Source organism: Pseudomonas sp. Marseille-QA0892 (assembly GCF_054950135.1).
Genome location: NZ_CM143104.1, coordinates 2,334,806 through 2,562,296 on the forward strand (window position 1 = coordinate 2,334,806; position 227,491 = coordinate 2,562,296).

Here is a 227,491-nt window from a genome sequence, read left to right on the forward strand (position 1 = left end):
CCAAACTGGTCAGCGCATTCGCCAGCAACGATACAGACGCTTACTTCGATTGTTTCAGTGAAGACGCCACCTTCGTTTTCCATACGCTGGCGCAGCCTCTGTATGGCCGTGATCAGTACCGCGCGCTTTGGGAACAATGGCAGGCCGAGGGCTTTTCCATCCTTGGATGCCAATCCAGCAATGCGCATATCACCCTGCGCGGGGACATGGCGATCTTCATCCATGACGTCGCGACACACTTGCGCACCGGTGGCGAAGAACTGCAGCTCGCCGAGCGAGAGACCATCGTCTTTCGCCGCGCTGGCCAACGCTGGCTGGCGTGCCACGAGCATTTATCCGCCTTCGGCGATACCTGACAGAACGACGGCCGAATCCATAGGGTTTGGCCCTAGCTGTTGCCCTTTCCTGGGCCTAGGAATCGATTGATTCCCTTGCGGCCATGCCGCTCTGCCGATGCACCGCCACTCGACGCATGTCGAGGGTAAATAACAGGCTCACGCGCCAGCGCTGGCCTTATAAAAATCGTGACAGGCAATGGAGAAACATATGAGCCATGCGACCAGTATCGAAACCTTCGGCGTCGAACAGATACCCGACAGCCAACGCACCGCCACCCCTCTCGATCTGTTCCGCCTGATCTTCGGCGGCGCGAACACCTTCGCGACGGCTGTGCTGGGGAGCTTCCCGGTACTGTTTGGCCTGTCGTTCCAGGCCGGCGCTTTCGCCATTCTGCTCGGTGTCGCCGTTGGCGCCTCGATCCTGGCGCCCATGGGGCTCTTCGGCGCAATTAACGGCACCAACAACGCCGTGTCATCTGGCGCCCATTTCGGGGTCCACGGCCGTATCGTCGGTTCTTTCCTGTCTCTGCTCACGGCCGTGGCATTTTTCTCCCTGTCGGTCTGGAGCTCCGGCGATGCGTTGATCGGCGGTGCAAAACGCCTCGTGGGCCTTCCCGAAACAGACCTGACCCTGGGCTTGGCCTACGGCCTGTTCGCGGTGCTGGTGCTCGTAGTGTGCATCTACGGTTTCCGCTTCATGCTATGGGTCAATCGCATCGCCGTATGGGCGTCCAGCCTTCTGTTTCTGCTGGGCGTGTTCGCTTTCGCGGGGGCTTTCGATCCGAGCTACGCCGGTACCGTCGATGCGTCACAGCCCGGTTTCTGGGCGGCGTTCATCGGCGCCGCGCTGCTGGCCATGAGCAATCCGGTTTCGTTCGGCGCCTTCTTGGGAGACTGGTCGCGCTACATCCCGCGCGAGACGCCGAAGCACCGCATCATGCTCGCGGTGCTGGGTGCGCAGGTCGGCACGCTGATCCCGTTCATGTTCGGTCTGTGCACCGCCACGCTGGTCGCTACTCAGGCACCGCAATACATCGAGGCGAACAATTATGTCGGCGGGCTGCTCGCCATCTCGCCAACCTGGTTCTTCCTGCCTGTCTGCCTGATTGCAGTAATCGGGGGGATGTCCACCGGCACCACATCGCTGTATGGCACGGGCCTGGACATGTCCAGCCTGTTTCCCCGCGTCATGAGCCGAGCCGTCGCAACCTTGCTGATTGGCGTTGCGGCCATCGGCTTCATCTTCATAGGGCGCTTCGCATTCAACCTCGTACAGAGCGTGTCGACCTTCGCCGTTCTGATCGTGACCTGCACCAGCCCGTGGATGGTAATCATGATCCTGGGCTTGATCGTTCGGCGCGGGTTCTACCACCCTGACGACCTTCAGGTGTTCACCCGCGGGCAACGTGGCGGCCATTACTGGTTCCACCATGGCTGGAACTGGCGCGGACTGGGCGCCTGGATTCCAAGCGCAGCAATTGGCCTGTGCTTCGTCAATCTCCCGGGGCAGTTTGTCGGTCCGCTGGGCGAGTTGGCCGGCGGCATCGATATCAGCCTGCCAATCACACTGGGCATGGCGGCGCTGATGTACGGCACATTGCTCAGCCTCTTCCCCGAGCCCGCCGGGGTCTTCGGCCCTGCTGGCCCGCGCTGGGTGCGCGTCAAAAGCGAGCACGCTTCCAGCCTGCAAGACATAGGTGCCGCCCAACGCCCAAGCCGATCCGCCTGACATTGCGCGCACGCCTGCTAACCGCGTGCGCAGACCCAAGGAGTACCCTTTATGAATACCCCACATTACATCGATGGCCGCTGGGTCGAAGGCCAAGGGAACGACACGATCACTGTCTTTGACCCCTCACTGGCTGAGCCTTTTGAAAGACTTCGTGCGGCGAGCATCGGGCAGGTTGACCAGGCGGTAGCGGCCGCGCGAGCAGCGCTCGGTAACTGGAAGCGATGCCCACCGAACGAGCGTGCACGGTACCTTCGCGGCTTCGCTCAATGCATCGAATCGCAGCGCGATGCGCTCGTCGAAGTTCAGATGCGCAATAACGGCAAGCCGTCCCAGGAGGCGAGCATTGATGTCGATGATGCGGTGGCCACCTTCAACTATTACGCAGGCCTCGCCGAAGCCATGGCGCAGACACCTGACCGTGATGTACCGCTGGCGGTACCTGGGTTCTCCTCCCGGACTCGATTGGAGCCAATTGGCGTCGTTGGGCTGATCGTCCCCTGGAACTTCCCGCTCGTCACGAGCGCCTGGAAGATTGCGCCGGCGCTGGCTGCCGGATGCACGGTCGTACTCAAGCCCTCTGAGGTGACGCCGCTGATTGAGCAGGCCTACGGCCGTATCGCCGATCAGATCGGACTGCCGGCGGGCGTATTGAATATCGTCGGCGGCAAGGCCGACATAGGCGCTGCCATCGCCAGCCATACCGGGCTCGACAAGCTGTCTTTCACTGGCAGCAATGCTGTTGGTAGCCGCGTCATGCGCAGCGCCGCCGAACGCTGCGTACCGGTCACGCTGGAGCTCGGTGGTAAATCACCCATCATCGTCTTCGACGACTGCGACATTGATCAGGCCATCGAATGGATCATCGGGGGCATTTGCTGGAACGCCGGCCAAATTTGCTCAGCCACCTCTCGCCTATTGGTTCAGAACGGCATAGCCGGTGAGCTCCTCCCTCGCCTCGCAGCGGCGTTGGACGCGCTTCGGGTAGGCAATCCGCAGCAGACAGAAGTAGACGTCGGTCCTCTCACCAGCGAGGCCCAGTGGCACAAGGTCGGTGAGTATCTCGCGTTTGCCAGACAGGAAGGTCTGGATTGCCTGGCCGGCGGTGCGCTTCAAGACCGACAGGGCTGGTTTGTGTCACCGACGCTCTACGCGGACGTACCCACAGAGAGCCGGCTGTGGAACGAGGAAATCTTTGGGCCCGTGCTTTGTGCCCGCCGCTTCGACACGGAGGAAGACGCCATCGCAGTGGCCAACGACAGCCGTTTCGGTCTGGTCGGTACCGTCATCAGCAACGATGTGCAGCGCGCCGAGCGCGTCGCCGATGCATTGGAGGTGGGCCACGTGTGGATCAACTCCCTGCAGGCCGTATTCGTCGAAACGTCATGGGGCGGAACGAAAGGCAGCGGCATCGGCCGGGAGCTAGGGCCCTGGGGACTGGCAGCCTATCAATCGGTGAAACATGTCACGCGGTGCCTTGGGTAAATGTCCCGAGGCCCAGGAAATGGCTGGTTGGGGATTTGATACCCCTTCCGGCCTGACCCATCACAAAGCGCTGGAAACCGTTAGCCAAAGTAGATCTCGCTTTTGGATGGAAAACGTTTGGCGTTATGCCTAACGTCCCAGCTGCTTATCGATCGACACACTTCTCGCGCTGACTTTATCGCCCGTATGCAGCGTAGAAACGGTTTCAATCAGCACGATTCCGCATTCTTCTAGGGCGACTGGGTTGTGCCGGGTTTGCTTGGGGACCACACAAAATTCGCCGGGCTGAAGGATGATCAAGCGGCTTGAAAGCTTTTTCGGTTGCCAACTACTGGCGCGTGATTCGTTGGGTACCCGTTTGACCGACCATGGAAAGGATTTGCTGCCCAAAGCCCGTCGTATTCTGGAGCTGAACGACGTCGTCTGTGCAGAAATGATCGGGCCGGCTATTCGGGAAAGGGTTCGGGTGGGGATACCGTACGATATGGCCAGAGCCTATTTTGCGCCCATTCTTACCGCCTACGCGCGGCGCCATCCAAACGTCGATGTGACAGTCGTATCGGGCTCTTCGGTCGACCTGATGTCTGATTCTTCCCGAGGGCTCGTTGACCTGACCATCAGCCAATGCCCTGAGCGGAGAGTATGGGTGAACGCCTCTGTATGGAGCCGTTGGTCTGGATAGGCATATCGGACGAGCTCATCAGCCAACGGCCATTGGCGTTGTGCTTCGTGACCCCCACCTGCACCTTTCGCCGCCTAGTGTTTTCCGCGTTGAGAGAAGCACACATTGAATGGCGCCTCGTATTTGAAAATGCCTCGGTGGATACGACGCTCGCTACCGTCAGAAGCGGTCTCGCGGTGACGCCATGGTTACGCTCGCTCACGCCAGGCGATCTTCGCGTGCTCAGACCAGAATCCGGATTGCCTTCGCTACCACGGCATTTCGATTGAATTGCACGTTTCGCAGAGCGCCGGCATAGGCGCGATGGATATGGCGATGTCCATTCGTGAGCATTATCAGTAGGCCAGTGTCATCAAGTTGGTCAGCATCCAGACGTGGCCTGCCAGCCTGACTGCCGATCGCTATCGATAATGCGAGCCTTCGCTGGCGCGCACCAGTGGCTGTGTACAGCAAGCGTCTTTCGGGGCCTGTAGATCATGCGCGCAGCAAACCTTGGCCACTGGAGGCTGAACGGCCGTTGAGCCTGGCTCAGCGATGCCTATCAGCGGCACTAAGTCATCTGTCTTTCTTGCACAGCAGCTGACAGCTAGCAAAGGTTGAGGAGCGCTGGATCGCCACGCTGTCCACGCTTCCCGGATGACACCCACGGCGGAGTGTATAAACAGTGCTGCTATCGCTATGCCGACGAGGATATCTGGCCATACGCTGGCGGTCAGCGCGACGAGGCCGGCGGCGACTATGACGCTGCTGTTGGCCAGCAGGTCGTTACGGGAACAAAGCCAGGTTGAACGCATGTTCAGGTCGTCGGAGCGGTGGCTGTAGAGCAACACGAAGCAGTAGCCGTTGGCGATAAGAGCCAGCACCCCGATAACGCCCATCCAACCAGCACTAGGCGCCTCTTGCATGATGAGTTTGCGCAGTGCGTCTGCCACCACCAGGAGGCCAAACAACAGCATTAGGCCGCCCTTGAACAACGCAGCACCAGCACGCGCATGGACGCTGCGGTGCAGGACGAAAAGCGTGAGCGCATATACAGAGGCGTCCCCAAACATGTCCAGTGAGTCGCCGAGCAGCGCCGTTGAGTTGGCAACCCAGCCTGCGACGAACTCCACCAGGAACATGACCGCGTTGATCGCAAGGACGATATAGAGCACCCGGCCCTGTTTTACGCGAAGTTGGCCGAGTTCGCCGGCCTTGTTTTCACAGCAACTATCCACAATCCGCGCCTCGTTAGCTTGAGCTTGCCGCTACACTGAGGGTTATAGCGACTATAAGGTCAAGACTCATGAACGCGACGAACTTCACCGTGGGGCAACTGGCGCGCCTTACTGATACAAAGGCGGTGACGATCCGCTATTACGAGCAGCTTGGCCTATTGCCCACGGCGGCGCGAAATGCCTCTGGTTACCGCCAGTACACGGCGCAGGAGCGCGATAGACTGCTGTTCATTCGCCGTAGCCGCGCTCTAGGTTTCAGCCTCGACGATATCCGCCAGCTACTCGGATTTTCCGACCTCCGGCAGGCGCCATGTAATGCAGTGGATGCCAAGGTTGCCGAGCAGTTGCAGCAGGTGCGATCTCGAATTCGAGATCTGCAAGGACTGGAGCATGAGCTTCAGCGCCTATTGTCTTCTTGCCATGGCGGGGTGATCGACGAGTGTCGAATCATCGAATCCTTGAGCCAGTAGCATAGACATGGCGCACTGTGAGGACTCTCGTAGCAGTGGCATGGCAGGGTTTTGCAAGCGATAAATCAAATGAGGTGCTGGATAAAGAGCCCGTCGTAACGACACAGGGCGCCTGGCAAAGCGGCAGCCTTGGGCCTGTCGAAGGTACGGTTGCCGGTTCCGAAAGGTGACGCCTGCCGAAATAATGCGTCCTCTCGTCTCGATGTGCCGACGTGGGCGCTGTACCGACAGCGCCCTAGCAAACGAGCACCTTGCTCAAGCGACCAATTCCTTCACCGCCGACATGACACCCTCCTCTCGCAGCTTCTGGTAATACGCGCATACCGTCTGCACGAACGACGCGTGACGAGAGAGTGCAGGAGGAAAGACGGAATCCAGCGACATGAACGCATGCACGAGCGACTCCGTGTTGGTGTGCTGCCCGTGCAACTTGGCCAAAGTAGTCGCCAATGGATCATCGACACCGTGCGGCGTGCCGTCCGGGCTCCTGCCTGTCGAGTAATGGATCCAGGCGGCGATACCCAGGGCGGTACAGGGCGCGTCCTCACCCGCTTCCAAACGCGATAGTGCGCCTTGAAGCCAGCGCTGCGGTAGTTTCTGGGAACCGTCCATGGCGATCTGATGCAGCTTATGGCGCAGGCTGTCGTTGGCGAACCTTGCCAGCAATTGCTCGCTGTAAGCCGCCAGATCGGTGCCTGCCGGCATGTCGAGGGTAGGTGCTGCTTCGGTGAGCATGTACCGGCGCAGGAAAGCCGCTATCGGCGGCTGAGTGACAGCGTCGTAGACCGTTTCGATTCCGGCCTGGGCTCCCAGATAGGCCAGCAGGGAATGGCTGCCATTGAGCATGCGCAGCTTCATGGTTTCGAAAGGCGCCACATCGGCGACCATCTCGACGCCTTCCTCCTCCCAGTCAGGACGCCCCGTCGGGAAGTGATCCTCAACCACCCATTGACTGAAGGCTTCGCAGACGACCGCATTGGTGTCGTTTATTCCGAGCCGTGATAGCCGCTCGAATTCCGTGTCCGTCATGGCCGGAACGATGCGATCGACCATGCTGCTGGGAAACGCCACTTCGTGCTCGATCCACTCCGCCAATCCTTCATCGCGACAGGCTGCCAGCTGCGTTACCGCCGCACGGGTTCGCTTGCCGTTGTCAGGCATGTTGTCACAGCAAAGCACTGTGAAGGGCGGCCGCCCGGCTGCGCGACGACGCGCCAGCGCCTCGACGAGTATGCCCGGCGCCGTGCTTGGCATCTGCGGTTGGGCAATGTCGGCGGCAATCTGAGGATGGTCTCGCAGCAGGATGCCCTCGGAAGGACTCAGAAAGTAGCCCTTTTCGGTCACTGTCAGCGTCACGATGCGTGTCGCCTCGTCAGCCAGGCGCGACAGCAGGGCTTCAAGGTCCCTCCCGTTATTACTGCCTTCATCTCGACCCGTGAATAGCGTCTGCTCGATCACGCCGATTTCGCGCACGGTGACGTTCTCGCTATCCGCGAATTCGGCGACGTGGTAGCGGTGGTCGGCTACTCGCAACGCATCGACCAGACGCTTGTTCGAACGAAGGTTGGCGCTGGCTACACCCCAGCCCAGATCGCCGCTGCGTTGGCGGTACCGCTCCAGGTAAACCGCCTGATGCGCGCGGTGAAACGCGCCCAGACCCAGATGGACAATCGAAATCTGCTCTCCTCGGGCAGCGGCGCGAATCTGCGTTTCAGTCATTTGTCACCCCTCGTTGAATGCCGATTCAGACACGCTCAGTTGCCGCCCAGCAGCAGGTTCGGCAACCAGAGCGAAACAGCAGGTACGTAAGCGACCAGCAGCAACACGATCAGATTGCACATAAGAAACGGAACGATGGCGCGCGCGACACTGAGCATCTGCAGATTGCCGATACCTGCCACGACGAACAGACACACCCCAACCGGGGGCGTCGTCAGCCCGATCATCAGGTTGAGCACCGCCATGACGGCGAAATGAACCGGGTCCATGCCGACACCCGTGGCCACGCCCAGTAGCGCGGGGAACAGGATGATCAGTGCGGCGATCGTCTCCATGAACGCTCCTACGAATAGTAGGATCAGGTTCAGAATCAGGATCACCACGATCGGATTGTCGCTGATCGACAGAATCCCCTCGGCCACCATTTGCGGAATTTGCTGGCTGGTGAGAATCCAGCCAAACAGGTTCGCCAGTCCGATGAGCAACAACAGCGCCGATGAGGTCAACACGGTGTCGGTCAGTATCGCCGGGAGCTTGCGCCAGGTAAGGCCCTTGTAGACATACATCCCCACGACCAGGGCATAAAGGCTGGCAACGATGGACGCCTCAGTCGGTGTAAAAAACCCTCCGATGATTCCGTACAGAATGATGCCGGTCATCAACAGGGCCCAGAAAGCGGTACGGCCTTCTTTCAACAGCTCTCGCAGCGTGGCCCGACGTTCCTTGGGATACCCACGACGCACCGACAGGATGTAGACGGTGATCATCATCGCGACCCCCATCAATAACCCGGGTATCGCGCCGGCAAGGAACATTCGCCCCACGGAAACACCGGCAAGCGAGCCGACGATGATCATCGGTACGCTGGGCGGAATGATGGGGCCGATGGTCGAAGACGCAGCAGTCACCGCAGCGGCAAACGGCTTGTCGTAACCCGACTTCGCCATACCCGGGATCATCACCGAGCCGATGCTCGCCGCATCTGCAACGGCCGTCCCCGATATACCGGCGAATATCATCGAGCCGCCCACGTTCGCGAGCCCCAACCCACCTCGGATATGACCGAGCAACGCATTGGAGAAGCGCACGATATGCTCGGTGATGTTGCCGACATTCATGAGGTTCCCCGCCAGCACGAACCCGGGAATGCAGAGCAGAACGAAAGTATCCATGCCGGCATACATACGCTGCGGCACGATTGTCAGGGAAATACCTTCCAGCAGCAGGTAGCTCAGTGACGAAATACCCAATGCAAAGGCGATTGGCATGCCCAGTACCAGGAGTACCAGAAAGGCACTGAACAGTATGATCACTTCCACGAGTGAGCCTCCGGCTTGCGCATGGCGATGAGCCCTTCGGCTACACGGACAACGCTATAGAACAGCACCAATGCGAACAGCACGACGGTGGACGAAAACATGTAAATCATCGGCAGTTTCATCGCGGGGGATGTCTGCCACATACCGTTCTGGGCGTAGAGCCAGGCTGAAGGCAGCGTGATACAGGCAAAGGCACCGATCAGCAGGTTGATCACGACCTGGTAAGCCGCACGCGTCCGTGGTCCCAGGCGATGGTGGTAAAGCTCAACACTCACGTGCTGGTTTCGCCGCATGGCAACACCCGCCGCCAGTACAACCATGTAGATGAAAAGGTATCTCGACAGCTCTTCGGTCCAGACCGGGGAATACGGTAGAAAGAGCCGACCCGAGATTTGCAGCAATACCGTAGCGGCAATGGCGACCAGCGCCGCGGTGGCCAGCACGATGAAGACCGTATCGATCCACGCCATCACACGGCCTATCCGCCCTTGAAGTTGGGGGACCTGGTTTATTGCATCGAGGCCAGGCACAGCGTGCTGCCCGTCTTGCCCTGCATCCCGCGTTGGTGCGTCAGGGAACTGCATAGTCAACCTCCTGAAAGCGTGGCCTGACTGGCGAACATGGAAAAACACGCGAGACGCCAAGGGTGCGTCTCGCGTGAAATCAGAGCTTTTGAATCGCGTCGAACAGCGCGCGTTGCTCGTCCGTCAATGCTTCCATCACGGCAGGACGTGCCTTTTCAGCGAACGCCTCCGTGTCGACATCGATGAATTCCATGCCACGCTCTTTGAGAGATGTCTCGAGGCGTTGCTGATCTTCGTCAAACAGGCCGGCCTCGAAAGTCTGCATGTCCTTGGCGCCCTTGAGCACCACGTTGCGCAGGTCCTCGGGCATCCCATCGAGCTGTTTCTTCCCGATCACCACATAGATCCAGCTACGTACGTGATTGGTCCGGTTCAGGTACTTCTGAACCTCGTAGAAGCTCGCGCTTTCGATCAGGCTGAGCGGATTCTCCTGTCCGTCGATGACATTCTGCTGCAAGGCGGTGAATACCTCACCCAGTGCCATCGGCGTGGGTCGTGCACCCATGCCTTGCCAGGTATCAACGAACAGCGGAACGTTCGGAACCCGGAGCCGCAGGCCGTTGAGCTCATCGGGTTTGGTAATGGCGCGGTTTGCGGTCAGCTGGCGCGCGCCCCTCTGGAACCAGGCGATCGGTACGAGATTGGTGCGCTCGACGATCTGCGCTTCGATCTCCTTGCCTATCTCACCTTCGACGGCGCGGCGCAGATGGTCTTCATCTCGAAACGCATAAGGGACCGCCAACATTGCGGCCTTCGGCGCCCAGTTCTGCAGGCTCTCACCTGTGAGCGTCATGTCGGCCGTGCCGAGCTGGATGCTGTTGATGATGTCCATCTCGCTGCCCAGCTGCTCGCTGGGATAGAGCTGCACCTTGATACGGCCGTTGGACTCTTTCTCGACCTGCGCTTTGAAATGTTCCGCCGCCTTGTGCCAGATATTCTGTTCGTTGGCAGGATGGCCGAACTTCAGCGTGACCTCCTCCGAGAATACGGGGCCGCTGAGCAGTACGGCGGACGCGAGCGCACTGGTAAGGAACTGCTTGATCATGACTCTTCTCCTGACTTGTTCTTAGTGTTGTCGTAAGCAGGGGGGAGATGCAGGGGTTACGCGTTCATGTCGATCAACACTTTGCGCGCCTTCTCCGGATGGTTGTCGAGCATGTGGATGGCGTCAGGCATCTGTGCCAGCGGCAGCCGGTGACTGACGAGCCCCAGTGGGTCCAGACGCCCTGAAGCCATAAGGTCGATTACTTCGGGAAACTTGCGGTTATTGAGACGCGAGCCAACGAGCGTCAGCTCCTTCTTGATCACCTCCAGTTGCACCAGATCGCTTGGGTTCACGTCGAAACCAAGCAGCCCGATCCGCCCCGCCGGTGAGGCGATTCGCAGCATTTGCGGCAATAGTGCGGGTACGCAGGCGGCATCCGCGATCAGCGGAACGCCCTCTCCTCCTGTCACGGCGCGCATGGCGGCCTCGACATCTTCGGAACGGCCATTGAACGTGCGCGTGGCGCCGAATTCACGCGCCGTAGCCAGGCGCTCGTCGATCACATCGGTGACGGTGACATCCTCGATACCCAGCGCATGCGCCATCTGAAGAATCGTCAGGCCAATAAGGCCAGCGCCGAAAATGAGCAGCCGGTCGCCTGCCACGGGCTGCATGCGATCCAGCACATTGGCGGCGATGGTGTAAGGCTCGACCAGGGCAGCGGCATCGAGGCTTACATTCTCAGGAAGACGATGAGCATTGCTGGCCGGGACGTTTACGCGCTCTTCGAACCCGCCGTTACGGTGTACGCCGATAACCTGCAGCTTCGTACACACATTGGGCCGACCGATCCGGCAGGGATAACAGCTACCGCAATTGATCACGGGATCGATGCATACGCGATCGCCGATCGAGAAGCCATCGACCCCTTCTCCGAGCGCCTCGACGACGCCAGCGAACTCGTGCCCGGTGATGCGCGGGAACTGAACGAACGCATTCGAACCATGGATGATGTGCATGTCGGACCCGCAGATACCTGCATAGGCCACACGCACCAGCACCTCGCCTGGAGCGGCTTGCGGCTCCTCTACATCGGAGACGACGTAGTCCATCGGCGCCCGTACTTGAAATGCCTGCATGTCGTGCCTCCTTACCAATGCCAGAGCGTGCCGTCTTCGAGCCGGTTGACCGGCAGACTGGCGCGCTTGTAGGGATATTGTTTTGCCATCTCTTCGTCGATATCGACGCCATGCCCCGGCTGCTCTCCGACGATGAAATGACCCTCTTCGAACCGGTAGTCGTGGCTAAAGACTTCGTCAGTCACATCGGCGTGAGGCATGTGTTCCTGAATGCCGAAGTTGGGCACCCAGGTGTCGAAATGCACCGCTGCACCGAGGCAAACGGGTGAGAGATCGGTGGCACCGTGGAAGCCCGTGCGGATGTGATAGAGCGAGGCCAGGTCCGCAACACGGCGCATGTGGGTGATGCCGCCGCCATGCGAAATGGGCGTCCGGACGTAATCGATCAACTGGCTCTCTATCAGCTCGCGATAGTCGTGGATCGAATTGAACACTTCGCCGACGGCCAGCGGCGTGGTCGTGTGCTGGCGTATGAGCCGGAAGCTCGCCTGGTTTTCCGCGGGTACGCAGTCTTCCAGCCAGAACAGGTGGTAGGGCTCCACTTCCTTGCCCAGGCGAGCAGCCTCGATCGGCGTCAGCCGGTGATGCACGTCATGAAGGATATGCAGATCGTCACCGAACCGTTCGCGTACCGCCGCGAATAGTTTCGGCACGTGATTCAGGTATTTCTCTGTGCTCCAGACATGCTCGGCTGGCAGCTCGGCATCAGCGGGCTCGTACCGCTCGCCTTCGCGTTTGGCAACGCCATAGATGGTCGGGATACCCGGCACGCCGGCTTGCACGCGAACCGCACGGTATCCGAGCTTGACGTGCCTATCGACCTCTTCCAGGCAGCTCTCGATATCCTTGCCGGTACAATGGGCGTACGTCATGACGCGCTCACGGCTCTTGCCGCCAAGCAGCTGATACAACGGCAGGCCTGCCACCTTGGCCTTGATATCCCAAAGCGCCACGTCCACCGCCGAGATCGCGGCCATGGTGACCGGCCCGCGGCGCCAATAGGCACCGCGATACAGGTATTGCCAGATATCCTCGATACGGCTTGCATCGCGACCGATCAACGCGGGTAGCACGTGCTCCTCGAGATAGGCAACGACAGACATTTCGCGACCGTTGAGGGTCGCATCGCCGATGCCATAGGTACCCGACTCGGTGACGATCTTCAGCGTCACGAAATTTCGTCCTGGCGAGCTGACGATCAAATAGGCGTCGCTGATCTTCATACCTGTTCCTTTCTGGTCATGGATGCGCTGTGAGCAGAGGTAAAGGGGGCTTTCCGGTCAGGCGCTGAGCGCTACAAGCCCTGTCGAGGCGCTGGGTTCATCCGGAGATACGCCTACGGCTGCGCGTCGTGCTGCCTTGCGTTTCGAACATCGTCGGAAAGCGTTCCACCAGACTGGGTAGCGAATTGAGGATCTCGCGCACGTGGACTTGCATGAGATTGCGCGCAGCATCGCTATCGCGCTTGGCGACAGCGCCGAGAATTCCGGCGTGCTGCTCGATCAGCTTGGGGATTGAGGTCGTATCGGGCAGGCTCAGGTAGCGCACCCGATCCAGTTGAGCCTTTACTTCCAGGGTGACGCGCCACGCCGAATCATGCCCTGCGCCAAGTGATAGCGTCCGATGGAAAGCTTCGTCGAGCTGGTAGAAACGGTCGTGATCATCGGGACCAATGCAGCGCTTTTGGCGCTCGATCAGATCGTACAGATCGTCCAGCACGTCATTTCCAAGCCCCTGCTCGGCAGCGGAGCAGACGACCGCGACTTCGACAGCTTCGCGCACGAATCGCGCTTCCATGACGGCTGCGTGGGAGATCGGGACGACGTAGGTCCCGCGTTGTGGGCGAATTTCCACAAGCCCTGCCTCCGACAGCCGAATGAAGGCCTCGCGTACCGGCTGGCGGCTTACAGAAAAAGTATCCGCAATCTCCTGCTCCGACAGTGCCTGCCCGGGCGCTAGCGTCATACGAATGATGGATTGCCGGAGAACATCGAACAGCCGCTGCCGAACGTTTGTTTCGGATTGCTCATCCCATAAGGCGGTCAGTGAAGGGGTCACGGCGAAGTGCCTCTTGTATTCTTGTATAACTAGTATGGTAGTTGCTACATTTCGACCATGTCAATCCATAAGAGGACACGGCCATGACCGCGTCTACTGCTCATATCCTCTCGTTCGGTGAAGCCATGGCCCTGTTCGTGGCCGACGAGACAGGTCCGCTAGCCGAGGTAGGCTCATTTCATCGACGCCTGGCCGGCGCTGACAACAATGTCGCTATCGGGCTTTCGCGCTTGGGATTCCCTGTGAAATGGCTAAGCCGCGTGGGCCGCGACAGCCTCGGCAGCTATGTGCGGAAGACGTTGGAGGCAGAGTGCGTGAACTGCGCCTACCTTATCGAGGACGCCACGCACCCTACCGGGCTCATGTTCAAGGCACGTGCGCTCGAGGGAGCGGATCCGGCGGTGGAGTACTATCGCCGCGGGAGCGCAGCCAGCCATATGACCTCAGGTGACGCCGATGACGGCGCCTTGAGCGGTATCCGTCATCTGCACGCTACCGGTATCACGCCAGCGCTGTCCGCCGGATGCCGTGAGCTTTCAGCACATCTCATGAAGGAAGCACGCCAACGAGGCGCCAGCATTTCATTCGATCCCAACCTCCGGCCGAGCCTGTGGCCGAGCGAGGCTGAAATGCGCGAAACGCTGAATGCACTGGCTATACAAGCCGACTGGGTGATGCCAGGGCTGTCTGAAGGGCGCCTGCTTACCGGACGTGAATCTCCTGCTGATATCGCTGCCTTTTATCTCGACCAGGGTGTTCGCGCGGTGATCATCAAGCTGGGCCCGGAGGGTAGCTTTTATCGCGGCGTATTGAATGGTGAAGACGAGCATTTCACCGTACCGGGTTTCAGCGTCGAGAACGTGGTCGACACTGTTGGTGCGGGCGATGCCTTCGCCGTGGGCGTCATCAGCGCCCTACTCGATGGGCTCCCTGCCCGCGCAGCTGTTCGACGGGGGAACCTGCTCGGTGCGCAGGCCGTTCAAGTAGTGGGCGACATGGAAGGTCTACCTAGCCGAAAGGAGTTGATGGCGCTGGACGCGGTACACACTGCGGAATAACCCGTCGCAGAGATGTGCTGACGCTAAGCCCATCAGCAGTATTTCGTTCCTTGTTCAGCATGTTCGGACACTTCATAAAGCCGGAGGAACGCATCACTCACCTACGGCTTTCAATGCGCGCTTCCATATGACCGAGGCAAAAAAATGGATGACAATCAAATCACAAGCATAAAAACATCTTCTGATTTCATCACAGCGCGACGCTCGCTTTTGAAGGCGGCGGCGACAGTAGGACTCGTAGCAATGGCGCCCAATGTACTTGGCAATGGCGCGCAGGCTTCCCCAAAAGGCAACTCAGGCCGCTATATCTACGTAGGGACTTACACCGCGCCACATACGGCTCCGGGTGGAACTGAAGCCAGCAAGGCAAAGGGCATTTATGTTTACCGCATCGACCCTGGAAGCGGAGACCTGACGCCGATAAAAGTAATCGAAGCCGAAAACCCATCGTTTTTGGCGCTCGATCCCACGATGAGCTATCTGTACTGCGTAAATGAGCTGGGATCAGATGATGCAGGCACCCCGCTAGGCCGGGTAAGTGCCTACCGCGTCGATCAGTCGAGCGGCAAGCTCACCTTCCTCAATTCCCGATCAACCAAAGGGTCGTGGCCGTGCCATTGCTCAGTGCACCCTTCCGGGAAATACCTGTTTGCCGCCAACTACGGGACTGGCGATTTTGCTGTGTATCCTACATTGCAAGACGGCGGTATCGGCGAACTCAGCGGGCTATACCGAACCTCGATAACAAGCACGGGTGCAGACCCGGTCCGCCAGGAAGGCCCCCATGCCCACATGATTCTCACAAACCCCGGTGGACAGCATGTCTTCGGGGTAGATATGGGCTCGGACCAGATCCTTATCTGGGATTTCGATCTGGATACGGGCAAGCTGACGCCTAATACCGTTCCATTCGCCACCGTGCCCTCCGGCGCAGGATGCCGTCATATGGCGTTCGATCCAAAAGACAGGTTCGCCTATGTGCTCAACGAACTCTCATCAACGATAGACACCTTCAGGTTCGATGCGGCGCGCGGTGCCTTCATCTGGACGCATTCGATCTCAACGGTGCCCGAAGATGGTCCATTCGAGCGCCCGGCATTCGACCCATCGAACCCTGGTAACGTCCCGGCAGGCACCAACACAACGGCCGAGATCCGTATCCATCCAACAGGCCGTTGGCTCTACGCAACGAACCGAGGGATGGACAGCGTAGCCATGTTCGAGGTCGATTCGGAGAAAGGAATACTGAGCTCCATTGGGTGGGTGTCTAGCCACGGCGCGATACCTCGCGGCATGAACCTCGACCCGTCTGGAACGTTCATGTATGTCGGAAACCAGAACTCTGACCTCATCGCCGTATTCAAGGTCGAGGCAAGAAGCGGAAAACTTCAAGGCCCTATCCATACCGTCGACAGCCCCGTGCCTGTCGACTTCGCCTTTGGCCCCGAAATAAAGGCGCCGTGACGCGGCTCATGCAGTGATAAGGGCAACGGTAGCGGACGCGCTGACGTCCGTTACCGCCCGTTTAGCGGTTGATCAGGCCGATAGATAGATCTCTCCCCTCAACGTCGGCTGAATAAGAGCGCGACGCTCAGCACCGAACTCGCCAAGCAATGCTATCGACAGGGCCTGGACGGCCTCCTCTTGCTGCTGGACAGCCAGCGCGCGGCGTTTGAAGCACAGAACACCCAGGTCGATACCACGCTGCAGCTTGGCTTGTGCCAAATCCACCTATTCCGCAGCCTGGGTGTCGACTGGGCCTCACCCAGTCGCGCGAAAATAGGAGCGCATCCGATGGAGCGTAGCCGTTGGTTAGTGCTGGGCGCGATTTCCACTGCATTGCTGTTGATTGTCATAGACATGACGGTGCTTTACACGGCTCTGCCTGCCCTGACGCTTGCCCTTCAGGCGACACAGTCGGAAAAGCTCTGGATCGTTAACATGTAATCGCTGGTCTGCGCCGGTTTGCTGCTGGGCATGGGGGCGTTAGGCCACCGCCTTGGGCACAAGTGGCTATTCATGGGCGGCCTCGTCGTGTTTGGTATCGCATCGCTCAAGGCGGCCTACTCCCGCGCACCCGCAAAACTCATCGCCTCATGCGCGCTGCTGGCGGTAGGCGCCGCGATGATGATGCCTTCAACGCTCTCGATCATTCGGCTTACCTTCGACGATGAACGAGAATGCTCCGTGGCCATCGGCATCCGGGCGGCAGTCGCCGCTGGCGGCGCCGCTCTGGGGCCTGCCATTGGTGGTCTACTGCTCAAGTATTACTGGTGGGGCTCGGTGTTCCTGATCAACGTCCCCGTCGTCGTGGTCGCCTTGCTGCTGGCCATATGGCTGATTCCGACACAGCCAGGCAATCCGGATCGTCCCTGGGAACCTGCCAGGGTCGCTTCAGGCAATGGTATGCCTAATCGCCTTCGCGTACGGCCTGAAAGAGTTCAGGCAAGCGGGATGTATCCTGGATAGCAGCGCTGGCAGCGTTCGGCATTTGCGCAGCGTTCGCCGTCCTCTTCGAAAAAAGACAGCGCATGCGGCCCTATCCCCTCCTAGACTTCGCGCTCTTGCGCTGTCGCCCTTTCTCGACCGCGGGTGGCCGCATTGATCGCCGCAGCCTCCCCGATGGGCATGGAGCTCGTATTCACCCAGCGCCTGCAACTGGTCGCAGCACTCACCCCTCTGGAGGCAGGCCTGTTCATTCTTCCACTTCCACTAGCAGCCTTCGTCGCGGGCCCATTGGCGGGTTACCCCTTGTCCAGACTCGTCGCGCGAACGCTGCTCACCACCGCGCTTCTGATGTCGGCAATTGGCATGGCGGCATAACTAATCATCCACGACGCCGCCCGGCCGTACCATATAACCGTGCTGATCGTGCTCGGGTTAGGGCTCGGCGCGACGATGACCGCAGCTTCCAGCGCGATCATGCAGAATGTACTTTTCCCACTCGGTAAGTCGCCCGCGCCGCCATCGCATTCAATTCGTGGCTGCCCCTAATGCCACAGCTTGCTTTGGGAATAGCTCATCAACCATGAAGTCGATAAACACACGAAGCTTCGGCGCAAGATACTTGCTGGATGGCCAGAGCAGTCGGAAAGTGCCTTCATGCTCAATGTGCGTTTCGAGCACGCAATTCAGCTCGCCACGCACAAGCGCTTCTCGCACCATGAAATCTGGGAGGCAGGCGATACCCAGTCCTGCAATAGCCACATCCATCAGGGCTGCGGTTGTGTTGCACACCATTGAAACGGGAAGTGCTAATTCCGGGTCGCCCTCGGATCGCCTCAATGGCCAGGTTTCGAACTTTCCGGTGCTGGGAAACTTGTGCTGCAAACAAACGTGGTGCGACAGGTCGGCGGGAGTCTCGGGTGTCCCATGAGCTTCCAAGTAATCAGGTGAAGCAACGAGTTGCAGGCGATAGCGACCAAGCGGACGGGACATGAGGCGTGAATCGGCTGGTTCGCCGGTTCGCATCACAACGTCAAAGCCGTCCTCTATTACATCGACCAGCCGGTCAGTGAAATCGACATCTAACTCGATAGCGGGATAGCGGCGCATAAACGCGGTCAGTGCAGGCATTACCAACGTCCCAACCAAAGGTAAGCTGATGCGAAGTCTTCCTTTGGGAGCTTGCTGTGACTCAGACAACTCCAACTCAGCCGCCTCAATTTCGCTCAGAATTCGCCGGGAGCGTTCCAGGAACAACGCTCCCTCCGCAGTTAAGGTGATGCTCCGTGTACTTCGGTGAAACAAGCGCACACCCAGTCGCTCCTCCAGCCTGGATACGCTTTTTCCTACCGCAGAGGATGACATGCCAAGCACGCGCCCAGCCTCGGAAAAGCTACGTGTGTCTGCTGCCTGCACGAAAAACAGGATGCCGTTAAGCGACTCCATCGCAGCCCTGCCTTAAGAAAATAAGTCCGATATCTTCGGAACATTAGCCTGATTATCTTATATCGAAGTGTCTTCAAGATACCTGCCCATACCCATCACATCCGGATTGGCGCATTTCGCGCCTCGGCATCCAATAGGCAGGCTATGGCAAATCTAGCGAATACCCCCCGCGCCGGTGCGCAAGGCGAATCCCTTCCTATCGCATCACTACTAGCTTTGGCGCTAGCTGGCTTCGTAACAATCCTAACGGAAGCACTGCCGGCGGGCTTATTGCCCCAGATCAGCGCAGGCCTAAGGGTTTCCGAGGCGTTTGCCGGCCAGTTGGTCACCATCTATGCGATCGGCTCATTGGCGGCGGCAATCCCACTGACTGCTGCAACTCAGCGGATACGCCGGCGCCCGCTGTTGCTGATGGCGATTGCCGGGTTTGTAGTTGCCAATACCGTAACCACGTTCTCCGGTAGCTATGTAGTGACCATGAGTGCCCGTTTCCTGGCAGGCGTTTCTGCCGGACTACTCTGGGCGCTTCTTGCCGGCTATGCGGCGCGTATGGTGGCGGAACATCAGAGGGGCCGCGCAATTGCTATCGCTATGGTCGGTACGCCGTTGGCATTGTCGCTGGGCGTGCCAGCTGGAACATTGCTTGGCGACCTTGTGGGCTGGCGGACGGTATTCGGGATCATGAGTGGCCTAGCAGTGGTACTGACAGTATGGGTGTGTATCAAGGTTCCAGATTTTGAGGGGCAGCCAACCGGCAAGCGGCTGTCATTGGGCTCTGTCTTCACGATGGGCGGTGTTCGTCCGATCCTGCTAGTGGTGCTTGCATTCGTATTAGCGCATAACATCCTGTACACCTACATCGCCCCGTTCCTGGCGATGGCAAGCATGGCCGAGCGAACAGACCTGGTTTTGCTGACATTCGGGGCCTCGTCCCTGCTCGGCATCTGGATCGTCGGTGTATTGATTGACTGTCACCTACGTTCTCTGTCGCTTACCAGCACAGCTCTGTTCGGCCTAGCGGCATTGGCGCTAGGAGTAGCGGCTGATACACCAATAGTTGTTTATGCAGCCATTGCTGCCTGGGGGCTCGCGTTCGGCGGCGCAGCAACGCTGTTTCAAACCGCGATAGCCAAGACCGCAGGCGAAGCCGCCGACATCGCGCAGTCAATGCTCGTAACTGCTTGGAACGTAGCGATCGCGGGAGGCGGAATCTTAGGGGGAGTCCTGCTGGATCGCTTTGGTGTCGCTGCGTTCACGCCTGCACTCCTGACTTTGTTAGCAGCCGCTCTGGTCGTGATATGGACAGCCAGAACGCACGGCTTTCCTCCGGTGCAGCGATAGACGCATGTAGTTCCCATATGTTTTCAGTTGCTGCGGTAATTACTAAACGGAACGCAACGAAGCCCTCATGCCGATTGGGGCAAGCCGGACAGACCTTATGTGACCTTCCGCACGACAGTCATGTCCGGTTTCAATGTAGAGCCATCCTTGGCCACCGACGTCATCAGAGGTATCGGCATGTCAGTGCGCCTATCGATCAGTTCAAAGTTGTTACCCGCGCTTGAAAAGATGCTGCTCTCCCTACTGGCGCAGGGCTACGACGACCGGAAACAGAGTCTCGCCCTGCGGCGTCAGCGTGTACTCCTGATATGCGGAGCCATCGGAAGCGTCGCGTGTTTGAAAAAAACCCGAATCGACGAATTTGCGTAAATGGTCGGACAGAATATTGCGTGCCATGCCCAGGCTACGTTGGAAGTCGCTGAAACGTCGCATGCCATCGAACGCCTCTCACACGATCAGCAGAGACCAGCGGTCACCAACCAGATTGACTGCGCGGGCAACGGGACACGGGACACGGTTCGTCTTTGACGGATGGGTTACGTGCCATGAGCCCTCCAAGATTCTGATTGCATTTAAAACCAGCGATCCTAGCCTTCAATTGGTTTTCAAATAAAACCATCTTTTGGATTGGTGGGTGTAGTCGGCGCATTGGTCGCTATGCGCGCTGGATATCGGGCGAGGCGCGCCTATGCGGAGCGTACGAGCGCCGGAGCGCCGGAGCGCTTGTGCTGCTGTTACTGGCTTGGTGGCCTCTATCATTGCTGGAATGGTCAATTTGGCCGTTATTGATAGGGATTGTGCTGCTCGATCTGGGCGGTCAGGCGCTGCACGTTACCAACCAAAGCCTGATACTTCGCATTCGCTCCGAGGCCAGCAGCCGGCTCGTTGGTCTGTACATGTTGTTCTATGCAGTAGGCAGCGGGCTGGGGGCAATCAGCACAACCGTTACCTACGCCCATGCCGGTTGGGAGGGCGTTTGTATACTGGGCGCCGCGGTCAGCTTGCTAGCGCTATTGCTTTGGTGCGCGACGCAAAAGCTACTCGTCTCGAGAGCGAAGCGAGAGGCGTTTACCGAGTGAATTGGAAAGGAAACGGGGCGACGAAGTACATCCTGCCGGTGACTAAGCTAAGCCGTGGGCGGCAGAATCCAATATCTGCCGATAGCAGCCATCCGAGACCGGCTACTTCCGGCCAGAAGCCGTTACTGCCTATCAGGTGCTGCGCAGCGGTACCCGTTGTCACTTCAATTGCCTTCGAAGCCGCTTCGCTGCAAGCTAACGCACCTTCTTAGTACGCTGGAACTTGTAAAGTGACACAGATCATTCGTATCGCAGCAGCGGTCATCATCAATGACCAAGGGCAGATGCTAGTCGTACGTAAGCGTGGTACTTCAGCTTTCATGCAGCCCGGTGGAAAGATAGATAGCAGCGAGGAACCGATGGACGCTCTCGTGCGTGAGCTACGCGAAGAGCTAGGTCTAGTCATCGATCCGAATGCCGTGTTGTTTATCGGCAACTATCGAGCGCCTGCCGCCAATGAGCCAGGTTTCAGCGTCGATTGCGAGCTGTATCAGGTAGCATTGAAGTCGGAAGATATCGTTATTCCAGCCGCTGAGATCGATGAGGCTCTATGGATCTCCTTATTGGAATTTTGCGATATAGAGTTAGCGCCACTAACACGCGATGTGATCCTGCCGTTGATTAATCGTGGCGCCCTATTGAAGATAGATCAGTAGCTGCTAATAAAAATGTGAAACAGTCGCCCTAGCAACAGCACACCATTTACCATGGCAGATATAGACGAAAGCAGCGACCAGCAGCCGGAAAACATCGGCTATTGCTGAAATCTCGTGCCCGCCACATTAAGGTAACGGTACGGAAATATCATAACTTTTTACGCAAGGGACTATGTCCCAGTGCTTGCCTAACGAAAGCCCTGCCCAGCTTATCAATATGGTTCTCCCCTATCGCCTTGCTTCGGTTGCCATGTTTGCGGCAAGACCGGCAAGCACCGTTCCCATCACCCAGCGCTGAATCACTGCGAAGCAAGGGCGCCGGGTGAGAAGGAATGCAATCGACGATGCTGACACCACAATCAAGGCATTTACAATCACACTGATAACGATCTGGGCGGCTCCTAGCGTTAACGATTGAGCCAATATATCTCCATTGGATGTATCTATGAATTGCGGCAACAAGGACAGGTACATAATGGCAATCTTTGGATTTAGCAGATTGGTTATAAAACCCATCAAAAACAGCTTTCGTGGCTCGTCCTTCGTGAGTGTTCTCACCTCGAAGGGCGACCGGCCGCCTGGCCGCACGGCCTGCCAAGCAAGCCACAGCAAATAGCAAGCGCCGACGAAGCGAACAGCGTCATAGGCAAAGGGTATAGCGAGCACCAGAGCGGTAATCCCCATTACTGCGCACAGCATGTAGAACACAAAGCCCAACGCAACGCCTCCAAGCGATATCAGACCTGCACGCCTGCCTTGGCAGATCGATCGCGAGATCAGATAGATCATGTTTGGACCAGGGGTCAGAACCATTCCCAGCGCAATTACTGCGAAGGCTAGTAGGTTGTTGAGTTCCGGCATCTAAGACTCCTGGGGAACGACTATGGGAAAATCGAAAACGTCGTTGCCCGAATCTCGAGACCCAAGCATTCATCGAGATAGTTGGCAAGGATCAATTTTCTCGAATTGGTAAAGGAACCCAACCCAAATCTAACTTCTAAGCTGTCTTCGAAACTGAACCAGGCCTTCGACTTGTGTACCGCTCTGCATGGGGGCAACGAGTCGATACGGTGCCAGCGGTATTAGTTAACCGAGGCGCTAGCATATGAAAACCTCATCCACCGAACGACTGTCGAATTTAATCACCCAATTGTCCTGAGTACAGCGGCCACAATAGCCTCTGGACAGTCCTCCTGGACAAGATGACCAGCGTTCTCAATTACCGTACAGTTTCCCCCAGAAATGCGCATAGCAAGTTCTTTCCCTTTTTCGAAAGGGATCCAGTCGTCCTGGCGCCCCCAAAGGACGCTTACGGGGCAGTCCAAGCTACCAAGTAACGGCTCAATCTCATCTGTGTAGCACTGATTCATTTGGCTAATTTGGCGATAGAACGCAGGTTGGCCAATAGGCCCTAGCCAAGGTGCGCTATATATTTCGAGCGCCGACTCAGATAGCTGAGCATGGGCCGCCGTTTGCAGATATGCCCTCAAAAGTGCACGGTGCATGTAGTCAGGCATGCCGGCAAACGCTTCTTCATGCTGCCGTACGTGCTGAACCAGTGGCGAGCCCCAGGGCGCCAACGCAACCGCATCGAATATGGTGAGAGACGCGTACTCGAGGTTGTTAAGGTAATAGCCTCGCAGCGCCGTTGCCCCGCCGAAGTCATGGGCCAATACGTCAGGGCGCTTTAACCCCCATTCCTGGCACAAGCCGTATAGGACTCTATTCTGTACTCCCAGCGATACGTCTTGCCCTTCACGTTGTTCAGACTGGCCGTAACCTAACAAATCGAAGTAGTAAACCGTTCGACGATCGGCAAGATGCGGTACGACTCTACGCCATACCTGCGAAGAGAACGGCGTTCCATGGATTGCAACAAGAGAAGGGCCCTGACCCAGTTTTCCCCAACGGATGGCACTTCCTTCGACGACGGTGACATTCGGCAAATTTAACATGTCATCACCCACATATTGTCATTTAGCTAAATGACAATATGATGTGACGCATGAATAGATCAAGACAAATCACAGCAATGGCCAGCGACCAGCGCTTGAAGATCCTTCAGCTGCTTGCTACGCCCTTGGAGGAGTTTGGCCATCAATGGTCGGCCGACCCTACGGAGTTTGGCGTTTGCATGTCGCTGATAGCAGACGCACTCAACATTGCCCAGCCTACAGTCAGCAGACACTTGGCGATCCTACGCGAAGCTGGGTTTATCACGGTCAAAAGGCACATGAAATGGTCGTACTGCAAACGTGATGAGGAAGCTATTGCAGATTATCTGAGATGGTTGAGCGAGCACCTATCTGTCAAATACAGAGCGACCAATACCTAGGGGGCGTCACCGTTCCAACTGCCGAATGCGCCAGTCGAGATTAGCTGAAGCCGGTCGAGAGCGGCCACTCACGAACGTCCGCTTTCGGGCCGTAAGCTGCCGGTACTGGCGATGGAGCGTGCCTGGCCTAGATCAACTATGGACACCGGGGCGTTATCGTAGAGCCAGCAGATGCCTGAGCAGAGCTTTAGGGCATGGCGAGCGCAGGCTCGGCCTGATAAGCGCTGTGAAGCAGCCCCATGAAAGCCAGCGATTCTGGAACTGAGCTTGGTCCGATAGCCGTTACCGGCATTCCCGTTGTCTCCACGAATTCATAATCGCGGCTTCGGAAAATTTGGCCAGGTTTTGTGCTTTTACTTCTTCGTGCCGCTGCGGAATGCCCGCGAACCTAAGCTGGCGTTGGTGCATTCCCATCATGGTGCCTGCAAGCATTTCTGCTTTTAGCCAGACGACTGTGCGTGCATTCCAAAAACCAGATTCCAGATAGTCCCCTCGCTCAACCTTCCTTTCCGATCGGTGAACACGGCGTCATCGAAGCCCTGCTCAACAAAGCGGTGTAGGTGGTAAGTTTTTGCGCCCTCACCAACGTGCTTGACTGTCGGCAGGAATCTTTCGTGCGCCACGATGCTTAATCGGAGCGGGCCTGACGGGCCGTCCGAGGGTGGCCCCGTTCGGATTAATATCGAAGGCTGAACGTTCATGCTCTTCGATATCGCAGTAGAAAGATACATGCAGTGGCCATACGGTAACCGTAACGAAGAAGCTATAGCAGGTTACTACGGTAGCTAGCGGAGTCTCCTTAGAAGCGTCGCTGCTTTGATTAAATTAAATAACGGAGAGCATCATGGTCGAGTTGCTACCTTGGTCGCAGGTGTCCATCGACGCACAGATCAAGGTGCGGGCCCTGACAATTTCTGCCGCGCAGGAGGAGTATGCCGGGTCCACAGAGGCTGCTATTGCGCAGTACGAGGAGAGCCAACGTGACGAGCTCGAGTGTCTAGTGATCCTGTTCATTGGGCAGCCTGCGGGGCTATTTTTATTGAAACGTGGCGGACGTGCACCGAACTGGGCTGCGCCCGGATGCATCGTCATCACAGCACTGCGCATCGCGCAGGCGCTCCAGGGCCGGGGAGTAGGAAGCGCGGCGTTACGCGAAGTCCGCCCATGGGTCCGATCGCATTGGCCCGACTCGACGTGCATTTCGCTGGCTGTCGATGAAGAAAACCTTGCAGCAATTCACGCCTATACAAAGGCCGGCTGGGTCGATCAGGGCGTGCGCGAGCGAGGCCGAATCGGGTGGGTTCGGTATATGAGCGTTCCTCTCCTGTCTGACGAGACACTAAGTATCTGAGCAGCAAGCTAGAATCCCGCAAACAATAAGGTTCATATAACGCACCTACGTTAACGAATGCGCTAGTCTTCCCTTACGCCGCCTGACACTAGGTTAACTCCGCCATGCCGACAGATACTTCGAAGCTAGATCGCCTCATTGCCGAAACCCAGCGCGAGCGGGAGCGGGGTTATCGGGAGAAGGCGCTCAAAATGTACCCGCACGTCTGCGGGCGGTGCGGCCGTGAGTTTTCAGGCAAGCGGCTCAGTGAGCTGACGGTTCATCACCGGGACCATAACCACGACAACAATCCGCAGGATGGCTCGAACTGGGAGCTGCTGTGCCTCTACTGCCACGATAACGAGCACAGCCGATATACCGACCAGCAGTATTTTTCGGAAGGCTCGCTGGGAACACCTTCCGTGGCCAAAGCCACCCACAATCCGTTCGCCGAGCTAGGCAAGATGCTAAAGAAGGATTGAGAGGATTTCTCAATCAACCGTGAGCGGCTTGCAGCCCATAGCAAGTCGACATCCGGTCACAGTTTGCTACCCGCCTTCAGCTGCGAGGAACTGAAGAATTGGGCGGCATTTGCGCGATGGGAAAATAAGAAGGGCGATCGAATGATCGCCCTTCTTTGGAGATATAAGTCTGACTCAGCCTTTGAAGCCTTTGCCCACCAGGTAGACTTCCCTTGACCGAGGGCGCGAGGCCTCGGGTTTGCGAATGAACACCTTCTCGAATGAGGTGCGCACGTCCTTCAAAAACTCATCCGAGCCCTCGCCCTGGAAAACCTTGACCGCGTAGTTTCCGCCCGGCTTGAGCACGCGCCGGACCATGTCGAGCGTCAGTTCGACGAGGTACATGGACGCGGCCTGGTCCGCTGCAGCTACGCCACTGATGTTTGGCGCGATGTCGGACACGATAAGATCGGGTTGCCGGCCATCGAGCTGGTTCAGAAGCTGCTGGAAGACGCCATCGTCCGTGAAGTCGCCCTGGATGAAATCGACATTATCGAGGCCATCCATTGGCAGGATGTCGGTGGCGATCACCCTACCCTTGTCGCCAACAATCTTGCCCGCAACCTGCGACCAGCCGCCCGGCGCGGAACCAAGGTCCATGACGAGCATGCCCGGACGGATGAGTTTGTCCTTCTCGTTGAGTTCGATCAGCTTGTAACTGGAGCGCGAGCGGAGGCCGTCTTTCTGGGCGCGTTTGACGAACGGGTCGTTGACGTGTTCATCCAGCCAACGACGGCTGCTTTTGGATCGTTTCATGTTTGGAGCCAACCACAAAAATCGGGTGAGCCCAGAACGCAACTTTGCACTCCGGGGTACGAATTGGCGGCGATTATAAGCTGATATCGCCTGTTCACGGGCAGCTAACACCCACAGCCCCGACGGGCCGCCTCCGGCGTGTCCTGACAGGTTCGCTGGCGGCGAGTACAATTCGCCGCCTACCGCCTTCCCTACCCTTCCTTTGCCGGAGTCACCGGCCAGGACGCTCTCATGATTCGCATCAACGAACTCTCTCTGCCCCTGGATCATTCTGCCGATGAACTGCGCCAGGCCATCGTCAAGCGCCTAGATATTCGCGACGCGGACCTGCTGAACTTCACGGTCTTCAAGCGCAGCTACGATGCGCGCAAGAAGAACAGCGTCATCCTGTTCATCTACATCATCGATCTGGAAGTACGCGACGAAGCCAAGGTCCTGGCGCGCTTCGCCAACGATCTGCATGTGCGCCCTGCGCCGGATACCCGCTACTACCCTGTGGGCGAGGCACCGGCGAACCTCGAAGAGCGTCCCTTGGTGATTGGCTTTGGCCCCTGCGGCCTGTTTGCCGCCTTGTTGCTTGCACAGATGGGGTTCAAGCCCATCGTGTTGGAGCGCGGCAAGAACGTCCGCAGCCGCACGAAGGACACCTGGGCCCTGTGGCGAAAGAAAGTGCTGAGCCCGGAATCCAATGTGCAGTTCGGTGAAGGCGGCGCCGGCCTGTTCTCGGACGGCAAGCTGTACAGCCAGATCAAGGACCCGAAGTTCTATGCGCGCAAGGTCATGCACGAGTTCGTTCGTGCGGGCGCGCCCGAAGAAATCATGTACGTCAGCAAACCGCATATCGGGACATTTCGCCTCACGGGTGTCGTGGCGGCGATGCGGGAAGAGATCATTGCGCTCGGCGGTGAAGTACGTTTTGAAAGCAAGGTGACGGACCTTGTGATCGACAACGGTCAGCTCGAAGGCGTGGTGCTGGCAAATGGCGAAACGCTCCGTAGCCGCCACGTCGTGCTCGCGCTGGGCCACAGCTCGCGTGACACCTTCCGCATGCTCCATCGCCAGGGGGTGCACATCGAAGCCAAGCCCTTTGCGATTGGTTTCCGTATCGAGCATCCGCAAGGCATGATCGATCAGGCCCGTCTGGGCAAATATGCAGGTCACCCGGAACTGGGCGCGGCGGACTACAAGCTCGTTCACCATGCGAAGAATGGGCGCGCTGTCTACAGCTTCTGCATGTGCCCTGGTGGCACGGTGGTCGCGGCCACGTCCGAGCCGGGCCGCGTCGTGACCAACGGCATGAGCCAGTACTCTCGCAACGAGCGCAACGCGAACTCCGGTATCGTGGTAGGCATCAATCCCGAGCAGGACTTCCCGGGCGACGTATTGGCCGGCGTTGAACTGCAGGAGCAACTGGAATCGCGCGCCTATGAGCTGGGTGGTCGCGATTATTGCGCGCCCGCGCAGCTGGTTGGCGACTTCATCCGCGGCGTGCCGTCGAGCGAGTTCGGCGAAGTGGAGCCCTCCTACAAGCCTGGCGTGCGCCTTGGGGACCTCGCGACTTCCCTACCAGAGTACGCGATCGAAGCGATTCGCGAAGCGCTTCCGGCCTTCGGTAAGCAGATCCGTGGGTTCGACCGCGACGATGCGATCCTGACAGGTATCGAGACACGCACCTCCTCTCCCGTGCGTATCACGCGCCATCCTGAAACCTACCAAAGCCTGAATATTCGCGGTCTCTATCCGGCCGGTGAAGGTGCAGGCTATGCCGGCGGGATCCTTTCCGCAGGTGTGGATGGCATCAAGGTGGCCGAGGCGTTAGCCAAATCGCTGCTGTCTGAAACGGATGCCGCCGTCGAGCCGTCCCGGGCCGCCAGCTGATGAAATTCGATGACATCAAGAAACTCCACCAAAAGAAGTACCGAGCCGAGTTCGGTCACTTCTTGGTGGAGGGCGAGCATCTGGTGCTGGAACTGCAAAAAGCGGCCGAGCAGAACCCGCAGCTCCGGCGCTCGGAGCTGTATGTCACCGATACCCATGCAAAATGGGAAAGTCCATTCACGACACACTTGATCAGCGATCGCCAGATGGCGCAGATCGCCGACACCAAAACGCCACAGGGCATCATCGCGCTCGTGCCGATGCCAGACACGGTAGCGGATACCTCCGGTACGGAGCGTGCGGTGTACCTGCATGAGATTCAGGACCCGGGCAACCTCGGCACCATCCTGCGTACGCTGGCGTGGTTCGGCGGCTTTCGCTGCCTGTTGAGCCCAGGCAGCGTCGACCCTTACAACCCCAAGGTCGTCCGCGCGAGCATGGGCGCAATCTTCCATGCGCCTCTGGAGTTGGACGTACCGCTTGAGTCTTTAGCCGATCGCTTCGCGCGCATCGCCTGCCTGGATATGCAGGGCGAAGCGCTTTACTCGACGCGCTTCGGCGCCTTTGATTGTTACCTGTTCGGCAACGAAGCACGCGGTGTGCCCCGTGACCAATTGGGCGCGCTCAACGCACAGCCTTTTACAATCCCCGGTCGTGGCGCCATCGAGTCATTGAACCTGGCCGCGACGGTCAACATGTGTGCCTATGAGCTGAGCCGCTCGCGACTCTAGCGTCGCGCACATGGGCGCGACGGCGTGATGTGAACAGAAGCCCCGCTCTTCCTGACTACCGCCTACACGCGACTGACTAATCGTGTGCGCGCAAATGGTCACCAAGGCCCAAGGCCCCTTCGATCGCTTGTAGCTCATCGACATCTAGCGTCTTGGACACGCGCTGCACGTTCATGGTGGAGGTGATCGGGTTATCTACACGCGGAGGTGTCCACTGCGTGTGCCTTGTTCTTCGCTTCCGTTGCACAGAGGACTCGGGAACGAGGCTCTCATCGAGGCACCGCTGACGAAGCGTGCTGCTTGATAGGCTGTAGCAGCCACGTCCAGAAGATAGCGCTCTCGCGCCACAGGTTCTGCGGCCATCTGGGTCCTCGACAGACACGCAGCCGAGCGAACCGATTGCATGGCCGAGCGCTTCGGCCAGGGGCTCCGAGTGCGCGCCCTGCGACACGAATAGGGCCATCAGGCAAAGGAGGCCGACAACACGCTTTAGAAACACTGCTCCGCGAAGCAGCCTGATCCGCGGGTGTCCGCGATAATCCTGACGATGGGCATTCATCTGTTTAGCTTACGCAACATTGGCTGTCATCGAAGTTCAAGATGGCGCCGCCGCATTAAACCGTGATGTCCCCCAGATGACGCTTCGATTGCGCTGTACGCATACCGCGCTCACAGACCAGGGACCTATTCGGCTGGCACTCGCCCAGGCCCGGCGTGTCACATGCTGTGCATGCAGGAGCAGAAGCGCCTTAATACAGAATGTTTTTTCCAACCAGGCAGAGCGCTATGGCACGCCAGGGGGACCGCAAATATGAAAGCTGGGTATCCAGGTGGGCTCGTTCAGACGATGCTCGAGATAGCGATCTCGATTGGAAGGAGGCGCATGCCCTGCTCTGCACATCCAGGCAATGGGCAGACACTACCGGCCTCGTAGTGAAATCTGCAAACAGCACCCTCAACGCATGAGATCCGTATCGCAAGTTCGTAACGTTTGGGATGGCATATAGCTATACGGCTCCGCCATCATGTCTGGCCGCGCACCGCTTCAGCATGGTCAATGTCCAATCAGGGCAACCGAATCCAATAGGAGAATCACATGTCAGATAGCAGCCCGTGGACACTCGAAACGCTGCACAGGGCACTCTCCAAGCATGAGCTTGTAGCCAGCGGCAAAGCCCGGCTTGAACTGACACTCGGCGACGCGGCCAGCCTGCGGGTCACCATGTCTGACTATGGTGACCTACCTGTTTATATTGCCGTACATGGCGATCAGGTCATGGTCGATGCCTCATTGGTGCCCTGCAGCACGGTGAAGAACGTCCACGAGTTCAATGCGATGGTTCTGCGCACCCGTGACCTATTCCCTTTGTCGTCTGTTGGTATCGAGACAATCGGCGGGGAAGAGGTCTATTCGATGTTTGGTGCGCTTAGCTCAATCTCACCGCTTGCCGCGATCGTTCAGGAGATTGAGACCCTTTCGGAAAATGTCCTTCGCGCTGCTGAAGCGTTCGAAGACCACTTCAACGCGTGAAAGCTGCAAGGAACGAATCCATGAGCATTTTGAAGAAAATCATCACCGCAATCCGCGGCGGCGCCTCGGAAGCGGGCGAAGCCATTGTCGACGCCAACGCTATCCGTATCCTGGAGCAAGAGATGCGGGACGCAGACAAGGCCCTCCTGGCTGCACGTAACGGCCTTATCGATATCAAAGGGAAGCAGAAAGTCTCTCTCCAGCGGCTGGAAGGATTGCAGAACGACATTGCCAACTGGGAAGGAAAGGCAACAGCGGCGTTAAGCAAGGGTGAAGAGAGCCTGGCGCTCGAATGCGCCAACAAGATCGCCGAGCTCGAGAGCCAACGGGATTCTGAACAGGCCCAGGCTGCGGCATTCAACCAGCACGCCAACGCTCTTCACGCTCAGGTCACTAAGGCCGAGGCGCAACTCAAAGGCCTGAAACAGCAGATCGAGATGGCGAAGGCTCGCGACGTCGTACAGAAAGCCCGTCTGGCCACTGCCAGTGCGACCGGCGGTGCGAATGGAAAGGTTGAGTCCGCCCTGGACAGCCTCTCCCGTCTCCGCCAGCGCCAGGATGAACAGGATGCCCGCATGGAGGCCGCCGAAGAGTTGCAGGCGGCGTCGAACGGTGGTGACCTGGAGCGTCGCTTGCAAGAAGCTGGCATAGGCGCGACCAACAGCAATGGCGCCGATGTGCTTGCACGCTTGAAAGCCAAACAGACTCAATGAGTTCCCGCAGGGCGACCGTTCTCGCCCTGCTTGTTCAATTTGGCTGAGTGCAGCGCCTTGTTACGCCTCCGATCCCGGATTCAAAGCATCGTTGTCATGGCCGCCATAATGGTCGCTGTCTACGCGATGATAATCGCGGGCGCGGATGGGATCCTGAATCACGGCATTGTTCCGCGGACATTGCGGGGCCTGCAAGGCGTACTGTTCGCGCCATTCATACATGCGTCGTTGGGACACCTGCTCAGCAACCTTGTGCCTTTCATCACGCTAAGTGCCCTCGTCTGCGTTGAAGGAACGAGCCGTTATTTGCGTGTTTGCATACTAGTGACAGGATTGTGTGGGCTGTTGGTTTGGCTGCTGGGCAGGCCCAGCATTCACGTTGGCGCGAGCGGTTTGGTTTTTGGCCTCTGGACATATCTATTAGCGAAGGCCTGGTATCACCGCGGCGCACTAAGCCTTCTGATTGGACTGGCTGTCGCTGTTGCCTATAGCAGCCTTGTATTCGGGCTGCTGCCGTCACCCGGGATTTCGGTGGAATCACATATGGGTGGTGCTGTTGCCGGGGTACTAGTCGGTTGGTTGATGCACTCCAATAGCCTGCTTCGGACCCGCGAGTAGCTATTTGGCCAGCCCCTATTTTGAGTCGCATTTCTAAAGTCCGCTGGAGCGGGACAAATGACGTTGTTTCTGTTGTTGCGGTATCACACATCCAGCCTGTTTCAGCGCTTTGGCTGGATTGGACTCGGCTTCTTGCTTGTGCTTCATAGCGCCGTTGCCCTCATTCTTCTGCGGTGGGCAGGTGAAGTCGAGCTTACCCATGGCTTGGACTTTCTCTATTTCTATCTCACCACTGCCACCACGGTCGGCTATGGCGATTTGTCCCCGCAAACACCGCAGGGCAAGCTGATCACAACGCTGTGGGTCATGCTGGGCGGGATCGCATTGCTAACAGCGGTTATTGGAAAGGCTTCGACATCTGTGGGCGAACTGTGGAGAAGGAAAATGAAAGGACAAGGCGATTACAGTCGGCTTAACGGGCACACGGTACTGGTCGGTTGGGACGGTGAAACGAGCGAACGAATCGTCGAATTGCTTTATCAGGACGCCTCCACACGAAACGACAATCTCGTCATCTGCGACACGCTGATTGAGGAAAATCCATTACCAGGTAAAGCCTCGTTTGTCCGCGGCGAGACGCTGGACTCTCCGGCACTGCTACGTCGGGCCGGCTCTCAAGGGGCCGAGCGGATCCTTGTACACACCAAGTCAGACAGTCTCACGCTGGCGATTGTCCTCACCCTCAAAACACTCGGCACAAAGGGCCATGTGGTGGCTCATTTCAACGATTCAAGCCGAGCTGCGTTAGCCCGACAATACGCACCAGAGCTTGAGTGCACCTCCAACATGGCTATCGAAATGCTGGTAAGAGCCTCGCAGGATCCGGGCTCAAGCGCAGTAGTGAACGAATTGCTATGTGTCGGGCAGGGGGCAACTCAATACCGGCATGTACTTCAGGATAGCGTGCAGACGACCTGCGCGGATCTTTACATCAAGCTACGTCAAGAGCACGACGCGATCCTTATCGGTTATCGGGCAAAAGGCGCCGCGCAGTTCGTAATCAATCCTGTAAACCATATGCCAGTTTACGGAGGCGAGATTTTTTACATCGCCAATAATCGACTTCAAGGAAACGCGTTATGAGTAAGCTCAAACGTTGGCTCGGGCTCGAAGCGCCTCTGCCCCCTCGTAGCACGGCCCCCACCGCCCTGCCGGACGAGCCACTGGGCTTGGCATCCGGCAGGATGGTGTGCCTGGACGCATCGTTGAGCACCCTTCTGGAAGGCCACAGTCACGTTGTCCTACCCGGAGACGAAGCGATCTGGGCGGTCGGAACCATCGAGCTCAGCCCATCCGCAACAATCAAGCGCTACTACTTCGATAACGAAGACTACTTCCTTCAGGTCCTCATGAACGGGCCCAGGGACAGCGATATCGAGGCCATTACGCTATTTGGCTACTACCAGTCGACCCCAATAAACAGCAAAGACGAACTGCTACGGCTGGCCGGCCCGAACTCACGCATCGGCATGCAGGTTTATAACCTTGAAGGCGAGGAGTATGGCCGCCAATGGGGTACTGAAGACGGCCAAACAGAACTGGTACCACTGTACGAGAGCGTCGTGAGCCCTGAGGCGCAATACGCTGTTCAGCATCAGAGCATGCTGTACGCGCGCGAGATTGGCCTACTCAACCGCCGCGAGTTACTGCTCTTCTCCGTCGAGGAAGACGAAGAAGGCTCGATCGCGCTGACGACCGCCGTTGGCGTGACGCTGCAAATCACCGATTTTCAAATTCTCTGATACAGGACGTTCCAATGCTCGACGCACTACGCATGTCACTCAACCTGACGGCCGTATTCGGCTTTATCGTCTACATCCTAGTAGCGGTTGCGCTATTCGCCCTTTTTCAGTTCATCTACACGCGACTCACCCCACACCGCGAATTCGCCTTGATTCGCGAAGGTAACAGTGCGGCGGCTGTCGCACTCGGTGGGTCACTGGTGGGCTTCGCACTACCCGCGAGCAATATCATCTCCTACAGCATCAGCGTACTGGACTTCGTCGTCTGGGTACTGATTGCGGCCGTGGTACAGCTCTTGGCTTTCCTGGGTACCAGCGTTGTCGTCAAAGATCTTTCGGGCCGTATATCGCGCGGTGAGCATGCCGCTGCGATCTACTCCGCTTCGGTGGCTATCAGCATCGGCTTCCTCAACTCGGCCTGCATGACTCCGTCAGCCTGAGTCGGCCCAAGGGAGAGGACTACGATGAGAACTCGCAATTCCGCAACACTGGTGCTCGCAGGCGCGCTTCCACTCGCCCTTGCCGGCTGCAACCAGCAAGACTCGGTAGAGGTCACCGCGACCAAAAACTTCAAGACTGTCCAGGAATGTGTGGATACCAAATTCCCAGTGGACATTTGTTCAGACGCCTATATGAACGCATTGGCGGACCATCGCCGTATTGCGCCGGTGTATGACACCCAGGCGGCATGCGACGCCGACTTCGTACCCGATTACTGCCAGGCAACCTCTGATGGAAACTTCATGCCTCGCCTCGGCGGGTTTGAACTGACCGCGACGGGCCAGGTGAACCGGGCAGACTACGACCACGCGCAACAGCAGGGTGCCCAAAGTGGCGGGTACGGCGTTACCAACGGCTTGCTCACCGGGCTTCTGATCGGCAATCTGCTCAGTAATCGCGGGGGTCAGTACTACTCGCAGCCTATCTATCAAACACGAGACGGCCGCGGTAATTACGGGACGTCGACCCTCTCGCGCCAAATGGAATCAGGAAAAACCTTTAGTAACTCTCATCAGGCCCGCAATAGTTCGACCTCTGCTTATACGCGGCAAACATTGGGCCGCAGCCTCCGCAGCAACGGCAGTGATCGTTCAGCCGTAGGCTCGACGATCTCACGGGGTGGATTCGGTTCGCAGGCGAGCGCTCGCAGCGGATGGGGCGGACGGAGCAGCGGCGGGTTCAGCTTCGGCGGATGAAGTAACTCATGAAGAAGATCAGCATCGAGGAGCGCCCAGACTGGCGTACGCAGGTCGAGCAGGAAGGCTTTGCCTTCCATACCATCGATGGCGAGCGCTATTGGGATGAGGGCGGCTACTACCTGTTCACCCGCGACCAGGTCACTCGGGACATCGAGCAGCCCACAGCGGAGCTGCACCAGATGTGCCTCGACGTGGTTGAGCGTGTCGTCGATAGCGAGGAACTGCTGAATAACCTGGCGATACCGCCGCAGTTCTTCGATCTGGTCCGAACATCCTGGAAGGAAGGTCATCCACACCTGTACGGACGGATGGACTTCAGCTATGACGGCGCAGGCCCGGCGAAACTGCTTGAACTGAACTTCGATACCCCAACCTCGATGCTTGAATGCGCATCCGTGCAGTTGCTTTGGCTGGAAGACCAGATCAAGAGGGGGGCACTACCTGCACAGGCTGATCAATTCAACACCCTGGCCGAAGACCTTATCCGCGCTTTCGCGACCTTTCCGAAGGACCTACCTTTCTATTTCTCGGCAATCTCCGGCTCGGTAGAAGATAGAGGCACCACTGATTTTCTTGGCCGCATGGCTGGGCTCGCAGGTTTGGATGCGCGACACATCGACCTTGAGGACATTGGGCTGAATGGCGAAGGCCGATTCGTCGACATGCAGGGCAACTGGATACCGCGACTGTTCAAACTGCATGCATGGGAACACATCTTCCGTGAGCCATTTGGTGAAGCCATTCCTGCGTGTGACACACAGTTTGTCGAGCCGGCATGGAAGTCCATCATCAGCAACAAAGGCATCCTACCGCTACTCTGGAAATTCAACGAGGGCCACCCTAACCTGCTGGCAAGCCACGTTGACTCGGCACCGCATTTACCAGTAGGGAAAGGCTGGGTACGCAAACCCTTCTTTTCGCGTGAGGGTGCCAATATCGAAATTCAGACGGACCACGGCGAAGTGTTTTCTGAAGACGGCCCCTATACCGACGCACCGTTCATACTCCAGGAGTTCGCCCCCCTGCCCAAGTTCGGCGCGAGCTACACCCTGATAGGCTCCTGGGTCGTCGGCGACACGGCATCCGGCATGGGTATTCGAGAAGATACAAGTCTCATTACGAAGGACACCAGCCGCTTCCTGCCACACGTTGTTTTAGACTGACGGCGTCGCAGTGATACCGCGAAAAGTTAGCGCATCGAGGTGCAGCATCCGACCTCAGGTGTTGCGCCGGCCCGCCCGCCTGCACCGCTCGGAGCAATAGCGGACCTCGTCCCAGCAGCGCGCCCATTTCTTTCGCCAAGTGAAGAGCAATCCGCATGAGGCGCATGTCTTGACCGGCAGCGTAGGTTTCTTGTGCATCGGGTCCACTGGAAGTGTTGAAGGCAGGCCAAGGGCGCCTAGTCCGGCATCATTTCGGTGAGTCTGGCGCCAGCAAGCGCCACGCCGAGCCGGCGCTACCACTTGAAAACTAGACCGCCGTTGCGCTCCGATATTCACCCGGTGCAACGCCATAGGCACGTTTGAACTGGCGCGTCAGATGGCTTTGATCGGAAAAGCCCAACAGCGCGGCGACCTCCAACGGCAGGCAACCTGCCCTCAACAGCACCTTGGCCTGCTCCAGCCTGCGCTGGCAAAGCCATGCATACGGTGGCATGCCGACGGTCCTACGGAAGACCCGGGAGAAGTGAAACGCGGAGAGACCGACTTCCGCTGCGAGCGCGTCCAATGAAGGCGGGTCAGAAAGCGAAGCGCTTAGCCGCTCCTTCGCCCGTGTAACGGCGGCCGGCTCATGGCCCGGCGACCTCGGTGAGGGCAACCTTGCATAGCGCTGGAACAGGCAGAGCAACACATCGCGCCAGGCGGTCTGCTGCTGGAGAACGGATGCGTTCGTTTCGAATAGTCGGTGCAGGCGCAACAGCATAGTGCACGCGTCGCCGTCTTGACGTAGGCATCCTTCGAACGCGGGCATCGTACCCGTTCGGTAGCCGAGTTCTTCGAAGACACCGAGTATGGCAGAGGCGGAAGGATAGAAAACGCGGTAGCGCCAGCCCGAGTCGTCGCCCCGCTCGCCCGTATGCACTTCGTCGGGGTTGAGCAAGGCGATGGTCCCGGCGTCCGCGTAATGGTCTTGTCCCCGATAGCGAAACCGCTCGACACCTGACTCGATGACGGCGAATACGAAGCTGTCATGAGCGTGCGGCGCAAAGCGATGATTGACGTAGCGGGCACTGAGCAGCTCAAGGTCGGGTACGCCGCCCGCACGCCAGAATCGGGCCTCTTCGCTGTCGCGCACTCAATCAGCCGGTGAAACCGGCCTCCAGCCGGGCTTTCACCGCTGGCCATTCACGGTCGGTGATGCTGAACATTACGGTATCATCCAAACGCCCATCCGCCAGCCTACGGTGGTTACGAAGCAGCCCCTCGCGCACCGCGCCGAGCTTCTCGATGGCCGCCTGCGCCCGCGCATTGCTGGCCGCGGTCTTGATCTGTACGCGGACCATGTTCCAGCTTTCGAAGGCGTGACGCAGCATCAGGTACTTGATGCTCGCGTTCAGGCCCGTGCCGTGCTGGCCCGCGTCGAGCCACGTCCAGCCAATTTCGACAGCTGGCAGTGCAGGAAGGAAGTCAGCGAAGCGGGTCGTGCCGACCAATGCGTCGCCCATGCGGATTGCGAATGGAAAACTCAGGTTGTCCCGCTGTTCGGCAATCGCCTGGCGGTACCAGTCGGGGCGTAACGGCCCGTTGATGTAGCGGAGCGCGTCGCGGTTGCGATCGGCGAGGCTCACGAGCTCGGCAACGTCCGTCTCGGCCAGCGGTTCGAGGCGCAGTGCGCCGCGTTGCAGGGTGACGGGCTGTGGTTCGAACATGGGGCGATCTCTCGAGCGAAAGGGCATCCGGCGATGCACGCTAACAGGGGCGACGCCACCACTCAAGGCGGTTTCGACCATGGTAGACGCATCTGACCTGCGAATGACGGTCCCGTTCGGACCGATGATTCCGATCTGCCGATAGGGACAAGCTTAGCGCTCCGAGCCGCCTCACCGGGAAAGATTTTCTCAATCGAAACGACCGGCATATTCAAATTGCCTCGTGCCCTGCGGATGGTTTGAGCGGGCCCACCGTGACGTCGCGACGGGCGGCGCTTAGACTGCCAGCATCTTCGCCAGCCCATCCCTTGGTCCTGACCCTGCGCGACGCTGCCGACCGCTGCATTTGGAGACTGCATGCAACTGTCAATTGGACTGATTGCCCTCGTGGCTCTGGCCTACATGGCGACCCTGTTCGCGATCGCGTTTTATGGCGACCGTCGGAATACCCCACTGCCACCCCGCTTCCAGGCCTGGGTCTACAGCCTTTCGCTTGCCGTCTACTGCACCAGCTGGACGTTCTTCGGCTCGGTCGGGCAAGCCGCCGAGCAGTTATGGGCTTTTTTGCCGATCTATCTGGGGCCGGTGCTATTAATGCTTGGGGCGCCCTGGGTGCTTCACAAGATGGTGATGATCAGCAAACAGGAGAACATCACCTCGATTGCCGACTTCATTGCCGCGCGCTACGGGAAGTCCCAGTCGCTCGCCATCGTGGTAGCGCTGATCTGCCTGGTCGGGGTCCTTCCCTACATTGCGCTTCAGCTCAAGGGAATCGTGCTTGGCGTCAACCTGCTGATAGGCGCCAGTGCCGACTCTACAGCTACGCAAGCGCAGGATACGGCGCTTATCATCTCGCTGGTCCTGGCGGTTTTTGCCATCCTGTTCGGCACGCGCAGCCTGGATGCGACCGAGCATCACCGCGGGCTGGTTCTGGCGATCGCGTTCGAATCCATCATCAAGCTGGTTGCCTTCATCGCGGTCGGGATCTTCGCCGTTTTCGTCATGCATGACGGCTTCTCGGACCTGCTCAGCTATGCCCGCCAGGACACACGGCTGTCGGACTATTGGGCAGAAACCGTCAACTGGCCGTACATGATGATCCAGGTCGGCATTTCGTTGATCGCGATCATTTGCCTGCCTCGGCAATTCCATGTGACGGTGGTGGAAAACACCGACGCACGTGATCTGAAACTCGCGCGCTGGGTATTCCCGGGGTACCTGGTGCTGGCGGCGCTGTTCGTGGTACCGATTGCGCTAGCCGGGCAGCTGCACTTGCCGCCGGGCGTCATTCCCGACTCCTTCGTGATCAGCCTGCCGCTGGGCGAAGGGTATCCGGCCCTCGCGCTCTTGGCCTTCCTCGGTGGTGCCTCGGCGGCCACCGGCATGGTGATCGTCGAAACGGTCGCCCTGTCGACGATGCTCACAAACGATCTACTCCTGCCCTGGCTGCTGCGTCGTCGAACGGCGGACCGCCCGTTCGTCCTGTTCCGACTGTGGATTCTCACGGCTCGGCGCGTCAGCATCGCGCTGATTCTGCTATTGGCCTACGTCTGCTATCGACTCCTTGGCCCGAGCACCAGCCTCGCCACCATTGGCCAGGTTGCATTCGCCGCGATCGCCCAGCTCGCGCCGGCCATGATTGGCGCGCTCGTCTGGAAACAGGCCAACCGCCGCGGCGTATTCGCGGGCCTTGCCATGGGCGCCATGCTCTGGGCCTACATCATGGTGCTGCCGCAGCTGGCGCGCGGGATGGATTGGCCACTGGAGGCGTTCCCAGGCCTGCTTTGGCTGCTCTACGAACCCTTTGGGCTCGATGTGGATCCCCTGACCCGTGGCGTAGCCATTTCGCTGTCCGGCAACTTCCTTCTGTTTGCCATCGTTTCCCTATTGTCGAAGACGCGTGTCTCGGAGCACTGGCAGGCCAGCCGCTTCGTGGGGCAGGAAATCGCCCCACAACCAAACCAGCGTCCCCTGCTCGCCGTACAGGTCGCCGATCTCATCCTGCTGTCGGGCCGATTCGTCGGCGAAGAGCGCGCTCGGGAGAGCTTCATCCAGTTTTCTACGGCTCAAGGCCTACCTTTCGATCCAGGGCAGGCGGCAGATGGAAAGTGGATCGCCCATACCGAACGACTGCTGGCAGGCGTACTGGGCGCGTCGTCGACGCGTGCAGTGGTGAAGGCCGCCATCGAAGGCCGCGAGATGCAGGTCGAGGACGTGGTGCGGATCGCCGATGAAACGTCGGAAGTTCTGGAATTCAACCGAGCCTTGCTGCAGGGCGCGATCGAGAATATTACCCAGGGCATCAGCGTCGCGGATCACCAGCAGCGCCTCGTGGCCTGGAACCACCAGTATTTGCAGCTCTTCGAGTACCCCGAGGAGCTGATCTATGTGGGCCGGCCGATCGCCGACATCATCCGTTTCAACGCCGAACGCGGGTTGTGCGGGCCGGGCGATGCTGACGAGCACGTCGAAAAGCGGCTGTTCTGGATGCGTCAGGGTACGCCGCATACGTCCGAACGGTTGTTCCCCAATGGTCGGGTAATCGAACTCATCGGCAACCCGATGCCGGGCGGCGGCTTTGTCATGAGTTTTACGGACATCACCGAATTCCGAGAGGCGGAGCGGGCACTCAAGGCAGCCAACGAGGGCCTGGAACAGCGCGTGGCCGAGCGGACCCACGAGCTGTCGCAGCTGAACGTTGCGCTGACCGAGGCCAAGGCACATGCCGAGGCCGCCAATCAGTCCAAAACGCGCTTCCTGGCTGCCGTGAGCCATGACCTGATGCAGCCCTTGAACGCGGCCCGGCTCTTCTCGGCCGCGCTTGCGCATCAGGACGACCTCGGCGGCGAGGCAAATGCCCTGGTGCGCCAACTCGACAGCGCGCTACGTTCGGCCGAAGATCTGATTGCAGACCTGCTGGATATCTCCAGGCTCGAGAGTGGCCGCCTGGCGCCTACACCCAGTGTCTTTCCCATCGCAACACTCTTCGAGACCCTGGACAGCGAATTCAGCGTATTGGCCCAGGAACAGGGCGTCGCCCTTCGCGTGCGCAGCAGCGGCGCCTATATACTCAGTGACAGCAAGATGCTGCGCCGCATCCTGCAGAACTTCCTGACTAACGCCTTTCGGTATGCCAAGGGCAAGGTGCTGCTTGGCGTGCGCCGTGAAAACGGCTGGCTGAGACTGGAGGTATGGGACCGCGGCCCCGGCATTCCGGAAGACAAGCGAAAGGAAATTTTCGAGGAGTTCAAGCGGCTCGACAGCCACCAGACGCGAGCGGAGAAAGGGCTGGGGTTAGGGTTGGCCATTGCCGACGGCCTTTGCCGTGTCCTGGGGCACCGCCTGGAGGTCCGATCCTGGCCGGGGCATGGCAGCGTATTCAGCGTGAGTGTGCCGATGGCCGAGCGCCCTGCTCCACAAGCCACTGTGTCTCGTACGCCCAGGGTGGGTGCCGAGCTTCACGGCATCGAGGTCCTGTGTGTCGATAATGAGGAAAACATCCTGGCCGGCATGCAGAGCCTGCTCTCGCGCTGGGGTTGCACCGTTCGAGTGGCGCGCAACCGCGCAGAATGCGAGCAGCAACTGGCAGCGGGCCCGATCGACATCATCCTGGCGGACTACCACCTCGATCAGGGTGATCTCGGCACCTCCGTCGTCAATCGGGTTCGTCAAACGCAAGGGGTCGCTGTCCCCGCTATCGTCATTAGCGCAGATGGCCGACCCGAGCTGATCGACACCATCACATCCAACGGTTGCGACTACCTACCCAAGCCCGTCAAGCCGGCTGCGCTGAGGGCCCTGATGAGCCGACACATGTCGGTAAAGCGCTAACCCGGATTTGGATATTTCTCGAATAGCACTTGCGGTTTAATAGCTGCCTTGATCTAGAAATTGCTTGAAAACAATCCACAAAAGCTGTGGATAAAGACGTGGATAAGGTGGTGGGAAACCGCCGAATCCCTTGGTTTATGGGGCTCCGAGTTAGATTGACGATTTTTTCATCATATAAATATTTCCTTTTAAATCAGTAACTTACGTTTATAGCGTCCGAGAATGCCCGGTTTACGGGCGTTCCGGAATGTCAAGCCCTGCAGTGCGACACAAATGTGCACAAGTGAAATCACGAGACCAAGGGCGTGCCCTGTATCGGGGCATATGGCCGAAGGCCAGAAGCCAAGCGGCCGCCGGGAAAATCAAGTCCGATTTGCGGACCAACCGTCGCACCCGCCGTCCCCCTCGATCGGCTTGTATTCCGCCCCATTTCCAAGCATTTCAGTTCGACACATTTACCAAGCGCCGGGTTACGCTGCACCCTTGCCTTAGCATCCATGCCAGAACGAGGATCGCGTGTCGCAACCCCACCCTTCCCGTCATCGAGCCGTCAAGGTTGTAATCGCCCTATTCGTACTTCTAGCGGTGCTGGCGCTGGCAGCGTGGGCTTCAATGTGGATCCTGCTACGTAAACAGGGCATCGAGCTCGGCTGGGATGGCATTTCAATCCACCGCAATGGCGTTGCCCTTCGAACGCTCGATCTGCGCCGAACCGAGGCGGACGGTAGCGTGACACTTGCAGTCAAGGGACTGGACGTGGGATGGCAAGGGTTCGGGTTACCGGCTTCGGTAAGGGCCGAGCAGTTGCTCATCGAGCAGCACGGGCCCGACGAGGCCGACACTACGGGCCCTTCAGACTGGGATATCAAGCGCCTGCCCGATCTGCCTCGGTGGTTGCCGGCCGAACTGGAAGTAACGCATTTCGAAACGCGACTACCCTGCCGGGCGGGGCAATGCACTCTGATGGGAAGCGCACGTGTTCACCGGCCGGTTGACGCGACGCTGCCGCTGAAGGCCTACATCGAACTGCAGCGGGAGAGCCACCACGTAGGTCTGGACGTCATCATCGACGGGGCGCTCGACCAACCCAACCTTCAGGCTGCACTCCGCCTCGACGACCAGGCGCGCGCGAACCTGTCAGCTGATATCGACCTGAACCCGCCGCGCCGGTCCACTGGGACGCTGAAGATACCGACGCTTCCTGAGACCCCCTGGCTCCTGACGTGGGCATCCGAATGGGTTGAACTGCCTGCGCTGCCAGCCTTGCCTGATGATCTGCGGCTGGATGGACGCTGGGCATTGTCCCTTCCTGCCGGGCCGCTCGATGCGCTGTCCCCCGCCGAAATTGAAGGTACGATTGATGCACGCATCGAACTACCGAAGGCGTGGCCAGTCGCCACTCTGGGTCGACTTCAGGGTCGAGTCGATACCGAGCTCAATGGATCCGCCGGGGTATGGTTGCCCTTGCGTCTGGATGCCGATTTGCGTCTCGACCAGCCGGAAGGCCCCTGGTTGGATGCGCTTCCAGCCGGTACCCGGCCTGGCGTCATCACAGCCCGCATTGCCCCCTCTGCCCCCTCTGCCACATCTGCCACATCTGCCGAAACCGGCACATTGCCCCTGGACGTTGACCTGCGCACTCAGGGCGCCACGGCGCTTAAGCTCAGCGCCCAGGCCTTGGCTAATCCAGCTCAGCGGACCCTCACGCTGCGCAGCGCAACGCTCACTGGCAAGCTTGCGAAGCTCGCGCTGGGATCCGTCAGCGCACAATCCGTCGACACTAAGCTGATTGCAGACGCCGCCTTCGACACGAGTGGCCTGCGTTTGAACATAAAACCGGGTTCGGTGATTCAAGCCGGCCGATTGGCAATCGGGGATCAGGCCTCTCCAGCAGTTGCAATGGAGAAGATCGTTGCGAAGCTGAACACCACGACCGTCACCGCGCCGTTCGACGGCAAAAGCACACCGCTTACGTTTCGGGGCGGAGCGGCCGTGCGCACCGAACGCCTCCTCCAATCCGTCCTCAAGCCACAGGGGTGGCAATGGGATGGCGAGGTGGCTGGCGATACCCGCGCACAGCGCCTGAGTGGAAAGCTTCGCAACGACAGCGGTCTGGCCGGCGATATACGGCTGGCGAACAACGCCGATGAGCTCGATCTGGCTGTGAATGGTGAGGATGTCTTCTTTCGCGCAGGGAACAGCCTGGCGGCCACGTTCGAGGCATGGCCCGCCACACTTGCACTCGGAAATGGCCGTCTGCGCTGGCAAGGTACGATGGTGCTCCCAACCGATCGCCCCTTGGATGGCAGCATTGATCTTGCCGCGACAGGCCTGGACGGCACCTATGACCGTACCGACCTGACAGGCGTCGACGGCCAGGCGAAACTCACGATCCGTAACGACGCCATGCGACTCGACCTGCCCACCGTACAGGTCCGTGAGCTCAACCCCGGTATGCCCGTCGGCCCTGCCATAGCTGCCGGCCATTATAAGGCCCGTCTCGATACACCGGCGGGCGGCACGCTGCGCTGGGACCGCGCTGAGCTGAGCTTCGCCAAGGGCCGCTTCGCCCTGGCCCCTGACGCATGGAATTTCGCCACCGGCGCTGGCCGGACCCATATCCACATGACCGGTATGGACCTCGCCGAACTGCTTCGGCTCTACCCCACTGAAGGCCTGACCGGTACGGGCGTGCTGGATGGCGAGCTACCGGTGCGGTTCGCCGGGGCAGGACCGATCATCGAGAATGGGCGTGTCACGGCGCGGGTGCCCGGCGGCGTGCTGAGCTTTCGCTCCGAACGGATACGCGCGCTCGGGCGCAGCAACCCTGGCATGAAGCTCGTCGCAGACGCGCTCGACGACTTCCGCTATAGCGTATTGAACAGTGGCGTGGACTACCGCCAAGACGGCACACTGCTGCTGGCCCTGCGACTGGAAGGCAGCAATCCTTCCATCGAAAAAGGCCGGCAGATCAACTTCAATGTGAATCTGGAAGAGGACATTCCGGCCTTGTTGACCAGCCTGCAGCTTACCGACCGCGTAAGCGAAACCATTCAGCGCCGCGTGCAGGAACGCCTGCAGCGGCGAAACGCACCGGCCGATACGCCAAGGAGGTAACCCTGTGACGAGCCTGCGCCTGCCCTGCGCTTTGTTGGCCGCCCTGATCGTGTCAGCGTGCACGCCGACCGTTCAACTGGCGGTGCCGAACGAGCCGATCAACATCAACCTGAACGTGAAGATCGAACACGAAATCTACATCAAGGTCGACAAGGCCCTGGATGGGATCATCAACGAATCCAGCGGCCTGTTCTGAGGAGTTTGCCCATGCGTTGGAAATTTGCACTGACCGCCGCCCTCGTCGCCTGCATCAGCTTGCCGGCGCTGGCCATGAGCCTGAACGAGGCGATGTCCTCACTGAGCGGTGCCAAGGACAGCGGGCTGGTGGGTGAGCAGCCCAATGGCTATCTCGGCGTGGTTCAGCCGGGTGCCCGCGCGCAAGAGATCGCCGACCTGATCAATCAGGCTCGCCGAGCCGAATACCAAAAGGTGGCACAACAAAATGGCATTGGCCTGGGCGATGTCGAGGCCATTGCTGGCCAGAAGGCGCTCGAGCGCACGCCCGGTGGTCAATATATTCAGGTCAACGGCAAATGGGTGCGCAAATAGCTCGCCCGGCCTCCAAGCGTCGGCCACTTAACGTAGTGGTGATGTAACGGAGCAACGGACCAGATCCCTGAAGCTCTGGATAAGGGGTTCGCGCGAGCGGCCCCGCCGGACGATCATCGAGAACGGCGCCTGATAGCCGAACGATGCACGCTGCATTGCTCTCAGGCGGCCCTGTTCCACCCAGGATGCGGCGTAGTGCTCGGGCAGATAGCCGAGGTATCCGCCTGACAGGATCAGGATCAGCTGCGCTTCCATACTTTCCACGGTCGCAGCGCTCTGCTTGAGTCCCTGGCGCGCCAACTCCGCCTGGCTCCAGTAGCCTCGCCCTACCATCCGCTGCTCGCTTACGCGCTCAATGGTGACGTCGGTCTCGCTGAACAGCGGATGGCGATCACTGCAGTACAGCCAATGCTGTTCGCGATATAGCGGTTGATAGATGAGGCCGTTCGCCGGGTTGTAGAAGGCACCGATCGCGACATCCAGGCGGTTCTCCAGGACGCCGTTCTGCAGCTCTCGCGGGCCATGGATCGACAGATTGATATGGACGCCGACATGCTTCTGCGTGAAAGCGCCAATGCAATCAGCCATCGAGAGCGCGCGCTCGCTGACTGTCGAGTCGATGAGGCCAACATTCAACGTCCCCGTCAGGTCGCCCTTCAGCGCGTCGGTATAGCGCTCGAACAGGGTCATCTCGTCGAACAGGCGAAGCGCCTCGCGGTGCAGTGCCTCGCCTTTTTCGGTCAGGCGGAATCCGCCTCGCCCACGCAGGCAGATGACGAACCCGAGCTTCTCTTCCAACTGGCTCATGTAGGTGCTGATGGCGGAGGACGAAAGATTGAGTTCCTGTTGCGCAGCCGTGAAGCCCCCATGGCGCACCACTGCCAGAAATACCCTCAGTTGCCGCAGATCCAGCGCGGACATGGACATGGCCTTCCCTCTCGACTCTGATACTTCACAAAATCATGAAGTAAGTTTTTGAAACTGGCGATTCTTCTTTGAGGGCGCACTTCTCAGAATCGGGCCATCGACGATTGGATAGAGGAACAATGACGATGGATAAAACCCTCCACCAACCGCTGGGCGGTAACGAAATGCCTCGCTTCGGCGGCATTGCCACCATGCTGCGCCTGCCTAATCTGGAATCGCCTGAAGGCCTCGATGCCGCGTTCATCGGCATTCCACTGGATATCGGAACCTCGCTGCGCTCTGGCACCCGGTTCGGCCCGCGCGCCATCCGCGCCGAGTCCGTCATGATTCGTCCCTACAACATGGCGACGGGCGCTGCCCCGTTCGACTCGCTGTCCGTGGCCGACATTGGCGACGTGCCGCTCAATACCTTCGACCTAAAGGACTCAGTGCGCATCATCGAGGAGCACTACCACGCGCTGCTCCAGCACGACCTCATTCCGCTCAGCCTGGGCGGCGACCACACCATGACGTTGCCGATCCTGCGTGCCATCGCTCGCAAGCACGGCCCGGTTGGACTGGTCCACGTGGACGCGCACGCCGACGTCAACGATCACATGTTCAATGAAAAGATTGCCCACGGCACCACCTTCCGCCGTGCGCGGGAAGAAGGGCTGCTCGATTGCAACCGTGTCGTGCAGATCGGGTTGCGGGCGCAGGGCTACACCGCGGATGACTTCAACTGGAGCCGCGACCAGGGCTTCCGCGTCGTGCAGGCCGAGGAGTGCTGGCACAAGTCGCTTGCACCGCTCATGGCAGAAGTGCGTGAGCAGGTCGGCGGTGGCCCGGTTTACCTGAGCTTCGACATCGACGGCATCGACCCTGCCTGGGCCCCGGGTACCGGCACACCGGAAGTCGGCGGGCTCACCACGATCCAGGCACTGGAAATCATCCGAGGTTGCTGGGGCCTGGATCTTGTTGGCTGCGACCTGGTGGAGGTCTCTCCGCCGTACGACACCACGGGTAACACTGCGCTGCTGGGCGCAAATCTGCTCTACGAAATGCTCTGCGTCCTGCCGGGCGTCGTGCGTCGCTGATCGGGCGCCACCCGGGTACACCAGGCCAGCGCCCTGCTGGCCGGCCGCCAGCGCCGTCTCCCGGCGGCGCTGGCCATGACAATTTCAACTACAAGAAAGGCCGAGGGAGATTCCGATCATGTCATTGGATATTGCTGTCGTCTTGATTTATGCAGCCGCCATGGCGGTGTTGGGCTGGTTCGGAATGCGACGTGCCCGCAGTCGGGAAGACTACCTCGTCGCGGGCCGTAACCTTGGCCCCGGCTTCTACATGGGCACCATGGCCGCCACCGTGCTCGGCGGTGCCTCCACCATCGGTACGATTCGCCTGGGCTATGTCCACGGCATCTCCGGGTTTTGGCTATGCGCCGCCCTGGGCCTGGGTATTGTCGGGATCAGCCTGCTTCTGGCGCGACCACTGCTCAAACTTCGGATCTACACGGTCACGCAGGTGCTCGAGCGCCGTTACAACGCTGCCGCGCGTCACGCCAGCGGCATGGTCATGCTGGTCTATGCATTGATGCTGGCAGCAACGTCGGTCATCGCCATCGGAACGATCGTGCAGGTGCTCTTCGGCATTCCGTTCTGGATCGCCATTCTCTGCGGCGGAGGCCTTGTGGTGGTCTATGCCACGCTTGGCGGCATGTGGTCGTTGACGCTGACGGACGTCGTGCAGTTCCTGATCATGACCGTTGGCATGGTGTTTCTGCTCATGCCCTTGTCCGTCGAGAAGGCCGGCGGACTGGAAGGACTCGCCGCTGCCCTTCCCGACAGCTTCTTCAGCCCAACCGCGATCGGCTGGGACACCATCATCACGTACTTCCTCATCTATTTCTTCGGCATCTTCATTGGTCAGGACGTCTGGCAACGCGTTTTCACGGCCCGCAGCCAACGTGTCGCCACGGTCGCCGGCACCGCTGCCGGGATCTACTGCGTGATCTACGGACTTGCGGGCGCACTGGTGGGAATGGCAGCGCATGTGCTGATTCCAGACATCGATGATCCTAACAACGCATTTGCCAGCGTTGTGCAGCTGAGCCTGCCTTATGGTATCCGCGGTTTGGTCATCGCGGCAGCACTGGCAGCGCTGATGTCGACCGCAGCGGCGGGCCTGCTAGCCGCATCGACCAGCTTCTCGCAGGATGTCCTGCCCTTGCTCACCGGAGCCAAGGGCGACGAAGATGACGACAATGCCCACGAGAACCGTCGCTGGACGTTCATCCTTGGCATCGTTGTGCTCGGCATTTCGCTGGTCATCAGCGACGTCATTGGCGCGCTGACTGTAGCCTACAACTTGTTGGTGGGCGGCATGCTGGTTCCACTTATCGGCGCGATCTACTGGAAGCGCGCCACGACGGCCGGCGCGATCTGCAGCATGGCGCTCGGCTTCGCTACCGTTGTCGCCTTCATGATCAAGGATGGCATGGCGGCCAACACCCCGATCTACTTTGGTCTGGCGGCAGCGCTGATGGGCTTCGTGGTGGTATCGATGATGTCCAAGCCCCGCCAGGTGGCGACCGCCTGACCGAGCAAATCGCCCCTAACGAAGGCGCCTTGATATAGATCAAGGCGGCGCATGACGGGGCTCCTAGACTAACGGCATTCGCTGTTTTTTCGGAGCACCGTCATGATCGACGCCATCCGCTGGGATATCGACCTGATTCGTCGTTACGACCATGCCGGCCCTCGCTACACCTCCTACCCTACTGCCGTTCAATTTCACGATCGCGTCGGCGGGTTCGATCTCCTATCGGCGCTACGCGACAGCCAGCGTGCTTCGCGCTCACTCTCGCTTTACGTACACATCCCCTTCTGCGCCAACATTTGCTACTACTGCGCCTGTAACAAGGTCATTACCAAGGACCGCAGCCGAGCCCAGGGCTATCTGGACAGACTCGAGAAAGAGATCGGGCTGATTGCCTGCCACGTGAGCGATCGCCAGCGCGTCGAGCAGCTGCATCTTGGTGGCGGCACACCTACGTTCCTCAATCACGACGAGCTTCGGCGCCTGATGGCTGCGCTGCGTGAACGCTTCACGCTGGAGGATGGCGGCGACTTCGGTATCGAAATTGATCCTCGCGAAGCGGATTGGTCGACCATGGGCCTCTTGCGTGAGCTCGGCTTCAATCGTGTGAGCCTGGGCGTGCAGGATCTGGACGTGAATGTGCAGAAGGCCATCAACCGGCTGCAAAGCCTGGACGAAACCCGAACGCTGATCGAAGCCGCACGGACATTGCAGTTCCGCTCGATCAACCTTGATCTCATCTATGGACTGCCCAAGCAGACGCCAGACAGCTTCGCCCGGACGGTGGACGAGATCATCGCACTGCAGCCGGACCGCCTCTCGGTCTTCAACTATGCCCACCTGCCCGAGCGGTTCATGCCGCAACGCCGGATCGATGCAGGCGACCTGCCGCCTCCGACGCAGAAGCTGGAAATGCTCGAGCGCAGCATCGAGCAGCTGACCCGCGCGGGTTACCGCTACATCGGCATGGATCATTTCGCCCTGCCGGACGACGAATTGGCCATCGCTCAGGAGGATGGCACGCTCCACCGCAACTTCCAGGGCTATACGACCCATGGCCACTGCGACCTCATCGGGCTCGGCGTCTCCGCGATCAGTCAGGTTGGAAACGTGTACTGCCAGAACGATACGGACCTGGCCCGATATCAGGCCAGCCTGGACAACGGCATGCTCGCCACCGTACGCGGGCTGCGTTCGGACCTGGATGACCAGATCCGACAGGCCGTGATTCAGCAACTCATGTGCGCGTTTCAGCTGCGTTTCACCGAGATTGAGCAGCGCTTCGCTATCAACTTTCGCAGCTATTTCTCGGATTGCTGGCCATCGCTGCAACAGATGGCGCGCGACGGGCTACTCGACCTGAATGAACAGGGCATCGATGTACGGCCGGCTGGCCGCCTGCTCGTTCGCTCGATCTGCATGCTGTTCGACCGTTACCTCGTCGAGGCCGGAAGCCGTCGCTATTCGCGGGTTATCTGACGCGCGACACCTGTTGGCAGCCCATCGCGAACCCGATTCAAAGGGCGCCAAGGTCCACCGTTAACGGCTCGAAAGAGGCCGTGATGCCATAATGACCACACTGACAGAAGGCCTATGTCTGCGCTACTCTCTGTGACTTCGATCACCGATGGAACCCCCCGAATGTCCGATCCACTCAACGCCCGGTCCTCGCACCAGGCTCACTGCAAGGATTGCAGTCTCGCGCCGTTGTGCCTGCCACTTTCGCTCGATATGAAAGACATGGATGCCCTGGACGACATCGTGAAGCGGGGGCGCCCTCTTAAGAAAAACGAACTGCTGTTTCGCCAGGGCGATACCTTCGGCTCGGTCTTCGCCGTGCGCTCAGGCGCGCTGAAAACCTTTAGCGTCACCGATGCGGGCGAAGAGCAGATCACAGGCTTTCACCTGCCGAGCGAGCTCGTCGGGCTGTCAGGCATGGATGGCGAAAGCTATCCGGTGTCCGCGCAGGCGCTCGAAACCACGTCGATCTGCGAAATCCCGTTCGAGCGTCTCGACGAGTTGGCGCTTCAGTTGCCGCAGCTGCGCCGCCAACTGATGCGCGTAATGAGCCGCGAGATTCGCGACGACCAGCAGATGATGCTGCTGCTTTCCAAGAAGACCGCAGACGAGCGTATCGCGACCTTCCTGGTCAACCTGTCAGCGCGCTTCCAGGCGCGCGGCTTCTCAGCCAACCAATTCCGTCTCTCCATGTCCCGCAACGAGATAGGCAACTACCTCGGCCTCGCCGTCGAAACCGTCTCGCGTGTGTTCACCCGCTTCCAGCAGACAGGCCTGATCGCGGCGGAAGGCAAGGAAATCGAGATCATCGACCCGATCCAACTCTGCGCCCTCGCGGGCGGAGCCATGCAAGAGTAAGCACAACGCTCGCTCACACCGAAACTCTCTCCACCGGCACGGGGTCGATTGCAGGCCTCGGCTATGGAGCGGTTCGCGATGTTCACCCTGAAGGTCCTGCTGGCTCGATTGAAAGGCCAACTCTGGTTCAGGCCTACTCTATGGAGTCTGGTAGCGATCGCAGCCGCTTTGCTCGGTACGCTCGCCAACACCTATCTTCCTGAAGACAAGGTCCCCAACGTCGAGCAGGAAACCCTGCGTAACCTGCTCACCATCATCGCGTCCAGCATGCTGACGGTGACGACGTTCTCGCTATCGATTCTGGTCGGTGCGTTCTCTTCGGCCTCCAATGCGGCAACACCACGCGCTACTCGCCTCATGATGGAGGACGACAGCGCCCAGTCCGCTATCGCAAGTTTCGTCGCCGCGTTCATCTACGCCATCATCGCACTGCTCGCCCTTGGAATTGGCTATTACGGGCCATCGGGACGTTTCGTTCTGCTCGTGGGCACTGTGCTCATGACCAGCTGGGTCATCTTCGCACTGCTTCGCTGGCTGCAGACCCTTGCCTCGCTCGGCCGCATGGGCGACACGATCGGCCGCGTAGAGCGTGTCGCTGTACGTGCACTGCGGGCCCACCGTCAGCGCCCGTTCCTCGGGGCATCATGCGGGCCGGCCACCGTGCATGGGTGGCCCCTGCACGGTGCCAAGGTGGGTTATGTGAGCTATATCGACATCGAGGCGCTGGCCCAGCTCATGGAGAAGCGCGACAGCGTCTGCCACGTTCGCGTAAGACCTGGCAGCTGGGTTGACCCCAGCGTAACGCTGGCGGTGCTCGACAAGGAATCCTCGGACCGCGATCTTCGCAAAGGGCTGCTCGGTGCGTTTCATATCAGCGACGAGCGCTCGTTTGCACAGGACCCTCGCTTTGGCCTGCTCGTGCTGGGCGAAATTGCGCAACGAGCATTGTCACCGGCCGTCAACGACAGTGGTACCGCGATTGCCGTCCTCGCGGCACTGGCGCGAATATTCGTTCAAACGGCCAGCCTCGAGCCCAGACCGGCCGACTGCAAGCGCGTAACGCTGGTGCCTCTGGCCGAACAGGACCTGCTTGAAGACGGTTTCGGTGGGCTCGAACGAGATGGCGCCGAATCACTGGAGCTGAACATCCGCCTACAGAAGATGCTGGCGGCCGTCGCGGACAACGGCTCGGACGCAACCCGACAGGCCGCAGAACATATCGCGCAACGAGCCTATCGACGGGGAGTGAATGCGATGCCAAACGAAGACGACCGTGCCAGGCTGTCACTGGTGAGTCCAGGCAACTCCGGCCAGTAGATCCACCACCTTGCCCATGGCGCGTTGGCCATGCGGCATGCAATGCTTGTGGCCATCTCATTCGCAACATCTTGGTGCAATTGTTACACTTCTCCGCCCCAATAGAGTGCGAAGTACACCGTGACGCCCATTGCATCGTGGCTGAAACGCTTCTTGCCGCGGCCTCAAAACACGCCCTTCACTGAGCAGTTTCTCAGCTGCCTGGGTGCCTTCATCGGCCTGACCGTCACCGCCTGGATCTGTCGATTCGCCCTGGGTGATTCAAGTCCGTGGCTGATTGCCCCAATGGGTGCATCCGCCGTTCTGCTGTTCGCCGTCCCTTCCAGCCCGCTGGCTCAGCCGTGGTCGATAATAGGCGGCAACATGCTGTCCGCGCTTGTCGGTGTCGCATGCGCTCACTTCATTGAACAGACGTGGTTGGCCGCAGCCGTGGCAGGATCGGTCGCCATCGCTGCAATGTTCTTCTGCCGCTGCGTACACCCTCCAGGCGGTGCGGTCGCCATGACTGCCGTGCTTGGCGGCGAGCCCATCAGCCATCTGGGTTATCACTTCGCATTGGTGCCGGTCGGCTTGAGCTGCCTGTCGATCGTTCTCATCGCGCTGATGTTCAACGCGTTGCTCAAGCGTAGCTACCCTCTTCCCCTTCCCGTGCCCGTCCAGACGCGGACGAAGACAGCAGACCCACTGCCCCAGGAGCGAATCGGCATTCGTTCCGATGACGTTCGCGAAGCGCTATCGGCCCACCATCTCGAATTGAACATCGGGCAGGCGGATCTCGAGGCGATCCTCTACGAAACGGAAAAGCGCGCCTACCGTCGCCGGTTTGGCGGCATGCGTTGTGACGACATCATGTCCCGGGATCTGGTCTACGTGGCGCACGACGCCTCGGTCGAGGAGGCCCTGGTGGAGATGAGGGCCCACGGGCTGGACAGCCTTCCGGTGGTCGATGGCTATACACTCATCGGCGTATTGACCCTCAAGTCACTCCTGGCCTCTGGGCTCGAACCGACCTTCCCCATCGATGCGCACACCGCGCCCGTTTCTGCCGTACGGCCGGACACATTCATTGACGACCTGATCGGCCCACTCGCCGACGCACCGAACCATCGCCTGCCCGTTACGGATGAGCATGGTCGCTTGATCGGCATTGTCAGTCAGACTGATCTTGTCGCGGCGCTCTTCCGTGCATCCCTCGAAGCACCTGCTGCGCCTGCGGATCGCGCCTGACCGACCCGCGGGCTCACGTCTTGTAACCATTCATGCCATCCGCCCGCACCGCGGGCTGGTTGCGCGATCATGCCGGGTCGCTGAACTGTTACCATAAGCGTCCATTCCATTCGGCGAAGCCGAGAGGGCCGGACACGGACGGCACGACTACATGACAATAAGCGAACCGACGCCCCGAACCGACTACCTGTGGACACCGGCACCCCCCAGGCAGCGCAACCGACTCGCCGAGAGTCTCGTCGAAAAGCTCACCAATCTGATGCGCGACGGCGTGCTCAAGCGCGGCGAAAAGCTCCCCGCCGAGCAGGACATCATGCGGGCCGAAGGCGTAAGCCGTACGGTAGTACGCGATGCCCTCTCCCGCCTTCAGGTCGCCGGCCTCGTCGAAACACGCCCTGGCGTCGGCACCTTCGTCTGCGATATGCCAGCCGCGACGCCCATGTCGCTCGGGCCAGCCACCATCGAGACGCCCGACGACATCATGGAACTGCTGGAACTGCGCATGAGCCTGGAAGTGGCCTCCGTAGGCCTCGCGGCGCAGCGCCATACGCCAGATTCACTGGCAGAAATTCGCAAGGCGCTGGACGCCCTCCAGCAGGAAGCGGCCCAGGCGACGGCCGCGGGCATCCCGATCGGTTCGGATTTTCAGTTTCACCTCAAGATTGCCAAGGCCGCGCAGAACGCCTATCTGTTCGACGTCATGAAGCACCTGGGCTCCAAGCTCATCCCAAGAAGCGGCGCGACATCGGCATTCACCGCACATTCGGACACTCAGGCCTATAAGGACAACCTGGTGAACGAGCACGAGATGATCTATCAGTGCATCGCCAACCGGGACGTGGACTCGGCTCGCGCCGCGATGTTGCTGCACCTGATCAACAGCCGTCAGCGGCTCATCAAGGCCCGGGCGGCAAACGGCAGCGGCATCAAGGGCTGATCCGGCGCCGGCCCCCCGTCAGGCTACGCGCCTAGCGTAATACCGGATCAGGCAACAGCCTGTGATGGCGCATATCCGGTCGAGCGGATTCCCGGTGCCGCCTGCGCTGCCCGCCGACGCGCTCTCAAAGGCCGCAGGGCATGCCTGCCGATCACGCAGAAAGGCGGCACACTCACCTCTCGATGAGCGATAGCCGCCCTGTACTGTCTTCGATGATGACGATACCCGCGTCAGCGGGCCTGCCGCCCTGCTCTAGAACTGATACTGGACCCCGGCGCGCAAACGAAGCTGACGATCGTCAGAGGTAGAGGTCACCTTGATATCGCCGACTTCGATGAAGGGGCGCCAGTTCTTGTTGATACGGTAGCGCGTGATCAGGTTCTGCTCGTAGTCGGACTTCTTATTGTCATAGCGGATGTAGTCCGTATCGAAGTAGGAGAACTGGTACTCGATCGTCCACGGACCTTCCGGCGTGAAACCGAGCCAGGCATCGAAACGATGGATGTTGTGGTTGTCCTTACCGCGGTCGGCAACGGTACGATCGATCTTGTCGCGGTCGAGACGCTCGTGCTGGTAACGGTAGCGACCTGCCACGTAGAAGAGCTCGTTCAGCTTGTGCTGGTACTTCAGGTTCCATTTGTACGAGGTCTTGTTCTCATCACTTTCGATGTTGAACGCGGGCGTCAGCACCCCGTTCGGAGCGATCCGGTGTTGGTAGCTCACGATGAATTCGTGGCCATTACTGACGGTGTTGTCGAAGGCCTTGTCCTTGCGATCCCCCGCGACCTTGTATTTGAGCTCCCCTTCGAACCCCAGCCCGTTGTCCATCCTGTAATTCAGTTTTAGACGATCCGAGTGCATGCGGCTGTCGGTGTTGTACGAATGCCGGAAGTCAATCGACGCGGTATCGGCGAAGGCAGCGCCCGAGATGGCAAGAGCGAGTGAAGCGATCGAAACGCGTGTGCTGTTTTTCATGATGTCGGTCTTCTTGTTGTTGTGGACCCAAGTCCGTTTTTTGGGCCGAGCGAGGCCGCAGAGGCCTTTCCCCCGGTTCTTTTCCAGAAGCAGCGTTTTCTAGGGCCGGCCGAACCCGCCAAGGCCGCCAGGCGGCCTTGTTAGCTCAAACCGGGTGAAGCGTCGCGCGCAGGGTGCTAGGTCACCTGCATATGCGCGGGGTCTCGGCTCGACGCGACCAACATCCGGGTGTAGTCGTGCGAAGCGCGATCCTGCGCCAGTGCCGGGCTCTCCAGGGTTTCGAGAATGCGCCCGTGCTGCATCACCGCGAGGCGATCGCAGAGGTGGCTGACAACACCCAGATCGTGGGTAACCATCAGGTAGGTCAGCCCTTCCTGCTCGCGAAGGTCGGCGAGCAGGTTAAGAATTTCGGCCTGGACGGATACGTCCAGCGCCGACGTGGGTTCGTCCAGCAGAAGCACGCGCGGCTCAAGAATGAGGGCGCGGGCAATGGCGACGCGTTGTCGCTGGCCACCGGAGAGCTGGTGCGGATAGCGGGCACGAAACGCATCGCCGAGCCCCACCTTCTGCAGGATGGTGCTGACTCGTCGGGAGCGATCACCGATACCGTGGATGCTCAATGGCTCCTGCAGCGCCGACTCGATGGTATGGCGGGGATGCAGCGAGCCGTACGGATCCTGGAACACCATCTGCACCTTGCGGTAGTGAGCAAGGTCCAGCTTGCCGCTGATGGGCTTGCCGTCCATGCGTATGCGTCCGGTCCAGTGCCGGTACTGCCCGGCGAGGCAACGCAGCACGGTGGTCTTGCCGGAGCCTGACTCGCCCACTAGGCCGAAGGATTCGCCGGCCTTCACCGACAGATTCACGTCATGCAGCACCTGGTTGGCTTCGGCACCAGAGCCGAACACGAGGTTCAGGGATTCCACTTCGATCATGGCCATGGTCGTCTTCCTCACACATTCAGCCATTGGGGATCGCGCTGCAGGCTCGGCAGGCGATGACGCGGTTTATCGAGTGAAGGCAGCGCATCCAGCAGGCCGCGTGTATAGGGGTGCTGAGCGTTGTCCAGATCGGCTGCGGCAATGGATTCCACGACCCTTCCCGCATACATCACCAGAACGCGGTCGCAGAAGCTGCGCACCATGTTGAGGTCATGGCTGATGAGGATGAGCCCCATGTCACGGCCCTCGACCAGTTCATCGAGCACGCTCAGAACCTGGCGCCGCACGGACACATCCAGCGCGGAAGTAGGCTCGTCCGCGATGATGATCTGCGGATTGGTGATGACCATCATCGCGATCATGATGCGCTGGGCCATACCACCAGAGACTTCGTGTGGATACAGCTTGTACACCCGCTTGGGATCACGGATGTGGACCTTGTCGAGCATGTCGAGCACACGTTCCTGCGCTTCGGCGCGGCTGGCACGCTGATGGGCGAGAAAGGCCTCGGCGATCTGGTCGCCAACGCGTACGACCGGATTCAGTGAGTACTTCGGGTCCTGCATGATCATGGAGATACGCTTGCCGCGAATCGCCTGGATCTGCTTCTCGCTGGCCCGTAGCAGATCGACATCGCCCAGGCTCATGGTCTTCGCAGTGATGCGTGCGCTGGCGGGATGCAGGCGCAACAGACTCCGCCCCACGGTTGACTTGCCGGAACCGGACTCCCCCACGATGGCGAGCTTTTCACGGCCGAGCGTGAAGGATACGTTGCGGACGGCATCGACCTCCTTGCGCCCACTGGTGAAGCGTACGCAGAGGTCCTGAACGTCGAGTTTGATCGCAGACATGGTGCCTCCTTAGTGGCTACGCGGGTCGAGGACGTCGCGCAGACCGTCCCCCAACAGGTTGAAGGCCAGGCTCACGAGCATGATGGTTGCGCCCGGCACGGCGACGAGCCACCAGCACTCGAGCATGTACCGGCGGCCGGTCGAGATCATGGCGCCCCACTCCGGCAGTGGTGCCTGGGCGCCAAGGCCCAGGAAGCCCAGCGCTGCAGCGGTGAGGATGATGCTGGCCATGTTCATGGTCAGGCGAATGATCACCGAGGACAGGCACATCGGCACGATATGGCGGAGGATGATCCGCGACGAAGAGGCACCCTGCAGCTCGACGGCGACGACGAAGTCGGCTTTGCGCAACGAGAGCGTTTCGGCCCGGGCCAGGCGCGCGATGGGTGGCCAGGACGTCAGCGCGATCGCGATGACCGCATGTTCCAGCCCAGGGCCAAGCGCAGCGACGAACGCCAGCGCCAGCACCAGGCTTGGGAACGAGATGAAGATATCCGTGATACGCATGAAGAACGCATCCACGATTCCGCCGAAGTAGCCCGATACCGTACCGACCAGGAGGCCGATGGGCCCTACGATCACGGTCACCAGGCCGATAATGTAGAGCGTGATACGTGAGCCGTACACCAGCCGGCTGAAGACGTCACGCCCGTACTCGTCGGTGCCGAACCAATGGGCGGCGCTCGGCGCCTGAAGCGCGTTGCTCAGGTTCTGCGCGATCGGGTCATGCGTGGCGATCCACGGCGCGAAGATCGCTACCAGCACGAGCAGCGCCACCACGGCCGAACCCATCAGCGTCATGGGGTTGCGCAGCAAGTGGTAGAACACGCGCACCGAACTCTGGCGCAGTGCCTGGAGGGCGGTGACCGGTGCCTGCTCGTCCATCGGCTTGGCTGATGAGGTCGAAGATATATTGCCAATCATGGTTTGCCTCCGAGATCTGTTCGATCGGTCCGGGGCGCGTTACCGCGCCCTGCGCGTCAACGCTGTTTGTACACACCGAGGTAACGCGTCGCCTCGGCATCCGCGCCCTCGAATCCCTTGACGTCTGCTGCGCTAACGACCGGATCGGTCATCTGGGAGATCACCATGATCGGCCCGGCCAGCGCCTCGTAGCGCTCCTGGACCTGATGGAACATGGCGAGCTTGGCCTCTTCGTCCCGCTCCACACCGAGTTTGTCCATCAGCGTATTGATCTCCTCGTCCTGAAAAGAGGCGCGCCAGCCCTGGAAGTTGGCAATGCCGGCGTCGTCACGGTTGTCCGGGTTGTAGGCGAAGGTGCGCAGGCTGAAATAGGGATGCGGATAGCGCTCCGCACCACGAGCCACGATGATCTCGAAGTTTCGGGCACGCATTGCACCGTAGACCTGGTTACCCGTACCGGTGACGATGTTTGCCTGGATGCCGCCTTGTGCCAGCGTCGATTGCAGGCTTGCCGCAATGTTCACGAACGGCGGCTCTGCCAGTGTCCGGATCGTGGTCTTGAGGCCTTTTTCGTAACCGGCCTCGGCTAACAGTGCCTTGGCCGCCTCGACATCCATCGTGTAGCCCGGGTCGGGCAGCCTGGCTTCCAGGCCCAGCTGCATTGGGCGCTGGTTAAGCGTGCCGTAGTACGGCATGACGACCTTGTCCAAGCCCTGGTAATCGATGAGCGAGCGGACGGCCTTGCGTACGCGGATATCATCGAACGGTGCCTGCTTCATGCTCAGCGCAACGTAGTACATCGTGCCGCGTGGGAGGGTCTGGATCTGAAGGTTGCCCTTGGCGGCGAGTGCCTGTACGTCGGATGCGGCCATGCCATAGCCCATGTCGAGGTCGCCGCGCTCGAGCATCAGCCGGAGGGACTGGGACTCGGTGATATGGCGAATCACCACGCGCTTGAGCTTGCTCGGGTCGGCCCAGTAGTCCTGAAACGCGGTCATGACGAGGGCATCGTTCGCGCGCCAGGTGGTAAGGGTGAACGGGCCGGTGCCCGCTTCATTGGTGACCAGCCACGCCGCGCCGAGGTCGCCATTCTTTTCATGTTTGAGCACGGTTTTGCGATCCAGCACCAAGGCGCTGGGAGACGTGGCGAACGTGTCCAGCACCAGTAGCGGATCGGTCGGCTGCGGAATTTCAACGACCAGCGTCGAGTCGTCCTCGGCGCGGATCAGCTTCTGGATGTTATCGACCGTATAGCCGTAGGCCTTCCAGGCGGTCGAGAGCCCATAGTTGAGCTTCATGACGCGATACAGCGACCACGCCACATCTTCTGCCGTCATCGTGTTGCCGGAATGAAAGCGCACCCCCTGTCGCAGGTGGAACGTCAACGTACGGCCGTCTTCGCTGATCTCCCAACGTTCTGCCAACTGTGGCACGTGGTCGTCCGGGCTGCCGTCCTTGCGCAAGACCAGGGTGTCGTACAGGTTGGCGTTGATCCCAGAGGCATCCAGCCCCGGCGCATTGGCGGGGTCGAGCGAGAACAGATTGTCCATCCTCATGCCAACGATGAGCTGGTCATTCGGCGTCTTGGCCTGGGCCGGGATGGCGGAAACCGTGCAGAGCAGCGCACCGAACATGGCGCCGAGCAGTGAGGAGCGAAACGTCTTCATGCGAATGTCCCTGTTGTAATTATTGAAGGGCTGCAAGTGGTATGTGAGAGGTCAGCGAGTGCGCGGGTCGAACACCTTGTACAGCGCGTCGCTGAGCAGGTTCAGGCCGACGAAGATGAAGCCGATCACCAGGACGCACCCCATCACGGCATTCATGTCGCCCAGCAACAGGCTGCTGGTCAGGTACTGGCCGAAGCCGGGCCAGGCGAACACCGTCTCGATCAACACGGCACCCTCGAGCAGCGAGCCATACGCCAGCGCAACGACGGTGAGCAGCTGTACGAGGATGTTGCGGAACGCATGGCCCCAGATCACCTTCCGCCGCGACAGGCCTTTTACCCTGGCGGTGATGATGTACTCCTGTGAGAGCTGTTCGAGCATGAAGCTTCGGGTCATCCGGCTGATGTAGGCGACTGAGTTGAGGCCGAGGATGAGCGCAGGCAGCAGGATGTGCTTGAGGGCGCTGGCGAAGGCATCCCAGTCGCCATCGAGGGCGGTGTCGATGAGCAGCAGGCCGGTGACCGAAGGCACGAGCCCGTCGTAGGCCAGGTCGATGCGCCCGGCGCCACCTGCCCAGCCAAGCCATGCGTAGAACACCAGCAGGCCCATCATCCCAAGCCAGAAGATGGGCGTGGAATAGCCGAACAGACTGATGACACGTGCCAGATGATCGCCTACCCGGCCCTGGTTCGCCGCGGCGAACACACCCAGCGGCAAGCCGATCACGACGCCGAAGATGATCGCCAGCGTGGCCAGCTCGATAGTCGCTGGAAAGACACGCGCAATGTCCTGGATGACGGGATGACCCGTCAGCAGTGCATTGCCGAAGTCACCGTGCGCCAGGTCCTGCAGGTAGATCCAGAATTGAACCAGTAATGGGCGGTCAAGCCCCATCGCGTGGTAGACCTGATCGTACGTGGAGCTGTCCGCATCGGGGCCGACGACGGCCAGGACCGGATCGAGCGGCATGACGCGTCCGATGAAGAAGGTCAGTGCGAGCAGACCCAGCAGGGTCATGAGCATCGCGCCAAAGCGGCGAGATGTGCCGCCTAGTCTCGTACCGAAAAAAGACGCAGTGGAAGCAAACATTTTTGAGACTCCCGATTGATCGCGACTTACGCGTGCAGCCTGGCGGCGCTCGCCGCCGAGCTGGTCAACGCTCCTTGTGCACGTCGTTGTAGCGCGTGGTCGCCGCGCTATGCCCGACGTAGCCGATGACGTCCTGGTAGATCGCCACGGTGTCGGTCATCTGTGAGATCGGCATGATCGCGCCGACTTCCTCGTCGTAGACGTTCTGGATGGTGTGATACATCTCCAGCTGCGTCTTCGGATCGGCTTCGACAACGGCCTTTTCAATCAGCGTGTTCAGCTTCGGGCTATAGAACGAGGTGCGCCATCCCTGGAAATTGGTGAGCTTGGCTTCGTCGCGGTTGTCCGGGTTGTAGACCAGGTTGCGCAGGCTCGAATGGGGATGACGTTCGGCGCCACTGCCGCCCCGCCCGACGATGATGTCGAAGGTCCGCTCCCGCATGGCGCCATACACCTGCGTACCGGTTCCAGTCACAATGCGGGCCTGGATGCCAGCCTGCGCCAGCGTCGATTGCAGGCTGGACGCGATATTGATGAAAGGCGGCTCGGCTAGCACCCGGATCGTCGTCTGAAAGCCGTCCGGGTAACCGGCATCGGCCAGCAGCTTCTTCGCTTCTTCAACGTTGAGTTGATAGCCCGGATCATCCAGCCGCGCTGGCAGGCCGAGCGGCATCGGCCGCTGGTTGAGGATGCCGTAGTGCGGCATGACTACATTATTGATGCCCTGGTAATCGATCAGTGAGCGAACCGCTTTTCGTACGCGGCCGTCTGCGAACATCGGCTGCTTGGTACTCAAGGCCACGTAGTAAAGCGTGCCGCGCTGCACCGTCTGGGTCTTCACCGATTCCGAATTGCTCACCGCCGCAATATCTGGCGCCGACATGCCGCGCGCAATATCCAGGTCGCCCCGCTCGATCATCAGCCGCAGCGATTGTGATTCGGTCATGTTGCGCATCACGACGCGCTTGAGCTTGGCAGGGCCATCCCAGTAATCCTCGAAACGTGTCATGAGGATCACGTCGTTGGCGCGCCAGGTGTTGAACTTGAAGGGACCACTGCCGGCCGCGTTGGTCGTCAGCCAGGCGGCGCCCAGGTCGCCATTTTTCTCATGCTTGAGCACTTCTTTCCGGTCGAGAATGAAAGCGCTGGGAGACGTGGCGAGCGTATTGAGTACCAGCACCGGGTCGGTCGGTTGAGGCAGTTCGACGACGACAGTGTGCTCGTCGGTCGCTCGTATCTGCTGCTCAATCTTGTCCGCCGTGAAGCCGTAGGCTTTCCAGCTGGAAGCGAGTGCCAGGTTGAGCTTGAGCACGCGCTGCAGCGACCAGGTAACGTCTTCAGCCGTGAGCATGTTTCCGGAGTGAAATTTCACCCCCTTGCGAAGATGAAAGGTCAGGGTCCTGTGGTCGTCACTGATGTCCCAGCGCTCGGCGAGACCCGGTACGAGGGTGTCCGGGTCGGAGGCATCCTGCATCAGCAGCATGTCGTACAGGTTGGCGTTCACCTCGGACACATCGAGGCCTGTAGCGGCCGCCGGGTCGAGCGACAACAGGTTGATCATGCTCATCCCGACGATGAGCTGATCCGCTGGGGTCTTGGCCTGTACCGCCGAAGCGGCGCCTAGCGTCAGAGTGGCAGCCAGAAGGCTCGCCACCAGGCGCGGGAGTGGTTTGATCATGAGATGGCCTTCTTATATTTATTTGCGACTCTCAACGTAGCGCAGCGGCGCGCGTCAGTACTTCTGTACGGTATTCGCCTCGATGTAGTCGAAGTTGATGTCTTCACCCAGGCCCGGCCGCTGTGGCAAATGGACGTACCCATCGCGGTCCATGGGGTCGACGATGCTGTTGAGATAAGCCGGTACGTCGTCATACTCAAGGAACGGGTGCAGCAGGCCTCGCTCGTACCAGTCGCAGTTCATGATCGCACCGACAACGGCCAGGTTTGGCGCACCGTTTCCGTGGATCTCGCAGTTCATGCCGAACGACTCGGCCAAGTGGGCGACCTTCATGCACGGGCCAATGCCGCCAACGCCAGCTACCCCGGCCCGCAGTATGTCGCAAGCCTTGTTGGTGACCCAGGAGGCACGGCTGAGATGCTTGCCACCCAGCGACTCCGGGCCCAGGACCGGAATGTCCAGATTTGCAGCGAGCCAGGCGTAGGACTCGGTGGATTCTTCCATCATCGGTTCTTCGAACCAGGCGAAATTGAGCTTCTCAAGCTCCCGGCCGATGTAGAGCGCATCGGTCCGGCTGTACCAGTGGTAACCATCGAGCATAAGCGCGATATCCGGGCCGACTGCCTCGCGTACCGCGGCGCACGCACGGACATCCATGCGCGCGTCCGGTGCGAACGAGATGGGCGGCATCCACGTATGTAACTTGATCGCCTTATAGCCACGCTGTACCAGCTTTTCTGCAAACTGGCCGTACTCTTCGGGTGTCGACAGCCCATCCGGCATGTCGTCCCCGCACATGGTGGAGCCATAGGCGAGCACCTTGTCCCGGTAGCCGCCGAGCAGCTTGTAGACGGGCTGCTTGAACTGCCGCCCCAACCAGTCCCAGAGCCCCTGCTCGACCAGCGCCAGCGCTCGGTCGGTGAGCTGCTGCGCGCTGCCCCGCTGCCAGTGCGCGAGATCCTGCCAGATCTTTTCACGATCCATGGCGTTCTGCCCAATCAGCACTTTGCGAACGAAGCTGTCCATGACGTGAGGCCGTATCAACTCGGGCGCGCCGAAGGCATACCCCTCCCCGCCATCTTCGGTGCGAATCAGCAGCATGGCCATGCGTGCAGGGGTCTCGTCGCCCGGGTGGGCGTGCCCCGCGCTATCGACTGCGCGGCGCGTGGGATAGGAAAAGACGCGTACGTCTACCTGGGTGATCTTCATAGAGGCGTGCCTGATCTTGTCGTTGTAGGTATGGCGTCGCTGTATGTTGTCGTACAGCAATTGAGGCAAATATGTGACACGAATGGGTACCTGTCAACATTGTTTTTGACATTTTTTGAGCGGCTACTGAGAGGTATCAAGCGGCAGGTAATTCAGGATTTGCCTTCTAAAACAGACACTTATCCAAAAACAGACCCGCTAATGGTAGTTGATTAGTCTTTTAGTCTGATAGTCGATTACGTTTGTTGAGCGGTAAGCGAGTACGGCGAGTTGCCTTTGGCAGATAGGCGCTATGGCATCATGTTGTCGTACCGCAGGCGCGTTATCGGCACTAGCAGCGCGACCGCAAAACGGAACGTGTCACTTACGGCTACCCGCAGCCCGACTGATCGCAGCCCGACTGAACGCAGCCCGACTGATCGCAGCCCGAAGACCCCGCGCTGCGCTTGCGATCCGTCAGGTGCTCGGACCTATAGGCCGGAGCCGCTCGGGTCTGCCAGGCCGCAGTCGTAGCCACCAAAGCCATTGGCGTTGGCTCCAGGAGATGTCGGACGGGTTTACCGCGGCGCAGGGCAAGCTCAGCCGGCCGTGGCGGCAGCACGGGCAAACGCGCGCAAAAAAAGCGCGGTCATCGGACCGCGCCTAAAGGGGACATCTTTATCCGGCGCCAGGTGCGCCGGCCGGCGTTAACCCTCGATTTCGACCAATACCTCGCCAGGGTTCACCCGATCGCCCTTTGCAACATGGATCGTCTTCACCGTTCCAGCGATGGGGGCCTGAATCTCGGTTTCCATCTTCATCGCCTCGGTGATGAGCACGGCCTGGCCAGCCTTGACCGTATCGCCCTCCTTGACCAACACATCCACGATGTTGCCCGGCATGCTCGTGCTGACATCGCCAGGTGCCGCAGCCTGCTTGCGCTTGCCGCTGGCCCCTTCCCCGCCGACATATTCGTTGAGCGATTCGAAAACGACTTCTTCTGGCATGCCGTCGATGGTCAGGTAAATCTGGCGTTTTCCACTGCCTCGCACACCCACTCCGGTGATATCGACGCGGTAGCTTTCGCCATGCACGTCGATGACGAACTCGGTTGGGACACCCTCGGTCGCCGCCGGCGCCGCACCGGGTTCCGGGATGGGCAGCAGAACTTCCGGCTCCAGCGTTCCGGCTGCACGCTGCTCGAGAAACTTGCGGCCGATATCTGGAAACATCGCGAAGGTCAGAACGTCCTCTTCGGATTTGGCCAGGTCGCCAATATCGGAACGCAGCCGATCCAGCTCTGGCTTGAGCAGGTCCGCCGGTCGCACCTCGATGACTTCTTCGCTGCCAATGGCCTGCTTGCGCAGCAGCTCGCAGATCTGGCCCGGTGCCTTGCCGTACCGCCCTTGCAGGTAAAGCTTCACCTCGTTGGTGATGGTCTTGTAGCGCTCACCAGCCAGCACGTTATAAACCGCCTGCGTACCGACAATTTGCGAAGTCGGCGTGACCAAGGGCGGGTAGCCGAGGTCCTTGCGGACCTTTGGAATCTCATCGAATACTTCATTGATGCGATTCAGCGCGCCCTGCTCTTTCAACTGGTTGGCGAGGTTGGAGATCATCCCACCCGGCACCTGATTTACCTGCACGCGTGTATCGACGCCCGTGAAATCGCTTTCGAACTGGTGATACTTCTTGCGCACCGCATGGAAGTACATGCCGATTTCCTGGAGCAGCTCCAGGTCCAGACCGGTGTCGTATTCGGTGCCGCGCAAGGCGGCAACCATGGATTCCGTGCCCGGATGGCTCGTCCCCCAGGCCATGCTGGAGATTGCGGTATCGATGTGATCGGCGCCGTTCTCAATTGCCTTGAGCTGACACATGCTGGCCACGCCAGCGGTGTCATGCGAGTGAATGAACACAGGGAGCGACAGCTCCGCTTTGAGTGCCTTGACGAGATCGCCTGTCGCGAAAGGCGTCAGCAGGCCCGCCATGTCCTTGATAGCGATGGAATCGACGCCGAGGCCGGCCATGGTCTTGGCCTGCGCCACGAAGGCGTCCACGGTATGGACGGGGCTCGTCGTGTAGCACAGGGTGCCTTGGGCATGCTTGCCGGTCTTCTTGACGGCCTTGATCGCCGTCTCGAGGTTACGCACGTCGTTCATGGCGTCGAAGATGCGGAACACGTCCATGCCGTTATCAGCGGCGCGAGCCACGAAAGCCTCGACAACGTCGTCGCTGTAGTGGCGATACCCCAGCAAATTCTGACCGCGCAGCAGCATCTGCAGCCGTGTATTCGGAAGGGCCTCGCGCAAGGCGCGCAGGCGCTCCCATGGGTCTTCCTTAAGGAAACGGACGCAGGCGTCGAAGGTCGCGCCGCCCCAAACCTCCAGCGACCAATACCCGACGCGATCGAGTTTCTCGCAGATGGGCAGCATGTCTTCCAGGCGCATGCGAGTCGCCAGCAGCGACTGATGGGCATCGCGCAGGATGGTGTCGGTTACGTGGATTTTCTTGCTCATTGTTCTTTCCTCACAGACCGGAGTGCGCGGCGATGGCCGTGGCGATGGCAATGGCCAGGTGCGACGGATTGCGCTTGATCGAGTAGTTCTGCAGTTCCGGGTGGTTTTCCACGAAGCTGGTATTGAAGCGCCCGCTACGGAATTCCGGGTTACGAAGAATCTCCTGGTAATACGGCGCCGTGGTGCGCACGCCTTGAACGCGCATGTCGTCCAGTGCCCGCAGGCCTCGGTCCAGCGCTTCTTCCCAGGTCAGCGCCCAGACGATGAGCTTCAGGCACATCGAGTCGTAGAACGGCGGAATGGTATAGCCGGTGTAGATGGCCGTATCGGTACGCACCCCCGGCCCACCGGGCGCGTAGTAGCGCGTGATCTTGCCGAAGGATGGGAGGAAGTTGTTCTTGGGATCCTCTGCGTTGATCCGGAACTGCAGGGCGAAACCGCGGTGCTGCACATCTTCCTGCTGGAATGACAGCGGCAACCCTGAAGCAATGCGGATCTGCTCACGGACGATGTCGATACCCGTGATTTCTTCGGTGATGGTGTGCTCCACCTGCACCCGGGTGTTCATCTCCATGAAGTACACCTCGCCCTCGGCGAGCAGAAATTCCACGGTCCCGGCATTCTCGTAGCCCACGGCTTGCGCTGCACGAACGGCCAGATCGCCGATGTAGGCGCGCTGCTCCGGCGTCAGCTGCGGGCTGGGTGCAATCTCGATGAGCTTCTGGTTGCGGCGCTGGATCGAGCAGTCCCGCTCGAACAGATGCACGGTATTGCCATGGCTGTCCGCGAGAATCTGCGCCTCGATGTGCTTGGGATTGACAATGCACTTCTCGAGAAACACTTCGGCCGAGCCAAATGCCTTGGTGGCCTCGGAGATCACCCGCGGATAGGCGTGGGCCAGTTCTTCACGGGAATTGCAGCGTCGAATACCACGCCCACCGCCACCCGACGTGGCCTTGAGCATGACCGGATAGCCGATCCGGTCACCTTCACGTAGCGCTTCATCGAGGTCCGCTACATTGCCTTCGGTGCCGGGGGTGCACGGTACCCCTGCCGCGATCATGCTGCGGCGCGCCTCGGTCTTGTCCCCCATCCGGCGAATGACCTCGGCGCTGGGACCAATGAAGCGAATGCCGCGCTGCGCACAGATCTCGGCGAGTTCAGCGTTTTCCGAAAGGAACCCATAGCCGGGATGCAAGGCATCGCAGCCGGTTTCGACAGCCAGGTTCACGAGCTTGCGGGGGTTGAGATAACCCGCCAACGGGTCCTCTCCAATGTTATGCGCTTCGTCCGCACGCTTGACGTGCAACGCCATGCGATCCGCTTCCGAATAGATCGCGACCGAGCGAATGCCCATTTCGGCACACGCGCGCACGATCCTGACAGCAATCTCGCCACGGTTGGCGATCAGGATTTTCTTGATCACGGTCTATCGCCCTCGATCATGGTTTACCTGCCTTGTTCTTATTGAAGGCCATGAGGAGCCGCCATGCTCAACGAAGCGCCCTAGGGCGTTAGCTGCACTTCTGTAGCGGCCTGTGAACCACACTACGCGCGTGGAAGGATTAACCAAAATGAATAATTATTGGGATAGGCATAAGTTTTTGCTTATGGTCACGTCCAATAACGATAAAGGTGTCTCCTGTGCGCAAGACATTGCTACGAATGACGCTCCGCCAACTGCAGGTGTTCCGGGCTGTTTGCGACAGCTTGTCCTACAGCCGAGCGGCGGAAGAGATGGCTTTGACACAGCCGGCCGTAAGCCTGCAGATCAAGCAGCTCGAAGAGCTGGTCGGCCAGCCACTGTTCGATTACATCGGCAAGAAGCTGTACCTGACCGAAGCGGCAGAAGCGCTTCGGCAGGCGAGCCAGGACATCTTTGGCCGCCTGGAAAGCCTGGACATGCAGCTGTCCGATTTGCGGGGATCACTTCAGGGCCAGCTGAGTCTGGCGATCGAATCAAGCGCCAAGTATTTCGTCCCACACCTGTTCGCGGCCTTCCGGGAGAGCCATCCGGACGTCAGTCTTCGCCTGACCGTTGTGAACCATGCCCAGGCCATCCGGCGGCTTAGCGGCGACCGCGATGACCTGCTGATCATGTCGCAGCTGCCGAACGAAGTGCCGCTCGACTTCCTCCCCTTCCTCGAAAACCCGATCATCGCTGTGGCTGCACCGACCCATGCGCTTGCCCAACGCGCGGCGTTGACGCTGCAGGATCTCACCGCCTGGCCGCTACTGGTGCGCGAACCTGGCTCGGGCACCCGGCGTGCCTGCGAGGCGTACTGCCATGAGAAACGCGCGCACTTTGCGCAGACCATGGAAATCGGTTCAGCCGAATCTCAACGTGAAGCGGTCATCGCCGGCCTCGGCCTCGCGCTGCTGCCCCGTCACGCGGTGCGGCGAGAACTGGATGCAGGCATCCTCGTCGAATTACCCGTAGCCGAATTACCGCTCATGAGGAGTTGGTGCGTCGCGCACCCCCGCGGAAAATACCTCTCGCCGGTGGCCCAGGCTTTCTATGGCTTCATACGTGGGCACCGCAGTGCAATCATCCAAATGGCGGATCGGTTCTCCCCAAATGGTTAGCCATAGCCCATATGCTTCGTCGCCGTTCCACGCGTTCAAAACGTAGAAGCCTGGCGCTGCTGCGCCCAGATCAGGAACGCCCAGCTACCCCTGGCTGTCCCCTGAAGGGCGGCGCGGCACTCGCGCACCTTCGTCTACACTCAGAGCAGCGAACAAGGAAGGGTCGAGTCACATGCCTTCTGAAGTCATCGTACTGGGCGCCGGGATGATCGGCGTATGCACTGCATTGCAACTGGTGAAGCGAGGCAACAGTGTGACGCTCGTTGACCGGCGCCCGCCGGGCCAGGAAACGTCCTACGGCAATGCGGGCATCATTCAGCGTGAGGCAGTCGAGCCCTACCCGTTTCCGCGCGATTTCGGTCTGCTGCTCAGGGCGATGCGAAAAGGCGGCATTGACGTGAACTACCATCTCGACGCCCTGCCGCGGATTGCGCCCAAGCTACTGCGCTACTGGTGGCATTCCTCACCACCGCGGTACCGGGAAATTGCGCTGGCATGGAGCCGGCTCATCGCCCATTCCATCAGCGAGCATGCGCCCTTCATTCAGGAATCCGGTGCGACACCGCTGGTCCGCAAGGGAGGCTGGCGATTGGGCTTCCGAACGCCACTTGCGTTCGAACTCGCACGGCGTGAGGCCGAACGTGAGAGCCTGGAATACGGGATCACTCACACCGTCATGGACGGCAAAGCCCTTGCCGCAGCCGAACCGAGCCTCAAGCGACCTATGGCAGGTGCCATTCATTGGCTCGAACCCTGGACCGTGAGAAGTCCGGGCGCGCTGGTGGAGCATTATGCCGCCTTACTGGAGCGGCTAGGCGGTCGCTTTCAGCAAGGCAATGCGGACACGCTTCGTCAACAAGGCGCGGGCTGGGCGGTGAAAACCGACAGTGGCGACGTGACGGCTGAGCACGCCGTGATTGCGCTCGGACCCTGGTCGGCGGACGCCACCGATGCGCTCGGGTATCAGCTTCCGCTGTTCGTAAAGCGCGGCTACCACCGCCATTACCGGACCGACCAGACGCTCACGATGCCACTACTGGATGCGGAAAACGGAGTGATGCTTGCGCCAATGGATTCGGGATTACGGCTGACGACGGGGGCCGAGTTCGCCGCACTGGGCGCGCCATCGACTCCGCTGCAATTGAAGAAAGCCGAGCGCGCCGTGGGTGAGCTGGTCGACCTGGGCCAACCCGTCGAACAAAAACCGTGGCTGGGCGCGCGCCCATGCGTCGTCGACATGAAGCCCGTTATCGGTGCCGCCCCCAAACATCGCGGCTTGTGGTTTCACTTCGGCCACGCCCATCAGGGGTTTACTCTCGGGCCGGCCAGCGGACGGTTGTTGGCCGAGTTGCTGAGCGGTGAGCCCCCTTACATCGACCCTACGCCCTATTCACCGACACGGTTTCGGCTGTAGTCAGCGCTCGATGCGTCCCAGGGCTCGGAGCGACAGCACAAACCCGAAAGGGATGAAGGCGCACACGAAGAAACCCACCAGCCGGCTCATTGGCCAACGCCCTTGCCGCGCCGCGGAGGCAAGCTGCCACAGGTAGAACAGGAAGGCGACGCCGTGTACCGGCCCCATCGCCGATACCACGCCAGGCATGCCGGCCAAGTGCTTGAGCGGTACGGCGATGAACAACAGGATCAGAAGGGTCATCCCTTCGAGCCAGGCGGCAGTGCGCAGGCGACCATAGGTCTGCTGGCGGGCATCGGCTGAAGTGAAATCAGGCATGAGGTCATCCACGGCAGGGGAAACAGGGCGACGACGCGTCGTCAGTGATTGCACAGGATACGGCTGCACGGCGGTCGCTTGAAGCCGCTACAGCGACAAAGCGTTTCACAACGCAGCGACGGATTGACGCGGCCTACGCTCACCGCGTCCCTGAGAGAGCCCCGCCGCTCGACTCGCCCGTCTGCAACGCCTAGGATGAATGCATTCCCCTGACATTAAGGCCCGCTCGATGACTGCCGCGGTTGATGCACCCCTCGTCTTGTCCATCCAGTCCCATGTCGCCTACGGCCACGTCGGTAATTCCGCGGCTGTGCTCCCCCTACAATTGCTTGGGATCCAGCCGGTCACGGTGAACACGGTCCAGTTCTCGAATCACACCGGCTACGGCGAGTTCAAGGGCCAGGTATTTCCCCCCGAACATATCAACGATGTACTGGATGGTCTGCGCGCCCGTGGCGTGCTTGCACGTTGCTCGGCGGTACTGTCAGGTTACCTGGGTGACGCGGCGATCGGCGAAGTGATCCTGAGCGTTGTCCAGGAAATCCGCCGCCAGCGACCTGATGCGCTCTATCTCTGCGACCCGGTGATGGGCGACGTGGGGCGTGGTGTGTTCGTCCGCCCAGGTATACCTGAATTTCTGCGTCGCCGCGGCCTGGGTGAGGCGAGCGTGATCACACCCAACCACTATGAATTCGAGCTGCTGCATGGCGAAACAGTCGCCACGACCGAAGAAGCAATCAGTGCGGCCCGAGGCCTGATCGGCAGTACCGTTCGGCTCGGCCCTTCGACCATCGTCATCACCAGCCTGCGCACCCCGGACCTGCCCGACGACAAACTCAGCACGCTCGTGGTTACCGCAACCGAAGCCTGGATCGTGCAGACACCCTACGTCGATCTGCAGCCACTGCCCAACGGCATGGGTGACGTATTTTCTGCGGTGTTGCTCGGCCGGATGCTGAACGGCTCTGCCATACAGGATGCCGCGGCCCATGCAGTCAGTGCGCTGTATGCGCTCGTTTCCCGTACGCAACCGGGCAACCGCGACCTGCCGCTGATCATTGCCCGCGACGAGATCGTCAACCCGAGTCGCCAATTTACGGCTGAAAGGCTGGATGCCTGATCGACCATCCTTCTGCATGGCCCGCGAATGAAAAGAGCCCCGAAGGGCTCTTTTCGTTTGCACTGCACTCAGCGAGGAATTTCGATCACGAAGCGAAACAACGGACCGTGTTGCTCGACGGCCAGGCAGTTGTAACCCTTCGCCTTGGTGTCCTCCGGAATGCCATGCACGGACTGCGAGCAATCCGTGACGACCTCCAGAACCTGACCCGGCTTCATCGTGTCGAGGGTTTCAAGCGTAGCGATAGCGTTGTAAGGGCAGTGCTCACCGCGCAAGTCCAGCGACAGGTCGGGTTTGGGCTGAGTCATCAGACGAATTCCTTTTTGAAGTGAAACGACGTGCATTGAGGTGAACGAGCAGCATGGCAATCGCAAGCCCGGCGAAGGTCAGCATCAGGCCAGACGCTGGCGTGAAGGTCTCGAGCAGGTTCACGCGCGGATAAGGTAGAGCGAGCGAGGTGCCGAGCTCATCCCAGTAGACCGCGACGAGCGTACCGCCTATGACATTACCCACGCCGACGACCCAGAAATGAACCTGGCCCTCCATCGCGCGGTACATCCAGCCCGTCTCGCACCCACCGGCGACTACAATGCCGATACCGAACAGCAAACCGCCGATGATCGCGTTGGGCCCCATCCAGAATATCTTTGGGCTCGCACCCAGGCTGATCGCGCCGAACGTACCGACGCAGGCGACCGCCATGCCCAGCAGGATGCCGTAGGCGGCGCGCGAGCGGCCCGTCGTCCAGAGGTCGCGCGCGGCGCTGGTGAAGCAGATCTGCGCGCGCTCGATCAGCCCACCGAAAACGACACCGAACAAAACAGCCATGCCGAGCGCCACTGATACGTTGAAGCGCCACGCCGCGAATACGACGGTAACCAGCGCAACCCCCAGACCGATCCGCGCCTGCAGCGACGCGCGCCGCTGGAGCGCGTCCGGATCGCTGAATAGCGAACTTGCCTGCGCACCCACTTTCAACGGTATCCGTAAAAACGGCAGCAGGCAGATTTTTACACCGACCCAGGCGCCCCCCACCGTCGCCAGCATGAAGGCCCAGGCATGCAACGAGAACATCGGGATACCCGTGAAAAAGGCAGCCAGGTTACAGCCCATGGCAAGGCGCGCGCCGAAGCCGGCGATGATGCCGCCCACCAACCCCTGCACCAGCCGGCGGCGGCTGGTAGGCCAACGCAGGCTGACGTTGTTTGCCCATAGCGCAGTACACAACGCGCCCAGCAGCATCCCGACGATCATCACACCGTCGATGCGGTCGAGCGGCGTACCCTGCAGGCCGATGAGCTTGAAGTAGCTCCATTCCTGAGGCTGGTAGCCGAACCAGGCCAGCGCGTGCCCACCCCAGCGAGTGAACTCGCCCGTGACGGCCCAGAAGGTTCCGGTGATAGCGAAGTAGTAAGCCGAGGCAACGCCCAGCGCGACGAACGCCGGTATCGGCGACCAGAAGCGCACGAGATAGCGCTCCCGGAATTCGGACAGAACAGACATGTGAAGCTCCCTGATTTGGCGCCTGCAAACGACGCCCCATCGGGCAGTCTAGCCCGTCCGCGCGACCGAGTTGTTGCCACGGCGCAACGGAAGGTACCTCGCGTCGAACGGTACTGGCTTGGATGCTGATTTTCTTCAATACGATCGAACGTGATCCCGGCACGCTTGAGCACCCTGTTAACAAGAGGCTCACCATGTCCGTTCTGGTTTCCATGGCGGCGTTTGCGCTCGTCACATCGATTACGCCCGGCCCGGTCAATCTCATGGCCATGAGCAGCGGGGCTCGCTTCGGACTACGTCCAAGCCTTGCCCATGCGTTCGGCGCAGCGGCTGGCTTCACACTGCTGCTGGTCGCCATCGGCGGAGGCCTACAGGAATTACTTCAGCGCTGGCCATCGCTGCTGGTCGGTATACGGCTGGCCGGGATCGTCTACCTGCTGTATCTCGCCGTACTGCTCTGGCGTGACGATGGCCGGGTGAACGAAACCGCTAAAGCTCAGCCACCGTCGATGCTGTCTGGCGCCCTGATGCAATGGCTCAACCCCAAGGCATGGCTCGCCTCGTTCGCCGGAATGGGCGCCTTCGCGGCGGATGGCAACAGGTGGACCATAACGCTGTTTGCGATCATCTATCTGTTGATCTGCTTCATGTCAGTCGGTAGCTGGGCATGGGCCGGGGGCTGTCTCAGGCAATATCTTCACAACGCACGGCGCATGCGCGTCTTCAACCGAAGCATGTCGGCGTTGCTTGCGGCGAGCGCCGCTTACCTGCTCGTTACATGAGCGCGGTACTGGCCAGGTGTCGCCGCCAGATGCTGCTTGAAGGTCCGCTGGAAATGCGCCTGATCGGCAAAACCGGCGTCAACCGCAACCTGCGCCAACGGTGCGCCACGTCTCAATTGCCGCTGGGCGTACTGCACCCGACTGTTGAGGAGGTAGGCATGCGGCGTCATCCCGAAGTGCTGTTTGAATTGGCGGATGAGTTGAGAGGCCGACATGCCGGCGTCATGTGCGAGCGTCTCGAGTGAGATCGCAGTGCCCGCCTCTTCCAGCTGACGCGCCACGCGCTGCACACCATAGGGAGCCGGGCCGCGTCGCCTCCCCTGCCCCTTTCCGACACCGAGACGCTCGTGCAGCGTTTCACATAGCACCGCCAGGTGATGCTCACAGGTGAATGTATCGGCCTGCTGCGCCGTCATCGCATCGAACAGCGCATTTATGTGCGTTCGAATCACGGGATCATGCGTCAGTATCGCCTCGAACCGCCTGTATTGATCTCCGCGGGCAACACCCAGGTCGATTTGCTGTTGCTGCAGCCAAGCCGTGTCGAGATAGAACATGCGATATGACCACGCCGCATCCCGCTCGGGATTACACGCATGTACGTCACCCGGATTCATCAGCACGACGGTGCCCTCATCAATCACGCACCGCTGCTTTTCATTGAGGTAGCTGCTTGTCCCGCCGGTCACGACACCGAAGGAGAACGTCTCGTGCGCATGCTTGGCGTAGCAGACCTGCCGACCGTCGAGCACATCGCGCACTTCCAGATGCGGCATGCCGTCCACGCGCCAGAAGCGATGTGCAACGGCGGGCGGCCTCACGCGCGCACCCACCGTTGACGCATCCATACGCTCAACGCGTCGACCACGAAGACCAGCGCCAGCATGGCAAGAATGACCGTACTGGCCTGGGCTTCCTGGAACAGGCTCAGGCTGACGTACAGCATCTGCCCCAGCCCACCGGCCCCGACGAATCCGAGAATCGTGGCCATTCGGATGTTGTTTTCCCAGCGGTAAAGCATATAGGCCAGCATCTGCGGCCAAAGGTTGGGCAGCGTGCCGTAGCAGAAAGCGGCGACCTGGCTGCCACCTTCCAGCCGAATGGCTTCGGCCGGTGCGGTGGGCGTATTCTCCAGCGCCTCACCGAAGAGCCGGCCGAGCACGCCCGCGGTGTGCAACGCGAGCGCCAGGGTACCGGCGTTTGGCCCAAGGCCCGCCGCGAGCACCATGAGCGCGGCCCAGACCAGCTCCGGGATAGCGCGAAGCGCATTGAGTATCAGCCGGGCCAGGCCTGCCAACGGCCAGCCGAAACGACCTGCGGCAGGCAATGCAAAGACGAGCCCCAGCACTGCTGCGAGCAATGTGCCCAGTGCTGACATCGCCAGCGTCTCGAGGGCGCCCCAGGCGATGGCACGCAAATGCCCAGCACTGAAGTCCGGGCGAAGAAAGCGCTCGGCATAGCCCGCCATCTGATGAAGGTTGTCGCCGCCAAGCACACGGAACAGATCGACACCCAGGTAGCGGAACGAGGCCACGACGGCCAAGGCGATAGCGGCAACGATCGACAGGTTGATTGCGCGCTTCATTGCAGCCGCCCCCTCAACAACCGACTCAAGCCATCCGCCAGCAGAACGAGCAAGAGGAACGTAAGCAGCATGCTTGCCACCTCTCCACCGGCAAACATGCGCAGCGAAAGATCTATCTGCTGTCCCAAACCGCCCGCCCCGACAAACCCCATCACCACTGAAGCACGCACCGCGCATTCCCAGCGATAGACCGTGTAGGACAGAAGCTCGGCCGCAGAATTGGGCAGGATGCCGTAAGCGAACGCGGCAAGCCGGCCGCTACCCGCACGCATCAGCGCATGCGCCGGGCGCTGGTCCACCGATTCGAAGATTTCGGCGTAGACCTTGCCCAGCATGCCGGCATAGGTGATACCGATCGCCAGAACACCTGCCGTGGGGCCAAGGCCAACAGCGCGAACGAACAACAAGGCCCAGACAATCTCCGGAACGCTGCGTAGAAAGATCAGAAGACCGCGAACGGGCCAGCGAAACGCAGCCGCCACAGGCCGCGGTCGCCCGTTACGGCTCGCGCCGGACAGGGAAAGCGCGCGACTCGCGAGAAGAGCGGCCGGGACGGCGATGACCAGAGCGATAGACATACCCGCCGTCGCAATCGCCAGGGTCTGCAGCGTCGCGTCCCACAGCAACGCAAGGAAGTCAGCGTCCGTTGCAAGCGGCCAGAAGCCAGACAGGAAATTGCCCATGTCCCGGGCGCTGTCGCCGTGCCAGAGCACAGACAGATCCAGCTCCGCCAGCCCGATGCCGGGCCAGAGCAACGCAACGGCCAATAGCGTCAGCAAGAGCCGCGGCAGTGCCGCTGGGTCACGCGAATCAGCCGCTAGCATCTGGGTATATGTACCGGTGCGGCCATCGGCTCGAGCGACTGCATTGTCGACAGATGCTCGTTGGCATAAAGCGCCTTCAGGCGCCCTTCGGTGACTTCAGCTGCCGCGCAGTCGAAAAGAACCGTACCGCCGCGCAGGCCGACGACCCGGGGAAAATGACTCAAAGCCAGCTCGACGTTATGCAGGCTTGCGACGAAGGTCAGGTTCAGGCGCTCTGCATGTCGGCAAAGAACCGCCAGTGTGTGATCGGCGAGTACCGGGTCCATCGCGGAAACCGGCTCGTCTGCCAGCAGGAGATCCGGACGCTGGTACAGCACGCGCGCAATCCCCACACGCTGAAGCTGGCCGCCAGAGAGCTGGCCACATTGCGCGAACAGTTTGTCGCCCAGGTCCAGCTCGGCGAGCGCATCGCGTGCGCCATTCGCATCCAGGGGATGGAGCAGGTTGAGTAGCGCTCGCGCCAGGCCCCATTGCCCCAGTCGCCCGGCCGAAACAGCGGTCACGACCCGCTGACGGGGTGGAATGGGTGGGGACTGATGGACGAGCCCGATGCGCGCCCGCAGGGCCTGACGACGACCGCTGCTGATGCTCCAGGGGTCCTCGCCCAGAATATGTACCGTGCCGGAACTGGGCTCGAGCGCGCTGGCCACGAGGTTCAGCAGGCTGGACTTGCCCGCCCCCGACGGGCCGATCAGCGCAACGCGCTCACCGGCCGAGACCGAGAGGTCGATTTCATGCAGCGCCTTCACCGTCTTGCCGTGACACAGGCTGGCCTTGTGCAGCGTCAGTGTCATTTCAACAGATCGGCAGCACGCGCGGCTTCTTCGATGCCCTTGTAGTTGCTTGGATCCGTCTCGATGAAGCGGCTGGCGGCCTGGAGGTCCAGGATGGCCTTGTCTTCCGGCTTGGAAGGATCGAGTGCCAGGAAGGCTTTCTTGATCTTCTCGGCGATCTGCGGATCGAGCGTGCCGCGCACGGTCCAGTTGTAGTCGAAATAGGTCGGCGTGGTAGCGAAGACCTTGACCTTGTTCGTGTCGACCTTGCCGCTATCGACCAGCTTCTGCCAGACACTCGCGTTGAGCACACCCGCGTCGACCTTGCCAGCCTGAACCCAGGCCGCGGTCGCGTCGTGAGCACCCGAGTAGGCAACGCGGCTGAAGAAGTCTTCCGGCTTGATGCCGTCCTGCAGCATGAAGTAGCGCGGCATCAGGCTGCCGGATGTCGAGGACACGGAGCCGAAGGCGAAGGTCTTGCCCTTGAGATCCTGCACGGATTTGACGTCAGGATCGGAGGTGATGAACTTGCTGGTGAACTGAGCATCCTGCTCACGCTGGACCAGCGGGACCGCACTGCCGTTGGTGCGCAGATTGACCTGCACAAAGGTGAAACCACCCAGCCAGGCCATGTCGAGACGATCCGTAGCCAGTGCTTCGACTACCGCCGGATAGTCGGCGACTGGGACGAACTCCACCTTCATTCCCAACGCTTTCTCCAGGTACGCCCCGAGCGGCTTGAACTTGCGCAAGAGTTCGGTCGGCGCCTCATCGGGAATAGCGCTGACACGCAGGACATCGGCTGCGTTGGCAACAACGGCAGAAACGGACAGAGCAAGGCCGGCAGCGAATGCCAGGGTGCGTTTAAACATGGAGTTCTCCGGTTCAATAGCGGAAAAAGCGTGTAAGGAAGCAAGGATGCTTCGCACGGCAGTGGTAAAGAGCGGCGCAAAGTATAGGGCCCACCCGCCAGCCTTGCGAGCGCCGTGTTGCAAGGCCGGGCTGTAGTGGGCGCGCGCATGGGGGGCGCAGCGGCAAGGTGCATTTCACAATCGCACCGAGGAGTCTGCACATACGCGACACCTCTGCCCCGCTCACAGGATTCGCCCAGGCGTGCCAAATACCCCTAGAATTTACGTATCTGCCATTCGCGAGGTTCCCATGACTGATCCGATTCGCCTGACCCAGTACAGCCACGGTGCAGGATGCGGCTGCAAGATCTCCCCGAAGGTACTGGATACCATCCTGGCGGGGAGCGGCGCGCAGAATCTGGACCCGCGCCTCTGGGTCGGCAACGCCTCTCGCGACGACGCTGCCGTATATGCGCTGGACGACACCCGCGGCGTGGTCTCAACCACCGACTTCTTCATGCCGATCGTCGATGATCCATTCGACTTCGGACGTATCGCCGCGACGAATGCCATCAGCGACATCTACGCCATGGGCGGAGACCCGTTGATGGCCATCGCGATTCTCGGCTGGCCCGTGAACATTCTTCCCCCCGAGGTCGCGCGCGAAGTCATACGGGGCGGTCGAGCGGTCTGTGACGAAGCGGGAATACCGTTGGCCGGCGGTCACTCCATCGACGCACCGGAGCCGATCTTCGGCCTGGCGGTGACCGGTGTAGTCGACAAAGCCGCCATGAAGCGCAATGACACTGCAACCGTGGGCTGCGAGCTGTTTCTCACCAAGCCGCTGGGTATTGGCATCCTCACCACAGCTGAAAAGAAGTCGAAGCTCCGTGCCGAAGATGTCGGCGTGGCGCGTGACTGGATGTGCACGCTGAACAAACCCGGCGCTCGGTTCGGCAAGCTCGATGGTGTCATGGCAATGACCGACGTCACCGGCTTCGGCCTGCTCGGCCATCTGGTGGAAATGGCCGACGGTGCCGGGCTGACCGCCCAGCTGAACTACGACAGCGTGCCGCGCCTGCCAGGTATCGATCATTACCTGACGGAAGGCTGCGCGCCGGGCGGCACGCTGCGCAACTTCGAAAGCTATGGCGAGCGTATCGCTCCACTCGACGAGGCGAAGCGCCTGTTGCTCTGTGACCCGCAAACCAGCGGCGGGCTTCTGGTCGCGGTCACGCCCGAGGGCCGTGACGCCTTCCTGGCCGCCGCGCGTGAATTTGGCCTGGAGCTCTCGTCCATCGGACGCATCGTCGAGCGACAGACCTACGCGGTCGAGGTGCGTTGATGCGTCCGGACACCGCCACCTACCGCGATCTGTTTCTGAACGACCGGCCCATGATCGATACCCGGGCGCCGGTCGAATACAAGAAGGGCGCGTTCCCGCACACGCTCAACCTCCCGCTGATGAATGATGTGGAACGCCAGAAGATCGGGACCTGCTACAAGCTGCGCGGGCAACAGGCAGCGATAGAGCTGGGCCATCAGCTCGTCAGCGGCAAGATCAAGGCGGACAGGATCGAAGCCTGGGCCGCGTTCGCGAAGGCAAACCCGGACGGCTACATGTATTGCTTCCGGGGCGGCCTTCGCTCGCAGATCGCGCAGCAATGGCTGAGGACCGAGGCCGGTATCGCTTACCCTCGGGTCGTGGGCGGCTACAAGGCCATGCGGACCTTTCTCATGGACACGTTGGACGCAGCCGTGGCCGAATGCGGTTTCGTCATCGTCGGTGGGATGACCGGCACCGGCAAGACTGACGTACTCGCGCGGGTGCCAAACGCCGTCGATCTCGAACAGCATGCGAACCACCGGGGCTCGAGCTTCGGCAAACGCGCCCTCCCCCAGCCGGGGCAAGTCGACTTCGAAAACAACCTTGCGATCGACATCCTCAAGCGCCGCCACGCTGGGGTGGAGCAGTTCGTCGTCGAGGATGAAAGTCGCCTGATCGGCGCGTGCGCCCTGCCGCTTTCCCTGCACAAGGGCATGCAGCAGTTCCCGATCGTCTGGCTGGAGGATTCGTTGGAGGGCCGCGTGGAGCGCATCCTCCGCGACTATGTCGTCGACCTGTACGCGGAGTTCGAAGCGCTGCATGGCGCGGACGGGTTTGCACGCTTCAGCGAGCGCATGCTGCAAAGCCTGGATAACATCTACAAGCGGCTCGGCGGTGAGCGTCATCAACGCCTGTCCGCTGCAATGAAGGCCGCGCTGGACGAGCAGGCGCGCAGCGGTTCGACCGATCTGCACCGAGTGTGGATCGCCGGCTTGCTGAGCGAATACTACGATCCGATGTATGCCTTCCAGCGTGAGAGCAAGGCCGACCGTATCGAGTTTGCCGGGGAACAGGACGCCGTCGTGCAGTACCTTACCGAGCGCTTCGCGCAGCGCCGCTGATCAAGTGAGCGCTCGGGCCAGCGAATGCAGCCCGAGCGCAATCAGCCCCAGAAAAAATACCCGCTTGAACCAGAGCTCACTCAGCTTGAGCCGTACCCACTGCCCCAGCCACATCCCCAATACCGCCGGCACCAGCATCACGCAGGACAGCACCGGATCCAGCTGTTGCATCCCGCCGTGCAGCCAGATGCCGCAGCCGAGCGCGACGGTCGCCACAGTGAAGGAAAGCCCCAGCGACTGGATGAGATCTTCCTTCTGAAGTCCCAGCGCTTGCAGATAGGGGACTGCCGGTATTGCAAACACGCCCGTCAGCCCCGTTACCAGCCCGGTAATGAAACCGATCAGGGGCGAAAGCACCGGCTCGGCGCCGCGGGCCACGGTGAATCGCACCGAAAACAGCCCAAGCAGGCCATACAGGATCAGGATGATGCCGAGCGCGGCTGGAATCCACCCACTGGCGGAGTCGACCAGCCACTGGCTCGTGAAAAGCGTGCCGAGAAAGAGCGCCGCCATCATTGGCCACAGTCGACGGCAGAGTGCCCACGGCGACGGCCCTGCAAACAGCTGCCAGAGGTTGGTGACCATCGACGGAATCAGCAACAGGGCCGACGCTTCGACAGGTGCCATGACGACGGCGAGCAAGCCAATCGCTATCGTAGGCAACCCCATGCCAACCACGCCTTTGACGATACCCGCAATCAGAAAGACGAACAGCGCAAAGGCAACGGTCATGGAGAGCCAGAGGTCCTTGTATAACCACGGTACGGCGGCGGACTAACCCACTGCGGGCTTTGTACGAAAAATCGCCGAGCAAAGGTCAGGCAATGCGCCGCCCTTGGAGCGGCGGAGTTAACGTAGCGTAGATGGGCTCTCTGGGAAGGATTCAACACAACTTTACCGAGCGCTGGCACTCTTCGTACGAGGCCCAGTGATGCGATTGGATCCGTACCGTACCACTGCCACAGGATCTCGTCACGATCCCGCGGCGACAGGGCAAACAGAGGCACAGTGCCGTTTACGGTATCCACTGGCCAAGCGTGCGTCTGGCGGTACGTGCACGGTCTTGTAGGTCGGCCAGGCCATTGCCGATCCTTCCGTCAATCCATCCGATTTGCAAACATGCTCACGGCCTCCACTGCCTCGCTCGCACCATCACGGATCCTCACGATCACCTCGCCAGCCTCGTCCGCGAGTTCGACGCCCTTTGCGGCACGATGATGCGTGCTGTCCATGCTCGATACAGCATCCTGGGTCTCGCTGAGGATCTTGCCAATCATATCGGCGATCTCCGAAGTCGCGGTACTGGTACGCGCAGCAAGTTGACGAACCTCATCCGCGACGACGGCGAACCCACGCCCCTGATCCCCCGCCCGAGCCGCTTCGATCGCAGCATTGAGCGCAAGCAGGTTGGTTTGCGCCGCGATACCGCTGATGGTGTTGACGATGGCAGTGATTTGCTCCGAACGTTTTCCGAGCTGGCCAATGATCTTGGCCGAGCCGTCCACGTTGCTTGCAATTTCTCGCATCTCGCTTGTTGCGGCTTGGATGATCTGGGTGCCCTGCTCCGCGACCCGCTTGGTTTCGACCGAAATGTGGTACGCCCGCGACGCGCTACGCGCATCACTCTCTTGCTTCTCCACGCGCTCGGTGATGTCACTCGCGTATTTAACAATCTTGTGAAGCCGGCCGGTCGCATCGAACACTGGGTTGTAGCTCGCCTCGAGCCAGACGACACGTCCATGTTTGCCCAGACGCTTGAAGTGCCCGCGGAAGAACTCTCCCGCATTGAGCCGCCGCCAGAAGTCACTGTACTCGCTGCTATTCACCAGACTCGGTTCGCAAAAAAGCTGGTGATGCTGGCCAACCACTTCGTTCAGGCTATAGCCGACCGTGGCCAGAAAATTCGGATTAGCCGTAAGGATGCGTCCGGAAAGATCGAATTCGATGGTCGCCATGGCGCGGTCCAGTGCCTCGAGCCGGCTGCTGGCTTCGCTGCATTGTTCAATTTGCGCCGTCACATCGAGCGCGTACTTCACGATCCTATCGACACGACCGGCCGTGTCGAATACCGGGTTATAGGTCGCCTGCAACCACACCGTGCGGCCACGCGCATCCACGCGTGAGAACGTGCCCGAAATGAACTCCCCTCGACCAAGGCGTGCCCAGAACTCAGCGTACTCCCGGCTCTGCACCATCGCGGGCGTGCAGAAGCGACGATGATGCGCGCCAACCGCCTCGTCCGCACGCATGCCGAACACACGCAGGAAGTTTTCGTTCGCCCGAACTACCTGCCCGGAGGGGTCAAATTCAATCACCGCCATGGAGCGTTCGAGAGAGGCGAAAAGCGCCTGTTTGGCGGCCTGCTCGGCCTCCAGGCCGGCGATGAGGGATTTGTAGCGCGCGTTGAACATGACTGCCTCACGAGACAGGTAGCGGGAATACATGCTGTATCGGCGAACACTGCGTGCGCTTTAAAGAACAACGTGTTTATAGGGTGCCGCATATCGTTTGTGACATCCGCAACAAACTTCGGAAGGTGCATCGACCGGTGCCAGGCCCAACGTTCGATAAATTTCACCCAGCAGACCAACACGTCGGTTGAGTGGAGCCCGGCCTATGCTGATCACAGAACGGCGTTCTTGTCGCCTCACGTATCGAGTCGCAGGGCGTCAGCTAGGAAGCAGAGCCGTCAAGTCCGCAAGCAGCGCGTCCGGCAAGGCAACCAGCCCACTGGCCAGGCTCCTCTTACGGGCCTCGTAGCGGCGCTGTGAAGGTAGGCGCGCGCCTTGCGTCTGCATGGCTTCGAACAAGGCTTCCGAGCGTCGTAGGTGAGCGTCCTCGTCCGCGCCCAGGAACCGTTTGGGATCCAGCAGAAGGATCAATTCGCCGTGATACGGCAGCGCCCCCGCTCCGGCATCGTGGACGGAAGACTCTGCGCTTGTGAGGTCGCCAATGAGCGGGCCGGCGATCAATTCGATCATTGCGGAGAGCGCCGAGCCCTTGTGGCCACCGAATGTCAGCATAGCGCCCTGATCCAGCACGACAGCGGGATCGGTGCTCACCTGCCCGTTAGCGTCGACACCCCAGCATTCCGGGATCGCCTTGCCTTCACGTCGATGCAATTCCACGTCGCCCCGAGCGATGGCGCTGGTTGCGAAATCGAACACGAAGGGTTGGGTTCCGGACCGTGGCCAGCCGAAGGCAATCGGGTTGGTCCCGAATAGCGGCCGGTTCCCACCGGCGGGTGCGACATAAGCCTGCGTGGGGTTGCAGGCGATGGCGACAAGTCCAGCCTCGGTGATCTGTTCGATCTCGATCCACAGGGCCGAAAAGTGGACGCAATGGTTGATCGCAAGCGCCGCGAGCCCATTGGCACGCGCCTTTTCGATGGCCAGTGGGAGCCCGGCTTGGAAGCTCAGTTGCGAGAACGCCCCGCCGGCATCGACACGCACAATCGACGGGGCTTGGTCGACTACACGAGGCGTGGCGTCGGGCGACACCTTTCCCGCCTTGAGTGTCGCCACGCAGCCCAGCAGGCGATAAAGCCCATGCGATGCACAACCGTCTCGCTGGCCCGCCACAACCGTTGCCGCAATGGCTTCGGCATGTGGCTCCGTAAAGCCGTTTGCGGTGAGAATGTCGTGCGCGAGCGCGTATGCCTCGGCAAGCGAGAGATGGGCCATGGCGTCCTCCGTAGCGGTCATGGCGATACCATAGCGCTATTCCGCGCGGAGGACGTGAACGCTTCGTACCGGCGGAGCGCCGATACCGGCACAATTCACCGGCTGGTGAGGCCTACGTAGCGAACCTGGCTGAGGGCAGCCAGATAGTCGACTGCGATCAGGTCGGGATAGTCAGCCATCTCGGCCTGAAGGCGGCGCTGTTCCGCGTAGGTCTCGATGGCCCGGCGGAACTGCATGCGACGCTGATCTTCAAGTTTGCGCCGCGCCTTGCGTTCATCTTCTGGACGTACTGGGGTCTGGGATGCAATGAGGTCTGTCATCGAAGGCTCTCCACCTAAGCTGGACTTCCAGCATCGGCGGATTTGATGACAGAAAAATGCCAGCCGCGTTAAAAAGCCATGAAGGCCGCCTGGCTGCGTTACATCCCAGGTAACGAGGCCAGCCCAGCCGCCTGAGTTCCCGCCGCGCAGCAGATGCAGCAGGCACCAACGGTGTCACTCGTCGATGGTTTTGATCGACTTTGGCGACAGGCGAAGGCTGCGCAAGCTGCGCTTTACACTCTTCAAGTGGTTGACGAGGTTCGGTCCACGCGCCATTGCCACGCCCATCGCCAGCACGTCGATCACTACCAGATGAGCAATGCGCGAGGTGAGCGGCGTGTAGATCTCGGTATCTTCCTGCACATCGATCGCGAGATTGACCGTGGCGAGATCAGCGAGCGGGGTCTGACTCGGACAGAGCGTAATCAGATTGGCGCCCACTTCGCGTACGAGATGCGCCGTTGTGAGCAGATCCTTCGACCGGCCCGACTGGGAAATGCAAACCGCTACGTCGGTTGATTTCAGTGTCACAGCGGACATTGCCTGCATGTGCGGGTCTGAGTAAGCAGCCGCATTGAGCAGAAGGCGGAAGAACTTGTGCTGTGCATCGGACGCCACGGCGCCAGATGCACCAAAGCCATAAAACTCAACCCGCTCTGCTTCAGCACATACACCGATCGCCCTCTCGAGCGCCTGGGCATCCAGGCTTTCACGGACGCCCATGAGGGTATGCAGCGTGGTATCGATGATCTTGAGACTGAAGTCTGCAACCGAGTCGTCTTCGTGAATGGCGAACTGGCCGAAACTGGCGCCCGCGGCGAGGCTTTGCGCGAGCTTGAGCTTGAGATCCTGGAAGCCGGCACAGCCAATGGCACGGCAAAAACGCACAATGGTGGGCTCACTGACACCTACGACGTGAGCCAGATCCGCCATCGAACTGTGCATCACGGACGGTGCATCAGCGAGGACGTGATCGGCAACCTTGAGCTCCGATTTACGCAGGAGGTGGCGGGATTGGGCGATGTGCTGCAGCAGGTTCACGGTGGGTGCTCGACTATGCTACGTATCGGCCAGCGGGCCTGTAGCGATCTTGTAGTTATACTACATGACAGCCGCATGGCCTAGAAAACGACAACATCGAACGTCCGGAGGCAATGTGACGCCACTCGCAAGCGCTACGACATGCGACATTCTCGTCTTTGGGGGCACCGGTGATCTTTCGCTCCACAAGCTGTTGCCTGCCCTGTATCACCTTCACCGTGAAGAGCGGCTGCCCGCTGACACACGCATTTTCTGCCTTGCCCGACGCAAGCTTGAAGACGCAGAGTTCGAATCGCTAGTCGAGCGGCATTGCCACGCCAAGATCGCCGCCGGGGAGCTGGACACCGAGGCCTGGCGCAGTTTTGTCTCACGGCTCAACTATCTGTCCATCGATGCGTCGCAGAGCGGCGACGTGGATCGCCTCGCAAAGCGCCTTGCCCACAGCGAGGGCCGGGTGATGGTTCACTATCTGGCCACCGCGCCGGACCTGTTCGTGCCCATCGCACAAAACCTAGCCCGGGCCGGGCTGGCAGGTCCGGAGTCGCGCATTGTGCTCGAGAAGCCTCTGGGCCACTCGCTGAAGTCCGCGCTGGAGATAAACGCGGCAATTGGCGAGGTATTCGATGAGTCGCGCATCTTCCGCATTGACCACTACCTCGGCAAGGAAACAGTCCAGAACCTCATGGCGCTGCGCTTTGCCAACCTCCTGTTCGAGCCGACGTGGCGCGCAGCCTTCATCGACCATGTTCAGATCACGGTCAACGAGACACTGGGGGTGGAAACGCGTGGCGCGTATTACGATCATTCCGGTGCCATGCGGGACATGATCCAGAACCACCTGCTCCAGATGCTTTGCCTCGTCGCCATGGAACCGCCGGTACGCTACGACGCAGACGCGGTACGCAACGAAAAGCTCAAGGTGCTGGAAGCCTTGAGGCCAATCAGCGGGCAGGACACCTACGACAAGACCGTGCGTGGCCAGTACGCGGCCGGCACCGTTGGAGGCCAGGACGTCCCCGCCTACTATTTTGAAAAGAACGTGGACAATGACAGCGACACGGAAACCTTCGTGGCGATCGAGGCACACGTCGACAACTGGCGATGGAGTGGCGTCCCGTTCTATCTGCGCACCGGCAAGCGCATGGCCCGAAAGACTTCAGAGATTCTCATCCAGTTCAAGCCGGTGCCCCACCACCTGTTCGGCACGGAAGGCCATGCCAATCGACTGTTGATCAGCATCCAACCCGAGGAACGGATTTCGGTGCAGATGATGGCGAAGCAACCCGGCAAGGGCATGTCGCTGGCGCCTGTGGACTTCGATCTGAACCTGGCGAACGCCTTCAATCAGAAGACGCGGCGATGGGACGCGTACGAGCGCTTGCTACTGGACGTGATCGAGGGCGATTCGAAACTGTTCATGCGTCGCGACGAAGTTGAGGCGGCATGGCGCTGGGTGGATCCCATCATCGAGGGCTGGCAGGACCATTACAAGCGCCCCCGCTCCTACCCAGCCGGCACTAACGGACCTGAGCAGTCCAACCTGCTGTTGGAGCGTAACGGGCACGCCTGGCACGACTGAACCCATGGGTGCGGGAGCTCGCATCCCGCATCCATGTTCGACAGGGTCAGCCGGCCAGGTCGTGCTTGCTCCCGCCACGACAAGTCGGCGATTCCGGCACGTCCCCGCCCCGCTCCGCCCATTCCGCCGGGGTGTAGGTATGTAGGGCCAAGGCGTGGAACTGGCTCATCAACTCGCCAAGCGTGCCATAGACCTTCTGGTGGCGCTTGACCGCGTTCAAGCCTTCGAACGCCTCGCTGACAATGGTCGCCTTGAAGTGGGATTCGCTCCCCCGACTGTGCATGTGGCTCTCGTCGAGGACCTCCAGGTAAGCGGGCGAAAGGCCATCCAGAGACTGTAGCAATCGTTCGCGCATGCTCATGGCTTCGACTGGGCGGGTGCGCCCAGCTCCTTGCTCATCTGCTCCATCAGGCCATTGACCTCAGGCACCGCTTTTTCGAGGCGAGATTGTGCGATTTCGGCCGACTCGGCATTCAGCGCCGGCAGACGCTGCATCACTTTCTTGCCAAGCGGCGACTGGTAGAACGCAATGAGCTCCTTGAGCTCGCCCTCGGAAAAATTCGTCGTATACAGTTTCACCATGTCGGGCTTGATCTGGTTCCAGCCGACCGCCTTGTCGAGTGCTGTATTGGCCTGGGCCTGGTACCGCTCGAGCGTCGGTTTCTTGGATGCCGGCGCTTTGGCTTCTTCGAAGCGCTGCGCGAACATGTCTTGCACCTGCGCGTAGACCGGTACGGTCAACTTGTCCGCTTGCGCCAGCTTCAGAAAACGTTCGGCCTCGGCCTCATGGCTCTTGGCATCGGCCCAGGCGCCGCTTGACGCCATGCCAAGCAGGCAGCAGGCGAACAGGATGTGGCGGTGCTTCATCTACAACTCCTCACCATAGGTGTACGAACGGGCCATTCTGCGCTTGCGCCGAGCCTGGCTCAAGGGAGCCGGCCGAATGGCCTGCATGCAACTGCGACCCCGTCGAACCTGTCAGGTATAGGGTACGTGCAGTATCGCCCAGTGCGAATACTTCTTATTTTCAGGATCACCGACTACACTCGTTCGATCCACACTCACAGGGAGCCAATCATGAGCCGTACCGAAAGCGATAGCCTGGGCCCGATCGAAGTACCTGACGATGCGTATTGGGGCGCACAGACCCAACGCTCCTTGATCAACTTCGCCATTGGCGAGCAGCCCATGCCGCTGCAAGTCGCTCATGCGCTGGCATTGATCAAGAAGGCCGCGGCGCGCGTGAATGCTCGGACGGGCCAGCTGCCACCGGATATCGCACGCCTCATCGAACAGGCCGCTGACGAAGTCCTCGCCGGCAAGCACAACGACCAGTTCCCGCTGGTGGTCTGGCAGACCGGAAGCGGCACTCAGACCAACATGAACGTCAACGAAGTGATTGCCGGACGCGCCAACGAACTGGCTGGGAACGAACGTGGCGGCAAAAGCCCGGTTCACCCGAACGATCACGTAAACCGCGGCCAGAGCTCCAACGACTGCTTCCCGACAGCCATGCACATCGCAACTGTGCAGGCGATCCACGACCAACTGCTGCCCGCTATTGGCGAGCTCTCGGGCGGGCTCGCCGCGAAATCGGTACGCTACATGCAGCTGGTGAAAACCGGCCGTACGCACATGATGGATGCAACGCCCGTGACATTCGGCCAGGAACTGTCCGCGTTCGTCGCTCAACTGGATTATGCCGAGCGCGCAATTCGCGGCGCGCTGCCCATGGTCTGCGAACTGGCACAGGGCGGTACGGCGGTAGGGACCGGTCTGAACTCACCTCAAGGCTTCAGCGAAGCAATCGCGGCGGAGCTTGCAGCACTGTCCGGTCTGCCGCTCGTTTCAGCGCCAAACAAGTTCGCGGCGCTCTCGGGTCACGAGCCGTTGACCTACCTTTCCGGTGCACTCAAGACGCTGGCAGTAGCGCTGATGAAAATTGCAAACGACCTGCGTCTGCTGGGCTCTGGTCCCCGAGCGGGCCTTGCCGAAGTGCGGCTGCCTGCAAACGAGCCCGGCAGTTCGATCATGCCGGGCAAGGTCAACCCGACCCAATGCGAGGCGCTCTCCATGCTCGCCTGCCAAGTGATGGGCAACGACGCTGCGGTGGGTTTTGCGGCCAGCCAGGGCCATCTGCAGCTGAATGTGTTCAAGCCCGTGATCATCCATAACGTGCTGCAGTCCATTCGCCTGCTGGCCGATGGCTGTCGCAACTTCAATGAGCACTGCATCGAAGGCATGGAAGCGGACGAAGCGCAGATGGCCGCCCATCTGGAACGCGGACTGATGCTCGTCACCGCGCTCAATCCGCACATTGGGTACGACAAGGCCGCCGAGATCGCGAAGAAGGCGTATGCCGAAGGCAAGACGCTACGTGAAACCGCAGTGGAACTCGGCCACCTGACGAACGAACAGTTCGACAGCTGGGTGCGCGCCGAGGACATGCTGGCCCCCGGCAAGGGCGAGTAAATGCCTCCACTGAATAACGGCGCCCATGGCGCCTTTATTCATGTCTAGATGAGCCGTCAGTTCTTCTTCAGTCGCTTCTCTATCGCGTCATTAAGGGTGCGCAGTACCTTGATCCGCGCGTAGCGCTTGTCATTCGCCTCGACGAGCGTCCAGGGTGCTATCGAGGTACTGGTACGATCGACCATGTCGTTGACAGCTGCTGCGTAGTCGTCCCACTTTTCGCGGTTGCGCCAATCTTCTTCGGTGATCTTGAATTGCTTGAACGGCGTGGCTTCTCGCTCTTCGAACCGCTCCAGCTGCGTCGCCTTGTCGATCGCCATCCAGAACTTGACCAGCACGATCCCGGCCTCGTGCAACTGCTCTTCGAAGTCGTTGATTTCGCCGTATGCCCTGAGCCAGTCTGCGGTCGAACAGAAACCTTCCACGCGCTCGACCAAGACCCTGCCATACCAGGAGCGGTCGAACACGGTGAACTTGCCATGCGCCGGAATGTGTCGCCAGAACCGCCAAAGGTAGGGCTGCGCGCGCTCTTCATCGGTGGGCGCTGCGATGGGTACGATTCGGTACTGCCGGGGGTCGAGCGCACCTGAAACACGCCGTATTGCGCTCCCCTTCCCTGCGGCGTCGTTGCCTTCGAAGAGCGCCACCACCGCGTGCTTCTTCATTTTGGAATCGCGCATCAACAGCGACAGCCGTCCCTGCTCCCGCGTCAAAGCTTCCTTGTAGGTGTCCTTGTCCAGCGTCCGGTCGAGGTCCAGGCTGTCGAGCAGCGTCTTGCCGTCGAGGCTGGGGATTGGTGGGGCAGCATGGGACAGCCTTGGCGTTGCCGGGCGGTCGAGCGCCGCCTGGAGGCTATCCAACAACAACTGCCCGAAGGTCAAGCTGCGGTAGTTGGCGTCCTCGCCTTCGATGATGTGCCATGGGGCGTGCTCTCGACTGGTTGCACGCAAGACGCGCTCACCGTACTTCACGAAACGGTCGTAGGTCTTCGACTGCTGCCAGTCGAGCGGGCTGAGCCTCCAGCTGTGAAGGGGGTCGTCTTTCAGGGTCTCGAGCCGTTCATCCATCTTTTTCTTAGAGAGGTGGAACCAGAACTTGAGGACCAGAGCACCCTCGTCACAGAGCATCTGCTCGAGCTTGAGCGCCTGGTCGATAGCATGGTCAAGATCGGCATTGTCGATCTCGCCATGCACGCGGTTCTGCAGCATCTGACTGTACCAGTTACCAAACAGCACACCCACCCGCCCCTTCGCGGGCAGCCGGCGCCAGTAACGCCAGGCGGGTGGTCTGGCACGCTCTTCGTCTGTCTTGATATCGAAGGTTTCTACCTGGATAAGTCGCGGGTCCATCCACTCATTGAGCAGCTTCACGGTTTCGCCCTTACCCGCACCTTCGATCCCATTGATGAGGATGATGACAGGAAAGCGGGCCTGGGCATAAAGCGCGTGCTGGGCCGACAGCAGTGCTTCGCGCAGCGCGGGCAGACTCTTTTCGTAGGTTTTCTTATCGATGCGATGACCAATTTCCGCAGCTTCGAACATTAACGACTCCTGGCAAACCTCGGCTAACAAAGATGTGACGATTCGGAAAGCATAGCCTGTAGACATCGACCGACGCCGAAAGCGCTCACCGGCGTGTTCCATCGTAGAATTGCCGTCCTATCCGAGGAGCTTCGATGATCCATTCCGAGCACGCCCAACTTGACTGGGACGATCAGGGCCAGCCGCATTCCCGCGTGTTTGGCGATGTTTATTTCTCGCGAGCAAATGGCCTGGAAGAAACGCGCCATGTGTTCCTGCATCACAACGCACTCGAACACCGGTTCGCAGCGCTTGGCGACACCGATCTGTTCGTGATCGGCGAAACGGGCTTTGGTACAGGCCTCAATTTCCTGTGCGCATGGCAAGCCTTCGATCAGATCGCGCCGGGCAACGCGCGTCTGCACTTCATAAGCGTCGAACGATACCCGCTCCAGCGGGAGGATCTCATTCGCGCACTTGCCTTATGGCCGGAACTGGCGCACTGGAGCGAACAACTGATCAAAAGCTATCGTGCCGTGAGCGAGGGCTACCAGCGCTTCTCATTCGCCGGCGGCCGGGTGTCGCTGACGCTGATCATCGACGACGTTCACTCCGCGCTACCTACGCTCGATGCACGGATCGACGCTTGGTTCCTGGATGGATTCGCACCGTCGAAAAACCCGGACATGTGGACGCTCGAGCTATTCAGCCAAATGGCCAGGCTTTCGGTCCTCGGCACGACAGTTGCGACCTTCACCTCGGCTGGTGTGGTCCGCCGGGGGTTGGGTGAAGCCGGGTTCGATGTCTGCAAGGTCAAGGGCTATGGACACAAACGCGAGATGCTGGCCGGAATCTATAAAGGCGATGTGATCCCTGCCTCGAAGCCCTGGTTCGCTCGGCCGGCAATTTCGGACAAACCGCGCACGGCTATCGTGGTCGGCGCAGGGCTGGCGGGGTGTGCTACCGCGCACAGCCTGGCGCAGCGGGGATGGTCCGTGACCGTCATCGAGCGACACGGCGAACCGGCGCAGGAGGCTTCCGGCAACCCCCAGGGCGTGCTTTATTTGAAGCTTTCCGCACATGGAACAGCCCTGTCCCGGCTGGTTATCAGTGGCTTCGGCTATACCCGCCGCTTATTGGAACGCTTTGAGCGGGGACATGATTGGGACGACTGTGGTGTCCTCCAGCTCGGTTTCGACCCGAAGGAAGCCAAACGCCAACAGGCGCTTTCAGAGCACTTCGGCAGCGGCTTGTTGCGCCAGGTCGACCAGGCGGAGGCGCAAGCGATCGCCGGCTCAAAGGTGCCAGCAGGCGGGCTCTTCTATCCCGAGGCGGGTTGGGTCCATCCGCCTGCACTATGCCGTGCGTGGCTGCTCCATCCATCGATCACGGTCATCACGCACACGGGCGTCCTCTCGGTTGAGCGCAGGCTTGATGGGTGGGCGGTTGCGTCAGACGCTGGGGAGATCGGAAGCGCGCCCGTTGTGGTTATTGCAAGCGCCGCCGATACCGCAGGGTTCGAAGCGACACGCGGGTTGCCCCTCAAGCGTATTCGGGGGCAGATCAGTTACCTGCCGGCGTCTGAAAAGAGCCAAGGGTTGAAAACGGTCATATGTGCTGAGGGCTACATCGCACCGCCGCGCCTGGGCCAGCATACGCTCGGTGCGAGCTTTGCCTTCGGCCGTACTGACACGACCCCGAGCGAAGAAGAGCACGCGCAAAACCTCGACCTGCTGCGTGCGCTGTCGCCCGAGCTTTCTGCAGACCATGATGACCCAAAGGCTTGGGCTGGGCGCGCCGCGTTCCGTTGCACGAGCCCGGACTACTTGCCACTGGTGGGCCCACTGGCAAATGAGGAACGCTTCATGGAAGCCTACGGCATCCTCGCAAAGGACGCCCGACAGGTTCCGGATGCGCCCTGCCCCTGGCTGAACGGTCTCTATGTAAACACGGCCCATGGCTCCCGCGGACTTATCACCGCCCCGTTGAGCGGGGAGCTCGTCGCAGCCTGGTTGAATGACGAACCCCTACCGATCCCGCGAGATGTTGCGGAAGCGTGCCATCCGAACCGGTTCATGCTACGCCGGCTCATTCGTGGCCAAGCGTGACCACTACCGGAGGCCTATCGCCAGGCATGGAAAAGCCGAGTCTCGTGACTCGGCTTTTTGGTTCTGGCCTTCAGCGCGTTACGCGGCTGGTACCGTTCACCGTCATGATGCGAACGCGATCGCCCACTTGGAAAATCTCGTTCTTCTGGACTTCCTGGACGTAGGCACGCGTGCTGCCGTCATCTTCGCGGACCGTGATCTCGACACCGTCGGAACGGGTGTAGCCCTCTTCCGCAGCAGCGCCCGCAAGGCCACCGGCCAACGCACCTACGATCGCCGCCACGTAACTACCGCGGCCGCCGCCTACACCGCTACCGGCAATACCGCCGATCGCAGCGCCGGCACCGGTGCCGATGGGCGTCTTGGTACCTTCGATCTGCACGGGGCGCAGCGCCTGAATGGTCCCCATTCGTACCGTCTGCACTTGTCGGGCTTCATCACGGGAATACACACTTCCCGACTGATTCGAAGCGCAGCCGCCAAGGAAAATGGCGAAGGCAGCGACCGCGACGATGGTTGATTTACTACGCATGGCGATGTCCTCTGTGGCAGTAGAAAACGCGGCAATACCGCTCGAGTTTGTGTATGCAGGTCTAACGTAGACCCTAGCCGCAGATGGTTTGACCATCAGGAGGCTGGATTGTCTTCAGTGCTTCGGCCGTTCCGTCGAACGGCCCAGCATTCGCCCATTGTTTTCAAGGGGTTGGTTCAGGGCGCAAGACGCTGGCGCGACCAACCAGTGTCCGCAGACACATATTCCAATCGATCATGGAGACGGCTCGGACGGCCCTGCCAGAACTCCATGCGATCCGGTACCAGACGATAGCCGCCCCAGTGCTCTGGGCAATGCGGCGCGTCATCCCGAAAGCGTGCCTGTGTTTCAGCGAGCAACTGCTCCAGTGTCTCCCGCCCCTCGATAACTCGACTCTGCGGTGATGCCCAGGCGCCCAGCCGGCTTCCTAGCGGACGCACCTGAAAATAGGCGTCCGACTCCTCATGAGTGACCTTTTCTACCTGACCTTCGATGCGAACCTGTCGCTCAAGCGTCGGCCAGAAGAACGTCATCGCCGCGTATGGGTTATTGGCCAGCTGGCGTCCCTTTGCGCTCTCGTAATTCGTGAAGAACGTAAAACCACGATCGTCCAGACCCTTCAGTAAAAGCACCCGACAATGAGGACGCCCATCAGCGTCGACCGTTGCAAGGCTTGCGGCATTCGGTTCAACCGGCGCCGTCTCGGTCTGTGTGGCTTCGTCGAACCAGCGTTTGAAAAGCTCGAACGGTTCCATGGGTGCCTGGGCTTCGTCCAGGCCTTCACGGGTGTAGTCACGACGCATGTCCGCCAATGAGGGCTTCATCTGGATGCTCCGACTGTATGAATAGGCAGTCCGCATGGTAAGGCATCGCAGTACAGGATGGGATAGGATGGGAGGACCCTCCTCAATCTCACCACAGCGCGCCTGATGTACCGAGCATAGCGAGGCTGGTATGTCGGAAAGCTGAACATTTCGATCGCGCGGCAAATGCCAGAAACGAAGAAGCCCCGCCTCCGGTTCCATCCGGAGGCGGGGCTTCATCAAGTCGCGTTACTTAGCTTTCTCAGTCGCAGCGACCTGAGCGACAGCAACCGGCGGCTGGGAATACTGGGTGAGCAGCGCAACCAGCGTATCTTGTGGCGTGAGGATAATTTCTACGCGACGGTTCAGGGAACGGCCTTGGGCGCTATCGTTCGCAGCGCGCGGAACATCAGAACCTACCCCTTTGAGCATGAGACGGTCACGTTGCAGCCCACTGAGGCGGAAGATCGCACCTACGGCCTGGGCCCGCTCGAGGCTCAGCTTGCGATTGGTTTCGTCAGCGCCGCTCGTATCGGCGTGGCCGAGCACAAGAATGCCGGTCTTGGCATCGGACTCGACGGCCTTTGCGACGCGAGTAAACGGGCCAAGCGTCTTGGGAAGCAGCATGCCCGGGCGGTCGGGGTTGAAGGAATCATCTACAGGCGCGGTCACCACGAGCACGTTTTCCTTGCGCTCGAGCTGCATCTTGCTGTCCTTGATGGCCTCACGAAGCACAGGCTCGTAGGTGTCCATCCAGGCTTGAGTCGCCTTGACGTCGATCTTGGGCGCTTCCGCAACCGGCTCATCCTTCTTTCCGAAGGGCCACCAGGAACCCTGTTCCCCTGTCGAGCTACAGCCGGTGACGAACGCAAATAGGCATAGCGCGGTGGTAGTCCTCAACAGGGTCATGAACAGGCTCCATGAAATTAGGATGATCTTGGATAAAAATGATCGGCACCGATGAATTTAACGTGCCGTATTAGATTCTGGCCGCAACTTGTTAATTAGCAAAGACTATCTGGAAGCAGCTGACGAGCGGTATCACGCTAGGTAAACAGACGCAACCGATCATGCGGTGTTCTTCCGTAACGCATAATACAGGTCCGGCCGCACCACCGTTCACAGCGCCGCTCACGTTACCGTGCGCGGCGGGTGCAAGCCAGCAATAAACGTAATGAAATGCAGGAATCGAGACGTGGATCAGCGCGGCTCGAAGGGGCTGATGTCCGCCAACAAGGGCGTCGGGCGCTGGCGTAAGCGGTGCCACTCCACGAAGGCATCAGGTGCCATCGGCCGGGCAATGAAGTAGCCCTGCACCTCATGACATCCCCACCCCCGCATGAGGTGATAAACCAGCTCTGTCTCCACCCCTTCGGCCACGACCCGCAGGTTGAGTTCGCGGGTGATGCTGATGAGGCCCCTCACAATGCTCCAGTCGCTCTGCCCTGGCAGGAGGTTCCCCATGAAGGAGCGGTCCAGCTTTACGACACTTGCGGGGATTTCGCGCAGATGCGCCCAATTGCTATAGCCGCTACCGAAGTCATCGATTGAGATGGTCAGGCCCAGCTCCCTGAGCCGGGCGAGCTGATCGCGGACAGATGCAAAGTCTTGCACGAGCGAACTCTCCGTAAACTCGAGCTCGAACGCGGTGCCATCCACTCGATATTCATCAAACAACGCAACCAGAGCTACACAGAGCGAATCGTCTACGAGGTCCATGGCCGAGATGTTGATCGAGACATTCAAGTTGAGCCCGGCGGCCTTCCATTCGGCGGCCTGCGCAACTGCGCGGCGAATTACCCAAAGGGTGATTTGACGAATCGATGCGGTCGTTTCTGCAAGCGGAATGAACTCGCCTGGACTGATTTCCCCAAGAACTGGATGCGTCCAGCGGATCAAGGCTTCGACCGAAGAGCATTTGCCGGTGGAGAAATCGACACGCGGCTGATACACGAGCCGCAACTGGTCAGGCAGCCGGACTGCCTCCGCCAGCGCGTTCAATAATAGCGTACTGCGCTGCTGTAGCTTGTCGGTCCTGGGGTCGTAATAGGCCCAGCCGGTTCCGCCCTGACGCGCTTCCGTTGCCGCGCTCACGGCAAGTCTTACCCAGTCGCCCGTATCATCACCAGCACGCATCGGCAGCACGCCGATACCCATCTGCGGAAGCACGGGTACGCCCCGGCATTCCAGCGGGACGCTGAACGCTGCGGTCAGCCGACTGAACAGCTGCTCGGCCTGCTCGACATCGGTTTGGTCGATGGCAAAGGCATAAAGCTGGTGGCTGATCGTGTAGAGCTGGCATCCGGCAGGCAACAGTTGCTGAAACAGGTCAATCGCACGGCTGGAAAATTCGGTAGCGAAAGAGAAGCCAAGCGCCTTGACCAGTCCATCCATTGCCGAGGCCGAGACCGGTTCGGCAGCCACCACCATCAGCCGTTCCTTCTGCTGAAGGCGATGGGAGACATCCTCCTCCAGACGCAGCCGGTTCAAGAGCCCGGTTGACGCGTCGATGAAGGTACTTTCCCGCATCCCATACAAGCGCTCCAGCACCAATCTGGAGAACGCTTCTAGCATCTGCCGATCCCGATCCGGCATCGCTTCGCGGGGCTTCGTGTCGATGATGCATAGACTTCCGAGCGCCAGCCCTTCATTGGTGAACAGGGGATATCCCGCGTAATAGCGGATACCGGGTGCGCCAGTGACCAATGGATTCCCGCTGAACCGCGGATCGCGCTGGGCATCACATACTTCCAGTATCACAGGTGTATGCAGCGCGTGCGCACAGAACGATGCATCCCGGGACGTTTCGGAAACGTTCAGCCCTACACGCGCTTTGAACCACTGGCGGTTGCGGTCGACGATCGACACGAGCGCAATGGGGGCACCGAAGTAGTCTGCCGCCATCCGCACGACCTGATCGAGGATGGGATCACGCTCCGAATTACCGAAACAAATGAACCGCTCGACCTCAGCCTGCCGAAGGGCTTCGTTCAACGGAATGGACGGCTTGACCTGCATAGCGACCTCATCGACGCACGGGCCGGACTAAGATAGAAGCACAGTGCCATCAGACTATGGACACATGCAACTCGACGGTGCGAACGGTACGTTCCAAACGGTGACATGGCTAATCCACTAATTGCATGAGTGCAATAGCTACCTGCTGAGGTGGCATCGATGAACGGTGCCGCTAGGTGCCGCCGCATTTGTGGCCTGCCTGCGAACACGAGCTAGAGCACAGTCAACTTGCCAAGTCACGTACCATAGCGCCTCAGGCGTGATCAGGCTTGTCTTCCAGCAACAGAGGACCAATGTCGACGGATGTACCACCCAGTTTCTGAATCAGCGTTTCAGGCGCCTCTTTAGATATCTGCACAATATGGCCGTACTCTATGCCGGCGTCTGTGGTTTTAGGGTAGTCCAGCGTTACCCAGCGCGAGACCTCATCCATGGTGATACCCAAATGGTCCGCGAGCGCCTTCGTTTTCCACTGTTCCCACTTCTGTTCTGCCTGCTTACCATCCATCGGTGACTCCTTCGTTACGAACAAGACTGTGCGTAGCGTAGACAGCAACGAAGCTTCAATGGTCCACAGCGCAGACAAAACCCTCGCCACGGTACTGGCCATCACCAAACCGGACTTGCGCGAGTATGCTTTTTCCAGGCGCACAAAAAAAGGGCGACCCTTCCGGATCACCCTTTTTCACTGCCACTTTTGTGGCAACGTTTGGTAGGCACAATTGGATTCGAACCAACGACCCCCACCATGTCAAGGTGGTGCTCTAACCAACTGAGCTATGTGCCTGTCGTGTGGCGCGCATTTTACGGAGAACTGATTCGATGTCAACACCCTTTTTCACTAACTAACTGAAAAAGAAGAAGCTTTGCCGAGCGACGCCGTTCCGCCTTCTAGGCGAGTCAGCAGCCCTCCGGTAGGATCGAATGGCCGTTCAATTATGCTGCAGGGCCCCACGATGACATATGCGTACCCGCCCTCCTATTACGCCTCCACGGCCCTCGCCGCTCCGGAAAGACAGCGTCTGGAGACGCATATCGACACGGACATATGCATTGTCGGCGCGGGCTATACGGGATTGTCAGCGGCTGTTTCCCTCCTTGAGCAAGGCTTCAAAGTCACGGTCCTCGAAGCCGTGAAGGTCGGCTTTGGCGCATCCGGCCGAAACGGTGGCCAGATCGTCAACAGCTATAGTCGAGACTTAGATGTCGTTGAGCAAAACGTATCGCCAGCCAATGCGAAGCTGTTGGGACACATGGCGTTCGAGGGCGCGCGCATTATCCGAGAGCGTGTGCAGCGCTATGACATCCAATGTGACCTGAAAGATGGCGGCGTCTTCGCGGCCTTCACCTCCAAGCAGATGAAACATCTAGAATCGCGGAAAGCCCTCTGGGAGCGTTACGGAAATAGGTCGCTCGAGCTATTGGACGAAAGCGCTATCCATGCGACCGTCAATACCAATGCTTATATAGGTGGCCTTCTGGATAAAAGTGGTGGCCACATCCATCCGCTGAATCTGGCCTTGGGTGAAGCATTAGCCATCGAGCGTCTGGGCGGCCGTATCCATGAGCACTCCCCTGTGGTCCGGTTGGAACAAGGCGCCACGCCCATTGCGCATACCGAACGCGGCTCCGTGCGCGCGCGATTTATCGTCCTTGCAGGAAATGCGTACCTAGGGAATCTCGTACCTGAGCTCGCGTTCAAATCAATGCCATGCGGAACGCAGGTCATCGCAACCGAGCCCCTGGCACCCGCTGTCGCCGACAGCTTGCTGCCGGATGACTACTGCGTGGAGGACTGTAATTACCTACTCGACTATTTCAGGTTGTCGGCAGACCGCCGACTGATCTATGGGGGCGGCGTCGCTTATGGCGCCAGGAACCCTAAAAATATCGAATCGATCATCCGCCCGAAGATGCTGAAGATCTTTCCCCAGCTTCAAGACGTAAAGATTGACTTTGCCTGGACAGGCAACTTCCTCATGACACTTTCGCGCCTGCCACAGGTCGGTCGGCTCGGTGCGAACATTTATTACTCGCAAGGGTGCAGCGGCCATGGCGTGACCTACACCCACGTGGCTGGGCGAATCCTGAGCGAGGCAATAAGAGGCCAAGCGGGGCGATTCGATGCATTCGCAAGCCTCCCGCATTACCCCTTTCCCGGCGGCAGGATCTTCCAGGCTCCCTTATCAGCGATAGGTAGTTGGTACTATAGCCTTCGTGACAGGCTCGGCGTCTGATCCTGCTGTAAACGAAAAGCGGCGCCTGCGAGGCGCCGCTTTTTTACACACGATAACTGGGGTGAATCAGCTCAGAAGCCGCTCGATCTGCTCGTGCAGGGTCTCGAACGAAAATGGCTTGGCAAGAACCGGTGCCTCGCGCGCAAGCTCGCTACCGGTATCAAGGATCTCCTTGGGATAACCGCTGATGAAGATCACCTTCAGGTCAGGCCTCAGCTTCAGCGCCGCCTCGGCGATCCGCACCCCAGAGACATCGTCAGGAAGCCTATAGTCGGTAAGCAGCAGATCGAGATGCGGCTTGGTTGCTAGCACATCGAATGCCTCAGATGCACAAGTTGCAGGGATAACGCGGTAGCCCTGCCCCTGCAGATAGTCGACGAGAAGCGCCAGTATTTGGGGCTCATCTTCTACGACCAAAACAATTTCTTCGAACGAACTCATTATTCAAACCTGGCAGTTAGCTAACAGCCTATTGAGCCTTGAAGCGACAGCATACTCTTTCGGCCTCTACGCTGCCTCCCGGATTACGTAGGAGGCAGGCGCAGGGTCAGACATCCGTAGCGCCGCAATCTATCCACTTCACTCGTCGGCTATTCGGTCGATCGACCAACTACCCAGTTTGAAATCAACTGCTAGTCTTGCTCAATAGACCCGGGCAGCTTCCCAGCCCTAGCCAGGACGCAAGCGGCAGCGACTTCGCTGTCAGCTCCGCCTCCTGAAAATCTGGGAATGGCCCGGCAACGGGCAGCTCGTCCTGCCGAACCAACCACCCACGCTCCCCGTAAGTGACCTGGTAACCGTTGCGGTGATAAACCATCGGTATTTTTGACATGCCCGATCTCCTCTTGCTTTCAAACCCCTTCGTATGAAGCGAGCAAGGCAGAAAAGTTCGAGTGATACTTTAACTTCGGGCGCTAACCGACTGACGGTATGAGAATCAGGATGAACCTGGAGGGATGCCATTTTTATTGAAGTCTTTCAGGCGCTCACGCTCCTCGGGCTTGGAATGTTCAGGAGTCTGCTCGTCACGTTTGTCGGTCATCGTTGCTCTCCACTGGGTGTTTCCTGATTCGAGACAAATCCGACGATGCAGTTCCAGGCAGTCCGCAATCGATACGATGCACCAGATGTTGCAAGACATGGCAGGTTGAGAAAAATTCGCCGTCTCGCCTGCAATTTTTTAAAAATGTGAATAAGATCACATTTTGGGGCCGAGTTTTATGTTGTCCGGCTTGCAATCCTCACTGCAGAGATGAACCACCGGATGGGAATGTTAGTTAGTAGTCGCTCCAATAATCAGGCCATCGTCCTTACGCTCGAACCACGAACGGACCACCATCAACTGCTGAAGGATCTGCAAAAAGACGGCATTACCATCAAGGTGGTGAGCGCGACCCGTGCCCAGGCACACCTGAAGGTGACTACCCCACCGGGCATGAGGATTCTTGAAGCGGATGCCCTGCTCGACACGCCGTTTGGCGGCCTGTCGCTTGGTCGCTATGTGGGCGAAGAGATCGTATTGTTCGTTGATGACGCGACGCCTGCGACAGCCGAACAAATTACCCGGCATCCGTTACAGGTACAGGTCACGATTCAGCGCGGCAGCGTTCGGCTCACGATAAGGGCGCCACGAGAGATCGTCATCATGCGCAAGGAGCTTGCCGCGCGTTGGCGCCGTGGCGGAGCCGTCAAGAAAAGCCAATAGGCCTTATGGCAGAACGGGAAGATGTCTCATGAGCCCCACCCTCTGAGACGTCTTCTTCACCCGCTACTTCCGCAGCGGCCGTTCTTCAGCCTTAACGGCGCGCTCGGCCGTGAGCGGAACGCAGCGGCAGGCGACGCGCATCGTCGAGTGAAATCGCCCTGCTCAGCAGGTTCCCCTGCGCCTTGTCAGCACCGAGCGAGCGCAATGCGGCGAGCTCCTCGCTCGTTTCGACCCCTTCCGCTACGATCGAACTTCCCGTTTCGCGTGCAAAAGCAATAAGTGCAGATGCAAGCGCCCTTCGACGGGAATCCTTGTCGATATCCCTGACCAGACTCATGTCGAGCTTTATAAGGTCGGGCTCGAGCCGGAGGATATGTCGGAGGCTGGAATAACCTGCGCCAGCATCATCGATGGCGAGCTTCATGCCCCGATCACGTAGCGGCCTGAGCGCCTGCAGGATGGCCTCATAGTCCTGTACGACGGCGTGTTCGGTGATCTCCAGTACGACGCGTTCGAGCGAGATACCCGACAGTACGCTGGTCAACTCCCCGTCAAGGATCGTCTCGGATGAGCAGTTGAACGCGATGTAGCTGTCGCCGGGCAAAACACCGAGACCCAGGATCGCCGTGCGAATCGCGCAGATTTCAAGCACACGCCCAAGGCCTACCTCGGCTGCCTCTTGAAACCATAAATCAGGGCTACGCACCGGCTCACAACGGAACCGCGACAGGCTCTCCCAGCCGCTAATGGTCATGCTGTCGAGTTCGTAGATGGGCTGGTAGAAAACAACCGGCTGGTTCATCGCGATAATGCGGCGGATCCGACCTTCCTTCTCTTCAAGTCGATCCACCGTAGCCATTTCGCTGTCGATCTTGTCCGCGATCAATTCCGCGAACAGTTTGACTATTTCCAGATCACGCTGGCTGAGCGAAAGATCCGCTTCGGCGCTGAAGCAGCAGAATGTTCCATAGAGTCGCCCATTCTGTAGCATGATCGGAACGCCGACATGCGCGCCGATCGGCACACTTTGCGTCTCCGGCACAGCCAACGCCGATTGGAGCGCACCTGTATCGGGAATCAGCTCGGGGAGATGACCGCAGGCAATGCGCTGGCAGTACCCCTCATCCAGCGGCATGGTATCGCCCCGCTTGAGAATTGCCGGACCTTCGCAATCGACGTGCGTGAATATCCGATCCTCGTTACGGAATCTCGACACGAACGCAACGTCCATGCCCAGGTGCGTGCGCACGGCACGCACGATCTTGTCTATGAATGTACTTACTGTCACTTCGGGCGCCACGGACACCACTTCGAGGAAATTGCTCGTTGATGAATCCATTGGCGTAACTCCTTCTGCATACAACAGCCGAAGTTTAGCCCCTCAAAAAGTGCATTTGGCTACCGCGCATCACCGTTCGTCTGCCAAGTGACGGAGTCGCCCGCCTTCGTTCAGAATCGCGACAGCGTGATGCCGCATCGCTACCACTGGTCAGCAGGGGCGCACAGACAACTGCATGGGGTGTCTATTCATTAACAGGCAGCACAGACGCGGAGGGTAAAATGACGAGTCCCGCACTGACGCTTACGTTGATGATTCTTGGTTGGCTGGCCGTTGCGGTGGCGATGCTTTGGGGCATGCTCAGGATCGCGAAGCGGCACCAGGCTGACAGTACGCAAGCGCACCCTGACCTTCCCCGAGCTCCAGTCTCCAGACCAGCGCTTGAACGACCAGGCCAGGGCAAACGCAAGCCCCGCGCTCATCACATCACCCGATTGACGATGCTCCGTCATCGCCACCATTGGGCTACAAGCAAGCACTGACCGCACGTGCTAACCGTTGCGCTCTTGGGTCCATCAGGACGTAAGGACCGAGCGTGTTGGTCACGAAGCCAAAGGATAATGTGTGGTCGGGATCGGCGAAGCCGGTTGAACCGCCGGCGCCCGGGTGACCGAAAGCGCGAGGCCCAGCCCCATAGGTGGCGTTAGGCACATTCTGCTGATCGAGCATACACCCCAGGCCGAAACGCGTCGCGGTCAGAAGCGTGAGGTCTTCGCCTTTGGCGTGCTCCCGCGTCATCTCGTTCAAATGTTCTGCATTCAGCAACTCGCCTTCCATCAAGGCCCCATAAAATGCCGCGAGACTCCGGGCGTTGCCATGCCCACTCGCAGCCACCTGTTGCAGCCGCCTCCATTCGGGTCGGTTGGTGCTTGTCATCACCGAAGGGGGATTGGTAAATGACCGCGTGCTCAGTGCATTCGGCTCGGTCATCATCGTCTTTAGCATCCGCTGTGTCGCCTCATCACCTGCCAGCCCTTTGGCTCTCGACACATGAGCTACGCGATTGAACTCGCTGTCAGACAGTCCGACATGAAAGTCCAGGCCGAGCGGCGCCGATATGCGCCTGGCAATGCTGTCACCGGGCGCTTTGCCGTCGACCCGGCGCAACAGCTCCCCTATCAACCAGCCAAAAGTGATAGGTGAATACCCATGTGCAGTCCCCGGCGCCCACCAGGGGGATTCGCCGGCCACCGCGGACGTCATGCGGTCCCAGTCGTAAAGCGCTTCGGCAGGTAGCGCCTCGCGCAATGCCGCCAAACCGCCGGTATGGCTCAGCAACTGTCGGGGTGTGATCCGGTCCTTGCCGGCCGACGCAAATTCCGGCCAGTAGCTCCACACCGGCTCGTCGAGGTCAAGTTTGCCTTCCTGGACCAACTGAAGAAGCGCAACGGCTGCGAATGGCTTCGTACACGAGAATACATTGACAATCGTGTCCTGCTCCCAGGCCTGCTGACCATCCTTGTCGGCGACACCGCCCCACAAGTCGACCACGCGTTCGCCCTCTACCTCCACGCAGAGCGCAGCGCCCCGTTCCTGTGGATTCTCGAATATGGTCTCGAATGCCTCACGCACCGCTTCGAATTTGAGATCGAAATAACCCTGGACCACCTTGAGGCCTCTCTATGGCTGTTACAGCGGCCATGTTCGACGTGTCACGGATACTTTGCAAACGGCATTTGGTAGCCAACCGAAACGGGTTGATACGACGCTGCGGAACCTCCGCCCGGTCGGGAGGTTCGAACTTTTCAGCCAGATCAATCTATGCGGCAACGCGCATTCAGGAGAACGACATGACAGTGAAAAGCACCGTAGAAGAAACCGTGTCCGAAGCAGCTGCCGCATTCAAGGAGCCCATCGTCGACAAGGAGGCGCACAAGCGCAATCTCGCCGACGCACAAGACGCCCTCATCAAGGAGTTCAACACATTGGTAACTGATACTGAAAAGCTACTGAAGCACACCGCCAACGTTGCAGGCGACCAGGCTGACGAGCTTCGCGTGAAGCTCAACGAGAACCTTGAGCGCGCCAAGGTCATGCTCAAGGAGCGTGAATCCGACATTCGCGAACAAGGCCGTGCGGCGGCGGCTGCGACTGAGGAATACGTGGTTTCACACCCATGGCAGTCGGTCGGCATCGCTGCGGGCGTTGGCTTCCTTCTCGGCCTCTTGTCCTCGCGCCGCTGAGTTTGGATCGGACAATGGAAGACCGGACAACGACGTCGCCCATGACGCCGCCGTCGGATGAAGCACCGAGGCCTTCTCTGAAGCGCCTCGGTGGCGCCGCGGTTGGCCTGTTCCAAAGCCACCTCGAGCTATTGGGCATCGAGCTTCAGGAAGAAAAGTCGCGCACGTTCCAGCTGTTCATCTTTTCAGGCCTCAGCCTGATTTTTGGCCTGATGATCATCATTGGCATCTCTGCTGCCGTGCTGGTGGCCTGCTGGGATGACTATCGCCTGCATGCAATCGTCGGCCTGTGCCTGTTGTACGGTCTCGGGCTGCTTGCGAGCGTGCTGCGAGCGATTTACCTCGTGAAGCGCGGCGGTGCACCCTTCCACGCAACGCTCGAAGAGCTGGCGCGAAACCGGGAGAGACTACTGCCATGAGCAAACCGCTATCGTCGGCTGCGCAGCGAAGCCAGCACAAGGAGTTGGTCAGGCTGCGCATGGACATGTACCGGCAGCAACTGATTTACCACTCTCAACCCCTGCGCAATCCGCTTGCGGGACTCACGAGCATGCTCCTGCCGAGCAAGCGCAAGCCGAAAGTAGGCGAAGAAAGCACCGGTACGCCCATGTGGCTGGGTGCGTCCACGATTGTCCTGGCGCTGTTTGGCAAGCGGCTGGGCAAGCTCGGCAAACTGGCGCGACTTGGCATTACCGCCTACCCGCTCATCAGGAAGCTACGCTCACCGCGTTGATTGTCAGTACCCAAAGGCAGGGCCGGTCCTCTATAGGGCCCTGCCGGGTACGCCCCCTCCTCTTGCGCATCTGCGCCTTAACATCGAAGCTTAGAAGGATTCGCAGCTCGAGGATTGCCCTTGGATTGGCACACACTTCTGACCCGTGAGCGGTTGGGCAAAGCTAGCTACAGCACGGAAGAGCTAGGTCGCAGCCCATTTCACAAAGACAACGACCGCATTATCTTTTCTGGCGCGTTCAGGCGTCTCGGTCGCAAGACGCAGGTCCATCCTGTCTCGAGCAATGATCATATCCACACTCGGCTAACCCATTCGCTCGAGGTGAGTTGCGTCGGGCGCTCGCTCGGAATGCGCGTTGCCGAAATGCTGCGAGATACACTTCCGACCTGGTGCTCGCCAAGCGATCTCGGTGTGATCGTGCAGTCGGCCTGTCTCGCCCATGACATCGGCAACCCGCCGTTCGGCCATTCTGGCGAGGATGCCATTCGCCACTGGTTTCAACAGGCCGCCGCTCGTGGCTGGCTAGACGACATGAGCGACGCCGAGCGTGCCGATTTCCTCAGTTTCGAGGGCAATGCCCAAGGCTTCCGGGTGCTCACGCAGCTCGAGTATCACCAGTTCGATGGGGGTACTCGGCTTACATACGCGACGCTAGGTACGTACCTCAAGTACCCGTGGACGTCACGTCATGCCGAGGCGCTGGGTTACAAGAAACACAAATTCGGTTGCTACCAGAGCGAGCTGCCACTGCTCGAGCAGATTGCAGCGAAGCTTGAACTCCCTATGCTCGAGCCACAACGATGGGCGCGTCACCCACTCGTCTACCTCATGGAGGCCGCGGATGACATCTGTTATGGCCTGATCGACCTGGAAGACGGGCTTGAAATGGACCTGCTGGATTACCCGGAGGTCGAAGCACTGCTGCTCGATCTCGTGGGAGACGATCTGCCAGAAACCTACCGCCAACTCGGTCCTCGCGACTCCAGGCGACGGCGCCTTGCCATCCTCAGGGGCAAGGCAATCGAACATCTCACCAACGCGGCCGCACGCGCGTTTGTCGCCCAGCAGGAGGCCTTACTCGCTGGAACGCTCCATGGCGATCTCGTGGAACATATGCACGGCCCGGCCAAGCGCTGTGTGCAGCGAGCGAAAGCGATGGCCCGGGAGAAAATTTTCCAGGACAAGCGTAAGACGCTTCATGAGATCGGGGCCTATACCACGCTCGAGATTCTCCTGAACGCGTTCTGCGGTGCCTCGCTGGAGCAACGAGGCGGCCGCTCGCCCTCGTTCAAGAATCGACGTATTCTTGACCTGTTGGGCAACAACGCCCCGTCCCCCGACGCATCGCTCTACGATGCATTCTTACGGGTGATCGACTTTATCGCCGGAATGACTGACAGCTATGCCACCGAGATGGCGAGAGAGATGACTGGACGCTCCAGTCCGACGTAATCATGAGCTATTCGCCTGCCTCTTCCCTCTCCCGCCTTCGCGGCTGGCGGCCAGCAATGCCGGCATTCAGCTCGGCATTGATCGCGGCGCTTGGCTGTGCACTGCCCTTGTTGCTCGGGCTTTTCAGCGGCCATAGCGGATTCATCTGGGCGGCAACTGGTGCCTTCATGGCGTCGTTGGCGAATCCGCTACAACGGCTCGGCATGTTGCACATGTGCCTGTTGATCTGCCTGGGCGCGTTCAGTGCCGGACTCGGCTTCTGGGCAGACAGCCATCCCTCGGCCAGTGCCGGCCTCTTCGCGCTTTTCGGACTTTTCTTCGCGTGGATGCAGCGATATGGAAAGGAAGCCGCCGCGTTCGCCTTCTGTCTCGTCGCGTGTCTTTGCCTTGGGCAGGGTCAGCACGGCGTAGGGGCGTTACGCAGCGGCCTTGCCGTTGGCGTGCTCTTCACGGTGGGTGGTTGCTGGGCACTGTTCCTCGCTTTCGGATTGCGGGGTGTGCACGGCCTGCGTATGTGGCCCGACCTTCCTCGACTCTCTGTCATCCTTCGGAGCTTCCGGCGACATCGCAGGCGCCTGCCACGCTATCGCTGGTTACTGTTTGCAGTCATGACCGGCGTGGGCGCCGCAGCCGTCGGGTTCGCTGCTAGCTACTTTGACGTGACCCGTAGCTATTGGATGACACTCACCGCCTTCGCCGTCCTACAACTGGACCCGCGTTTCAGCACGCGAAATGCGCTGCGCGCGGCTGTGCTCTCGCTCGTCGTACTGCTCCTGATCTGTGTACTCGGCCATTCGCTGCAAAGCCCACAGCACATGGTGTTCGCCATCCTGCTCACGGTCTACGTCATGCGCGCGTTCCTGGCGAGGCGATTTGCTGCCTTCTCGGTCCAGGCAATCGTGTGTTTTGTACTGCTGGCCGAAGCGCTTTCCCGGGACTGGTACTTCGCGATGCACCGGCTGGAAATAGCCGTTTATGGCGCAGGGCTGGCTTTCGGCCTTGCCTTGCTGGCGGACTGGTTGAGCACAGCGGGTACCCGGCGTATGGCAGCGCTCCGTGGTGATCCGCTCGCGGGTGGGACGGAAACCCCTACTCCCAATGCAGCCTCGATGCCCGCTGCGGAAAGCCAACCAAACCCGGTCATTGAACAGTCTGATCAGCGCCGGGATTGCTCGGCGGCCGCCAGCCGTGACAGCAACAGGAGCGACATCGAGTAGTAGTCCTCCTTCGCCCCCGGTGTGGGCATCATGGCATCGGGGCTTAGCAGGCTTGCCACTGCCTTGACGCCTGTCGATGCTGGATACGGCGAAAGCTCCCCGGTGTGTACGTCGATCCATGCCGGGACCTGTTTGCAGCATGACCAAAGCGCCTTGAACGGTTGAAAGATGGGCCCCAGTGGTGAGAGGCCCGCCCAGTTCAGATAGAGCGGCACCCGCACCGCGTCGAAGCCGAAGCGCGCGGGCCAGCCTTCTGCCGGTGCGAACGTCCCGTCAGGCTTTAGTGCGACCCAGTCGGTTGGCAGGCCGTAGGTACCGAAACGCGCCTGCTCAATGATCCACAAACCATCATCGAGCACCCGCTCCCATCCCGCCGACGGCTCACGCTGCGAGAACGTGAGCAAAGCAGGCGCCACCAGATAGGACGGGTTGAAAATGACGCGCCCGTCCGTTTCGAAGCCGACCAGCCCAGGTAGCAGAACCGTCCTACCTCGATAATTGATAACGAGGCGCTCCCGAATGGCCTTGCGAATCTCACGGGAGGCTTTTTCGTATTCGGGCTCGCTCCACCGATCGGCCGCGCGCAGCAGCGCCCAGGCGATCAGGACATCGCCGTCGGTTGCATTGTTGGGGTCTTGGACGTGAGGCGTGCGCGCGGGATCGTAGCGCCAGGAAAACAAGGCAATATCGCTACGGCGCAGATGGCGTTGGGTCCAAGTCCAGAGCCGATCGAACGTCTTGCGGTCAGCATTGGCTTCCGCCAGCAACATCCCCCAACCTTGCCCTTCGGAATGGCTAATGTTGCCGTTCCCCGTGTCACGAACTCGCCCACCTTCGACGAAATCATGCACGTAGCGCGTCCACTGGCTATCGGTATTCACCGCCTCGGTGCCTGCACACGCTTGCAAGCATAGGCCGATAGAGAGGATAGACAGGAGGCGTCGCCACACGGGATTAGCTGCCACAACGAAACACCAGTGCGCCATTTGGGCTTGTCGCAATACACTGCACCTTGAGGTTCACATCCTCTGCCTGTGCCTGGAACCACACCTGGTACATGCCTTCCAGCACAGCCCCCATGGCGGGGCCCCAATATTTGGCCGTCTCGGTGATGCCAGGATAGGCGCCATGGACGATGCGTACCGCCTGGTTATCGAGTGCGAATCGAACCCATCCCCAGTCCATGGTCTGCAACACCTCGTTCAACGCGATCTGGAGCCCATCGAGCGACGGCTGCTCGCCAACAGGGTTGGCCCGTGCGAGCTGTCCGCCGACATGCCGCAGGAATGCGCACGCATCCACCGCGCCAGCGGAAGCGTACATCTCTTGAACGAGCGTCATTACGAAATGGCGCCATTGCTTATTGCTGTACTGGTTACCGTAGTACGCAAGGTTCGCGTGCTGAATATCCTGCTCTGAAATCAAGGCAGCGCCTCCATGGAATGTTTCAGGTAGATCGATCCGCTGGTTTCGGAGTAGTCGCCAAAACTATCGTACGCGATGGTTCCGCCCAGGCGTGTCTGCTTGCCGATCTTGTACTCAAGGCTAGCGCCACCATTGAAGGCCAGACCGCTTTCGCTCGAGGATTCGTATCGAGAACGGATCGAAGGCGGTGCGATAACCGAACCGCTGTTACGAAGGCCTTCGTAGGCCTCCGCAACCTGCGTTTCCAGCTGCTCCAGTTCAGACTGCAGCGCCTTGTCCTTCGGAAAATACGGAGAGCTGTCCTGCGTGAAAGACTGGTAGCCGACCGCGCCGCGCAGCTTCATCTCCCACTGACTCTTGTTCAGCGTGTACTGCACCGGGAACGACAGGCCGACGTAACTTTGCGGGCTGAAGTAGCCCCCGTGGCCCAGCGTATAGCCACCCAGATTCTTGTCGAAACGCTGCCAATTCAGGTTCACGCCCGTCTGCAGCTCTTCGTTCTTGGTACGGATCGGTCGCAGATAAGCGCCGGTGTTGAAGCCGATCGCGTGGTTGTTGTCGACGTTCTTGCCGCGGTAAAGATGGAAATCGTTGCCCACATAGAAGCCAGCATCACCGCTATCGTACGCGTACTGGAAGTTGACGCCTGTCTTGGTGACGCCGCCCCAGGTCTGCCCGGATACAGGGTCCTTGGCACCAGCGTATGACAAAACGCTGTCCGTGACCGAGCGCCGGTCAAGACCGACGGTGACGCGTCCGTTCTGGCCAACCTTGGGTGTCCAGCTCACGCCGCCCAGTACGTTGGTCTGCTGGAAACCGAGCGGGGTCGAACCGATGTCCGCGCTGAACTCGTCCGACCGGTAGCCGAGGCTGAAACCGACCCCGGAATCCTGAAGATTTTCCGGCGTTGGTGCACTGGCAATACCACGCCTGGCCGCGCCCAACCGTTCGGCAGCAGCCAGCAGCGCCGGATCGGACAGGGAGCTCAGCACCTGAGCTTGAGTCGAATTCACCAGCTGCTCATAGAGCTGCCCGCGGAGGGCCGGATCCGTAACGTCCCCCGCGACCCGATCGAAGGCTGCCGCCTGAGCAGCCGCTCTTGCATCGGCGCGCTGCTGCGGTGTCAGGATGGACCCATTGCCCAGCAGGCGAGTGAATTCCTCCTGGAAAGCCTGGTTGTAGGCAGAGAAGTTCTGTTCGATCTGACTGCGCGCCTGGTTGTAGCCCTGCTGTGCATCGGCATAGGCCAGGTAGGCACGCCCAGACGCCACGGAGACACTGCCGAAGCGGCGTCCGGCTTCCGTGCCGGCGCGCCCACCGTCGATGAAGGTAGGCGTCGCACTGAATTCAAGACGTCCGCTATCGAGCGGCACCATGGACAACCGCATCGGCGATTTGATTTCGGTCAGCTGGGACAGTCCGGCATCACCGTCACGCACGCGTATCTCCGCGCCACCCGTGACATATGTAGCCGTTTTCTCACGTATCTCACCGAGCGTCTGCGCGATTTCGCTGCCCAGCGGATCTGCCGACCGCATCGGGTCATTCGAATCGCCAAAGGGATTGGAGGCTCCGGCTGGATCCTGTGCAGCCACCCATGTCGAGGGCAAGGCACCGACGCCAGACGCCATCATGCGGCCTGCAAACGGCTCATTTCTGAATGGGTTTCCATTGGCTGCAATGACCGGCAGAAGCGTTCCGGGCTGCTGGCCACCAACGGCCGCTGGCTGGTGCTTGCGCTGCGCCGATTCGAGCAATGCAATGGCTCTTCTGTTATCGCCGCGAGCAGCCGCGACCTTGGCCGAAAGGACAAGGCCGGTCGTTTCATCCAGTGCAGGCGTCGCGCGGGAGAGAATGCGTGACGCACGGTCGGGATCATCATTGGAAAGCGATGCGGTCACAGCGCCACGGACGGCATCGGGATCACCAGGGGCCTCGCGAAGCACGGCGTCATACACCGTGCTTGCCTCTCTCGGCATTTGTCCTGAGTCGTAAAGTCTACCCATGGCAAGAAGCAGACTCCTGTCACTCGGCGTGGTCGCCAAATTCGCCATGAGCGTGTCATAGGCACCGGCAAGGTCACCCGCCTGGCGCTGCCGGTCGGCTTGGGTGACGGCGAAGCCATTGCGCAACGTCTGCAACTGTTCGGCATCATCGGCACTGAGGTCGCTGCGCTGCTCTAACGTACGCATCAGCGCGTCCGCCTCGGCGACCTGCCCGGTGCGGCCAAGCACCGATACATAGGACAGATAATCCGACACCGGCCGCGTTCCGCCTTCCTTACCGAGGCCGGTGCGAACGAGCGTCAGGGCTAGGCCAGGCTCGCCCAACTCAGCCAGCGCCGCCGCGACCTGCCCTCGGGAAGCGAAGTCGGACGGGGCGTTATCGTACAGATCGCGCAGTGCATGCCGTGCCACAACCGTATTGCGTGACGCGACAGCCTGACGCGTTGCAACGAGCTTGCCGTTTAGCGCCACGCGCGCGCGTAGTTCCTCCAGTTCCGTGTTGCGCTCGCGGCCCTGAGGTATCCGGGCAAGGTAGCGAGAGGCATCATCCCACCGCCCCTGCTCCGACGCGAACAGGGCAGCAGCATGAAGCGCCTCTACATTGGCGGGGCCGGATTCAAGCGGCTCGATCATCATCCGGGCCTGACGAGGGTCCTTGTTCGCGACAAGCAAGCGGGCATAGGCAAGGCGAATCCAGGGATTCTCCGGCGCCAGCGCAAGCGCTTCAGACAATGCCTTCGCTGCGCCCTCATTGTCGCCCTGCTTGCGCAGGCTATCGGCTTTGTCCCTGAGCGAAAGCGCCTCGAGTTGTTGGATTTCTTCCACCCTGCCTTTCGACAGGCTCGGATAGCGCCGAAGGAGATCAGCCGCCTCCCCGCGCTTGCCCTGCGTCATGAAAGCGCCATAGAGGCCGCTGACGGCTACATCGTCCGACAGGTTTTCCGCCAACAACTGACGGTAGGTGCGCTCCGCATCGGCGGGGTTGCCAGCCTTTGTCTCTATATCAGCAAGCAGCAGCTTGGCGGCACGCCCGCGGTCGCCGGCTCGATTGGCCAGGTCGCGTACGGCAGCCTCCGCTTCGGAAAAGCGGCCGCGGTCTCGCAGCGTTTCCGCTGCACGCATCTTCTCGAAGAACTCGGCACTGGCCAGTGCCTCTGCCCATGAATTCCGCTTCGCAGGCGCCAGTTTGCCTGCACGGGCGAGACTTTCGCGCGCAGCCTTGTAATTGCCGGCACGCAGCTGCGCGATGCCCAAGCCACCCCAGGCATCAGCATCCTTATCATTTCGTTTGACCGAATCGGTGAATGCCGAGATGGCCTTGTCGATCTGCCCGGCCTTGAGCGCTGCGTAAGCGTCGACCCTCGCCTGATCACCAGGATCAACACGCCTAGCCTCGACGGCCTTCACGAACCGGGACAAAACCTCGTCGTCATTTGGATACGCTTCGGCGTATGCCGCGTACAGCGGCTCGTCCGCAGGCTTTACATCGAGCCATAACAAGCCTTGGCGCCAGGCGTTGCGCGCTTCCGGTACGCGCGTGGCCAGAGGGGAAAGCAATGCCAAACCCTGCCGGCGGGTCTCTTCCCTGTAGGTCAGCATCTGCCCGAGCGCCGCTCTAACCTCCACGTCGTTCGGACGATCCGCCAGAAGCCCCTCGAGCCCCACCCGCGCTTCCTGCCAATGCCTCGGATCTCCAGCCAGGGTCTGGTAGTACTCCAGCGCGAGATCGCGCGGCGGCGGCGCGCCTTTGAATAGCGCACGATAGCCATCCGCAGCCGCTGCGCTATTACCCTTTGCCGCCAGTGCCCGAATATCCGGAAGCCGGCTACGGTCGAGCGACTGACTGGCGAGCTCACCTTCAAGCGGTGGGATGAAGCTGCTCGATGGATTCACATCCCTGAGACGTTGAAGCCAATGCTCGGCCGTCTTGGGATCGGCAGGAAGCGCGTAGAGGCCTAGCCGGTACATGGCCTCTTCCGAATCGGGCTGTACCTGCAGTGCGCGCTGCAGTGTCTGCTGGGCCAGTTCATCACGGTTGCGCGCATGCCAGAACTCGGCTTGCTGTAGCAGGACGTCCAGACCGGCAGCCGTTTGCGCATGAGCCGGCATGCCGACACCTACGGCGCCGAGCGCGCAGAGCATGGCCAGGGAAAGCTGTTTCATCTTCATCGTTCGTTCACCGCAGACGGCGGCGCACTCGGGCGCGCAACAAGGGGTACATGGCAGTCGCAATAAGGGCGGTGGACCCAAGCACCAGCACCATCAAAACCAACGGTCGCTCTCGGAAGAGCCAGCGCACATGGACCCACCATGGCAGCTCGCCGTAAGAGAACAGCGCATCGGTGCGGAAGCTCTGTACACGATCAGCCGCTTCGAAGACCGTTAGGTCGCCGCGGATCTCAGGCGTGATAACGGGGTCATTCAATCCATCGGCAACGCGTGGCAGCCAATCGGGATCGGTCGCCAAGGCCAGAACCATCACCCTGTCGCGATCGAAAGGTGATCGGCGGCTGACCAAGCCTTGGAACTGGCGCTCAGCTGACAGCTGCCGGTCAGCGGCCTGGCCTTCACGTGTCCAGTCGCCGGCAAGAACGGCCAGTGCCCTATCCATCGTCTCTTCGGTCCGGATGCGTATCCGCTGTCCATCCATGCGAAACGCGGACCCCTCAAGCCACTGCCCTACGCCGGCGCGCTCGTCCAGCTGGGCCACTACCAGCAGGTCGCGGTTGGCAAACACTTGGGTTGCGCCCTTGCCAACGGCCAGTTCGACACCTGTTGCGGGATAGCCGGTTGCTGCGCCAAACCGGCCCAGCATGATGAGCATCGCCTGTATTTCCTGCGCCTTGGGCGCGGACGGTAGCACCAGTGCCGTCTCGGACAGGTCTGCCAGGCGCGTGAAAGGGAACCCTGCGCCGACGAAGAAGGAGAGATTGGGCAGCTGAGCGAAATGCTGCGTGCGTGTCAGGTCGATCTGGGAATCGCCATCGATCTGACTAAGCGCGCGATCCGGGAGATCCCGCGTGCAATCCGGGTCCGGCGTGAACTGGGTATTGAAGAAGAAATCCAGTTGGTTCTGGCCAAAGATCAGGTAAGACGGAATCTCCACGACGGCTTCCTCCTGCCGCGTGTAAAAGCCCACGGCATTCTTGAGCTTTTCGAAGACACCCGGCTTGAGCACCGGAACAGAGGTCAGATACCGCCCGTTCAGCGCAATATCGAGGTGAGAAGCAGCCGCGTCGAACCAATCGCCGTCGGGAAAGCGATACTTGATACGCATTGGAACGTTGCCACCATTCCATAGAAATGTATCGGGCGCCGCTCGAAAGCCTACCCGCATGCTGGCCGGTGCGACGGCCTCGCTCATCAACTCGTCCTTCGCAAGTTCCGAAAAGCGTACTGGCGCGCTTGGGGATATCCAATTGGGGGCATCGTAGGGTTGCCGGGGAGCTACGCTGGTTACAGTTGCCGAGGCATGAGCGCCGGTCAACGTGGACGAAGCCGTGGCAAGCGTCAGCGCAGCGCTTCTCAACGCTGAGGCCGACGCGCCACTGATGACCAGCAGTTTTCCAAGCGGGTCGCGGGGGTTGTCGACGATCGCCAACGACCCGCGGAGATCCGGCGCCGGATGCGATAACCCCTGTATCCGTTCATCCGGGCCCAGGATAACGAGCGCGTTGCCAAGCGGCAGCGCATCGAGCGATACCGGGAAATCGATATTTCTGAACTGGGCGAGCGTTCCAAAATACGAAGCCACCAGCGCAGCGTTGCGCAGGGTTGCTTCACCAGGTGATGCCGCCATCACGATCGGCAGCTTGAAATCGCCCATCTGGGCCGGGTCGAAAAAAGGCGCGGGCAGCATCGACAGCTCATTCGCCAGCGGCAGGCGTTCATAGGCGAACGTGAATGCCGAATCCTTCGCGAGGCTGACCCATAAGGGCGATTGGTTCGGGTCTTCGCACCGAGGCTGATCACTGCGAAGCCTCAAATTGAGTCGGTTATACGGCACCAACAGCAAAGGATTGATCGAAACCGATTCCACGAGATCGGCATCCTGGCCATTCGATAGCGGGATGCGGCGGACCAGCTCGTTGTTGACCAGCACTTCCAGACGAGCGCCGTCCGGGATCTGCCGGCCATGAATAAGATGGAGATCAAGGCGCGCCGTGGTTACCACTTGCTGGCTGCTGAACGAGAATGGCAGGCCGATTTCCCCACGCTCTCCGCGAAGCGTCACGACATCCGTGACACCCAATTGAGAAAACCGCAGCGTATCGACGGCTGCAGTCGTGCTTGCGATAGGCTGCGCGGTTGCGTTGACGGGCCGGGGCAACGTCAGGACGTCAGGCAAACTGTCTGGCTGCGTCTTCGTGGGCGCGGCATGGGCGGCGACCGACAAGCCCGCCAGGGTCAATCCGGCCAGCAGGACCAGCACCGCAGCACGGGCGAAACCGGCACTTGCCGACGCCGGACGTGGTGTCGAGGGGGCAGCGTTCGATGCGGGTGCGCGTGGCGCCGTACCACTCGCCTTCCCATGCCGGCGCCAGCGAAGCAGCGACAGCGCGTTCAGCATGACGCCCATGAGCGAGCGGAGCGGGCTGTCGGTTCGCATGGGGCCGTCTTCCAGCCAGGCGTCTGCCCTGCCCATTACCAGCCCGACCAGCTCCCTGCGACGCGGGATGTCCAGTACAGGGAAACGCAGGCGCACTTCCTTGTCACTGGTGCCCATCAGATCGACGGGAAGGAATAGCGTATTGCCCTGGTAAATGAGTTCGATCTCCTCAAGCTGACCGGGCAACTCCTTGCCTGTACCATCCCGAACGACTCGAACGCCTCCCATGGAAATGTCCCGCGTCGTACCCCGCAGCGTCCGCCCGTTTGAAAAGTGCAGCACGGCCGGGAGTTTGACCTCCAGACGTGTCGCTGACCGCAGCTGGCGCTGCTCCATCGCTGTGGCGATGGCGGCCATCAGGGTAATGGCACTGAACGATGCCCAGAGAAGGTTGAGGATGAGGACATTGGGATCCGACGGAATCCACTGAACCCAAAAGTGGCGCAACGTCCCGATGATCATCGCAACGAAGAGCAGGCCAAGCGTCAACAGGTGGGGCTTCACAATATCGAAATCGAAGAAGCCCCGATCAAGCAGGCCGCCCTTGTCCGTCACGTTGAACTTGCCGCGTTTCGGGTCAACCAGGGTAACCAGCGTCGGCTTGAGGATATGGAACGCGAGTACGGTTTCGTATATCTCACCCCAGAACGAATGGCGATGCTTGCCCTGGATTCGAGCATTGGTGGTGATGGAGTGGACCAGGTGCGGCAAGGCATACGAGAAAATGGCCGCCGCCGAAGACGAGATGATGTTTTGGCCCAGCATCAGGTAGCACATGGGCGCCGTCAGGAAGATGATCCGCGGCAGCGCAAACTGGAAGTGCAGCATCGCGTTGAGGTAGCAGAGCCGCTGAGGCAGTTTTAGCCCGCGGCCCAGCAATGGGTTATCTCGACGAAAGATCTGGGTCATTCCCCTGGCCCAGCGCATCCGCTGACCGATATGCAGCGACAGGCGCTCGGTTGCCAGTCCCGCCGCCAGTGGCACCGCAATGAATGCGGTATTCCAACCCGTGCGCTGCAGTTTCAGCGCTGTGTGCGCGTCCTCGGTAACGGTCTCGGTTGCGAACCCATTGGTCTCTTCCAGCGCCGAGCGGCGAATGACCGCACACGAGCCACAGAAGAACGCCGCGTTCCAGTAATCGTTGCCCTGCTGAACGGGGCCGTAGAACAGCTCGCCTTCGTTCGGCACCTGTTGGCCATTGGCAAGGTTTCGTTCGAACGGATCCGGGGAATAGAAATGGTGAGGCGTCTGTACGAGGGCCAGTTTGGGATCGACAAGGAACTGCCCTACCGTCGCCTGAAGAAAGGCGCGTGTACTGACGTGGTCACAATCGAAGATGCAGATCAGCTCGCCGTCGGTCTTGGTCATGGCATGGTTAAGGTTGCCAGCCTTGGCGTGGTTATTGTCCGTGCGCGTGATGTATCCCGCGCCTGCTGCTGCCGCGAAAGCGCCAAACTCAGGGCGCTTCCCGTCGTCGAGCACATACACTCGAAGCTTATCTGCCGGGTAGTCGATATCCAGCGCTGCCAGCACCGTATCCTGGACGACCGACAAACTCTCGTTATACGTGGGGATGTAGACGTCCACCGTCGGCCAAGTAGACGTGTCTTCCGGCATGGGAACGATCGGACGCTGAAGTGGCAAGATGCTTTGGAAGTAGCCGATGACCAGGATGATCCAGGCGTAGATTTCCGCCAGATACAGGCCTATCCCGAGAAACGCTTCGATCCCGTTGCTGAACACCAGCGTCTCGGTAGTACGCCAATAGAGGTAACGCGTGGATACCGCGACCGACAGGACGATGAGCGCAAGCGTCATCCAGTACGACTTGATGCGGTTCAGCAGCAGCATTGCAGCTGCCATCGATGCCCCCATCAGAAACTGCAGAGGAATATCGAGTGGAACGATGATGAAAAGGATCACCGATGGGAGCGCGACGAACAGCAATATCAGGATTGGAAGGAGTTTCAGGCCCTTCCATCCATTAGACCGACCCATGGCATTCATCCTTGAAGGCGTTGACCTAGCGTGTTGTTCTTGAGGCCGTCGACGAGGTGCGAAACCGCCTGGGCGATACGATCGATGTCGTAGGCCGCGGCCGAGGCCGGATCGAATTCGAATATCGATTGCTGCGTCGCTAGCGCTTCCGCCAGGGCTTCATCTCGATGGACTGCACCTAGCAGCGATGCACCGAGCCTCGCCTGCAGGAAGTCTGTCGTATCGCTGTTCAAACGGCGCCGACGGTCGACCTGGTTCAGGATGTAGGTCACCGGCAATATGCTGCGGATGTTCTGTGTACCGTAGAAATCGCCCTGCTCGATGGTGGGAAGCACCGAAGCGGAAGCGGCATCTGCAAGCAGCACGGCAATGCGAATGTCTGCGATCCGGTTCAGTGCGTTGAGCGCCATGGACGGACCTGGCGGCGTGTCTGCCAGCACGACCATCCCAGGCTTTATCAGTAGCCCGCGCAGCGCATCGACGAGAAATAGTGGATCTTCGGCGAGACGCGCATCGAAGCTCCGACGAGCCGCCTCAGTCGCAATGCCATAGGGGAGCAGGCGGATTCCGCTTGGTGTAGATACCGCGAACCGCGACCAGTCCGACTCCGCCGTTGCCTGCTCCACATAGCCGCGGGTTTCGGCGAATGGCTGAGCAAAATGAAGTCGAAGCGCGTTTTGAACGTCAAAGTCGATCACTGCTACAGGTGTGCCCTGCCGCTGCAACGCGAACGCCAGGTTAGCAGTGAGGGTCGTTTTCCCTACTCCTCCTTTGGGGGAGGAAAGACAGATAAGCGGCATGACGTCAGGTCCCTATCGTTTTGAGCAACTGCTTCAGGCTATTGCCTGTCGCTACAGGGCCTGAGGGCTCCAAATCACTATCGGGCGCTGTATCGGGGCGCTTGAAGAGTGAGGCGAATGTGCTCGGCACACCGTCCACGACGGTGCTCAGTTGTACCGGCTTTTGCTGAGGAGCAGCACTTGAAAAAGGCGTCGCCTTTACAGGCCGGTCCGTCGATGCAGACGCCTCCAGAGCTATTTCGCTATGGTTTGATACCAGGTGTGCAACGAGCTCCGATATCCGAGGGCCAACGTCTTCCGGATGAGATTCACGAACAGGCGTTTTCACCGAGCGGCCCGCCTTGGCGACGCTTTCAAGCAGTGTCCACCTACTGAGGTTCGCAGTCTGAGGTTCATCATCGAACACCTGATACGTCTCGGCTGGTGTACCGAGCTGGGTCATCAGCCGGCGAACATCATCTCTATCTGTCATGAAGGCATTACTCAGGGATTACACGGAGAAAGTACGGTTGGTGCAGGACGGCTTCTCGATCACTGGAATCATATTGCCATCATATATCGATTGCCAATTTGCTGACAGCGACGCTTAAGCTTGGGCCGACAGCCGGATATTTGGCGACGGCAAACGCGCTTGCGTCAGAGTGTTCGCTTTATCGGCCAAACAGCGCCAAGCTTCAGTCGACTAATGAAACCCGGGTCAATCTCAAGGCAACCTGTTGCGGGCAACCTATGACGGGCATAATGCCAGCCGTGTCACATCACCATTGTCGAGCAACACACATGCCGCTTTTCACCTCATCAGCTATGGCAAAAAAAGCTCCCTCCTCCCTCTTCATCAGACGCGTTCTTTGTCTGGCCGCTACCGCGTTGTTTACGTGCGCGGTATCAGCGCAAACCGTCGTCGCATCCGGCACGCTGCCGCCAAGCGTTCAGAAAGCGTTGAAAGCCGCCAAGATTGGCGACGACGCAATGTCCGTGGTCACGCTTCCGCTGACCGGACGCGGGCCTGAGACTTACATCAATGCCGATGTATCCGTGAATCCTGCGTCGACCATGAAGCTCATCACCACCTTCGCGGCGCTTGAGTTGCTCGGCCCGACATACCAGTGGCGGACCGAGTTCTACACTGACGGCCAGCTCAGGAATGGCGTTCTGAATGGGAACCTTTACCTCAAGGGCGGCGGCGACCCGAAACTCAACATGGAAAAGTTGTGGTTGCTGCTCCGCGACCTTCGCAACAACGGCGTGAGGCAGGTCACGGGCGACCTGATACTCGACCGTAGCTATTTCCGTCATCCGCAGCTCAAGCCGTTCAATGACGACGGGGACGATCCTCACAAGCCCTATCTTGTAGGCCCGGATTCGCTGTTGGTGAATTTGAAGTCCGTTCGAATGATTGCGCGCAATGAGGGTGGGCAGATCCAGGTCACCAGCGAGCCCCCTCTGGACGGTGTCCGTATCGAGAATCGAATGACGTCCATCGCCGGCGGCAAGTGCACCGAATGGCCCGAGGTGGGTTACAACCCGGTCAATGCCGTCGACGGCGTGACAATCGTCGCTGCCGGCAAGCTGGCCGAAGGTTGCAGCGTTCAGACCTACATGGCGCTGCTCGACCATCCGGGATACGCCGCGGCGGCGATCCGCGGCATGTGGAAGGAACTCGGCGGCTCGATGATGGGCCGCACGCGCCTCGCGCCTGTCCCCCGCGATGCGCGCCTACTGGCCCGCACCTTCTCACCAGATCTGGTGGAGATCATTCGGGACATCAACAAGTACAGCAACAACACCATGGCGCAGCAGTTGTTCCTCAGTATCGGTGCGCGCTACCGAACGGATGCCGACGGCGACGATTCAAAGGCTGCGCAACGGGTCATCCGGGATTGGCTGGCCCGTAAAGGCATCATCGCGACCCGTCTCGTCATGGAAAACGGCTCAGGCCTTTCGCGCGATGAGCGTATAAGCCCCAAGGAAATGGCGCAGATCCTGCGCGCGGCATGGCGGAGCCCTTACGCGGCCGAGTTCATCAGCTCGCTGCCGCTGGCGGGCATGGATGGCACAATGAGAAAGCGCCTGCGGACTACGGAAATGCAAGGCCAGGCACATATCAAAACTGGAACGCTCAATAATGTGCGTGCCATTGCAGGCTTCAGTCGGGACCGGAATGGCAACAGCTGGGTTGTGGTTGCCATTCTGAACCATCCACGTCCGTGGGGTGCTGGCGCTACGCTTGATGAGGTGCTGCTGGATCTGTACCGCAATCCCCCGACCCCGTGATCGTGAGGCCTGGGAGCGCGCCAATGCGCCCCCAGGCCTTGCCGCGTCACGCTCTGGCCATGAGCTTCCAGGCGCGATGGATTTTCGCATTGCGCGCAAAATCCGGATCGATCGTTTGCTCGGTGATTTCCTCGACGCTGTAGCGCTTGCTCAATCGCTCGTCCAATTCGAAGCGTCGGAAGTTGTTCGAAAAGTACAGCACGCCACCGCGCGCCAGACGTGCCATGGCGAGATCAAGAAGCTCCACATGGTCGCGCTGCACGTCAAACACCCCTTCCATTCGCTTGGAATTGGAGAACGTTGGCGGGTCGATGAAAATCAGGTCGTATTCGCCTCGATCCTCGGCCAGCCAGCCCATGACGTCGGACTGGACCAGCTGATGTTTGTCCGAAAAGCCGTTGAGCGACAGGTTCCGGCGCGCCCAGTCAAGGTAGGTGCGTGAAAGGTCGACGCTGACCGTCTGGCGCGCCTGACCGTACGCCGCATGCGCGGTGGCCGTCCCGGTGTAGCAGAACAGGTTGAGAAACCGTTTGCCCTTGGCTTCTCGCCCGATGCGCATACGCATGGGCCTATGGTCCAGGAAAAGCCCTGTATCGAGATAATCCGTCAGGTTGACGAGCAGCTTTACACCGCCTTCGGACACCTCCAGAAACTTGCCTGTGTTGGCCTGCCGTTCGTACTGGCGTGTGCCGGTCTGCCGCTCACGACGCTTCACGACAACGCGGGATTCGTCTACGCCTAGCGCCCGGGGAATTGCGGACAACGCCTCCAGTAGGCGCGCCCTGGCTTTCTCGGGATCGATCGAACGCGGCGGTGCGTATTCCTGGACGTGTACCCAATCTTCATAGAGGTCGACCGCCACCGCGTATTCCGGCATGTCGGCATCGTACACCCGGTAGCATTGCACCCCTTCCCGGCGAGCCCACTTGCCGAGCTGGCGATGGTTCTTCTGCAAACGGTTGGCAACCATCTGTGCGCCCTCGGACAGCCGTGCAGGCGCGGCTTCTTCCACCGGCGAAGGCTCACCAGCCAACGCTGTCGTTGGCCGCGTGCCGGTCACGAACTGCTCGGGCTGCACCTTGAACAGCAACAGCTTGCACGGCAGCGCGCCGTTCCAGAAGGCGTATTGCTTATGGCTTCTCAGGCCCATGTGCTTGCCGAGCTCCGGCGCACCCGTGAATACACCAGCCTCCCAGCCCTCGCACGTGCGGCGCAGCCGTTCACCCAGGTGCTGATAGAGATACAGCAGGCTGGCCTCATCACCCAAGCGCTCACCGTAGGGAGGGTTACAGATCAGCAGGCCGGGCTGATTGCGGTCAGGGCTGGGGTCGAAGGTGGCCAGTTCGCCTTGATAGACCTTGATCCAGCCAGCAAGTCCAGCGCGCTCGATATTGTTGCGCGCCGGCGTGATAAGGCGCGGATCGGCCTCATATCCCCTGATCCACAGCGGTGGCTTCGCAAGGCCCGCATGAGCGCGTGCCTGCGCTTCGGCCAGCAAGCGGCTCCAGATGGCCGGAATATGGCTAAGCCAACGTGAAAAACCCCAGTGCTGCCGGCGCAAATTCGGCGCGATGTCAGCGGCTATCAATCCCGCCTCTACCAGAAACGTGCCGACGCCACACATAGGATCCGCGAGCGCCCGGCCCTCAGCCGCCATCCGCGGCCAACCGGCACGAATCAAAATTGCAGCTGCAAGGTTCTCCTTGAGCGGCGCAGCACCCTGCTGCAACCGATAGCCACGCTGATGAAGGCTTTGCCCGGAAAGATCCAATGAGACGATTGCACCACCCCGCTCGAGGCGTACATGGACACGGATGTCAGGTGCGACCTTGTCTACTGACGGGCGCTTCCCAAATTGCTCGCGCAGCTGGTCAACGATGGCATCCTTTACCTTCAAGGCACCAAAATGCGTGTTGTCGATACCGGCGCCCTGCCCGCTGAATTCAACCGCAAGGCTACCGCCCGGATCCAGATGCTCGCTCCAGTCGATCGCCCTGATGCCGTCATAGAGCGATTCGGCATTCTTGACATCGAAGCGTGACAGGACCAGCAATACCCGATTTGCCAAGCGGGACCAAAGGCACAGTCGGTAGCCTACCTCAAGGTCACCTACCCCCCGAACAGCAGCGGTCTGTTCGCGCGCCTCTTCCAGGCCTAGTTGACCTGCCTCGTCGAGCAACAGTCCTTCCAGGCCCTTCGGGCACGTAAGAACGAATTCATATGTAGGTGACATCGAGTATTCCTGTTAACGCAAAGTCGTGTTCGAAAAGGCAGATCTGGATCAACCGTTGGATGATAAGTCAGCGGGTGTCGGTCGCCGAGGCGACAGCGCGGCACGTCGTCGGCAAGACAAGCGGCCCAGGTGCACAAGCTCACTCGTGCGGAGGCCGCCGGGCACCGCAGGCAGTCCCGTCGCAACCATGGCGCGAGGTGCGCCAAGCAGGCACCAGAACGTTCCGTTTTCCAGACCCATGGAGCTTCGAAGATGTAGTTCTTATGACAAAACGATCATTCACAGCACAGCCAGTGTGGTTTAGAACGTAAGTGAAGCCTTCGCCGCAATAGCGATGGCAGATGTGAGCCACGCCGGCAGCTCATATCAATGGCGATCCTGCTCGCCACGCCCTATTCGGGGCCTACAGCTACAAACGGGACATATAGTCACTACTAGAGGGCAGCACCCTATGAGAAGACTCAAGCGTGATCCGTTGGAACGAGCATTTCTGCGCGGCTATCAGCACGGCATACACGGCAAATCCCGGGATAACTGTCCGTTCAGTCACCCCACCACCCGTCAGGCCTGGATAAACGGCTGGCGCGAGGGTCGTGGTGACAACTGGGACGGCCTGGTCGGTACCGCCGGCCTCCACAGACTTAACGAATTGAAAGCCGTTGGCTGATACGGGATCACGCTGACCGACAACTCAATGTAAGCAATCACTCAATGCACGCCTAACCCAGGCGGCGGGCAACGCGCCCAGGGGTCTCTCGCGGGGGACCCCCTCCTCAACGCGCCTTGAGCGCTGCGATGGCATCAACGGACTCACGAATGAGATCAGGCCCCCTATAGATGAAGCCGGTATAGATCTGGACCAGACTTGCGCCAGCAGCGATCTTCTCTGCCGCATGGGCGCCTTCGGTAATGCCACCCACAGCAATGATCGGCAAGTGCCCTTTCAGCGTTTCGGACAGTACACGTACGGTCTGCGTACTTTTCGCACGCACGGGTGCGCCTGAAAGACCGCCCGCTTCATCAGCATGTGCCAGCGTCTCCACACCATCCCGGCTCAGTGTGGTATTGGTGGCGATGATTGCATCCATGCCTGCCTCACGCACCGCTGCCGCGACCAGCGCGGTTTCCTCGTCCGTCATGTCTGGAGCGATCTTGATGGCAAGAGGAACCCGCCGTCCTCGCGTCGACGCAAGCGCCTCACGTCGGATCGACAACGCGTCCAATAGCCGATTGAGTGACTCGCCGAACTGGAGTGTCCGCAGGCCAGGCGTATTCGGTGAACTGACATTGACTGTTATGTAGCTGGCCGCATCGTAGACCCGTTCCAGGCACAAAAGGTAATCGTCTTCTGCTCGCTCTACCGGCGTATCGAAATTCTTGCCTATGTTGATACCGAGCACCCCACTAAAACGCGCTGCATCCACACGATCCAGCAAGTAATCGACGCCACGGTTGTTGAACCCCATGCGATTGATGATGGCCTCACCCTGCGGTAACCGGAACACCCGCGGCCGCGGGTTCCCGGGCTGGGCGCGCGGCGTGATCGTTCCAATCTCGACGAAGCCAAATCCGAGCCCAGCCATGCCGTCAATCGCATCGCCATTCTTGTCGAGACCCGCAGCCAGGCCAACCGGATTCGGAAAGTCCAGCCCCATGACTGTCACGGGAAGAGACGCAGGCTGCCGCGCCAGGTGACGGGCGATACCCAGGCGGCCCGATACACCAATGAGATCCAGCGCAAGGTCGTGGGAGGTTTCTGGAGAAAGCTTGAAGAGCGCTTTGCGGGCCAGGCTGTACATGGAGGCGCGACTATCCGAGAAGAAATGTGCGCCTGATTATAGCAGCGTCCGCGCCTGCTCCCATGTCGCTATGCGGCTACGGAACAGGAACTCGCCTCAGCGAGATCAGCTTGCCCTCGTCGCTGAAGCTTAGTTCGAAGGAACCATAAACGCCGTTTTCGGTCACAAACGGTTTCAAGTGATATGCAGGTAGGTTCACACTTCGTCCGTCTCGACTGCGAAGCTGTATTCGATTGGCATGACCTTGGTAGACTGCCTTCAGACGGTTTGCAGGCAAGGCGACGTCTATCAGAAGTGTGGGCACGGGCTGCCTCCGGCTGGGTTCGACCCTGCCATCATTCAATGACATGGACGCGCTGTCGAGGATGCCTTGCCGGCTACTCGGACGAACACCGTCAGAGGACGATAAGAATGAACCTTCTCGCATCCAGGCTCTCCGGGCTCGCCCAGAGGCTTGGCCTTCATGGTCGATCACCGCGGCAGATTCTTGATGCCGCCAGTGTCTTGCGCCTGCGTGTAGTCCCTATGCCCGGAAGCGAGCCGAGCATCGACTGGCAGCACGCCACGCCGTGGCATCGCCTGACCGAACTGCCTCGTGACGCACTCGCCGGTCCGGTCCAGGAGGACAAGGCCCACGCTCGCGCCGCATTGATACGCACCATGACGCGTTCCGAGCGCCCGGCGACGATTGACCTGCGTGAGGTGGAAGGCGTCGTCTCGACGGATAGCGCCGTTTGTGCGTACGCAACCTTCGATGACTATCTCGCCAACCGCACGGACCGTACGGTACGCATCCTCAGCTTCAGCGACTTCGAAAAGGCCCTAAGACTGGCCTTTCCGGCCGGCACTGAAAACCATACGTATCAAGCGCGCCAAGCGAGCTGGCGCCATTCGGGCATTTTCCTCGACGGTGTTGAGCATGTCGAAGCGCTCGCCTGCGCGGTTATCTATGCACGCCGTCGCGCGCTGGAAGTTCCACTAACGGTTCAGACAACGCGGTATGCATTTTCAGACAGCGGTTTACGCAACCTGAATGCGCGTTACTACGCCCTCGCGTTCGCGCCTGAAAGCTGGAGTAATCCCGCGTTCCTCTCATTGCTTGTGGAAAGTGGCGCGCCGTACGCGCGCCTTGCGCCATTGGGCAGTGGCGACGGTACGGAGTATTTGATGCTGCCCAAGAGCAGCCCCGAAGCTGCCGCGCTGGGTGAAGGACTGCTGTTGGCGGGCATGGGCAACCTGGTCGCCCATCTGCAATCGCTTCATCTCGCCGACTTGTAAACGCCAGAAAATGCTCAGCGGCCAGGATCCAACCTGGCTGCATCGAGAAAAACCGAAAAACACCAGTGCACGCCTTCGAGCACGCGAGCCTGGTCAAGGCTATCGCTCACGGACTCGAGTCGCTTGATAAACTGCGGCCAGAGGCCAGCCTCCTGCCCGTGGGTTAAATACGCCAGCGGAGGACCAGACTCATCGAACTCAGCGCCCTGTACGGCACGCGACAGGTACCGCGCACCCAGTCTGGAGCCTTCGAGCACATACGCAACGCCCCACAGCGCCGGCGCATCGAGCGTTATAACGATTGGCGCGGGTCCAGGCGCGGTCGCCCCAAGCGCGGCTAGGTCCTCATTAATCGCCTCACGACGCCGACGTTCTGGCCAATCGGGCAAGATGTCCGCAATGCCTTCTCGCTCGATCGTCGGCTCAATTCGGCTAAGTGCCCAAGCGTGGGCCTGCAGAAATCGCTGATAACCATCGCGCGTGCTCAATGGGTACTTGGCGAATGCCTCGTCTACCTGGGCGTGCAACTGAGCGCTCGCCTCCTTGAGATGGGCACGTGCACTCATTCGATTCGCTCCCCTACTCCAAAACGCAGCGCCGTATGGAGCTTTTCTGCCAGTTCGTCGCCACGGTAAGGCTTCTGCACGACCAGCGCTTCGTTCTCATTCAACCCGCCAAGCTCGGCATACCCGGTCACGAACACAATGGGCAGGGATGGGTAGGACTGTCTCGCCAACTGCGCCAGCTCGGCACCATTCATACCCGGCATTGCAAAGTCGGCCAGCAACAGGCTCACCGAATCATCCAGCTGTTCTAGCGCTGAACTTCCGCTGTCGGCTTCTATGACGCGGTAACCAAGCGCATCGAGCATCATCGCTGTAACTTCGCGAACGCTTGGATCATCGTCTACCAACAGAATCGTATGCTGCTGGCCGTCATGGGATGCCTGCGTGCTGCAAGGGTGAACATCAGGATCGGTTACCTGAACATCCCGCACGCAGGGCAAGTAGACGTTCACCGTAGTCCCGACACCCAGTTCGGTTGTAATCCGTGCGCCGCCGCCCGATTGCTTCGCAAAACCGAATACCTGTGCCAGACCCAGACCGGAACCCTTCCCGACTTCCTTAGTGGTGAAGAACGGCTCGAACGCCTTTGCCAATACTTCGTCACTCATGCCGCTGCCGGTGTCCTGCACGGACAGGACAACATAGTCACCGGGCTCGGGCTCTTCTGGCCTTATTGGCAGGCGATCGACCACTTCATTGAACGTAGACAAGCGAAGCGTGCCGCCCATCCCCATGGCATCTCGGGCATTGATTGCCAGGTTAAGAATGATGAGCTCGATTTGCGTCGGGTCCACTAATGCATGCCAGATATCTTCTGACGTACGCGTTTCGATCCAGATACTGCCACCGAGCGTACTCTGCAGCAGCTCGATCATGCCCATGACCGTGTCATTGAGGTTGATTGGCTCAGGAGCCAGCCTCTGGCGGCGTGAAAACGCGAGCAGCTGCCCTGTCAGCTTGGCCCCGCGCTCGCCTGCTTCGCGAATGTTCTGAAGTCGGGAAGGCGCCTTTTTGAGGTTTCCGCTTTCAAGATCACGAACGAGGAAGCTTGCGCTCGTAAGGATGACCGTCAGAAGGTTGTTGAAGTCGTGTGCCACGCCTGCGGTCAGCTGCCCTACCGCTTCGAGACGCTGCATCTGCTGCAACGTCGCCTCTACACGCTCACGCTCTTCGATCTGCTCACGAAGTCGCTGGTTGGTGGCCGCCAGCTCCTCGACGACCATTCGTTCACTGGTAATGTCTCGCGCGGCTGCATACATCAACCCGCCGTCAGGGACGATGGTCCAGGAAAGCCAGTGATACTCCCCGTCGGCATGACGCATACGATTCACGAAGCGCGTCGACACATTGCCCTGCGCGACATTCCTGGCTTCAGCGCGCGTTGCATCAAGATCACTGGGGTGTACCAGCTCCCAAATCGGTTTGCTCAGTAGCGTTTCGCGAGGCCAGCCAAGGGTCTCGCTCCAGGCAGGGTTCAGTGCGACCGGCGTCGTGTCGAGGCGCATCACCGCCAGGAGGTCACGGGAAAGCTCCCAGGTTCGATCACGTTCGCGTGTCCTGCGTTCTACCCGCTCACCCAGCATCTCGTTCAGACGCTGCAGCGCGTCAGTGGCCTGTTTCTGCTCGGTAATGTCGATGAATACACCGATGAACCGTACACAGGACCCGCGCTCGAAAAACGCGCGGCCACGGCTGGATATCCATCGCTCGGTGCCGCTGGCCAACTGCAGGCGGAATTCGGCCTGGTATTCGTTTCCGCTGTTAACCGATAACGCCTCGTGCACTTTTGACTGGAGCATCGGCCGGTCATCGGGATGACACAGTTCGAAGAAGCATCTGACGGACAGCTCCGACCCGGCTGGCAGCTCACAGAGCGCCAAGCACCTCTCATCCAGTACAAAGCAATCCGTAGCGGGGTCATAGTCCCACATGCCGATCCGCGCAGCATCGATGGCAAGCCGTGCGCGAACCTCGACTTCTTCCAGGGCTTCTTCGGCCTTTTTCCGCTGCTGACGCTCATGGACCTCTGCCAGAGCCCGCTGGACCGCCTTCGGTAGAAAGCCCAGATTCTGCTTGAGCACATAGTCGACTGCGCCCTGGCGCATCATCTCGACGGCATGCTGCTCACCGAAAATGCCGGACAGAAAGATGAACGGGGTGTGTGGCGCCAGGCGACGCGCAATCTGCAAAGTCTTTGCACCGGACGACCCCGGCAGCAGGTAATCGGAGAGAATAAGGTCGAAGTCCGATTCCGACAGCGCACGCTCTGCGCCCTGATGGTCGTGCGCGACGCGCGCGTCGATCTGGCCCAGGCTTCGTTCAAGCGTAAGCAGCGTAAGCTCAGCGTCGTGGGCGCTGTCTTCGATAAGTAGGAGTTTCAGGGGTTTAGGCAGCATTAAAGGCCGTTCAGTCAGACATCGGAATCCAGGGAGGACCGCCGCCGCTGGAGACGCAGCGAACCGGGCGGAGGCTCGTTAAGGACAGCCCAGAAGATACCCAGTTCAGAAATGGCAGCCACGAAGTCCCGAAACTCGACCGGTTTGACCACATAGGCATTGACGCCGAGCTCATAGGCCCGCTGCAGGTCAGGCTCTTCACGGGACGACGTCAACATGACGATGGGAATGCTGCGCAGCTCGCTTGATTCGCGCACCGCTTTGAGCACTTCAAGGCCATCCACTTTTGGCAGCTTCAAATCGAGCAACAGTACGGCTGGATTGCCTTCAGCACGCGATTCGTAAGCGCCCCGCTGAAACAGATAGTCCAGTGCCTCCGCGCCATCGCGAAGTACGATGACGTCATTGGCCAACTGACTTCGCTCCAATGCAACGAGCGTCAGTTCGAGGTCGCGAGGATTATCCTCGACCAGAAGAATGGGTTTGAGCATCAGCGGTCTCGTCAAAAACTTCAGACAGATTCGTGGAATGTTTGCGCTTGGGCAAGCTGAAATAGAACGTGGCACCTTGCCCGATCACGCCTTCGGCCCATACCCGGCCATCGTGGCGCTCGACAATGCGGCGAACGCTCGCCAGACCAATTCCGGTGCCTTCGAATTCTTCCATTCGATGCAGGCGTTGGAAAACCCCGAAAAGTTTGCCGGAATATTCCATGTCGAAGCCAACACCGTTGTCACGCACGTACACCACCGTTTCATCGGGATGAGTCTCTACCCCGACCTCGATGATGGCGGGCTCGCGACCGCGGGTGTACTTGATTGCGTTGGAGAGCAGGTTTCGTAGCACCAGATGTATGAATGCCGCATCGGCGATAACGACCGGCAGATCATGCAGTTTCCATTCGATCGGACGGCCTTCGCAGTCCGGTTGCATCTCACCTTGGATCGATTCCACCAGAGAGCGCAGATCGACATCGGAAAGCCGCAACGCGGCGCGACCCATCTGGGAAAAGCTCAGGAGGTTATCGACCAGCGTGCCGGCGAATCGTGCTGACTCACTGATGTGATCAAGGAAACGCTGGCCACGCTCGGACAGCTTGCTACCATCAAAATCACCGAGCAGTTCGGCATAACCGGCAATGTGGCGCAGCGGCGCGCGCAAATCGTGCGATACGCTGTAGGAAAACGCTTCCAGCTCCTTATTCGACTTCTTCAACTCGCCGGCCAGCTGTGCGAGTTCCTCAGCCTTGCGCAAGACAATGCCGAGCGTCGCGCTACGAAGTTCCCAGGCGCCTTCGACCTCAAGCGGGTCCCATGGCAACGAGAAGCCGGTAAGACGCTCTTGCCACAGGTCGAAGCTGTGGCGCGGATGCAGGCTACCGGTAGGGCTGACGGATTTCTCCGGTTTACCGGCCCAATTGACAGTCCGCACCTGCTCGGAACGGAACCAGATCAGATAGTGGGAATGGATTTCGGATATCGCTACCGCCAGCACGCCAGCAGCGTATTCCGACAGGAGCGGCAAATCCGGAACGTCGCGGGCGACATTGTCGGACTGGAACACCTCATCTTGAAGAGATCGTCGTGACAGCCACTTCACAAGCGAAGTGACGACGGCCTCCGGAGGGGTCTCGCCTACCAGCTCACAACGAGAGGCGGAAATAATCGCCGCGCCCGTACCGCGAACAAAGCCCAAAAACCTTGGCGTATCAGCCAGCAGTCCGTCGCTCACGCTATCGACGTCAGCCATGGCAGACAGCATGTGAACAATGTCACGGCGCAGCTCGAGTAGCCGTTCTGTCTTCGCATTTGCCTCTTTTGCCTCAATCTGCAGCGAAAGCACCCGACCTAGCAGCTCGCAAGCCGTACGGGTCTGATTGGACACCATGCGCGGCTTGAGGTCATGGCAGGAGATCAGACCCCATAGCTCCCCTCGAACCACGAGGGAAATGGACATCGATGCTAATGTCTGCATGTTACGCATGTACTGCAGGTGCACCGGCGAAACACTGCGCAGCGCAGCGAAACTCAGATCCAGGGGTTGCCCCGTTTTGGGATTGATGCTCGGTACGATCTTGGACGGGACATAATTGGCGTCTTGTATGACCCGAATTCGATTGGCCACGTACAAACGCCGGGCTTGCCTGGGAATGTCTGAAGCGGGAAAACACAAACCGAGGTAACTCGGATAGCCATCGTCCAGCCGCTCGGCGATCACTGTGCCGTTGCCATCGGCATCGAAGCGGTACGCTTTCACCCGACCGAAGCCGGTAATACGCTTGACCTCATCGACTGAAAGGCGACAGAGCCGATCTATGTCCTCGGCGTGCTGTATCTCATCAAGATAGGTACGGACCAATGGATAAAGATCGACATACGCCGACTCGTCCCGGTTCGATGATTCGAACTCGACGAACAGGACACCGTCATGACGGTGCGCCAATATCGCCACAGGCCTGCGAGGCTCATCTGTCGTTGGGAGCGCAATGTCACCAAGGTGAAATGGATTGCTTTCCTTACCGACGAAGTCGTCTACACGCTGGATCAGGGGAGCGACGTCGGCGATGAGATCGTCAAGGCGTCGTCCGAGCACCTGGTCGACGTCCACCCCTAGCCACACCTTGACGTTGTCACTTGCCTGCAGGATTTCGTAACTGTCCGGATCACAGACAAGCATGAAGCCGTGAGGTTGAATGCTCCCAGGAATATGGATCGGCTCTTTCGCGCAATTCTCGCCGGCACGCGCCAGCTCTGCGGCCGTCAGGCTCGATACCAAAATACTTCTCCTTGGCTACTTGTTTTGACATCAGCGTCAGAACGACGCGAGGGATCAGGGCTTTGCAAGTTCGCCTTCGTATGGGAAACGAATGGACGCGACCTCGCAAACGGATTGAAAGTCTGCATGGATGCGAGACTCACGTAAACCAGAAAAGTACAGCGGACAGCCCGCACCCGACCGACGAGCAAGCGAAGCGGTATTTCAACCGAACTATGGCCCGTGAAAGGCGGAATCGACCGGGGTCATCGATACCGAACTAGCCAGTGCTGCAGAGTCGTTTGGATTCATCCTGGCACCGAAGCAGCATCAGGTAGTGCCGCTCGAGCATCAACCGAACGTTGGCTGGCAGGTCTTGATCCAGTACGTGGCGATAAATAAGGCCTGTGCTGGCTTCACAGCGGAGGCACTCGCGCAGTAGGCCATCGTGGCTGGTCAGCGAGAAAAGATTCGCCACGTCTAGCCACTGCTGTCGCAGCGCACCGAAAACGGGCCGCCCTTCGGCTGGATCACTGCCGAGTGAGCGGACCATTTGTTGAAGCTCGTTAGTGGCCAGCGCGCAGGATTTGGCATGGCTATCGATACAGCGCCTTGATACGCCGGAGTTGAGCGAATCCGCACAATCCCGTAGCCAGGCCTCTTGGTTCATACATGCTTCGATAAGCGAATCGAGTAGCGACACAACGCTCGGGTTATCCATCGCGCCTCCAGATCTGCCGTCATCACAAAGTTTGCTGTCCTTGTGGAGTCGACTCAGAAGACACGATCAGGTTCGGCGGACGCTTGTCGAAAAATCTAGCACGCTATCCGCCAACTGCTCCGAAAACACCGCAGCGGTATGCCGCTTCTTCGCGGCGCAGGCGGCGCTGCTTTTCGAGCGAAGGAGACGCAACCAGGCGTGGGCGCGAGAGGATTTGGAACAGCGCATGGCGCGTGAGGTCGCTGAGGTGCAGGTTCATGGCGTTGACTCCTGAAGAGGTAACGTCATCCTGCGCCCACGGCCCGTCACGGCCGTTGACATCGATCAATCAAGTCGCTGCCTGGAACAAAAAACAAGGCGCGATCGCATGAGCCTGAGCCATGTCGAACCGCGCCTAACATCGCAGCTTGCGCTGCTGCGGAACGGCATCCCTGCCGAGAGGGAAGCGTTACATGTAGCTGGGAAGGCCGATATTACGCAGCTTGCGCAACGAGTCCTTCGGCGGAACTTGGCCATTCATGATCGCCAGGTCGCGGCGAATGCCGTGAATGAACGCCTCGCTATCGGTTTCAGAAGCGAAGCGCTTAGGTAGAACGCGGCGAAATTCTATCTCGGAGTCGCGGCTGCTGAACTCGAGCAGAAAGCCGTCAGGGCGAGGCTTGCTTTGAATGGAGTAGTCCGGGAACGAGCGGATGATGTGCTGGACAACTGTGGACATTGTTATGTACTCCCGATTAAGCAATGCGTATTGCAGGAGTACGCTGCATAGCTGATGCCAATGTCGCGTTAAGATAAAAACCTTTGTATTTCAGTGATTTATAAAAAACAGAGAGTGTCGAAGCATTGCATAATGCAAGATCCACTGCAGTTTGCCGGGCAAAACGAACGACGACGCTCGCCTGATGTCGTCGTTCACCGTCTGCAGGTTTGATCAACCACCCGTTACGCTCATGAACCGCACGACCTGGACCTGCTCGTCTGCCTCGAAGTGATGCCGCTCAGGCTTCAGTCGAAGTGCCTGGATAATTGCATTGCGCAGCCGTTCAGGCTCGCCTGGATATCGACGCATCAGCCCTTTCAAATCAAGTGCTCCGTCGTGTCCGAGGCAGAGCACCAGCTTTCCTTCTGCGGTGACGCGCACGCGATTACAATCTCCACAAAAGTTGCGGCTGTGCGGCGAAATGAAGCCTACCCTCGTTTCGCTACCTGCCACCTGCCAATAGCGGGACGGACCACCCGTACGATGCTGGCTGGGCAGCAGCGTAAACCGAGGCTCGATCAAGGCCCTAACCTCATCACTGGTGCACAGCGTTACCGCGCGCTCATGGCTCACAACGCTGCCAAGCGGCATCTCCTCGATGAAGCTGATGTCGACGCCCTTCTCAACGGCGAACGCAACGAGATCAGCAACCTCATCGTCGTTTCGACCTTTCTGGATCACGCTATTCAGCTTGACCCGCTCGAAACCGGCATCGCGCGCAGCCTCGATCCCGTCGAGCACCTGGCCGAGCTTGTCGCGTCGGGCAAACGCGGCAAAACGATCACGATCCAGTGAATCAAGGCTGATATTCAGACGTGTCACGCCTGCTTTGCGCAGGTCGCTCGCCATGGTGGCCAGCTGCGAGCCGTTGGTGGTGATCGACAGATCTTCCAGCTCGGCTCGCGCGCCGAGCGACTGCAGCAATCCAAGCAGGCCTTTGCGCACGAGCGGCTCACCGCCGGTAATCCGGATGCGTCGGACGCCAAGACTCATGAACGTCGTCGCAACCGTCTCCAACTCCTCAAGGCTGAGAATCTGGGAGCGAGGCGCGAAAACCATGTCTTCGCTCATGCAATACGTGCAACGGAAGTCGCAGCGATCGGTCACGGACAGACGCAGATAGCTGATACGTCTGCCAAACGGATCGATCAAGCGATCATCGGTCATCTAGATCTCCTACAGCGTCAGCGGAGCAATTGATTGCCGACTCAAGAACGGGGGAACAGGCCAATAGTCTACAGCACCGGCGCATCGCCCCACAGCGAACGCCGTCCTTGCCGCCCTACAGCGGACCGAAGATCGGCACCATTGGTTCGGGGCGGATGCTTGACAGCGCGCCCAGACATAAGCATCCGCGGCACTCAAGGATCAGAGTTCGAATTCAGCCTGGAGCGCCGCACGTACGCAATGCAGCACCGGTTCAGAGACTCGCCCCTGGAACTGCGGTGCAATAGCCGAGACGGGGGGTAGCTCGCCCTCTCCATCCAGAAACGCGTCCTGGATTTCATCCATGAGCGACTCTGGCAGATCGAGTGCCTGGTCTAGCGACAGTTGACCCGCCGTAATGGCCTCGGCAAGCAGGCTAAACACATTGCGCTCACTGCAATTCAATTGACCCGCGATCTGGACAGGTGTCATGCCCGCGCGCGCCAGGCTCACCAACTCATGCCGCAGATCAGCCGGTGACAGTTGGGCCGGCGCCGAGGACGCACCGTCACCAAGAACCGCGAGAAACGCCTCGCCATAACGCTCTAGCTTGCGCGCACCTACCCCACTGATGCGCCCCATGTCCGAAAGCGTTCGCGGCTGCGCACGAAGCATCTCCAGTAGAGTTGCGTCAGGGAAGATGACGTAGGGCGGCACCGAATGCTCTTCAGCCAGTTTGCGCCGCAGTGTTCGCAGGGCCTCCCACTGATCGCGCTCTTCCGCTCTGACAAGTTGGCTTGCGGCACTAGCGCCCGATTTCGCGGCTTTGGGCTTGATGTCCTTACGCAGCTCCAGCTTGACCTCACCGCGTAGCAATGGCCGACAGGTTTCGGTCAGCCTGAGTCCACCGAACCCTTCCAGATCGACATCGGCCAACCCACGGGCGACCAACTGCCGGAAAAGCGTCCGCCATTCGCCTTCGTTGAGTGCTTTCCCAACACCGAAGACAGCCAGTTGCTGGTGGCCGGGCGCACGAATCTTCTCGTTGTCTCGGCCCAACAGGATGTCTACCAGATGTCCGACGCCATAGCGCTGCCCGCTACGGTATACCGCCGACAGTGCCTGCCGGGCGGGCTCCGTTGCATCCCAGGTCTGGACACCATCCTGGCAGTTGTCACAGTGTCCGCATGGCTCAGGCATGTGCTCGTCGAAATAGGCGAGGAGCGTTTGGCGACGGCACCGCGTTTCCTCGCAAAGCGCAAGCATTGCATCGAGCTTGTGTTGCTCGACGCGCTTGTGGCGCTCATCCCCTTCGGAATTGGCCAGCATCTGCTTGAGAAAGATCACGTCCTGCAGGCCGTAGACCATCCACGCATCGGCGGGCAAACCGTCTCGACCAGCGCGCCCAGTCTCCTGGTAATACGCCTCAAGCGACTTGGGTAGGTCCATGTGAGCCACGAAGCGCACGTTGGGCTTGTCGATGCCCATGCCGAACGCAATGGTTGCCACCATGATCAGCCCTTCCTCGTTAAGGAACCGCCGCTGGTGAAAGGAACGCAGTTCGTTCGAAAGCCCTGCGTGGTAAGGCAGGGCCGGGAAGCCCTGCTCCGACAGAAATGCCGCGACCTCCTCGACCTTCTTGCGCGACATGCAATAGACAATGCCGGCATCACCCCGCCGTTGCTCGAGGAACGCCATCAACTGCTTGCGCGGCTGATCCTTGGGCAGGATTCGATAAAAGATATTCGGCCGATCGAAGCTGGAAAGGAAACGCTCGGCATCGTCGAGCTGCAGCCGTTGAACGATTTCCTCGCGGGTACGTTTGTCCGCCGTCGCGGTAAGCGCAACCCGTGGTACCGATGGAAACTGTTCGGCGAGTTGCCCGAGCTGCATGTACTCGGGGCGGAAGTCATGCCCCCACTGGGACACGCAATGCGCCTCGTCAATGGCGAACAGCGCTATCTCCAGCCCGCTTAGGAAAGACAACATGCGCGGCTGAACCAGACGCTCCGGCGCGAGATACAGCATCTTGACCTCGCCCCTACGGATACGCGCAGCGATGTCGCGCTGTTGTTCGGCGTCCAGGGACGAATTCAGGGCGACGGCCGCAACCCCGAGTTCTTCGAGTGTTGCAACCTGGTCATCCATCAGCGCAATGAGCGGTGAAACGACGACCGCCAACCCATCACGCATGAGCGCAGGCACCTGATAACAGAGCGATTTGCCGCCGCCGGTGGGCATCAGGACGAGCGCGTCACCACCGCTGGCGACGCGTTCGACGATCGACGCCTGGTGTCCCCTGAACGCGTCATAACCGAAGACATCTTTGAGTATGCGCTGGGCGTGGTCGAGCATGAACACTCCAATCAAGAGCCGTGGCGACCACGGCAGAAAACGGCGGTCATTATACGGACACACAGGATAAATAGGGCCGTGCGACCGTCTGCACACAGAGTGGGCAACTTTTGCCCGACACGCGGTCTACCCAAGTGCGCCAAAAAAGATCCGCGAACGCGCGCGTCGACATGGCCTTACGGGATAGAATCACCCACGTTTCAATCCACCAGGTAACCGCCGATGTCCTTTGCTGAGCAATTCACCCGCCTTCAGGCATTTCTCGATGCCGACGATCTGCACGAGGAAGCGCTCGATTACGTCGCCGCACACGGTTACCTGACCGCGCTGTGCATTTGCCCCGTGGACGTCCCGGAGCGCGAGTGGATCGACGCCCTTTTTGCTGAACCGCCTCATTACCGTGATGATGCCGAACGTGAGGATATCGAGAGCGCGCTCGTGGCTCTCAAGGCCCACATCGCGCGTCAGTTGGCCAGTGACGAGGACATGCAGCTGCCTTGCGATCTGGACCTGGGCGACGACCCGGACGACTCTGATCTACGCGGCTGGTGCATCGGTTTCATGGAGGGCGTCTTCCTGCGCGAGGCCGTATGGTTCGAAGGCTCCGAAGATGAAGTGAGTGAGCTACTGTTGCCGATCATGGTGGGCTCGGGCCTGTTCGAGGAACAGCAAGAATTTGCCGAGATTGCGCGCGATGAAGACCTGGTTGCCAGCATGGTCGAACAGATTCCGGAATTGCTGACTGCCCTTTACCTGCTGTGCAACGCGCCGGATGAAAAGCCCGCGCTCCTCAAGCCCCGCCACTGATTTGCCAGCCACGGATGGCGCACACCACACCGTGCGTCATCCGCTGGTGCGGGCACTGCTGATTTCAATTGGTTTTCTAAGCGTCGCGCTCGGCGTACTCGGAATCTTTCTGCCGCTGTTACCGACCACGCCTTTTCTTCTACTGGCCGCAGGGTGCTTTGCCCGCAGCTCGCCCCGCTTTTATCGCTGGCTGACCTCACATCCGCGGCTCGGCCCATGGATTCGGGACTATCTCGATGGTCGAGGCATTCCACTCAAGGCCAAATACTGGGCCGTCGGCCTGCTATGGTCGAGTATCGGCTTCTCAGCCTGGATCGTTGACGTACTGTGGGTCAGGCTCGTTCTGCTGACCTGCGCGGTACTCGTCACGCTTTATATTCTTCGCCAACCCACACGTCCGCTCTGAACCCTGCTATCTGCAGCCAACCATATTAGTGGCTGGCTGCAACACCGTCAGGCAAGGCTCTTGCTGACGACCTCGTACACATCGCTGGACAAAGAACCCGATGCGAGAATCCGTTCGAGTTCGCCGCGCATGAGTGCTTGACGTTCAGCACCGTACTTGCGCCAGCGCGTAAGTGGAGAAAGCAGGCGCGACGCGATCTGCGGGTTCATCGCGTTCAAGGCGGTCACCTGATCTGCGAGGAAGCGATAGCCCGCGCCGTCGATACTATGGAAATTGACCAGGTTCTGATTGGCGAACGCACCGATCAACGCCCTTACCTTGTTGGGATTCTTGAGCGTGAAGGCTGGATGGTTCATCAGCATCTGCACGCGCTCAAGGCCCCCAGGCAGCGGGCTTCCTGCCTGCACGCTGAACCACTGGTCCATGACGAGCGGGTCATCCTTGAACTGCTCTGCGAACGACTCGAGTGCCTGCTGGCGCTGGGTATCGAATGGCGAATTGACGAGAATGGCCATGGCCGACAGGCGCTCGGTCATGTTGTCGCTGTTCTCGAACTGGTCGAGACAGGCCTGCAGAACCTGGTCCTGCCCTTCCAGCATCAGGTAGGACAGCGCAATGTTCTGGAGCCCTCGCCGAGCGATTTCGTCTGCCTGCGCCTTGTAGGGTGTCGCGCGGGATATCGCGCGATTTTCCTGGTAGCGCTTCCAGAGGACGTCGAACAACGCACCGGCAATGAATCGGCGAGCGTGCTCGCGTGCAGCATGAATGGCGTCTGGATCAGCAACCGTCGAGATTTCCGTCAGATAGGCTTCCGATGGCAGGCTGAGCATCTCCGCAACCATGGCCTGGTCCAGCGATGTATCCGAGAGCACGTGAGCGAAGGCGTCGACCAGGCGCGTATCAAGCTGCATGGGTTCACCGCGCTGCTGCTGTGCAATCAGATCCTGTAGGACCTGGACCGACAGTTGCTGCCCAGCATCCCAACGATTGAAGCCATCGGTGTCATGCTGCATCAGGAACATCAGTTGGTCCCTGTCGTACGGAAAACTCCATTTCACCGGCGCGGAAAAACCGCGCAGCAACGAGGGCAATGGCTTCTCTGAAACGTCCTCGAATACGAAAGTCTGCTCGGGTTCGGTGACCGAGACCACACGCGATGTGCCTTGCGCTTCCGATTCACCTTGTAGTCGAAGCGGAAGGGCCTGGCCACGTGCGTCGAGCAAACCAAGTTCGACCGGGATAACGAAGGGCTCTTTGTCGGTCTGCCCTGGCGTTGGCGGACAGCTCTGACGGAACGTGAGCGCGTAGCGGCCCTGCGCCTCGTCGAATGTCTCGGTGATGTCGAGCCGTGGCGTGCCCGACTGGCTATACCAGCGCTTGAATTGCGTGAGATCGATTCCGTTGGCGTCTTCCATGGCCTTGACGAAATCGTCGCAGGTCACAGCCTGTCCGTCATGACGCTCGAAATACAGGTCCGACCCACGACGGAAGCCCTCGGCACCGACCAAAGTGTGGATCATACGGACGACTTCCGAACCCTTTTCATAAACAGTCAGGGTGTAGAAGTTGGAGATCTCGATGAACGAATCCGGGCGAACGGGATGGGCCATGGGGCCTGCGTCTTCGGCGAACTGATGCGTCCGCAAATAAGCAACGTCCTCGATGCGCTTGACCGTTCGTGAATTCATGTCGGCACTGAATTCCGCGTCGCGGAAAACGGTGAAGCCTTCCTTGAGCGAAAGCTGAAACCAGTCACGGCAGGTCACGCGGTTGCCGGACCAGTTGTGGAAGTATTCGTGCGCGACGATCGCCTCGACACGCTGATGGGCGGCATCCGTGGCCGTCTCCGCCTTCGCCAGCACCGCACTGGAGTTGAAGATGTTGAGGCCCTTGTTCTCCATGGCGCCCATATTGAAATCGTTGACGGCGACAATCATGAAGATGTCCAGATCGTACTCTCGACCATAGACCTCCTCGTCCCACTTCATCGACTTCTTGAGGCTGTCCATCGCGTGCTGGCATTTGTCGATGTTTTCAGGCTCGACATAGATGCGCAACGCGACCTCACGTCCGCTCATCGTGGTGAAACTGTCTTCCACACACCAGAGGTCACCCGCGACCAAAGCGAACAGGTAGGCGGGTTTGCGGAACGGATCTTCCCACGTCGCCCAGTGCCGGCCGCCCTCTTCCGTACCGCTTGCAATCGGGTTCCCGTTGGAAAGCAGCACCGGATAGCGCGCCTGGTCGCCAGACACCGTTGTGGTGAAACGGCTCATCACGTCCGGGCGGTCAAGGTAATAGGTGATCTTGCGGAATCCTTCTGCTTCGCACTGTGTGCAAAACATCTTGCCTGACTTGTACAGCCCCTCCAGGGCCGTGTTTTGCTCGGGATGAATGCGCACCGTACTGTCGACCACGAATTGCTCGGCGGTGGGCTGCAACGTCAGGTGGTTTTCGTCCAATACATAGTCGCTGCGCTGAAGCTCAGTGTCATCGAGAGACAGACTGAGGAGTTCCAGATGCTGCCCATCCAGAACCAGTGGAGGCAGCGCGACGTCGGCGGACTCCCCGACACGATCGGGATTGCGCCGCATCACCAGCTGCGTGTGAACCAGCGAATGGTCCTCATGCAGCTCGAATGTCAGATGCGTTTCGTCGATCAGGTAATCGGAGGCCAGGTAATCCTTGAGGTGGATGACTTTGGGTTGATCGGTGCGCATGAAGCCTCCTTGAGTGAGCGACGTCGCCTCAGCGATGTCGCCACGAATGATGGGGTACGACGCGCTGCGCCATCGAAGCCGTGTGAGCCCCGACGCGCAGACGATGACATGTCGTTACATTACCTCAGCACGACGGCTTACGCAGCGCACTGTGAGGTTGAAAGACGAACGCGGATCAGGCGGCGCTGGCTGCGACGTTGTATGCGGTGAACTTGCGAACGTTGATGACGCCTGTATCCAGCATGAGGTACTGGCCCTTGATACCCATCAGCGTACCTTCGACGATAGGTGTCTTCTCGAAATCGAACGTCGCGATCTTCGTTGGATAGACCTCGACCGGATAACGGATATCAACTGGCCGGGCATCCGCGAGCAACTGAATCGCCTGGAGACCGAAGCGATTTTGCAGCCCCATGATTCCCTCGGCGAGGCGATCAAACAGCCTTTCGCGTATCTCGATCAAGTCGAGCGGGGCCGCATCTGACTTGAGCAGCGCGCGCCAATTGGTGCGGTCGGCGACTTCGCTTCGCAACAGGTCTTCCACAAAACCGGATTGCTGTCGGGTGGATACGCGCATGATGGGAAGTGCCTGCATGGCACCCTGATCCAGCCAACGCGTCGGCAATTGCGTCCCACGCGTGATCCCTACCTTGATGCCGGACGAATTGGCCAGGTAGACGATGTGGTCGGTCATACAGAATTCAGCACCCCAGGCCGGATCACGGCAGGTACCAAGCTCATGGTGGCAACGCTCGGGGCTGACGATGCAGGTATCGCATTGGGGCAGCTTCTTGAAACAAGGGTAGCAATAACCCTGGCTGAAGCTCTTGTTCGTCTTGCGACCGCAGTGCGTGCAGTGAATGGCACCCAGATACTCCAGGCGGATAGGGCGGCCAATCAGCGGGTTGACAGAAATCTCGGCATCACCGAGACGAAGCTTGTACTGAACAGGCGTATCCAGCTGCACCCTCATCTTCTCAAGGGCGCCACGACCAAGTTCCTGCATCAGTGAATGGCGTCCGACTTGAAAAGGATGTTCTCGACCGGCACTTCCTTGGAACTGCATTGCTGCGGTCCCATGTAACCGGTCCGTTGATCCTCCGGCAGGTGCTTTGCCTCATAGGCGATGACCGCCTGAAGCGACAGCTCCTTCTGCTCCTGAGTGAGTTTTCGGCCATCAGACCACTTCCCGGTCTCTACCGCGAGCTTGAGGCTCTCATAGATATCCGGGGTGATGTTCTGGATAAGCTGGGCGAAGGACGACATGGACACCTCGGCTAGATAGCGTAAGCGCCCATTTTAGGGGGTTGGGTAGATCGCCGTCGAGTCGCCTCCGGCGACCGGTCTCGCCTCAGGCCGGCTGACCGCGCCCACGTGACAGCATGCCCGCGATCGCACCGAACGCGCAGCCCGCCAATAACCCACCGACGTGCGCTGCATTGGCAATCGCCCCGAAGCCCAGTGCGCCAACCACGCCGGTCATGCAGACAACTAGCCAGATCAGCATCATTCCAACCACACCCGGCGGTAGTCGGAAAATTGAATTGGGCGAGACCTTTTGGAAAATCCAGCAATAACCGAGCAGCCCGTAAAGCACCCCGGACAGCCCGCCAAACAGGCTCGGCCCGCCATACGTGTACTGAGCGACGTTCGCGATCAGGCTGAACACAAGCGAAAGCCCCAGTAGCGTCAGGCCGCCATGCCGTGTTTCGATCCGCCTTCCCAACTCCCAGAACCAGAGACTGTTCATCGCAAGGTGCAGAAAACCGAAGTGAATGAACATCGGGGTGATGAGTCGCCACCACTGGGACGTCAGCGTGTACTCGACGGGCGCGAAATACAGGTACTGGTCCTGAATACGGAAGTCCAGGAAGCTGAGCCATCGGATAGTCGAGAATTGGTCACCGAAGCCGGTGAAGAGCGCGGCGAGCAACGTCAGCACCAACATTGCCGTTGTCGCGGGATTGCTCGCTAATTGCTCCTTGACGCTGCGGCGCCGTGCTTGCCGCGCCTGCATCCGCTCGGACAGCTCGACATGCTCAGGCTCGGCACCGTCCGGATGCGCGGCGTACAGTGCCCTGACCTCTTCAGCGCTGCCGTCGTCCAACACCCAGACGATCTGGACATCGTTTGATTCAACGACGCGGTGTGCAACACCCAGCGCCCGCAATAGCGTGGTGAAACCCCGCAAGTCGACATCCAGCGCTACTCGAAACGCCTCTACCTGGCTCACTCACGTGCCTCCGGGGTATCTACATCCACCCATACGAATCGGCTGGCTTCGAGTTGCTGCTCTCCGTCGAAACGATACGCGACGAGCTTGCCGCCCAGGACAGCGCTGTAGTCCAGGCAGGCCAGGTTCTGCCGGATAGGCTCGGGCTCGCCGTTACGCCAGTAGTGCCCCACGAACAGGGGCGGCTGGTCGTCGCCATAACACAGCAATTGGCTGCGCTGCTCCTCGGTAAGAGGGCAGTCGATCATGTCCTCTGGCAATCCGTCTGGTTGGAAGACGATATCGCCCAAGGTACGTGGCGATGGCTCCCAGAACTTCGTGCGAAACACAGAGCGCTCGAAACCGTCCCGACCACGGATCGTTCGACCGTCCGGCAGCCGCATCCCCGTCCCGCGCAGCAACCGATCAAATGTGCGGCATGGAAGGCTTTCCGCGATCCCCGACTCACGGAGGAAGGCTTGGTCGACGCGACCATCCGGGAAACGCTCGAACAGCGACTTCACCAGCATGTGGTCCCAGCAAGCATGGACCAGACGGAACCGGCCGGCATCGACTGCCAATGGCAAGCTATAGAACCAGCCCAGGAAATCCCGCCAGTCCCCGGGATGATGCGCGAACTGCTCCAGCGTATCGCCGATGATTCGGCTGTTGCGCTCCGAGTGTTCCCTGATATGGCCACGTTCGCTTTCGGGCGGTGCGACGGTATGCCACCCGAGCACGTCATACTCATGATTGCCCATCAGGCACAAGGCTTGCCCGGCGTCCACCATGTCATGAACCAGATGAAGGGCCTCACGGATGCGAGGCCCGCGGTCAACGATGTCGCCGAGAAAAAGCGCCATGCGCCGGGAATGTCGCCAGACGCCATTCGTGCGCCGATAGCCGAGACGCTCGAGCAGGTACTCGAGTGTTCGCCCGCAGCCATGAACGTCGCCAATAATGTCGTAACCCCGTGCCGCATCCAACATCATGGCGCCCCCGGCGAACCCAGCCGACTTCCCCACCCGAGCTTGGTGCGACAGACTTCGTAGTAGTTGTGGTCCAGCGGGTGAATAAGACGCAGCTTGCGAGGCTTTTTGTTGACCTTGACGGTATCACCCGGTGCGCAGGTGAAATGATTTTGCCCATCACAGGACACCTGTGGATATATCTGCATATTGGGCGAGACGACGATTTTGAGCTCGCTGTTACCGTCCACGACGATGGGGCGGCTCGAAAGCGTATGGGGGTACATTGGCACGACAACGATGGCGTCGAGCTTGGGATGCATGATTGGGCCGCCGGCCGAAAGCGCATAGGCAGTCGACCCGGTCGGGGTGGAAATGATCAGCCCATCCGCACGTTGGCTGCAAACGAATTGCCCATCGATATGCAGTTCGAACTCGATCATGCGCGTGGATTTGCCAGGGTGTAGCACTACGTCGTTCAGGGCATCGCCTTGCCCGATCGCCTCGCCATTACGACGCACTTCCGCCTCGAGAAGGAAGCGGCTTTCCATCATGTACTGGCCGTCCAGCACTTCGGCGACCTTGACCTCGAGCTCATCCGGACGGATATCCGTGAGGAATCCAAGGTTGCCACGATTGATGCCCAGCACCGGGACCTTGTGATTGGCCATCACACGCGCCGCGCCGAGCAAACTCCCATCGCCGCCCACCACGATAACGAGGTCACAGGCCTCACCCAGCGACTTGCGCGATGAGACCTGCATGCCGTGTCCCGGCAAGACATCGGCAATGGTTTCTTCGAGGATTACATGCAAACCGCGGTCCGACAGGAACCGCTTCAGGCGTCGGATAGTGTCCAGAACCTGGGAGCTGCCCAGGCGGCCAATGATGCCAATATTGCGAAACTGCTGCTGCATGGGACTCCCGGAGTGACAGGCTGGACGATCGAATTATGGGCAATGGTGCCGGTACCGGCAAACCACCCAAGCGCTTCGGCACGCTATGCTGAACGCATGACGATCTTCAGTTCGCTTGCCGAGATCATTGACGACCTGACCTCGCCCACCGTTCGCGACCTTGCCTGGGTTCTGACCGCACCGCCGCTGCTGCATTCCATCGAAGAACAGCGGCATCCACTCATCGCGAGCGTATGGGCAGAGCAGCCGACGTCGATGCGCGATTGGCTGACTGCGCTCGACCAGGCGCCAGCGGCGCTCGATACTTATCTAGCCGGCCGGTTCACGGGCCGCCTCGGCCATTACTACGAAGCCCTGTGGCAATTCGCGGTGCGATCGGCCCATGGCGTAGATCTGCTCGCGACGAACCTCGCCATCCGCGACGGCAACAGGACGCTGGGCGAAATGGACATGGTGTACCGGGACGGCGATGGCGTTCATCACGTCGAGTTTGCGGTCAAGTTGTACCTGGGACCGGAACGAGGCGATGGCACTGACGTTCATGCCTGGCATGGCACCGACATAACGGACCGTCTAGGCATAAAGCTCACCCGCCTTCGTGACCGGCAACTGAAGCTCTCCTCCAGCGAAGCGGGACTCGCGGCACTTCGTACGATGACCAGTGAACCTATACGGTCTTCACTCTGGCTGGGCGGCTATCTGTTTTACCCCGCTGGCATGTGCTGCAGCCCTCCCAAGCTTGCCCATCCGGCTCATCAACGAGGGTCTTGGATGCGGTACGGCGACTTTGCCTTGCAGGCTGACCCGGCAATGTGGCGGCTGATTCCTCGACAGCGCTGGCTCGCCCCCGCACTGCCCGCCTTGACCGAGGCGCTCCCCGACAGATTCTCGGATTGGAAGGCAGAGTTTCCTACACCTGCGCCCGCAAAGCTGCTGGCTCGCCTTGATCCAAGCACGGGCATCGAAATGGAACGCGTGATGCTCGTGGACGATGCGTGGCATGGCGCTTCCGCACAGGCATCAAGTGACTAGGGAAGGTTGAGACCAAAGCCCCGTCGGGCTTGCAGGCCGCCCGTGTGTATGAAGACCACTCGGGAACCGCTCGCCAGACCGTCATTGATCACCGCGTCTCGCAGCGCCATCAAAGCCTTGCCGGTATAGATCGGTTCCAACGGCACATCGCACGACTGTCCGAATTCGACCATAAACGTGTTAAGCGCTTCATCCCGCTTCGCAAAACCTTTTCGTGAGGCGTCAACCAGGCGATAGGGTGAATCGGCCCGCCTTTGCTCGCCAAGGATCGAGGCAATGTTTTCAGGAACGCCATAGCCTTCTGGCACTGCAACGGCACCAACGACACCTGAAGCACCGGCTAGCACCAGCCCGGCGAGCGTCGTCCCGGTCCCCACCGGCAACCAAATCTCGTCAGCGGTGGACCAACCCACCCCGTCAAGGCCAGCATCGAGAAGCGTTAGAATCTCACCACAGCCGTTAGCGCCCAGCGCCCCACCACCGCCCTCGGGGATCATCACCGCGCCGGGATAGCGAGCCTGCCAAGGCGTCCAGAAATCAGCAGCGTGGCGCGCCCGATAGCTGCCATAGCCAAGCCAGTGCAATTCCATGCCGAAGGTTTCGAGGTCCCGCACGGTAGGGGTTTCGCAGCGATGGCCTCGGAGTAGCCCAACCGTACGAAGCCCCATGGCATTGCCCACCGCGGCCAATGCATGCAGGTGATTGGAATGCGCGCCGCCCAGGCTGATGAGAGTCGTTGCGCCCGTTGCACGTGCAAGGTCCAGATAGCCTGCCAGCTTGAACGGTTTGTTACCACTGATCACGGGGTCCGTGAGGTCCAGGCGTAAAACCGCCAGCTCGACGCCAGTGCCGTCGAGCCAACCAGGCGATACCGGGACAAGAGGGACGTGCGCCGTATTACTCGCCAATCGCCCCGCTCCGCCCATACGAGGTGTTTAGCAGTGTTGTACTTGGACTGCCGGTAGTGTGGGCTGACGAGGCCGGTACGTCTGCTACGGACGCACGAAGCGCCATGAGCTCGCGCTGAAGATGCAGCGCCGCTTGATGCCAACGTTTTGTCTTGGCCCGCTCTTCCTGCAATGCGCGTGCTGCGATCACGCGATGCGCCTTCTTCAATTCTTCGATAGCCTCCTGATGCTGCTTCGCCAACGCCGCCAGTTGGCGCTGATGCGCCTGCTTGAGCGCTGCCAATACAGCTTCGGCAGGCATGGCAGTGCCTTCATCGGGCTCCACCGGCGCGTCGGTCAGAATACCCAGGCGGTTGCGCTTGACCCGCGCCTCAAGCAACTGCAGATGGTTCGTACTAGGTGTCCAGAGCTGGAGGTTCAGCGAATCGGCATTTTCGTTGCTGGGCTGCGCAATGCGCAGGTGCTGACCGTTACGTATCTGCTTGAATGGCGCAGCGTCCGCCAGCTGCCGCAAAGGCAGGTTCCACTCGATCAGCGGGACGCCGGCCGAATCGAAGTCTAGCCAGAAGCATACAAGCGCCTGAAGACTCAACTGGCTGTCGATTAGCGCATAGATAGCGGGTGCCCGGTCGCAAGCGAAGCACTCGACGCTTGCAAGGCCATCGAGCAATGCGTCGAACTCGGCTGGCAACATCTCGCGGATGATCTCCGAGCCGTGGAACAAAAATACGGCCTCGGTCAGTGGGGGCGGCTTGAGCGGGCTCACGGTGCGGGCTCCTCTGGCTTAACGAATGCAGGACATTAGCCTTGAACACAGATAGCCGCACCAGGGCGGTGGCGGCAACGGTTCGGCAGCTAGTCTAGGCCAGAGAGCGTCACGCAGGTGTGACACGCTTGGCAGCCATCCGGGCTGCCAGGCAGATCACTTCGCTTTGTAGATGATGCCTGGGTTGCACTGAACCATCTGGTACAGGTTCGGCAGGCCGTTCAGGGCTTCCGATGCGCCCAGGAACAGATAGCCACCTGGTTTGAGGGTGGCATGGATGCGCGTGAGGATGTCTTTCTTCACATCTGCCGAGAAATAGATCAGGACGTTCCGGCAAAACACGACGTCGAACTTGCCCAGAGGCGCGTAGCTGTCCAGCAGGTTGAGTGATCGAAACTCAACGCGATTGCGGATCGTCGGCTTCACAACCCAGCGGCCAGGCGTCTTCGGATCGAAATAACGCTGCAGGCGATCTGGAGAAAGCCCCCGCCCCATGGCAAGGCTGTCGTACTCTCCAGTCTTGCATGCATTAAGCATCGAGCCAGACAAATCGGTTGCCACGATCTGCACACCGGCACGGAGTTGGCCCGGCGCCGTACGCTCGTACTCATCGAGCGTCATCGCCAGCGAATAGGGCTCCTGACCAGACGAGCACGCCGCCGACCAGATACGGAGGCGCTGGCCCGGGCTTGCCTTGAGCATTTCAGGCAAGACCTTCGACTTCATCACCTCGAAGGGATAGGCGTCGCGAAACCAGAGCGTCTCGTTGGTCGTCATGGCATCGACAACCTGCTCACGCAGCGTTCCCCTTACGGGTGACTGCATCTTCTGGACGAGCTCTCCAAGCGACGCAATACCTTGCTGCTCCATCAGCTTGTTGAGGCGGCTGGAAACCAGGTACTGTTTGTTGGTGCCGAGCAGGATCCCGCAGGTCTTTTCGAGAAAGACGCGGAACTGCTCGAAATCCGAATTGTTCGTGGATGACACTCAGAGGCCTCGCGCAACAGGGTAAAAGCGTGGTGTGGCAAGCTGGGCTTCAGCTTGCGCACACGGCATTGATTCGTTCGACCACGCGAGACGCCAATTCGTCCGGCTTGAACTTCGGCAGGAAATCATCGGCGCCGACCTTTTTCACCATCGCCTGGTTGAACACACCCGACAGCGATGTATGCAGAAGGATATGCATCTTCTGCATTCTTGGATCGTGGCGCACCTCTGCCGTCAGGGTATAGCCATCCATCTCGGGCATCTCGATGTCGGAGATCATCATCAGAAACTCATCATTGGGCTGCTTGCCCTCGTCGAGCATCTTGTGAAGATAGTCCAGCGCCTGACGCCCGTCATTAAGTGCGACGACTTCCAGGCCAACGCTTTCGAGGCAGCGTTTGACCTGCTTGCGAGCGACTGACGAGTCATCGACGATCAGCACGCGACGAGACATGGCCTTGGCCTGTGTCTCGCTGTCGATCACACCTTCGGAAATGACTTCCGAGGTCGGCGCAACCTCGGCCAGGATCTTCTCGACATCAATGATCTCGACAAGCTGGTTGTCTACCCGGGTGACCGCAGTCAGATAGTGCGCGCGCCCGGTACCCTTGGGTGGCGGATGAATCGACTCCCAGTTCATATTGATGATGCGCTCAACGGAGCGCACCAGGAATCCCTGAATCTTCGAGTTGTACTCGGTGATGATGACAAAACTGTTCTTGATGTCATCAAGGCCGCGTCGACCCGTCGCCATCGAGAGGTCGAGAATGGGCAATGTACCGCCACGAATGTTCGCGACACCGCGCACAACCGGACTGGACTTCGGCATGATGGTCAGATGTGGGCATTGCAGCACCTCTTTCACCTTGAACACGTTGATGCCGTAAAGCTGCGAGCCATCCAGCCGGAACAGAAGCAGCTCCAGACGGTTCTGCCCCACCAGCTGTGTTCGCTGATTAACCGAATCCAATACACCGGCCATGCCGATTACCTCATAAAGACTGATGCGTATTCCCGATTCCGCAAATGGCACGCCCTTTGCTGAAATCCGGTCATGAATACATTTACGTCACTTTTTCGACTGATCGCCCGATTCCGCCTTTTCAAGCGCGGCGTACGGTCGCTTTCGCTCGGCTGCGGTCTACTGCTGGCCTCGCAGACGTATGCGCAGGAGCTTGTCACTACGCCCAACCAGCTTATCGGCACTGCCCAGGGTTTTCTTGAATGGACTGTAGAAGATTATCTGCAACGTAGTGCAATCGAAGCACGTCACGAGATCAGCATCAACACAATTGATCCCCGCCTGCGCCTCGGCTATTGCCCGGACGGCATCAATGCATCACTTGAAAGCCCCGCCGAGCCGATCGGCCGGGTGACTGTCCGTATCACCTGCACCGGCAGCGCACCGTGGACGGTGTTCGTTCCCGCCCAGGTTAAGTTCTTTAGAAATGTAGTCGTGACGACGCAGCCACTGAAACGTCTCGCCGTCATTGGCTTCGATCAGGTGGCGCTTGCCGAGCGCGACATCGGGCTCATAAAGCAGGGCTACCTGACATCTGTCGATCAGGTCGTCGGTAAGAAACTCACGCGCCCGACCGTCATGGATCAGGTGCTCAGCCCCTCCTTCCTGAACGATGCGGAACTCGTTCGCCGTGGCGACCAGGTCGTGATTTCTGCGCGTAGTGGCGCTATCAATGTGAAGATGCCGGGCGAGGCGCTGGCCGATGGCGCCCAAGGCCAGCAGATTCGTGTCCGCAACCAGCGCTCGGAGCGCGTGGTCAAAGCTCGGGTGACCGGTCCCGGGCAGGTCGAGGTGGATATGTAGACACGTCGACGAAACCTCGTTTTCGGCACGGCCTCGTCGAGCAAGGCATCGACGAAAGGTGTAGCATGTGCCAGCCATCCGTTGTACGGTCGATGGACGCCAGGTACGTCTGTTATGCGGAATCGACGACCTCTCGGTGGCGGGATGAAAAAAAAGCTCAAGTTTCCTTCGGTAGCGCCGAAAAGCTTGGCAAGCGTCCACTACGAGGTTTCAAGACATGGTTATCGAATTCAATCGGCCGAATTCGACTTCGGCCCCGACGACAAGTCGAACAAGCGCCACGCAAGGCCCTTCCCAGGCGGAAAAGCCCACGAAGGCCGCTGAGCCACAGGCAGCCGCTTCGACGTCGCGCGGCGAGAGCGTTCAGCTGAGCCAGGAAGCGCAGGATCTGAAAGGCGTGACCGACCGACTGAAAGACCTACCAGTGGTCAACAGCGAAAAGGTTGCAAGCCTCAAGGCTGCTATCGCTGATGGCAGCTACCAGGTCAACAGCGAACGCGTCGCCAGCAAAATGCTCAATTTCGAAGCGCAGCGCTGATCCTCAGGATTTGTGCCGCGCGTTAGCTCACGCGGAGTATTCTGAATGCCTGCTGCTGCCCTGCTGCAATTGTTCGAAGAAGACGTCGGCCATGCCGAGCGCCTTCGTGGCCTCATCGATGAAGAGTTCGACGCGCTCCAGGCACGTGACCTGGAACGACTCCAGGCCATCTTGGCTGAGAAGCAGCCCTTGCTGGCGCTGTTGGACCAGCATGCCAAAATGCGGACCGCATTGATGTCCAAGGCGGGACTGCCTGCTGATCGAGACGGGCTGGAAGCGCTTGCCAAGCGCGCGGCCGAAGGCACCGCCCTTGTGGAACGTAGCGAGGCGCTGAGCGCCGGGCTCGAGCAGTGCCGGGCCAGCAATGTGCGAAACGGGCGTCTTATCAATGCCAACCAGGCGGCTGTTGGGCAACTGCTTGGCATCCTGCGCGGCGGTAACGATACACCGAGCCTGTACGATCGACGTGGCAGCACGGCACGGTCTGGATACCAGCGCCCGCTGAGCGAAGCCTGATTTTCAACTCGCACAAGGACATACTGTCGATAAGCCAGTATTCTGGTGCAACGTATCAAGAGACCGGAGCACTGGACGTGTCCACCCTCTTTGCCCAAAACGATGGCCCACAGCCCCCTCGTATCCTGAAGACGGCTGTCGAAGTACAGGCCAACCTGAGGACGCTCCTGGAAGGACGCGACCCATTGGTAATCAGCTTCGAGGGCCGCGGCCAGCTATTTCAGAGCTTCGTTGTCGCCGTTGATAAAGAGCGCGGCGTTTATGCGCTCGATGAAATCATTCCCAACGCAGGCGAGCGATTCATCACAAACGGTGAGCCTTTCAAGGTCCACGGCTATCATGATGGCGTCAAGATCGCCTGGTCCTCCGACGGCGCGCTTCAGGTAGGTGAGCTTTCCGGTGCGAAATGCTACTGGGGATATCTGCCCGCTGAGGTCATTTATTACCAGCGCCGCAACGCGTTTCGCGTGTCCCTCAAGCTGAGCGAACTGGTGGACGTCGATCTCGGAGGCAAGCGCCTGTCGGACGCGATCAGCGGGCAGATGCTGGATATCTCCGCCACAGGATGCAGGATTCGCTTCCCGGGGAATGTCACCGACCGCATCCAACCCGGCCAGGTTTATGACACCTTCACCGCCAGGTTACCGTTCGGCGCACTGACGATGGCCATTGAGCTGCGCCATTGCCACTATTCGAACGAAGCCGACAAGACCTTCGCCGGCATCCGCTTTCACAGGATGAGCGGCCTCGAACAGCGCAATGTCGAGCGCTTCGTCTATCAGCTCCAGCGCGAAGCGCGCCGCGTCGACTAGCCCTTTATCCTGATCGACCGGCCCCCTATGGCCGGTCTTTCCGCTCATCGCCGTCTTCAGGCGTATCTGAACCCGAGCCGCTCAAAACTCCAGCACCATCAACCCCAGGCGAAGCCTCCGTTTCGGAAGTAACCGACTCGTCGCCCGGCGCTGCGGCTTCCGGCGCATCCTCCGTCATGACATCCTGAACCACCTGCTCGTCGACCCGCGGATCGAGCGCTGCCGTGAGGGGTGAACTCGCCGTACTGTCCTGCATGGGAACGTGTTGAAGCGGCGCGTTCTCGACCTGATGTTTGTGTGTCACCTGATCCGGCCTCACGCGCCAGACCAAAAGCAGGCCACATGCGCTGAAGAATGCGTAAAGCATGTTCGCGCCAAAAAGCTTCATCAGCAGCCCACCCAGCAGTGGACCGATACTGGCGCCGATACCGAAGGTCACCAGCAGCATCGCTGTGAGCGACACGCGCCGCTCTGCCTCGACATGATCGTTCGCGAACGCCACCGCAAGGGGATAAAGACTGAAGTGCAGCAGGCTAACAATGAACGCTAGGGGCAAAATCAGCTGCAGCGGCAGTTCTGGCATCAACGCGAGGGGAAGCGACGCTATGGTCAAGGCCAGTGCCGCATTGCGAATCAGTTTGGATCGGTCCGAACGGTCCGAGAACCAACCCAGTGGCCACTGCACAACGAGTCCCGCCAGGATACACGCACCCATGTACAGGCCGACCTCCTCTGTCGGCAGGCCTACGCGAGACGCATACAACGGGCCCAGGCCATAGAACGCGCCAATGACGAGGCCCGATGCGAACGTTGTCATCAGCGATACGGGCACGCGCTGCAGGAAGAACCGCGGCTCGAGCGGCGCAGGACGCAACGGGGCCGGGTGCAGCTTTCCGGTAAGGGCGACAGGTACCAGGCACAGTGCAAAACACATCGCCACCAGCATGAGCAATTCGGGACCGAGGCTTGGATGAACCACCAACACCATCTGGCCCAGGATAAGGCCCATATAGGAGGCCACCATGTAGGCGCTGAACACGAGTCCACGCGACTTGGCTTCCGCCTGCTCATTCAACCAGCTTTCAAGCACCATGTACTGACACATCATGCCGAGGCCGACCATCATCCGCAGCAGAAGCCAGGCGGGTAACCAATCGACGATGCCAAAGCCCAGTACCGCAGCACTGACAATACCGGCGCATGCCGCGTAAGCCCGGATGTGCCCCACCCTCGCGATGAGGCGGTGGCCTGTCTTCGCTCCCAGCACGAGACCGATGTAGTTAGCCGCCATCATCGCGCCGACCCAGATGCCGTCTACGGTTTCCGACAGGTGCAACGCGAGATACGTGCTCAGAAGGCCGGAGCCCATGAGCATCAACAGCGTGGCGAAATACAGCGCTCGAAATGACTTCCAGATGAGGCGCATTGGTGCTCCGTGAAGCGAAGACAGAACGGCCGGTCGTCCAAAGGCCCGGCCATGAACTGCGTTTCGACAGCGCCGACGTGCAAGTGTCTCGCACGTCGCAAAGAGATTAGCGCATGGTCGGCTCAGGCATACGCGGCCAGGAAGCGACGCTCCCAGGGGGTGATTTCATCGAAGAAATGCGCGAGTTCCATAGCCTTCGTCGCGACATAGCCGTCGACGAAGGCCTCGTTGAACAACGCCCTCGCCAGTTCGCTGCGTCTGAGGCGCTCCAGCGCGGCGTGCATCGTTCCCGGCAGCACAAGTCCATCTGGCACGACGAGTTCACCCTGCACGGCCGCATCGGGCTCGATTGCGTTCTCGATACCGTACAAGCCTGCCGCCAGGCTTGCCGCTATCGACAGGTACGGATTGGCGTCTGCGCCTGGCAATCGGTTTTCCACGCGCCGCGCTTCTGGGCCACTTGCCGGGATACGCAACCCCGCGGCGCGATTGTCGAGCGACCAGCAGCAATTGTTCGGTGAAGCAAACGGATTGCATAGACGCTGGAAGGAGTTCACATGGGGGGCCATGAACAACGTGAGATCAGGCAGGCACGCCTGCAGACCACCGATGTAATGCCGGAACGCGGCAGTAGGCGATCCCTTCATATCGCTGAAGATATTCGCGCCGGTACACCGGTCGGTCAGACTCTGATGGATATGCATGGAGCTGCCCGCCGTACCAGCGAGCGGTTTCGCCATGCATACCACCGACAGACCATGCTTGAGCGCGATTTCCTTCAACAGGTGCTTGAATAGGAACGTCTGGTCTGCCAGCAGCAGCGGATCCCCATGAAGCAGATTGATTTCGAACTGGCTGGTGCCCATCTCATGCATGAAAGTGTCCCGCGGCATGCCGAAGTGGGCCATGGCCTGGTAAACCTCGCTGAAGAAGGGTCGCAGTCCATTGTTCGACGTCACACTAAAGGCGGACTGACCGATCTCCTGCCGTCCGTCAGCGCCTATGGGCGCCTCGAACGGTTTGTTCGGATCCGGGTTTGGTGCGAAGACGAAGAATTCGAGCTCCGTGGCGACTACTGGCTGGAGCCCTCTTGCCCGATAGCGTTCCACTACTGTCTTCAACAACTGACGCGTCGACAGCAGGCATGGTGTGCCGTCCAGCTCAGTCGCATCGCAGATTGCAAGCCCGCGTGGCTCAGCGCTCCATGGAAGCAGATGGATCTGATCCTGTTGAGGCGTCATGGCGACATCGCCGTCGTCATCACCATAGAAGCGCGTCGGTGGATAGCCTCCCATCATGCATTGGAGAAGCACCCCTCTGGCCAGCTGCAAGCGCCGTCCTTCAAGGAAGCCCTCCCCTGTCATGACCTTGCCACGCGGCACGCCATTCAGATCGGGGGTTATGCACTCCACCTCAGTCACGCTGCCCAATCGCGCGCGCAGAGTGTCCTGGCCTTCGCTCGTCATGACCCGTCCCTTATCAGCCCATCGTCCACACAAAGAATGACCGGGCGCCCTGACAGACGCCTGGCCGGGTATCGCAGGCTGGCGGGAAGATGTCCAGCCAGTCAGGCATGTTCGCGATTCTACACGCCGGCCACCAACACGATAGGCGTCCGGGGCCGTTCCAGCTCCAGCTATGCGCCGCGGATAGGTGTATCGCGGTGCGCTGCGCGAACGTATTGAGCGGGCCAAGGGACCGACCGATCCCGCAACGCTTCGGCCGCATGCAGCGGCCAATAGGGGTCCCGCAACAGCTCGCGCGCCAGGAAGATCAGATCGGCTTGGCCCGTGCGCAGTATGTGTTCGGCCTGAACGGCTTCGGTGATCATGCCGACAGCGCCGGTCGCGATGCCCGCTTCGCGTCGGATTTGCTCCGCGAAGGCAGTCTGGTAGCCGGGGCCAACCGGGATCTCGGCATTGGCAGAAGTACCGCCGGAAGAAACATCAACGAGATCCACCCCAACTGCCTTCAGGCGGCGCGCCAGCTCCACGGAATCCTCGGCATTCCAGCCATCTTCGACCCAGTCCGTTGCGGACAGGCGAACGAACAGTGGCAGTTCTTCTGGCCAGGTCTCGCGGACCGCCTCGGTGATTTCAAGTAGAAGTCGGATGCGGTTATCGAAGCTTCCACCGTATTGGTCGTCTCGCCGATTGGACAGTGGTGAAAGGAATTGATGCAGGAGGTAGCCGTGGGCCGCATGGATTTCGGCAATCTTGAATCCCGCCGCCAGTGCACGTTCCGCACCACGGACAAAGGCATCGATCACCGCTTTTACTTCATCGGCGCCAAGCGCATGGGGAACTGCATGATCGGGGCCGAATCCGATTGCGGAAGGCGCTACTGGGGTCCACCCGCCTGCACCCACAGGGACAGCCCCCGACTTGCCAAGCCAGGGCTGCCAGGTACTGGCCTTACGCCCGGCATGGGCCAGCTGAATACCGGCAACCGAGCCCTGGCTTTCGATGAATTGCGTGATTCGGCGTAACGGACCGACCTGTTCATCATTCCAGATGCCTAGGTCCTCTGGCGTGATCCTTCCTTCAGGCAACACAGCGGTCGCCTCGACGAGCACGAGTCCGGCGCCCCCGACTGCGCGGCTTCCTAGGTGAACCATGTGCCAATCGTTGGCAAGGCCATTCTGAGCAGAGTATTGGCACATGGGTGACACGACGATGCGGTTCGGAAGTGTCACACGGCGTAGCGTCATGGGTTCGAAGAGCTTGGTCATGTTCACCTCGGCATTCGGAGCCACCCACAAAGGCAGTTCACTGGAAAATAGGTGCCTTTACGCATCCCCGCCATCCCGGAACCTGACAGCAAAGCCATCAGCCGCGAGCGATGGCCGCAAAGGTCCCGCTGGTATGTTGAGCCAACACCTGTGGTGCCAGTTCCAGTTCGAGGCCCCTTCGGCCCGCACTGACATGAATCGAGTCATGCTGAAGCGCCGAGCTGTCAATGAACGTACGAAGCCGTTTCTTCTGCCCGAGCGGGCTGATGCCCCCTACCAAATAGCCCGTAGCCCGCTGCGCTGCTACAGGGTCGGCCATGTCGACCTTTTTTACGCTTGCAGCGCCCGCCAACGCCTTCAGATCAAGCGTACCGGTAACCGGCACCACTGCCACCAGCAGCTCTCCCCGCTCGGTCGCGGCCAGCAGTGTCTTGAACACCAACGCTGGGGCGAGGCCCAACTTTTCGGCTGCTTCCAGTCCGTAAGATGCGCTTTTCGGATCGTGGGTATAACTCAGCACGCGGTGCTCAGCTTTGGCTTTCTTCAACAGGTCGATGGCAGGTGTCATGGCTCAGCCCAGAGGAATCTATCCCCATTCTAGGCCGCTGGACGGCCTCTTGGCAGCACCCTCAGCGCCGAGTGTCGCATTGAGGGAACGGCACCTGGATAGACCGATTCGAACACTCGAGTGAACCGAGCGAAGCACATGAACCAGCCTGAAACACCAACCGACCTGATGGGCTTTCTGACCTGCCTGGAGAAGGTTGCGCCCAATGATCGCGAAATCAGTTTCGAGCAAATCGTCGAGGCGGTTGGCGGTCGTAGCTTCGGCCCCCTGCTGCTCGTTCCGGGGTTGATCGTCGTATCGCCGCTGTCAGGCATTCCCGGCGTTCCGACGATCATGTCGCTTGTCATCAGTCTCGTCACAATCCAACTCCTGATGGGGCGTAAATACATCTGGCTGCCGAGATGGCTGCTCAAGCGCAAGATCCGTCGTAGCCGTGTGAGGCGAACCTTGCGCTGGCTGAAGAAGCCGGCGCGCTACGTCGATGCCGTGCTGAAGCCGCGGCTTGCCATCCTCACACGAGGCGTCGCCATCTACATCGTTGGCCTGCTTTGCCTGACCGTCGCATTGACGATGCCGCCACTCGAACTGATCCCGTTCGCCAACAGCCTGGCCGGAGCCGCCATATGCCTGCTCAGTCTCTCCCTGATCACTCGAGACGGCGTGGCAGCTGTCTGCTCGATGTTCATCGTTGCCGGACTCATCGGCGTCATTGCCAGTACCTTCCTCTAGCTCGACAGCTACACACTCATCAGGGACACTCCCTGCATTAGTTGCGCTCATATCACGCTCGATCCAGTTGAACTGGGCGCGTCGATGGGCCGCCACCTGCCGGAATGGTTCCCATGCTTGAAATTCGCCACCTGAAAACACTTCACGCCCTGCGTGAGACCGACAGCCTCGTCGAAGCTGCGGAACGGCTGCACCTGACGCAGTCGGCCCTCTCACATCAGTTCAAGGAGCTCGAAGAGCGACTAGGTCTTCAGTTGTTCACACGCAAGACCAAGCCCGTACGCTTCACAAGCGCCGGCTTGCGGCTTCTTCAGCTGGCTGATGAGGTGCTTCCCCAGCTACGCAGCGCCGAACGTGATCTTGCCCGGCTCGCTGGCGGTACGGCAGGACGGCTGCACATGGCCATCGAATGCCACAGCTGTTTCCAATGGCTGATGCCAACCATCGACCAATTTCGTGACGCTTGGCCGGAAGTTGAACTGGACCTGGCGTCTGGTTTCTCCTTCGCGCCACTGCCCGCCCTCGCCCGTGGCGACCTCGACCTCGTCGTCACGTCGGATCCGGTGGACCTGCCCGGCATTACGTATGTCCCGCTCTTCACCTACGAAGCGCTACTGGCGGTTGCGAATCAGCATCCGCTGGCCACACGCTCGAACATCACGCCTGAAGACCTCGAATCCGAGGTGTTGATCACCTATCCGGTAGAGAGGGACCGGCTTGATGTCTTCAACCATTTTCTCGACCCGGCAGGCGTCGAACCCGCTCATGTGCGCACGTCTGAACTGACGGTAATGATGATGCAACTGGTCGCATCGGGCCGCGGTGTCTGTTGCCTGCCAAACTGGGCACTGCATGAATACAGTTCACGCGGGTATGTCACGGCAAAACGACTGGGAGACAAGGGCCTGTTCGCAACGCTGCATGCCGCAATCCGCGCGGACATGCTGGATTCGCCGTTCATGCGTGATTTCCTGCTGACGGCAAAGGACACCTCCTTCGCGACGCTCGAAGGTGTGAGCGCCGCACCCAAAAGCCGCTGAACGTCAGACGATGGCCAGCGGTACCTTACGCTCTGGGCCCGGCAGCGCTGCGTCGATTTGAGCCAGGTCTTCGTCGGTCAGGTTGGTCTCCAAGGCGCGCGCATTCGCGCGGACGTGACGTTCATCAGACGCCTTCGGTATGACCACCATTCCATCGTGGCGAAGTCCCCACGCAAGCGCTACTTGCGAGACAAGACAACCGTGACGTTGGGCTACGTCCCATAGCACCGGATGCTCAAGCAAACGGCCGCCTTGCCCGAGCGGACAGTAGGCCATCAGAGGCATGGCATGCGCCTTCGACCACGGAAGCAGGTCAAACTCGATGCCTCGTTGTTGCGGATGGTAGAGAACCTGGTCCGTTGTGCAGCCCGCTAGACCCGACGCGTCCATTGATGCCAGCTCGTCAGCATCGAAGTTCGACACGCCCCACGCACGGATCTTGCCTTCGTCGCGTAACTGCTCGAAGGCCTCGACTGTCTCTTCAAGTGGGTGACTGCCCGGCCAATGAAGCAGGTAGAGATCGATCACCTCCGTCCCGAGGCGACGGAGGCTACGCTCACAGGCCTGGACGGTGCCTCGCCTGCTGGCGTTGTGCGGGTAGATTTTGCTAACGATATAGACGTCATCGCGTCTTCCCGCGATTGCTTCACCGACGACCTGCTCGGCGCCCCCCTCACCGTACATCTCTGCCGTATCGATGAGACGCAATCCGCAATCAATGCCCAGTCTCAGCGCGGCGACCTCGCGCTGGCGTTCGCTCGCCACTTCGCCCATGCGCCAAGTACCCTGACCAATGCGCGGCACGGCGCTCCCATCTTGGAACGTGAAGCGCTGCATGGGTCGCCCCCTTTGAGATTCGAACATGGCCGCCCGCTTCCGGGCAGTCGCCGGGTCAACGAAGCGATTCGTCGATAACGATCACAACCTTGCCGGATACCTGATTGCTGGCCAGCGCCTCGAACGCAGCCTCGGCGTCCTTCATCGAGAAGGTTCGTTCCAGCTGTGGCTTCAACTGCCCCGTTTCAAAAAGAGGGCACACACGCTCACGCATATCGGCAATCAAACGCGCCTTGAAGTCCGCGTCCCGGCTGCGTAATGTCGAGCCAATCAGCTGAATCCGCTTGCCAAGCACGCGGGCGAGATCAACCTCGGCCTTTCGCCCGCCCATCATCCCAATGAGCACCCAGCGCCCATCTTGTGCAAGAAGGTCCAGATTGAGTGCCGAGTATGGGGCACCGACCGGGTCAAGGATGACATCGAACGGCGCGAAGTCGCGCAGGCTTTCCAGGTCCACCTTCCGTAGCGCCCCACCTTCCGCGCCGAGGGATTCGCAGTACGCCAGCCGCTCTTGTGAACCGACGCTGACCCAGACCGGGTTGCCCATCGCCTTGCATAGCTGAATACCTGCCGAACCGACGCCGCTTGCGCCTGCGTGCAGCAGTACCTTTTCACCCCTTTGCAACGCAGCCAGCTCAAACAGGTTCAACCAGGCCGTGCAATACACTTCCGGCAGCGCCGCTGCCTCGTGGAGCGACAGATTCGACGGTGCAGTCATCACGTGACGGCCGTCGACCACGACCTCTTCTGCCATGCCCCCGCCCGCCAGCAGTGCGCAGACCCTATCGCCCTCGCGCCATTCGGCGCCTTCACCGACCTCGATCACGATCCCGGCGCACTCCAGCCCGATATGGGGGCTCGCGCCTGGCGGCGGCGGGTACATCCCGTCACGCTGGAGCAGGTCGGCTCGGTTCAAACCAGCCGCCGCCACCTTTATGCGCACCTGCCCTGGACCGCAGGACAGAGCGTCCGCATCGACCCATTCAACGCGCCCTTCAATACCTTGCAATGCTTTCACGCTACCTCCATAGTGGCCCCTGAACCCTCCAGCGCTGCGCTTGCGGGTGGAATCGAAGGCGCCACGCCATGCCGGAACGGCTTTCGTTCAGGCTTGACTCACAAGGCGCGGCCATCGTTCCCCGCTCACGCCGGCTGTCTGGCTTTTTGCGTATGGCGCAGAACCCGCAAAGGAACCGCGCCCCTGTTAGACGGCCTAATATGCTTTATCACTTGTCTGCGCGTCGAATGCCCATGAAGCGAATCCTCGGTAGTACAACACTTGCCCTTGTCCTGGCATTGGGTGCCGTCACGGCCCACGCCAAGACGTCCGCCAACGAGTGGGACGCGCTTCAGCCAGACCGGGACCAGGTGATTGCCAGTCTTAACGTGGTCGAACTGCTCAAGCGTCACCACTACAACAAGCCTCCGCTGGACGACGCGCGGTCAGAGAAGATCTTCGACAGCTACATCAAGATGCTCGACCCCTCGCGTAGCTTTTTCACCGCGACCGACATCGCCGAATTCGATCCCTGGCGCAGGCAGTTCGATGACTTCCTGCGCGAAGGCAAGTTGGACCCCGGCTTCACCATTTACAAGCGCTACCTGACCCGCCAGAAGGAGCGCCTGGACTATGCCTTGGCCATGCTTAACAAGGGCGTGGACAAGATCGACTTTACTGTCGACGAGGATTTCCAGGTTGACCGTGAGAAGGCCCCTTGGGCCAAGGATCGTGCCGAGCTGGACGACCTGTGGCGCAAGCGCGTAAAGGACGAGATCCTGCGCCAGCGCCTTACCGGCAAGGATGACAAGGCAATCCAGGACCTTCTGGTGCGCCGCTATAAGAGCCAGCTTGCTCGCCTGGGCCAGACACGCAGCGAAGACATCTTCCAGGCCTACATCAACGCATTCGCGCAGACGTACGACCCACATACCAACTACCTTTCGCCGGACAACGCTGAAAACTTCGATATCAACATGAGCCTCTCGCTCGAAGGCATCGGCGCGGTCCTGCAGAGCGATAACGACCACGTCAAGGTCGTCCGCCTGGTTCCTGCGGGCCCTGCCGAAAAGAGCAAGCAACTCGCACCGGCCGACAAGATTGTCGGCGTCGCCCAGGGCGATGGTGAGATGGTTGACGTCCTGGGCATGCGCCTTGACGAGGTTGTGAAGCTGATTCGCGGTCCGCAAGGTTCGAAAGTGCGACTTGAAGTCATTCCGGCCAGCAATGCGCCGAATGACGAATCGACGCGCGTCGTAGCAATCACACGTGAGGCGGTGAAGCTCGAAGAGCAGGCTGCGAAGAAGTCAGTACTTGATCTCAAGCATGACGGCAAGTCATTCAAGCTCGGTGTTGTCGAGGTTCCAGCGTTCTACCTGGACTTCAAAGCCTTCCGGGCGGGCGATCCGAATTACAAGAGCACCACCCGTGATGTGAAGCGTCTCATCAGCGAACTCCAGAAGGAGAAAGTCGATGGTATCGTCATCGACCTGCGCAACAACGGAGGCGGGTCCCTGCAGGAAGCGACCGAGTTGACCGGTCTATTCATCGATCAGGGCCCGACTGTGCTAGTGCGCAACAGTGACGGTCGTGTGGACGTGCTGGCGGGTGAGGAAACCAATGCGTTCTATACGGGCCCGCTGGCCGTACTGGTCAACCGGCTGTCTGCATCTGCCTCGGAGATCTTCGCAGGAGCCATGCAGGACTATCACCGGGCGCTGATCATTGGTGGCCAGACGTTTGGCAAGGGCACAGTGCAAACGATCCAGCCGCTCAACCACGGAGAGCTGAAGCTTACGCTGGCAAAGTTCTATCGGGTTTCCGGCCAGAGCACGCAGCATCAGGGGGTAGTTCCGGATATCGAATACCCACCTATCGTCGATACCAAGGAAATTGGCGAAAGCGCTCTGCCCGAAGCCATGCCATGGGACAGCATCAACGCCGTGGTGCGCCCCTCTACAGACCCATTCGGGCCATACATTGCTGATCTCAAGCGTCTGCATGAGGAACGAACCGCCAACAACCCTGACTTTGTCTTCAGCCGCGAACGACTCCAACTCAACCGCGAGCTGATGAAAGACAAGACCGTCACGTTGAATGAGGCGAAACGCCGCGCCTACCATGAAAGCGTCGAAGCCAAGCAGCTGGCAATCGAGAACCATCGCCGTAAGGCGAAGGGCGAAGAGCCGCTGAAAAAGTTGGCGGCTGAAGATGAAAACGATGCGCTGACCACAGGTAATGAGGAGCACGTCAAACCCGAAGACGATGCGTACCTCACCGAGACCGGACAGGTCCTCCTCGATTATCTGGGGTTGCAGGCCCGCGTCGCCAAGCAGTGATCGAATGACACAAGCGCCCTACCTGGGGCGCTTTTTCGTTTCAGCTGTCATCAAAGTGAAATCTGACTGTCGTGAAATGAGCCGCCCTACCCCGGGGTCGACGAATTCTGGACGACCATGATGACCAACGACGAGCAGCGTTCCGCGCTCGAGGACATTCTCTCTGCGCGAGCACTGTCCAGCCTGTTCCAACCGATCTTCAGCCTATCCGACCATACGCTTTACGGTTACGAAGCGCTCAGCCGAGGCCCGACGGACAGCATGCTGCATACGCCGTTGGCCCTGTTCGGTGCGGCACGGGAAGCCGGCCGCCTTAGCGAATTGGAACGCGCCTGCCGTACAACCGCTTGTGAACGATTCCAGCGTCTGGGGCTGGACGGAAAGCTCTTCCTCAACGTGTCGCCCGAAGCGCTGCAGGACCCGGGGCACCGCTCCGGCCGTACGCTATCCCTTCTCAGGACGCTGGGCATCCCGGCAGAGCGAGTCGTGATCGAACTGACTGAGCACGCCCCTGCCGATGACCTCAGCGTCCTGAGGAATGCGTTGGAATATTATCGTGCCATGGGCTTCTCGGTGGCCCTTGACGACCTGGGCGCGGGCTATTCGAGCCTTAAACTTTGGTCGGAGCTGCGGCCCGACTACGTGAAGATCGACCGCCATTTCATCGACGGGATTCACCACGACCGCGTCAAACGTCAATTCGTCGAGTCCATTCTTCAAATGGCAAAGGCGTCGCGCGCCCGAGTGATTGCCGAAGGCATCGAACAACATGAGGAGCTGGAAACCCTGCGGAAGCTTGGCGTAGAACTCGTGCAGGGCTATCTACTAGGCCGCCCGGCCCACACGCCAGTCATTGTCATCGATGCCTCGGTGCCGCCGACGCTCCCAATGGGCGTACCGAGCACGCACAGCGAAACGGACCTCAGTGGCCTAATGATCGAGCGGCCTGCGATTGCGGCGTCCGCCACGGTGGCTGACGTTTTTCAACGCTTCAGGCGTAATCCTCGCTGGAGTGCGCAAGTCGTGGCAGATGGCCAAGGCAGCCCGATCGGCATCATTCGTAGACAACCCTTTTTCGAGACGTTCCACTCGCTTACCGACAACCCTATTCCCGTTACACACATCATGGACCCGGAACCGGCCTTGGTAGACGTGACCGAGTCGGCCATCAGTGCGAGCCTTCTTCTGACGCGACGCCTTTGTGACGCAGCGCAGGAAGGCGAATTCGTGTTGGTGGAAGGCCGTCGCTACCTCGGCATGGGCCGATTGGTTGACTTGCTAGGCGTACTGGCTGAGCGCAGCTTCTCGGCGATGCCAACTGCCTGACCTCAATCCACCTTCGATTCCAACGGGCTTACCAGCGCATTCTGCGTATTGACGGGCTGCACGTCGCGCCAACGTCGAAATGCGTCGAGTTCCTCAGACCAACGCTTGGTAAGCCAGCCCAGTACGGCAATATCGTCGAGCAAACCGATTACCGGGATCCAGTCCGGTATGAGGTCCAGCGGCGAAACGAAGTAGGCCAATGCCGCAACGATAGCAAGCAGCGCTTTCGGATCGACCGCCCGGTACTCGCCTTTCCAGTAGGCCCGGCAAAGCGCTACCAGAACACCAAGGTCATCTCGCAGACCAGCCATACCTCTCGATTGGCCTTTTTTGACCACGCTTGCAAGTAGCATTGGTAGCCGCCCACGGGCGAGTATCCGCCGTGCAATCGGCAAAAAACGAACCAGATTCCAAGGCATTTTCATACATTTCTCCTCGGGCGCCGTGCCACGCGGCTTGTGACGCTTTACCCACAGAAGCTGTGGATAAAGCTGTTCACAATCATTGGATGGGGTGGGCAAGCCCCCGGTTTACGGGGCTTACAAACAGATCGGGCATTTTTTGCACATCAATAAAACGCGATGTTTATCAGCAACTTAACGTTTCCAGATTGCAAGCGAAATATCTACTCTTATGGCCTTGCGCCAGTTACCGCCAATGTGCATAACCGTAGCGTGTGGCCCTACGTAACGCTGGAAACTGGTTGTTTTGACACACAGTAGAAAGCGGCGTGCGAGCCCGTGTTCAATCTTGTCGGGCCATCGAAGGCATGATTTGAAATCAACAAAAAGCCCGACTCACCGTAGGCGATGTCGGGCTTTTTGTGGAAGACGCGTTACGCAGCTAAACGCAACTCATCCAGATGATCAGGCCGAAAAGCCCGCATCTTTATTGAGCGGATTCCTCACCGTCAGTCGGGGCATCCGACTCAACGTCAGGCATGCTGTTGCCCTGCGCTTTTGGATCCTTGATGCCAATCAGCTCCAGATCAAACACCAGTACTGAGTTCGCGGGAATCATCGGGCTCGGGCTCTGAGCACCGTAGGCCAGCTCGCTCGGGATGTACAGCTTGTACTTCTCGCCGACGTGCATCAGTTGCAGCGCCTCGACCCAACCTGGGATCACACCATTGACGGGAAGATCAATCGGGGAGCCACGCTGGACAGAGCTGTCGAATACACTGCCATCGATAAGCTTGCCTTCGTAGTGGACAGTGACGACATCATTGGCTTTGGGCTGCGGACCGTCCGCCTTTTCAATGACCTCGTACTGCAGGCCCGATTTTGTGGTCACGACGCCATCGCGCTTGCCGTTCTCTGCGAGAAATTTCTTGCCAGCTTCTGCAGTGTCGTCTGCCAGCTTGGCCATGCGCTCTTCCGCCCGCTTTTGCAGCGTGCCGAACGCTTCGATCAGATCGTCATCGCTGACCTTCTGCTCTTTTTTGCCAATGGCATCCTCGATTCCCAATGCCACAGCATTGGAATCCAGATCATCCATACCTTCCTGCGACAGGCTCTTGCCCATGTTAAGGCCGATGCCATAGGACGCTTTCTGAGCTGGGGTGTTGAGCTCGACGTCTGTTTTGCCGTTGGTTTGCGAATCACAGCCGCTCAAAACCAAGCCCACGAGGGCGACGGCTGCTGCCAACCGATGTTGTCTCATGCTGATTCCTGTTCCTTACGCTCTTTAGCGGGTGGATGAAGCGGCGAGCTTATCAGGCCGCCCCGGTGAGAGCCACGGGCCATACGAAAGCCGACGTGGCGATAAGTTCAGCGCCGGGCTTGCGAGCTACCTGCCTTCAAAACCGTTACCGGTCGCGCGCCTCGCACGCCGCGTCAACCGCCGAAGTCGTCAAAGCCGGGAAAACGGCTGGCGATCGCGTCGCCCGTATCTACGAGTACTTGATCGCGCGCAGCGCAGAGGATGACGGCAATGCTACTGGGCCGCTCGCCCTTGTCGTACCAGCGCCGCGTTCCGGCTGGCAGCGTCAGCAGATCGCCCCGCTCGCAGCGCAATGCGTAGACGAGCTCGCCAATATGCAGCGCAATCATACCGACGCCGGCGACGAAGAACCGGACCTCATCGACCTTCTGAACATGCTCGCGGCGACGGATATTAATGTCCGCCGGGTCCTCATCTACGCCCTCGACAAGAACCTCACCCAGGTCCGGCCGCAGCGCCTTGCAGCGCTCGATCTCATTGGCGAATGCAGTGAGGACTTCAACGGCATCCGCGCCCTTCTCAAGACGCGGAGAAGACGCGAGCTGACCGAACTCGATGCCGGCTTCGGCCAGGGTCGCCGTAATGTCTTCCGCATACGTCAGGATCTTGTAAGGACATTCGGGCTGTGCCTCATGGTAAACGGTCAAGATGGCCATCGTGCCTCCTTCAAAATGAATACGGTCTTAGCGGCGCGCAAGGGCTGGCACCGCCCGAACTGGATCTACCCACGGTGCTCGGCGAACCTTCGCACAGCGCTACGCCGGCAGTGCTTCTCGGCTGCGAACGCTCGCCAGGACGCCCGCCGCCAGTAATGCAGCGAGACTGGCAAGCGCGAATGTCCACCCCGGGCCCAGCGCCGTCCAGGTATGGCCTGAGTAGACAGCTCCAAGCGCACCACCCAGGCCGGCAAGGGCCGCATATAGCGCCTGCCCCTGACCCTGCTGTCGCGCACCAAAATGCCCTTGTACGAAATGAATTGCTGCGGCGTGGAAGCTGCCGAATGTGGCCGCATGCATGAGCTGGGCGAGGAGCAAAATAGCCAAGTGATCTGCAAGGCTCCCTAGCAGCAGCCAGCGTACCGCCGCCAGGATGAAGCTCGCGATGAGCACCTGCCGGACGGTAAAGCGCGTGAAAATCCGTGCCATGATCATGAACACGACGATTTCTGCAAGGACGCCCAGCGCCCAAAGCATGCCGATAGCGCCCCGCGCATAGCCAAGGTTTTCGAGGTGGATACTCAGAAACGTGTAATACGGACCGTGGGACAGCTGCATCAAGGCAACGCTGGCGTAGAAGGCCAGGACAGGAGGCTTGAGCAATTGGGTAACGAAACCATCCGCGTCGGTGGCGCGTCCGCGCGGTGCCGCGGCCGGTTCGGACACCTGGAAACTCGTCAGGACGATGCCCCCAATGATGATCATCAATACGGTCGGGTAAAGGCCCATACCGGCAGACTGGAAGAGCTGACCAAGGCCTACTACCGCCAGGACGAACCCCACTGAGCCCCACACGCGTACCTGGCTGTAGCGCGCAGCCTTGTCCCCCAGATGAGCGAGCGTAATGACTTCGAATTGCGGCAATACGGCGTGCCAGAAAAAGGCATGCATTGCCATCACCAGCGCAAGCCAGGCATAGCTGCGGTCGACGAAGATCAAGGCCAGGCTGAGGAAAGTACAGACGGCGCCGAAGCGTACGATGCGCAGCCGTTGACCCGTGCGATCACCCAGCCAACCCCACAGGTTCGGCGCAATACAGCGCATGAGCATCGGAATGGCGACCAGCTCGCCGATGCGTGCCGGCGCGAAACCGAGATAATCGAAATAGAGTGCCAGGAACGGCGCTGTGGCGCCGAGCAGTGCAAAATAGAACAGGTAGAAGCCGGACAACCGCCAGTAGAGCGCGGCCGTCATGGCTGTTGCTGCCTCAACATGCCAGCTGCATATCTCCAACGAAAGCCGGCTGGGACCGGCGTGTCGAACCCCGCCGTCACAACTGTCCGAGCACGGGCGTCGTTACTCGCACGTCAGCGTTCTGGCCGCGGTGCCTGAGGAGATGGTCCATCAAGACGATTGCCATCATCGCCTCGGCAATAGGCGTAGCACGGATGCCCACGCAAGGATCGTGACGGCCCTTGGTGATGACATCGACCGGCTGGCCGTAGATATCGATCGAGCGCCCGGGCGTCGTAATGCTCGATGTCGGCTTGAGCGCCACATGCGCGACGATAGGTTGACCGGAGGAAATCCCGCCCAGGACGCCGCCTGCGTTGTTGGAAAGGAAGCCTTCCGGCGTGAGTTCGTCGCGATGCTCCGTCCCGCGCTGCGAAACCGATGCGAACCCGGTGCCGATTTCGATTCCCTTCACCGCGTTTATGCTCATCAGCGCGTGGGCAAGATCGGCATCCAGTCGATCGAAAATGGGCTCGCCCAGCCCCGGCATAACCCCTTCAGCAACAACCGTAATCTTCGCACCTACGGAATCCTGGTCCCGGCGCAACTGATCCATGTATGCCTCCAGCTCCGTGACCTTGTCCGGGTCTGCGCAGAAGAATGCGTTCTGTTCCACGCTATCCCAGGTGCGGAACGGGATTTCAATGGGCCCTAACTGGCTCATGTATCCACGCACCTGAATGCCCTGGCTGGCCAGGTATTTCTTGGCAATCGCGCCGGCAGCCACCCGCATTGCCGTCTCACGCGCCGAGCTGCGGCCGCCGCCCCGGTAATCCCGGAGCCCGTATTTGTGGTGATAGGTGTAGTCCGCATGCGCCGGGCGGAACACATCCTTGATCGCAGAATAGTCCTTCGATTTCTGATCCGTATTACGAATCAGCAAGCCTATGGCGCAGCCCGTCGTCCGCCCCTCGAAGACGCCAGAGAGAATCTCGACCTCGTCGGGCTCTTGACGCTGGGTGGTGTGCCGGCTCGTACCAGGCTTGCGCCGGTCGAGGTCCCGCTGCAGATCATGAATCGAGAGCTCGAGGCCCGGCGGGCAACCATCCACGATAGCGACCAGAGCCGGGCCATGGCTCTCGCCTGCCGTGGTGACGGTGAACAACTTGCCAAAGGTATTGCCGGACATGCAGCGCTCCGCGGACCCTGTGAAAGAAAGCCGCGAGTATACCCGAGCCATGCGCGGCATGAGCCGTTTGCATCAGTGTTCCGCTGCGCCCCGTCTGTTGGAAAACTTTGCCCGAATGGCGCGATCAAACCTTCACAACTGGCCAGCCCGGGCGCTCAAAGCGCTATCTCGTAGTGTGGCCGGCCTGCTGGATATCTTGCCCATGCGCTTTTTTTTCCTTTTTCTGTGTGCCTTTTCCTCCATGATCCACGCCCAGGCCATTTCTCGCAGCCCTATTGACCTCGAGACGGACTCCGGTGTGCTGCATGGGAGCCTGGTGCTGCCTCAGGGCAATTCACCTGGACCTGTGGCCCTGCTTATTGCGGGCTCCGGCCCAACGGACCGCAACGGCAATAATCCGGCCGGCCGGAACGACAGCCTTCGGCTACTGGCGCAATCGCTTGCCCAACAGGGCGTGGCAACAGTCAGGTATGACAAACGAGGCATCGCCGCCAGCCAGCCAGCCGCACCGGACGAAGCGACGCTGTCCATCGAGCAATATGCGCAGGATGCGGCCGAGTGGAGTCGCAAGCTCGCCCAAGATCGCCGGTTTTCGAGCGTCTACCTTATCGGCCATAGCGAGGGCGCACTCGTGGCCACGCTCGCGGCAAATCAGGCGGAGGTCGCCGGGCTGGTCACCATCGCCGGCACGGGTCGTCCGCTGGACCAAGTCATAGAAGAGCAATTGTCGACGCGGCTTCCCGCTGAATTACAGGACGAGAGCCGTACAATTCTGAATTCACTCAAGGCCGGGCGACTTTACCCTCTTGTAGACCCGAAGCTGGAGGTGCTCTTTCGGCCGAGCGTTCAGCCGTTTCTCATCTCCTGGCTGCGCCAGGACCCCGCGGGCGCCTTCGCCCACGTCCGCGTGCCTGCGCTCGTCATTCAGGGTGACCACGATGCCCAGGTCGGCGTTGCCGATGCCGAGGCGCTGGCAAATGCGAACCCACAGGCAACGCTGCAGATCATCGGCGGGATGAACCATGTACTGCGTATCACGCCCAAGGCATTCGAAGCGCAACGTGCGTCCTACAACGATCCTAACCTGCCAGTTGCCCGAGAATTGGTGACGGCGATTTCGACCTTCATCACACAAACGAGCGCAAAGTCACCCTCCAGTTGACTGCCAGCCTGCCGATAAGGGCGCTATCAGCCGACCAACCACGTCGGCCTCTTATGGACAGGACTGATGAGTGACACCGAAACCCAAGGTGCCTCCGCCCCGGAAGCACCAACACCTGCGCCAGCAACGCCCTGGGCGGAGCTAGGGCCGGAATCCTTTCAGCTGGTTCGGCTCAACCCGTTGCCAACGGACCGATACACCGGTACACGTCCGCTACGCTTCGTGCAACTGGGTACGCTTGAACGGCACAACCGTGAGCACAGCCTTTTGCGACTCACCATCGCCGTACCCGGCCAGAAGATCCGCAAGGAACGTAACCTGCTCGAAGTGTGGGCGGACCACGGCGCACGGCAAATCCGATTCGGCCCTGAAAGTGGGCTGCAGACGGAGCCTGCCAATCGAGGCCTGGGGCGCTTCCTAGCGGCTCAAACGATCAGTTGGGCGAAGCGTCGCTGGGGAAGCTATACGGTGGAGCCGTTCCCATTGGTGACGGCCCTCAACGAAGACGCTCGTCTCAACCGGGACCGCTTTCTTCTTGGCCTCGGCTTCACGGTGAGTTACCAGGACGAACAGCGCCTGAAAGCACACTGTCACGCGGAATCGCTCGGCAGCCTGCTTGCTGACTGGCCCCAGGAAAAGCTGCAAATTCTATCGCCGCTCGAGAGCGCGGCGATGTTGCAGAACGCCGATACGCAGCTCCAGCAGCAAGAGGTGAGGATTCGGGATCTGGATGAAAAGCTGGCGCGCCTTCGTCGTGACGATGGCAGCTTGCGCTTCACCATCGCCTGCCTGGTGACGTTCGCGCTGTTTCAGTCCGGCCTGCTGATCTGGATCGTCACACACTGAAACGTGGTGGTGCGCCCCGGCTCACCGGCAGGCACTCCCCGCAGACGAATTGCATCGGCCCTTTACCCTTCCCCCGGCCCGCACGGGTCGAAGGGACCGACTTCAGAAGCCCGGAGGTCAGGAAAGCTTCGAACGGAACAGGTCCTGGTGTTCGCGACACTGAGCGGCTGCGAGCAGGAACACACCATGCCCTCCCTGCTCGAATTCGAGCCAGGTGAAATCGACTTCGGGATAGAGCGCCTCCACGTGCACCTGGCTATTGCCGACCTCAACGATAAGCAGGCCCTGCTCGGTGAGATGGTCTGCCGCTTCAGCCAGCATCCGTCGAACGAGGTCCAGCCCATCCTCTCCGCATGCCAGGCCCATCTCCGGTTCGTGATGGTACTCGGGCGGCATATCCGCAAAATCCTCTGCGTCCACGTAGGGCGGATTGGATACGATCAGGTCGAAACGCTGGCCGGGCAAACCGTCGAATCCATCGCCCTGTACCGTGAATACCCGCGATTCAAGGCCGTGCTGTTCGATGTTCATATTGGCGACCTCGAGCGCATCGAAGGACAGGTCGCCCAGGATTACCTCGGCTTCGGGGAAGGCATATGCGGTGGCGATGCCGATGCAGCCGGAACCGGTGCACAGGTCAAGGATCCGCTCGGGCTCGCGTGGCAACCAAGGGTCGAACCGAGCGCCGATCAGCTCCGCAATGGGCGAGCGAGGGACGAGCACGCGCTCATCGACCTTGAATGGAAGGCCGCAAAACCAGGCTTCGCCCAGCAGATATGCAGTGGGCACGCGCTCTTCGATACGACGCCAAAGCAGCGTCTGCAGGTGATAGCGTTCATCGTCTTCCAGACGGCAGTCCAGATAGGCGTCCGCGATCTCATAGGGCAGATGCAGCGCACCCAACACCAACTGCCGCGCTTCATCCCAGGCATTATCGGTGCCGTGCCCGAAGAATAAGCCTTCTGCATGAAAACGACTGACGGCCCAGCGGATATGGTCACGCAGGGTTCGAAGGCGGGAGGTAGGGGTCGTCACGGCAGGGGCTCCTTCGAAAAGGAGCGAAGTGTAACGTCAAAGCAGGCGACGGCGAAGCGAGCCACTGCCATGTCAGCGTTTCTTCGGCTTGCCCTTGGGCTTTTTCTTACCCTTCATCGGGAGGATCTGCTCGAACGCCTGCCGCATGTCGTCGAGACGTTTGTCCTTGATGTCGTGGATTCGCTTCTCGCGTTCGGAGGCGAAATCGACCAACTTGTCATCGTTGCTCATGCTTACCCATGCAACAGCCGGAAAGTAAGATTCAATCGTGGCGCACATGCCTTGCGCGTCTTGGCCACCTGATGTTGCCAATAATGCTGCGTTGCACCGCGCATGACCAGTAGGGAACCGTCGGTAAGCGGAAGAGAATGCGTCTCGCCCTGGCGGTCTCGTCGACGAAGGTCAAACCGGCGTTCTCCGCCGAGACTCAACGACGCAATGAGGGGATTGCGTCCAAGGATAGCTTCGTTGTCGCTGTGCCACCCCATCGAGTCCTGCCCAGTGCGATAGAGATTCAACAGAACGCCGTTCAGGCGCTGCCCGACGGCCTCCTCGATGCGACGACGAATGTCAGCCAATAAGGGCGTCCAAGGCAGCGGCACATGCTCGATGCCTGAATAGCGGTAGGCAGCGTCTGGATCTCCGTACCAGGCGGTCAGGCGCGGCACCGGGTGTTCTCGCCCGTAGAGCTTGATTGAAGGCTGCTCCCACACAGTTTCGCCCACGATGGCGTCGAACCATTCTCGCGCTGTCAGTCGTGCGACCCACGCGGGTATGTAGGTCAGATCCGCATCGGGCAATTGCAACGTGCAGTGATCAAGCAGTGCCATGGTCAGACTTCGACGTCGATCCAGACGCCCTGGCGCGGCAAATCCTCGATGACATCATCTGCCGTTATTATCGTCGCTCCGGAAGATGGCGGTCTCGCTGCCTGCATGCCCTTTTTCTTGCGCCGACGTCGCTCTTCTTCTCTCAGGCGCTCAAGGGTTTCCGCAGGATCCCGGTGGGCAAGACCCACGCCGGAGTCATTCGGGGTGTCTACCGCAGGCGCGACGGGCGCCACCTCCGTACGGGCCTTGACGGCCTCAGGATGCGTCACGACGGGTAGCGCAGCATTGGGAATCGGCGGGATCATGGTTTCACCTGACAGCGTACAGGTCCTCGAGTCGCTACTGTACGCCTATGGCCTGAACACGGAGTATATCCGTAGATCACCGGCCACGAGACGCGACCGAGCGGATGTCCGCTGCCTGCAGACTGTCCGCCCCCGTCGCTCAGCGCAGTCGATTTGAGCTACCATTACCGGCTTTTTCGCACGGGGGAGAATCCAGGCATGGCGCAACAGTATCAACCGGGGCAGCGCTGGATCAGCGACAGCGAAGCGGAGCTCGGCATCGGCACTATTCTCGCCCAGGATGGCCGGCTGCTGACAGTGCTCTACCCCGCCACGGGGGATACACGCCAGTACGCGCTACGCAACGCGCCGCTGACCCGCGTTCGCTTCGTGCCGGGTGATGAAGTCACGCACTTCGAAGGCTGGAAGCTCACGGTCCGCGAAGTCGAAGACAGTGACGGGCTGCTGACCTACCACGGCCTGGACGAGCAGCATCAACCGCGCACGCTGCCGGAAACCGAGCTGTCGAACTTCATCCAGTTCCGCCTGGCAAGCGATCGACTCTTTGCTGGCCAGATCGACCCGCTCAATTGGTTCTCGCTTCGTTATCACACACTGGAGCACCGCAGCCGCCTATTGCAGTCCTCGCTTTGGGGCCTTGGTGGCGTACGCGCCCAACCCATTCCCCACCAGCTTCATATCGCGCGGGAAGTCGCAGACCGGGTCGCACCGCGGGTGCTCCTGGCGGATGAGGTGGGCCTCGGCAAAACCATTGAAGCCGGCCTCGTCATCCACCGCCAGCTACTGTCCGGCCGCGCGAACCGCGTGCTGATCCTGGTGCCCGAGAACCTGCAGCACCAGTGGCTCGTCGAGATGCGTCGTCGCTTCAATCTCCAGGTGTCCTTGTTCGACGGCGAGCGGTTCCGTGAAAGTGACGCCAGCAACCCGTTCGAGGATGCCCAGCTCGCCTTGGTCGCCCTGGAATGGTTGAAGGAAGACGATCGTGCACAGGATGCGCTGTTCGCTGCCGGATGGGATTTGATGGTCGTCGACGAGGCGCACCACCTCGTATGGCATCCGGAAAAGAGCAGCGCTGAGTACTCCCTGGTCGAGCAGCTCGCCGAAGTCATTCCCGGTGTGCTTCTCCTGACCGCAACGCCGGAACAGCTCGGCCAGGACAGCCACTTCGCTCGTCTGCGCCTGCTTGACCCAAGCCGCTTCCATGATCTGGAAGCCTTCCGTGCCGAAAGCGCCAACTACCGCCCTGTTGCCGAAGCCGTTCGCGAGTTGCTGGACAAGGGTCGACTGAGCGAAGAGGCGACAGCGACCATTGCGCGTTTCCTGGGCCGCGAAGGTGAAACCCTGGTCGAGGCCGTCAACGCCGGGGACGAAGAGGCCAATGCCCGCCTGGTTCGTGAACTGCTGGATCGCCACGGCACAGGCCGCGTGCTGTTCCGTAATACCCGCCAGGCCGTTCAGGGCTTCCCGGAGCGTCAGTTGCACGCTTACCCCTTGCCGAGCCCAGACGAATACCTTGAGCTGCCAATTGGCGAACACGCCGACCTCTATCCCGAGCTGAGTTATCAGACGCAACAGGATGACCCAGAGGAAGAGCGCTGGTGGCGCCTCGACCCCCGGGTCGAGTGGCTCGTTGACCAGCTCAAGCTCCTAAAGAAATTCAAAGTGCTGGTGATCTGTGCGCATGCCGAAACCGCGCTGGATCTCGGCGACGCGTTGCGCGTTCGCTCCGGCATTCCAGCGACGGTCTTCCATGAGGGCATGTCGATTCTTGAGCGTGATCGTGCCGCTGCGTACTTCGCAGACGAGGAATATGGCGCACAGGTGCTCATTTGTTCTGAGATCGGAAGCGAGGGCCGTAATTTCCAGTTCGCGCACCACCTCGTACTCTTTGATCTGCCTGCCCATCCGGACCTGCTCGAGCAACGTATTGGCCGCCTGGATCGTATCGGCCAGAAGCACATCATCCAGCTGCACGTACCCTACCTCGAGAACACGGCGCAGGCGCGCCTGTTCGACTGGTACAACCGTGGCCTCAATGCGTTTCTGGCCACCTGCCCCACCGGCAACGCGCTCCAGCATACGTTCGGTAGCCGACTGCTGCCGCTTCTCGAAGGCGGCGACGATGATGCCTGGGATGCGCTGGTCACCGAAGCACGCGCGGAGCGTGAGCGCCTCGAGAGCGAGCTGCAAACCGGACGCGACCGCTTGCTCGAATTGAACTCAAGTGGTGAAGGCGAAGGCCAGCGCCTGGTCGAACAGATCCTGGAGCTCGACGACGAATATGCCCTGCCCATCTATATGGAACGCCTCTTCGACGCGTTCGGTATCGACAGCGAGGACCACTCCGACAACGCGCTGATTCTCCGCCCTAGCGAGAAAATGCTCGATGCTAGCTTCCCGCTTGGCGATGACGAGGCCGTCACCATCACTTACGACCGCGCACAGGCGCTCGCCCGTGAGGACATGCAGTTCCTTACATGGGAACACCCGATGGCCCAAGGTGGCATGGACCTTGTGCTCTCCGGCTCAATGGGCAACACCGCAGTTGCGCTTATCAAGAACAAGGCTCTCAAGCCTGGCACTGTCCTGCTCGAGCTGCTCTATGTCAGTGATGTCGTCGCGCCGCGCGCCCTGCAACTCGGACGGTACCTGCCGCCTGCAGCCTTGCGCTGTCTGCTGGATCAGAATGGGAACGACCTGGCGTCCAAGGTTGCCTTCGAAACACTGAATGATCAGCTGGAAAGTGTTCCAAGGGCCAGCGCTAACAAATTCATCCAGGCCCAGCGCGATAGCCTTGCCGCTCAAATCAACGCAGCGGAAAGCAAGGTCCTGCCGCGTCACAAAGCGCGGGTGGACGAGGCGCGTCAACAACTCGCCGCCGAACTCGACGAGGAATTGTCGCGCCTGACAGCGCTGAAGGCGGTCAATCCCACAGTGCGGGACAGCGAAATCGAGACGCTTCGCAATAACCGCGAAATGGGCCTTGCCCTGCTGGATAAAGCGTCGCTCCGCTTGGAGGCGATTCGCGTTCTAGTAGCCGGCTAGATCCAACCCACTGATCAAATGCTGAACAAATGGCCTGATTTAGACGCTCAAACGTAGAAATCGGGCTATTTTTTTGCCTTCAAAACGATAATCCATTTGGTGCTCCGTAAATGCCGATGAACGGCGTTTATTGACGTCAAATAGTTGAAACAAATCACAGGAAGCCCGGTCGAAGCCAGGTCATCGTCGTCTGGTGTTACCAATGGAATGGCTCGGAATAGGTGCGCTGCTGGCACCGCCCATGGATGGCCACGTACTGTACGGGTTCCGTCATACACCTGCGCTTCCCGTCCTGGCATTTATCGTTACTGCCGCTGCTACGTATAGTGTCTTCGGAGTGCTCGACCGAGCGCGGCATGCGGGGAGCACCCGCGCGAGCTGGGTGTGGAATACGCTCGGCCTTTTGGGCCTTGCAAGCAGCGTATGGGCAATGCACTTCATCGTGTTGTTCACCCTGCATACACCCTTCCCTGTCAGCTACGACCTCGTCGCAACCAATCTGTCGGCCTTGCCCGCCCTCGTTTCCGCGGGCCTGGTGATCTGGCTTCTCAACGACCAAAGACACCTGAAGCGCGGGCGACATCTGCCTGCGGCACTGCTTTTCGCTATTGGTGCGCTGGCAACCATGCTCGGCGGGGTTACAGCGATCCGATCCACGGAACGAGTGCTGCTGGATGCCGCCTGGATGACAATTGGCCTGCCAGTAGCCGCTGCGGCAGCCTATGCAGCTTTCCTGCTAGCGGTTCCGGCCAAGCGTGGCCAGGCTCTCAGCCCTTATAAAAGAACGGCGGGCGCCGTACTACTGGGCGTCGCCATAATGGCCGTGCACTATTGTACGACCCTGGGTCTGGCGGTAAGCCTACCCAACGGCGCGGAGATTATTTGGGACCAGCCCAGCAACCGTATCCAGTTTTGTCTCGCTGTGAGCATGGTTTGCATGCTGCTTACCGCCACCATGATCCTCGCCGAGCGCGTCGACAGAACCTTGCAGCAGCGTGAATCGGACCTTCGCCGTATTCGCCGCCAGCTGGCGCGCATGGACGATACCGACGACACCCTGCGTCAGGCTGCTCATCAGGACCCCCTGACAGGGCTACTCAACCGGCGCGGCTTCGAGGACGCATTCAGCGAACGACTGGCGGAACATCAGCTTACCCGACGCTCGTTCGCGGTGATGTTCCTGGACATCGACCACTTCAAACGCATCAACGACAGCATGGGCCATGACGCCGGCGACGAATTGCTCAAGGTCATATCGCAACGCATCCGAGGCGAGCTGCGTGACGGCGACATTGTCGCTCGCTTCGGTGGCGACGAGTTTTGCGTTCTGGTGCCGGTCGATCATACCGATGAGGCGAACGCGCTGGCTCAGCGGGTCATGGAAAAGATGAAGGCGCCGATCTCACTGTCGGGCCGCAACCTGGTCATGACGACAAGTATCGGGATCAGCCTGTTTCCCGAGCATGGCGACAGCCTATCGGCGCTTCTCAAGCATGCCGATATGGCTCTTTACCATTCGAAGGGTATTGGGCGGGACAATATCCACCTTTTCGACGATGCCTTGCGATTGCGAGCCCAGCATGAGACGCGGCTGGACGCCGAGCTACGCCGTGCTTTGGAAACAGGTGTAGGCCTGGATCTACATTACATGCCCGTGCTACCCCTCGACGGCGGAGCGCCAGTCCAACTGGAAGCGTTGCTTCGTTGGCGCCACCCGCGCTACGGCCTCATTCCCGCCGATAGATTCATCGGTATCGCAGAAGCCAATGGCTTCATTGGCGACCTTGACCGCTGGGCCATGAACCGAGCATGCCAAGACATTGCCGAGCTGACCGCAAACGGCCATAACCGTATCCCTGTTGCCATCAATTGCTCGGCCCACAACTTTGCCGATGAGGAAATGCCGCGCACGCTTGAAGTTGCCCTGCGCCGCTCCGGTATCAACCCGTTCCGCCTCAACGTGGAAATCACCGAAGATGCGCTGGCGGCCAATATTCAACGTGCCGTTCGCCTGCTCAGGAAGATCTACCGTCTGGGCGTCTCGATCTCCATCGACAATTTCGGAACCGGATATTCCTCGCTGCCTTATCTGAAACGTTTGCCGTTGGATATGGTGAAGATCGATAGAGCTTTCACCCAGGAGCTGACGATTGCGAACGAGAGCCGCGAGATCGTCCATGCGATCATTGCCATGGCGCACGCGATGCAGTTGCGCGTAGTTGCTGAAGGTGTCGAGCAGGAGGATCAGTTAGAGCTTCTGGGTGAGCTGGGCTGCGATCTCGTTCAAGGCCACCTCTTCGCGGCTCCGATGGCCATGCCTGCCCTGCTCGAGTATCTGGCTCAATGGCAACCAGCCTGCATGATCGAGGCAAAGCGATCCTGCGTATAATTGGGTCGGCAAGCCACTTGTCCAGTGGCAGGCAATAGAAGCGGAAGAAGGCCGCCAATTCATGTAGAATTTGGCGTTTTTCCCCGCCAGGAGTCCGACATGCGCACACGCAAACCTTCCACAGCCGCTGCTGCAAAGCCCGCGCCCGCCGTCGAGACCAGTGAATCGATCGAAGCTCAGGTAGCCGCTTTCCTCAACTCCGGCGGCAAGATTCAGCAGATCGCCAAGGGTGTGAGTGGACAGACTCAGCCATCCCGCCACATCACGATCGGCAAGCGTTAAGCCTTCCGTTCGCAGCCGCTGCCCACTGCTATGGTGGGCACAGCTTCATCCCGCCCGACCTGCCTATCTCCGCCCCGTTGCGCGGCGCCATTCTGCGATCAACGCATCCGGCACCTGCTGCTCGGGTACCTTGAAACGCATCTCACCCGCTTGTGTCTCTTGCCGAAAAGAGACCAGAACCACGAAATACCGCTGATCTCCCCGCCCGGCGTCCTCTTCGGCTTGCTGCCTTTGAAGCGCGGTTTGCAGCGCATGCTGCAAACGCTCACGTTCCGTTGGGGGACATTGATCCAGTTCGATCGCGCAACTGTTACGCCGCCCCGGCAGGAAAGCGACTCCGCCTTCCAGCGACAGCTGGATGCAGGAGACGCCTTCCAGCGGCAGCGACGCTGTCATTGAAGCACTCCTACCTCGATCCAGGCATCCCTTACCGCTTGCTGTTCGCGGCCTGGACCATACAGCCTGCCCGCCACTTCCACGCAAAGCCGGGCGAATTGCTCAAAGTCGGCTTGGTCCCAAACCTGCTCGTCACACATCGCCTCGTACCAGATACGCCCACTGTTTTCCCAGGCATAGCCGCCAATCGTTGTCGCTGCCAAGTAGAACGCTCGGTTGGGTATGCCCGAATTGATATGGACGCCGCCATTGTCCTCCTGCGTCTTGACAAAGTCCCGCATGTGAGCGGGCTGCGGATCCTTGCCAAGTGCAGGGTCGTCATAGGCCGAACCCGGCGCCCTCATGGAACGTAAAGCGGTTGCATTGACCGCATCGGTGAACAATTCGGAGCCAATCAACCAGTCAGCCTGGTCGACGGATTGACGTGCGTAGTACTGCTTGACCAGCGTACCGAACACGTCGGCCAGTGATTCGTTCAGTGCGCCGGACTGCCCGTGATAAGGCAGGCTCGTCTCGTGTTCGATCACCCCATGCGCCAGCTCATGGCCGACAATATCAATCGACGAGGTGAAGCGATTGAATATCTCGCCATCTCCATCGCCGAACACCATTTGTTCGCCGTTCCAGAAGGCATTCTCGTAGTTTTGACCGTAGTGAACGGTCCCAACGAGGGGAAGCCCCGCGCCATCGATGGAGTGTCGTTTGAATACCTCCCAGAACAGCGCGTAGGTCGCACCCAGATAGTCATACGCTTCGTCCGCGGCTGCATCGCCGCTGGACGGCTGCCCCTCGCTCCGCACCAGGCGACCGGGAAGCTGGGAGCTGTTATCAGCGCTGTGGACGTGCCGGCGAAGTTGGCCCGGTGGCACGTTTATCGCGGTCGCCAGCGTCGTCGAAGCACGCCCGATGGCAGCCCGACGAACACGCAACTGATGGTCGAGCGTGAGCGAATCCTGGGCAGCGGAGCGCAGGCGCGCATGGCCGTGCTTTGCAAGATGGTCGAGCAGGTAAGGCGGCAGAACACAAGCCAGGCAGGAACGAGCGTGCATAATCAAGACACCTATTCTTCGCAGTGGAGCAAGGCGTCAGACCTACGCGACGCCAATAGATTCGCAGTGGCGACAAGCGGGGCTGAATTCTCTCGCCTTCTGGTAACCGCTGCCGGAGGCATAACGCTGAAAATCGACGGGAACGCCTCCTGAAACGTGCCTGGCGTACACTTCATCATGAACCGCATCACGAAAATCGCTATAGTCGACCGACCGTGCGATGAGCGCGCTCGTACCAAGATGAGGGAACACAGATGATGCGTTGTTTTCTGGGGCTCGGCCTCGCCGTCACCCTGGCCGGCTGTGCGACCGGGCCCCATGGCACTCCATGGTCCGAAGACGGCCGCCGAGAGGCTCGCCTGCTGCAGGAAAACGACCTGATCCAGGCCAAGATGCTCGTGGCAGCTGCGGATCCCGATGGATACGAACTGGCGGACGCCCTGCTCACGCGTGCGGGCCCCAGGGACAAGACAGGCGAAACCGAATTCTATCGAGCGGTGCTGATGATCCGTCAGGACGCGCAGCCCAATGACATCGTTCGTCACCTCGAGCGCGCCGCAAAAAGGGAGCATCCCCATGCCATCGCGCTGCTCTTCAAGGTCTATAACGATCCATACCTTGTCGACAACGCCGATCCAGAGAAAGCCGCCCAATACCGCACGGCCTACGGCGGATTGAATGTCGCGAAGAGTGGCTACCCCTCTTTCCAGAAAGCTCTGGACTTGGTATCGGCCCTCGTTGCAACCCCGCCTACTATGGCTGGGGCACCAGCAGGCACACCCGACGAAGCCGCGCCCACGGTCCAATAAGGATCGCAAGGCCGATGTCATGCGTTCGTTTCGCAGGATCTGTCAAGCAACCCATCACTGAGGCGAAATAGGGTCGTCCGTTTCGCCTGCGCCGATGGCGACAATGACCGTCAGCAGCCTCGCCGCGGCCTGGCCGGAACACCGCAACGTGCCGGAGCGAACCCCGGCACACGGTTGGGGCTCCAATCCGATGTTGCCACGCGGTTCGGAGCCCACCATGCCAAGCCACGCTCGTCGAGCAGGTGTCGCCCTGCTGCTCGCCGCATGCCTGTTCAGTTCCGCATGCTCACGATTCGATCTTGCATATCGCCATCTCGACACCCTGATCCCATGGCAAGTGGGGCGCTATGTCGACCTCGACAAAACGCAACGCGCCGCACTGGACGGGGATGTTGATCGGCTGCTCGGGTGGCACTGCAGCACGCAGATGCCCATGTATGTGGATTGGCTGGGCGAACTGGAACAGCAGGTCAGAAGCGACGCTTTCGATGCTGCCAGCGTTGACCGCGTGCTTTCGCGGCTCGACCAAGCCGTTGACGCCATCGCGGTCGAGGCGACACTGCCGTCAGCCGGCCTACTGGCGAGCCTCACCGACAAGCAGATAGCGCAGATCGAAAAGCGCTTTGCCGACCAGCGCAAGGAAGACCGTAAGACGTATCTCGACCCTTCCCTGGATACACAGATCGAGGAGCGTGCCGAGCGCGCGGCGGAGCGGGCTGAGGGCTGGTTCGGTCGGTTGAACATGGAGCAACGCACGCGCATTCAGTCGTGGTCAGCAAGCCTGGGGGAACAGAACGCACACTGGCTCGATAGCCGAGAGCGGTGGCAGGCTGCGTTCATCGATGCGCTGCAGCAACGTGCCGAAGCGGGTTTCACCAATCGCATCGGGCATCTTTTTCAAGAGCGCGAGCACTATTGGTCATCCACCTACCAGGATCGCTACCCGACGGCGCGCTCGGACTTGGCATCCATGATCGCGGACCTCTACGCGCTGGCAACACCGGCACAGCGCGAACGACTGACCAAACGCATCGTACAAACCCGGCAGCAGGTGAAATCGGTAGTCTGTTCCGCCTGAACCTACCCTTGCAGCCCGTTTCCGAATGTGCTCACGGCATCCACGACGTGCCGTGAATGCTCACTGATCCGCTCCATGACCTGGCCCGCATGATGGGTATGTTCAACGCCGGCCTCTGTTTCCTTGCGACTGCTGCCCATGGCCACCACCGCGCGATCTGTACTTTCCTGCACAGAATGAATCATGTCGCCAATCTCCGAGGTCGAGCGCGCCGTGCGCTCGGCCAGTTGGCGTACTTCGTCGGCAACAACCGCAAAACCTCTACCCTGCTCCCCGGCACGCGCTGCTTCGATAGCGGCATTTAACGCTAGCAGGTTCGTCTGATCCGCGATTTCACGGATGGTCTTCACGATCGAGGAGATACGCTGTGATTGTGCCCCAAGCGCCTCTATGGACTCGGCGCTGGATTGGATCGTATTGGCGATACGCTGCATGGCGCCGGTGGCCTGACGGATCACGCTGCTGCCTTCGTCCGCCGCATTGAGCGTTTTCTGCGATAGCTCGAAGGCGCGCCGTGCGTTTTCGGTTTCCGCTTCGTACCGACGCTGACGCTCGGTGATGTCGGCCGCGTATTTCACGACCTTGTAGACCCGGCCGGCCTCATCGAAGACGGGGTTATAGCTGGCCTCAAGCCAAACCGCGGCACCGCGGCTATCAATTCGCTTGAACCGCCCACTGATGAACTCGCCCCGGTTCAGGCGCTCCCAGAACGTACGGTACTCCTCGCCGTTGGACGCGTCCGCTTCGCAGAAGGCAGCATGATGCTTTCCCACTACCTGCTCCAACCGGTAACCCATCACACGAAGGAAATTGGCGTTGGCTGTCAGTACAATGCCCTGGGGCGTGAATTCGATCTGTGCCATGGAGCGATCAATCGCATCGAGCCTGCTTGCTGCTTCGTTCTCGGCTTGAACAGCCGAGGTTACATCAGAAGCCAGCTTGATCACCTTGACCAGAACGCCTTCATCAAACACCGGCGTGTAGCTAGCCTCAAGCCACACACGGCGTCCGTCGCGCGTTAGCCGAGGAAAGCGACCCGTTACAGGCTCGCCACGCGCCAACTTTTGCCATAACGTCACGTAATCCGCGCTGCGGGCATACGCAGGCTCGCAAAATTGCCGATGATGGCGCCCCACGATGTCGTCGAGCCGATACCCCATCAAGCCGACAAAATTGTCGTTTGCAGCCACCACCGTGCCATCGAGCCTAAACTCGATCACCGCCATTGAACGGTGAATGGCGGCGAGGATGCCGGTCAACTGGCCGAGCTCGTTCGCTTGCGCGGCGATGGTTTGTTTCAGCGCACGTGTAAAGATCATATGTCCACCTGACAGGAGGCCGATGCGTGATTGTGAGTATGCATGGGCGATTTGGTGGCGTTATGACACTACGCGTAGAGAGTTTGATCCCTGGCGTCAAAAAAAAGATGGCACCTATACCAGCGTCATGCACGCAGCCCGAAGGGACTGGGATTGGCGCCGCTGAGAACGACCCTCCACGTTGACATGTCATCGGCAGCGCCGGCCTGCAGATAGCGCAACTCGCCAGACTGAAGCAACGCAACCGGCACACCGTCTCGATAGAGGATTCGGTTGCCCATCACCGAGGGCACACGCTCGGAACTGAGAAATTCGCCGGTAAGATTTGCCGGGTCCAATGCCGATACCCGCACCAGCGCCCCGTCACGCGGCTGCCGCCTTTTCGCACGCAAAGGACCTATCGCCTCGGGCAGGGCGAACTGTTCACCTGAGGCACCCGCTATGAATCGCCCCCCACGGATTTCGCCACGCGCCTCGAGACGGTGGTAGACACGTAACAGATCGCGCCAGGGTGGCATCCAGTCGGCCTCGCGATCCAGCAAACGCCAAGACACGACGCCATACCGCTCCAACAGAACCCATGCAATGTGCTCCAGTGCCGCCGAGCGATCCGTCGGCGGCATCTCGCCATGCCGCAACAAGGCCCAACGGCCTGCATCCGCCATACCAAGCGGGCGACCTCGGCTTCGGCGCGTCATGCGCGTGGGCCGGCGCGCCGCAGGCGCCAAAAGGGCGCGCATACCGGCAAAGCTGTCCGCGTTCACCAATCCGAGGTTCACAAGTTCGCCCAGCGCGTTTTCCAACTCGGTTGGCAACAACCGCAGGCTGTTCTGCAGCTCGTCAAAGAAAGACGCGCCCCGTTCGGCCAATGCTGCGCGGACGCGTTCGGCGCGTGGCGAAACTTCAGGCGCTGGGGACTCTTCGGTTAGCCCGAACCAATCCGAAAGATGGCGCCTGGGCAGAAGGACGATCGGTGTGCCGCGCACCGGACCACCCTTGGCGCGAAGCCGACCGGCCAGGCGCAACCAGACAGTACGCCCGGATCGACATTGGCCGTCGAGCCAATTGCTCCCATAGTCCCGGATACGAGCAGGAAGGATGTCCTCTTCCCACGCGGTGGCTGGCGCCTGGAAGCCCTCGAGCTGTTCCAGGATTTCATCGAGAGCCGCCGGCCCGCGCATTCCTGTATCGGGAGACAGGTGCTGCCAGTCAAACAAAAAGCGCATGTAGTCGGCCGGCTCGACGGGCTCTATCTCCCGACGCAAACGTCGGACGGTCTGGCGGTGGATTCGAGCGAGCAACCCGCGCTCACACCACTGAAGCGTCTCCATACCCGGGATGAACAGACCCTGCAGTACATAACCCTCCGCCTCGAGGCGGGCAAGCGCGGTGGCAACCGCATCGGGGGATAACCCCAACGGGTGCGAAATGGCTGCCAGCGTCTGCGGACCGATTCCGGCGAGGCGTGCCCGAACGATTTCGACGAGGCCCTCATCTGGATCGACTTCGCGGTGGAAGCGACCAGGAACCGCCAACGGCGGCTCGACGCGCGCCTGCGGGAAGACGGCTCGAAAGACGGGTAACCGTTCCAGCGGTACCCACAGATGGGTATCTGCGGCGACCGACAGGCAGGTCGCCCGCCCTTGCCGTGCAAGCTCGGCAAGATGGAGAGGCCATTCGGGTAACGCCGCCGCTTCGTCCCTACCGACGCACGATAGCGTCATCAGTGCATCATGCATTTCGTCCACTGAACGGACGCTCGGCCAGGCCTGCTCTCGAACGGCTTCGATGGCCGCCGTATCGAGCGCACCCAGATCATCCGCCGACGCAGGGTCCGTCCAGCGCCGCGTCATTACGGCCTGGGTACGGCGCTCCTCGAGTGGTGCATCGTCGAGAAAGGCATAGGGCCTGGCAGCCAGCGTTTCCATCGCAAGGGGAGAAGGTGACGGCAGATCACGGGCCAGCAGCCGGATGTTTCCCGATTCGATACGGCGCAGCACGTCGATCCACAAGTCGGCGTCCATGGCCTCGTGCAGGCAGTCATCCAGCGTTTGCTCAACCAGCGGATGATCAGGCAGCTCGCGCTCCCCGACAATGTTCTCAAGGCACGCCACCTGGTCGGGAAATACGGTCGCGAGGAGGTCCTCACTGCGCATACGCTGCAACTGAGGCGCGACCTTGCGGCCGCCGGTCATGCGCGGCAGCGCCAACGCCGTAGTGGCGTTCCAGCGCCATCGGACACCGAAAAGCGGCGCATCGAGCAATGCCTGGATCAGCACCGCCTGGGCCGTGTCCGCTCGCAAGTACCGCCAGACTTCCTCGAGCGGAAAACTATGGCTGGTCGACAGCGAAAGCACGATGGCGTCCTCTGTCGCCGCGGCCTGCAGTTCGAAGTTGAACGTCCGACAGAACCGCTTGCGCAGTGCCAGTCCCCACGCCCGATTCACACGGCTCCCGTAAGGGGAATGGATGACCAGCTGCATGCCCCCTGAGGCGTCAAAAAAACGCTCCATCACCAACTGTTCCAGCGTTGGCAAGCCACCGAGCGCCGCCGCCGCACGGGCCAGATATTCAACGATCTGGACGGCGGCCCCCTCGGGTATGCCGACCTCCGTGACCAACCAATGCGTGGCAGCCTCAAGGCGACCCGGCCCCGACGCGCCAAGCCGCTGTTCTATTTCGCCACGTAGCCGCGCGACGCCGAGCGACAGCGCATCGCTGCGACCCGGGGCTTCACCGTGCCAGAACGGAATGTTGGGCGGTTGCCCCTTGGCATCCTCTACACGGACACGTCCCGGCTCGATCTTCTGAATGCGATAGGACGTGTTGCCGAGCTGGAAGATGTCGCCGACCAGACTTTCCACGGCGAAGTCTTCGTTCACCGTCCCGACGCCGTGGCCCTGCGGTTCGAGGATGACACTGTAGTCGGCGTTATCTGGAATCGTCCCGCCTGAGCTGACCGCCGTCATCTTGCCGCCTCGCCGGCCACGCAAAGTACCCGTCGCAGCGTCGCGGTGTAGGTAGGCCGCACGTGGACCCTGGCGGCCGGTATACCCCTCGGCCAGCATGGCGAGCACGGACTGGTAGCGCGCTTCGGACAGCTCCGCGAAGGGTTCGGCCTGGCGGAAACACGCAAGCAGCGCATCCTCGTGCCATTCCCGGCAGGACACCTCCGCAATTATCTGCTGGGCCAGCACGTCGAGCGGTGCGACGGGCATGACCAACGTATCCAGTTCATTCCGCCGTACACAGTCCAGCAACGCCACACACTCAATCAGATCGTCACGCGACGTAGGAAACAGGCGCCCTTTTGGTGTACCGATGACCTGATGACCAGACCGGCCAACACGCTGCAGAAACGCGGAGATAGACCCGGGCGAACCTACCTGACACACCAGCTCGACATCGCCGATATCGATACCCAGCTCCAGCGATGCCGTTGCGACAAGCAACTTCAGGTCGCCCCGCTTGAGCCGCTGCTCGGCGTCCAGTCGCTGTTCGCGTGCGAGACTGCCATGGTGTGCGGCCACCGCTCCTGCTCCGAGGCGATCCGACAGATGCCTTGCGGCCCGCTCAGCCATTCGACGCGTGTTGACGAACACAAGTGTGGTGCGATGCGCCTCTGCAAGTTCAGCCAGGCGATCGTAGACCTTGTCCCAGACGTCGTTGGCCATCACCGACTCCAATGGGAGAGGCGGAATCTCAAGGTTCAGATCGCGAGCCCGCGTATGGCCAACGTCCACGATCTCGCATGCGCGGCCATTCCGCCCGGCGAGTAGCCGAGCGACGGACTCGATGGGCTTTTGGGTAGCCGACAGCCCGATTCGCACAAGGGGACGCCCGCACAAGGCCTCGAGCCGTTCAAGCGACAGCGCGAGATGGCTCCCACGCTTACTACCCGCAACGGCATGGATCTCATCAACGATAACGGTCCGGACCGTCGCCAATTGACGCCGCCCTGAGTCGGAGCCCAGCAGCACATAGAACGACTCAGGCGTCGTGACCAGTACATGGGGCGGACGCTTGCGCATTGCGGTCCGCTCCGCTTGGGGCGTATCGCCCGTACGCACCGCCGTGCGGATGTGCGGCGCTGCGTGTCCATCCCTTTCAAGCACACTCGCTATGCCGGCCAAGGGGATATCAAGATTCAAACGAACGTCGTTGGAGAGCGCTTTCAGCGGTGAGACGTACAGCACGCGCGTTTCATCCGGCAGCGTACCGCCCTGCTCCACGCCTTCGCGAATCAGATCGTCCAACGCCGCAAGGAAGGCGGTCAGCGTCTTGCCTGATCCGGTCGGCGCCGCCACCAGCGTGGACCGCCCCGACTTGATTCGTGGCCACGCCGCTAGTTGAGCCGCCGTCGGCGATGGGAATGCGGCGTTGAACCACTCCACCACCGAGCGGTGAAAGCCGTCGAAGCACGGATCGGACATAGTGCGAGCGCGAACCTCCAGGAGCGTTTTGGATCACTACCGATATGGGGCCTGTCGACCGCACCGGCAACGCAGCGGCGACGGTCGGTCATCTCCATGGGAACCCGAACGTGCGGCCGCCGTTCTACCAGTAACCCGTAGAGATCATCGAAACAGGAGCCGTCATGACCACGCCCACCGACATCGACCATGCCATGAACGTAACGTCGCAAGCGTTCCAGCCATACGGCTGCGTCACCAGCGCGAACGCGGAAGAAGACAGCTTCGGCTTCAGCGTACTCGACACCCAAGGCGAGCCTATCCTGGACATCGCTCGGGTCACGCGAACCCAGTACGAGGATCCGACACGCCTGGCCGATGTCATTCAGCAGGCCAGACAGGACCTGGAAAAGAAAGGGTGCGAACTCCAGGAATGGTCGATGCCCTTCATCATCGACCCTCAAGGCATCCCGGAGACGACGCCCAACTACTGATGCCGGCGGCTAGCCGGCCCGGAAGATCAGATGGTCTTCCCAGTCGTCTTCTGCAACGCTGTCCTCCTTCAGCATCCGGCCGGATTGGGAAATACGGGCTTCGTGGACAGCATCTACGTCACCGCTGACAAGGTGATGCCATAACGGCAGGTCCTTGCCCTCGGCAACCAGCCGATAGCCACAGGTGGGCGGCAACCATTTGAAGCTGTCAGCCTGATCCGGCGTCAATTGTATGCAATCCGGGACCTGCGCACGTCGGTGCTCATAGTCACTGCAGCGGCAGCTCTTGAGATCCAATAGACGGCAGGCAATACGCGTGTAATAGACGCTGCCATCGTCCTCGTCTTCGAGCTTCTGCAGGCAGCAGAGGCCGCAGCCATCGCACAGGGACTCCCACTCTTCGCGATCGAGCTGGGCGAGGGTCTTGCGTTTCCAGAAGGGTTCGACTTTTGCGGCCATGGAAGGACAGGCTTGAAAAAAGGTCGGGCAGTGTAGTTGCGCGGCCACCGCCCGCCAAGCATCAGTGGTCGGATCAATACCCGCGTTCGAAATCCACCTGCCCGCGTAGTGGGGCACCGGCTTGCCAGCGCTGGAGGTTGTCCCTGAAGAGTGAGGCCATCGGGGGCGCCAGGGTCGGTCCAGCCATGTGGCCGGTGATCGTGAGATTCGGGGTATCCCAGAACGGATGCGCCGGTGGCAGCGGCTCCTGCCGGAACACATCCAGCACCGCACCGGCGATGTCGCCCTGATTCAGGGCCGCGATGAGATCATCGTCCACCACCGCTGTGCCGCGTCCAACATTGATGAACAACGCTTTACGCTTCATCCGCTCGAAGAACTGAGCATCGTAGACGTCCCGCGTATGAGGCGTATCCGGAAGCAGGTTGATAACGTAATCGGCACGTTCGGCGAAATCGAGCAGGCGGTCCATGCCCCCTACCTGATCCAATGTGGAAGTGAGCCGAGCCTGGCGAGAAATGCCGAGCAACTCGCACCCAAAGCTATTGAGCAGACGGGCAATGGTAGAACCAATATCACCTGTCCCCACGATCAGCACGCAACGCCCGGCCAAGGTACCCGGAATAGTTGTATCCCAGCGCCGCTCGGCCTGACTCTGCAGGCGAGACAGCAGTCCCCTTTCGTGCGCCAGCATGTAGGTCAGCGCGTACTCACCAATCACCTGCCCAAATACACCGACCGCCCGCGTCAACGTGTAATCGCGGGGCAGCGACTCGTTCATCAGCGGCATGATGCCGGCCCAGGTCGACTGCAGCCATTGTGGACGCATGCCCTTTTTCAGCAGGTTGACCAACAGGCTGGGTGCCCCGAGCCAGACAGGACACTCCTCGGCCAGCGGGAAGAGATCTTCCAGCCGGTCGCCGCCAACAATCTCGACATCGTGCAAATCCTGCAGAAGCGCTGCATAGCCGGAGAAATCCGGCTCGCCAATCAGTAAACGCATTCGATCCTCGTTAGCGCCGCCCGTTACACCGGGTCGTTCATGCGCAGCAATTCGTCAGGTAGATGCTCGATGTACTCTTCTTCGGGCGGTGGCATCTGCAAGTGATAGCCCTGCTTTTGCAGATTCTCCAGCACCTTGGTGATGTCCTCACGCGCCAGCTGCCGCTCAGGCGACAACACGAGGTCGAACGCGTGGATCGGCGGACCGAACGCTGCAAGCAGCGGCTCGGGAACGCGTGCCAGCGCGTCGCGCTTTTCGACATAAAGGTACATCTCCCGCTTGCGCGGGCTCTTGTAAATCGAGCAGATACGTTTCATGTGCATTACTCCAGCGCCGCAAGCAGGGCTTCGCCCATGCGCGCGCGACGCCAACCTTTCAGTGAATCCGGCAGTTGATAGGGTCCGTTTGGAAATCCACTTCTAAGCAAGGCCTCCAAGACCTTCTTGCGCAGCATCAGCTCTGGCGCCATACCCAGTCGCAGAGCCTCGGTTTGGCCGACGGCCCTCAACTTCTTCAATAATGCCGAGGCCTCGGATGGCAGCGGGGGCGGCAGGCTTTCGGGCCATTTCTCCGGCGGAAGAGAACCGGCCTCTTCAATGATTCGGATGAGCGTATCGCCGTCCTGACGCAGGGTTTTCGGATGCATGTCTTCGATACGCGAAAGCGCCGCGCGATCGGTAGGCTGGAAACGCGCCAAAGGCCATAGGCAATGCTCACGGACGACGCGGTTACGTGGTTGATCGCGCCGACGTGCCTCGATCTCGCGCCAGGCGTAAAGCGCTTGCAGAACGGCAAGTTGTTGCCGGCTGAGCTTCCAGCCGAGCTTGGCGTCCCGGTACAGCTCGTGCGGGTCGATTTCGCGGCAAAGGTGGCTGACAAGCTCAGCGCCATCCTCCAGCAGCCAGGCCCGCTTCTCGTCGCTGAGCTGCGGCAGCAGCTCTGTATACAGCTCTGCCAGGTGTTGGGCATCGGCCGCGGCATATTCTTCCTGTAGCGGTGTGAGCGGCCGCTGCAGCCAGTCCGAGCGTGTCTCGTCCTTGGGCAGTTCAATGCCCAGTACCGCCTGAACCAGGCGCGAATAACCCATCGAATGGCCAAGGCCAAGGTAACCTGCTGCCAGCTGGGTATCGAACAGCGGTTGCGGTAACGCATCGGTCAGGCGAAGAAAGACTTCGAGGTCCTCGCTGCAGGCATGAAGCACTTTGACAACGCGCGTATCCCGAAGCAGTTCGGCAAAGGGAGTCCAGTCCTTTATCTCGAGCGGGTCGATGAGAAAGGCCTGCTTCCCGTCGCCCACCTGAAGCAGTCCGGCCTGCGGGTAGAAAGTATCGACACGAACGAATTCCGTATCGAGTGCGACGAAGGAAAGCTCACGCCATGCCTGGCAGCGGGACGCCAAATCAGCGTCTGTGCGGATCCATTGAATATCGGTAGGCACGGTGACTCCTTCGTCAAAATCGGCAATGCGTTGCGGAGTATATCGGCGGACCTGTGCGCTGTCCCCGAAAGCCGCCGTCACCCTTTGCAGGCCACTCTATACTCGGTAGACAAATCCTCACCGGAGCTGTCATGTCCCACGCCCATCTCATCACCTGCGAGCAACTGGCGATACGCCTCTCACAACCGGATCTGCTCGTGCTTGATTGCCGCTTCTCCCTGGACGATCCGGATTACGGGCGCCGTGCCTACAGCGCCGGCCATGTGCCAGGCGCACAATTCCTGGATCTCAACCGGGACCTGTCTGCTGCAGTCATTCCGGGCCAGACCGGCCGGCACCCCCTACCCGACCCACGCCGCCTGGCACGGCACCTCGCGAGTATCGGCCTGAGTGCTGACACGCAGATCGTGGTGTATGACGATGGACCCGGCGCCTACGCAGCACGCGCGTGGTGGCTTCTGGCATGGCTTGGTAAACGCGAAGGCGTGTCGCTGCTGGATGGCGGCCTGAAAGCATGGACCGAATGGGGCGGTTTATTGACCTCAGATGTACCGCTGATGTCGCCTGGCGATTTCGAGATGGACCTGGACGATTCGCTGGTCGTGGAAGCAAGCGAACTGCACCGGCGACTGAACGATCCGCATCAACGCCTCCTGGACGCCCGCTCACTACCTCGCTACCTGGGACACGAAGAGCCTATAGACCCCATCGCCGGGCACATTCCGGGGGCGGTATGTGCGCCATTCACGGACAACCTGCAACCCGATGGCCGCTTCAAATCACCGGAGGCCCTCAGCGACCAATTTGCGGGCCTTACGGGTGAATGCTCGGATGTCGTCGCGTATTGCGGATCAGGCGTCACCGCCTGCCATAACGTGTTCGCAATGAGCCTGGCAGGGCTACCGATGCCGCGGTTGTACGCTGGCTCCTGGAGCGAGTGGATTACCGATTCGACGCGGCCTGTCGCGACAGCGACATCACATGATGGCCAGCCGTGACCGAACAGTCATGAAAAGTCGCTACGGTTTTCATACACGCTGGGCTAACGTACCGAACTAGAGAGGCTGGTGAAGGATGCATCCATTCATTACAAGCCGCTCTACGAGGCTAGCGCGCGCGATTCTTTGCTGATAGCGTGCGCTCCGTTGGCCCCGCTTACACCCCTGAGGAAAACAAGATGAAAAAACTAGGGATCAGCTCCGGCGTCTTCCTGATGCTCGGCGCACTCGCCAGTCAAGCACACGCATCGGGCTTCGCGCTCAACGAACAAAGCATCAGCTCCATGGGGATGGCCTTTGCCGGCCGCGCCTCTTCGGCCAGCGACGCGTCCGTTGTCTATGGCAACCCGGCCGGTATGTCGCTGCTCAATCGTGAACAGGTCACGCTTGGCGCTGCTGGCATTTTCGCCCGTAGCGATATCAAGGACGGCAACGCTTCCCTGAACACGCCATTTGGCGCGCAGACTATTCCGGGTAGCAACGACGGCGACATGGTGCCCACGGTCGCGGTGCCCCTGGGCTATTACGTAAAACCTATCGACGATCGCTGGGCATTCGGCCTGGGCGTATACGTGCCCTTCGGTCTGCTGACTGACTATGAAAGCAGCTTCCAGGGCCGCTACTTCGGCGACTACAGCGAAGTCGAAGTCATTACCTTCCAGCCCACCGTCAGCTTCCGTATCAATGATCAGTTGTCCGTAGGCTTCGGTCCGACGATCAACCGCATCGAGGGCAAACTGGAATCGGCGATCTTCACCGGCACGGCCAACGACGGACGCGCCAAGATCGAGGGTGACGACACGGCCTATGGCTTTAATGCCGGTATCCTCTACGAGGTGACGCCGCAGACGAAGCTTGGCCTGACCTACCACTCCAAAGTGGACTACAAGCTCGAAGGGCATACCCGCTATTCCGGCGTTCCCGGCGCTGGAAAATATGACGCGTCGCTCGACCTGAAGACGCCTGAAACGGTCGACTTCGGTATCAGCCATGCGTTGAACGACCAGTGGACGCTCCACGCTAGCGCTACCTGGACGCGCTGGAGCCGCCTGGAGTCCTTGCGGGTAGAGAACAGCGGCACGCCGTCGCCCCAACTTGCAACGATCGAAGAAGTACAGGATTGGAAAGATACCTGGACCTATTCCGTCGGTGCCGAATACCAGCTCAACCCGCAGTGGGTCCTTCGAGCCGGCGTCGGGTATGACGAGTCGCCCGCTAACAACGAGCATCGCTCACCTCGTGTGCCGATCAATGACCGGACCAACTTCAGCGTTGGCTTCGGCTGGAGCCCGACGCAGGATCTGACCGTTGACTTCGCCTACCTGTACCTGCGCGAAAAGGATGCGGACGTGAGTCAAACCCGCCAGGTGAATGCGGTAGCCTCGCAAAGCTACAGCGCCAAATACGAAAACAGTGCACACACCGTGGGTGCGCAGTTGACGTACCGCTTCTAAGCGCCCCCGTCGTCCCGGGTGCAATGCCCGGGACGATCTGATTCAACGGCTAACACGTCAGCACACGCTCATCACCAGTCCCGCCAACGCAAGACCGCCTTCCTGCCATCCCCACCAGCACAGCAGTAACGCTACGGCGGCCGTGACCATTGCGCCGATCTTCCAGCCGTAGCTCATGCCACCCCCTGCAAGCGCGCTACCGGTCGCTCGCGCACAGGCCAGTTCAACGCAGCCGCGAGCACGCTGAGCAGAATCGAAAGCTGCCAAACCAGGTCGTAGTTGCCGGTGTGGTCATACACGTAGCCACCCAGCCAACCGCCGAGGAACGCACCGAGTTGGTGGAACAGAAAGACGATGCCACCCAGCATCGACAGATTCTTTACGCCGAAGACGGTGGCAACCGTGCCATTCGTGAGCGGAACCGTCGAGAGCCACAGCAGCCCCATGGCGATACCGAACGCGTACGCTGAAACCGTCGTTACCGGCAGCAGGTAAAAGAGCGTGATGACCACACCGCGTGATAGATACAACACCGTGAGCAGGCGCGGCTTGGAAAAGCGCCCGCCCAGCCATCCGGCAATATAGGTTCCGAAGATATTAAATAGGCCAACCAGTGCAAGCACCGTGGTGCCGACGCTTGCCGGCAAATGCTGGTCCACCAGATAGGCCGGCAGATGGATGCCGATGAACACCACGTGAAAGCCGCAGACGAAAAATCCGAACGACAGCCACCAGAACCCCGCATGGCGGGACGCCTCCCCAAGCGCCTCACGCAGCGTCTGATCCTGCCCTGGCGAAGCTGGCATAGGTTTGTCCTTGAGAAAACCGGCCAGCGGAACCATCAAGGCGACTAGCAGGCCGAGCGCCAATAACGCGGACGACCAGCCCAGCCAACTGATCAACGACAGCGTGCCGGGCAGCATGGCGAACTGGCCGAAAGAACCGGCGGCAGCCGCTATGCCCATAGCCACGCTGCGTTTCTCCGGTGCCACGGCACGGCCAACGACACCGAGGAGGACCGAAAATGACGTGCCGGACAAGCCCATTCCGATTAGCAAGCCCGCGCTGAGCGACAGCGATAACGGGTCGTTCGCGCTCGCCATTAGCACAAGCCCGAGCGCATAGAGCACGCCGCCAGCCGCGACCGTCCGTGCGGCACCGAACCGATCCGCCAGGGCGCCAGTGATAGGCTGCGTCAGGCCCCAGATGAGATTCTGCAGCGCGATGGCAAACGCGAAGACCTCGCGGCCCCAACCGAAGTCCGCACTCATCGGTGGTAGGAACAGGCCGAAGCCGTGACGGGTTCCAAGGGAGAGCGCAAGAATGATGGCCGCGAGGGCCAGGATCCATGCGCTATTACGGGACAAGGCAGTCATTTCGCTTTCCTGTTCATTTTAGTTCTTCCAGCACGCTCGCCAGCATCCGCCGCCGCTTAAGCCCAAGCACCGATCAAGGCTGCACCGGGCAGTTCCGCATTCACCACTGGACAGGTGGAGCCTCTCCACACCCATCGGCGCTAGCGCAACATCCCGATTTGCCCATCCACCTCATTCGCGAGCGACACGCAGTTAACGCCGCTGATGTTGAAAAATCCCACCTTGGCGTGCTGGCGCCCGACACCATGGAACCCCAGCCTCCCCCTTGAGGGTGAAGCCCACCGTTTCACATGGCTAAGCCTCTTGTGCGTAGCGCATTTCCGCCCGGGTGGCGAGGCAGGAACCGAGAAACGTGCCATGGGCACTATGGTGTTTATACCGGCATATGTCTCCGGTCAAATGCAGTAACGAATTGCACTGGCGAACGGATGCGGCGTGGGCGGGGTCGACCAAGGGCAGGTTTCGCCAGATGCGACCTGCATCGAACCGCAACCAAGGGAGGCCTTGCCATGAACAACCCATTCGCATCGTGCATCCAAGCCTGTAGCGCCTGCGCCATAGCCTGTGAGACATGCGCTTCGGCATGCCTGCGAGAAGAAGATGTCAGCATGATGGCTGACTGCATCCGTCTCGACCGCGACTGCGCCGATCTATGCCGTTTAGCCGAAACGCTCATGACGCGTCAGAGCGACCTTGCCAGGGAACTCTGCCGCCTATGCGCACAGGCGTGCCGCGCATGCGCTGAAGAGTGCGCCCGACATGACCATGACCACTGCCAACAATGCGCACAGGCATGCCAACGCTGCGCGGACGAATGCGACGCCATGGCAGCCTGAATGAAGCGGCGGGCGCTTCAAGCGGCGCGCCCGCTTAGTTCAAGGCAAGCCAGACGAGCGCGGCACATTCGGTCAATTCGAGCAGCGCGCCTGCCGTATCGCCGGTGGTACCGCCAATCCGACGCATGAAGGCGCGGCGCAGGAACCAGAAAAAAACCGCACATACCAGTAGCAGGCTGAACCCTGCCGCACCGCCAACGATCCAGACGCACAGAGCCGTGACACCGAGTATCAGGCCAGCCGACGAACGCGGCAGATGCATGGCCATTGTCTCTCCCAGGCCGCCTGGGCGTGCATAAGGCGTGGTCAGGAAAAGCGCAAGGACCGCGCCTCGGGCAACCACGATCGCCAGTAGCGGCGCTACGATCGCCCCGGCGGAGAGCAACGTCGTCAAGGCGACGAACTTGAGCAGCAACACGAGCACTAGAACAACAATGGCCATGGGACCGCTTCGGGGATCTTTCATGATCTCCAGCGTGCGCTCACGGTCACCAAGGCCGCCGAGCCAGGCATCCGCGGTATCCGCCAAACCATCCAGATGAAGCGCGCCCGTCAGCGCGACCCACGCGGCGAGGATCAATGCCGCGGCCAGCATCACTGGCGCGGGATGAATGAAGGATGCAAGCATCCACAGCAGTAGCCCCAGGACCAGACCGACCAGTGGATAGAACAGCATGGACCGACCCGTTTCCTGCGGCGTCGGCATTTCCCGTAGGCGCACTGGGAGGCTGGTGAGAAACTGCAGGGCGATCAGAAAAGCCGTCATACGGGCTCCTGGGTCAAGGCGGGCGCCGCAGTGCGACGTCTCGCTCAGGGTTGGCCAAGCCACAGGATTTCGCCCCGCCGCTCGGTTTGGATTGAATGACACTCAGCGTAGCCGACCTCAATCTGTAGCAGATCGTTCCGGTGCAGTCCGCGGGCGCGGGCGAGCAAAAGGCGGATAACGCCGCCATGCGTGATAACCAGCAGCCGCTCGCCTGCAAACCGCGCGGCCAACGATTCAACTGCTCTTAGTACACGCCGCTCGAATGCCTCGACGGGCTCACCGTTTGGCGGGGTATAACCGTAGGGGTCTGCCCAGAAACGCCCGAGCGCTTCGGCCTGATCGACCATGAGTTCCGCGGGAGTGCGCCCTTCCCAATCCCCAAAATCCAGTTCGCGAAGATCGGCCTCAATTATGGGCTGGATGCCTGTCGTTTCCGCGAGCGTCTCGGCAAATTTGGCGCAACGCTGCAAAGGAGACGTGATGATTCGATCGTAAAGGAGTGGCAAAGTCGCTGATCGCATCTGGTCCCAGCCTTCATCGGACAGGCGCACATCCAGGCGCCCACGGAAGCCTTGCGGCCCTTCGGTTCGGCCGTGTCGAAGCAAATGAAGTGACGTCATGGCCGGCGATTGGAAACTGCCGCTTCCGCGAACGTAGCCATTTCCGCGTGCAGCACGCATGCCTGTTGCAGAAGCGGCACCGCCAGCGCCGCCCCACTGCCCTCGCCAAGGCGCATACCAAGGTTCAACAAGGGTTGCGCGCTTAGCGCTTCCAGCACGGCTTCATGCCCTGGCTCGGCGCCACGATGGCCAAAGAGCAGCCAGGGACGTACAGCCGCGTTCATCCGAACGGCGCACAGCGCGGCCACGCTGCTGATGAACCCGTCGACGATAGCGGGCAACCCTTGCTGTGCGCATGCCACGTAGGCGCCTGCCAGTGCAGCGATCTCGAACCCGCCCAAGCGGCATAGCTGTTGGTAAGGTGAACCGGCAGTTGCGTGGAGCGAAAGCGCGCGTTGGATTACGGCGCGCTTGCGTTCAAGTCCCTCGTCATCGAGCCCCGTACCGCGGCCAACGAGACGCTCGGCCCCGACATCGAGAAGCGCACACCCCAGCGCGCTTGCAGCTGTGGTGTTGCCAATCCCCATCTCGCCGCCGATGTACAGATGCGCCCCTTGTGCACGGGCACGCCGAACAGAATCACGACCGACGTCCAGCGCGGCGTCACATTGGATTTCCGTCATAGCGGATGTCTTCGCAAAGTTCGAGGTGCCGGGTCCGAGGTCGATGCGTCGAACGTTGGGAAGCGTGGCGTAAGGCGTAGCGGTCCCGAGGTCGATAACCTCCAGATTCGCGCCCAGACCCCTCCCCAGCGTACTGATGGCTGCACCGCCGGAAACGAAGTTGCGCACCATTTCGACCGTTACCGCCTGGGGGTAGGCCGATACGCCCTCTTCCACGACGCCATGGTCCCCGGCGAATACCGTGATCCAGACGTGGTCGATGCGTGGTCGCACCGTACGTTGGAGGCTCGCGAGCTGGACGGCAGCCGTCTCCAGTTCGCCCAGCGCGCCTGTTGGCTTCGTCAGCTGTGCCTGCCGGTCCCAAGCAGCGGCTTCGGTTACCTTGTCTGGCGATTGGCAGCCCGCCTGCCACCAATAGCCGCTCATAGCGGGTCCCCCTTCAATACCATTGGTAGTCCTGCGACACAGAACGCCACTCGCCCGGCACGCTCAGCCAAGGCCTGATGCAGCCAACCGGCCTCGTCCACATAGCGACGGCTGAGCTCGCCAAGCGGCACGATCCCCATTCCGGTTTCGTTACTGACCATCAGCACGCGGCCCGGCAGCTCCGCAAGGCAATCCATCAGCGCGTCGCGCTCGATGTCCAGACGCGTGCTGTCTTCATGGATGAGCAGATTGGTCAGCCAAAGCGTGAGGCAGTCAATCAGTAGCAGTCGATCGGGCGCAGCATGCTCACGCAGCACCTTGGCCAAGGCCAGGGGCTCCTCTACGAGCGCCCATTCCTGAGGCCGACGCGCCCGATGCAGTGCCACACGTGCGTGCATCTCGGCATCGCGCGGCTGGCTCGTTGCGATGTAGGTGACGGCGAGACTGGATGCCGACGCCAGGCGCTCAGCGAGCCGGCTCTTGCCTGACCGAGCACCGCCCAGAATGAGTTCGAGCATGGGGTTGTTTCCTGTTGTATTGCCAATTGGTCGCAGGACTCAGCCTTACAGACCGCAAAGGGCGCGCAACCGAGCCGTATCCAGATGCGCCTCGACCAGATCGGCGAGACGGTCGATGTCCTTCTCGCGCAGCGCGAAGTAATCGAAGGGCACCGGGGCGGCAAGGCCCGCCCAGTTCAATAAGGCGTCGCATGATGCAGCGGTTTCGAAGAGGCCATGAAGATAGGTGCCCATGACCTGGCCATCGGCGCTACGAGCGCCGTCCGTTCGCCCGTCACTCAGATGCACCATGGGTTGATCCAGGGCGGGTCCAGCCGTGACGCCAGCATGGATCTCATAACCAGTAACGGGTGTATCGAAGCAAAGCGTTCCGGTGACGTTGCGCAATTGCTTCTCCGGTTCGAGTGACGTTTCGACGTCGAGAAAGCCGAAGCCTTCACTCTGTCCGGCCGGCCCTTCCAGGCCCTGGCTATCAATAACGCGTGTTCCCAGCATCTGCAGGCCACCGCAGATGCCCAGCAGTTTGCCGCCATACCGGAGGTGTCGATCAAGCGCTGCCTGCCAGCCTTGTGCTTTAAGAAATGCCAGGTCCGCGCGGACGCTCTTCGAGCCGGGCAGGATGATCAGGTCCGCGGGTGGAATAGCTTCACCTGGCGCAACGAACTGCAGGTCCACCTGCGGATGGAGCCGAAGCGGATCGAAGTCCGTGTGATTGCTGATCCGTGGAAGCACGGGCACGACGATCCTGAGGACCTCGTGCGCCTTGGCATGTTGCCGGCGATCGATGGCGTCCTCGGCTTCAAGGTGAAAATCCATAAGATAGGGCAGCACGCCAATCACAGGCTTGCCGGTACGGGTCTCGAGCCAGTCGAGCCCAGGCTGCAGCAAGGCGATGTCGCCCCGGAATCGATTGATGACGAACCCGGCGATCCGCGCACGCTCCGTCTCGGACAACAGCTCCAGCGTGCCGACCAAGTGGGCGAAGACACCCCCCTTGTCGATATCAGCGATCAACAGGACTGGGCAATCCACCGCCTCGGCGAAACCCATGTTGGCGATATCGTTCGCACGCAGATTGATCTCGGCTGGCGAGCCGGCACCTTCCACCATGACCACCTGATACTGGCCCGCCAATCGCGCATGCGAAGCCAGCGAGGCCTCCCGAGCGACCTGCTTGTAGGCGTGATAGGCAACCGCATTCATATTGCCCACGGCGCGCCCGTGAATGATGACCTGCGCGCCTACGTCGCTGTTGGGCTTCAATAGAACAGGATTCATATCGGTATGTGGCCTGAGACCAGAGGCTTGCGCCTGCACCGCCTGGGACCGGCCGATCTCGCCGCCGTCTTCGGTCACGGCACTGTTGAGTGCCATGTTCTGCGGTTTGAACGGTGCGACAGCGACATGTTGACGACGAAGCCAACGGCACAACGCCGTCACCAAGGTGCTCTTGCCGGCATCGGACGTCGTGCCCTGTACCATCAGGGTCCGACCGGTCATGTCATGGATACCTGGTAGGCGGCCAGCGCACGGTCCAGCCGTGTCCAGCCGCTCTCATCGGCGGGCAGCCCGAAGCGTACGCTTGCTGGCTGGTGAAACAGCCGCACCAGCACGCCGTTGCTGGCCAGGAATCGGTAAAGCCGCTCAGCGTGACGGGTGACCGTCCACTGAAAGAGTGGGCACCCGCCTGTCGGCGGAAAGCCACGATCCGTGAGCAGCGCCGCCAGGCGTTGGCCGGCCGCGTGCAGCGCCTCGCGCTGAATGCGCTGATCTTCCGCGGCCAGAAGCTGTGCAGTCGCCACGAACCGCGTCGGACCGGAGACCGTCCAGGGGCCGAGCAGGTTCTCCAGCCGCACCGACAAGTCGGCATCAGCGAGTACGAAGCCCAATCGTGCACCGGCCATTCCAAAAAACTTGCCGAACGAGCGCAGTACCACCAACCCGGACCGTGGACCGAACTGCGCGAGGCTGGACTCCGGCGTACAGTCCATGAAGGCTTCGTCGACGATTAGCCATCCGTCTCGTTCCGCCAGTCGAGCGTGCCACTCAAGCAGACGCTCAGGTGGGATAAGCCGCCCGGTCGGATTATTCGGGTTGATCACGAGCAGTACATCCAGCCGATCCAATGCGCGGGGCACGCCGGCTTCAGTCAGTTCCAGAAGGCTGTGCCCTTCCCGGCGCCACGCATGTGCATGCTCGGCATAACAAGGCGAGATGATGCCGATCCGAGCCTGCCGGCGGATCTGCGGCAGCGCCTGGATGGCCGATTGCGAGCCGGAAACCGGCAGCGGATTGTCGAAACCGTAATAGCGTGATGCCGCTTCGCGCAGGCCATCGTCGGGTTCCGGTAGGCGATTCCAGACCGACGCCGGTATGGGCAGCATCGGCAGTCCCGCCGGTGCGATGCCCGTGGACAAGTCGATCCAATCGCTCAGCGGGATATTGAATTGCTTCGCTGCCGCCCGCAGCCGCCCACCGTGTTCAAGCACTACACGCCTCCCAGCACTACCAATGCGATCCAGAGCCCGACGCCTAGCCAGACCAGGTTTATAGCGCGCTCGATATCGCGCGCTCTGGGTATGCTTCCTTGCCCCAGTTCCGGGCGAACGTGGCGTTCGCCGTGATATATCGCCATTCCGCCCAAGGTGACGCGCAACGCGCCCGCGCCCGCCGCCATCACTGGACCTGCATTGGGGCTGTCCCAACGATGCCCCTGCCGCAACCAACAGGCAATGCCTGTGCGAAAGTGTCCGCAGATCGAATACGTGAGCGCCACCAGACGGGCCGGTACGAGATTCAGCAAATCATCGATGCGTGCTGCCGCCCAACCAAACCGCTCAAAGCGAGGCGTTCGATAACCCCACATCGCATCCAGGGTGTTGCTCAACCGATAGAGAACGACGCCAGGCGCGCCGCCAATGAGGAACCAGAATAGAGCGGCGAATACGGCATCGCTGCCGTTTTCCAGGACTGACTCGGTGGCTGCGCGGGCCACGCCCTCCTCATCCAATGCAGACGTATCGCGGCTGACGACACGACCTACCAGGCGCCTGGCTTCGTCCAATTGCCCGAGCCGCAGGGCTTGCGCTACTGGCAGCGCATGTTCCGTCAGGCTTCGAAGGCCAATGGCGAGGTACAGGCAGATGACGTCGACGAGCAGGCCTACACCCGGCAGCAGAGAAAGCAGCCAGACGATCAGCACCGGCGGCAGCACCGCCAGGCACCAGGCACTGACCCCGTGGCTTCGCCAGCCCCGCCCCGGCTCGTCGGGAAGGGACACACCATTGAACCGCCGCTCCAGGCGATTGGCCCAGTTTCCAAAGATAACCAATGGATGCCAGCGACGGGGCTCGCCGAAAACAGCATCCAGCAAAACCGCGAGGATCGTCGTCAAAGCCAGGCTCATGGCAGCGCCTCGGATCGACTGGCTTCAACGTCGGGCCTCTCGTTCGCAGACGTACTCGACCGTATGATCACGGGCGCGTCTCCCATCCGTCTGTGAAGACGAAGTCCTCGAGCGGCCTGCCCTGGGTCCAGCCTTCGAGTTCCAGCATCGGCCCTGGGTAGAAATGCTCGACCGGGCCAAGGCAGAGGATCGCCACGGGCCGCGCACCGTCCGGTACACCCAACAGCACGGCGAGCGCATCGGGGTCGAATAGCGAGACCCACCCCATCCCCAGGCCTTCGGCCCGTGCAGCCAGCCATAGGTTCTGGATCGCACACGCAAGCGACGCCAGATCCATCTCAGGCAGTGTGCGGCGGCCAAAGATATGGCGCTCTCTATCATCCGCCAAGGTTGCAACCAGCAGCTCGGCGCACTCCCGTACGCCCTCGACCTTCAGGCGCATGAAGCCCTCGGATCGTTCCCCCAACGCCTCGGCCGTCTTGATGCGCTCCTGCTCGACCAGTTCGGCAATTGCCGCCCGTAGCCCAGGACGCGTGATCCGGATGAATCGCCATGGCTGCATCAGGCCAACGCTAGGTGCCTGGTGCGCCGCCTGCAGCAGGCGACCGAGCACGTCTTGCTCCACAGCTCCGCCACTGAAGTGACGCATGTCGCGACGTTCGGCAATTGCACGATAGACCGCCGCACGTTCGGCGGCACTGAATGCCTGCTCACTCATGGTCTAAACATCGCCGCTACCGCCGTCGGGTTCGAGGGGAAGTAGAAGTGGATATAGGAAGCTGTCAGTCTATCGAGCCTAAATACCGGCTCCGCAACGCCGCGACCATTGGGGCAGGCCCCACGCGCCAGAGGCAGCACTGTCGAATCCATTAGCGAATGGTGGAAGGTATGCCCACGCAATCCGCCTTCAGGCAAGTCCACGGACTGCAGCGCCAGTGCGGCTAGACGCTTCTGCATTTGTGCCGTGCCGGGAAGCAGACCCAGCATAGGCGCCGTCTCGCCGGACTTGTCGGTCAGATGTTCCACTAGATAAAGCATGCCGCCGCATTCGGCCAGGATTGGACGACCCGCCGCGTGGTGATTGCGAATCGCGTCACGCACGGCATCGTTTCCAGCCAGCGCTGCGAGGTGCAACTCGGGATATCCCCCCGGCAGGTACAGGCTATCGACGTCTGGCAGACAGCGGTCATGAACCGGAGAAAAGAACACCAATTCAGCGCCCATTGCCGTGAGCAAATCCAGGTTCGCCTGGTATAGAAAAGCGAATGCCTCGTCCCGCGCAACACCAATGCGAATGCCATCCAGCGAAGGTACGACTGGCTCCGGCGGCGGCGCTGAAAAGGTAACTGGCTCTGGCAATGCCATCGGCATGGCGGCCTCAAGCGCGTCAGCGGCCGCGTCGAGCCTCGCATCCAGATCGGCCAGCTCGGCAGCGTGCACCAGTCCGAGGTGGCGGCTGGGCAAATTGGCGTCTTCGGTCCGCGGCAGCGCGCCGAACCAATTGATAGATGGCGGTAGGCACTCGCGAAGGATCGCCGCGTGCCGAGGGCTGCCGACCCGATTCGCCAGCACGCCAGCGAATCTCAGCGAAGGGCGAAACGTGGCCAGCCCATGGACGATCGCGGCGAACGTCTGCGCCATGGCACCCGCGTCGATTATGGTCATCACGGGAAGACCAAAGCAGCAGGCGAGATCGGCCGCCGACGGCTGCCCATCATAGAGCCCCATTACCCCTTCCACGAGGATGACGTCCGCTTCTGCCGCCGCGCTCCACAGTAGCCGGCGCGATGCCTGCTCACCAATCATCCACAGATCGATCTGATGCACCGCCTGCCCGCTCGCGCGCGCCAGGATCGTCGGGTCGAGAAAATCCGGCCCACACTTGAATACGCGGACCCTAAGGCCGCGCCGCGCATAGCTGCGTGCCATGGCCGCGGTCACGGTAGTCTTGCCCTGTCCGGACGCCGGCGCGGCGATCATCAGGGCGGGACAGGCGCGACCCATCACCGGACGCATCCCGGCGAGGCTGAAAATGCAGTGGTCAAGCTAAGCCGATACACACTCGGTCTCCGCCACACACGACGTGCGACAAGCAGGATACGACGAGAAAAGCGGGGTTGCCGATAACGAAGCGCCACAGTCAGGTTCTATTGAATCGTGCCCGAAAGGCCGTCAACCAGATATCCGTCCTGCGCTTGCCCGGACGATGCCTTGAAACGGCGTGAAACAGCCGACACCTTCCTTTGCAGCAAAGAACGCCATCCAATTGAGGCTGCGTTCCGCCGGGCTTCAGGTGGGTTGCGCAATACTGTTCCTGAACATTTAGATCGCCCCCGCGCGAGGCGCGCAGACTAGTGCATGCCCATCGTGAGCGCAATCGGTCTAACGGACGCCTTGCACGAGCGGATGATACAACCGAGCGGAACGCTGACGCCGCTTAAGCTTCGAATCATTCGACGCAACCACGGATTTCGAACCGACGATGACGACCACCCTGCTGCAGATTTCCGACACGCACTTCGGCACCGAGCAGCCGCCTGTCGTGGCGGCAATGGAGGCCCACGTTCAAGAATTCGGCGCGGACTTGCTGGTTTTGTCGGGAGACATTACCCAGCGCGCCCGAAACAGCCAGTTTGCTGCCGCTCAGGCGTTCATCCAGCGGCTTGAAGGTTATGGCATTCCCAATACCCTGGTGATACCGGGTAATCATGACCTCCCGCTCTACAACCTTCCGCTTCGCTTCCTGCAGCCGTATGGCAACTACCGTCGACATTTCGGCCGAGATCTGGAGCCCATTTTCGAAAATGACGAACTCCTCGTAATCGGCCTCAACACGACGCATCCCCGTCGCCATAAGGATGGCCTGGTCAGCTCGGGCCAAGTCCGCAAGGTTGCCGAGCGCCTGGCGCGTTGCGCCCCGGAGAAGCTACGCATCGTGGTAGCGCACCAGCCGTTCGGCTCAATGGAAATTAGCGATTTGAGCAACCTACAGCATGGTGCACTCGCTGCGCTGGTGCGATGGGCCGATACTGGTCTCGACATGGTCATGGGGGGGCATATTCACCTGCCGTACGTCCTGCCTCTGAGTAACCAGTACCCGAGCCTGTCACGAGAGATCTGGATCGTTCAGGCCGGAACGACATTGTCCTCGCGGGTGCGCGGCAGCAGTCCCAACTCCTTCAACCGGGTACTCGTAGAACCCCACAAACAAGTACGCGTCGAGCGCTGGGATTTTCATGACGGCGAATTCGTACTCGGCGCCCACCATGACCTGCGCTGGCCTACGCACACGTAACTAAGTGGCGACTGCGAGTAGTTGATGACCGGTCCCGACCGTCGGTTTTGGTCGATTACGTCACCGGATTGACGAACGGGGGTTCAGCTACCTTCGTTCGCCTGCTAAAAAACCACCCTTTGGTGTCTGGCACGCATTTTAGCGCCAGTTTCCGTTCGACCGACTACGAAGGGGCGTATTCGGATCGTGACGCTGCATGACGCGGCGTTGAATTGCGCTTGCAGACAGAGGAGCTTTATTAATGCGTCAGTGCGCATGGGGCCTGATTGCGCTTGTGGTGAGCGGATGTTCTACGGTCGTTGAACAAAAGACGTCTCAGCACGAGATTGGAGATTTCGACCTGACGCTCGGTGCGTCGCCGACACGCAGCATGGCGCAAGGCCTTGTTCAACCCAAGGCCGCCGGCGCGATGCATGGTGGCATCGACGTGAGCCATACCAGTGGTTGGTATTTTGGGCAGTGGGCAGCGAACATTTCGCCGACTGACGAAGCGCAGGTGCGCCTGGACAGCTATACCGGCTACAAGCAACCGCTGAATGAATCGCTGGGCTACGAGCTGGGTACACTGGTGCATAGCTATCCGTCCACGAGTGCGGCCAGCATCGAGCAGTACTATGCGGGTCTCACCGTGTTCGGTAACCGGCTCGGTGCCTCGTTCACCTTGAAGCCGGACCGCCAGGATCATACCGTCCTTGCCGCGCTGGATACCCTGGAACACCTGGGCTTCGGCGTCACGGTGAAATACAGTAACCATACGCTCAATGATCCAGTCGCCATTGCTAACGCGGGCTATGTTCGGTCCTTCAACGATTGGTCACTGAACATTTCGCGCGCTTGGTTGGGCTTCAATCTGAACATGTCGTATTCGGCCTCGAACCTGACCGCCGGTCAGTGCCCTGCCTATTCCGGTATCAATACCTATTGTGACAGCCTCGTTCAATTCAAGGCATCGAGAAGTCTTTGATATTTTGAAAGCTGCTCAGGCCGTTTGGACAGCACGAGCCGGTCATAGCCCGTCGTGGATGGCGTGGTCGAAATCAATCGGCTCGCCTGGCTCAAGGTGCAGACGTTCGCGGATATCCGCAAACATCAGGTCGTACTCGGCGTGATTCTTCATAACGAGACCGTTTGACGGCGTTAGCCCATGCTTGGCCACGCGATGGGTCGCGATACTTGCGAAGTCGAATGCCGAGTCACGGTGCAGCTCGAATGCCTCTTCGAAGGCGCTTCCGTCCACATCTCCTACGATACGTATGGTCAGCATGTCGCCTTCGCTGATGTCATGGCGAATGCCGTAGTAGATATCCAATGTATAAGCGTGACGACCCTGTAGGCCCGGTAGCTGCTTTAAATGTAGATGTCCCGGTTCGAACATTTCGCCTCCTCTCACGTGCTGAACGCGCGATTCGTTTATTCACTCTCCCAAACGGCGTGCCTGTACGAGCACCCAGGGCGCGACGACCACAGCCCACAACGCGTCGCTGCCTTCGGAAAGCCGCCTCGCGGTATCGACATCCATCTTCCGTAGCGCGCCACTACCAAGCCAAGCTTCCACGTCGCGCGCGCGATTTTCGGCGATGCCCAGCGCGATACCGACGAGATCTTCAGCCGGCTCGACCCACATCAGCGAACCGCGTGCGAAGAACGGTTCCAATTCAGCCCAGGTGATCTGTGCAGTCTCGCCCAGCAGTTTGAGATAAAGCGGGTTTTCGTTCACGCCTGCCCTCCGGCAAAAAGCCGCATTCTACGGTGCCACTCACTGCATCGAGAACCACGTCCAGTCTAGAGACCGTAGCGGACACTTACATTGACATGGATCCGTTCATCGGTAGTTATCTCCCCCGAGACGACCCATGAGGCCGAAGCACGGTTTTACTGTCATTCTTCAAAAATAGCTTGCGCACAAATAGTTTGTGCAATAACTTATTATCCGTAATCACCATCCTCAACCTCCCTGGAGCTCGTTATGTCGATCGAAAACGTTCTTTACCGCGCCTCTGCCGAGGCTTTTGGTGGTCGTGAAGGCCGCGCTGTGTCATCCGATGGCATCCTCGATGTCTCCCTGACTACGCCTAAGGCGCTAGGCGGAGCAGGCGGCAAAGGCACTAACCCTGAGCAATTGTTCGCGGCTGGCTATTCGGCGTGCTTCCTGGGCGCCATGAAGTTCGTCGCAGCGCGTGACAAGCACTCCTTGCCTGCTGACACGTCGATCGAGGGTACTGTCGGTATAGGTGCGATTCCGACCGGTTTTGGTATCGAGGTCGAACTCAAGATCACTGCACCCGGTATGGATCGGGAGGAAGCTCAGCAGCTGATTGAGAAAGCCCACGTCGTGTGCCCGTACTCGAACGCGACCCGCGGTAATATCGATGTGAAGCTGACACTTGCCTGAACACAGCGCGCGGCCATCGGCCCGGATTGATTGAAACCGAACCTCCGATGCAGCCGTGCAGTCACATGATTACACGCTAATTGGAGGAACGGACGATGCTCAAATTTCTAGGCGGTACGGTCGGTATTATCTTCATCATCGGCTTGCTCGTGGTTATCGGGATATTCAAGCTGCTTTTCTGAGGCCGCTCGGGGGTGAGCGGTCCGCCTGCTCACCCTACGCTTCCTGCGTCCCCTCTCCCCGCTTCAACTCTGCTTCCAATGCCGCCACAAGCGACTCGACCGTATAAGGCTTGGGTAGCACAGGAACTCCATAATCCTGAGGCATTCGTTCACTGAACCCTGTAGCCAACAAGACCGGCATCTCAGGTGTGAGCCGGCGTATCGCGGCTGCCAGACCGATACCGTCAAGCCGGCCGGGCATAACGATATCGGAGAACACCAGATCGAATGTCCGTGACCGCCCTCTTTCATCCAGACTGTCCTCGTAGCGTTCGATCGCTTCATCACCGCTGGAACAGACGGTCAGTTGAAAGCCAAGCTCGGTAAGCATCGGCACGATGACCTCGCGCACCAGTGGATCGTCGTCTGCGACAAGGAGCCGAGCGCTGTGCTTAGGCCGTGATACCGGTGCTTCCACCTCTTGCAGTGCCACTGGTTTCACGTGCTTTGCAGGAAGTAGCAGGACAACGGTACAACCTTCTCCAGGCCGGCTGTGCAGATGAATGCAGCCGCCCGACTGCTTCGCGAAACCATAGACCTGGGCCAGCCCCAGCCCCGTCCCCTCGCCTACCGGCTTGGTGGTAAAGAACGGCTCGAATGCCCGCTGCTGCACATCTTCCGCCATTCCGGGACCTGTATCGGACACCGAGAGCTGCATATAACCCGCCGACGGCTTCTCGGTTCCGAAGCCTGTGCAGTCAGCGTCACTGGGCACCAGGGAAATGCGGATCTCGCCGCTCCCGGCCATTGCATCACGGGCATTGAAGACCAGGTTGAGAACCGCGAGCTCGCATTGCAGAGGATCGACCTGCACGGGGTAGCACTCATCCGGAAGGTCGAGCTGAAGCCGAATGCGACTGGGAAGCGCGCCCTCAAGCAGCTCACCCATACCCAACAACAGCTCCCTGAGGTCGACAGCGGTCATCTCCTCGGCCTTGTGCCGCCCAAATGCCATGAGCTGACGTGTCAGCTTCGTACCGCGCAAAACGGAACGGTTGCACGCGTCAATAGCCTTCTGGGCGCGCGGGTCCGTCGCGGTCATACCAGCTAATTGCAGACCAGTGGTCAAGGTTTGCAGGAGATTGTTGAAGTCGTGAGCGATGCCCCCGGTGAGCCGGCCTAACGCTTCCAACTTCTGGCCTTGCTGCAGGGCCTTCAGTGAACGCTCTGCCTGAGCCACGGCCTCGCTAACGCGCAGCTCGAGCAGCTGGTTGGACTCGTGAATCTGGCGGCTCGCCTGGGAGAGCACTTCGGCCGTACGGTCGGTTTCAGTCAGGCCCGTCGAGAAGGGCTCGACCACCTCGCCACGCCCCATGGCCTGAGCGGATTCGTCCAGCATACGCAGCGGCGTGCTGATTCGACGCCCCACCCAGAACGCCAGCGCAAGGGCAACGCCCAACAGCAGCAGTAGCCCGGTGCCGAACAGCACGACGGCGTGCAGCGTGCTACGCCTGATCTCGCTCTGTGGCATACCAATCAGCACGGTCCACCCGGATTCGGGGGCCTGGCTGTAGAAAGAAAGCAGTGGAATACCTTCCATCGAAAAGGATTCGCGGAAACCCTCTGGGCTGCGCCCCTCGCCATGCACCGATCTTTCAAGGCGCTGGCCAACGAACCGGGAATCCGCATTGTTTCGTGCGACCACCTGTTCCTGCCGATCGATCACGAGCCCGAACCACGATTCCGGCAGGCGCTGGTCGAGCAGGATGCGGACCATCTGACTGGCATACGAGCTGAGCGAGATGTAGTAACGAATCGCGCCGTCCACCAATACCGGACGGCGCACCGAAAAGCTGTACTGGTGACCGGTTGAGGACCGGTAGAGATTACTGACGGGTAGCAGCGTGTCGGTTTCTGCGGGCGCACTGGCGTCGAAGATGCTTACCCCAGCGCCACCTTCGGTAAATGGACGACGCGTGTTAATCAGCCGGTTGCCCTCAGCGTCATACAGGCTGATAGCACTGTCCACATCCTGCGCCACCTCACGGGCCTGATCGTAGAAGGCTTCCAGATTCCCTGCCCTGAGTTCGGGGGAAGACGCCAGGGTGGTAATGATCGCATCCCGGCGCGCCAGCTCTCGGTCTACGCCGATCGCGAGCGCTCGCGTGGCTTCCCGCATGCCCTGCTCGATCCGCTCCAGCTGCTGCTGGTAAACGAACCGAACTGCGAGGATCGAGGCAAGGAAGGTCGGCGCCAGGACAGCGAGGACCAGAAGAATGAGCCGAGAGCGAATCGACACGATGGGGCTACCGATACGTAAGGTCGCGAACGAGGTGCGGCCAGAGTATCAGTCGCCAAGCGAAGCGTCCCGGCGATTTTACAGGCGCGAGTTACGCGGTTTTCAGCTCTTGAGGCGGTAGCCCGTGCGGAAGATCCAGGCCACCAGAATGATGCACACAGCCAGGAAGCCAAGCGTCATTGCCAGGCTGATCACGACATTGACGTCCGACACGCCGTAGAACGCCCACCGGAAGCCGCTGATAAGGTAGACGACGGGATTGAACAGCGTGATTTTCTGCCATACCTCCGGGAGCATGCTGATCGAGTAGAAGCTGCCACCCAGGAATGTCAGCGGCGTTACAACCAGAGCAGGCACGATCTGCAGCTTTTCCCAGCCATCGGCCCAGATACCAATGATGAAACCGAACAGGCTGAATGTAATGGCCGTCAGCAGCAGGAAGCCGATCATCCAAACGGGATGCAGGATCTCGAAGTCCACGAACAGCCTGGCCGTGAGCAGGATGATGATACCCAGGATGACCGACTTGGTCGCAGCAGCCCCAACGTAGCCAATGACGATCTCTAGGTACGAGATCGGTGCGGAAAGCACCTCGTAGATCGTCCCGGAGTACTTTGGCATGTAGATACCGAAGGAGGCATTGGAGATGCTCTCAGTCAGCAGGGCCAGCATGATCAGACCAGGCACGATGAACGCACCATAGCTGATCCCGTGGACCTGATTCATGCTGGAGCCAATGGCGGATCCGAACACCACAAAGTAAAGCGACGTTGTGATGACGGGCGTGGCGATACTCTGCAGCAGCGTGCGCCAGGTGCGTGCGAGTTCAAAGAGGTAAATGGCGCGAATGGCGTAGAAATTCATGGCGTTACCGTGCCTCCGACACGAGGCTGACGAAAATGTCTTCCAGCGAGCTTTCGCTTGATTGCAGATCCTTGAAGGCGATTCCGTGTGCCGAAAGGGTTTGCAGCAAGGGCGCGATCCCTTCGTCGTCCTGCTGGGCGTCGAAGCTGTAAACCAGCGTATAACCGTCATCCTTGAGCTGCAGGTCGTCCCTGACAAGCGCGGGCGGCAGCGCAGCCAGCGGGGACTGCAAGTGCAGCGTCAACTGCTTCTTGCCCAGCTTGCGCATCAGCGTCGCTTTGTCTTCAACCAGGATGATCTCGCCCTTACGAATCACACCGATGCGATCCGCCATCTCCTCTGCCTCTTCGATGTAGTGCGTCGTCAGGATAATCGTCACCCCACGCTCCCGAAGCTTGTGGACCATCGTCCACATGTTGCGCCGCAGCTCCACGTCGACACCCGCAGTGGGCTCGTCCAGGAAAAGAATTTCCGGCTCATGAGAGAGCGCTTTCGCGATCATCACTCGGCGCTTCATCCCGCCTGACAACTCGAAGATCCGAGCATCGCGCTTTTCCCAAAGAGACAGATCCTTCAGCAACTGCTCGAGATACGCTGGATTTGCCGGTTTTCCAAAAAGTCCACGGCTGAACTTGACCGTAGCCATGACGCTCTCGAACCCTTCGTTGAAGAGTTCCTGAGGTACCAGACCTATCTTGCTGCGAGCTGCACGATAGTCGTGAACGATGTCGTGCCCCCCGACCAACACCTTGCCTTTACCGGGGTTGACTATCCCGCAGATGATGCTGATCAGCGTCGTCTTGCCTGCGCCATTAGGGCCAAGCAATGCGAAGATCTCCCCCTTGCGAATATCAAGGTCGATCGTCTTCAAGGCCGTATGGCCGGAGGCGTAGGTCTTGTCGAGCCCCTGAATCGAGATGACTGGCTGCACAGATGCTCCTCGTGTAAAAAACTCGCCATTGTAGATCGCCCGCCTGGGTATTCCACCTTTCCCGGCACCACCGTCGGGCGTGGGCCGCGCGACGTGTCAGGATCGTTGATCACTAGCGTTTGACTGGTGCGTCGGGCACTGCCGAACTGATAAGGTGACATTCCCCCTATTTCAGGAGCCACCATGCCTGCTCGTGCTAATGCATTGATAATCGTGGCCATGGCGACCTTCGCCACGGCCTGCAGTACCACCGACGCGCCCTCGTCTTCTTCGGCTTCGCCTGCGTCGTCTTCCACCTCTTCCACTGTTCCGGCCGATGGCCGTTGTGACAGCACGGCGGCGCAGGCCTTTGCAGGCAAGCCAATCAGCGAGGCACTTGTGGAGCAGGCGCAGCGTACGACTGGAGCGGGTAACGTTCGCGTGCTGCGTCCAGGCGACGCAATGACGATGGACTACGACTCGACGCGCCTGAACCTGGACACTGACGCCGCGGGCGTCGCTCAACGTGCGTCGTGCGGCTGATACCTTGAAACCGGAAGACCTTCAGCTCCTGGTGACCCGTACCATGCCGTTCGGTAAGTACAAGGGCCGGATACTTGCCGACCTGCCGGGCCACTACCTGAACTGGTTCGCTCGTTCCGGGTTCCCGCCGGGCGAGATCGGTCGGCTTCTTGCCCTGATGCAGGAGATCGATCACAACGGCCTCAAACCGTTGCTCGATCCCCTTCGAACAGCAAGACCATCGCCCTTCAAGACCTGAATCAGCGGATCCGTTCAAGGCCCTGGCTGACTTCGTCTACCCGCGCAGGACGAACAGCCCGGGCCTGTTCAATGCCATCCTTCAGAAAGATCAGCGTGGGCCAGAGCTTGACCTTGTAGCCACGCCCGAGCGGGCGGCCCTTGCCGTCTTCTACCTTGATATGGCGGACATCGGGATATCCACTCATGGCCTCTTCGATGGCGCGCTGCGCGCCCTGGCAATACCCACACCACTGGGTACCAAACTCCAGCACAGTCGAGCCGGACAAGGCGTCGATATCCGCCTGAGTTGGTTGGTCGCTAATGTATTCTCGAACGAAAGGCATGAAAGACTCCCACAATTGAAGGGTCCTCATAGGACCACCTACGGAGGGCGCCAGTGCCGACCAACCGCTACATCGGCGATGACCAGGCCGTAGTGGAACGGGCATACTACCGTGCTTGCCCTGAGCCGCCGAAGTTTCCATGCGTATCCACGTCACCTTCACCGACCGCGTAGGCATCACACAGGAAGTCCTGGCCCTGCTGGGCGGGCGAAACCTGAACCTCGACGCCGTCGAAATGGTGCCGCCCAACGTCTATATCGATGCGCCCACGCTGGATGACCAGGTATTGGACGAGCTCCGTGTCGCACTACTGCGAATTCACGGCGTGAAGGCCGTGGACGTCGTCGATATTCTTCCAGGACAACGGCATCGCCTTCAGCTGGACGCGCTGCTTGCGGCAATGACCGACCCTGTCCTGGCCGTCGACCGAAATGCTCGTGTGCTGCTCGCTAACCCGGCCTTCGCATCGCTGTGCCAGCAGGACCCCACCGATCGTACGCTGACGGAGCTTTTTGGCGACGAGACACTGCAGCAAGCACTGATTGCACACGCGTTCCGGTTGCCACTGCGCGAGGTGACGCTGGACGGCCAATCGTTGTTGCTCGATGCGCAGCCCATCGAAACGCACGATGCCCGCTCCGCACTTGCAGGCGGTTTGTTGATGCTCTACGCACCCAGTCGAATTGGAGAGCGGTTGGCGGCCCTGCACCACGACCATGCCGAAGGTTTTGAGTCACTCTTGGGCGACTCCCCCTCGATGCGCAATCTCAAGGCCCGCGCGCAGCGGGTTGCGGTTCTGGACGCTCCTCTCCTGATTCTCGGCGAAACCGGTACGGGCAAGGAGTTGGTCGCGCGCGCATGCCACACCTCCAGCAGCCGAAGAAACGCGCCCTTCCTGGCCCTGAATTGTGCCGCCCTTCCCGAAAATCTCGCTGAGAGTGAACTCTTCGGCTACGCGCCAGGTGCGTTTACCGGCGCCCAACGAGGTGGAAAGCCCGGCCTGCTCGAGCTGGCGGACAAAGGCTCAGTTTTTCTCGATGAAATCGGCGAGATGTCGCCCTACCTTCAAGCCAAGCTGCTGCGCTTCTTCAATGATGGGTCGTTCAGGCGTGTCGGTGGTGACCGAGAGGTAAAGGTGGATGTTCGCATTCTTGGCGCAACCCACCGTAACCTGGAGAAGATGGTGGACGAAGGCGCCTTCCGCGAGGACCTGTACTATCGGCTCAATGTACTCTCGCTGGAAGTGCCGCCACTTCGCGACCGAGGCCAGGACATCCTGCTACTGGCCCGCCACTTCATGGCGCAAGCCTGCGCGCAGATCCAACGCCCGCCCTGCCGCCTATCTCCCAGCACCTACTCCGCATTGCTGAGCAATCGTTGGCCTGGAAACGTACGCCAATTGCAGAATGTGCTGTTCCGCGCAGCGGCCATCAACGAAACCTCGGTGATCGATATCCAGCATCTGGACATCGCACGCACCGAGGTTGCCCGCAGCAGCGATGGTGAAGTAGACAGTCTGGAAGACGCGGTAGCGGCCTGCGAGCGCGCCCTGCTGGAACGGCTCTACACAAGCTACCCATCGACACGGCAGCTGGCGGCTCGACTCAAGACATCCCATACCGCGATCGCGCATCGTCTGCGGAAATACGGTATTCCTGCTTCAAAGTGAGCATCGAACCGGCAGCGCTCCAATGGCGTCCAATAAGCATCACGACAATGGAGAACGCACCATGCCCTGGTACGGTTGGCTGATTCTGGCCCTGGCGCTTGGCTCGATCCTAGGTGGTTTGCTGATGCTCAAGGATTCGGCCAAACGCCTTCCGCTCAGTGACGACCAGCTGAAGCGCATCAAGGAGCGCAACGCCCGGATCGACGCTGAAGACGCCAAGGATCGATAGCGCTGACACACCCTGAATGGCTAGCGCCGGAATTCGAACTGAATTTCCGCACCGTCTGCGTCCTCCTGCCGCTCAGGCTTCAGGATCCTGCCGTTAAGGCTGAACGAGGAATCTCGCGGTCCGAACAGGGGCGGCAGTATGGAAGCATCTGCTGTCTGCTCGGCGTCCGGTTCGACAACCTTGATGAGCTCTTCGGGTAACGTCATATCCAGCTTGGCAGCAGGCAGTTCGTCCTTGATGGAGGGCGCAGGCTTCGGCTTGGCCTTGACGATCTTTATAGTCGGCTTATTCGCTGGCGCAACCGGCTTCGTCTCTTCGACTGCTGCCATATTGCCCGCGTCCGCCATTTCTGGAAGCGCGAGCTCAGGCACCTCGGGAACGTAGGCTGGCGCTGGCGGTGGGTTCAAAGGCGCTACCAGCGGCTTGCCAATCTCGGTCGACGTGGTGACCTTGGGGATCGAATGATCGGCCTTGGCGGGCTCGGCCGGTTTTTCAGGCCGAGTCGACTCTTCTGGCTTGCACGCCGCCAGCACACACAACACGCTCAGAACACACCATCTACGCATCATGTTGCTATCTCTTTCGCCTGCCTCACGGTGAGGTTCAAACCTCATCACCGTTTGGCAACGACCCCGTCCGGTCCGTTCTATCGAACCGTACGAGCGGTCATGTCAGGCGGCGCCCGCATATTCCTGGCAAAGCTGGTGGGCCAGTAGTCCCAGCGTCATTAGTGCGCGCTCGGATTCTGCATTCCAGGCAATACCGCAGTTGATGCGAATGCAATGATTGAACTGTTCGGTGTTGCTGAAGATGATGCCCGGCGCGATGCTAACGCCTTGCTGCAATGCGCGCGCATGCATTTCCTTGGTATTGGCCCGAACCGGCAGACTAACCCAAAGGATGAAGCCTCCCTTGGGGCGACTGATTTGCGTGCCCTCGGGGAAATACTGCTGCACCCCGAGCTGATAGGCGCTGAGGTTTTTTCGATACTCTTGGCGTATGTAGCGCAGATGTCGATCGTACCCCCCGTTCTCGAGATAGGAGGCAACTGCCATTTGCGTCAGGCTGCAGGCTGAATGCGTGGTGAATGTTTGCAGCCGCTCGATCTGCGGCTGGTAAGGCCCAGCGACAATCCAGCCCACCCTCAACCCAGGTGACAGCGTCTTCGAAAAGCTCGAACAATAGATAACGCGGCCTTCGCGATCGTATGCTTTGAGGGCCTTGCTCTTGCCTTGCTCAAACATCAGCTCGCCATAGATGTCGTCCTCAACGATACGGATGTCAAAGTCCGTCGCCAGCCTCAGCAACTGCTTCTGTCGCTCGGGCGGGATCGTGCTTCCGAGCGGGTTGCTCAGCCGTGACATGAGCACGAGCGCTTTTATCGGCCATTGGCTGGCGGCAAGCTGCAAGGCTTCCAGACTGATCCCATTGATCGGGTCGCTCGGGATCTCGATAACCTTCAGGCCAAGCAGATCGGCCAATTGGAGAAGCCCGTAATAGGTAGGCGACTCAGCGGCAATGAGATCGCCCGGCTCGGTGAGCACCCGAAGTGACATTTGTAGCGCTTCGACGCAGCCATGTGTAACCACGACAGCCGACGGATCGACAGCCACTCCCGCGTCGCGCATCCGGATCGCGACCTGTCGGCGCAACGGCTCATACCCCGGACTGAACATATAGCTGAAAGCGCGAGGACTTTGGAAACGGGTCACCTTCGCCAAGTGTTGGTGCAATGTCCGCACTGGCAGGTAGTCCACATGCGGAACCGCCGCACCGAGTGGGTAAACGCCCTCACGCCGAGTCTCGGTCAGGACCTGTTGAATGATGCTCCCACGTGTCACCAGTGTTGGCCGCTCGACCTTCGCAATGGCAGGCGTCGCCGCGGTCAGCGACGGTGTCTGGCGAACGTAGTACCCTGATTGCGGCCGTGCTTGGATGAGCCCACGGTCCTCAAGGTTGGCGTAGGCCTGCAACACGGTCGCATGACTGACACCAAGCTGTGCGCTCATCTTCCGTACGGAGGGAACGCGCTCCCCAGGCTGATAGACGCCGCGACGAATGTCATCGGCCAATTGCTGCGCGATCTGCTGATAAAGCAACAAACTCGTCATCCTGGGATATCCTGATCCGTAGAACCGATACAGTAGCGCATACGCGCCAATTGCACCGGTACAGAATAGGCCCAAGTTCAACGATACGTCGATTGGATCGTTACGGGACGGTCGCCGCGTGATGCCGGGTCAGTGGGATGACCCGAGCCTGCCTTCGCTGTCAGAAAGCACGATCTCCACACGGCGATTCTGGGCACGACCCTCTTCGGACGTGTTCTCAGCCACGGGATAGGCATCCCCGAATCCCGTTACCTCAATACGTGATGCGTCTACACCCAGGTCCGCCAGTGTATCGGCGACAACCTGCGCCCGTACTTGGGACAGTGCAAGGTTATCGCCCGGCGTACCGACATTATCCGTGTACCCTTCGATGCGGATGCGACGTGTTGGCTCCAAGTCTAGAAAACGTGCGAGCCGGACGAGAAGAGGACTCGCATCCGGATTCAGATCCGTACTGCCGGAGTCGAACACGGTGTCACCGAGCGTGATCACCAGCTCCTTGTCCGTATCGGTATCTGAGTCAGATAGCTCATAGAAGTCGTCCCCAGCCGCCTCATTGTGCCGGTGGGCCAGTCTCGCTTGGTCAACGGCGTGCTGAACTCTCGCCAGCTCGCGGGTCAGGGAGGCGTTCCGCGCCTGCACCTCCACGAGACGTGTCTGTGCCAGCGCTACATCGCTTTGCGCCTTGCTCAGATAGGCAAGATGCGCGACGTCTCCATGCTGACGCCAGTTACGACTGGCCGCCTCAGCTTGTGCCAGAGCCGCCACGGCCCGCTCGACTTCAAGATGCGCGGCGCGCTGGACCGCAGCATTCTGCTCCACGCCAGCGACGCGTACACGCGCCTCGTCCAGAGCCTGCGAATCAAAGCCCGGCCCTGCACATCCGCAGAGGCACATGATGCCGAGCGCTGCTGCGCTGAGACGCACCCTCATTGCAGTGCCTCCAGTTCTTGGCGAGCGGCCGCGATCTGTTTGCGTAAATGGCTGCTCTGCTTGTGTTCGGACTGGACAAGCGCCTGCAGCTCGGCAACGCGCGCGTCTACCGCAGCCTGCTCCGCCAGGAAACGCGCTCCGAGAAAGTCATCCGAAACGACATGCTGCTGTGCCTGGGCAAACTTCTCCCGTGCGAGGGTGAGTCGATCGGATTCTCCGCCTGCTACCGCAGCGTCGGCGTGCGCTATTGCCTGCTGGGCAAGCGACAGATGCACATCCGGCGTCGGCTCCGTAGCACAGCCGCCGAGATAGAGCGGGACGCAGAGTACGGCGAGCCTGATTAGATGCGTAGGCGACAAGAACGATCCTCCAACTCTATGAACACATCCTGGGCGGCATACCGGCGGGACACCGGCGATCAACACCACAACGATAGCGCCGTTTTGACGAAAGCGACATGGGCTCCCGGCTGGCCATAAAAAAAGCGACTGCCTTTCGGCAATCGCTTTTCCTTGCGAAGCAGCGTCGGTTAGAGCGACTTCTCGAGCTCCGGAATCGCTTCGAAGAGGTCCGCGACCAGGCCATAATCGGCGACTTGGAAGATCGGCGCCTCTTCGTCCTTGTTGATCGCAACGATAACCTTCGAGTCCTTCATGCCGGCCAGGTGCTGGATGGCACCCGAGATACCCACCGCAATATAAAGCTGCGGCGCGACGATCTTGCCTGTTTGGCCAACTTGCATGTCGTTCGGGACGAAGCCGGCGTCGACAGCAGCGCGCGAGGCACCGACGGCAGCGCCAAGCTTGTCTGCGAGCGAATACAGGTGGCTGAAGTTGTCACCGTTCTGCATGCCACGACCACCAGAAACGACGATCTTGGCACCCGCCAGCTCAGGGCGATCGGACTTAGCCAGTTCTTCGCCAACGAAGCTGGACGTGCCCGCATCGCCAGTACCCGAAACCGGTTCGATGGCCGCGGAGCCGCCTTCGGCCGCGACTGCGTCAAAGCCAGTGGTACGGACGGTAACGACCTTGACCGGCGCGGTGGACTGAACGGTCGCGATCGCGTTGCCCGCATAGATTGGGCGCTTGAAGGTGTCAGCGCTCTCTACGGCGATGATCTCGGAGAGCTGGTCGACATCCAGCTGTGCAGCAACGCGCGGCATGTAGTTCTTGCCGTTGGTAGTCGCGGCAGCCAGGATGTGGCTGTACTCACTGCCGAGGCCAGCGATCAGCGTGCCGAGGTTTTCAGGAAGCTGGTGGGCGTATGCTGCATCGTCTGCAACTCGAACCTTGCTTACGCCTGCGATACGAGCTGCCGCTTCGGCTACGGCACCAACGCCCTCGCCTGCAACCAGCACATGAATATCGCCGCCAATTTTCTGAGCTGCCGCTACGGTGTTCAGCGTTGCAGGTACCAGCGCACCGTTCGTATGTTCTGCAATTACCAGGACAGTCATCAGATCACCTTCGCTTCGTTCTTCAGCTTTTCAACCAGTTCCGCCACGGAGCCCACCTTTACACCGGCGCTGCGGGCGGCAGGCGCTTCAACTTTCAGCGTCTTCACAGTGGATGTCAGGCTGACGCCGAGCGCGTCCGGAGACAGCGTCTCAAGCGGCTTCTTCTTGGCCTTCATGATATTCGGCAACGATGCGTAACGCGGCTCATTGAGACGCAGATCGGTCGTGACGATCGCAGGAAGCTTGAGCGCTACGGTCTGCAGGCCGCCGTCGATTTCGCGAGTGACTTTCAGTGACTCGCCTTCCACTTCGACCTTGGAAGCGAACGTTCCCTGAGGCATGCCGGTCAACGCACCGAGCATCTGGCCGGTCTGGTTGTTGTCGGTGTCGATGGATTGCTTGCCCAGGATGACCAATTGTGGCTGCTCTTTCTCGACAACTGCCTTCAGTACCTTGGCTACGCCAAGCGAGGTAACTTCCTCGGCCGATTCAACCAGGATGCCGCGGTCTGCGCCTAGCGCCAACGCGGTGCGGAGCTGCTCCTGCGCCTGGCTCGGCCCGATGGATACCACGACGATCTCACTGGCGATGCCTTTTTCCTTGAGGCGAACCGCCTCTTCTACAGCGATCTCGCAGAACGGGTTCATCGACATCTTGACGTTGGCGAGATCGACACCGGAATTATCCGCCTTCACGCGAACTTTCACGTTGTAGTCGACCACGCGTTTGACAGCTACAAGAACCTTCATGGATTCCTCATTATCTTCCGGTGAATGAAGTCCGCGGGCCTGGCCTTCGCGGGCCTTGCAGATCGGCCGGAACCGACTGCCGAAATCGGGGGTGCAAGGGACGCGTCATGTTGAACGCCGTGTCAGGCACGGTCAATAAGAACGGCTCCCAACCTGCTCCTGCCATCTACTCTAACAGGGCCCATGAAATTCAAACAAACGTTCGTATTGGACCCTTTTTTCTGCCTCTATATAATGCACCACTTTAAAGGGCCACGGACCGGCCACATTAATCAATAAAGCCTGAGGAGACCGTTCGTGGAACGCGAATACATGGAATTCGACGTGGTCATCGTCGGTGCTGGGCCCTCGGGCCTGTCCGCCGCATGCCGCCTCAAACAGAAAGCTGCCGAAAACAACCAGGACATCAGTGTCTGCGTGGTCGAAAAAGGTTCCGAAGTCGGCGCTCACATTCTGTCGGGCGCCGTATTCGAACCCCGAGCGCTCGATGAACTGTTCCCGAACTGGAAAGAGCTGGGCGCTCCACTGAACACCCCAGTGAAGCGCGACGATATCTATCTGCTCAAGGACGCCGATTCAGCCACCAAGGTGCCGAACTTCTTCGTTCCGAAACCCATGCACAACGAGGGAAACTACATCATTTCCCTCGGCAACCTGTGCCGCTGGCTGGCGCAGCAGGCTGAAGGCCTCGGCGTCGAGATCTATCCCGGATTCGCCGCCCAGGAAGCGCTGATTGACGAGAATGGGGTTGTAAAAGGCATCGTCACCGGTGACATGGGTGTCGATCGCGAAGGTAACCCGAAGCAAGGCGTCTACACGCCTGGAATGGAACTTCGAGCCAAATACACGCTGTTTGCCGAAGGCTGCCGTGGCCATATAGGCAAACAACTTGGCAAGCGCTACAACCTCGCGTCCGAGGCCGATCCTCAGCACTACGGTATCGGTATCAAGGAACTGTGGGAGATTGACCCAGCCAAGCACGAGCAAGGGTTGGTCATTCATACCTCCGGCTGGCCTCTGAACAAGGAAAACCCAGGTGGCTCGTTCCTCTACCACCTTGAGAACAATCAGGTCGTAGTCGGCCTGATCGTCGATCTTGCCTATAGCAACCCGTTCCTTTCGCCATTCGACGAGTTCCAGCGGTACAAGCATCATCCGGTGGTCCGTCAGTATCTAGAGGGCGGAAAGCGTATCTCCTACGGCGCCCGCGCCTTGGTAAAGGGCGGCTTCAATTCCCTGCCGAAAATGGTTTTCCCGGGCGGCGCTTTGGTGGGCTGCGATCTCGGCACACTGAATGCGGCCAAGATCAAGGGCAGCCATACGGCCATGAAGTCCGGGATGCTGGCTGCCGACGCCATCGTGGAAGCGTTAGCGGCTGGCCGTGAGGGTGATGAGCTTGCGGGCTATGTCGATGGCTTCAAGGCCAGCTGGCTCTATCAGGAGCTGTACGCGACCCGCAACTTTGGCCCCGCCATGCACAAGTTCGGTCCGGTAATGGGGCCTGCCTTCAGCTTCGTCGAGCATAACCTGTTCGGTGGCAAGCTACCCTTCACGCTTCATGACGTAAGCAAAGACCACGAAACGCTGAAGAAGGCGAGCGAGGCCACACGTATCGAGTATCCGAAGCCCGATGGAGTGATCAGCTTCGACAAACTTTCATCGGTGTTCCTCTCCAACACTAACCATGAGGAGGATCAGCCTGTCCATCTGAAGCTGACCGACCCGAGCATACCGATCGAGCGCAACCTGCCGCTTTACGACGAGCCCGCACAGCGTTACTGCCCGGCAGGCGTGTATGAAGTGGTTGCCAACGACGATGGCAGCAAGCGTTTCCAGATCAACGCACAGAACTGCGTGCACTGTAAAACGTGCGACATCAAAGATCCTGCGCAGAACATTACATGGGTTGCCCCCGAGGGAACCGGCGGGCCTAACTATCCCAACATGTGATGTAAACGAGAAAAGGGCCCGCAGGGGCCCTTTTCCATAGGGTGCCGACTCACTCGGCCGGCATGCGACCGACCGGGAAGAAACAGCCACCACTCCAGACCCCTAGCCAGCATTCCCCGTCGATATCTTGGGGTACGGCCAACTCAACGAGCCGATAAAATACGTTACGGTGGATCAACGCTTCCAGATTAGCGCGAACGTGGAGATACGGGGACGGCTCACCTGTAAGGTCTGCCTGCTCCACACGGATCGCGTGATCGGCGCCGGCCGTTACCTGGTCTTCCACGTTCGTGATAAAGGTTAGAACCTGCTGCTCACCTGAGCCATCGACATGCACATCCACCGCCACGAAGGGTGCGTCGTCGACTGAGATGCCAACCTTCTCGACCGGGGTGACCAGAAAATACCGATCCCCGTCGCGACGAATGATGGTCGAGAATAGCCGCACCATCGGCTTACGCCCTATAGGTGTCCCCAGATAGAACCACGTGCCATCGCGTGCGATACGCATATCGATGTCACCACAAAAAGGCGGGTTCCAGGTATGAACGGGCGGCAAACCCTTCCCGTTAGGCACATGGGCTAATAGGTCTTCGGTCTTGGCTGGTTCGTGCATGGCAATCTCCTAGCGACCCAGCCCCAGGAGCCGGCGTGCATATTCGCGCAGAGGTGGCCCCAGGATATCTTCAGGTCGCTTGTCATATAGCGTGAGCAAACCGCCGCGGCTGCGGATACGCGCCGAATCGATCAGGTGCCGGGTACTGGTCTCGATGAGCATCAACTGAACGACACCGCGATCGGTACCTAGTCTATCGACCGCTTCCTGATCCACCCATTCATCCCAGGTGCCGATACGATCGTCCGCACTGGCGAACCTTGTGTACAAGAGGTAGTGCGCTCCGGCGTCGCGGGCACCCGCCAATGCTTCTTCAAGGCCGATTGGCGCAGGCGCCCGGCGCACCATCGGGAAATACTCCACAAAGCCATTGAAGGCTTCCTCGGCCACGACGTTCGGCCGGGGATATCGGCTGCCCGGCGGCGCGAAATGGCTCTGCGCAATAAAGATGAACGAGTCCGGCTGAAGTCTCCAGCCGGCCGAGCGTTTGATTTCGCCGTGATCCAGCAGCCCGGCGTCGCTCATCTGTGCACGGGTGGCTTCCGCCATATCGCTGACGCTCATGCATCCCGATAGGGCCAAGATGACAAGACCGAGAATGATGCTTCGCATACGGGCTCCCTAAAACGACGGTTTGTTGCCAATGGGCAGGCAGGATGCAGCTTCTGCGCCAGCCTTCAAGAATCCCGGCGCCGTCGATTTCCCATACGGACACCAATGTCCATGAGGAATTGGGTAAATCCCTCCTGATCCTTGATCACTTCGCGCCAAAACGGCGAGTGGTGAAGCGCCACGGCACCATGCACCAATGCCCAGGCGGCGCAGTAATGGAAGTATGGAGGGACATCTTCGAGCTTGCCTTCGTCGATTCGGCCTTCGATCAGCTGAGTCAGCCGTTCGAAATTAGAGGCACGGATACCATGTAGCTCGTCCACCAGGTCAGGCACCTGGTTAGCCTTTACAACCTTCTCCTCGAGCCGATCGAAGAGCAGGTATCGCTGCGGGTCGCGCATGCGGAATTCAAAATAGGCACGCGACAATGCTTCGCGGTCCCTATCCAGTTCACTGGACATCAACAACGCGTTCAATTCACGCTCATAATCAAGCATCAGCCGCAGGTATATCTCGGCCTTGGATTTGAAGTGCTTGTAGATGGTGCCCTTACCGATGCCCACTTCATCAGCGATCATCTCAACGGTAACGGCGTCTTCTCCCCTTTCAAGGAAAAGTGCCAGGGCAATCTGCAGTATTTCCTGTTCGCGGCGACGAAATTCACGAACCTTGCGGGATTCTTTCTGCATGGCAGGAACGGGATCGTTGTGAATGTGGGCTCATTATGCCCGATCAGTCACAAATCGCACGAAATGTCCGCCGCCATTCCCGCCAGCAAGGAAACTACTAGCCAGCCCTGCTGAAGAGCCTACGGAAGTTTTCCCCGGTCTGAGCGGCGAAGGCCTCGTAGCTGACGCCACGAAGCGTCGCGACGAACTCGGCAACGTCGCGCACATATTCAGGTAGATTCGGCTTCCCCCGATGCGGGATGGGCGCCAGGTAGGGAGAGTCCGTCTCTACCAACAGACGATCGTGGGGTACCTTGCGGGCCACGTCTCGCAGGGAGTCGGCATTACGGAAGGTCACAATGCCGGAGAGCGATATGTAGAAGCCGATATCCAGCGCTGCCTTGGCCATGTCCCAATCTTCGGTAAAGCAGTGCAGGACACCTGCATTTGGAAGCGCCGCTTCCCTAAGCAAGGCGAGTGTGTCCGCACGTGCTTCTCGGGTATGAACCACAACAGGAAGTCCCGTTTCGCGGGCGACATCCAGGTGCAATGCGAACGCAGCCTGCTGAGCCGGCGCAGAATCCGCATCATAGTGATAGTCGAGCCCCGTTTCGCCGATTGCCGCGACGCGTGGGTGGCTGGCCGTTTCAACGAGCCACTCCCGAGATAGCTGGTCTCTACTCTCGGTCAGGTCCAACGGGTGGACCCCGACGGCGCAAAAGACATCGGCGTATTGATCAGCGATGCCTTTCACAGCTTCGGCATTACCTGCGCTTACGCCGATACACAAAAACCGCTCTACGCCACGGGCGCGAGCGGCTTCCAGTGCCTTGTCGAGCGAGCCGTCATGTTTGGAAAGATCAAGTCTGTCGAGATGACAGTGAGAGTCGACAAGCATCTGAACAGGTATCCAACGTATTACATCGTGTGCGTGGGGCGGTCCGACCGGAGAGCACCGGCCAGATAGGTCTCGATCTTGTCCCGAGCGGTCGTATCGGCGTCACTGAACTGGACGCCTATACCCGCAGCCCGGTTCCCCTGCGCGCCCTTGGGAGTCACCCAGATGACCTTTGCTGCAACCGGTATCTTGTCCGGCTCATCCATCAGGTTCAGCAGCAGGAACACTTCGTCGCCAAGGCGATAGTTCTTGGCGGTCGGGATGAACAACCCGCCGTTTTTAACGAACGGCATATAAGCGGCGTACAGCACCGACTTGTCCTTTATCGTCAAAGACAGAATGCCGTTACGCGGCCCGAGATTGGGAGGCAGATTCATAGCAATTTCCACACATGCAGTGACCGCATGTTAACGCGTGCGGGGCAGGCTTGCCCATTGGACCAGAAGCGCTTCGAGAAGCAGGGCACGGTTCAGGTTCGCCTTGCCCAATATCTTCTGGCGATGCGCAATGAGCCATTCCTGTAGACTCAACACGCGCTCCATCGGGGCCTTGTCGCCAAGGTATTGAACGACCTTTGCCATATCTTCGCCGCCCAGCTCCGCTTCGTCGCGGGTAAGCTGGAATCTGAGGATCGCCTGGCACCAGTCACAGCACCAGTCGAACAGCAGCATAAGCGGTATGGCATTCCAGCTTTCCGCCAACTGGCTCGGCGTTGACTGCTGTTTGAGCACTTTCTTGATGCCCTCCACCACGGCCGCTCGCTGCTCCAGCCCACCCGCTCGGTATAGAGCAGCCGCGCGTAAAGGAGAACCGCCGACCAGGGAAAGAAGATCATGGCACTGGCCTTCCGAACACTCTTCCAGCTCACTTTGTAGCCACCGCGCGGCTTCGTGTGGCTTCGGCACCGGGCATGCCTGCTGCACACAGCGACTTTTGATTGTCGGCAGCAGTCGACTGAGCTGATGAGTGATGAGAATCAGCACAGTATCGCCAGAAGGCTCTTCAAGACTTTTTAGCAACGCATTTGCAGCGTTCAGGTTCATCGACTCGGCAGGCT

Annotated in this window: 219 protein-coding genes, 1 tRNA gene and 2 pseudogenes (2 of these 222 cut by a window edge); 87 read left to right on the forward strand and 135 right to left on the reverse strand. The window is 60.0% G+C overall.

The annotated features are described in order from the left end of the window. The 4 genes from ACY8D3_RS10785 to ACY8D3_RS10800 form a co-directional block, all read left to right on the forward strand. Positions 1 to 356, forward strand: partial view of a YybH family protein gene (locus tag ACY8D3_RS10785; protein ID WP_462378778.1) — the 3' portion only. The gene continues 34 nt to the left of window position 1, outside the view; the window shows 356 of its 390 coding nt (coding positions 35–390); the start codon falls outside the window, past its left edge; the stop codon is at positions 354 to 356. A gap of 190 nt (positions 357 to 546) precedes the next feature. Continuing rightward, positions 547 to 2,067: a purine-cytosine permease family protein gene (locus ACY8D3_RS10790; RefSeq protein ID WP_462378779.1), complete on the forward strand. Its 1,521-nt coding sequence runs from the start codon at positions 547 to 549 to the stop codon at positions 2,065 to 2,067. A 51-nt stretch (positions 2,068 to 2,118) separates the two neighbouring features. Further along, complete coding sequence (locus ACY8D3_RS10795; RefSeq protein ID WP_462378780.1) at positions 2,119 to 3,552, forward strand: aldehyde dehydrogenase family protein; 1,434 nt, start codon at positions 2,119 to 2,121, stop codon at positions 3,550 to 3,552. Between the two features lie 484 nt (positions 3,553 to 4,036). After that, positions 4,037 to 4,234, forward strand: a complete 198-nt coding sequence (locus ACY8D3_RS10800) for a hypothetical protein (RefSeq protein ID WP_462384344.1) — start codon at positions 4,037 to 4,039, stop codon at positions 4,232 to 4,234. A gap of 401 nt (positions 4,235 to 4,635) precedes the next feature. Here ACY8D3_RS10800 and ACY8D3_RS10805 read toward each other — a convergent pair whose 3' ends face one another. Next, positions 4,636 to 5,451, reverse strand: coding sequence for a cation transporter (locus ACY8D3_RS10805; RefSeq protein WP_462378781.1), 816 nt, complete (start codon positions 5,449 to 5,451; stop codon positions 4,636 to 4,638). A gap of 68 nt (positions 5,452 to 5,519) precedes the next feature. Between ACY8D3_RS10805 and ACY8D3_RS10810 the strand changes: the two genes are divergently transcribed. Then, entirely contained in the window at positions 5,520 to 5,921 is a 402-nt protein-coding gene (locus tag ACY8D3_RS10810; protein ID WP_462378782.1) for a MerR family transcriptional regulator, read from the forward strand. A gap of 255 nt (positions 5,922 to 6,176) precedes the next feature. On the opposite strand, the gene ACY8D3_RS10815 is transcribed toward ACY8D3_RS10810, so the two are convergent. The 7 genes from ACY8D3_RS10815 to ACY8D3_RS10845 form a co-directional block, all read right to left on the reverse strand. Next, the gene (locus ACY8D3_RS10815) at positions 6,177 to 7,640 is read right to left on the reverse strand and encodes a mannitol dehydrogenase family protein (protein WP_462378783.1); all 1,464 of its coding nucleotides are present in this window, start codon (positions 7,638 to 7,640) and stop codon (positions 6,177 to 6,179) included. Positions 7,641 to 7,675: 35 nt separating this feature from the next. Then, on the reverse strand, positions 7,676 to 8,959 hold the full coding sequence (locus ACY8D3_RS10820; RefSeq protein WP_462378784.1) for a TRAP transporter large permease: 1,284 nt from the start codon (positions 8,957 to 8,959) through the stop codon (positions 7,676 to 7,678). Beyond that, positions 8,950 to 9,543, reverse strand: coding sequence for a TRAP transporter small permease (locus tag ACY8D3_RS10825; RefSeq protein WP_462378785.1), 594 nt, complete (start codon positions 9,541 to 9,543; stop codon positions 8,950 to 8,952). The genes ACY8D3_RS10820 and ACY8D3_RS10825 overlap by 10 nt, the downstream gene beginning before the upstream one ends. Before the next feature lie 79 nt (positions 9,544 to 9,622). Beyond that, positions 9,623 to 10,588 carry a TRAP transporter substrate-binding protein gene (locus tag ACY8D3_RS10830; RefSeq protein ID WP_462378786.1) on the reverse strand — a complete coding sequence of 322 codons (966 nt, stop codon included), beginning with the start codon at positions 10,586 to 10,588 and terminating at the stop codon, positions 9,623 to 9,625. Positions 10,589 to 10,644: 56 nt separating this feature from the next. Continuing rightward, complete coding sequence (locus tag ACY8D3_RS10835) at positions 10,645 to 11,667, reverse strand: Zn-dependent oxidoreductase (protein WP_462378787.1); 1,023 nt, start codon at positions 11,665 to 11,667, stop codon at positions 10,645 to 10,647. An 11-nt stretch (positions 11,668 to 11,678) separates the two neighbouring features. Beyond that, a complete protein-coding gene (manD, locus tag ACY8D3_RS10840) occupies positions 11,679 to 12,890 on the reverse strand; it encodes a D-mannonate dehydratase ManD (protein WP_462378788.1) in 1,212 nt (403 codons plus the stop codon). A gap of 97 nt (positions 12,891 to 12,987) precedes the next feature. Then, positions 12,988 to 13,725: a GntR family transcriptional regulator gene (locus ACY8D3_RS10845; RefSeq protein WP_462378789.1), complete on the reverse strand. Its 738-nt coding sequence runs from the start codon at positions 13,723 to 13,725 to the stop codon at positions 12,988 to 12,990. Positions 13,726 to 13,808: 83 nt separating this feature from the next. Between ACY8D3_RS10845 and ACY8D3_RS10850 the strand changes: the two genes are divergently transcribed. Continuing rightward, entirely contained in the window at positions 13,809 to 14,783 is a 975-nt protein-coding gene (locus ACY8D3_RS10850) for a sugar kinase (RefSeq protein ID WP_462378790.1), read from the forward strand. 243 nt (positions 14,784 to 15,026) lie between these two features. After that, on the forward strand, positions 15,027 to 16,247 hold the full coding sequence (locus ACY8D3_RS10855; protein ID WP_462378791.1) for a lactonase family protein: 1,221 nt from the start codon (positions 15,027 to 15,029) through the stop codon (positions 16,245 to 16,247). A 72-nt stretch (positions 16,248 to 16,319) separates the two neighbouring features. Here ACY8D3_RS10855 and ACY8D3_RS10860 read toward each other — a convergent pair whose 3' ends face one another. Beyond that, entirely contained in the window at positions 16,320 to 16,508 is a 189-nt protein-coding gene (locus ACY8D3_RS10860; RefSeq protein WP_462378792.1) for a hypothetical protein, read from the reverse strand. A gap of 69 nt (positions 16,509 to 16,577) precedes the next feature. Here ACY8D3_RS10860 and ACY8D3_RS10865 point away from each other — a divergent pair, with 69 nt between their 5' ends. The 3 genes from ACY8D3_RS10865 (at position 16,578) to ACY8D3_RS10875 (ending at position 17,606) form a co-directional block, all read left to right on the forward strand. After that, entirely contained in the window at positions 16,578 to 16,730 is a 153-nt protein-coding gene (locus ACY8D3_RS10865; protein ID WP_462378793.1) for a hypothetical protein, read from the forward strand. Between the two features lie 72 nt (positions 16,731 to 16,802). Further along, a complete protein-coding gene (locus ACY8D3_RS10870; RefSeq protein ID WP_462378794.1) occupies positions 16,803 to 17,252 on the forward strand; it encodes an MFS transporter in 450 nt (149 codons plus the stop codon). A 132-nt stretch (positions 17,253 to 17,384) separates the two neighbouring features. Beyond that, a complete protein-coding gene (locus ACY8D3_RS10875; RefSeq protein ID WP_462378795.1) occupies positions 17,385 to 17,606 on the forward strand; it encodes a hypothetical protein in 222 nt (73 codons plus the stop codon). A 150-nt stretch (positions 17,607 to 17,756) separates the two neighbouring features. Here ACY8D3_RS10875 and ACY8D3_RS10880 read toward each other — a convergent pair whose 3' ends face one another. After that, positions 17,757 to 18,674 (reverse strand): LysR family transcriptional regulator, encoded by a 918-nt coding sequence (locus tag ACY8D3_RS10880; protein WP_462378796.1) that lies wholly within the window; start codon positions 18,672 to 18,674, stop codon positions 17,757 to 17,759. Between the two features lie 144 nt (positions 18,675 to 18,818). Here ACY8D3_RS10880 and ACY8D3_RS10885 point away from each other — a divergent pair, with 144 nt between their 5' ends. After that, entirely contained in the window at positions 18,819 to 20,015 is a 1,197-nt protein-coding gene (locus ACY8D3_RS10885) for an MFS transporter (protein ID WP_462378797.1), read from the forward strand. A 240-nt stretch (positions 20,016 to 20,255) separates the two neighbouring features. Here ACY8D3_RS10885 and ACY8D3_RS10890 read toward each other — a convergent pair whose 3' ends face one another. Continuing rightward, on the reverse strand, positions 20,256 to 20,447 hold the full coding sequence (locus tag ACY8D3_RS10890) for a winged helix-turn-helix transcriptional regulator (protein WP_462378798.1): 192 nt from the start codon (positions 20,445 to 20,447) through the stop codon (positions 20,256 to 20,258). A gap of 293 nt (positions 20,448 to 20,740) precedes the next feature. Between ACY8D3_RS10890 and ACY8D3_RS10895 the strand changes: the two genes are divergently transcribed. Continuing rightward, positions 20,741 to 21,094 (forward strand): MFS transporter, encoded by a 354-nt coding sequence (locus ACY8D3_RS10895; RefSeq protein ID WP_462378799.1) that lies wholly within the window; start codon positions 20,741 to 20,743, stop codon positions 21,092 to 21,094. A 230-nt stretch (positions 21,095 to 21,324) separates the two neighbouring features. Continuing rightward, positions 21,325 to 21,750, forward strand: coding sequence for an NUDIX hydrolase (locus ACY8D3_RS10900; protein WP_462378800.1), 426 nt, complete (start codon positions 21,325 to 21,327; stop codon positions 21,748 to 21,750). Positions 21,751 to 21,978: 228 nt separating this feature from the next. Here ACY8D3_RS10900 and ACY8D3_RS10905 read toward each other — a convergent pair whose 3' ends face one another. Both ACY8D3_RS10905 and ACY8D3_RS10910 read right to left on the reverse strand, forming a co-directional pair. After that, the gene (locus ACY8D3_RS10905) at positions 21,979 to 22,611 is read right to left on the reverse strand and encodes a LysE family translocator (protein ID WP_462378801.1); all 633 of its coding nucleotides are present in this window, start codon (positions 22,609 to 22,611) and stop codon (positions 21,979 to 21,981) included. A gap of 281 nt (positions 22,612 to 22,892) precedes the next feature. After that, positions 22,893 to 23,705, reverse strand: a complete 813-nt coding sequence (locus ACY8D3_RS10910) for an alpha/beta fold hydrolase (RefSeq protein WP_462378802.1) — start codon at positions 23,703 to 23,705, stop codon at positions 22,893 to 22,895. A 179-nt stretch (positions 23,706 to 23,884) separates the two neighbouring features. Between ACY8D3_RS10910 and ACY8D3_RS10915 the strand changes: the two genes are divergently transcribed. Beyond that, positions 23,885 to 24,085, forward strand: coding sequence for an ArsR/SmtB family transcription factor (locus tag ACY8D3_RS10915; RefSeq protein ID WP_462384345.1), 201 nt, complete (start codon positions 23,885 to 23,887; stop codon positions 24,083 to 24,085). A 440-nt stretch (positions 24,086 to 24,525) separates the two neighbouring features. Here the strand turns inward: ACY8D3_RS10915 and ACY8D3_RS10920 are convergent, their stop codons facing one another. Then, the gene (locus ACY8D3_RS10920) at positions 24,526 to 24,816 is read right to left on the reverse strand and encodes an aminotransferase class IV (RefSeq protein WP_462378803.1); all 291 of its coding nucleotides are present in this window, start codon (positions 24,814 to 24,816) and stop codon (positions 24,526 to 24,528) included. 113 nt (positions 24,817 to 24,929) lie between these two features. Between ACY8D3_RS10920 and ACY8D3_RS10925 the strand changes: the two genes are divergently transcribed. Further along, on the forward strand, positions 24,930 to 25,436 hold the full coding sequence (locus tag ACY8D3_RS10925) for a GNAT family N-acetyltransferase (protein ID WP_462378804.1): 507 nt from the start codon (positions 24,930 to 24,932) through the stop codon (positions 25,434 to 25,436). A 104-nt stretch (positions 25,437 to 25,540) separates the two neighbouring features. Next, a complete protein-coding gene (locus ACY8D3_RS10930; protein ID WP_462378805.1) occupies positions 25,541 to 25,897 on the forward strand; it encodes a YajD family HNH nuclease in 357 nt (118 codons plus the stop codon). A 174-nt stretch (positions 25,898 to 26,071) separates the two neighbouring features. Here ACY8D3_RS10930 and rlmE read toward each other — a convergent pair whose 3' ends face one another. Beyond that, on the reverse strand, positions 26,072 to 26,692 hold the full coding sequence (gene rlmE / locus ACY8D3_RS10935) for a 23S rRNA (uridine(2552)-2'-O)-methyltransferase RlmE (protein ID WP_462378806.1): 621 nt from the start codon (positions 26,690 to 26,692) through the stop codon (positions 26,072 to 26,074). Positions 26,693 to 26,923: 231 nt separating this feature from the next. Between rlmE and ACY8D3_RS10940 the strand changes: the two genes are divergently transcribed. From ACY8D3_RS10940 to ACY8D3_RS10985, 10 genes are all read left to right on the forward strand, one after another. After that, the gene (locus ACY8D3_RS10940) at positions 26,924 to 28,570 is read left to right on the forward strand and encodes an NAD(P)/FAD-dependent oxidoreductase (RefSeq protein WP_462378807.1); all 1,647 of its coding nucleotides are present in this window, start codon (positions 26,924 to 26,926) and stop codon (positions 28,568 to 28,570) included. Then, complete coding sequence (locus tag ACY8D3_RS10945; protein WP_462378808.1) at positions 28,570 to 29,301, forward strand: TrmH family RNA methyltransferase; 732 nt, start codon at positions 28,570 to 28,572, stop codon at positions 29,299 to 29,301. Before ACY8D3_RS10940 ends, ACY8D3_RS10945 begins: the two co-directional genes overlap by 1 nt. A gap of 1,096 nt (positions 29,302 to 30,397) precedes the next feature. Beyond that, on the forward strand, positions 30,398 to 30,832 hold the full coding sequence (locus ACY8D3_RS10950; RefSeq protein ID WP_462378809.1) for a YjfI family protein: 435 nt from the start codon (positions 30,398 to 30,400) through the stop codon (positions 30,830 to 30,832). Between the two features lie 20 nt (positions 30,833 to 30,852). After that, complete coding sequence (locus ACY8D3_RS10955; protein WP_462378810.1) at positions 30,853 to 31,545, forward strand: PspA/IM30 family protein; 693 nt, start codon at positions 30,853 to 30,855, stop codon at positions 31,543 to 31,545. A gap of 96 nt (positions 31,546 to 31,641) precedes the next feature. Further along, on the forward strand, positions 31,642 to 32,163 hold the full coding sequence (locus ACY8D3_RS10960) for a rhomboid family intramembrane serine protease (RefSeq protein WP_462378811.1): 522 nt from the start codon (positions 31,642 to 31,644) through the stop codon (positions 32,161 to 32,163). A gap of 57 nt (positions 32,164 to 32,220) precedes the next feature. Beyond that, entirely contained in the window at positions 32,221 to 33,246 is a 1,026-nt protein-coding gene (locus tag ACY8D3_RS10965; RefSeq protein WP_462378812.1) for a potassium channel family protein, read from the forward strand. Next, the gene (locus ACY8D3_RS10970) at positions 33,243 to 33,905 is read left to right on the forward strand and encodes a DUF2491 family protein (RefSeq protein ID WP_462378813.1); all 663 of its coding nucleotides are present in this window, start codon (positions 33,243 to 33,245) and stop codon (positions 33,903 to 33,905) included. Before ACY8D3_RS10965 ends, ACY8D3_RS10970 begins: the two co-directional genes overlap by 4 nt. A 14-nt stretch (positions 33,906 to 33,919) precedes the next feature. Continuing rightward, complete coding sequence (locus ACY8D3_RS10975) at positions 33,920 to 34,345, forward strand: DUF350 domain-containing protein (protein WP_462378814.1); 426 nt, start codon at positions 33,920 to 33,922, stop codon at positions 34,343 to 34,345. Positions 34,346 to 34,369: 24 nt separating this feature from the next. Then, a complete protein-coding gene (locus ACY8D3_RS10980) occupies positions 34,370 to 35,101 on the forward strand; it encodes a DUF1190 domain-containing protein (protein WP_462378815.1) in 732 nt (243 codons plus the stop codon). An 8-nt stretch (positions 35,102 to 35,109) separates the two neighbouring features. Then, positions 35,110 to 36,267 (forward strand): glutathionylspermidine synthase family protein, encoded by a 1,158-nt coding sequence (locus ACY8D3_RS10985; protein WP_462378816.1) that lies wholly within the window; start codon positions 35,110 to 35,112, stop codon positions 36,265 to 36,267. A 54-nt stretch (positions 36,268 to 36,321) separates the two neighbouring features. On the opposite strand, the gene ACY8D3_RS10990 is transcribed toward ACY8D3_RS10985, so the two are convergent. The 3 genes from ACY8D3_RS10990 to ACY8D3_RS11000 form a co-directional block, all read right to left on the reverse strand. Continuing rightward, positions 36,322 to 36,465, reverse strand: coding sequence for a DUF2256 domain-containing protein (locus ACY8D3_RS10990; RefSeq protein ID WP_462378817.1), 144 nt, complete (start codon positions 36,463 to 36,465; stop codon positions 36,322 to 36,324). A gap of 109 nt (positions 36,466 to 36,574) precedes the next feature. Continuing rightward, positions 36,575 to 37,399, reverse strand: coding sequence for an AraC family transcriptional regulator (locus tag ACY8D3_RS10995; protein ID WP_462378818.1), 825 nt, complete (start codon positions 37,397 to 37,399; stop codon positions 36,575 to 36,577). A 4-nt stretch (positions 37,400 to 37,403) separates the two neighbouring features. After that, positions 37,404 to 37,973, reverse strand: a complete 570-nt coding sequence (locus ACY8D3_RS11000) for a GNAT family N-acetyltransferase (protein WP_462378819.1) — start codon at positions 37,971 to 37,973, stop codon at positions 37,404 to 37,406. A gap of 357 nt (positions 37,974 to 38,330) precedes the next feature. Between ACY8D3_RS11000 and ACY8D3_RS11005 the strand changes: the two genes are divergently transcribed. The 4 genes from ACY8D3_RS11005 (at position 38,331) to ACY8D3_RS11020 (ending at position 45,470) form a co-directional block, all read left to right on the forward strand. Continuing rightward, a complete protein-coding gene (locus tag ACY8D3_RS11005) occupies positions 38,331 to 41,804 on the forward strand; it encodes a PAS domain-containing hybrid sensor histidine kinase/response regulator (protein WP_462378820.1) in 3,474 nt (1,157 codons plus the stop codon). Positions 41,805 to 42,320: 516 nt separating this feature from the next. Beyond that, on the forward strand, positions 42,321 to 44,921 hold the full coding sequence (locus ACY8D3_RS11010; protein WP_462378821.1) for an intermembrane phospholipid transport YdbH family protein: 2,601 nt from the start codon (positions 42,321 to 42,323) through the stop codon (positions 44,919 to 44,921). Positions 44,922 to 44,934: 13 nt separating this feature from the next. Further along, positions 44,935 to 45,117 (forward strand): YnbE family lipoprotein, encoded by a 183-nt coding sequence (locus ACY8D3_RS11015; protein ID WP_462384347.1) that lies wholly within the window; start codon positions 44,935 to 44,937, stop codon positions 45,115 to 45,117. Positions 45,118 to 45,128: 11 nt separating this feature from the next. Beyond that, positions 45,129 to 45,470: a YdbL family probable chaperone protein gene (locus ACY8D3_RS11020; RefSeq protein WP_462378822.1), complete on the forward strand. Its 342-nt coding sequence runs from the start codon at positions 45,129 to 45,131 to the stop codon at positions 45,468 to 45,470. A gap of 27 nt (positions 45,471 to 45,497) precedes the next feature. Here the strand turns inward: ACY8D3_RS11020 and ACY8D3_RS11025 are convergent, their stop codons facing one another. Further along, complete coding sequence (locus tag ACY8D3_RS11025) at positions 45,498 to 46,397, reverse strand: LysR family transcriptional regulator (RefSeq protein ID WP_462378823.1); 900 nt, start codon at positions 46,395 to 46,397, stop codon at positions 45,498 to 45,500. A gap of 125 nt (positions 46,398 to 46,522) precedes the next feature. Between ACY8D3_RS11025 and speB the strand changes: the two genes are divergently transcribed. From speB to ACY8D3_RS11060, 7 genes are all read left to right on the forward strand, one after another. Then, the gene (gene speB / locus ACY8D3_RS11030) at positions 46,523 to 47,473 is read left to right on the forward strand and encodes an agmatinase (protein ID WP_462378824.1); all 951 of its coding nucleotides are present in this window, start codon (positions 46,523 to 46,525) and stop codon (positions 47,471 to 47,473) included. A 118-nt stretch (positions 47,474 to 47,591) separates the two neighbouring features. After that, positions 47,592 to 48,977, forward strand: a complete 1,386-nt coding sequence (locus ACY8D3_RS11035) for a sodium:solute symporter family protein (RefSeq protein WP_462378825.1) — start codon at positions 47,592 to 47,594, stop codon at positions 48,975 to 48,977. A 102-nt stretch (positions 48,978 to 49,079) separates the two neighbouring features. Further along, positions 49,080 to 50,456, forward strand: coding sequence for an oxygen-independent coproporphyrinogen III oxidase (gene hemN, locus ACY8D3_RS11040; RefSeq protein ID WP_462378826.1), 1,377 nt, complete (start codon positions 49,080 to 49,082; stop codon positions 50,454 to 50,456). Positions 50,457 to 50,618: 162 nt separating this feature from the next. Next, positions 50,619 to 51,353: a fumarate/nitrate reduction transcriptional regulator Fnr gene (gene fnr / locus ACY8D3_RS11045; RefSeq protein ID WP_462378827.1), complete on the forward strand. Its 735-nt coding sequence runs from the start codon at positions 50,619 to 50,621 to the stop codon at positions 51,351 to 51,353. Positions 51,354 to 51,431: 78 nt separating this feature from the next. Next, a complete protein-coding gene (locus ACY8D3_RS11050) occupies positions 51,432 to 52,670 on the forward strand; it encodes a DUF2254 domain-containing protein (RefSeq protein ID WP_462378828.1) in 1,239 nt (412 codons plus the stop codon). 153 nt (positions 52,671 to 52,823) lie between these two features. After that, complete coding sequence (locus tag ACY8D3_RS11055) at positions 52,824 to 53,897, forward strand: HPP family protein (RefSeq protein ID WP_462378829.1); 1,074 nt, start codon at positions 52,824 to 52,826, stop codon at positions 53,895 to 53,897. Between the two features lie 151 nt (positions 53,898 to 54,048). After that, positions 54,049 to 54,834, forward strand: coding sequence for a FadR/GntR family transcriptional regulator (locus ACY8D3_RS11060; RefSeq protein ID WP_462378830.1), 786 nt, complete (start codon positions 54,049 to 54,051; stop codon positions 54,832 to 54,834). 252 nt (positions 54,835 to 55,086) lie between these two features. Here ACY8D3_RS11060 and ACY8D3_RS11065 read toward each other — a convergent pair whose 3' ends face one another. The 10 genes from ACY8D3_RS11065 to ACY8D3_RS11110 form a co-directional block, all read right to left on the reverse strand. Continuing rightward, positions 55,087 to 55,809, reverse strand: a complete 723-nt coding sequence (locus ACY8D3_RS11065) for an oligogalacturonate-specific porin KdgM family protein (protein ID WP_462378831.1) — start codon at positions 55,807 to 55,809, stop codon at positions 55,087 to 55,089. A 176-nt stretch (positions 55,810 to 55,985) separates the two neighbouring features. Beyond that, positions 55,986 to 56,750, reverse strand: coding sequence for an ABC transporter ATP-binding protein (locus tag ACY8D3_RS11070; protein WP_462378832.1), 765 nt, complete (start codon positions 56,748 to 56,750; stop codon positions 55,986 to 55,988). 11 nt (positions 56,751 to 56,761) lie between these two features. Continuing rightward, positions 56,762 to 57,601 carry an ABC transporter ATP-binding protein gene (locus ACY8D3_RS11075; protein ID WP_462378833.1) on the reverse strand — a complete coding sequence of 280 codons (840 nt, stop codon included), beginning with the start codon at positions 57,599 to 57,601 and terminating at the stop codon, positions 56,762 to 56,764. A gap of 9 nt (positions 57,602 to 57,610) precedes the next feature. Further along, positions 57,611 to 58,525, reverse strand: a complete 915-nt coding sequence (locus ACY8D3_RS11080) for an ABC transporter permease (RefSeq protein ID WP_462378834.1) — start codon at positions 58,523 to 58,525, stop codon at positions 57,611 to 57,613. Between the two features lie 56 nt (positions 58,526 to 58,581). Next, complete coding sequence (locus ACY8D3_RS11085; protein ID WP_462378835.1) at positions 58,582 to 60,192, reverse strand: ABC transporter substrate-binding protein; 1,611 nt, start codon at positions 60,190 to 60,192, stop codon at positions 58,582 to 58,584. A 51-nt stretch (positions 60,193 to 60,243) separates the two neighbouring features. Further along, complete coding sequence (locus ACY8D3_RS11090) at positions 60,244 to 61,215, reverse strand: ABC transporter permease (protein ID WP_462384349.1); 972 nt, start codon at positions 61,213 to 61,215, stop codon at positions 60,244 to 60,246. 130 nt (positions 61,216 to 61,345) lie between these two features. Then, positions 61,346 to 62,959, reverse strand: coding sequence for an ABC transporter substrate-binding protein (locus ACY8D3_RS11095; RefSeq protein ID WP_462378836.1), 1,614 nt, complete (start codon positions 62,957 to 62,959; stop codon positions 61,346 to 61,348). 54 nt (positions 62,960 to 63,013) lie between these two features. Continuing rightward, positions 63,014 to 64,168: a mandelate racemase family protein gene (locus tag ACY8D3_RS11100; protein ID WP_462378837.1), complete on the reverse strand. Its 1,155-nt coding sequence runs from the start codon at positions 64,166 to 64,168 to the stop codon at positions 63,014 to 63,016. A 686-nt stretch (positions 64,169 to 64,854) separates the two neighbouring features. Then, the gene (oadA, locus tag ACY8D3_RS11105; RefSeq protein ID WP_462378838.1) at positions 64,855 to 66,666 is read right to left on the reverse strand and encodes a sodium-extruding oxaloacetate decarboxylase subunit alpha; all 1,812 of its coding nucleotides are present in this window, start codon (positions 66,664 to 66,666) and stop codon (positions 64,855 to 64,857) included. A gap of 10 nt (positions 66,667 to 66,676) precedes the next feature. Further along, positions 66,677 to 68,092, reverse strand: coding sequence for an acetyl-CoA carboxylase biotin carboxylase subunit (locus tag ACY8D3_RS11110; protein WP_462378839.1), 1,416 nt, complete (start codon positions 68,090 to 68,092; stop codon positions 66,677 to 66,679). A gap of 218 nt (positions 68,093 to 68,310) precedes the next feature. On the opposite strand from ACY8D3_RS11110, the gene ACY8D3_RS11115 reads away from it, so the two are divergent. Continuing rightward, complete coding sequence (locus ACY8D3_RS11115; RefSeq protein WP_462378840.1) at positions 68,311 to 69,252, forward strand: LysR family transcriptional regulator; 942 nt, start codon at positions 68,311 to 68,313, stop codon at positions 69,250 to 69,252. A 172-nt stretch (positions 69,253 to 69,424) separates the two neighbouring features. Next, positions 69,425 to 70,666: an NAD(P)/FAD-dependent oxidoreductase gene (locus ACY8D3_RS11120; RefSeq protein WP_462378841.1), complete on the forward strand. Its 1,242-nt coding sequence runs from the start codon at positions 69,425 to 69,427 to the stop codon at positions 70,664 to 70,666. Here the strand turns inward: ACY8D3_RS11120 and ACY8D3_RS11125 are convergent, their stop codons facing one another. Beyond that, positions 70,667 to 70,984 (reverse strand): DUF3817 domain-containing protein, encoded by a 318-nt coding sequence (locus tag ACY8D3_RS11125; protein WP_462378842.1) that lies wholly within the window; start codon positions 70,982 to 70,984, stop codon positions 70,667 to 70,669. 229 nt (positions 70,985 to 71,213) lie between these two features. Between ACY8D3_RS11125 and pdxY the strand changes: the two genes are divergently transcribed. Then, positions 71,214 to 72,104 (forward strand): pyridoxal kinase PdxY, encoded by an 891-nt coding sequence (gene pdxY, locus ACY8D3_RS11130; RefSeq protein ID WP_462378843.1) that lies wholly within the window; start codon positions 71,214 to 71,216, stop codon positions 72,102 to 72,104. 68 nt (positions 72,105 to 72,172) lie between these two features. Here the strand turns inward: pdxY and yedF are convergent, their stop codons facing one another. Both yedF and yedE read right to left on the reverse strand, forming a co-directional pair. Further along, on the reverse strand, positions 72,173 to 72,412 hold the full coding sequence (yedF, locus tag ACY8D3_RS11135) for a sulfurtransferase-like selenium metabolism protein YedF (protein ID WP_462378844.1): 240 nt from the start codon (positions 72,410 to 72,412) through the stop codon (positions 72,173 to 72,175). Next, positions 72,369 to 73,607 (reverse strand): selenium metabolism membrane protein YedE/FdhT, encoded by a 1,239-nt coding sequence (gene yedE, locus ACY8D3_RS11140; RefSeq protein ID WP_462378845.1) that lies wholly within the window; start codon positions 73,605 to 73,607, stop codon positions 72,369 to 72,371. Before yedE ends, yedF begins: the two co-directional genes overlap by 44 nt. Before the next feature lie 194 nt (positions 73,608 to 73,801). Here yedE and ACY8D3_RS11145 point away from each other — a divergent pair, with 194 nt between their 5' ends. Further along, entirely contained in the window at positions 73,802 to 74,389 is a 588-nt protein-coding gene (locus tag ACY8D3_RS11145) for a LysE family translocator (RefSeq protein ID WP_462378846.1), read from the forward strand. On the opposite strand, the gene ACY8D3_RS11150 is transcribed toward ACY8D3_RS11145, so the two are convergent. Genes ACY8D3_RS11150 through ACY8D3_RS11170 form a run of 5 tightly spaced genes read right to left on the reverse strand, consistent with a single transcriptional unit; the run spans position 74,371 to position 78,443 of the window. Beyond that, positions 74,371 to 75,210, reverse strand: a complete 840-nt coding sequence (locus tag ACY8D3_RS11150) for an AraC family transcriptional regulator (RefSeq protein ID WP_462378847.1) — start codon at positions 75,208 to 75,210, stop codon at positions 74,371 to 74,373. The two genes, ACY8D3_RS11145 and ACY8D3_RS11150, sit on opposite strands and share 19 nt — an antisense overlap. After that, positions 75,207 to 75,974 (reverse strand): phosphonate ABC transporter, permease protein PhnE, encoded by a 768-nt coding sequence (gene phnE, locus ACY8D3_RS11155; RefSeq protein WP_462378848.1) that lies wholly within the window; start codon positions 75,972 to 75,974, stop codon positions 75,207 to 75,209. The genes ACY8D3_RS11150 and phnE overlap by 4 nt, the downstream gene beginning before the upstream one ends. Next, entirely contained in the window at positions 75,971 to 76,798 is an 828-nt protein-coding gene (locus ACY8D3_RS11160) for a PhnE/PtxC family ABC transporter permease (protein ID WP_462378849.1), read from the reverse strand. The genes phnE and ACY8D3_RS11160 overlap by 4 nt, the downstream gene beginning before the upstream one ends. Continuing rightward, complete coding sequence (locus tag ACY8D3_RS11165; RefSeq protein WP_462378850.1) at positions 76,792 to 77,592, reverse strand: phosphonate ABC transporter ATP-binding protein; 801 nt, start codon at positions 77,590 to 77,592, stop codon at positions 76,792 to 76,794. Before ACY8D3_RS11165 ends, ACY8D3_RS11160 begins: the two co-directional genes overlap by 7 nt. Further along, positions 77,589 to 78,443 carry a putative selenate ABC transporter substrate-binding protein gene (locus tag ACY8D3_RS11170; protein WP_462378851.1) on the reverse strand — a complete coding sequence of 285 codons (855 nt, stop codon included), beginning with the start codon at positions 78,441 to 78,443 and terminating at the stop codon, positions 77,589 to 77,591. The genes ACY8D3_RS11165 and ACY8D3_RS11170 overlap by 4 nt, the downstream gene beginning before the upstream one ends. Positions 78,444 to 78,732: 289 nt before the next feature. On the opposite strand from ACY8D3_RS11170, the gene selD reads away from it, so the two are divergent. Together selD and mnmH are read left to right on the forward strand one after the other, a co-directional pair. Then, positions 78,733 to 79,767: a selenide, water dikinase SelD gene (gene selD, locus ACY8D3_RS11175; protein WP_462378852.1), complete on the forward strand. Its 1,035-nt coding sequence runs from the start codon at positions 78,733 to 78,735 to the stop codon at positions 79,765 to 79,767. Further along, entirely contained in the window at positions 79,767 to 80,870 is a 1,104-nt protein-coding gene (mnmH, locus tag ACY8D3_RS11180) for a tRNA 2-selenouridine(34) synthase MnmH (protein WP_462378853.1), read from the forward strand. Before selD ends, mnmH begins: the two co-directional genes overlap by 1 nt. On the opposite strand, the gene ACY8D3_RS11185 is transcribed toward mnmH, so the two are convergent. The 6 genes and pseudogenes from ACY8D3_RS11185 to hexR all read right to left on the reverse strand — a co-directional run bounded on the left by ACY8D3_RS11185 (position 80,871) and on the right by hexR (position 85,914). Further along, the gene (locus ACY8D3_RS11185; protein WP_462378854.1) at positions 80,871 to 81,602 is read right to left on the reverse strand and encodes a sulfite exporter TauE/SafE family protein; all 732 of its coding nucleotides are present in this window, start codon (positions 81,600 to 81,602) and stop codon (positions 80,871 to 80,873) included. Positions 81,603 to 81,967: 365 nt separating this feature from the next. Next, the gene (locus ACY8D3_RS11190) at positions 81,968 to 82,573 is read right to left on the reverse strand and encodes a methyl-accepting chemotaxis protein (protein ID WP_462384351.1); all 606 of its coding nucleotides are present in this window, start codon (positions 82,571 to 82,573) and stop codon (positions 81,968 to 81,970) included. Further along, positions 82,556 to 83,314 (reverse strand): annotated as a pseudogene (locus ACY8D3_RS11195) (PAS domain-containing protein); the annotation flags it as partial. The pseudogene ACY8D3_RS11195 and the gene ACY8D3_RS11190, both read right to left, overlap by 18 nt. Positions 83,315 to 83,539: 225 nt before the next feature. Then, complete coding sequence (locus tag ACY8D3_RS11200; protein WP_462378855.1) at positions 83,540 to 84,553, reverse strand: Ldh family oxidoreductase; 1,014 nt, start codon at positions 84,551 to 84,553, stop codon at positions 83,540 to 83,542. 95 nt (positions 84,554 to 84,648) lie between these two features. Next, positions 84,649 to 84,873 carry a PA3496 family putative envelope integrity protein gene (locus ACY8D3_RS11205; RefSeq protein WP_462378856.1) on the reverse strand — a complete coding sequence of 75 codons (225 nt, stop codon included), beginning with the start codon at positions 84,871 to 84,873 and terminating at the stop codon, positions 84,649 to 84,651. Between the two features lie 174 nt (positions 84,874 to 85,047). Beyond that, the gene (gene hexR, locus ACY8D3_RS11210; RefSeq protein WP_462378857.1) at positions 85,048 to 85,914 is read right to left on the reverse strand and encodes a transcriptional regulator HexR; all 867 of its coding nucleotides are present in this window, start codon (positions 85,912 to 85,914) and stop codon (positions 85,048 to 85,050) included. Between the two features lie 115 nt (positions 85,915 to 86,029). On the opposite strand from hexR, the gene zwf reads away from it, so the two are divergent. Next, positions 86,030 to 87,493 (forward strand): glucose-6-phosphate dehydrogenase, encoded by a 1,464-nt coding sequence (gene zwf / locus ACY8D3_RS11215; RefSeq protein ID WP_462378858.1) that lies wholly within the window; start codon positions 86,030 to 86,032, stop codon positions 87,491 to 87,493. A gap of 46 nt (positions 87,494 to 87,539) precedes the next feature. On the opposite strand, the gene ACY8D3_RS11220 is transcribed toward zwf, so the two are convergent. After that, positions 87,540 to 87,854: a BolA family protein gene (locus ACY8D3_RS11220; RefSeq protein ID WP_462378859.1), complete on the reverse strand. Its 315-nt coding sequence runs from the start codon at positions 87,852 to 87,854 to the stop codon at positions 87,540 to 87,542. After that, positions 87,851 to 88,360 (reverse strand): DUF2059 domain-containing protein, encoded by a 510-nt coding sequence (locus tag ACY8D3_RS11225; protein ID WP_462378860.1) that lies wholly within the window; start codon positions 88,358 to 88,360, stop codon positions 87,851 to 87,853. Before ACY8D3_RS11225 ends, ACY8D3_RS11220 begins: the two co-directional genes overlap by 4 nt. A gap of 210 nt (positions 88,361 to 88,570) precedes the next feature. On the opposite strand from ACY8D3_RS11225, the gene ACY8D3_RS11230 reads away from it, so the two are divergent. After that, positions 88,571 to 89,965: a class II fumarate hydratase gene (locus tag ACY8D3_RS11230; protein WP_462378861.1), complete on the forward strand. Its 1,395-nt coding sequence runs from the start codon at positions 88,571 to 88,573 to the stop codon at positions 89,963 to 89,965. Positions 89,966 to 90,021: 56 nt separating this feature from the next. On the opposite strand, the gene pap is transcribed toward ACY8D3_RS11230, so the two are convergent. Then, positions 90,022 to 91,506 (reverse strand): polyphosphate:AMP phosphotransferase, encoded by a 1,485-nt coding sequence (gene pap / locus ACY8D3_RS11235; protein ID WP_462378862.1) that lies wholly within the window; start codon positions 91,504 to 91,506, stop codon positions 90,022 to 90,024. Positions 91,507 to 91,640: 134 nt separating this feature from the next. Between pap and mnmC the strand changes: the two genes are divergently transcribed. Beyond that, the gene (gene mnmC, locus ACY8D3_RS11240) at positions 91,641 to 93,593 is read left to right on the forward strand and encodes a bifunctional tRNA (5-methylaminomethyl-2-thiouridine)(34)-methyltransferase MnmC2/FAD-dependent 5-carboxymethylaminomethyl-2-thiouridine(34) oxidoreductase MnmC1 (protein ID WP_462378863.1); all 1,953 of its coding nucleotides are present in this window, start codon (positions 91,641 to 91,643) and stop codon (positions 93,591 to 93,593) included. 70 nt (positions 93,594 to 93,663) lie between these two features. Here the strand turns inward: mnmC and ACY8D3_RS11245 are convergent, their stop codons facing one another. From ACY8D3_RS11245 to ACY8D3_RS11270, 6 genes and pseudogenes are all read right to left on the reverse strand, one after another. Then, the gene (locus ACY8D3_RS11245; protein WP_462378864.1) at positions 93,664 to 94,125 is read right to left on the reverse strand and encodes an outer membrane lipoprotein; all 462 of its coding nucleotides are present in this window, start codon (positions 94,123 to 94,125) and stop codon (positions 93,664 to 93,666) included. Positions 94,126 to 94,301: 176 nt separating this feature from the next. Beyond that, complete coding sequence (pdxH, locus tag ACY8D3_RS11250; RefSeq protein WP_462378865.1) at positions 94,302 to 94,949, reverse strand: pyridoxamine 5'-phosphate oxidase; 648 nt, start codon at positions 94,947 to 94,949, stop codon at positions 94,302 to 94,304. A gap of 231 nt (positions 94,950 to 95,180) precedes the next feature. Further along, positions 95,181 to 95,837 (reverse strand): annotated as a pseudogene (locus tag ACY8D3_RS11255) (OmpA family protein); the annotation flags it as partial. A gap of 291 nt (positions 95,838 to 96,128) precedes the next feature. Next, the gene (locus ACY8D3_RS11260; RefSeq protein ID WP_462378866.1) at positions 96,129 to 97,946 is read right to left on the reverse strand and encodes a bifunctional diguanylate cyclase/phosphodiesterase; all 1,818 of its coding nucleotides are present in this window, start codon (positions 97,944 to 97,946) and stop codon (positions 96,129 to 96,131) included. A gap of 253 nt (positions 97,947 to 98,199) precedes the next feature. Beyond that, entirely contained in the window at positions 98,200 to 98,454 is a 255-nt protein-coding gene (locus ACY8D3_RS11265; protein ID WP_462378867.1) for a hypothetical protein, read from the reverse strand. A 202-nt stretch (positions 98,455 to 98,656) separates the two neighbouring features. Next, positions 98,657 to 98,733 (reverse strand) — tRNA-Val (locus tag ACY8D3_RS11270). Between the two features lie 169 nt (positions 98,734 to 98,902). On the opposite strand from ACY8D3_RS11270, the gene ACY8D3_RS11275 reads away from it, so the two are divergent. Continuing rightward, on the forward strand, positions 98,903 to 100,183 hold the full coding sequence (locus ACY8D3_RS11275; RefSeq protein ID WP_462378868.1) for an NAD(P)/FAD-dependent oxidoreductase: 1,281 nt from the start codon (positions 98,903 to 98,905) through the stop codon (positions 100,181 to 100,183). Between the two features lie 66 nt (positions 100,184 to 100,249). On the opposite strand, the gene ACY8D3_RS11280 is transcribed toward ACY8D3_RS11275, so the two are convergent. Further along, on the reverse strand, positions 100,250 to 100,624 hold the full coding sequence (locus tag ACY8D3_RS11280; RefSeq protein ID WP_462378869.1) for a response regulator: 375 nt from the start codon (positions 100,622 to 100,624) through the stop codon (positions 100,250 to 100,252). A 184-nt stretch (positions 100,625 to 100,808) separates the two neighbouring features. After that, positions 100,809 to 101,015 (reverse strand): hypothetical protein, encoded by a 207-nt coding sequence (locus tag ACY8D3_RS11285; RefSeq protein ID WP_462378870.1) that lies wholly within the window; start codon positions 101,013 to 101,015, stop codon positions 100,809 to 100,811. A 438-nt stretch (positions 101,016 to 101,453) separates the two neighbouring features. On the opposite strand from ACY8D3_RS11285, the gene ACY8D3_RS11290 reads away from it, so the two are divergent. Next, positions 101,454 to 101,888, forward strand: coding sequence for a hypothetical protein (locus ACY8D3_RS11290; protein ID WP_462378871.1), 435 nt, complete (start codon positions 101,454 to 101,456; stop codon positions 101,886 to 101,888). Between the two features lie 91 nt (positions 101,889 to 101,979). On the opposite strand, the gene ACY8D3_RS11295 is transcribed toward ACY8D3_RS11290, so the two are convergent. Next, entirely contained in the window at positions 101,980 to 103,227 is a 1,248-nt protein-coding gene (locus tag ACY8D3_RS11295; RefSeq protein WP_462378872.1) for a sensor domain-containing phosphodiesterase, read from the reverse strand. Between the two features lie 465 nt (positions 103,228 to 103,692). Further along, positions 103,693 to 104,835: a serine hydrolase domain-containing protein gene (locus tag ACY8D3_RS11300; protein ID WP_462378873.1), complete on the reverse strand. Its 1,143-nt coding sequence runs from the start codon at positions 104,833 to 104,835 to the stop codon at positions 103,693 to 103,695. Positions 104,836 to 105,017: 182 nt separating this feature from the next. Here ACY8D3_RS11300 and ACY8D3_RS11305 point away from each other — a divergent pair, with 182 nt between their 5' ends. The 5 genes from ACY8D3_RS11305 to ACY8D3_RS11325 all read left to right on the forward strand — a co-directional run bounded on the left by ACY8D3_RS11305 (position 105,018) and on the right by ACY8D3_RS11325 (position 108,812). Next, complete coding sequence (locus tag ACY8D3_RS11305; RefSeq protein ID WP_462378874.1) at positions 105,018 to 105,410, forward strand: ElaB/YgaM/YqjD family protein; 393 nt, start codon at positions 105,018 to 105,020, stop codon at positions 105,408 to 105,410. A gap of 14 nt (positions 105,411 to 105,424) precedes the next feature. Then, the gene (locus ACY8D3_RS11310; RefSeq protein WP_462378875.1) at positions 105,425 to 105,829 is read left to right on the forward strand and encodes a phage holin family protein; all 405 of its coding nucleotides are present in this window, start codon (positions 105,425 to 105,427) and stop codon (positions 105,827 to 105,829) included. Next, positions 105,826 to 106,143: a hypothetical protein gene (locus ACY8D3_RS11315; RefSeq protein WP_462378876.1), complete on the forward strand. Its 318-nt coding sequence runs from the start codon at positions 105,826 to 105,828 to the stop codon at positions 106,141 to 106,143. The genes ACY8D3_RS11310 and ACY8D3_RS11315 overlap by 4 nt, the downstream gene beginning before the upstream one ends. Before the next feature lie 120 nt (positions 106,144 to 106,263). Next, positions 106,264 to 107,595, forward strand: coding sequence for a deoxyguanosinetriphosphate triphosphohydrolase (locus ACY8D3_RS11320; protein ID WP_462378877.1), 1,332 nt, complete (start codon positions 106,264 to 106,266; stop codon positions 107,593 to 107,595). 2 nt (positions 107,596 to 107,597) lie between these two features. Further along, the gene (locus tag ACY8D3_RS11325) at positions 107,598 to 108,812 is read left to right on the forward strand and encodes an FUSC family protein (protein ID WP_462378878.1); all 1,215 of its coding nucleotides are present in this window, start codon (positions 107,598 to 107,600) and stop codon (positions 108,810 to 108,812) included. On the opposite strand, the gene ACY8D3_RS11330 is transcribed toward ACY8D3_RS11325, so the two are convergent. The 6 genes from ACY8D3_RS11330 to ACY8D3_RS11355 all read right to left on the reverse strand — a co-directional run bounded on the left by ACY8D3_RS11330 (position 108,752) and on the right by ACY8D3_RS11355 (position 120,122). Further along, on the reverse strand, positions 108,752 to 109,693 hold the full coding sequence (locus ACY8D3_RS11330; RefSeq protein ID WP_462378879.1) for a glycosyl hydrolase family 8: 942 nt from the start codon (positions 109,691 to 109,693) through the stop codon (positions 108,752 to 108,754). The two genes, ACY8D3_RS11325 and ACY8D3_RS11330, sit on opposite strands and share 61 nt — an antisense overlap. A gap of 73 nt (positions 109,694 to 109,766) precedes the next feature. Next, entirely contained in the window at positions 109,767 to 110,237 is a 471-nt protein-coding gene (gene bcsD, locus ACY8D3_RS11335) for a cellulose biosynthesis protein BcsD (protein ID WP_462378880.1), read from the reverse strand. Continuing rightward, positions 110,234 to 114,406, reverse strand: coding sequence for a cellulose biosynthesis protein BcsC (locus tag ACY8D3_RS11340; protein ID WP_462378881.1), 4,173 nt, complete (start codon positions 114,404 to 114,406; stop codon positions 110,234 to 110,236). The genes bcsD and ACY8D3_RS11340 overlap by 4 nt, the downstream gene beginning before the upstream one ends. 13 nt (positions 114,407 to 114,419) lie before the next feature. Next, positions 114,420 to 118,850, reverse strand: coding sequence for a UDP-forming cellulose synthase catalytic subunit (gene bcsA, locus ACY8D3_RS11345; RefSeq protein WP_462378882.1), 4,431 nt, complete (start codon positions 118,848 to 118,850; stop codon positions 114,420 to 114,422). A gap of 5 nt (positions 118,851 to 118,855) precedes the next feature. Beyond that, on the reverse strand, positions 118,856 to 119,650 hold the full coding sequence (gene bcsQ / locus ACY8D3_RS11350; protein WP_462378883.1) for a cellulose biosynthesis protein BcsQ: 795 nt from the start codon (positions 119,648 to 119,650) through the stop codon (positions 118,856 to 118,858). Positions 119,651 to 119,654: 4 nt separating this feature from the next. Next, a complete protein-coding gene (locus ACY8D3_RS11355) occupies positions 119,655 to 120,122 on the reverse strand; it encodes a hypothetical protein (protein ID WP_462378884.1) in 468 nt (155 codons plus the stop codon). 332 nt (positions 120,123 to 120,454) lie between these two features. Between ACY8D3_RS11355 and dacB the strand changes: the two genes are divergently transcribed. After that, positions 120,455 to 121,924, forward strand: coding sequence for a D-alanyl-D-alanine carboxypeptidase/D-alanyl-D-alanine endopeptidase (dacB, locus tag ACY8D3_RS11360; protein ID WP_462378885.1), 1,470 nt, complete (start codon positions 120,455 to 120,457; stop codon positions 121,922 to 121,924). A 46-nt stretch (positions 121,925 to 121,970) separates the two neighbouring features. On the opposite strand, the gene rlmKL is transcribed toward dacB, so the two are convergent. Then, positions 121,971 to 124,157 carry a bifunctional 23S rRNA (guanine(2069)-N(7))-methyltransferase RlmK/23S rRNA (guanine(2445)-N(2))-methyltransferase RlmL gene (rlmKL, locus tag ACY8D3_RS11365; protein WP_462378886.1) on the reverse strand — a complete coding sequence of 729 codons (2,187 nt, stop codon included), beginning with the start codon at positions 124,155 to 124,157 and terminating at the stop codon, positions 121,971 to 121,973. 451 nt (positions 124,158 to 124,608) lie between these two features. On the opposite strand from rlmKL, the gene rmf reads away from it, so the two are divergent. Beyond that, positions 124,609 to 124,824, forward strand: coding sequence for a ribosome modulation factor (gene rmf, locus ACY8D3_RS11370; RefSeq protein WP_462378887.1), 216 nt, complete (start codon positions 124,609 to 124,611; stop codon positions 124,822 to 124,824). A 106-nt stretch (positions 124,825 to 124,930) separates the two neighbouring features. On the opposite strand, the gene ACY8D3_RS11375 is transcribed toward rmf, so the two are convergent. Beyond that, entirely contained in the window at positions 124,931 to 125,956 is a 1,026-nt protein-coding gene (locus ACY8D3_RS11375) for a quinone-dependent dihydroorotate dehydrogenase (protein WP_462378888.1), read from the reverse strand. A gap of 76 nt (positions 125,957 to 126,032) precedes the next feature. Then, complete coding sequence (locus ACY8D3_RS11380) at positions 126,033 to 126,260, reverse strand: DUF2835 domain-containing protein (RefSeq protein ID WP_462378889.1); 228 nt, start codon at positions 126,258 to 126,260, stop codon at positions 126,033 to 126,035. A gap of 107 nt (positions 126,261 to 126,367) precedes the next feature. Here ACY8D3_RS11380 and ACY8D3_RS11385 point away from each other — a divergent pair, with 107 nt between their 5' ends. Beyond that, positions 126,368 to 127,234, forward strand: a complete 867-nt coding sequence (locus ACY8D3_RS11385; protein ID WP_462378890.1) for a DUF6685 family protein — start codon at positions 126,368 to 126,370, stop codon at positions 127,232 to 127,234. A gap of 14 nt (positions 127,235 to 127,248) precedes the next feature. On the opposite strand, the gene ACY8D3_RS11390 is transcribed toward ACY8D3_RS11385, so the two are convergent. The 9 genes from ACY8D3_RS11390 to recQ all read right to left on the reverse strand — a co-directional run bounded on the left by ACY8D3_RS11390 (position 127,249) and on the right by recQ (position 137,932). Next, on the reverse strand, positions 127,249 to 127,800 hold the full coding sequence (locus ACY8D3_RS11390) for a biliverdin-producing heme oxygenase (protein WP_462378891.1): 552 nt from the start codon (positions 127,798 to 127,800) through the stop codon (positions 127,249 to 127,251). Next, positions 127,797 to 130,196, reverse strand: a complete 2,400-nt coding sequence (locus tag ACY8D3_RS11395; protein WP_462378892.1) for a response regulator — start codon at positions 130,194 to 130,196, stop codon at positions 127,797 to 127,799. Before ACY8D3_RS11395 ends, ACY8D3_RS11390 begins: the two co-directional genes overlap by 4 nt. A 14-nt stretch (positions 130,197 to 130,210) precedes the next feature. Then, positions 130,211 to 130,687: a response regulator gene (locus tag ACY8D3_RS11400; protein WP_462378893.1), complete on the reverse strand. Its 477-nt coding sequence runs from the start codon at positions 130,685 to 130,687 to the stop codon at positions 130,211 to 130,213. Then, positions 130,656 to 132,971 carry an ATP-binding protein gene (locus tag ACY8D3_RS11405; RefSeq protein ID WP_462378894.1) on the reverse strand — a complete coding sequence of 772 codons (2,316 nt, stop codon included), beginning with the start codon at positions 132,969 to 132,971 and terminating at the stop codon, positions 130,656 to 130,658. Before ACY8D3_RS11405 ends, ACY8D3_RS11400 begins: the two co-directional genes overlap by 32 nt. Before the next feature lie 259 nt (positions 132,972 to 133,230). Continuing rightward, positions 133,231 to 133,671 (reverse strand): PA2169 family four-helix-bundle protein, encoded by a 441-nt coding sequence (locus ACY8D3_RS11410; RefSeq protein ID WP_462378895.1) that lies wholly within the window; start codon positions 133,669 to 133,671, stop codon positions 133,231 to 133,233. A gap of 103 nt (positions 133,672 to 133,774) precedes the next feature. Further along, the gene (locus tag ACY8D3_RS11415) at positions 133,775 to 133,930 is read right to left on the reverse strand and encodes a hypothetical protein (protein WP_462378896.1); all 156 of its coding nucleotides are present in this window, start codon (positions 133,928 to 133,930) and stop codon (positions 133,775 to 133,777) included. 189 nt (positions 133,931 to 134,119) lie between these two features. Then, complete coding sequence (locus ACY8D3_RS11420) at positions 134,120 to 134,389, reverse strand: DUF3509 domain-containing protein (protein WP_462378897.1); 270 nt, start codon at positions 134,387 to 134,389, stop codon at positions 134,120 to 134,122. 213 nt (positions 134,390 to 134,602) lie between these two features. Continuing rightward, positions 134,603 to 135,598, reverse strand: coding sequence for a GTP 3',8-cyclase MoaA (gene moaA, locus ACY8D3_RS11425; RefSeq protein ID WP_462378898.1), 996 nt, complete (start codon positions 135,596 to 135,598; stop codon positions 134,603 to 134,605). Positions 135,599 to 135,799: 201 nt separating this feature from the next. After that, on the reverse strand, positions 135,800 to 137,932 hold the full coding sequence (gene recQ, locus ACY8D3_RS11430; protein WP_462378899.1) for a DNA helicase RecQ: 2,133 nt from the start codon (positions 137,930 to 137,932) through the stop codon (positions 135,800 to 135,802). Between the two features lie 222 nt (positions 137,933 to 138,154). Here recQ and ACY8D3_RS11435 point away from each other — a divergent pair, with 222 nt between their 5' ends. Together ACY8D3_RS11435 and ACY8D3_RS11440 are read left to right on the forward strand one after the other, a co-directional pair. Continuing rightward, positions 138,155 to 138,739, forward strand: a complete 585-nt coding sequence (locus tag ACY8D3_RS11435) for a YecA/YgfB family protein (protein ID WP_462378900.1) — start codon at positions 138,155 to 138,157, stop codon at positions 138,737 to 138,739. Then, on the forward strand, positions 138,705 to 139,145 hold the full coding sequence (locus ACY8D3_RS11440; RefSeq protein WP_462378901.1) for a YbaN family protein: 441 nt from the start codon (positions 138,705 to 138,707) through the stop codon (positions 139,143 to 139,145). The genes ACY8D3_RS11435 and ACY8D3_RS11440 overlap by 35 nt, the downstream gene beginning before the upstream one ends. 47 nt (positions 139,146 to 139,192) lie before the next feature. Here the strand turns inward: ACY8D3_RS11440 and pepN are convergent, their stop codons facing one another. The 6 genes from pepN to ACY8D3_RS11470 all read right to left on the reverse strand — a co-directional run bounded on the left by pepN (position 139,193) and on the right by ACY8D3_RS11470 (position 145,962). Next, positions 139,193 to 141,865, reverse strand: a complete 2,673-nt coding sequence (gene pepN / locus ACY8D3_RS11445; RefSeq protein ID WP_462378902.1) for an aminopeptidase N — start codon at positions 141,863 to 141,865, stop codon at positions 139,193 to 139,195. 175 nt (positions 141,866 to 142,040) lie between these two features. After that, complete coding sequence (locus ACY8D3_RS11450) at positions 142,041 to 142,871, reverse strand: DUF2797 domain-containing protein (RefSeq protein WP_462378903.1); 831 nt, start codon at positions 142,869 to 142,871, stop codon at positions 142,041 to 142,043. Further along, the gene (locus ACY8D3_RS11455; protein ID WP_462378904.1) at positions 142,871 to 143,131 is read right to left on the reverse strand and encodes a YeaC family protein; all 261 of its coding nucleotides are present in this window, start codon (positions 143,129 to 143,131) and stop codon (positions 142,871 to 142,873) included. The genes ACY8D3_RS11450 and ACY8D3_RS11455 overlap by 1 nt, the downstream gene beginning before the upstream one ends. 85 nt (positions 143,132 to 143,216) lie before the next feature. Continuing rightward, on the reverse strand, positions 143,217 to 144,098 hold the full coding sequence (locus tag ACY8D3_RS11460; RefSeq protein ID WP_462378905.1) for a rhomboid family intramembrane serine protease: 882 nt from the start codon (positions 144,096 to 144,098) through the stop codon (positions 143,217 to 143,219). Further along, positions 144,095 to 145,066, reverse strand: coding sequence for a metallophosphoesterase (locus tag ACY8D3_RS11465; RefSeq protein ID WP_462384353.1), 972 nt, complete (start codon positions 145,064 to 145,066; stop codon positions 144,095 to 144,097). Before ACY8D3_RS11465 ends, ACY8D3_RS11460 begins: the two co-directional genes overlap by 4 nt. Next, positions 145,066 to 145,962 (reverse strand): NAD(+) kinase, encoded by an 897-nt coding sequence (locus ACY8D3_RS11470; protein ID WP_462378906.1) that lies wholly within the window; start codon positions 145,960 to 145,962, stop codon positions 145,066 to 145,068. Before ACY8D3_RS11470 ends, ACY8D3_RS11465 begins: the two co-directional genes overlap by 1 nt. Before the next feature lie 96 nt (positions 145,963 to 146,058). Here ACY8D3_RS11470 and ACY8D3_RS11475 point away from each other — a divergent pair, with 96 nt between their 5' ends. Next, positions 146,059 to 146,994: a DUF1853 family protein gene (locus tag ACY8D3_RS11475; protein WP_462378907.1), complete on the forward strand. Its 936-nt coding sequence runs from the start codon at positions 146,059 to 146,061 to the stop codon at positions 146,992 to 146,994. Here ACY8D3_RS11475 and ACY8D3_RS11480 read toward each other — a convergent pair. The 4 genes from ACY8D3_RS11480 to ACY8D3_RS11495 all read right to left on the reverse strand — a co-directional run bounded on the left by ACY8D3_RS11480 (position 146,991) and on the right by ACY8D3_RS11495 (position 150,637). Beyond that, complete coding sequence (locus ACY8D3_RS11480; protein WP_462378908.1) at positions 146,991 to 147,902, reverse strand: 1-aminocyclopropane-1-carboxylate deaminase/D-cysteine desulfhydrase; 912 nt, start codon at positions 147,900 to 147,902, stop codon at positions 146,991 to 146,993. The genes ACY8D3_RS11475 and ACY8D3_RS11480 overlap by 4 nt on opposite strands. After that, positions 147,892 to 148,668 (reverse strand): hypothetical protein, encoded by a 777-nt coding sequence (locus tag ACY8D3_RS11485; RefSeq protein ID WP_462378909.1) that lies wholly within the window; start codon positions 148,666 to 148,668, stop codon positions 147,892 to 147,894. The genes ACY8D3_RS11480 and ACY8D3_RS11485 overlap by 11 nt, the downstream gene beginning before the upstream one ends. A gap of 156 nt (positions 148,669 to 148,824) precedes the next feature. After that, complete coding sequence (cheR, locus tag ACY8D3_RS11490) at positions 148,825 to 149,655, reverse strand: protein-glutamate O-methyltransferase CheR (RefSeq protein ID WP_462378910.1); 831 nt, start codon at positions 149,653 to 149,655, stop codon at positions 148,825 to 148,827. A gap of 49 nt (positions 149,656 to 149,704) precedes the next feature. After that, positions 149,705 to 150,637, reverse strand: a complete 933-nt coding sequence (locus ACY8D3_RS11495) for a chemotaxis protein CheV (protein ID WP_462378911.1) — start codon at positions 150,635 to 150,637, stop codon at positions 149,705 to 149,707. Between the two features lie 72 nt (positions 150,638 to 150,709). Between ACY8D3_RS11495 and flgA the strand changes: the two genes are divergently transcribed. From flgA to ACY8D3_RS11515, 4 genes are all read left to right on the forward strand, one after another. Continuing rightward, positions 150,710 to 151,480 (forward strand): flagellar basal body P-ring formation chaperone FlgA, encoded by a 771-nt coding sequence (flgA, locus tag ACY8D3_RS11500; RefSeq protein WP_462378912.1) that lies wholly within the window; start codon positions 150,710 to 150,712, stop codon positions 151,478 to 151,480. Between the two features lie 217 nt (positions 151,481 to 151,697). Next, positions 151,698 to 152,018 (forward strand): flagellar biosynthesis anti-sigma factor FlgM, encoded by a 321-nt coding sequence (gene flgM, locus ACY8D3_RS11505; protein WP_462378913.1) that lies wholly within the window; start codon positions 151,698 to 151,700, stop codon positions 152,016 to 152,018. Between the two features lie 45 nt (positions 152,019 to 152,063). Next, positions 152,064 to 152,534, forward strand: a complete 471-nt coding sequence (locus tag ACY8D3_RS11510) for a flagella synthesis protein FlgN (RefSeq protein ID WP_462378914.1) — start codon at positions 152,064 to 152,066, stop codon at positions 152,532 to 152,534. 77 nt (positions 152,535 to 152,611) lie between these two features. Then, positions 152,612 to 153,346: a flagellar brake protein gene (locus tag ACY8D3_RS11515; RefSeq protein WP_462378915.1), complete on the forward strand. Its 735-nt coding sequence runs from the start codon at positions 152,612 to 152,614 to the stop codon at positions 153,344 to 153,346. A 25-nt stretch (positions 153,347 to 153,371) separates the two neighbouring features. On the opposite strand, the gene ACY8D3_RS11520 is transcribed toward ACY8D3_RS11515, so the two are convergent. From ACY8D3_RS11520 to ybaK, 4 genes are all read right to left on the reverse strand, one after another. Beyond that, the gene (locus ACY8D3_RS11520) at positions 153,372 to 154,772 is read right to left on the reverse strand and encodes an MFS transporter (RefSeq protein WP_462378916.1); all 1,401 of its coding nucleotides are present in this window, start codon (positions 154,770 to 154,772) and stop codon (positions 153,372 to 153,374) included. A 122-nt stretch (positions 154,773 to 154,894) separates the two neighbouring features. Beyond that, positions 154,895 to 156,238 (reverse strand): glutamine synthetase family protein, encoded by a 1,344-nt coding sequence (locus tag ACY8D3_RS11525; RefSeq protein ID WP_462378917.1) that lies wholly within the window; start codon positions 156,236 to 156,238, stop codon positions 154,895 to 154,897. Between the two features lie 170 nt (positions 156,239 to 156,408). Then, on the reverse strand, positions 156,409 to 157,503 hold the full coding sequence (locus ACY8D3_RS11530) for an NADH:flavin oxidoreductase/NADH oxidase (protein WP_462378918.1): 1,095 nt from the start codon (positions 157,501 to 157,503) through the stop codon (positions 156,409 to 156,411). A 97-nt stretch (positions 157,504 to 157,600) separates the two neighbouring features. Beyond that, positions 157,601 to 158,071, reverse strand: a complete 471-nt coding sequence (ybaK, locus tag ACY8D3_RS11535; RefSeq protein ID WP_462378919.1) for a Cys-tRNA(Pro) deacylase — start codon at positions 158,069 to 158,071, stop codon at positions 157,601 to 157,603. 138 nt (positions 158,072 to 158,209) lie between these two features. On the opposite strand from ybaK, the gene ACY8D3_RS11540 reads away from it, so the two are divergent. Both ACY8D3_RS11540 and metR read left to right on the forward strand, forming a co-directional pair. Next, a complete protein-coding gene (locus tag ACY8D3_RS11540; protein WP_462378920.1) occupies positions 158,210 to 158,800 on the forward strand; it encodes an exopolysaccharide biosynthesis protein in 591 nt (196 codons plus the stop codon). Positions 158,801 to 158,913: 113 nt separating this feature from the next. After that, positions 158,914 to 159,840 carry a transcriptional regulator MetR gene (metR, locus tag ACY8D3_RS11545; RefSeq protein ID WP_462378921.1) on the forward strand — a complete coding sequence of 309 codons (927 nt, stop codon included), beginning with the start codon at positions 158,914 to 158,916 and terminating at the stop codon, positions 159,838 to 159,840. Between the two features lie 3 nt (positions 159,841 to 159,843). On the opposite strand, the gene ACY8D3_RS11550 is transcribed toward metR, so the two are convergent. Together ACY8D3_RS11550 and ACY8D3_RS11555 are read right to left on the reverse strand one after the other, a co-directional pair. Beyond that, on the reverse strand, positions 159,844 to 160,677 hold the full coding sequence (locus ACY8D3_RS11550) for an aldo/keto reductase (protein WP_462378922.1): 834 nt from the start codon (positions 160,675 to 160,677) through the stop codon (positions 159,844 to 159,846). 55 nt (positions 160,678 to 160,732) lie between these two features. After that, a complete protein-coding gene (locus ACY8D3_RS11555; protein WP_462378923.1) occupies positions 160,733 to 161,695 on the reverse strand; it encodes an NAD(P)H-quinone oxidoreductase in 963 nt (320 codons plus the stop codon). Between the two features lie 233 nt (positions 161,696 to 161,928). Between ACY8D3_RS11555 and ACY8D3_RS11560 the strand changes: the two genes are divergently transcribed. Beyond that, a complete protein-coding gene (locus tag ACY8D3_RS11560; RefSeq protein WP_462378924.1) occupies positions 161,929 to 164,013 on the forward strand; it encodes a carboxy terminal-processing peptidase in 2,085 nt (694 codons plus the stop codon). A 120-nt stretch (positions 164,014 to 164,133) separates the two neighbouring features. Then, entirely contained in the window at positions 164,134 to 165,339 is a 1,206-nt protein-coding gene (locus ACY8D3_RS11565; protein ID WP_462378925.1) for an EAL domain-containing protein, read from the forward strand. Positions 165,340 to 165,341: 2 nt separating this feature from the next. Here the strand turns inward: ACY8D3_RS11565 and ACY8D3_RS11570 are convergent, their stop codons facing one another. From ACY8D3_RS11570 to aroC, 5 genes are all read right to left on the reverse strand, one after another. Then, a complete protein-coding gene (locus ACY8D3_RS11570; protein WP_462378926.1) occupies positions 165,342 to 165,764 on the reverse strand; it encodes a YkvA family protein in 423 nt (140 codons plus the stop codon). A 463-nt stretch (positions 165,765 to 166,227) separates the two neighbouring features. Beyond that, the gene (locus ACY8D3_RS11575; RefSeq protein WP_462378927.1) at positions 166,228 to 167,001 is read right to left on the reverse strand and encodes an FKBP-type peptidyl-prolyl cis-trans isomerase; all 774 of its coding nucleotides are present in this window, start codon (positions 166,999 to 167,001) and stop codon (positions 166,228 to 166,230) included. A gap of 173 nt (positions 167,002 to 167,174) precedes the next feature. Next, complete coding sequence (locus ACY8D3_RS11580) at positions 167,175 to 167,717, reverse strand: acireductone dioxygenase (protein ID WP_462378928.1); 543 nt, start codon at positions 167,715 to 167,717, stop codon at positions 167,175 to 167,177. Positions 167,718 to 167,816: 99 nt separating this feature from the next. Then, positions 167,817 to 168,971: an MFS transporter gene (locus ACY8D3_RS11585; RefSeq protein ID WP_462378929.1), complete on the reverse strand. Its 1,155-nt coding sequence runs from the start codon at positions 168,969 to 168,971 to the stop codon at positions 167,817 to 167,819. Positions 168,972 to 169,047: 76 nt separating this feature from the next. Beyond that, positions 169,048 to 170,139, reverse strand: a complete 1,092-nt coding sequence (gene aroC, locus ACY8D3_RS11590; protein ID WP_462378930.1) for a chorismate synthase — start codon at positions 170,137 to 170,139, stop codon at positions 169,048 to 169,050. Positions 170,140 to 170,341: 202 nt separating this feature from the next. Between aroC and ACY8D3_RS11595 the strand changes: the two genes are divergently transcribed. Further along, positions 170,342 to 171,301, forward strand: a complete 960-nt coding sequence (locus ACY8D3_RS11595) for an alpha/beta hydrolase (RefSeq protein ID WP_462378931.1) — start codon at positions 170,342 to 170,344, stop codon at positions 171,299 to 171,301. Positions 171,302 to 171,367: 66 nt separating this feature from the next. Next, a complete protein-coding gene (locus ACY8D3_RS11600) occupies positions 171,368 to 172,147 on the forward strand; it encodes a hypothetical protein (RefSeq protein ID WP_462378932.1) in 780 nt (259 codons plus the stop codon). Positions 172,148 to 172,264: 117 nt separating this feature from the next. On the opposite strand, the gene prmB is transcribed toward ACY8D3_RS11600, so the two are convergent. From prmB to ACY8D3_RS11620, 4 genes are all read right to left on the reverse strand, one after another. Next, positions 172,265 to 173,182: a 50S ribosomal protein L3 N(5)-glutamine methyltransferase gene (gene prmB, locus ACY8D3_RS11605; RefSeq protein WP_462378933.1), complete on the reverse strand. Its 918-nt coding sequence runs from the start codon at positions 173,180 to 173,182 to the stop codon at positions 172,265 to 172,267. 72 nt (positions 173,183 to 173,254) lie between these two features. Then, complete coding sequence (locus ACY8D3_RS11610; protein WP_462378934.1) at positions 173,255 to 173,413, reverse strand: hypothetical protein; 159 nt, start codon at positions 173,411 to 173,413, stop codon at positions 173,255 to 173,257. 2 nt (positions 173,414 to 173,415) lie between these two features. Next, positions 173,416 to 174,012, reverse strand: a complete 597-nt coding sequence (locus ACY8D3_RS11615) for an alpha-ketoglutarate-dependent dioxygenase AlkB family protein (protein WP_462378935.1) — start codon at positions 174,010 to 174,012, stop codon at positions 173,416 to 173,418. A gap of 2 nt (positions 174,013 to 174,014) precedes the next feature. Further along, positions 174,015 to 174,317, reverse strand: a complete 303-nt coding sequence (locus ACY8D3_RS11620) for an aspartate-semialdehyde dehydrogenase (RefSeq protein ID WP_462378936.1) — start codon at positions 174,315 to 174,317, stop codon at positions 174,015 to 174,017. Between the two features lie 198 nt (positions 174,318 to 174,515). Between ACY8D3_RS11620 and rapA the strand changes: the two genes are divergently transcribed. The 3 genes from rapA to ACY8D3_RS11635 all read left to right on the forward strand — a co-directional run bounded on the left by rapA (position 174,516) and on the right by ACY8D3_RS11635 (position 180,033). Beyond that, positions 174,516 to 177,362 (forward strand): RNA polymerase-associated protein RapA, encoded by a 2,847-nt coding sequence (gene rapA / locus ACY8D3_RS11625; RefSeq protein ID WP_462378937.1) that lies wholly within the window; start codon positions 174,516 to 174,518, stop codon positions 177,360 to 177,362. 202 nt (positions 177,363 to 177,564) lie between these two features. Beyond that, positions 177,565 to 179,751 carry a putative bifunctional diguanylate cyclase/phosphodiesterase gene (locus ACY8D3_RS11630; protein WP_462378938.1) on the forward strand — a complete coding sequence of 729 codons (2,187 nt, stop codon included), beginning with the start codon at positions 177,565 to 177,567 and terminating at the stop codon, positions 179,749 to 179,751. Positions 179,752 to 179,850: 99 nt separating this feature from the next. Beyond that, a complete protein-coding gene (locus ACY8D3_RS11635; protein ID WP_462378939.1) occupies positions 179,851 to 180,033 on the forward strand; it encodes a hypothetical protein in 183 nt (60 codons plus the stop codon). Between the two features lie 63 nt (positions 180,034 to 180,096). On the opposite strand, the gene ACY8D3_RS11640 is transcribed toward ACY8D3_RS11635, so the two are convergent. Then, positions 180,097 to 180,429 carry a protealysin inhibitor emfourin gene (locus ACY8D3_RS11640; RefSeq protein ID WP_462378940.1) on the reverse strand — a complete coding sequence of 111 codons (333 nt, stop codon included), beginning with the start codon at positions 180,427 to 180,429 and terminating at the stop codon, positions 180,097 to 180,099. Next, positions 180,426 to 181,478 (reverse strand): M4 family metallopeptidase, encoded by a 1,053-nt coding sequence (locus ACY8D3_RS11645; RefSeq protein WP_462378941.1) that lies wholly within the window; start codon positions 181,476 to 181,478, stop codon positions 180,426 to 180,428. The genes ACY8D3_RS11640 and ACY8D3_RS11645 overlap by 4 nt, the downstream gene beginning before the upstream one ends. A gap of 254 nt (positions 181,479 to 181,732) precedes the next feature. On the opposite strand from ACY8D3_RS11645, the gene ACY8D3_RS11650 reads away from it, so the two are divergent. After that, complete coding sequence (locus ACY8D3_RS11650; protein WP_462378942.1) at positions 181,733 to 182,287, forward strand: hypothetical protein; 555 nt, start codon at positions 181,733 to 181,735, stop codon at positions 182,285 to 182,287. A gap of 103 nt (positions 182,288 to 182,390) precedes the next feature. Next, positions 182,391 to 183,365, forward strand: coding sequence for a DUF6279 family lipoprotein (locus ACY8D3_RS11655; protein WP_462378943.1), 975 nt, complete (start codon positions 182,391 to 182,393; stop codon positions 183,363 to 183,365). A gap of 2 nt (positions 183,366 to 183,367) precedes the next feature. On the opposite strand, the gene ACY8D3_RS11660 is transcribed toward ACY8D3_RS11655, so the two are convergent. Both ACY8D3_RS11660 and ACY8D3_RS11665 read right to left on the reverse strand, forming a co-directional pair. After that, positions 183,368 to 184,684: a methyl-accepting chemotaxis protein gene (locus ACY8D3_RS11660; protein WP_462378944.1), complete on the reverse strand. Its 1,317-nt coding sequence runs from the start codon at positions 184,682 to 184,684 to the stop codon at positions 183,368 to 183,370. A 125-nt stretch (positions 184,685 to 184,809) separates the two neighbouring features. Further along, positions 184,810 to 189,117: a DEAD/DEAH box helicase gene (locus ACY8D3_RS11665; protein WP_462378945.1), complete on the reverse strand. Its 4,308-nt coding sequence runs from the start codon at positions 189,115 to 189,117 to the stop codon at positions 184,810 to 184,812. Between the two features lie 164 nt (positions 189,118 to 189,281). Here ACY8D3_RS11665 and ACY8D3_RS11670 point away from each other — a divergent pair, with 164 nt between their 5' ends. Further along, positions 189,282 to 189,590: a hypothetical protein gene (locus ACY8D3_RS11670; protein WP_462378946.1), complete on the forward strand. Its 309-nt coding sequence runs from the start codon at positions 189,282 to 189,284 to the stop codon at positions 189,588 to 189,590. A 9-nt stretch (positions 189,591 to 189,599) separates the two neighbouring features. Here the strand turns inward: ACY8D3_RS11670 and ACY8D3_RS11675 are convergent, their stop codons facing one another. From ACY8D3_RS11675 to rnd, 4 genes are all read right to left on the reverse strand, one after another. Continuing rightward, on the reverse strand, positions 189,600 to 190,049 hold the full coding sequence (locus tag ACY8D3_RS11675; RefSeq protein ID WP_462378947.1) for a YcgN family cysteine cluster protein: 450 nt from the start codon (positions 190,047 to 190,049) through the stop codon (positions 189,600 to 189,602). Positions 190,050 to 190,122: 73 nt separating this feature from the next. Continuing rightward, on the reverse strand, positions 190,123 to 191,052 hold the full coding sequence (locus ACY8D3_RS11680; RefSeq protein ID WP_462378948.1) for a D-2-hydroxyacid dehydrogenase: 930 nt from the start codon (positions 191,050 to 191,052) through the stop codon (positions 190,123 to 190,125). A 23-nt stretch (positions 191,053 to 191,075) separates the two neighbouring features. Then, positions 191,076 to 191,369, reverse strand: coding sequence for a YcgL domain-containing protein (locus ACY8D3_RS11685; protein WP_462378949.1), 294 nt, complete (start codon positions 191,367 to 191,369; stop codon positions 191,076 to 191,078). A gap of 5 nt (positions 191,370 to 191,374) precedes the next feature. Further along, complete coding sequence (gene rnd, locus ACY8D3_RS11690; RefSeq protein WP_462378950.1) at positions 191,375 to 192,490, reverse strand: ribonuclease D; 1,116 nt, start codon at positions 192,488 to 192,490, stop codon at positions 191,375 to 191,377. A gap of 131 nt (positions 192,491 to 192,621) precedes the next feature. Between rnd and ACY8D3_RS11695 the strand changes: the two genes are divergently transcribed. Together ACY8D3_RS11695 and ACY8D3_RS11700 are read left to right on the forward strand one after the other, a co-directional pair. Next, complete coding sequence (locus tag ACY8D3_RS11695) at positions 192,622 to 193,488, forward strand: sulfurtransferase (protein ID WP_462378951.1); 867 nt, start codon at positions 192,622 to 192,624, stop codon at positions 193,486 to 193,488. A 179-nt stretch (positions 193,489 to 193,667) separates the two neighbouring features. Next, a complete protein-coding gene (locus tag ACY8D3_RS11700; protein ID WP_462378952.1) occupies positions 193,668 to 194,942 on the forward strand; it encodes an OmpP1/FadL family transporter in 1,275 nt (424 codons plus the stop codon). Between the two features lie 173 nt (positions 194,943 to 195,115). Here ACY8D3_RS11700 and ACY8D3_RS11705 read toward each other — a convergent pair whose 3' ends face one another. Beyond that, positions 195,116 to 196,318: an MFS transporter gene (locus ACY8D3_RS11705; RefSeq protein ID WP_462378953.1), complete on the reverse strand. Its 1,203-nt coding sequence runs from the start codon at positions 196,316 to 196,318 to the stop codon at positions 195,116 to 195,118. A gap of 509 nt (positions 196,319 to 196,827) precedes the next feature. On the opposite strand from ACY8D3_RS11705, the gene ACY8D3_RS11710 reads away from it, so the two are divergent. Beyond that, a complete protein-coding gene (locus ACY8D3_RS11710) occupies positions 196,828 to 197,154 on the forward strand; it encodes a four-helix bundle copper-binding protein (protein WP_462378954.1) in 327 nt (108 codons plus the stop codon). Between the two features lie 34 nt (positions 197,155 to 197,188). Here the strand turns inward: ACY8D3_RS11710 and ACY8D3_RS11715 are convergent, their stop codons facing one another. From ACY8D3_RS11715 to ACY8D3_RS11755, 9 genes are all read right to left on the reverse strand, one after another. After that, positions 197,189 to 197,920 (reverse strand): adenosylcobinamide-GDP ribazoletransferase, encoded by a 732-nt coding sequence (locus tag ACY8D3_RS11715; protein ID WP_462378955.1) that lies wholly within the window; start codon positions 197,918 to 197,920, stop codon positions 197,189 to 197,191. Between the two features lie 44 nt (positions 197,921 to 197,964). Continuing rightward, on the reverse strand, positions 197,965 to 198,540 hold the full coding sequence (gene cobC, locus ACY8D3_RS11720; RefSeq protein ID WP_462378956.1) for an alpha-ribazole phosphatase family protein: 576 nt from the start codon (positions 198,538 to 198,540) through the stop codon (positions 197,965 to 197,967). Beyond that, on the reverse strand, positions 198,537 to 199,589 hold the full coding sequence (cobT, locus tag ACY8D3_RS11725) for a nicotinate-nucleotide--dimethylbenzimidazole phosphoribosyltransferase (RefSeq protein ID WP_462378957.1): 1,053 nt from the start codon (positions 199,587 to 199,589) through the stop codon (positions 198,537 to 198,539). Before cobT ends, cobC begins: the two co-directional genes overlap by 4 nt. Beyond that, positions 199,586 to 200,107, reverse strand: a complete 522-nt coding sequence (gene cobU, locus ACY8D3_RS11730; RefSeq protein ID WP_462378958.1) for a bifunctional adenosylcobinamide kinase/adenosylcobinamide-phosphate guanylyltransferase — start codon at positions 200,105 to 200,107, stop codon at positions 199,586 to 199,588. The genes cobT and cobU overlap by 4 nt, the downstream gene beginning before the upstream one ends. A 45-nt stretch (positions 200,108 to 200,152) precedes the next feature. Continuing rightward, positions 200,153 to 201,607 carry a cobyric acid synthase gene (locus tag ACY8D3_RS11735; protein ID WP_462378959.1) on the reverse strand — a complete coding sequence of 485 codons (1,455 nt, stop codon included), beginning with the start codon at positions 201,605 to 201,607 and terminating at the stop codon, positions 200,153 to 200,155. Next, positions 201,604 to 202,596 carry a threonine-phosphate decarboxylase CobD gene (gene cobD / locus ACY8D3_RS11740; protein WP_462378960.1) on the reverse strand — a complete coding sequence of 331 codons (993 nt, stop codon included), beginning with the start codon at positions 202,594 to 202,596 and terminating at the stop codon, positions 201,604 to 201,606. The genes ACY8D3_RS11735 and cobD overlap by 4 nt, the downstream gene beginning before the upstream one ends. Beyond that, on the reverse strand, positions 202,596 to 203,513 hold the full coding sequence (cbiB, locus tag ACY8D3_RS11745) for an adenosylcobinamide-phosphate synthase CbiB (RefSeq protein WP_462378961.1): 918 nt from the start codon (positions 203,511 to 203,513) through the stop codon (positions 202,596 to 202,598). Before cbiB ends, cobD begins: the two co-directional genes overlap by 1 nt. A 67-nt stretch (positions 203,514 to 203,580) precedes the next feature. Further along, entirely contained in the window at positions 203,581 to 204,231 is a 651-nt protein-coding gene (gene bluB, locus ACY8D3_RS11750) for a 5,6-dimethylbenzimidazole synthase (protein ID WP_462378962.1), read from the reverse strand. Beyond that, positions 204,228 to 205,517 (reverse strand): cobyrinate a,c-diamide synthase, encoded by a 1,290-nt coding sequence (locus tag ACY8D3_RS11755; protein ID WP_462378963.1) that lies wholly within the window; start codon positions 205,515 to 205,517, stop codon positions 204,228 to 204,230. Before ACY8D3_RS11755 ends, bluB begins: the two co-directional genes overlap by 4 nt. 478 nt (positions 205,518 to 205,995) lie before the next feature. Between ACY8D3_RS11755 and ACY8D3_RS11760 the strand changes: the two genes are divergently transcribed. Together ACY8D3_RS11760 and ACY8D3_RS11765 are read left to right on the forward strand one after the other, a co-directional pair. Then, positions 205,996 to 206,808: a metallophosphoesterase family protein gene (locus ACY8D3_RS11760; protein ID WP_462378964.1), complete on the forward strand. Its 813-nt coding sequence runs from the start codon at positions 205,996 to 205,998 to the stop codon at positions 206,806 to 206,808. A 241-nt stretch (positions 206,809 to 207,049) separates the two neighbouring features. Next, positions 207,050 to 207,772: a TorF family putative porin gene (locus ACY8D3_RS11765; protein WP_462378965.1), complete on the forward strand. Its 723-nt coding sequence runs from the start codon at positions 207,050 to 207,052 to the stop codon at positions 207,770 to 207,772. A gap of 42 nt (positions 207,773 to 207,814) precedes the next feature. On the opposite strand, the gene ACY8D3_RS11770 is transcribed toward ACY8D3_RS11765, so the two are convergent. Together ACY8D3_RS11770 and ACY8D3_RS11775 are read right to left on the reverse strand one after the other, a co-directional pair. Further along, the gene (locus tag ACY8D3_RS11770; RefSeq protein WP_462378966.1) at positions 207,815 to 208,183 is read right to left on the reverse strand and encodes a DUF5064 family protein; all 369 of its coding nucleotides are present in this window, start codon (positions 208,181 to 208,183) and stop codon (positions 207,815 to 207,817) included. 39 nt (positions 208,184 to 208,222) lie between these two features. Then, on the reverse strand, positions 208,223 to 208,525 hold the full coding sequence (locus tag ACY8D3_RS11775; RefSeq protein ID WP_462378967.1) for a DUF2288 family protein: 303 nt from the start codon (positions 208,523 to 208,525) through the stop codon (positions 208,223 to 208,225). A gap of 249 nt (positions 208,526 to 208,774) precedes the next feature. Here ACY8D3_RS11775 and ACY8D3_RS11780 point away from each other — a divergent pair, with 249 nt between their 5' ends. Beyond that, positions 208,775 to 209,200 (forward strand): organic hydroperoxide resistance protein, encoded by a 426-nt coding sequence (locus ACY8D3_RS11780; protein ID WP_462378968.1) that lies wholly within the window; start codon positions 208,775 to 208,777, stop codon positions 209,198 to 209,200. Positions 209,201 to 209,295: 95 nt separating this feature from the next. Next, the gene (locus tag ACY8D3_RS11785) at positions 209,296 to 209,382 is read left to right on the forward strand and encodes a small membrane protein YohP (RefSeq protein WP_462384355.1); all 87 of its coding nucleotides are present in this window, start codon (positions 209,296 to 209,298) and stop codon (positions 209,380 to 209,382) included. A 34-nt stretch (positions 209,383 to 209,416) separates the two neighbouring features. On the opposite strand, the gene ACY8D3_RS11790 is transcribed toward ACY8D3_RS11785, so the two are convergent. The 3 genes from ACY8D3_RS11790 to ACY8D3_RS11800 form a co-directional block, all read right to left on the reverse strand. Further along, positions 209,417 to 211,660, reverse strand: coding sequence for a hybrid sensor histidine kinase/response regulator (locus tag ACY8D3_RS11790; RefSeq protein WP_462378969.1), 2,244 nt, complete (start codon positions 211,658 to 211,660; stop codon positions 209,417 to 209,419). Positions 211,661 to 211,762: 102 nt separating this feature from the next. Continuing rightward, on the reverse strand, positions 211,763 to 212,524 hold the full coding sequence (locus ACY8D3_RS11795; RefSeq protein WP_462378970.1) for an ABC transporter permease: 762 nt from the start codon (positions 212,522 to 212,524) through the stop codon (positions 211,763 to 211,765). Between the two features lie 4 nt (positions 212,525 to 212,528). Next, positions 212,529 to 213,455: an ABC transporter ATP-binding protein gene (locus ACY8D3_RS11800; protein ID WP_462378971.1), complete on the reverse strand. Its 927-nt coding sequence runs from the start codon at positions 213,453 to 213,455 to the stop codon at positions 212,529 to 212,531. A gap of 183 nt (positions 213,456 to 213,638) precedes the next feature. On the opposite strand from ACY8D3_RS11800, the gene ACY8D3_RS11805 reads away from it, so the two are divergent. Both ACY8D3_RS11805 and ACY8D3_RS11810 read left to right on the forward strand, forming a co-directional pair. Then, a complete protein-coding gene (locus ACY8D3_RS11805; RefSeq protein ID WP_462378972.1) occupies positions 213,639 to 213,977 on the forward strand; it encodes an I78 family peptidase inhibitor in 339 nt (112 codons plus the stop codon). Positions 213,978 to 213,981: 4 nt separating this feature from the next. After that, positions 213,982 to 214,215, forward strand: a complete 234-nt coding sequence (locus tag ACY8D3_RS11810; RefSeq protein WP_462378973.1) for a DUF3820 family protein — start codon at positions 213,982 to 213,984, stop codon at positions 214,213 to 214,215. A 1-nt stretch (position 214,216) separates the two neighbouring features. On the opposite strand, the gene ACY8D3_RS11815 is transcribed toward ACY8D3_RS11810, so the two are convergent. Then, positions 214,217 to 214,540 (reverse strand): thioredoxin family protein, encoded by a 324-nt coding sequence (locus tag ACY8D3_RS11815; protein WP_462378974.1) that lies wholly within the window; start codon positions 214,538 to 214,540, stop codon positions 214,217 to 214,219. A 139-nt stretch (positions 214,541 to 214,679) separates the two neighbouring features. Between ACY8D3_RS11815 and ACY8D3_RS11820 the strand changes: the two genes are divergently transcribed. Further along, positions 214,680 to 216,209, forward strand: coding sequence for a sigma-54-dependent transcriptional regulator (locus ACY8D3_RS11820; protein WP_462378975.1), 1,530 nt, complete (start codon positions 214,680 to 214,682; stop codon positions 216,207 to 216,209). Positions 216,210 to 216,270: 61 nt separating this feature from the next. After that, entirely contained in the window at positions 216,271 to 216,438 is a 168-nt protein-coding gene (locus ACY8D3_RS11825; RefSeq protein ID WP_462378976.1) for a DUF2897 family protein, read from the forward strand. Positions 216,439 to 216,458: 20 nt separating this feature from the next. On the opposite strand, the gene ACY8D3_RS11830 is transcribed toward ACY8D3_RS11825, so the two are convergent. The 6 genes from ACY8D3_RS11830 to ACY8D3_RS11855 all read right to left on the reverse strand — a co-directional run bounded on the left by ACY8D3_RS11830 (position 216,459) and on the right by ACY8D3_RS11855 (position 221,690). Further along, positions 216,459 to 217,007: a hypothetical protein gene (locus ACY8D3_RS11830; RefSeq protein WP_462378977.1), complete on the reverse strand. Its 549-nt coding sequence runs from the start codon at positions 217,005 to 217,007 to the stop codon at positions 216,459 to 216,461. 102 nt (positions 217,008 to 217,109) lie between these two features. Then, entirely contained in the window at positions 217,110 to 218,549 is a 1,440-nt protein-coding gene (locus tag ACY8D3_RS11835) for an aminotransferase-like domain-containing protein (RefSeq protein WP_462378978.1), read from the reverse strand. Between the two features lie 129 nt (positions 218,550 to 218,678). Next, the gene (locus tag ACY8D3_RS11840) at positions 218,679 to 219,482 is read right to left on the reverse strand and encodes an OmpA family protein (protein ID WP_462378979.1); all 804 of its coding nucleotides are present in this window, start codon (positions 219,480 to 219,482) and stop codon (positions 218,679 to 218,681) included. Beyond that, on the reverse strand, positions 219,479 to 219,841 hold the full coding sequence (locus ACY8D3_RS11845) for a DUF4398 domain-containing protein (RefSeq protein ID WP_462378980.1): 363 nt from the start codon (positions 219,839 to 219,841) through the stop codon (positions 219,479 to 219,481). The genes ACY8D3_RS11840 and ACY8D3_RS11845 overlap by 4 nt, the downstream gene beginning before the upstream one ends. Before the next feature lie 170 nt (positions 219,842 to 220,011). Further along, entirely contained in the window at positions 220,012 to 220,941 is a 930-nt protein-coding gene (locus tag ACY8D3_RS11850) for an electron transfer flavoprotein subunit alpha/FixB family protein (protein WP_462378981.1), read from the reverse strand. Next, positions 220,941 to 221,690 carry an electron transfer flavoprotein subunit beta/FixA family protein gene (locus ACY8D3_RS11855; protein WP_462378982.1) on the reverse strand — a complete coding sequence of 250 codons (750 nt, stop codon included), beginning with the start codon at positions 221,688 to 221,690 and terminating at the stop codon, positions 220,941 to 220,943. Before ACY8D3_RS11855 ends, ACY8D3_RS11850 begins: the two co-directional genes overlap by 1 nt. Before the next feature lie 297 nt (positions 221,691 to 221,987). On the opposite strand from ACY8D3_RS11855, the gene ACY8D3_RS11860 reads away from it, so the two are divergent. After that, complete coding sequence (locus tag ACY8D3_RS11860) at positions 221,988 to 223,640, forward strand: electron transfer flavoprotein-ubiquinone oxidoreductase (RefSeq protein ID WP_462378983.1); 1,653 nt, start codon at positions 221,988 to 221,990, stop codon at positions 223,638 to 223,640. 49 nt (positions 223,641 to 223,689) lie between these two features. Here ACY8D3_RS11860 and ACY8D3_RS11865 read toward each other — a convergent pair whose 3' ends face one another. The 6 genes from ACY8D3_RS11865 to ACY8D3_RS11890 form a co-directional block, all read right to left on the reverse strand. Next, a complete protein-coding gene (locus ACY8D3_RS11865) occupies positions 223,690 to 224,256 on the reverse strand; it encodes a DUF1285 domain-containing protein (RefSeq protein WP_462378984.1) in 567 nt (188 codons plus the stop codon). Between the two features lie 9 nt (positions 224,257 to 224,265). Further along, positions 224,266 to 224,868 carry a DUF4823 domain-containing protein gene (locus ACY8D3_RS11870; RefSeq protein WP_462378985.1) on the reverse strand — a complete coding sequence of 201 codons (603 nt, stop codon included), beginning with the start codon at positions 224,866 to 224,868 and terminating at the stop codon, positions 224,266 to 224,268. Between the two features lie 65 nt (positions 224,869 to 224,933). Further along, positions 224,934 to 225,557: a TetR/AcrR family transcriptional regulator gene (locus tag ACY8D3_RS11875; protein ID WP_462378986.1), complete on the reverse strand. Its 624-nt coding sequence runs from the start codon at positions 225,555 to 225,557 to the stop codon at positions 224,934 to 224,936. A gap of 97 nt (positions 225,558 to 225,654) precedes the next feature. Further along, entirely contained in the window at positions 225,655 to 226,434 is a 780-nt protein-coding gene (locus tag ACY8D3_RS11880) for a TatD family hydrolase (RefSeq protein WP_462378987.1), read from the reverse strand. A 20-nt stretch (positions 226,435 to 226,454) separates the two neighbouring features. Then, entirely contained in the window at positions 226,455 to 226,811 is a 357-nt protein-coding gene (locus ACY8D3_RS11885; protein ID WP_462378988.1) for a PilZ domain-containing protein, read from the reverse strand. 30 nt (positions 226,812 to 226,841) lie between these two features. After that, a protein-coding gene (locus ACY8D3_RS11890) for a DNA polymerase III subunit delta' (RefSeq protein WP_462378989.1) crosses the window boundary here: on the reverse strand, positions 226,842 to 227,491 show its 3' portion. The gene runs 337 nt beyond the window's last position; the window shows 650 of its 987 coding nt (coding positions 338–987); its start codon lies off the right edge, out of view; it ends in the stop codon at positions 226,842 to 226,844.

Coding starts and splice junctions, on each gene's coding strand:
- ACY8D3_RS11655 (WP_462378943.1), top strand. CDS start 182,391: ATGACCGTCAGCAGCCTCGCCGCGGCCTGGCCGGAACACCGCAACGTG.
- ACY8D3_RS11825 (WP_462378976.1), top strand. CDS start 216,271: ATGCCCTGGTACGGTTGGCTGATTCTGGCCCTGGCGCTTGGCTCGATC.
- ACY8D3_RS11670 (WP_462378946.1), top strand. CDS start 189,282: ATGACCACGCCCACCGACATCGACCATGCCATGAACGTAACGTCGCAA.
- ACY8D3_RS10850 (WP_462378790.1), top strand. CDS start 13,809: ATGACCGCGTCTACTGCTCATATCCTCTCGTTCGGTGAAGCCATGGCC.
- ACY8D3_RS11325 (WP_462378878.1), top strand. CDS start 107,598: ATGAGCTATTCGCCTGCCTCTTCCCTCTCCCGCCTTCGCGGCTGGCGG.
- ybaK (WP_462378919.1), bottom strand. CDS start 158,071: ATGACACCTGCCATCGACCTGTTGAAGAAAGCCAAAGCTGAGCACCGC.
- ACY8D3_RS11170 (WP_462378851.1), bottom strand. CDS start 78,443: ATGTTTAAACGCACCCTGGCATTCGCTGCCGGCCTTGCTCTGTCCGTT.
- rmf (WP_462378887.1), top strand. CDS start 124,609: ATGAGAAGACTCAAGCGTGATCCGTTGGAACGAGCATTTCTGCGCGGC.
- ACY8D3_RS11355 (WP_462378884.1), bottom strand. CDS start 120,122: ATGACAGATAGAGATGATGTTCGCCGGCTGATGACCCAGCTCGGTACA.
- ACY8D3_RS11385 (WP_462378890.1), top strand. CDS start 126,368: ATGAACCTTCTCGCATCCAGGCTCTCCGGGCTCGCCCAGAGGCTTGGC.
- ACY8D3_RS10835 (WP_462378787.1), bottom strand. CDS start 11,667: ATGCAGGCATTTCAAGTACGGGCGCCGATGGACTACGTCGTCTCCGAT.
- ACY8D3_RS11440 (WP_462378901.1), top strand. CDS start 138,705: ATGAAAAGCCCGCGCTCCTCAAGCCCCGCCACTGATTTGCCAGCCACG.
- ACY8D3_RS11650 (WP_462378942.1), top strand. CDS start 181,733: ATGATGCGTTGTTTTCTGGGGCTCGGCCTCGCCGTCACCCTGGCCGGC.
- oadA (WP_462378838.1), bottom strand. CDS start 66,666: ATGAGCAAGAAAATCCACGTAACCGACACCATCCTGCGCGATGCCCAT.
- ACY8D3_RS11185 (WP_462378854.1), bottom strand. CDS start 81,602: ATGACCGTTGCCTTTGCGCTGTTCGTCTTTCTGATTGCGGGTATCGTC.
- cobU (WP_462378958.1), bottom strand. CDS start 200,107: ATGCTCGAACTCATTCTGGGCGGTGCTCGGTCAGGCAAGAGCCGGCTC.
- ACY8D3_RS11680 (WP_462378948.1), bottom strand. CDS start 191,052: ATGCGTTTACTGATTGGCGAGCCGGATTTCTCCGGCTATGCAGCGCTT.
- hemN (WP_462378826.1), top strand. CDS start 49,080: ATGATCGACGCCATCCGCTGGGATATCGACCTGATTCGTCGTTACGAC.
- ACY8D3_RS10970 (WP_462378813.1), top strand. CDS start 33,243: ATGAGTAAGCTCAAACGTTGGCTCGGGCTCGAAGCGCCTCTGCCCCCT.
- ACY8D3_RS10975 (WP_462378814.1), top strand. CDS start 33,920: ATGCTCGACGCACTACGCATGTCACTCAACCTGACGGCCGTATTCGGC.
- ACY8D3_RS10885 (WP_462378797.1), top strand. CDS start 18,819: ATGGCAAATCTAGCGAATACCCCCCGCGCCGGTGCGCAAGGCGAATCC.
- ACY8D3_RS11705 (WP_462378953.1), bottom strand. CDS start 196,318: ATGACTGCCTTGTCCCGTAATAGCGCATGGATCCTGGCCCTCGCGGCC.
- ACY8D3_RS11850 (WP_462378981.1), bottom strand. CDS start 220,941: ATGACTGTCCTGGTAATTGCAGAACATACGAACGGTGCGCTGGTACCT.
- ACY8D3_RS11660 (WP_462378944.1), bottom strand. CDS start 184,684: ATGATCTTTACACGTGCGCTGAAACAAACCATCGCCGCGCAAGCGAAC.
- ACY8D3_RS11880 (WP_462378987.1), bottom strand. CDS start 226,434: ATGCTTGTCGACTCTCACTGTCATCTCGACAGACTTGATCTTTCCAAA.
- ACY8D3_RS11455 (WP_462378904.1), bottom strand. CDS start 143,131: ATGTCGTCCTTCGCCCAGCTTATCCAGAACATCACCCCGGATATCTAT.
- ACY8D3_RS11865 (WP_462378984.1), bottom strand. CDS start 224,256: ATGCACGAACCAGCCAAGACCGAAGACCTATTAGCCCATGTGCCTAAC.
- ACY8D3_RS10810 (WP_462378782.1), top strand. CDS start 5,520: ATGAACGCGACGAACTTCACCGTGGGGCAACTGGCGCGCCTTACTGAT.
- ACY8D3_RS11035 (WP_462378825.1), top strand. CDS start 47,592: ATGTCATTGGATATTGCTGTCGTCTTGATTTATGCAGCCGCCATGGCG.
- ACY8D3_RS10890 (WP_462378798.1), bottom strand. CDS start 20,447: ATGCGACGTTTCAGCGACTTCCAACGTAGCCTGGGCATGGCACGCAAT.
- rlmKL (WP_462378886.1), bottom strand. CDS start 124,157: ATGTCACCTACATATGAATTCGTTCTTACGTGCCCGAAGGGCCTGGAA.
- mnmC (WP_462378863.1), top strand. CDS start 91,641: ATGATCCATTCCGAGCACGCCCAACTTGACTGGGACGATCAGGGCCAG.
- ACY8D3_RS10865 (WP_462378793.1), top strand. CDS start 16,578: ATGGAGCGTAGCCGTTGGTTAGTGCTGGGCGCGATTTCCACTGCATTG.
- ACY8D3_RS11450 (WP_462378903.1), bottom strand. CDS start 142,871: ATGCAGGAACTTGGTCGTGGCGCCCTTGAGAAGATGAGGGTGCAGCTG.
- ACY8D3_RS11075 (WP_462378833.1), bottom strand. CDS start 57,601: ATGTCTGCGATCAAACTCGACGTTCAGGACCTCTGCGTACGCTTCACC.
- ACY8D3_RS11065 (WP_462378831.1), bottom strand. CDS start 55,809: ATGAAAAACAGCACACGCGTTTCGATCGCTTCACTCGCTCTTGCCATC.
- ACY8D3_RS11205 (WP_462378856.1), bottom strand. CDS start 84,873: ATGACAGACCTCATTGCATCCCAGACCCCAGTACGTCCAGAAGATGAA.
- ACY8D3_RS10985 (WP_462378816.1), top strand. CDS start 35,110: ATGAAGAAGATCAGCATCGAGGAGCGCCCAGACTGGCGTACGCAGGTC.
- dacB (WP_462378885.1), top strand. CDS start 120,455: ATGGCAAAAAAAGCTCCCTCCTCCCTCTTCATCAGACGCGTTCTTTGT.
- ACY8D3_RS11600 (WP_462378932.1), top strand. CDS start 171,368: ATGAGTGACACCGAAACCCAAGGTGCCTCCGCCCCGGAAGCACCAACA.
- ACY8D3_RS11760 (WP_462378964.1), top strand. CDS start 205,996: ATGACGACCACCCTGCTGCAGATTTCCGACACGCACTTCGGCACCGAG.
- ACY8D3_RS11475 (WP_462378907.1), top strand. CDS start 146,059: ATGACGATCTTCAGTTCGCTTGCCGAGATCATTGACGACCTGACCTCG.
- ACY8D3_RS11765 (WP_462378965.1), top strand. CDS start 207,050: ATGCGTCAGTGCGCATGGGGCCTGATTGCGCTTGTGGTGAGCGGATGT.
- yedF (WP_462378844.1), bottom strand. CDS start 72,412: ATGACTCAGCCCAAACCCGACCTGTCGCTGGACTTGCGCGGTGAGCAC.
- ACY8D3_RS11560 (WP_462378924.1), top strand. CDS start 161,929: ATGAAGCGAATCCTCGGTAGTACAACACTTGCCCTTGTCCTGGCATTG.
- ACY8D3_RS10870 (WP_462378794.1), top strand. CDS start 16,803: ATGGGCGGCCTCGTCGTGTTTGGTATCGCATCGCTCAAGGCGGCCTAC.
- ACY8D3_RS10815 (WP_462378783.1), bottom strand. CDS start 7,640: ATGACTGAAACGCAGATTCGCGCCGCTGCCCGAGGAGAGCAGATTTCG.
- pdxH (WP_462378865.1), bottom strand. CDS start 94,949: ATGAAGCCCTCATTGGCGGACATGCGTCGTGACTACACCCGTGAAGGC.
- ACY8D3_RS11885 (WP_462378988.1), bottom strand. CDS start 226,811: ATGAATCTGCCTCCCAATCTCGGGCCGCGTAACGGCATTCTGTCTTTG.
- ACY8D3_RS11295 (WP_462378872.1), bottom strand. CDS start 103,227: ATGGATTCATCAACGAGCAATTTCCTCGAAGTGGTGTCCGTGGCGCCC.
- bcsA (WP_462378882.1), bottom strand. CDS start 118,850: ATGGGTCGGTCTAATGGATGGAAGGGCCTGAAACTCCTTCCAATCCTG.
- ACY8D3_RS11700 (WP_462378952.1), top strand. CDS start 193,668: ATGAAAAAACTAGGGATCAGCTCCGGCGTCTTCCTGATGCTCGGCGCA.
- ACY8D3_RS11000 (WP_462378819.1), bottom strand. CDS start 37,973: ATGTTCGAACCACAGCCCGTCACCCTGCAACGCGGCGCACTGCGCCTC.
- flgA (WP_462378912.1), top strand. CDS start 150,710: ATGAATACATTTACGTCACTTTTTCGACTGATCGCCCGATTCCGCCTT.
- ACY8D3_RS11005 (WP_462378820.1), top strand. CDS start 38,331: ATGCAACTGTCAATTGGACTGATTGCCCTCGTGGCTCTGGCCTACATG.
- ACY8D3_RS10880 (WP_462378796.1), bottom strand. CDS start 18,674: ATGGAGTCGCTTAACGGCATCCTGTTTTTCGTGCAGGCAGCAGACACA.
- rlmE (WP_462378806.1), bottom strand. CDS start 26,692: ATGAAACGATCCAAAAGCAGCCGTCGTTGGCTGGATGAACACGTCAAC.
- ACY8D3_RS11220 (WP_462378859.1), bottom strand. CDS start 87,854: ATGAGCATGCGCGAACGATTGCTACAGTCTCTGGATGGCCTTTCGCCC.
- ACY8D3_RS10920 (WP_462378803.1), bottom strand. CDS start 24,816: ATGTATCTTTCTACTGCGATATCGAAGAGCATGAACGTTCAGCCTTCG.
- ACY8D3_RS11830 (WP_462378977.1), bottom strand. CDS start 217,007: ATGATGCGTAGATGGTGTGTTCTGAGCGTGTTGTGTGTGCTGGCGGCG.
- ACY8D3_RS11160 (WP_462378849.1), bottom strand. CDS start 76,798: ATGCTAGCGGCTGATTCGCGTGACCCAGCGGCACTGCCGCGGCTCTTG.
- ACY8D3_RS11315 (WP_462378876.1), top strand. CDS start 105,826: ATGAGCAAACCGCTATCGTCGGCTGCGCAGCGAAGCCAGCACAAGGAG.
- speB (WP_462378824.1), top strand. CDS start 46,523: ATGGATAAAACCCTCCACCAACCGCTGGGCGGTAACGAAATGCCTCGC.
- ACY8D3_RS11520 (WP_462378916.1), bottom strand. CDS start 154,772: ATGCGCCTCATCTGGAAGTCATTTCGAGCGCTGTATTTCGCCACGCTG.
- ACY8D3_RS11230 (WP_462378861.1), top strand. CDS start 88,571: ATGAGCCGTACCGAAAGCGATAGCCTGGGCCCGATCGAAGTACCTGAC.
- ACY8D3_RS10965 (WP_462378812.1), top strand. CDS start 32,221: ATGACGTTGTTTCTGTTGTTGCGGTATCACACATCCAGCCTGTTTCAG.
- bcsQ (WP_462378883.1), bottom strand. CDS start 119,650: ATGCCGCTTATCTGTCTTTCCTCCCCCAAAGGAGGAGTAGGGAAAACG.
- ACY8D3_RS11610 (WP_462378934.1), bottom strand. CDS start 173,413: ATGAGCAACGATGACAAGTTGGTCGATTTCGCCTCCGAACGCGAGAAG.
- ACY8D3_RS11245 (WP_462378864.1), bottom strand. CDS start 94,125: ATGCGTAGTAAATCAACCATCGTCGCGGTCGCTGCCTTCGCCATTTTC.
- ACY8D3_RS11165 (WP_462378850.1), bottom strand. CDS start 77,592: ATGACACTGACGCTGCACAAGGCCAGCCTGTGTCACGGCAAGACGGTG.
- fnr (WP_462378827.1), top strand. CDS start 50,619: ATGTCCGATCCACTCAACGCCCGGTCCTCGCACCAGGCTCACTGCAAG.
- ACY8D3_RS10950 (WP_462378809.1), top strand. CDS start 30,398: ATGTCAGATAGCAGCCCGTGGACACTCGAAACGCTGCACAGGGCACTC.
- ACY8D3_RS11025 (WP_462378823.1), bottom strand. CDS start 46,397: ATGTCCATGTCCGCGCTGGATCTGCGGCAACTGAGGGTATTTCTGGCA.
- ACY8D3_RS11665 (WP_462378945.1), bottom strand. CDS start 189,117: ATGTCCGATCCGTGCTTCGACGGCTTTCACCGCTCGGTGGTGGAGTGG.
- ACY8D3_RS11570 (WP_462378926.1), bottom strand. CDS start 165,764: ATGAAAATGCCTTGGAATCTGGTTCGTTTTTTGCCGATTGCACGGCGG.
- ACY8D3_RS11785 (WP_462384355.1), top strand. CDS start 209,296: ATGCTCAAATTTCTAGGCGGTACGGTCGGTATTATCTTCATCATCGGC.
- metR (WP_462378921.1), top strand. CDS start 158,914: ATGCTTGAAATTCGCCACCTGAAAACACTTCACGCCCTGCGTGAGACC.
- ACY8D3_RS11275 (WP_462378868.1), top strand. CDS start 98,903: ATGACATATGCGTACCCGCCCTCCTATTACGCCTCCACGGCCCTCGCC.
- ACY8D3_RS11615 (WP_462378935.1), bottom strand. CDS start 174,012: ATGGCACTGCTTGATCACTGCACGTTGCAATTGCCCGATGCGGATCTG.
- ACY8D3_RS11340 (WP_462378881.1), bottom strand. CDS start 114,406: ATGAAACAGCTTTCCCTGGCCATGCTCTGCGCGCTCGGCGCCGTAGGT.
- ACY8D3_RS11020 (WP_462378822.1), top strand. CDS start 45,129: ATGCGTTGGAAATTTGCACTGACCGCCGCCCTCGTCGCCTGCATCAGC.
- ACY8D3_RS11285 (WP_462378870.1), bottom strand. CDS start 101,015: ATGTCAAAAATACCGATGGTTTATCACCGCAACGGTTACCAGGTCACT.
- ACY8D3_RS10925 (WP_462378804.1), top strand. CDS start 24,930: ATGGTCGAGTTGCTACCTTGGTCGCAGGTGTCCATCGACGCACAGATC.
- flgM (WP_462378913.1), top strand. CDS start 151,698: ATGGTTATCGAATTCAATCGGCCGAATTCGACTTCGGCCCCGACGACA.
- ACY8D3_RS11145 (WP_462378846.1), top strand. CDS start 73,802: ATGTCCGTTCTGGTTTCCATGGCGGCGTTTGCGCTCGTCACATCGATT.
- ACY8D3_RS11070 (WP_462378832.1), bottom strand. CDS start 56,750: ATGGCCATGATCGAAGTGGAATCCCTGAACCTCGTGTTCGGCTCTGGT.
- ACY8D3_RS11310 (WP_462378875.1), top strand. CDS start 105,425: ATGGAAGACCGGACAACGACGTCGCCCATGACGCCGCCGTCGGATGAA.
- selD (WP_462378852.1), top strand. CDS start 78,733: ATGACTGATCCGATTCGCCTGACCCAGTACAGCCACGGTGCAGGATGC.
- ACY8D3_RS11090 (WP_462384349.1), bottom strand. CDS start 61,215: ATGCTCATGACCCTGCTGGGTCTGCTCGCACTGACCTTCTTCATCGGA.
- ACY8D3_RS10830 (WP_462378786.1), bottom strand. CDS start 10,588: ATGATCAAGCAGTTCCTTACCAGTGCGCTCGCGTCCGCCGTACTGCTC.
- ACY8D3_RS11395 (WP_462378892.1), bottom strand. CDS start 130,196: ATGCTGCCTAAACCCCTGAAACTCCTACTTATCGAAGACAGCGCCCAC.
- ACY8D3_RS11080 (WP_462378834.1), bottom strand. CDS start 58,525: ATGATTGGCAATATATCTTCGACCTCATCAGCCAAGCCGATGGACGAG.
- ACY8D3_RS11415 (WP_462378896.1), bottom strand. CDS start 133,930: ATGAACCTGCACCTCAGCGACCTCACGCGCCATGCGCTGTTCCAAATC.
- ACY8D3_RS11820 (WP_462378975.1), top strand. CDS start 214,680: ATGCGTATCCACGTCACCTTCACCGACCGCGTAGGCATCACACAGGAA.
- ACY8D3_RS11710 (WP_462378954.1), top strand. CDS start 196,828: ATGAACAACCCATTCGCATCGTGCATCCAAGCCTGTAGCGCCTGCGCC.
- ACY8D3_RS11870 (WP_462378985.1), bottom strand. CDS start 224,868: ATGCGAAGCATCATTCTCGGTCTTGTCATCTTGGCCCTATCGGGATGC.
- ACY8D3_RS11420 (WP_462378897.1), bottom strand. CDS start 134,389: ATGTCCACAGTTGTCCAGCACATCATCCGCTCGTTCCCGGACTACTCC.
- ACY8D3_RS11435 (WP_462378900.1), top strand. CDS start 138,155: ATGTCCTTTGCTGAGCAATTCACCCGCCTTCAGGCATTTCTCGATGCC.
- ACY8D3_RS11125 (WP_462378842.1), bottom strand. CDS start 70,984: ATGCCTGATTTCACTTCAGCCGATGCCCGCCAGCAGACCTATGGTCGC.
- pepN (WP_462378902.1), bottom strand. CDS start 141,865: ATGCGCACCGATCAACCCAAAGTCATCCACCTCAAGGATTACCTGGCC.
- ACY8D3_RS11780 (WP_462378968.1), top strand. CDS start 208,775: ATGTCGATCGAAAACGTTCTTTACCGCGCCTCTGCCGAGGCTTTTGGT.
- ACY8D3_RS11495 (WP_462378911.1), bottom strand. CDS start 150,637: ATGGCCGGTGTATTGGATTCGGTTAATCAGCGAACACAGCTGGTGGGG.
- cobC (WP_462378956.1), bottom strand. CDS start 198,540: ATGACGTCACTTCATTTGCTTCGACACGGCCGAACCGAAGGGCCGCAA.
- ACY8D3_RS11540 (WP_462378920.1), top strand. CDS start 158,210: ATGAACCAGCCTGAAACACCAACCGACCTGATGGGCTTTCTGACCTGC.
- ACY8D3_RS11580 (WP_462378928.1), bottom strand. CDS start 167,717: ATGGCCATCTTGACCGTTTACCATGAGGCACAGCCCGAATGTCCTTAC.
- manD (WP_462378788.1), bottom strand. CDS start 12,890: ATGAAGATCAGCGACGCCTATTTGATCGTCAGCTCGCCAGGACGAAAT.
- pdxY (WP_462378843.1), top strand. CDS start 71,214: ATGACTGCCGCGGTTGATGCACCCCTCGTCTTGTCCATCCAGTCCCAT.
- ACY8D3_RS10905 (WP_462378801.1), bottom strand. CDS start 22,611: ATGCCGGAACTCAACAACCTACTAGCCTTCGCAGTAATTGCGCTGGGA.
- ACY8D3_RS11630 (WP_462378938.1), top strand. CDS start 177,565: ATGGAATGGCTCGGAATAGGTGCGCTGCTGGCACCGCCCATGGATGGC.
- ACY8D3_RS11375 (WP_462378888.1), bottom strand. CDS start 125,956: ATGTACAGCCTGGCCCGCAAAGCGCTCTTCAAGCTTTCTCCAGAAACC.
- ACY8D3_RS10930 (WP_462378805.1), top strand. CDS start 25,541: ATGCCGACAGATACTTCGAAGCTAGATCGCCTCATTGCCGAAACCCAG.
- ACY8D3_RS11410 (WP_462378895.1), bottom strand. CDS start 133,671: ATGGATAACCCGAGCGTTGTGTCGCTACTCGATTCGCTTATCGAAGCA.
- mnmH (WP_462378853.1), top strand. CDS start 79,767: ATGCGTCCGGACACCGCCACCTACCGCGATCTGTTTCTGAACGACCGG.
- ACY8D3_RS10795 (WP_462378780.1), top strand. CDS start 2,119: ATGAATACCCCACATTACATCGATGGCCGCTGGGTCGAAGGCCAAGGG.
- ACY8D3_RS11685 (WP_462378949.1), bottom strand. CDS start 191,369: ATGAAACGTATCTGCTCGATTTACAAGAGCCCGCGCAAGCGGGAGATG.
- pap (WP_462378862.1), bottom strand. CDS start 91,506: ATGTTCGAAGCTGCGGAAATTGGTCATCGCATCGATAAGAAAACCTAC.
- rapA (WP_462378937.1), top strand. CDS start 174,516: ATGGCGCAACAGTATCAACCGGGGCAGCGCTGGATCAGCGACAGCGAA.
- ACY8D3_RS11305 (WP_462378874.1), top strand. CDS start 105,018: ATGACAGTGAAAAGCACCGTAGAAGAAACCGTGTCCGAAGCAGCTGCC.
- ACY8D3_RS11280 (WP_462378869.1), bottom strand. CDS start 100,624: ATGAGTTCGTTCGAAGAAATTGTTTTGGTCGTAGAAGATGAGCCCCAA.
- ACY8D3_RS11595 (WP_462378931.1), top strand. CDS start 170,342: ATGCGCTTTTTTTTCCTTTTTCTGTGTGCCTTTTCCTCCATGATCCAC.
- ACY8D3_RS11735 (WP_462378959.1), bottom strand. CDS start 201,607: ATGACCGGTCGGACCCTGATGGTACAGGGCACGACGTCCGATGCCGGC.
- ACY8D3_RS10940 (WP_462378807.1), top strand. CDS start 26,924: ATGATTCGCATCAACGAACTCTCTCTGCCCCTGGATCATTCTGCCGAT.
- ACY8D3_RS10855 (WP_462378791.1), top strand. CDS start 15,027: ATGGCGCCCAATGTACTTGGCAATGGCGCGCAGGCTTCCCCAAAAGGC.
- ACY8D3_RS11575 (WP_462378927.1), bottom strand. CDS start 167,001: ATGAGACAACATCGGTTGGCAGCAGCCGTCGCCCTCGTGGGCTTGGTT.
- ACY8D3_RS11225 (WP_462378860.1), bottom strand. CDS start 88,360: ATGAAGCACCGCCACATCCTGTTCGCCTGCTGCCTGCTTGGCATGGCG.
- ACY8D3_RS11290 (WP_462378871.1), top strand. CDS start 101,454: ATGTTAGTTAGTAGTCGCTCCAATAATCAGGCCATCGTCCTTACGCTC.
- ACY8D3_RS11510 (WP_462378914.1), top strand. CDS start 152,064: ATGCCTGCTGCTGCCCTGCTGCAATTGTTCGAAGAAGACGTCGGCCAT.
- ACY8D3_RS11550 (WP_462378922.1), bottom strand. CDS start 160,677: ATGCAGCGCTTCACGTTCCAAGATGGGAGCGCCGTGCCGCGCATTGGT.
- ACY8D3_RS11265 (WP_462378867.1), bottom strand. CDS start 98,454: ATGGATGGTAAGCAGGCAGAACAGAAGTGGGAACAGTGGAAAACGAAG.
- ACY8D3_RS11530 (WP_462378918.1), bottom strand. CDS start 157,503: ATGACCAAGCTCTTCGAACCCATGACGCTACGCCGTGTGACACTTCCG.
- ACY8D3_RS11695 (WP_462378951.1), top strand. CDS start 192,622: ATGTCCCACGCCCATCTCATCACCTGCGAGCAACTGGCGATACGCCTC.
- ACY8D3_RS11260 (WP_462378866.1), bottom strand. CDS start 97,946: ATGCAGGTCAAGCCGTCCATTCCGTTGAACGAAGCCCTTCGGCAGGCT.
- ACY8D3_RS11755 (WP_462378963.1), bottom strand. CDS start 205,517: ATGGGTCGCGCCTGTCCCGCCCTGATGATCGCCGCGCCGGCGTCCGGA.
- ACY8D3_RS11770 (WP_462378966.1), bottom strand. CDS start 208,183: ATGTTCGAACCGGGACATCTACATTTAAAGCAGCTACCGGGCCTACAG.
- ACY8D3_RS11840 (WP_462378979.1), bottom strand. CDS start 219,482: ATGAGGGTGCGTCTCAGCGCAGCAGCGCTCGGCATCATGTGCCTCTGC.
- ACY8D3_RS11640 (WP_462378940.1), bottom strand. CDS start 180,429: ATGACAGCGTCGCTGCCGCTGGAAGGCGTCTCCTGCATCCAGCTGTCG.
- ACY8D3_RS11095 (WP_462378836.1), bottom strand. CDS start 62,959: ATGATCAAACCACTCCCGCGCCTGGTGGCGAGCCTTCTGGCTGCCACT.
- ACY8D3_RS11085 (WP_462378835.1), bottom strand. CDS start 60,192: ATGAAGACGTTTCGCTCCTCACTGCTCGGCGCCATGTTCGGTGCGCTG.
- ACY8D3_RS11525 (WP_462378917.1), bottom strand. CDS start 156,238: ATGACGAGCGAAGGCCAGGACACTCTGCGCGCGCGATTGGGCAGCGTG.
- ACY8D3_RS11795 (WP_462378970.1), bottom strand. CDS start 212,524: ATGAATTTCTACGCCATTCGCGCCATTTACCTCTTTGAACTCGCACGC.
- ACY8D3_RS11050 (WP_462378828.1), top strand. CDS start 51,432: ATGTTCACCCTGAAGGTCCTGCTGGCTCGATTGAAAGGCCAACTCTGG.
- ACY8D3_RS11645 (WP_462378941.1), bottom strand. CDS start 181,478: ATGCACGCTCGTTCCTGCCTGGCTTGTGTTCTGCCGCCTTACCTGCTC.
- bluB (WP_462378962.1), bottom strand. CDS start 204,231: ATGAGTGAGCAGGCATTCAGTGCCGCCGAACGTGCGGCGGTCTATCGT.
- ACY8D3_RS11585 (WP_462378929.1), bottom strand. CDS start 168,971: ATGACGGCCGCGCTCTACTGGCGGTTGTCCGGCTTCTACCTGTTCTAT.
- phnE (WP_462378848.1), bottom strand. CDS start 75,974: ATGAAGCGCGCAATCAACCTGTCGATCGTTGCCGCTATCGCCTTGGCC.
- ACY8D3_RS11675 (WP_462378947.1), bottom strand. CDS start 190,049: ATGGCCGCAAAAGTCGAACCCTTCTGGAAACGCAAGACCCTCGCCCAG.
- ACY8D3_RS11470 (WP_462378906.1), bottom strand. CDS start 145,962: ATGCAGCAGCAGTTTCGCAATATTGGCATCATTGGCCGCCTGGGCAGC.
- ACY8D3_RS11805 (WP_462378972.1), top strand. CDS start 213,639: ATGCCTGCTCGTGCTAATGCATTGATAATCGTGGCCATGGCGACCTTC.
- ACY8D3_RS10955 (WP_462378810.1), top strand. CDS start 30,853: ATGAGCATTTTGAAGAAAATCATCACCGCAATCCGCGGCGGCGCCTCG.
- ACY8D3_RS10980 (WP_462378815.1), top strand. CDS start 34,370: ATGAGAACTCGCAATTCCGCAACACTGGTGCTCGCAGGCGCGCTTCCA.
- ACY8D3_RS11635 (WP_462378939.1), top strand. CDS start 179,851: ATGCGCACACGCAAACCTTCCACAGCCGCTGCTGCAAAGCCCGCGCCC.
- recQ (WP_462378899.1), bottom strand. CDS start 137,932: ATGCTCGACCACGCCCAGCGCATACTCAAAGATGTCTTCGGTTATGAC.
- cbiB (WP_462378961.1), bottom strand. CDS start 203,513: ATGAGCCTGGCTTTGACGACGATCCTCGCGGTTTTGCTGGATGCTGTT.
- ACY8D3_RS10945 (WP_462378808.1), top strand. CDS start 28,570: ATGAAATTCGATGACATCAAGAAACTCCACCAAAAGAAGTACCGAGCC.
- ACY8D3_RS10800 (WP_462384344.1), top strand. CDS start 4,037: ATGGCCAGAGCCTATTTTGCGCCCATTCTTACCGCCTACGCGCGGCGC.
- ACY8D3_RS11400 (WP_462378893.1), bottom strand. CDS start 130,687: ATGCTCAAACCCATTCTTCTGGTCGAGGATAATCCTCGCGACCTCGAA.
- ACY8D3_RS11855 (WP_462378982.1), bottom strand. CDS start 221,690: ATGAAGGTTCTTGTAGCTGTCAAACGCGTGGTCGACTACAACGTGAAA.
- ACY8D3_RS11815 (WP_462378974.1), bottom strand. CDS start 214,540: ATGCCTTTCGTTCGAGAATACATTAGCGACCAACCAACTCAGGCGGAT.
- ACY8D3_RS11100 (WP_462378837.1), bottom strand. CDS start 64,168: ATGAAGATCACCCAGGTAGACGTACGCGTCTTTTCCTATCCCACGCGC.
- ACY8D3_RS11465 (WP_462384353.1), bottom strand. CDS start 145,066: ATGTTGGATGCGGCACGGGGTTACGACATTATTGGCGACGTTCATGGC.
- ACY8D3_RS11835 (WP_462378978.1), bottom strand. CDS start 218,549: ATGACGAGTTTGTTGCTTTATCAGCAGATCGCGCAGCAATTGGCCGAT.
- ACY8D3_RS11390 (WP_462378891.1), bottom strand. CDS start 127,800: ATGAGTGCACGTGCCCATCTCAAGGAGGCGAGCGCTCAGTTGCACGCC.
- ACY8D3_RS11060 (WP_462378830.1), top strand. CDS start 54,049: ATGACAATAAGCGAACCGACGCCCCGAACCGACTACCTGTGGACACCG.
- ACY8D3_RS10910 (WP_462378802.1), bottom strand. CDS start 23,705: ATGTTAAATTTGCCGAATGTCACCGTCGTCGAAGGAAGTGCCATCCGT.
- ACY8D3_RS11120 (WP_462378841.1), top strand. CDS start 69,425: ATGCCTTCTGAAGTCATCGTACTGGGCGCCGGGATGATCGGCGTATGC.
- aroC (WP_462378930.1), bottom strand. CDS start 170,139: ATGTCCGGCAATACCTTTGGCAAGTTGTTCACCGTCACCACGGCAGGC.
- cobT (WP_462378957.1), bottom strand. CDS start 199,589: ATGAGCGGCTATTGGTGGCAGGCGGGCTGCCAATCGCCAGACAAGGTA.
- ACY8D3_RS11200 (WP_462378855.1), bottom strand. CDS start 84,553: ATGGCCCATCTCTCGCTTGCCGAGGCATACGCGCTCGCGCACGACATT.
- ACY8D3_RS10960 (WP_462378811.1), top strand. CDS start 31,642: ATGGCCGCCATAATGGTCGCTGTCTACGCGATGATAATCGCGGGCGCG.
- ACY8D3_RS11875 (WP_462378986.1), bottom strand. CDS start 225,557: ATGCAGAAAGAATCCCGCAAGGTTCGTGAATTTCGTCGCCGCGAACAG.
- ACY8D3_RS10790 (WP_462378779.1), top strand. CDS start 547: ATGAGCCATGCGACCAGTATCGAAACCTTCGGCGTCGAACAGATACCC.
- ACY8D3_RS10915 (WP_462384345.1), top strand. CDS start 23,885: ATGTCGCTGATAGCAGACGCACTCAACATTGCCCAGCCTACAGTCAGC.
- ACY8D3_RS11715 (WP_462378955.1), bottom strand. CDS start 197,920: ATGACGGCTTTTCTGATCGCCCTGCAGTTTCTCACCAGCCTCCCAGTG.
- ACY8D3_RS10825 (WP_462378785.1), bottom strand. CDS start 9,543: ATGCAGTTCCCTGACGCACCAACGCGGGATGCAGGGCAAGACGGGCAG.
- ACY8D3_RS11565 (WP_462378925.1), top strand. CDS start 164,134: ATGACCAACGACGAGCAGCGTTCCGCGCTCGAGGACATTCTCTCTGCG.
- yedE (WP_462378845.1), bottom strand. CDS start 73,607: ATGTCTGTTCTGTCCGAATTCCGGGAGCGCTATCTCGTGCGCTTCTGG.
- ACY8D3_RS11620 (WP_462378936.1), bottom strand. CDS start 174,317: ATGATCCCGCCGATTCCCAATGCTGCGCTACCCGTCGTGACGCATCCT.
- moaA (WP_462378898.1), bottom strand. CDS start 135,598: ATGACCGATGATCGCTTGATCGATCCGTTTGGCAGACGTATCAGCTAT.
- ACY8D3_RS10990 (WP_462378817.1), bottom strand. CDS start 36,465: ATGCACAAGAAACCTACGCTGCCGGTCAAGACATGCGCCTCATGCGGA.